This is a genomic window from Acinetobacter sp. YWS30-1 (assembly GCF_033558715.1).
In the GTDB taxonomy this organism is placed as follows: domain Bacteria; phylum Pseudomonadota; class Gammaproteobacteria; order Pseudomonadales; family Moraxellaceae; genus Acinetobacter.
On the sequence record NZ_CP114606.1, the window covers coordinates 2,191,520 to 2,422,205 of the forward strand.

A 230,686-nucleotide genomic window follows, 5' to 3' on the forward strand; every position below is an offset into this window, starting at 1 on the left:
GTCGCAGGAGATTGATCAGTCATAAACTGTCCCTAAAAAATAAATATGCAATGAACTATTTTCGCATAAATCCTCGCTAAAAAATTAAAATCTTTAGCTTCAACTCTAATAATTGCAAAATCCGGATCATCTCTATCATTCTGGCGTAAATTGGCTATAGTAGGCGGCAAGTTTCTTATTTACTTTTTATCATGCAAACCAAACAGATTGATCTTTTATTGCAGCAACTTAAACTGCTTTATCCCGCTGCCTTCAAAAGAAATTATCTGTTTTATGGCCAGATCAAGACCAAGGGTATTTTAAGTGATCTCAAGGAACTGATTCCCTGGGTGCTGGCTGCCATGATCTTTGTACCGATTAGCCTGGTTCTCAAAGATGTTTATTCCTCTAAGCTATCAACTGCCCCAGACTTTCAGGCGCAAGCTTATGCAATTCTGACTATTCTGTTATTTCTGATGCTGGTGGTTCCACTGGTGATCAAGCAGATCCGGCACTCTTCTCATTCCCTCTATCAGTTTTTAAGACATACACCGATTAAACTCACTGTAGTCATTGTGCTGGAAGCGCTGAATCTGGTTTTTCTACAAAGCAGTATGACCATGTGGATTCTATTCTTTTTCGGGATCAGTTTTGGTTTTGTACGGTTCTATAAAGAAAATATGTTCCGCCCTGCTACCAATAGCACTGAACAATATCAACTGCAGCAGTTACGTCGCATCTGTTTCTGGGCTTATCAACAAACCTGGAAACTACGTCTGAAATTATTTTTTCATTCCAAGCCGACCTCCCCAAATGAAGAATTGAAAAATCAGCTTCAGCACTATGCGGATTTACATACCCGCTTGTTTAAACTGGAACATGAGCAGTGCAAGAAGATTAAATACATCGATATCGATACTTATCTGGACGAGCACCTGTAAATGTTTTATGAATCACGGCCTGAAATAGAAAATTACATGACTTCTCACGCTTATCATCTAGCACTATGGATTTAATTTTTTAATTTAAACTACTGAATTGCTTGAAAATAAAGCAAACGTATTGAAATTTACTTGCCAAGCTTTATTTCGTCCTCTATTATTGCGCACATGCCCGAGTGGTGAAATCGGTAGACACAGGGGATTTAAAATCCCCCGCCCACAAAGCGTGCCAGTTCGAGTCTGGCCTCGGGCACCATTTTAATTCTGATTAGAATGGTGCAATGAAAATCTCCAGCATTCAGCTGGTTTTTTTTTATGCGTGATTATCACCAATAGAATGTGCCCTTCCCATGTCTGCATCCCGTTCTTTTGATCTAGCCAGATTGCAATTACGCCATCCTGATGCATTCTTTTGCAGCCTCAGCTATGGCCGTTATAAATATTTGAACCAGACCACTGATCTCTATCTGTATTTACGTATTGGTATTCTGATCATGATCACAGGATTTTGTTGCCTGTGCTTTTCGCTGCCGTTTTACCCTGACTTTGTGACTTCAAAATATCAGGCGCTTAGTGCAGGTACTATTGTCATGATCGGCATGCTCTATCCTTATATCTGGCGCGCCCAGTTTCAGGCGAAATACAGTTCTGTTCGCTATGCCAAGCGTTTGCAACTCTGCCTGTATATGCAAACCCTGATTGCGATTCTGTCATTTATAAATTATCAGTATTTTCACTCAGCATTTATTACCTTGCCTTGTTTGGCCCTGCTTGCTTTCAGTAGCCTCATACCGGTTTTAGTTGAGCCCTGCTTTAGAGTTTCGACTCGCAGCACCCTATTGGTACGTTTGCAGAAAATCCGTCAGCTGGCTTACTGGTCTTATCAGCAATCGCAAAGCAAAGAGCCGGAACCGGTGCCTTATCAAAAAGATTTAAAACAGTATTATCTGGATTTGCATCATAGCTGCATGCTGGAAGAGCAGAAATTACTGGATGAAATTCATTATAAAAATTTAAAAGACGTATTTTCAGATTATTAAAAAAAAGCCCTGTTTAACAGGGCTTTTTTTACCATTCGCGATTAACGACCAGTTCTTCCATTTCAATATCAAACAGACCCTGCTCTTGCACGACCATCATCATGGCCTCGGCAATATAGTCTGCGGCAGTATCATCCAGAGAAGAGTCCAGATCTTCAAACTGTGGCTTCATGGCATTGATGTCTGCCACAGTCTCATGGGCCAGCTGATATACATCCTGATCTGATAAACCGGATTTAGATACTTTTGAAGCAAAACGTTCGATGTGTTGCTTGATTTCTGCAACCAGAATATCGGGATAATATTCATCATCGAACATGGGGAGAAGTAAATCTGCAAACATTACAGGCACTCTAAAAGATGACAATCTAACTTAAGCGTGCCTGTATAGCACATTGCTGTTTAAAAGCCAAACAGCTTGTGCTCCTATATGTCTTTCAGCCCAGATTTAGGCATTTTGCATAGCTTTCCAGATTTTGATGGCGTCTGCTGTTACCTTGACATCATGTGCTCGAACCATACAGGCACCTTGCTGAATGCTCAGCAAATGCGCCGCAGCCGAACCTACTGCACGTGCTTGTGGTTCTGCACCATCTAGTGCAGCACCAATAAAACGTTTGCGGGATAAAGCAGACAAAATCGGATAGCCCATTTCTGTCAATTTATAAAACTCTTGCAACAGCTTTAAATTTTGCTGGGCATTTTTTGCAAATCCAAAACCAGGATCAATCATGATATGTTCAGCTTTAACACCCACATCTAGAGCATCTTGAACCCGTTGTGACAGTTCCCGAATCACATCCTGAGTCACATCATCATACTGATCCAGATTATTCATCGTAGTCGGCTCACCACGCATATGCATGATGATCACCGGAATATTCAGTTCTGCTGCCGTCTCTAACGCTTGTGGACGAGTGAGCGCGCGTACATCATTCCAGATATGTGCACCCGCTTTCACGGCTGCTTTAATCACTTCTGGCTGTGAAGTATCAATCGAGATGATCACATCATGCTTGGCCAGTTCTTCAACTACAGGCACAACACGACGGATTTCTTCTTCAACTTCCACGACTGATGCACCTGGACGTGTAGATTCACCACCCACATCAATTACGGTGGCACCATCAGCAATCATTTCCAGGGCTTTTACTACTGCCTGATCTTTCTGATTGTGCAGCCCCCCATCGCTAAAGGAATCCGGAGTCACATTTAAAATTCCCATCACATGCGGCTGAGACAAATCCAGTTTCAAATGACCGAAAGTCCAGATCTGTGGTCGTAGTGGCTTCAGCTGCATGGTTCAATCCTAGTTCACAATAACCCCGGTATTGTCTTATGGAAAGATCAATAAAGCAAAGCTCAATCTATTCAATAGCTAGATTTCAAAATAGTTCTTATTGGAATATTGCATCAGCTTGGATTGCAGTAACGCTTTTACATCAACCCATTCGCTTTTTAAAATACTATAGATATAACTATCTCTGAGTGTCACGCCATCTTTACGCAGCATATGACATCTAATGATGCCATCCTGTTTGGCACCCAGAGCTTCAATAGCTTTTTGACTTTTAAGATTCAGATGATCAGTCCGAAAGCCTACCACTTGAGCATTCAGCTCTTCAAATGCATGCTGCAGCAAAAGATATTTACAGACCCGGTTTACATAGGTTCGTTGATAAGGTTTGGCATACCAGGTAAAGCCAATTTCAACGCGTGGAATTTCCGGCTTGATATCATGAAAGCTGGTGGTGCCGATTGCTCGGTCTGAAGTTAAATCAATCACGGCAAAAGCCATTCTTTCACCTTTGGACTGCTGTTCAAAAGCTTGGGTAAAGTAGTGTTTAAGTTTATGTAGGTAAGGTACCGAATTATATAACACTTCCCCCAAGTCCCCTTCGGCACAGGCATTTTCTAAGTCTGCAAAATGTTCCCAACTCAATGGTTCTAAACGTAGCTGATAAATACTGGATTCCAGAACAGGTAAAGTCATTCTTATTTTTACTCAGTGATTTTTATGAATTGACTATAGCATTCAACTAGATATGACAAAACAATGGCCATAAAAAAACCACCCGAAGGTGGTTTTAATTTTTAACTTAGTTCGCTGGTAATGGCGGAGGAGTCATTGGACCATCAGTCGGTGTTACATCAATCACTGGATTGTCTGAAACATAAACTTTAGGTGGTTTTGGCTCACGACCTTCCATAATGTCACGAATCTGTTCACGATCAATTGTTTCCCACTCAAGTAGCGCTTTCACCATGGCATGGGCAATATCTTTGTTATTTTCAAGGATATCGCGTGCAACCTTGTATTGCTCATCAATGATACGACGAACTTCCGCATCTACCTGTTGTTGGGTTGCTTCAGAAATCGTACGGGTTCCAATGCTACCCATAAATGACTGTTGAGAGTCATCTTCATAGACCATGACACCTAACTTGTCCGACATACCATATTTGGTCACCATTGCACGTGCCATTTTAGTTGCACGTTCAAAGTCATTCGAAGCACCAGTCGACATCTGGTTAATGAAGACTTCCTCTGCGATACGACCACCGAACAGGATTGAAAGTTCATTCAACATCTTGTCTTTATAATGGCTGGTTTGATCAAACTCAGGTAACTGCCAAGTGACACCCAATGCCCAACCACGCGGCATGATGGTCACTTTATGCACAGGGTCTGTACCTGGAAGCATTTCTGCCACAATCGCATGACCTGCTTCATGGTAAGCCGTAGCACGACGCTCTTCTTCACGAAGTACCATCGATTTACGTTCAGGACCCATGTACAGTTTGTCTTTCGCATCTTCAAAGTCATGCATATCGACGGTGTTCTTGTTACGACGGGCAGCGAATAATGCTGCTTCGTTTACAAGGTTGGCCAACTGTGCACCTGAGAAGCCTGGCGTACCACGAGCAAGAACTTTGACATCTACACCAGTAGTAGAAGGAAGTTTCTTCAAGTGTACATTCAGGATTTGCTCACGACCTTTAATATCTGGCAGACCTACCATGACTTGACGGTCGAAACGACCTGGACGAAGTAAGGCTTTATCCAGTACATCAGCACGGTTAGTTGCAGCGATGACAATAATGCCTTCATTGCCTTCGAAACCATCCATTTCTACCAGCATCTGGTTCAGAGTCTGTTCACGTTCATCATGACCGCCACCTGTACCTGAACCACGATGACGACCGACTGCATCAATCTCATCAATGAAGATGATACATGGTGCATGTCGTTTTGCCTGTTCGAACATGTCACGTACACGAGATGCACCGACACCCACAAACATTTCAACGAAGTCAGAACCTGAGATACTAAAGAATGGAACTTTTGCTTCACCTGCAATGGCTTTAGCCAGCAAGGTTTTACCTGTACCTGGAGGACCCACCATCAGGACGCCCTTAGGAATAGTCGCACCCAAACGTTTGAATTTTGCAGGATCTTTCAGGAAGTCAACGATTTCAACCACTTCCTGTTTTGCTTCGTCACAACCCGCAACATCAGTAAATGTTACTTTGATCTGGTCTTCAGATAGCATTTTCGCTTTAGATTTACCAAAGCTCATTGGGCCATTCTTGCCGCCTGCACCGCCACCCATGTTGCGCATAAAGAACATGAATAACAAAATGATTAGAAGCACAGGGAAACTTGCAATCAGCAATTGCATGAGCAAGCCTTGACGTTGAGGCGCTTCACCTTCAACGACCACATTATTTTTAATCAGGCTTGGCATCAGTTCTGGGTCTTGAACTGCCGGGCGAATGCTTTCAAACTCTGAACCGTTTGATTTTTCACCGCGAATTCTTTCGCCATCAATTGTAACTTGTTTAATTTGGCCAGCATTGACCGCGGCAACAAACTCCGAATAGTTCATTGTAGTCGGTTGATTGCGGTCACTGACGTTGCTGAAGATTAACACCAGCACACCCAGTATCACGAGCCACAATACGGCATTCTTAAAAAGATCGCTCAAAGCTTTATTTCCCATTCCAATCTAATTTGATCATGCCCTCGAAGGGTGACCTTAATCAATAAGCTGCAAATCAATTTGCAATAATGTAAAAACCTACAAAATGCACAATTTTTAACGTGTTGGCAAGTAAACTTTATTTCAAAGCCTTCTTGCGCCCCTGTCCGACCAGAAACACTTCTTTCGAACGGGCACGTGATGCAGCAGGTTTAATCGTCTTCAATACATCAAAACTGTTGACGACTTCTTTACGAAATTCATCAAAACCTGAACCCTGGAATACTTTCACTACAAACTGTCCTTTCGGGCCGAGTACCTTGTTGGCAAAATCCAGAGCAAGTTCACATAAATAAATCTGACGTGGTTGATCTACAGCTCTATTACCTGATGTATTGGGGGCCATATCTGAAATTACAACGTCTACTGTGCGTCCGTTTAAAATATTTAACAATTTATCGAATACTTCTTGTTCACGGAAATCGCCCTGCAAGAAAGTCACATCAGGTAGCGCATCCATTTCCAAGATGTCTGATGCAATCACCAGACCTTTATCACCGACCAGTTTTCCGGCAATCTGGGACCAGCTTCCTGGGGCAGCACCCAAGTCCACTACAGTCATGCCGGGTTTGATAATGCCGTATTTTTCCTGAATTTCTAGCAACTTGTACGCAGCACGGGCACGATAACCTTCTTTTTGTGCTTTTTTCACATAAAAGTCATCAAGATGCTCTCTCATCCACGCACGACTACTTTTAGATAACTTTTGGTTGGTAATGCGTGTTGCCATAACTCTCTAAATAAAAAAAACTTCTAATGATTCATTGTACGTGAAAAACACATTTTTTGCAGTATACATGTGTATCTAAATCTGAGTATTCCGGTGTGATTTCCGATTATTTACAAGTGATTATTTCCTGAGAATTTACAGCGTTTGTTTTTCGCTTTTGCTATACTAAGCCGTTTTAAAAATCAGGTTATCTCTCATGGCGTCTTTATCTATTCAGGAACGTAAGCGTTTACGTCAAATTGGACATGCATTAAACCCGGTTGTAATGCTTGGTGACAAAGGCTTAACTGAATCTGTAGTTGAAGAGCTAAATCGTGCCCTTAATGATCACGAACTCATTAAAGTAAAAGTGGTGGCTGAAGACCGTGAAGCACGTGCAGCACTCATTGCTGAACTTTCAGAAACTACAGGTGCTGAAGTGGTACAAACTATTGGTAAAATTGCGCTGCTTTACAAGAAAGCTCCAAAGCAAAACCAGAAGTTATCCAATCTTGTCCGTTTTGCCCATCTTTCTAACTAAGTACAGGATTTATGGCCAGTTACGAACTCAGCGCATTTGATCGCCGTTTTCAGGCAATCTCATTGGTCGGTGCCATCGAACAGCAAAATCCATGCAGCTTGAATGTCGGATTTTGGTTGCGTGATCCCAACCAGTACGTGCTGTGGCCAGAAATGGTTACTGCACATCCCCGTCGTGATTTTTTGTGGGAACAGACCTGCTTTGAAATCTTTATCGGGGTTCAGGGTGAAGATTATTATCGCGAAATCAATCTTTCCCCTTCTCAGGCTTGGCAAGCCTATCAGTTTGAGGAATATCGCTATCCGGAAGATATGCCGCCACCTGCTGCATACGATATCGAACTGAATCAGCTTAAACGTACCCATTATGGTCTGAATGTCAGTCTGGATCTGACCGAGTTTATGGTTGAGCATAAACTTAAATGGGCAGACCTGTTTATTGGTCTGACAGCAGTATTAAAAACCTCACAAGGTGATCAATACTTTGCGATGCAGCACAGCAGCCCAGAAGCAGACTTCCACAATAAACGGGATTGGCTGCATGTCTTTTAATGCAGATTAAAAGCATTTGCTGGATAACAAAGATATTAAAAAACGTGAGCATTAAAGTCTCACGTTTTTTTATGGGCTTTTCCGGCTCATCCGCTCAAAGTTCGCTGTTATAGCTTGAAGAAAATATTTTTCTGTATTTTCTCTACGTAGATTCAGGTCAATATTAAATTGAAATAATTAGCCTGCTCTCAACACTTAGGGCTGGCTATTTTGATAATGATTTAAACGTTATTTAAGCTGATAGACTAAGAGTTCATTTTAATTGTTTTCAACATTTTAGTGATGTAAGCGGTAATTGTCCTGCACTGATTTTACCGCGGCATAAAAAATTACAGTTAACGTGAAGATGATCAGGATAATCGTTCCAAAAGTTAGTCCAAAGAATCCCAGACATAACATCATCACACCGAGATAAAGTGCACGCATCAACCAACTTTCCAGATTAAGCATCATAATCAGCGTCAGTAAACAAAGTACACCTACAAAATAATGCTGCTGCATCGTGACCCCCTTTCATTATTATTGTGAGTCCGTTTTGCCTCAAAAAGATAAAGGAGAACGTATCCAGTTCTCCTTTCATGCAATTTAAATCAGCGGCTTCCCTTAACTCTTCAGCTCAGGGCTTTTTTCTGAACTTTCAGCTTTTACCATGGGTTTGACCTTTTTTAGAACTTCAATGGTACTGTCTTTTGAGCGCTTGAATGTACCAGTCAGATGCTCTTTATGTTTGGTCGAGATCTGGCTGACATCTTCTTTCAGTTCCTTACCCATATTGGATAAGTCTTCAATGACTGCAGTAAATTCGGTTTTGATAAAGCTGGTTAATTCAGTCAGTTCTTTTTGCGAACCAAATAACTGCTCTTTCAAAGTATCGATCCGTTGCAACAGATCCTGTTTCAACTGACGTAACTGCTCCTGCACAGTATCACCCAGCTGTTTCGCTTCGACTTCAAGTTTCTCTTTGCTTTCTTCGATGGTTTCCACCACCTGTTCTTTGGCTTCAGCTGCTACTTTTTCAAGCTGTTCAGTCGTTTCTGAAACCACGGTATTGATCTTTTTCTTGGATTGGGAAGATTTCGCTGCTGTAGTCATGTGTCTTATTCCTATAGTTATATTACGACTCATCCATATTAGTAGTTTTGATAAAAATTAAGATTTGATTTGTTAGACAATTCTTAATTGCTTACATTTTTTTCGTTGTTCGTAAAACAGACTTTCAAGCAAAAAGCAAGCCATTTATCTCATACTTTTGCTGTAAAGCTATTGGACTTGGGGGGTGGTTCTGCGTATAATGCCGTGTTAAGTTCAAGCGAGCAGACATAGGAGGGTAGGTTTAAAAATTAACCTTCCTTTTTTTTCGTCTACTCGCTTTTTTACAGCCTAAATTTCAGGAGCTTTGGTTTGAGCACCCCAGCAATTTTAGCCCTTGCCGACGGAACTATCTTTAAAGGTACTTCAATTGGCGCATCGGGTTGTACGACTGGTGAAGTCGTTTTCAACACTGCCATGACTGGCTATCAAGAAATTTTGACTGATCCTAGTTATGCACAGCAGCTTGTAACGCTAACTTACCCACATATCGGTAACACAGGTTGCAACGAAGAAGACGCTGAATCAGGTCGTATTCATAAAGTATGGGCAAACGGTTTAATTATCCGTGACCTTCCTTTACTACATAGTAACTTCCGTGCGAATCAATCACTCGGTGATTATTTAAAACAGCACAATGTAGTTGCCATTGCTGACATCGACACGCGACGATTAACTCGAATTTTGCGTGATAAAGGTGCACAAAACGGTTGTATCCTTGCGGGTGAAAACATCACTGAAGAAGAAGCAGTCGAAAAAGCACGTGCATTCGGTGGTTTAAGTGGTTTAGACCTTGCGAAAGAATGCTGTGATCCGACCGGTTTCGAATGGACTGAAGGCTCATGGGCACTTGGCAAAGGCTTTACTCAACCTGAACTTAAATTCCATGTGGTTGCATACGACTACGGTGTCAAAACCAACATCTTGCGTATGCTCGCAGACCGCGGCTGTAAATTGACTGTGGTGCCTGCACAAACTCCTGCTGAAAAAGTACTTGCGTTAAATCCAGATGGCGTATTCCTGTCAAATGGTCCTGGCGATCCAGCTGCATGTGACTACGCAATTGAAGCTGTAAAAACAATTGTTGAAACAACTGAAATTCCAGTATTTGGTATCTGCTTAGGTCACCAGATTCTTGCTCTTGCATCGGGTGCTAAAACGGTAAAAATGCCGCACGGTCACCATGGCGCTAACCATCCTGTACAGAATATCGAAACTGGTACAGTGATGATTACTTCTCAAAACCACGGCTTCGCAGTGGATGAAAGCACCTTGCCTGCGGTATTGCGTGTGACTCATCGCTCACTGTTTGATGGTACAAACCAAGGTATCCATCGTACAGACAAACCTGCGTTCAGCTTCCAGGGTCACCCTGAAGCAAGCCCTGGTCCACATGACTGCGCACCATTGTTCGATCATTTCATCGAACTTATCGAAGCATCTAAGAAGTAATTAAGGAAGCATCATGGCTAAACGTACTGACATTAAAAGCATCTTGATCATTGGTGCTGGTCCGATCGTCATCGGTCAAGCATGTGAGTTTGACTACTCAGGTGCTCAAGCATGTAAAGCGCTTCGTGAAGAAGGCTACCGCGTTATTCTGGTGAACTCTAACCCAGCGACCATTATGACCGACCCTGCAATGGCAGATGCGACGTATATCGAACCGATTACCTGGCAGACTGTTGCAGCAATCATTGAAAAAGAACGTCCAGATGCTGTGCTTCCAACGATGGGTGGCCAGACTGCACTGAACTGTGCCCTTGCACTGGATGCCAACGGTATTCTTGAAAAATACAACGTTGAACTGATCGGCGCGACCAAAGAAGCGATCGAAAAAGCAGAAGACCGCAAACTGTTTGACGAAGCAATGCGTAAAATTGGTCTGGAATGTCCAAAAGCGGCTATTGCTGAATCTATGGAAGAAGCACTTGAGATTCAAGCGCGCTTCGGTTTCCCTGTAATTATCCGTCCATCATTCACGATGGGTGGTTCAGGCGGTGGTATTGCTTACAACCGTGAAGAATTCCTGGAAATCTGTGAACGTGGTTTCGACCTCTCTCCTACTCACCAGTTACTGATCGATGAATCACTGATTGGCTGGAAAGAGTACGAGATGGAAGTTGTTCGTGACAAAAACGACAACTGTATCATTGTATGTGCGATCGAAAACTTCGACCCAATGGGCGTACACACAGGTGACTCGATCACTGTTGCGCCTGCACAAACACTGACTGATAAAGAATACCAGTTAATGCGTAATGCATCTTTAGCGGTTCTTCGTGAAATCGGTGTTGAAACAGGTGGTTCTAACGTTCAGTTCGGTATTAACCCGAAAGATGGCCGTATGGTAATCATCGAGATGAACCCACGTGTATCGCGTTCATCTGCACTGGCATCTAAAGCCACTGGTTTCCCGATTGCGAAAATCGCAGCGAAACTGGCTGTTGGTTATACCCTTGATGAACTGAAAAATGACATCACTGGCGGTACGACTCCAGCATCATTCGAACCGGCAATTGACTACGTTGTTACCAAGATTCCACGTTTCAACTTCGAAAAATTCCCGCAAGCTGATGCAACACTGACTACACAGATGAAATCTGTAGGTGAAGTCATGGCGATCGGCCGTAACTTCCAGGAATCTGTGAACAAAGCACTTCGCGGTCTTGAAGTTGGCGCTACTGGTTTTGATGAAAAAATCGAAGTGGGTACTGAAGGTGCACGCGAGAAGATTCTTCAAGAACTTAAAGTTCCAGGTCCAGAACGTATCTGGTATGTGGCTGATGCATTCCGTCACGGTTTCACTCTAGACGAAGTATTTGCGGCAACCAACATCGACCGCTGGTTCCTGATTCAGATCGAAGACATCGTTAAAACTGAAGAACAAATCAAATCTTTAGGTTTTGGTGATCTTAACGCTGACAATATCCGTTCATTTAAACGTAAAGGTTTATCTGACCACCGTATTGCCAACCTGATGGGTATTTCACAAAAACAATTCCGTAAGCACCGTTGGAACCTGGGCGTCACTCCAGTCTACAAACGTGTGGATACATGTGCAGCAGAGTTTGAATCTGATACTGCTTATATGTACTCAACTTATGACGAAGAGTGTGAATCTAATCCGTCTAACCGTGACAAGATCATGGTAATTGGTGGTGGTCCTAACCGTATCGGTCAAGGTATCGAGTTCGATTACTGCTGTGTACATGCTGCTTTGGCAATGCGTGATGACGGTTATGAAACCATCATGGTGAACTGTAACCCTGAAACGGTTTCAACTGACTATGACACGTCTGACCGTCTGTACTTCGAACCGATTACACTTGAAGACGTTCTTGAAATCGTACGTACTGAAAAACCGAAAGGCATTATCGTGCAGTACGGCGGTCAAACTCCACTGAAACTGGCTCGTGCTTTGGAAGAAGCTGGTGCGCCAATTATCGGTACATCTCCTGATGCCATTGACCGTGCAGAAGACCGTGAACGTTTCCAACAAATGATTCAACGTTTGCAACTTCGTCAACCGAACAACAGCATCGTAAAATCTGCTGAAGAAGGTATGGCTGAAGCAGCGAAAGTTGGCTACCCATTAGTGGTACGTCCTTCTTATGTGCTTGGTGGTCGTGCGATGGAAATCGTATACAACGACGAAGAATTAAAACGCTACTTACGTGATGCTGTACAAGCATCGAATGAGGCGCCTGTTCTTCTGGATCACTTCCTTGATGATGCGATTGAAGTTGACGTGGACTGCGTATCTGACGGTAAAGACGTGGTGATCGGCGGTATTATGCAGCACATTGAACAAGCCGGTATTCACTCTGGTGACTCTGCATGTTCGATTCCTCCATATTCATTGTCTGAAGACGTGCAAAACGAAATGCGTCGTCAAACCATCGCTATGGCTAAAGAGCTTGGCGTTGTAGGCTTGATGAACGTTCAGTTTGCAGTTAAAGGTGATGATGTTTACATTCTGGAAGTGAACCCTCGTGCTTCTCGTACGGTTCCGTTCGTTTCTAAATGTATCGGTGAATCTTTAGCAAAAGTAGCTGCACGTTGTATGGCTGGCCAATCTCTTGAGTCTCAAGGCTTTACCAAAGAGATTATCCCTGCTCACTTCTCTGTGAAAGAAGCAGTATTCCCATTCAACAAATTCCCTGGTGTTGACCCGATCCTTGGCCCTGAAATGAAATCTACAGGTGAAGTGATGGGTGTTGGTAAAACATTTGGTGAGGCATTCTACAAAGCTGTTCTAGGCTCTAACGATCGTTTACCAGGTCTGCCAACTGAAGGCGAAGTGAAACATGCATTCATCTCTGTACGTGATTCTGATAAACCACGTGCGGTAGGTATTGCGAAGCAGCTTGCTGACTTCGGCTTCAAGATTCTTGCGACTGGCGGCACATACGATGTGATTAAAGCTGCAGGTATTGAATGTGAACGTGTAAATAAAGTAACCGAAGGCCGTCCAAACATTGTAGACCGCTTGAAAAATGGTGAAATTCACCTCATTATCAATACCACTGAAGGTAAACAAGCTCAGCAGGATTCATTCTCGATCCGTCGCTCTGCGCTTCAAGGTAAGGTATACCATACCACTACCCTGAATGGTGCTGATGCTGTATGCCAAGCTTTAGCAATTAAATTGCCGATGGATGTATATCGTTTGCAAGATTTAACAGTAGGTTAATTCGTTACTGAGAAGTCCCGTCACCTTCTCGGTGGCGGGCTTTTTTTCATTTATAGACTTTCATTTTTATTACTGAGGGACAACTATGCAACGTTATCCTATGACTCCCGAAGGCAAACTTGCCTTAGAGAAAGAATTACACCAACTGAAAACTGTGGATCGTCCACGTATTACTGCAGCGATTGCAGAGGCACGTGAGCATGGGGATTTAAAAGAAAACGCGGAATATCATGCTGCGCGTGAGCAGCAAGGTTTCTGTGAAGGCCGTATTCAGGACATCGAAGGTAAACTGGGCGCTTGCCAGGTGATTGATGTTAAAGAACTGGAGCAAAACGGTCGTGTAGTTTTTGGTGTCACTGTGACTATTGAGAATCTAGACACTGAAGAACGCAAAACTTACAAAATCGTAGGTGATGATGAAGCAGACTTTAAGATCAACAAGATCTCTGTGAACTCTCCGATCGCGCGTGGCCTGCTGGGTAAAAACGAAGGCGACGATGTGAAAATCGTGACACCACAAGGTGAAGTCGAATACGAAATTGTAAGCGTTGAATATATCTAATTTTTAACTAGATATTTTAGGCTGTAAGACCCCTCAGATGAGGGGTTTTTTATTGAGCCTAGAAATTCCCATCGATTTTATTTTAAGAAGCCAGATGCCAAGGCTTCAAATGCCTGTAAAGCCTGAGGTAAGACCTGTGCAGGATCCTCACTAGAAGCGACCCATAGTGCTGCATTCATTGCTGCACCATTTAGCAAGACTGCCGCAGCAAGTGCATCAACTGGTTTTAATCTACCTTCAACCAGTAACTGTTCTACGCATTCACGTGTCGACTGCAGGCATTTATTTTGACTTGGCCAATGTGCGGGGTCCCCTAATACTGCCGGACCATCACGTAGCACAATCCGTTGGAACTCAGCATTTAAAGCATGTTCGATATAGGTACGCCCTTCAAGCATCAATCCCTCCCATAGATCATCAGGCTGCTCCAGATGTTGCCCGGCATATTCAGCCATTTCTGAATCAATCTGATCGACCACGGCAGCAAATAAGCCCTTTTTATCACCAAAATGATGGTATAGCGCACCCCGGGTTAGCCCTGCTTCTGCCGTGAGCTTATCCATGGAAGTGTCCGCATAACCGTATTCAGCAAATGCACGACGTGCGACTTCTATGAGTTTTTTGCGGGTTTCCGCCATTTTTTGTTCACGTACAGACATATGTTGTTTCCATCAGCATTGTGAAAAATTTTAATTGACATACGCTTCGTATGTCAATTATGTTTACATACGATGCGTATGTGAAGATTTGAACTGCTTTCTAAAATATGTATAAATTAAAATTGAGCGAGGATTATCATGACTAGAACTGCAATATTTCCCCAAGATCGCCATGCCCTGTATGAACAACATGGTTATTCTGCTGCAATCAAATCGCAAGATTTACTCTTTGTTTCTGGTCAGGTTGGTAGCCGTGAAGATGGTAGTCCTGAACCTGACTTTGAGAAACAGGTAGAACAAGCCTTTGAAAACTTGGCTGCTACATTGGCAGCAGCTGGCTGTACTTTCGATGATATTGTCGATGTCACGACTTTTCACACCGATCCTGAACAGCAATTTGAAAGCATTATGAAAGTTAAAAACCAGATTTTTACGCAAAGGCCCTATCCGAATTGGACAGCTGTGGGGGTGACCTGGCTGGCAGGTTTTGACTTCGAAATCAAAGTCATTGCGCGTATTCCTCAATCCGCTAAGGCCATGTAAAACTTAACCCTGATCAGGCCAGTTATTGAATGGGATTGTTCTCCAGCTTAAAGATCAATTCGCTATAATGGCGTATTCCTTATTTTTGTATCCCGGTTATGGCTGAAAAGTTGATTAATTCCCCTGTGAACCATTGGTGTGAGTTCGAATTCATCTCGAAAACGGTGAAGAATCCAAATATTCATATTAAGGGCAATTACAGTTATTACTCAGCCTATTGGGATCAAGGTTTTGAGCGTTGTGTGGTGCGTTATCTGCATGACAAGCCAGCCACACCAGAGAAACCAATTGACCAGCTTTATATCGGTAATTTCGTCTGTTTTGGTGCAGAATGCGTGATTATGATGGGTGGCAACCAATTACACCGCACGGATTGGATTTCAGCATTTCCGTTCGATACACGTAGTTTTGTACCTGCTGGCGACACAGTCATTGGTGATGGATGCTGGATTGGCTCACGTGCCATGATTATGCAGGGTGTAAAGCTTGGTGAAGGTGCTGTGGTGGCAACAGGTGCTGTGGTAACGAAAGATGTGCCACCTTATGCTGTTGTCGGTGGCGTACCTGCGAAAATTATTAAATATCGTTTCCCTGATGAAGATATTGAAAAACTGCTTGCTCTTAAGCTATATGACTTAGATGAAAAGCAGTTTTTAAAAATGCGTGAGCAGTTGCAGACGGATGATGTTAGATCACTGCTACATGCCTTTACTGCGCTTGAATAAAAGGGATTAACGCCAAACTCCGCTGTTTATATTCGTCGATTTTATTATTCTTAAGCCAGTTTATATTCAAATAACTTAAACGCCATTCATAATAAGCCAATCCTACATCTCTATAGCTGATCTTAAGTACGGTCTCCTTCTGATCATCACAATAATTATTCTTTTTATCTTTCATATCTTTGTAGCAGGAAAGTCGATTCTGGTATTCGTAAAAAGGTAAATGCTCGAAGACCAGTTTTGTCTTTCCTTTTGGAAGTAATTGAATAAACTGTGCATTCTGTTCACCTGCATCATTTGAAACCCAGCCATGAATTAAGGCAATAGCATAACTATGCCGATTGAGTGGGTATAAGGCAGGATATATAAATTCTATACCACTCTTATCCTCTTCAAGCGCATAAACCTGTTGATACCTGGTTAGATCCCAATAATCAACGATTTGATACTTTCCAAGATGTTTTGAAAGCTGAATCATTTGTAAATTTTCATTAATTAAATAATATTTTTCAGCTTCAGCAATTTTAACTACCCAAAGTTTTGCACCACTCTCATCACAACTAAGTTTTATTTTCTGACAAATTGATCGTATTTCTGCTTTGGAAATACTTTTTTCTTTAAAAGGAAGTGACTTAATTGAATCTGCAGCAAAAACAGGTAAAGCAATAAAGAAAATCAGAGTTGATAGCATTAAATTTTTAATCATCATACATATTCTTGTTATTTGTTTTATTTTAACTATTGTAAGGCTTTTTAGATTTTCCACCAACATCATCATCAAATATCAGACATAAAAAAACCCACTCAATCGGAGTGGGTTTTTTCAGAATATGGTGGCTATGACGAGACTTGAACTTGTGACCCCCGCATTATGAGTGCGGTGCTCTAACCAACTGAGCTACATAGCCTTAAACTGTGCGCGCATTATGGGATTTTCTGTAAATCACGTCAACCCCATATTGTGCTGTTTGATCAAAATTTGTTGAAGTGAGCCGATAAGCCGGGTTCTGTCGAGAACGATCATTCCTCTAGGCGTACAATCACTCATACGCTCAAGCGACCTACCCGGATCCAGCATGGGCCATGCCTAAAGGATCCCTATTTGGTCTTGCTTCCGGTGGGGTTTACCATGCCATGAACTGTTACCAGCCATGCGGTGCGCTCTTACCGCACCCTTTCACCCTTACCTCCGATTCCGATTGCTCAGAACCATAATGAAGGCGGTCTACTCTCTGCTGCACTTTCCGTCGGCTCACGCCGCCCAGGCGTTACCTGGCACCTTGCCCTATGAAGCCCGGACTTTCCTCCCCTGCTTCAATCACGGAGATCTCCACAGCAGCGATCGTCTGGCTCACTTCGAGCCGCATAGTACCAAATCTGGCGACTAATTGCTTGATGTTTTTTGAGCAGTCAGTTTTTCATACTTGGCCTGAAGCTCCTCACGGGTCTCGGCATGGTTCGGATCAAGCGGGATACAGTCCACAGGACAAAATAACTGGCACTGTGGTTTGTCGTGATGTCCGACGCATTCTGTACATAAGTCCGGGTTAATTTCATAGATGACGTCACCCATAAAAATTGCCTCATTCGGACAGACAGGTTCACAGACATCACAATTGATACATTCATCGGTGATATATAAAGACACTCTACCAACCTTGCTGAAGTTTACGCTCGAAGGCTTCAACCACGTTTGGCGGAACAAACTTGGTCACATCACCTCTTAAACGAGCAATTTCACGCACCAATGTGGATGAAATAAAAGAATATTGCTCTGAAGGGGTTAAAAATACCGCTTCAAAATGAGAATCCAGTTGACGGTTCATGTTGGCCAGCTGGAATTCATACTCAAAATCGGACACTGCACGTAAACCACGTAATACCGCTGTAGCATTCTGCTCGCGGAAGAAGTTCACCAGCAGGCCATCAAATCCTACAAATTCAACATTGTTCAAATGGCTTAATGACGTTTGGGCCAGTTCAACTCGTTCTTCCAGACTAAATACCGGGTTTTTGTGATGTCCGATTGCAATTGCAACTACAACTTCATCAAACATCTTTGCTGCGCGGGTCACCAAATCAATATGGCCATTGGTGATCGGATCAAAAGTTCCCGGATAAATTACACGAGTTTTAGTCATCCATTTGTACTCTGTTTATTGTGTAAGTTTCCATTTTAACAAAATCTTCATTTTTTAGTGAAGAAACTCCATCAATTTAAACACTTCAACTCAATAAAAGTTACGGTACAATAGCTACAACTTTGGAAGTGTCTGATTATGGCGAAAGCAACTGTAGTTAAAAAAAATAACGGCGGAACGATTGCTCTGAACAAACGTGCCCGTCACGATTATTTTATTGAAGAAAAATTTGAAGCTGGGCTTTCCTTGCAAGGCTGGGAAGTAAAATCCCTGCGTGCCGGTCGTATGAGTATTGTGGAGAGCTATATCACCTTTAAAAATGGTGAGGCGTTCCTGTTCGGCGCACAGATTCAGCCTTTACTGAGTGCATCTACCCATGTTGTCCCTGAAGCAACGCGTACCCGTAAACTGCTGCTGAAACGCCGTGAAATTGAAAAACTCATGGGCGCGATCAACCAGAAAGGTTATTCCTGTGTACCACTGGCCTGTTACTGGAAAGGCCCGCATGCCAAGCTGGAAATTGCGTTGGTAAAAGGTAAACAGTTACACGACAAACGTGCATCTGAAAAAGACCGTGACTGGCAACGTGATAAAGCGCGTATTTTCCATAAATAATGCCAGCAATAAAAAAACCTCCAATTGATGGAGGTTTTTTTTATGGATCGAATTAGGCTTTCAGATTCAGACGGGCCAGTGTCAAGGCAATATATTCACCAAACCAGATCGCGGTTTGTAAATCCCCTTCCGGTGGTGTCACTTCAACAGGCGCATTATCAGATTGGGTCATGAGACCCAGAAAGCTCGACATACGATTCAGATCGGTAGTGGCACGACCTGTCGGCATTAACGGTAGACCTGACCACAACATGCCATGTTGCATCGCAAACAGATTAATCTGCTGCAAGACAGCCAGCTTGTCCCCACTTAAGCCACCACCATTGGTAAAGGCTGCTGCCAGCTTGCCTTGCCAGCTACGTGCCAGCCAGCGCTTGGACGACTGCTCCATAAATAACTTCATGGCAGAAGTCAGACTACCCATATAGGTCGGACAGCCAAATACAATTGCATCGGCAGCGTCCAACACCTCCCAATCCACCTGTTCCACATTCATCATATGCACCTGGACACCAGTTTTTTGTGCGCCTTCGGCAATGAAGTTTGCCACTTTAGCCGTGTGTCCATAAGGACTGTGATAAACAATCGCAGCAGATTGGGAAGATAGGGACATAACAATCAAAAACCAAGAATTTCAATCAAGTTTAACATTTTCATGCCATAAACACGAATGTTGCCATGCGTCCGGTTTTGGCTTCACGGCGATAGGAAAAATATTCATCCGCCTGACGATATGAACACTGATCGCCACCTAAAACAGTCTCAACACCCTGCTGCTGTAAGATGTAACGCGCAATCGCATACAGATCCGCATAGTATTTTCCGGCCTGTTCCCCTGCCTGAAATGCACTGTCCAGTTCAGGATATTTGGAACAGAAAGCTTCTTTTACTTCTGAGCCAATTTCAAAACAAGGCTGGCTGATCGCTACACCGAGCCACGCCCAGGTAGGCTTGGATTGCATCGCGGCAATGGTATTTTCAACGATACCGCCTGCCAGCCCACGCCAACCCGCATGCAGATTGGCTACTTCAGTGCCTTCAGCATTACCCAGTACCACAGGTAAGCAGTCTGCCGTCATCATCATCAAGGCATGGGCCTTGCGCTGTGTGACCAGGCCATCGCCGACCAATGCCTCGAAAGGCATCTGCTCATTGATGGTATGACAAATGGTGCTATGCGTCTGTGTCATCCAGGTAATTTTGTCCACACCAAAAGGCTGGAAGTCTTTCAACAGCTGGATGCGATGCTTCTGTACACGTGCAGCATCATCATTGACATGCAAAGCCAGGTTAAAGCCGGCCAGTTCTGGCTGGGCTGAAGGCTGTACCTGTTCATGATGAACACGGGTCTGACCCACATAAACGCCTTGAGGCAAACCTTGTACAAATTGCATGTCGCTTCCCTTTTTTTAATGACTGCTAATAGAATGAAAAATTAATAGGCCTTGTTTTCGCTACGCAGCACTTCAACCAGATTGGCGAAGTCTTCTGGCCACGGCGCATTAAAGGTCATTTCTTCTTTGGTACGTGGATGTTTCAGGCCTAGAGTCGCTGCATGCAGTGCCTGACGTTTAAAACCACGCAAGGTGTCATCCAGCAATTGCGAAGCACCGGCTGGCATACGCACACGTGGCATATAGACCTGATCACCCACCAGACCATAGCCCAGGTAGCTAAAGTGCACACGAATCTGGTGCGTACGACCGGTTTCCAGACGTGCCTGAATACGGGTGAAATGCTGGAAGCGTTCTTTCACATTGTAGTGCGTCACCGCTTCCTTACCGCCTGGCAGGACTGCCATTTTCACACGATCCACTGGATGACGTTTAATCGGTTCATCAATGGTACCGCCGGCAATGATGTTGCCATATACGATCAGGTCATACACACGGTAGACGGTCTTTTTCTCAAGCTGCTTGCTAAGCGCAAACTGCGCTTCCAGATTTTTAGCGACAACCAATAGACCACTAGTATCTTTATCGATCCGGTGCACTAAACCTGCACGCGCCAGTTCAGAAGATTTCGGATAATGATGCAGCAAGGCATTAACCAGCGTACCGGTCATATTGCCTGCACCCGGATGCACCACCATGCCCACTGGTTTGTTAATGACAATAATGTCATCATCTTCATAGACGATATCCAGTGGAATATCTTCAGGTAGGCTACGAGTTTGTGCCTCCAGTTCAACGTTTAAAGTCAGTGTTTCAAAACCGTCACTTTTAAATTTCGGCTTAACTGGTTGACCATTCACTAATAAATTGCCGTCTTTGATCCATTGTTTGAGCTTTTCTCGAGAAAAATCGCTCCAGACCATGGCCGCAATCTGGTCGATACGTTGCCCGATATAACTTTCATCCAATTGAAATTGCAACGATAAACGTGTTGCAGTTGCGTCTGAAGTATGGTTATCTGCATCCTCAGAATCTTCAAGTAAATTGAAATCAGTATCAGGGATATTAGAATTGGAAGATTGTGCTTGACTCATTTGCTCATTCAGACAAAAGTGGTTTAATAGTGCAATTGTAGCTCATTGCCCGTATTAACAGAGGAATTTTTATGTCGCTACCACATTATAAAATGACAATGCTTGCTGTGACGTTAGGCATTGCATCGGCAATGGTAGGCTGTAGCAGTAATCCAAAAAAAGAAGTCGTGGACAAAGGTCCAGAATCTAGCGAACAGGTTTATATCCAAAAAGCACAGAACGCGCTAGATCGCAAACAATATACTGATGCAGCAAAACAGCTCGAAGCACTGGAAACCTATTATCCAACCAGCCAGTATGCACCGCAGGCGCAACTGGAACTGCTGTATGTCAAATTCCAGCAAAAAGATTATGAAGGTGCAGTGGCACTGGCAGAACGCTTTATCCGTCTGAATCCGCAACATCCAAATGTCGACTATGCTTACTATGTCCGTGGCGTAGCGAATATGGAGCAGAACTATAATGGCCTGCTGCGTTATACCTCACTAAAACAGTCACACCGTGATGTGAGCTACCTGAAAGTAGCTTACCAGAATTTTGTCGATTTCATTCGTCGCTATCCATCAAGCCCCTATGCAGTAGACGCTGCACAACGTATGAAGTTTATCGGTCAGGAACTGGCAGAAAGCGAAATGAATGCGGCCCGTTTCAATATCAAGCGTAAAGCATATTTGGCTGCTGTTGAACGTGGTTTATGGGTAATTGAACACTATCCACAAACGCCACAGATTCCAGAAGCGCTGGCAACCGTTGCTTACGGCTATGACAAGCTAGGTGACAAAGCCACAGCACAGCAATATATCGAAGTACTGAAACTAAACTATCCAGGTCTAGTGAATGCCGACGGTACCGTGAACCTGCGTGCAGCACGTAGTGAAGGCAGCTTCTTCAATCGTGCGACTTTGGGTATTTTCGGTAAAGAAGCCAAAACCGTGACCGATACGTCTAGCCAATCATCTGAAGACCAAGCAGAAAAACGCAGTCTGACCAATCGCATGACTTTTGGTTTACTCGATCGTCCTAAAACCACTGAAACTGAGCTGCCTGAACCGACTGCTGAATAAGCCGACTGTTACAGGTGCATTTTTACAAAGGGCAAGTTATCATACTTGCCCTTTTGCATTTTCTGAGCCATGCTTGAACAAATTGTGCAAACAGGTTATACCAATTAATTCATTTATAGCGTTGGATGAATCATCCTACTCTTAATTTTCAATGATTTAACACCTAAATAACGCAGCACGAGAAGCTTAGCAAACCATGGCCATTCCTCAGCATACGATTGATCAGATTCTCGATCGCACCGATATTGTCGATGTGATTGGTCAATACGTGAAACTAAAAAAAACTGGCCGTACTTATTCGGGCTGTTGCCCTTTCCATCAGGAAAAATCGCCTTCTTTTCACGTCTACCGTGACAAGCAGTATTTCCACTGCTTTGGCTGTCAGGCCAATGGTAATGCCATCCGCTTTTTAATGGATATTGGCAGCCGCAATTTCATTGAAGTGATGAAAGACCTGTCCAGCCAGACCGGAATTGAACTGCCTAAAGATAATAAAGATTCCAACCGCTTAAAATACAAACGCGAAGCCAAACCGAAACCGGTCACTGTACCACCAGCAAAAACTGCGGATACATCTATAAATCCAGCGCCTGAACAAAACGCTTATTTTGATCCATTTGCTGAAATTCAGGCACCTGAAGCTGAATTTTATACAGATGATCCTTTTGCCGCTTTTGAGCAAATGCCTGCAGCAGAAGCACAAGCAGATGGCAACTTATACGACCTGCTGGAAAATATCGCGCAGTTTTATGAGCGTCAGCTACCCAACAGTCCAAGTGCCCAGCAATATTTTAAACAGCGTGGTCTAACCGCAGAAACGATTGCCTACTGGCGACTCGGTTATGCACCGGAAGACTGGCAGCATCTGGAAAAAGCCTTCCCGCAGGATATTGAAGGTCTCAAACTTTTAGGTCTGATCCGTACCAGTGACAGTGGCCGGGATTTTAACCTGCTCCGTGATCGGGTTATTTTTCCGATTCGGGATAGTAAAGGCCGTGTGGTCGGTTTTGGTGGTCGTGCACTGAATGACGAGATCAAACCGAAATACATCAACTCACCAGATTCAGAAGTTTTCCATAAAAACCAGTTATTGTATGGCCTGTATGAAGGTCGCAAGCAGAAAGCTCAAGACTGGCTGATGGTGGAAGGCTATATGGATGTCATTGCCTTGCAGCAATATGGCATTCATGGTGCAGTAGCTACTTTGGGAACGGCCAGTAATACTGATCACCTAAATATTCTGTTCAAGCAGAATAACCGGATTACCATTGCCTTTGATGGTGATGCGGCTGGACAAAAAGCGGCACGCCGTACTCTGGAAATTGCTCTACCCTTACTGAACGATGGGCGTGAGCTCAAATTCTTTGTCCTGCCGAATGACCATGACCCAGACTCCCTGATTCGTCGTGAAGGCATTGAAAATTTCCGCCGTCTGCTGGATCAGGCACCGTTGCTCTCTGACTTTGTCTTTGCTCATCTCACCCAGAATCACGACATTGCAACGCCTGAAGGTAAAAGTCAGGTGATGGGAGAGCTACGTCAGCTAACCGAATTATTGCCCAAAGCTGGCTCATTCCGTTATCTACTACAGCAGTTCTTTCGGGAAAAACTCGGTTTTAGCCGCAAATGGCAACCCAAAGTCAATAATGACGCCTCTCTAAGCTTTAGCACCAAAATTGATGCCGAAGAGTATGTCATTGCGATTCTGTTGAATCATCCATATCTGTATATTCATTTTGAACCATTACGCGCACTGGTCAGTGAAGATCAGCTGTTGTTCAAGATCCTGAATATATTTAATGTGATTTTTGATGAATTGCCGGATGATCCGGAATTGTCGACCTATTATGTACTCGGTGCCTGTGCTGCACATCATCATGAGTTACAGCATATCCTGCAACATGCCAATGTCAGTGATTACACCTCTTCTCCTGAGCAGGCAGACAAACTGGCGGCAGACTTCTCGATCAAGCTGCAATATCAGTGTCTACAACACAAATTAAAATCGAAAAAGTTTAGTAGCATCGCGGAGATGAAAAATCTCAAGATGCGGATTTATGAAATTGATAAAAAACGTTCCATGACCTTACTCGAAGATTAAAAATCATGAAAATAAAAAAGGCGTTTATTTTAAACGCCTTTTAAATATCGGAAAGTTATCCCGACATCATCTTAATGTTTAACCTTACGGCGATGCTGAACCACGTCCTGCAAACTGTTCTGTAGCATTTCAAAATAGCTTGGATCTTCAGCTTTGGCAGCTTCACGCAGCATAATTGAGGTCGGATGCAGAAGTTTTTGGGTCAAACGATGCGAAAATTCGGCCAATACTGTTTCAGCACTTTCACCTTTGGCAATACGTTGCATAGCAGTTGCCAGTTCTTCCTGACGTAAGCTTTCCCCATAATCCCGGTAAGCATGAATCGTACTACCCGCCTCACTCACCTTCTGCTGGGTGATCAACTCAGTCGCCAGTTGATTGACCATCACTTCCGCTTCGACCGCTGCCTGACGACGCTGCGCCAGGTTTTCATCAATCACGCTTTGCAGATCGTCCACGCCATAGAGATAAACTCCATCCAGCTTTTCAACTTTTGGATCAATATCACGCGGTACAGCCAGATCGACCAACAGCATTTGCTGGTAACGGCGCTTCTTTAAAGCAGCTTTGACATCCGGATAGTGAATGACTTGATGCAAACTACCGGTACAACTGGAAATCACATCTGCACGATGCAAGTTTGCTGCCAACTGATCAAAATCAATAATCTCGACTTCTGCACGGTGGGCAATTTCCTGCGCCAGATTCTCTGCACGAGCACGAGTCCGGTTACAGATAATGATTTTTCTGACGCCCATTTCTGCCAGATGTTTGGCCACCAGACTGTTCATTTCCCCGGCTGCCACGACCATTACAGTTAACTGCTCAGGCCGGCTAAATACTTGCAATGCTAATTGTGCAACTGCATAGCCCATCGATACTGCATGACTGCCAACTGCTGTTTCCGAGCGCACACGCTTGGCCGCATAAAAGGCATATTCAAAGATACGATTCAGGTTTTGCGAAACGGTTTTAGATTCTTTGGCAAGAGAGAGTGCGGTTTTGACCTGTCCCAGAATCTGCGGTTCACCAAGCATCAGGGAGTCGAGACCACTGGCGACACGCATCAGATGAGTGACGGCTTGCGCATTCTCATAACGATAAACATGATTCTGTAATTGCTTGGGATCAATACCATTGGTCTGGGCGAGCCAGTTCAGCACCATGTCGACATTGTCCGACATCGCGTAAACTTCGGTCCGGTTACATGTAGACACCACCACCATATCATTCAGTACAGGGTGCTGGCTTTGCTCGGCAAGTAAAATGCTTAACTTTTCAGGGTTAAAAGCAATCTTTTCGCGCAGCTCTACAGAGGCAGTTTGATGGTTGACACCCAATGCAAAGAAAGACATATCAGGTCATCATTTCACTAAATTTATGCTATTGTGCAACATCGGTGTCATAAAAAGCATTACTTGGATAAAGAAAAATTGCGTCTAACAACTAGCCGTATAAACGGCCCTACCATTAAGCAATATTCTACCACATTCTTGCTGGTGGTTAGCATGGCTTCAACTGCTCATCTTTATGCAGCAGAAGCAGTTTACCATGCAAATCAAAATTATGATGCGATAAAACAAAGTATGATAGCCGAGTTCGCACTCGCCTATCGCGATATTCCAAACGCTTTACACAACTATACTGTGCTGGCCATTAAAAGCAATTCCACCGCGGTTAAACAGCGCGCACTCAATATCGCCCTCGAACATGAAGACCTGAATGCAGCGCTGGATATTTCTACCCACTGGGTCGTTCAAGAACCACAGGATGTGCCGGCATTATTCTATCTGGCGCATATTGCCTTAAAAGCGCATGAGTACGAACTGGCGGCAGAAACGCTGGAAAAGATCCTGAAAATTGATGATAACGCCGATCTGGAAGAAATTCTGGCCGGGATTGCCCCGGATGAGCCGAATGACCGTGAATATTTAATTCAGGCTCTAAGTACTAGCAAAGCCAAAGACAATCCTTCGATTCTGGTGCTGGTCGCCGGTCTGGAAGCACAAAAAGGTCAACTAGAACAGGCTCTCAACACTATTAATCGCGCCCTAAAAAAACGTCCAAAGTCGACTGGCTATATCCTGATGAAAGCCAATCTGTTGGCGGCATTGGGTGATGATGCGGAAACGCTGAAATGGTACGAGAAAGCCAGTCGCAAACATCGCAATAACATGGATATACGTCTGGCTGAGGTTAAATACCTGATCAAGCTAAATGAAGCTGAAAAGGCCTTACAGAAACTAGAAACGATCCTGAAAAAATCACCACAACACGAAGAAGCACTGTTTATTGCCGGTCTGACCAGTATTGACCTGCAGCAATATGAACGAGCTGAAAAATACCTGGTTGAGCTCCGTTATTCGGCTCAGTACCAGAATGAAGCCTATTACTATCTGGCGGTCAATGCAGAACGCAAACAGCATTATGAAACCGCCAAGGCGTATTACCGCCTGGTGGATGGCAGCCTGTATACGGTCTCACGACGCAATATCATTGCGATCTTTGCCGAGCAGGATAAACTGCATGATGCACTGCGCTTTCTGACTCAGGAACGGGTCAATTATCCGCAACATGCCAGTTTCCTGTATCTGGCTCAAGCGGATATTCTGAAACGCATGAACAATAAGAACGCAGCGATCCGAATTCTGGAAGAAGCCAGCAAAAACCTGCCGGATGATCCGGAACTGGTCTATGCTCAAGTCTTGTTGTTAGATCCGCATGAAGACCGTGATCAACTAGATCAGCTGTTAAAAACCCTGCTTAAAATCGAGCCGAATAGTCCAACCTATCTGAATGCTTATGCCTATACGCTGGCCCGTCAAAATCGCCGTCTGGATGAAGCACGGCGCTATGCTGAACAGGCACTGGAATACGCACCAGAACAGGCTTCTATTCTGGATACCTATGGCTATATCTGTTACTTGCAAAATGACTTTACCACGGCTGCCCAAGTCTTGCTTAAAGCCTATGAACTGAATCCAAGTGCAAAAATTGGCGTCCGTTATGCACGTTCGCTTTATATGAAAGGCGATCTACAACAATTCCATCAAGTGTTACAACAATTACAACAAAACCATCCAAATGACCCAGAATTAAACCAACTTAATTCGCTATTGTTAGCACCACAATCCTGAACGAGTCCATTCTTTTATGCGCAACATAAGTACTTTAGGCTGCTGTTTCATTGCTTCTACTGCCCTGTTCATGAGTGGCTGTCAGCAAATGGTTCAGCAAAAAGCGCCTGTCACGCCATCGGTACAGGCTGAAAACCAGTTCCAGCTGCAAGGTAAAATCGGGGTACGTACACCTCAGCAAAGCGGCAGTGCCTTTTTTACCTGGGTGCAGCAGCAGGAAGAGTTTGATATTGAACTGACTGGTATCTTAGGTGCCGGAAAAACCCAGATTTCAGGTACTCCTGGTCAGGTGACGTTGAATAGTGCCAAAACCGGCCTGATCAAGGCAGCAACGGCAGAAGAACTATTGCAACGTGCAACCGGCTGGCAAGCCCCGATTAGTCATTTAGTTGATTGGGTACAGGCACGTCCCGCGACTCAATCTGCCCAGATCCAGAAAGACAGCTCACAGCGTATCAGCCAGATTACTGAACAAGGCTGGACGGTAGATCTGAGTTATAACCAGCAGGCAACTGTTCCAAACCGCTTGATTTTAAAGCAGTCATTTGAGAATGGGGGTGAAAACCGTATTACAATGGTGATTCAAAACCGTTAACTGGTCTGACGCAAGCTTATGATGATTCGTGTTCCCGCACCTGCAAAACTGAATTTGTTTCTCCATATCACCGGTCGCCGTCCGGATGGTTATCACGAGCTGCAAAGTATCTTTCAGTTGATAGATTTGTGTGACTGGCTAGAGTTTGAGCAAACAGATGATCAGCAGATTCAGATTGAAGGTCTATCCTCGGTCGATCTGGAACAGAATCTCATCTATCGTGCAGCGCAGATTTTGCAGCCTTATGCCAAAACGCCTTCTGGCCTGATCATTCGACTAGAGAAAAACATTCCTATGGGTGCAGGTCTTGGCGGCGGCTCATCCAATGCAGCAACGACCCTGATTGTGCTGAATCAATTATGGCATTGTGGCTTAAATTCCGAGCAATTGGCAGAGCTCGGCGTTAAGCTGGGCGCAGATGTACCCATTTTTGTTCATGGTCGCAATGCTTGGGCTGAAGGCATTGGTGAACACTTAACATTCATAGACTTAGATCAAAAACAGTTCATTGTGTTAAAACCTGACTGTTTTATCAGCACTCAACAGCTTTTTTCACAAAAAACGTTGACAAGAGACACGAAGAGCTCTAAATTTTGCGCCTATCAGATAAAGCCATCTGATTTCGGAAATAACTTTGAGCCAGTGGCAAGAAGCTTATATCCAGAAGTCGATGAGGCAATGCAATATCTCGACCAGTTCGGTGTTGCAAAGCTTACAGGTACAGGTGCTTGTGTTTTTATCGAGGTAACTGATGATATGAATGTGATCGACATTCTTGAGAATGCACCATGTAAATCTTACCTGGTGAACAGTCTGCAAGAATCACCATTACGTCATTTCAAGGTTCAATAGGGGTATCGCCAAGTGGTAAGGCACCGGGTTTTGATCTCGGCATCCGTTGGTTCGAATCCAGCTACCCCTGCCATTATTCACCTGTAGATGTACTGTATTAGGGGTATCGCCAAGTGGTAAGGCACCGGGTTTTGATCCCGGCATCCGTTGGTTCGAATCCAGCTACCCCTGCCATCTTACAGTTCATCAAATCTAGGGGCGTCGCCAAGTGGTAAGGCACCGGGTTTTGATCTCGGCATCCGTTGGTTCGAATCCAGCCGCCCCTGCCATTTTCTCGAAAAAAGACAGAACATCATTTGCTGTAAGACTGTTAATTTACCTTGACACAATACCGCAAAAATATTAAAGTTCTGCCGCATTAGGGGTATCGCCAAGTGGTAAGGCACCGGGTTTTGATCTCGGCATCCGTTGGTTCGAATCCAGCTACCCCTGCCATCTACTTCCATACATACCAACCGCCAAGGGTGCTTCATGCCCAATCTTGTCGTTTTTAGTGGAACCGCGCATCCACAATTCGCTCAAAAAGTCGTAAGTCACTTACATATTCCTCTAGGCGCTGCCTCTGTAGGCCAGTTCTCTGATGGCGAAATCGCTGTTGAGATCACTGAAAATGTTCGTGGTAAAGACGTATTCATCGTACAACCTACTTGTGCACCGACCAACGATAACCTGATGGAAATCCTGGTCATGGCTGACGCGTTACGCCGTGCAAGTGCTGGTCGTATTACTGCCGTGATTCCTTACTTCGGTTATGCCCGTCAAGACCGTCGTCCCCGTTCAAGCCGTGTGCCGATTACTGCAAAAGTTGTTGCAGATATGCTGACCACTGTAGGTATTGACCGTGTGGTGATGATTGATCTTCACGCTGACCAGATCCAAGGTTTCTTCGATATTCCTGTAGACAACATCTACGGTACGCCAGCCCTACTTGCTGACTTACGCCAACAACAGCATCATAACCTGATGGTTGTTTCTCCTGACGTAGGTGGTGTAGTTCGTGCTCGTGCTGTTGCGAAACAGATGGGTGATATCGACCTGGCGATCATCGATAAACGTCGTCAAAAAGCGAATGAATCACAAGTGATGCATTTGATTGGTGATGTGAAAGATCGTGACTGTGTGATCGTTGATGACATGGTGGATACTGCTGGTACGCTTTGTAAAGCTGCTGATGCGTTGAAAACTTTCGGTGCCCGCAAAGTAGTTGCTTACGCGACTCACCCAGTATTATCTGGTAAAGCACTTGAAAATCTGAAAAATTCTGTGATCGATGAGTTGGTAGTTACTGACACCATCCCTCTTTCAGAAGAAGCTTTAGCTCTTGGCAAGATTCGCCAGGTTTCAGTTGCAAGCATGGTTGCTGAAACAATTCGTCGTATCAACAACGAAGAATCTATTAGCGCAATGTTCGATTCTTATCTATAATAGTGCGCTGAATTTCCAAAGCCCTGCCATTTGGCGGGGCTTTCTATCACCGGATCGGTCGCAGGTCCGGTTCATTTAAAACTTAAATAGGATGTCTATCATGGCAAACTTCGTATTAAACGCAGAAGCACGTGAAGTAGCACAACAAGGGAAAGGTTCGAGCCGCCGCCTTCGTCATGCTGCTAAAGTTCCAGCGATCATCTATGGTGGCGAAGCTGCTCCTGTAGCTGTTTCTCTTGAACTTCGTCAGCTTGTTAAATTCTTAGAAAGCAACTCATTCTTCGAAGAAGTAATCGAAATTGATGTAAACGGTAAAGTTGAAAGCGTTAAAATCCAAGCGTTACAACGTCACCCAGCTAAAAACACTCCAATGCACGCTGACTTCAAACGCGCATAAGTGTTAATGGTGTAGATTAGTGTCAAATATTTCACTGATTGTAGGTTTGGGCAACCCAGGTTCTGAGTATGCTCAAACCCGCCATAATGCAGGCTTCTGGTTTGTAGAACGCCTTGCAGATCAATATGGCATTAGCCTTAAAAAAGACCCTAAATTCAATGGATTCAGCGGTCGTGGCAATATCGAAGGTCAAGACGTCCGTCTCCTTCTTCCTACAACATTCATGAACCTTTCCGGTAAAAGTGTTGTTCCTTTCGCCAAATTCTACAATATCGCACCCGAATCAATCCTGATTGCCCATGATGAACTGGATATGAATCCAGGCATTATTCGCCTGAAAACTGGCGGTGGTCATGGTGGACATAACGGTTTACGCGATATCGTGCCGCATATCGGTCCGAACTTTCATCGTCTACGCATTGGTATTGGTCACCCAGGTTCTAAAGACCGTGTTTCTGGTCATGTCCTGAGTAAAGCACCAAGCAGTGAACAAGAGTTAATGGACGATGCAATTGCCCATGCACTTGCTCGCGCCAAAATGCTGGTGAACGGTGAAGTACAACAGGCAATGAATCAAATCAATGCTTATAAACCGAACTAAACATTCATAAATTGCTGGACAATTCCGCTTGCCTTGCTGGCCATTTAGGCGCAAAATGCGCAAGCCTACCCACTTATCCAGTGTCGTAGAAATTGATTCAACCATAAGATCAAAGTCTTAGGTCAACTAAGGGGACGCTAGCCATGCTATCTCGTTTATTAAAATGCAAAATTCATCGCGCTTTTGTTACACATGCAGAATTACACTATGAAGGTTCATGTGCAATTGATGGCGTTTTGATGGATCTAGCTGGCATTCGTGAATACGAAGAAATTCATGTTTGGAACGTGACCAATGGTAAGCGTTTTACTACTTATGCCATTCGTGGTGAAGATAATTCAGGGATTATTTCTGTGAATGGTGGTGCTGCGCACCAGGCTGATGTTGGTGATATCGTGATTATCGCAACATTTGGTGATTTCACTGAAGCCGAAGCCAATGCTCATAAACCACGTCTGGTTTATGCCAACCCGGATAACACTGTGAATCACACTGCAAATTGCATTCCGGTACAGGTTGCCTAAGCTGGTTCAACAAGATTCTCAAAAGCTCGCTTCTCGCGGGCTTTTTTATGGGCTGATTAAAATAAAACTAACGCCCCTGCCACCAGCTTTTTCGGTTCTCACAGTTTAAGGACTTAAGATTTTGATCTACCAGGTCAGCCAACAAAGTTTCTCCATTTTCTTTTAGCTTTAATTCGGCGAATTTAGCATTACGATAACAAGGCTCAAGTCCCTCAGCGAACATAAAACTGTTGGCAGCCGGATATAAGCCTTCAAAGGTATTCCGTGGATTTTTCAGGATTAGTCGCGCTGAGCGTGGCTGATCCAGCGCACTTCGATTAAAACTGGTTTTGACAACTCTTCTTTGCTCATCAAGCTGTACATAGCTTAGTACACGGGACTGGTTTTCAAAATCTTGAATACTGATTTTAGGTTCTGATTGTTCTGATCTATTCTCCGCTGCTAGTGCACTAAAATGCAGATCATAATTCAGCGCCATATAATCGCCTTGCAGAATTGATCGCGGATCTACTGGTGCCAGCTCCACATAAATACTTTGGCTATCTCGAAGATGCCATTCATGTTGCGCAATCAATCCACAAAATAAGGCAATAGTGAAAATAGCCAGATGCAAAGGAAGAAACTTTTTCATCTTGCCTCTCCTTGCTCATGTTGTAGTTTTGACCCCTTTAAAATATAGGCCAGCAACAAGACCAGTATCCCTGAAGCAAAGATACTGATGCTTTTTAATAGGAAGCTTAAGCCCAGATTGTAATACAGCATCCATAGCCAGAAGATCAGCAATAAAATGGTAAGTGCCTGTATAAGTCGTTGCTGATAGACCACTGCCCACGCCATAAGCAGCATAATAATAAAAATCTCAAAATAGCCCAACAGAATGAGTAAGATGCCAAATACAGGAATCAGCCAGAGCCATTTTTCAGAAAATTGCTGCCAGTTTTGCCAGATAAAACCAAGCAACAATAAGCTCGGAAGAACATAAAACAGCAGAACGTGGTCAAGGCTGATCTGCCCGATGCCCTGCCAGTGCTCTAATCCAGTCACAGATTGAACCACGGCTGAACCTGTCAGCATAGCAATGATCCAGAGCAGAATACTTTTCTGATAAATTGAGGACTGCCAATATCTAGCGGTTAGAATTAGCCCGATAAAAATGACATAGTTCAAGCTTAGGGCAAGCGTGATTACAATATCATCATGCTTAAAGGAATTCTCTAATGCCAAAACCACAATTGCTAAAGCATGAGCTATCAAGAGCTGTAAGGTTAGAATGAACCAGTGCATCCGTTTGATCACAGTCAGAGCCAGCATCATTAATTGCAACAGCCACACTATAAACAGACTATCGGTGAGCAGTTCCGTATGAATTAATACCGCAGCTTGCCCGCAAACCCAAAGACAATAGGCAAACTGACGTAAAAATATGGAATTCTTTTGACTTAATAATTTCCAAGCGATGCCAATAAAAATGAGACCTAAAACAATTGAAACCACTTTCCAATAAGTCAGTAACAACACTGCCAGAATAATCCCAGCAATCCAGGCACCAAGTGCCAAAGGAATGACGGAGAATTTGGTTTGTGGAAAAATTTTCTTTAGGGCAAAACTGATCAGCGCAAACCAGCCAAAGATCAGCATTGCCAAGATAAATAAGCCCGCTGCTGAATTGGTAAGCTGATCGTCCACCAGTTCAAACAGCCATAGGCTCAAACTGGCAGCCAAGCCTGCAATCAGTAAAATGGTTTCTAGTGCCTGATGCTTACGATAAAAATAAAATGCAGCCCCTGCTGGTAGAACAACTGAAGAAGCCAGATAGATCAGCTGAAAATGATGGGTAAACTGCATCATACTGCTGATCGAAATCATGATAATGAATGCAATAAACAGATATCGCAGTAACGAATAATAACGTATGGCAAAGGCAAAGCTGATGGCTGTCAGTAGGTTCAAAGTCAATAAATACAAACCTTCTGCCCGTATCATCCAGAAACTTTGCTTAAAGTAAAAATACAATGCAAGCTGACTGACCACACAAAGCATGGCAAAAACCCCGATATTTGGTCGATATAGCCACGGCAACAGCAATACGGCCCAGAGCAGAAATAACTGATAACTATCCGCACCAGTCTGATAGATCTGCCCAATCACCACCAGACTTAAGCCCAGCATCAGGCCAGATACAGTATCCAGACTCTGTCTGATCCATTCCCGCTGATTAAAGTAAATGCTGGCTATTGCACTACAGAGTAAAACCAGCATTGGAATTGCTAACTGTACCTGATTCGGTAGCATCCACCAGTTCGCAGCCATTAAATACAGCAAACTGACTGCAATCAGCGCAACGCCCAAAATATTGAGATAACGCAAAACCTTTGCATCACAAAACAGCAAGGGAGAAAATGGATTATTATGGATCAGCTCGGTTTTCTTCATTGTCAGAATGATTGATTAATTTCTATTCTTAATAGCAACATAACATGTTTCCAGTTTTTTGCTAAAGGCTGTCGTAATTCAGATAATCTGTTTTGCTTATCTGAAATTCTGCAAATTCGTGACTGGCCAAACTATCCCATCTTTTAAAAATCAGGACTATAATGGCCCTACATCGCTTCAGGGCGGGGTGAGATTCCCCACCGGTGGTAATTTCAGGGTAGTAAATCTCTATTCCTAAATCAGCCCACGAGCGGTCAATTTCGATTGATCTGCAGATCTGGTGCAAATCCAGAGCCGACGGTATAGTCCGGATGAAAGAAGACGAAAGCAGTACACCCTGTTTTATGCCTGGCATGAAACTGTTTTGCTATAAGCCTATTTTCACTATGTCCTGAAATGTTCAATCGTACTTTTACTTTACGTGAGCGTTTCAATGTCAAGTTTGATTCAACCCGAAATTTTCTTTTCCGCTTTAGCTCCCGCTGAACAGCGCATCCAACAAGCACTCGAAGACATCCGCCAAGGTAGACCTGTTCTGGTGATGGATGACTTTGACCGCGAGAATGAAGCCGACCTCATCATTGCAGCAGAGACTTTGACTGTAGAAACCATGGCTCGTATGATTCGTGATGGTTCCGGTATTGTGTGCCTATGTCTGACTGATGAACTGGCCAATCATTTAGAACTGCCACCTATGGTGCAGGATAACTCTAGTCAGTTTAAAACTGCATTTACTGTCACCATTGAAGCTGCGGAAGGTGTGACCACTGGTGTATCTGCCAAAGACCGTACCACCACGATTAAAGCAGCCATTAAAGACGGCGCTGTCGCCAGTGACCTGAATCGCCCAGGGCATGTCTTCCCTTTACGTGCCCGTGAAGGCGGTGTGCTGACCCGTCGTGGTCATACCGAAGGTACGATTGATCTTGCACGTCTGGCTGGACTGAAACCTGCCGGGGTTCTGTGTGAACTGACCAATCCAGATGGCACCATGGCTTCTGGTATTCAGGTATTGTCTTATGCACAGACTCATCAGCTGACCGTGATCACTATTGATGAACTGGTGCATTACCGCCAGCAGCACAATGTCTAAGACGTAAAGATAAAAAATCCCGGCTTAAGACCGGGATTTTTATTTTATATAAATATTTTTAGATGAGTACAGACAATATTCCATAGACTGCGACTACTAATAAAATCAAACCGCACAAACCAAGCAAATAAGGATACAGCCTGGATTTAGCAAAGCGTTGAAAGCCTAAATAAACTAATGACAGAGTCAAAAAATCCAGCACAATCCAGCTGATCGTCAGAATCACTAAGCTGGAATCTAAGTTTGGAGTAATGCCAATAAACTGCGGGAAAAACGCAGCAAAGAAAATAATATCTTTGGGGTTGGAGATCCCCACCAGAAAACCGGTTCGGAAGCCACCCTGTACTGGCTGCAAGCCTTGTGAACTGGTTGAACCCTGCCCTTGCCAGACTTCCCGGAAAATCTGGATTCCCAGCCAGGCAATATATAAACAGCCAAGCAGCTTGATGCCATTCAGCCAGTTTTCATTAATGACCAATAAGCCTTTTAAGCTAAAAATAGATAAGGTGATCAATACCAGAGAAGCAAAATTCGTCCCGAAAATGGTCTGCAAAGCATGCTTATAGCCACCTTTCAGTCCAGCACTAGCGACCAGCAACATCACAGGCCCAGGTGTGGCAATCATGATAACGACGGCCAGACAATAGAGAATATATTCACTGATATTCATGCCATTTCCTCAGCTATCATGATTTTACTAAATAAAAAAGAGGACTTAGTCCTCTTCCTGCATATGAATCAGATGCTGGCTGATCCCATCTGCCCGTAAAAAAGCCAGGTCATAACTGGCTTTGGCGAGTGCCAGTACCCGACGTTCGAATTCATCCCAAAGCGGGCGCACCTGTTTGTAATGAATGCCTAAACCGCTTTCATCAGTAAAATGACGATTCTTTTCACAGAGTTTTAAGGCATGGTAAAGCTTACGACCTTTAGTCGCATCTTCACGTAGACGCACCCGTTTAGACAGGACAAATGTTTCCACTTTGGCCAGATTCGCCATCGGCAGCATCGGGACCAAAATCTGATCTAGCTGTGCATCCAGCCGCTGCCAGACTGCAGTATGTTGATCTGCGTTATAACTATTCCAGTGAATCACTTCATGATTAAAACGGCGGCAACCACGACAGACCGCATCCCCAAATACGGTTGAGCAACGCCCTGCGCAAGGGGTTAAAGATGCAATACGACGATCCGAACTCAAAACTTACTCCAACTGTGCTGCAACTTCCAGCATCTGCATCATTGCATCAAAATCCTGGGTGGGCATGACTATACACGCTCTCCCTATCGATTTGAAGTCCGTTAAAACCCGGCCTTTTACTCGCTTATTCATTCAAATCACGTTAAAATATGCGCCTTTCAAATTATCATGCTACGTTGGAGTATTCCATGAACGCTACTGTAGAACAGCTTGCACCTGTAGAACAGCAAGCGACGACTGGTTGGGTTGTTGCCGCACTTTATCAATTCAAAGAAGTTCAAGATCCTGAGGGTCTGCAACAACGTCTTTTAGACTTGGTAAAAACCATCAACCTTTGCGGTACTCTAATTGTGGCAGGTGAAGGCATTAACGGTACTGTTGCGGGTAACCGTGAAGCTATCGACAAAGTACACAAGTTCCTGCTTGATGAAGGCTTCAACGAAATGGAATACAAAGAATCTCATAGCTCTGACAAACCATTCCGTAAAATGAAGATCAAGCTGAAAAAAGAGATTGTGACTTTAGGTGTACCGGTTAAGCCACGAGATCTGGTTGGCCATTATCTTGATCCTAAAGAATGGAACGAGCTGATTGCACGTGATGATGTGATTCTGGTTGATACCCGTAATGATTACGAGTACAAAGCTGGTACCTTCAAAGGCGCAATCGATCCAAAAACTGAAACTTTCCGTGAATTCCCTGAATATGTGAAAAAGAACCTGGAACAGCACAAGGATAAGAAAATTGCCATGTTCTGTACCGGTGGTATTCGTTGTGAAAAATCAACTTCTTTATTGCTTCAGGAAGGCTTTAAAGAGGTGTATCACCTGAAAGGCGGTATTCTGAAATACCTAGAAGAAACTCCAGCTGAAGAAAGTCTTTGGGAAGGTGAATGTTTCGTATTTGATGGCCGTACTGCAGTTACACATGGTGTGGAAGAAGGTCAAAATACCAAATGTCATGCGTGTGGCTGGCCATTAACGCCTGAAGAGGCAGCGCTGCCAAGTTATGAACACGGCGTATCTTGTGTGTACTGCATCGATAAAACTACCGAGAAACAAAAAGAAGGTTTCCGTATGCGTCAATCGCAAATTCTGGCTGCAAAACGTAAACGTCTCTAATTCCAGTTTTGTAACTAAAAATATCTAAGCCCTCTTCGGAGGGCTTTTTGTTTACATAAGCATTACATCTGCAATAAAAAACTTACCAATCCCTTACCAAGAACAGCATATTTTTACAGCTAAGCTTGATAGTCTTTATATCACATTACTTTGTTACCATAAGTCTTTCATTATTAATTAATTTTTTAAATGAAAAGGAAAACAAAATGGCCAATTCACTTGCTCGGGATCCAGATAATATTGTTAGATTCCAACCTAAAGAAAATACAAAACTGGAACGTATTACCCAACTGACAGATGAGCTAGAAGCAGAATCACATCTGTTTATTGTGATCTTGGGAACTATCATTGGTGCCATTCTTGCCCTGTTTATTGGCTACCATATTGAGGCTACAGCAGCACACTATTTACTGCTCAGTGCTCTGCCAGTTTGCCTGGCTTACAGCTTACGTAAAGTTTACATTTATACCTTAACCCATAGTTAATCCGCACTTGGCCATTTATATAACTTAACTTTACCCTCTTAAAAATACTGCTTAGGATACAAGCAGTATTTTTTATTTTGCCAATTTTATGAATCTGACTGAATGGATTATTTCTGTCATGGAACAGCTGGGCTACTGGGGCATTGCCTTGCTCATGTTTCTTGACAATGTCTTTCCCCCGATCCCCTCTGAAATTATTATGCCTTCTGCCGGCTATTCCGCTTCTCAGGGAGAATTACTGCTGGTTGGAGTCATTATTGCAGGCAGTATCGGTTCGTTATTGGCAGCGGCATTGCTCTATTGGATTGGCTATAAATTTAACCACGACAGTATTTTCAGATTCATAGACCGATATGGAAAATTCTTGTTTATCAAATCTGAAGACGTGAAAAAATCTCTGGAATGGTTCGAGCAGTATGGACACCGGATTGTATTCTTTGGCCGGATGGTTCCGGCAGTACGTTCCCTCATCAGTATCCCGGCTGGCATGAGCCATATGCCTTTCTGGAAATTCATGTTCTATAGTGGACTAGGTACTGTTATCTGGACCACGTTCCTGGCCTGTGTCGGTTTTTATTTTGGTGAAAATCAGGAATTGATGCACAAAATCTTCAGTCAGGTCAGTTATGTGATTATTGCGATTGTCGTGATCATCATGGGCTGGGTTTTATACCGTAGACATCAACGTAAAAATCGTCCATCCTGAAGAGACCTCAGCATAAGGAGGCTAAAACGATGTCGCACTATCTTAAATATTTTGCCACCGTTTATCTGACTCTGGTCTTAATAGTCGGCATACTCATCTACGTGTTCAATCTAGGCGCCATTCTGCTGATTCCTGCCCTGATTGCCTCCGCCTTTCTCAGCGCCCGGTACTTTGTAAAAAAAGAACTCCGACTACCCACCCAGGAAGAGAAAAGCAGACTGGTCTGGGGTTCCACGATTATTGCCATGACCTTCGGATTTATCTTTTTGTTTATAGTCATCTGGCTGCATCCGCAGACGGAGGAAATCTATAGAAGGATGGCCTATACAGGACGCGGGCCAAATTCGTTTCTGGTAGCTGCAAGTATTGCTTTACATGCCTTGCTGTTCCATATCGCCTACAATGGCTATGCGCGTTACAGCTTGAGCAAGCGTACCGGTGCTGATCATAAACCTTAGATTAAATCATCCACTAGTCCAAACGTTGTACAAAACACCTGAGCTAAAAAAAGCACCTGACGGTGCTTTTTCATGGCGGGGCATGACTTATTCTGGTGTGTGGTACATCAGATATAATTCATTCAAGTTTTCTGGAATCTCTTCTGCAAGCTCATCCATTAACTGGCCATTGCGACGGAAAGATTCCATTTGCGGATCTTCTTCATCGATGCCACTGAATACCATAATTGGCAGCGTTAAATCGACCAACTGTTCTTCAAATTCTTCTGTAAACCAGGCTTCTTCGTTCAGGAACATGGCATCTACAAAGCCCACGCTCCAGTCACCTAGACTTGATTCGGTATCTGCTTCTTCAATTTCAAACGGGAAAGTGATCCCTTCTTCATTGGCCAAGCTTTGACGGATTGACTCTAACCATGCTTTAACCTGATTGATGATTTCTGCAGGCACTTTTTTCTGGTTGCCTTCAAAAAGTTCATCCATCCATTTGTCAAATTGCGGGCCTACTGCGATAGCACATAAGAAACCATGAGTTGCCGCAAAATCCAGACCATACTCATTTTGGTCGCCATCCAGATATTCACTCAACAGGTCTAAATCTAAAGCACTCATTTAACATCCAAACTTAGAAAACCGAAAGGATTAGCATAGCATTTATTCAGGCTATGCTAAATCTGAATTCGTTAATCTTCGTCGTCAAAGTCGTCATCATCGTCGAAGTCATAATCAAAATCTTTGAGTTCGCGTTCCAGGCGGCGTTGCGAGAGCAGATCATCAATCAGACGACGTTTTTCCAACGACTCTTTCGCACTTAGCTTACTCGATGCCTCATCGAAATTAACATCATCATCACCGTAGCTATCATCTAGTTCAAAATCTGTCGAAGACACTAAAACTACCTCGTAGTGAAAAATGTAAATGGGTCTAGGCGCTATTTATCTTGCCTTTAAAAACTTGTCAAGTTTTATTTATATATTTTGTATGTTTATACTAGTTGGCTCTTGTTTTTCTACAGCATAATTGTGTATTTATTAGCTGGTTAGATAGTGAACGCTTTTTATCCCATGGATGAGGGACGTTTCTAAAATTAGATTGGGAAATACACTTGAAAAGATAAACTTAGACCCAATATTGATATTCAATTGTTATTCAAACATATTTATAAAATCATGCTTGACTGATCAATTCCAAAACTATTTCAGGTGAATTGTGCTATCATGCACGGTTTTTCACTGCCACAGATTCAACGAAGAGTAAGCAAAGATGAGCGATATGACTTCCCCTACTTCTCAAGTAGCGGCTCTGATTAGCCGAGGCAAAGAACAAGGTTACTTAACCTTCGCTGAGGTTAACGATCATCTCCCGGACTCCATCACAGAAAGCGAACAGATTGAAGACATCATTCAAATGCTGAATGATGTGGGTATTCCTGTCCATGATCGTGCGCCTGAATCTGATGATGCAATGTTCGAGGATACTGCAGAAGCTGCTGATGAAGTTGCAGAAGAAGAAGCTGCGGCTGTACTTGCATCTGTAGAAAACGAACCAGGTCGTACGACTGACCCTGTACGTATGTACATGCGTGAAATGGGTACCGTTGAACTTTTAACGCGTGAAGGCGAAATTAGCATTGCAAAACGCATTGAAGAAGGTATCCGAGACGTTCTTCACTCTATTGCTTACTGGCCGAATGCTGTAGAAGTTGTACTACAAGAATACAAAGATTATGAAGCTGGCGAACGCCGCCTTGCTGACATTCTGTCAGGTTATTTAGACCCTGAATCAGATGAAGAAATTCCAGAAGTCCTGGAAGAAGTCGCTGAAATCGAAGAAGACGAAGAAGCAACGACCAAGTCAACCAAAGATGTAAAACTGGATGATGACGAGGAAGATGAAGAGTCTGATAGCGATGACGATTCTGAAGGTGACTCAGGCCCAGATCCAGAAATTGCCAAAGTTCGTTTTGCCGAACTTTCCGATGCCTGGAAAAATACCAAAGCGGTACTGGAAAAACACGGCCGTAACAGCAAAGAAGCAGAAGAGGCACTTCAAGCGCTTGCTACTGTGTTCATGATGTTCAAGTTCACGCCGCGTCTGTTCGATATCATTTCTGAAATGATTCGTGGCACACATGACCAGATCCGTGGTGCAGAACGTGAAGTGATGCGTTATGCCGTCCGTCGTGGCCGTATGGACCGTACCCAGTTCCGTACTACTTTCCCGGGTCAGGAATCGAATCCAGCCTGGTTAGATGAGCAAATTGCGAAAGCGACTGCTGATCAGAAAGCTTATCTGGAAAAAGTACGTCCTGACGTATTGGCCTTCCAGCAAAAAATCGCAGATATCGAAAAAGACCTTGATCTTAAAGTTCGTGACATCAAAGACATTGCCAAACGTATGGCAGTCGGTGAAGCGAAAGCGCGTCGTGCCAAGAAAGAGATGGTTGAAGCAAACTTACGTCTGGTAATTTCGATTGCGAAAAAATACACCAACCGTGGCTTGCAGTTCCTGGATCTGATTCAGGAAGGTAACATCGGTCTGATGAAAGCCGTAGACAAGTTTGAATACCGTCGTGGTTACAAGTTCTCGACTTATGCCACCTGGTGGATTCGTCAGGCGATCACCCGTTCAATCGCGGATCAGGCACGTACCATTCGTATTCCAGTGCATATGATTGAAACGATTAACAAGATCAACCGTGTATCTCGTCAATTGCTTCAGGAAATGGGCCGTGAACCGACTCCGGAAGAACTAGGCGAACGTCTGGAAATGGACGAAGTGAAGGTTCGTAAAGTACTGAAAATCGCTAAAGAACCGATTTCGATGGAAACACCGATCGGTGATGATGAAGATTCGCATTTGGGTGACTTCATTGAAGACAGCAACATCACTTCACCAGTGGATGCTGCTACTTCAGAAGGCCTGAAAGAAGCGACTCGCGAAGTACTGGAAAACCTGACTGAACGTGAAGCGAAAGTCCTGAAAATGCGTTTCGGTATCGACATGCCAACGGATCATACTTTAGAAGAAGTCGGCAAACAGTTCGACGTAACCCGTGAACGTATCCGTCAGATTGAAGCGAAAGCACTGCGTAAGTTACGTCACCCTTCCCGTTCTGAACACCTGCGTTCATTCCTGGAAAATGATTAAGATTTAATACAATTTTGGAGACTTGAAATTTCATCTCTCGTCTCCATTTTGTATTGCAATACACCCAAACGCCTGCGCTATGCAGGCGTTTCGAATAGGGGGACTACATGTTAGACCGTACACCATCTCGTGAACTCCGCGAAGATCTTTGGGTTTTTCCAATGGATTACCCAATCAAACTCATTGGCCTTGCAGGTGAAGAACTGCTGAATGCGGTCGTTGAGATTTTCACCAAACATTTTCCTGACTTTGATGGTGATAGCGTAAGTATCACTCCATCTCGTACAGGTAAATATCATTCGATCACTGCTCAGCTACGCTTCCTTGAACTGGAACAGGTGCATGCCGTATATGCTGATCTTGCAGCTTGCCCACTAATCAAGACTGCTCTTTAAGATTATTCTGCTCCAACCTTGGCAAATTAAAAAACACGCTTTCGGGCGTGTTTTTTATGTGTGTGACTAGCTCACCAACAATTACTACGAATCTCTCCCCTATCTATTGCTGAAATCATTATAATTATTTGCAGTATGATTTAATTTTCTAAGGACGCACACTGTGACAGCTGCGGTTCAAAAACCCTCCCTGATTATCCGTCAATATAATAACCTGACTCCCTACGAAGACCGTTTTCTGGAAATGAAAAGCTTCACGGAAAACCGTGATGAAAATACGCCTGATGAGTTATGGATTTTGCAGCACCATGATGTACTGACCCAAGGTCAGGCCGGTAAACCGGAACATATCCTGATTCCAACTGATATTCCTGTCATTCAAACCGACCGTGGTGGTCAAGTCACTTGGCATGGTCCTGGTCAGCTCGTCGCATACTTTATGTTTGACCTGAACCGTCTGGGCTGGAATGTCCGTACATTGGTGTCTTATGCCGAAAACCTGATGATTGAACTACTTAAAAAGCATGAGATTGAAGCCTATGCCAAACCCGATGCTCCGGGCGTCTATGTGAATGAGCGTAAAATTGGTTCTCTCGGCTTCAAAATCCGTAAAGGCCGTAGCTATCATGGCCTGTCTTTAAATATTGATTGTGACCTGACCGGTTTTCATACCATTAACCCTTGCGGCTATGCAGGTCTGGAAATGGTGCGAATTAATGACCTCGTCAGCAATCCGCCAAAGTTTAATGACTTGTGTGTTGAAATTATTGAAACTTTAAGCAGCAGCGGTTACTTTAATCAGGTGAACGTCGAGCAAAGATAAAGCCTTTGCATTTTAATAATAAATAAATTAGAGTAATTACTCTAAACAAATAATATCAAGATAGGGATCATCACGTGATTGAGACAAAATCCGTAAAACCCGCTTTGCAGCTTGCCTATGTCAAACTGATGATGGATATCATTGGCCGTGGCCTGGTCATGGCAAGTCAGGTAGACCCAGAAATCAAACAGGAAGTTGCCCAGTTTCCCGCCAATTTCAGGCTTTCAATGAATGTTTTTCCGCATGGCCCGGCCTTCGTTGCCCGGGTCACGGAACAACATCAGCTGGAACTGGTCAAAGACAGCAGCATCAAGCCAGACCTGACCATTACCTTTAAGCATCTGCATCATGCCTTTCTGGTGTTTTCCTTTCAGGAAAGCACGTCTCAGGCCTTTGCCAATGACCGCATGATTGCCGATGGTGATATTTCCTATGCGATCCGTCTGGTACGTTGCCTGAACAAAATGGAAGCGCTGATCTTGCCGAAAATGGTGGCGCAACTGGCAGTAAAAGAATACCCGAATAATCTGGGACTCAAAGATAAAATCATGGAAGCGAGCAGCATCTACTTAAAAGTCGCTCAATCTTATTTGAAACGGAGTGTATAACATGGCAAAACCTTATTATGAATTTTTCTGTCCAGTCAAAGTGATTGCTGGTCATGCCGCGTTAGAACACATTCCTTTTGAACTGGCCACTTTAGGTTCCAAACGTCCACTGATCATTACCGACAAAGGTGTTCGTGCCAATAACCTGCTGGCGCCGATTGAAGCTGCTTTTGAATCGACCGATGCCAAAATTGCAGCGATTTTCGATGATGTACCGCCAGATTCCAGTTTAGGTACAGTGCGCAGCGCGGCACAGTTGTATCGTGATCACGATTGCGATGCCATTATTGCCGTGGGTGGTGGCTCAGTGATTGATACTTCAAAAGCGACCAATATTTTGGTCTCTGAAGGTGGTCACGACTTACTCAAATATTCTGGTGCGCATAATCTGCCTAAACCGCTGAAGCCATTTTTCGTAATTCCTACGACTTCAGGAACTGGTTCTGAAGTGACCATGGTTGCTGTGGTATCGGATACCGAAAAGAATATGAAAATGCCATTCGCATCTTATTATCTGATGCCGCATGCAGCGATTCTGGATCCACGTATGACTCAGACCCTGCCACCGCATCTGACTGCCATGACAGCCATGGATGCGATGACACATGCTGTAGAAGCCTACACCTGTATGGCAGCCAATCCAATTTCAGATGCTTATGCCACAGCTGCCGTGAAAAAGGTCAGTGCCAACCTGTTTAACGTACTCGACAACCCAACTGATGCCCAAGGTCGTCTGGAGCTGGCTCAGGCCTCTACCATGGCCGGAATTGCCTTCTCCAATTCAATGGTGGGTCTGGTGCACTCCCTTGGCCATGCTCTAGGTGCAGTCGCGCATTTGCCGCATGGCCTATGTATGAATCTGTTCCTGCCTTATGTACTGGAATACAACAAGGAAGTGAATGGCGACAAGATTGCCGAGCTGCTGCTGCCATTGGCGGGTGCAGACATCTATGCACAAACACCAGCACACTTACGTGCAGACAAGACCATTGCTACAATTTTAACCATGCGTGATCGAATCTATAGCTTGACCAAATTACCGCGCACATTAAGTGAAACAGGTAAGATTTCTGAAGCACAGCTGGATGAAGTTGCTGAAAAAGCATTAAATGATGGTTCCATCATTTACAACCCAAAAGAAGCCAGTTTGGAAGATTTGAAATCTATCTTAAAAAAGGCTTGGTAATTACTGAAAAATAAGCCAATATAGCGAAAAATTTAAGCCTGATGTTTTTTTAGACATCGGGCTTTTATCTTGCAGGAAATCGCCGTTTTTTGCTTCGAATGGCACATTTCGTGCAGGCCTAAATTCAAAAAATAGCTAGTAAAAGCCGTAATTTTAAAGTAGATTGGCGCGCTTTTATAGAAAATTGTAGGGGGGATCGTTCGTCTCAAACGATCCTTATTAAATATGACTGATCCTTGATCAACGATTAAGAGGATAACGCCGTTGACAAATTTCTCTGGGACTCAATCGGCAGCTAAACTGCAAAAAACGCTAGGGCTCTGGCACATCATTATTATTGGTTTAGCTTACATTCAACCAATGACCTTATTTGATACTTTTGGTTTGGTATCTGAAGAAAGTCATTTGCATGTTCCTACTTCTTACATCATTGCCCTGATTGCAATTTTGTTTACATCGATCAGCTATGGTCACATGATTCGCCGCTACCCTTCTTCGGGTTCGGCCTATACCTATGCCCAAAAATCGATTCACCCGAATATTGGCTTCATGGTGGGCTGGTCTTCCTGGCTGGATTATCTGTTATCACCAATGGTGAACATCATCCTGGCAGTGATCTATCTTGAAGCACTGTTTCCTGATGTGAACCACTGGGTCTGGGTAATCGTGCTGACTGCCTTCATGACCGGGGTAAACCTGCGCGGTGCACGCTTCGTGGCAAACTTTAACAGTTTGATCGTACTGGTACAGTTACTGGTGATCGGTATCTTTACCTGGATGGTCTTTACCAAACTGCAGGCCGGTTTCAATGCTGATGGTCCGATTACAGCTGAACAGCGTTACCAGCTTTGGAGTCTTGAACCGTTCTGGAATGAACTGACTTCGGTAGGCGCCCTGATTACTGGTGCGACCTTACTGTGCTTCTCATTCACCGGTTTTGACTCTTTAAGCTCTCTGGCAGAAGAAACCAAAGATACTGAAAACACCTTGCCTAAAGCGATTTTCTTGACTGCTTTAATCGCTGGTGTGATTTTCATTATCAGCACTTATTTCATGCAGCTGTACTTCCCTTCTACACCGGGTTCTTACTTCAAGAATATTGCTGAAACTCAGCCAGAAATTCTGCTTCTTGTAGGCGGCTCACTGTTCCAGTCTTATGTTCTGACTTTTGCGATCATTACCGTAATGGCGTCTGGTATCTCTGCTCATGCAGGTGTATCTCGTCTGATGTATGTCATGGGCCGTGATGGCGTGATCAACAAGAAAATCTTTGGTCATATCAGTCCGAAAAGCTATACACCAAACTACAACATTCTGATTGTAGGTGCAGTGGCCTTAACTGCTGGCTTCATGGATCTGGATATCGTGATTTCGATGATCAGCTTCGGTGCCTTGACTGCGTTTACATTCGTGAACCTGTCAGTAATTTCACGTTATGCACTGCGTGATGGCCGTACTAAAACTGCGAAAGATATTTTCAGCTTTGTGGTCATCCCGATGCTTGGTTTTATCAGCATCTTTGCGATGTGGCTGGAAATTGAAGAAACTGCACTGAAATACGGTTTATGGTGGGCGATGTTCGGTATTTTGTACCTGGGTTATAAAACCAAGGGCTTTAAGCACCCTGCTCCACAACATAACGAGTTTGAATAATCGATATTGTTCATACCTAAAAAAGGCGCTTTATGCGCCTTTTTTATTTTCTTGGATAATAGACTGAGCTTATTGCAGACGACAATCGAAGCCCATCTGGGTATTTACCCGGTTATTTTGAAAGCCCAATTTTTCAATAAACTGATCACGATTGGATAATAGTTTCTGATCTTCCGGACTGAGCCGAGCCTTGTTTTTCACTGCCATTTGATACATTTCATTCACCACGCCCTGAAAAATATCGCAAACTTCCTGACGTTTGGCAGGTTTCATCTGACGTGCACGCCAAGTCCACTCGAAATCATCACGGCTAAGGGTTTTACCCCACTGCTCAATGCGGCTATTCAAGCGCTGTTGCATCGCTGCCAGCCCTTGGCGGATTTCTTCCTGAGTAATGGGCTGAACTGTATCTTGTAATGATACTAATTGCTGTGGCGCTTCTTGAGCCTGTGTCATCATGCTGGCCAGCAACAACGTACTACAGCCTGCTAAAAACCATCCTTTTTTCACATCTTGTTCCTTTTTTCTACATTCTCAAGAGCTTATCTACAAGATTACCTGAAAGACCTAATATGTACCCACATCTGTTACATAAAATAAAAAAGCTGCCCTTAGGCAGCTTTTTAAATTGGTACGATAAACTTAAAGCGGTTTAAAACCCTGCTGACGCCATGCTTCATAGACAATCACAGCAGTCGCATTAGACAAGTTTAAGCTGCGTGAATTCTCTGCCATTGGCAGACGAATCCAATGCTCTTTCGGGAACATCATACGGACATTTTCTGGCAAGCCACGAGTTTCTGGTCCCATCAACAAGGCTACAGAACGATTTAGATCTGAGGTATGCGGGGTTTCAAAACCTTTGGTGGTCAGCGGATAAACTGCATCTACACCTACGCCCTTAGTAGCCAGATCGGCCAGACAGTCATCAATATTTTCCCAAATCTGCATATTGGCATATTCATGATAATCGAGACCGGCACGTCTTAGTTTTTTATCATCCAGTTCAAAGCCAAGTGGCTTGACCAAATGTAACTGTGCTCCCGTATTTGCGCATAGGCGAATAATATTACCTGTATTGGCAGGAATTTCAGGTTCATATAAAACAACATGGATCACAGCTTTTCTCTACTTTTGGGAGTCCAATGGCCGTTTAGGACCACTTCAATTTTTCACGTAAACGCACCACTTCACCAATAATGGTCAAGGTTGGTGCCTGAATATGGTGCTTATTCACTTTCGATGCAATATCTTGGAGCGTTCCCACCACGACTTTTTGCTCTGGTGTGGTGCCTTTTGAGACTAGGGCTACTGGCATATCTGGACGCTGACCATGCTCAATCAATTGTGCACAGATTTTTTCCAGTCCAACCAGTCCCATATACAGTACTAAGGTCTGGTTTTCATAGACCAGTTCATTCCAAGGCAGCTCTGGTGAACCTTCTTTTAAATGACCTGTCAGGAAGCGCACGCTTTGCGCATAATCACGATGAGTGAGCGGAATACCAGCATAAGCTGAACAGCCTGAAGCTGCAGTAATGCCAGGCACGACCTGAAAGGCCACGCCAGCAGCAAACAGCTCTTCAATCTCTTCACCGCCACGACCAAAGATAAACGGATCACCGCCTTTTAGACGACAAACGCGCTTGCCTTCGCTGGCATATTTCACCAGTAAGGCATTAATTCCTTCTTGTGGCACTGCATGATTAGACCGCGCCTTACCGACATAGATCTTCTCTGCATCACGGCGACAGAGATCCATAATTGGTGCAGAGACCAAACGGTCATAGATCACCACATCGGCTTGTTGCATCAAACGTAAGGCTTTTAGCGTCAATAACTCTGGATCACCCGGTCCAGCACCGACCAGATAAACCTCACCTTTTGGCTTTTGCCATTCATTTAAAGCTTGTTCAATCAGACGGTCAGCTTCAGCCAGATTGTCATTAAATACCTGTTCTTTCAAAGGACTGGCATATAAATCTTCCCAGAAGATACGGCGTTCATCGGGATTAGTGATCTTGGCTTTAACTGCACTACGCCACTTACCAGAGAACTCAGCCAGTTTACCCATACCATGCGGAATGGTAGCTTCAAGCTGAGTGCGGATCTGACGAGACAATACCGGTGAAGTACCGTTACTGGCGACTGAAATAATCAGTGGTGAGCGGTCGATAATTGCTGGAACCATGAAACGGCAATGTGGCGGATCATCAACACTGTTGACCAGCACATTTTCGGCTTCACAGTCTTCAAACACCTGACGGTTGACTCCAGCATCATTGGTCGCTGCAATCACCAGACGATAGGAACGTAGAGAAATTTCAGAATTGAAAGGTGCCTGAACATATTGACCGGCGGTCGCTTGAACAATCTCAAGCAGACTCGCTTCAATCTTAGGTGCAATCACCGAAATGACTGCCCCTGCTTTCTGTAGCAATACCGCTTTACGGTATGCAATATGTCCACCACCGACAATCAGACAAGGTTGCTGTTGCAACTTTAACGAGATTGGAAAGATATCCACAAAATGCCTCAAAAAGTTTTAAATCTGACTGTCTAAGCAATTTTCATGCACATTTTGGTGCATACACCGACATTTAGTCGATGTAAGTTGCACCACCCATATACGGACGCAGTACTTCAGGGATCTCAATTGAACCATCAGCACGTTGATAGTTTTCCATGACCGCCAGTAAAGTACGACCTACAGCCAGGCCTGAACCATTCAGCGTATGCACGAATTCAGTTTTTTTCTGGTCAGCACGGTAACGCGCTTTCATACGGCGTGCCTGAAAGTCCCACATATTTGAGCAAGATGAAATTTCACGATACGTATTTTGACTTGGCACCCAGACTTCAAGGTCATAGGTTTTGCATGCACCAAAGCCCATATCACCGCCACACAGAATGATTTTACGGTATGGCAGACCTAATGCCTGCAAAATACCTTCGGCATGACCAGTTAGCTCTTCCAGTGCCTGCATAGAGTCTTCAGGTTTTACAATCTGCACCATCTCAACTTTGTCAAATTGGTGCTGACGGATCAAACCACGGGTATCACGGCCATAAGAGCCAGCTTCACTACGGAAACATGGGGTATGTGCTGCATATTTTAGTGGCAGACGGTCAGCATCAATGATTTCATCACGCACGAAGTTGGTTACAGGCACTTCAGCCGTAGGGATCAGGTAGAATTCTTTCTCACCTTGCAGCTTGAACAGGTCTTCTTCAAATTTTGGTAATTGACCAGTACCACGTAGAGAATCTGCATTCACCAAATAAGGAACATAGGCTTCGGTATAGCCATTTTTAGTGGTATGCGTATCCAGCATAAACTGGGTAATCGCACGTTGCAGACGCGCTAAAGGACCTTTCAGAACGCTGAAACGTGAACCGGTCAGTTTGGTCGCAGTTTCAAATTCCAGACCGCCCATCATTTCGCCCAGGTCAGTATGGTCTTTGATTTCAAAATCAAATTCGCGTGGTGTACCCCATTTCAGGACTTCCACATTGTCATTTTCATCTTTACCTTCAGGTACAGATTCATCTGGAAGGTTTGGAATAGACAGTGATTTTTCTTCTAGTTCAGCTTGCAGTTCAGCCAGAGCAGCTTCAGCAGCCTTAATTTCATCACCAATCGCAGACATGCGTGCCATAATTTCAGAGGCATCGCCACCTGCTTTTTTGATCTGACCCACTTGCTTGGCACCGGCATTACGCTCAGCTTGCAAGGATTCAGTTTTGGATTGAATCTCTTTACGTCGAGCTTCTAATGATGCCCACTCCTCAACATTCAGTTGAACACCACGTTTTGCCAAGGCTAAATTTACAGCCTCAATATTATTTCTAAGTAATTTCGGGTCGATCATAGCCAATCTTTGGATAAGAAAAAAACTGGCTATAGTGTAAGCTCTTAACGTCAAAAAATACAGTGACTGACCTACCGGCTGGAGTTTATTAGCGCAATATTTAAAGGCTTGTTTGAGGCAAAAGCGATAAATATTCAGGCCGGATGATCTCGCTTAATGCTGTATAAGGTACTTTTAATTCTGCCATGTCACTGATTGGCTTACTCAACTCACCTGCCGGATAAACCAGTACCAAGCCCTGACCGTCAAAATAATAATTGTCGCTCAATGCTAATTTCTGCTGGGTGATTTGATAGCGATCTAGCCAGTCTTTATTTGCTTGATATAGAGCCTGTTTCAGTTTTTCATCTGTATTACCGCGCACAACCTGATGAAGAGCTAGACGTTTCTTCTGTTTTATATCTAGATTGACATATTCACTATGAGATTGTGACTGGGCACGTTCAGGCTGATGAGTAGTTTTGAAGATAAAAGTAGCTAGATGAGCATGCTGATTCAGGTAACTCACCTGAATGGAACGCTGATCAATAAATTTCGGCTCATCCTTTGCTTTAATTTTATTACTGGTCACTTTGCTAAAAGCGACCGGCTCAGTACGCTGGATCCGCTCCATAAAATACTGATCAATCCAGCTGATATTGGTATCTACAGTCTGCAAATCAAAACGCACACAACCTTCGATTTCACACACGACCTGATTAGCATCTTTAACCGGAATTGTTTTGGACTGAATTTGCCCCGTGTCTTCTGATTGCGCGGATGTAGTGACTGAAGAGGTTTGAGGCTGACAGGCAAATAACCCCAGATTCAAACATAAGATACAACCGATCCAGCCTATTTTATATAAAGTCATTTTCATCCTGAGCTCCTAAAATTTTGCAATTTCATTGACTCAACTTTTGTTTATTCTAAAACGCCCGAACTTCCAGATATACGCCAACCTTGTAATGACTCCAAATCCATCCCGATCAGGAACAAAAAAGCAACCCGGAGGTCACTGCTGTCCCATAGTTTGCTTTAAATAAAAAAACCTGAGTCCTAACAGTTAAAATATGAGTGCAAACAAACACTTTAACGACCAGGATTCAGGTTTTGTCACATCAGAATACCGTATTTCATGAGCTAATTAAACCTGTTGTGCGACAGGATTTTGAACAACTTGCTAAAGTACACCATGTTGGACAGAAATTTAGAGCGGCTTCCCGGTGGGATCAGTTTATTGCCATATTAATGTCTCAATTCTCTTGTAGGCAAAGTCTGAGAGATATTCAATCCAATTTGGAGTGCCAACAGGAAAAGCTAAGTCATCTCGGAGCAAAGTCTATTCCCCGAAGCACGCTGGCACGAATCAATGAGCAGCAGCCTGCTGCCTTGTATCAACAGCTATTTTACAAGTTGCTTAAATACTATGACCACTCAAAAGTCGCTCATAAATTTCGCTTTAAGAATCCCTTGTATTCCTTGGATGCCAGTCATATTGACCTGTCGCTTTCCTTATGTGAATGGGCCAAAGTTCACGACTCAAAAGCCAGCATGAAACTCAGTATAGGATTGAATCACAGCAATGATATTCCTGAGTTTGTTGCAGTTGAAAATGGCAAAGAAAATGACATGGTACAAGGCCGCAAATTCCAGTTTCCTGCTGGCAGCATTGTAGTTTTTGATAAAGGCTATGTCGATTACCAATGGTATGCAAATCTGACTGCTCAAAACATTGGATTTGTCACACGTTTTAGGCCTAAATCTGTGTATCAGGTGATCCAGCAACATCCAGTGCTTGAATCCAAAGGTATTCTAAAAGATGAAACCATTCAGCTGAATAGCGCACATGCCCTAAAAAGAAAAGCCCCAGTGTTAAGAAGAATTGAATATAGAGATCAGCAAAGTGGCAAGCACTTTAGCTTTCTCAGCAATAACTTTCATTTAGCCGCCTCCACCATTGCGGCGATTTATAAAGATCGTTGGAAAGTTGAGCTGTTCTTTAAGGCGATTAAGCAGAATCTCAAATTAAAAGCGTTTCTAGGCCGCAGCAGGAACGCAATTCAGACACAAATCTGGATTGCGATGATCGCCTATTTATTGGTGAGTTTCGCTCAACATTTAGGAAAAACAGGTTGGACAGTTCAACGTTTACTCAGAATAATTCAAGTGAATTTGTTTGAAAGAAGAACTTTAAAAGCTTTATTTTCACCCGATAAAATACCCATAAAACAAGAGGAAGCTCATTTGGGCTTCCTCTTGTGAAAAATTGTGGGACAGCAATGACCCGGAGGTTGCTTTTTTATTTAGGGTGTATTGATGCTTACTGATCAATAATGTCTGTGCCCTTTGGCGGAGTAAAGTTAAACGTAGATGCCGGAATCGTGGTATTCAGTTTTACATTACTAAATTTAATATTCGTAGTCTGACCTAAGGAATCTTGCAAAATCATCAAGCTAGGCGCTTTGTTCGCACCAAAACTAATAGTCAGGCTTTCAAACACCCCATCGGTATTTTTCGGATAAAGCGTATAATAGGTTTTAGCTTTATTCGGCTGAGTTACGCGATAAGATTGCATAATCTGGCTGGTATTGCCGGACAATAATAATGCCGGTGTATTTGCCACCTGGTCGTCTAGACTCTGACGCACTGCTTGCTGCAAGTCTGGATCATAGATCCATACGGTTTTACCTGTAGTGGCAATGGTCTGTTTAGATGGACTAGAAGTTTCCCAGTAGAATTTACCTGGACGCGCCACCTTCATCACACCTTTAAAGGTCTGGTTCATGTGCTGGGCGGTTAAGCCTTTTTTCTGGGTCGCTTTCGGATTCGTGACTTTAGTCGTTTGTTCAAAATTTGCAGTTAAGCTACGGATATTGCTGAGCTGTTTCACCAGATTCGCAGTAGCTTGCTGCTCCGTCGCTGCAGTTGCGGCAAATACAGTCGTGCTCATGACAGGTGCCAGTGTCGCCGTACCGATTGTTATGGCACATACAGTTTTACGAAGCATACTCATAATCTCACCTTTTTGTATTTGCATATTGCTATTTATCTAATGGCTCATATTAAACCAATTTCTCGAACTAAGATGATAGAAAATAAGAAGTTTTGTATTGTTATTAATGCAGAATTCCTGTTTTTATTCATCATGATGAAGATTCAATAGTGATATTTACATTCGCTGTCACAGCTTTATAAGCCGATAAATCTTCATGCATAAAAAAACCCACAGAAACTGTGGGTCTTTTTTCTATTTCAGCAAATTATGCTTCAACAGATACGTAGCGACGGCCAAATTGACCTTTCACTTCGAATTTTACTACGCCATCAGCAGTAGCAAATAATGTATGGTCACGGCCCATACCTACGTTTTGACCAGCGTGGAATTCAGTACCACGTTGACGAACGATGATGTTACCTGCAGTTACAGTTTGGCCACCGTAAACTTTAACACCTAACATCTTAGGATTCGAATCACGACCGTTCTTAGTCGAACCACCGGCTTTTTTAGTTGCCATGTCTATTTACTCCTAGTAATTAGCCTGAGATACCAGTAATTTTCAACTCAGTGAACCATTGACGGTGACCTTGTTGTTTACGGTAGTGCTTACGACGACGCATTTTGATGATGCGGATTTTGTCGTGACGACCATGGCTAACTACTTCTGCAGTTACTTTAGCGCCAGCTACAACTGGAGCACCGATTTGAATGCTATCACCGTTTACAAGCATAAGTACGTCATCAAACGTAATTGTTGAACCAGTTTCAGCTTTCAATAATTCAACTTTAAGGGTTTCACCCTCAACTACACGGTGCTGTTTACCACCGCTTTGGATTACTGCGTACATAATGTACTCCAAACATGCCCGTGTCGACGTGCCGATAAAGGAATATATCGATCTTAAAACGCGCGCCACTGGGGGTTATACAAGGGCAAAGATTTTAAGGGATATTATAAGAAACAACAAGCCATTTTAAGGAAATAATCATGAACTCCATTATAAAGCCTATAAATCATTAAATTATTCATTCAAAATCAAAGATTAATACCGGATATACTGACCAAAAAACGCTGCTCAATTCCGAGTTTTCCAGCTGCCTGAGAATGTTTAGAAAAAAACTTTAGCGGAAAGATATTGTTCATTTTTTAAATGTCAAAATTTAGGCTAAACTCAAAGAAGTGCTATAAAAAGCTGATTTTTAGTGGAGTTTGTGCTTTTCTTAGCTTTCACTCATGTTATAAATTGTTAAACTACCCGCTGCGATTTACCAAACTAGAGGTTTTCTTTCACATGGCCATCGACTTTAAGCAAGATATTCTCGCTCCTGTTGCTAACGACTTTGCTGCGATGGACACATTCATTAACGAAGGAATTACCTCAAAAGTAGCGCTGGTGATGGCGGTCAGCAAGCATGTGGTTGAAGCTGGCGGCAAGCGTATGCGCCCAATCATGTGCCTGTTGGCAGCAAAAGCCTGTGGTGCCGTAGAACTGGAACAACATCGCAAACTGGCCGCCATTATCGAAATGTTGCATACGGCAACTCTAGTTCATGATGATGTTGTGGATGAGTCAGGCTTACGCCGTGGCCGTCCAACTGCCAATGCGACCTGGAACAATCAGACAGCTGTGCTAGTGGGTGATTTCCTAATTTCGCGTGCCTTTGATTTGTTGGTCGACCTTAACAATATGACCCTGCTCAAAGACTTCTCTACGGGTACCTGCGAAATTGCCGAAGGCGAAGTTCTGCAACTGCAATCGCAACATCAGCCAGAAACCTCAGAAGAAACCTATTTGAGCATTATTCATGGCAAGACTTCTCGCCTGTTTGAACTGGCGACCGAAGGTGCCGCTATTCTTTCCGACAAGACTGAGTTCCGTGAACCGTTACGTAAATTCGCCGGTCACTTCGGTAATGCTTTCCAGATTATTGATGACATTCTGGACTATACATCTGATGCTGAAACCCTAGGTAAAAACATCGGTGATGACCTGATGGAAGGCAAACCGACCCTGCCATTGATTGCTGCCATGAAGAATACGACCGGTGAATCACATGAAATTATTCGTCGCAGTATTGCAACGGGCGGAACAGATCATTTGGCAGAAGTGATCAAGATTGTAAATGATTCTGGCGCTTTGGATTATTGCCGCCAGCGTGCAACTGAAGAAACAGAAATTGCAATTCAAGCCTTGAATGCACTACCCGATTCAGAGTATCGTCAGGCCCTCGTTAATCTGGCCAAACTGGCTCTTCACCGGATTCAATAGCCGCTTACCTCGCCTATGCATATTAATTTTCTTGATATTTTTCAAAGCATGCAGCACCAGCTTGAACAACCACAGGCGGTGCTGGATGAGAATTTGCTCATCCAACTTGTAGAACGTATACGCCCAGAAGACAGCAGAAATACAGAAGAAATCGAAACAAAATTTAATGCATTTATCCGGGCTTTACTGCTCACTCCCAATGCAGTCTTAACCTTACAAAGTTTCACTTTAAGAGTTATCAATCGTTATAAACAAGCCAGCTTGTTTTCCGATACCGGGATTCTTTCTCTAGATGGTTTCTGGAACCAGCTGAATCAGCGGATCGGGGCGCATATCCTGCCGGTGATTCCAGATCATCTGCAGCTTCAGGAATTGTTCCGCAAGATTTTCTATTTGCGTACCGATAAATACTGGCTGGATTATTTTGATGAAGCAGACTGGCAGCGACTTTTTGCTGTTGTAAATCAGGGTCATTCTAATCAGGTAGAAAAAACCCGAATCAAAGATCAGATCATTAAAGCACTAACGATTCTGTCCTACCGGGTGAGTGGGATCGGTCTGCATCCTGAATTTATTAATGCTCAGCCTGAGCTCATGGAATATGAATCACCTTTTCTGGTGCAAAACCGTGAGATCATTGAATTTATCCAGGAATATAAAAAACGCTATAACACGGTAGAACTGGTGGATGCGATTACGCCGCCAGATGCTTCCCAAGCTCTGGTCATGCTGGAGCAGTGTCACGATGTTGTCGCCAAAATTCGCCGCTCTACCAAACGGATTGGGGTCAGTGTCAGCCTGACCTATATGCTGGCCTTACTGGAACAGTGTCTGGAACGGATTGAAATCCTGCTGAATATGGTGCTGGATGATGATGACCTGCGTTATCAATCCATTGGCCTGTTTATCGCCGATATTACCGAAGCAATTTATAGTGAACGCAGTGTGCGTGCCTTACTGACTACCAATAGTGAACTCCTGGCTTTACAGGTGACTGAAAATGCCAGTAAAACCGGTGAACATTATGTAAGTACCGACAAGCAAGGCTTTCTGGCCATGTACAAATCGGCAGCCGGTGCCGGTGTCATCATTGCCTTTATGGCTTCGCTGAAAGTCTTAATGGCGCGTGTCACCATGGCACCTTTAATGCAAGCCTTTAGCTATAGCATGAACTATTCGCTCGGTTTTATGCTAATTCATGTACTGCACTTTACCGTTGCGACCAAACAACCGGCAATGACCGCAGCTGCACTGGCTTCTACCGTACAGCAGCGTAAGGGTTCGAAAACTGCCCAGATTGCTGAACTGGCTGCCCTGATTGTGAATATTATCCGGACCCAGTTTGTCGCGATTCTTGGGAACATTTCCATCGCAATCCCGGTTGCAGCACTGATTGCCCTGATGTGGGAGTTTGCCCTACATGAGCCATTAATGACGCATGCCAAAGCAGCCAAAACCTTATATGACCTGAACCCATTTACTTCTTTGGCGATTCCTCATGCAGCAGTGGCTGGCGTATGTTTATTCCTGTCAGGCCTATTAGCCGGTTATTTCGATAATATGGCAGTGTATCGGAAGGTCGGTCCTCGTCTGAGAGCTCATGTGCGCCTGTCACAACTGATGGGACAAGAACGTCTGCATCGATTTGCCGATTATATTGAGCGTAATCTAGGTGCACTGGCGGGTAATTTCATTTTTGGGGTTATGCTGGGCAGTATGGGTACTATTGGTTTCATTCTCGGTCTACCTTTAGATATTCGTCATATTGCCTTTGCGTCTGCCAACTTTATCCAAGGACTGATCAATATTAATGGTCCAGATATTGGACTCATTATCATCTCTTTCCTGGGTGTTCTGCTGATTGGTCTGACTAACCTTTTTGTAAGTTTCAGCCTGACCATTATTGTGGCATTACGCGCACGACGGGTGCGTTTCGAACAGTGGAAACCGCTCGCCAAACTGGTCATGACCCATTTCCTGACTCGCCCAAGTGAGTTTTTCTGGCCGCCGAAGCAAACCATTGAAATTGACGAAAATCATACATCCACAAAACTGTAAAATTGCGAGAATATTTGGGCATTTAGGTACAAAATCCCATAAATAAAAAATGGAATTTGCATAAAATACGCACTCTTGAAAAAAAGTGTACTGGCAAGTACACTTTAGCGCAGACAGTTAACCGGTTGAATAACGGTTAAAAGGACAAGGATTTTTGGCATGCATTACTTGTTACTTATTGTCGGAATTTTATTTTTAATTTTCAGTGTGTTATTTCTTGATATTGCAACTTTAAGCCAGTTAGATGTGCTTGCAATAGAATGGATTAGCGGCTATCGCACAGAATTTTTAAATCAAATTAATCAGTCCTTATCAGTGATAGGTGGCATGCCATTTGTATTATTTTTATCCACACTATGGTGTATTTTTCTACTGTGGTATAAAAAGTATGCAAGCGTAATTTTTATATGTATCGGAATTATCGGAGGAATTCTCCTAGGCTGGCTTTTAAAATTCAGTATTGCCCGACCTCGACCAGCAGAGTCTTTTCATCTGGTTGAAAGCTATGGAAGCTCCTTCCCGAGTGCCCATAGCGTCTATGCAGCCTGTCTCGGCTGTCTGGCAATATTCATATATCGGCAACATCCCCGACATACCATCATCTGGATGGGTGCAGGTGCATGGATGCTGATTATGGGTATTTCAAGAGTTTATCTAGGTGTACATTTTCCTTCAGATGTCATATCCGGCTGGAGTATAAGTTTTATTTGGATTTCGTTGTGGTATATGGTCTGGATCAGATATTGCACGGCTCACAAATAAAAAAATTTAGATAAGAATCCAATTGAGGTGGAACAATGATGTCTGCAAAGCTTTGGGCACCCGCCCTGACTGCTTGCGCATTAGCAACAAGTCTTGCACTTGTTGGTTGTAGCAAAGATCCTAAAGAGGGCCAGCAAGCTGGTGCTCAGCAGCAAATGCCACCGACTGAAGTCGGTATTCTTGTTGCACAGCCACAAAGTGTCGAGCAGTCTGTAGAGCTCTCAGGTCGTACAACAGCATTTGAGATTTCTGAAGTACGTCCACAGGCTAGTGGTGTGGTGCTTAAACGCTTATTCACTGAGGGTAGCTATGTCCGTGAAGGTCAGGCGCTTTATGAAATCGATTCAAGCACTAACCGTACTACTGTTGATAATGCCCGTGCTGCGATTGCCCGTGCTGAAGCGAATTTAGGTGTATTGCGTGTTAAAGAAGGCCGTTACCGTCAACTGGTCGGTACCAATGCCATTTCTAAACAGGAATACGATGACATCGCAGCACAGGTCAAACTGGCTGAAGCTGATTTGAATGCAAACCGTGCAACTTTACGTAATGCTGAAATCAACCTGGGCTATTCAACCGTACGTGCACCGATTTCTGGTCAAACTAACCGTTCTTCGATTACGGCGGGTGCGTTAGTGACTGCAAATCAGACAGAACCACTGGTTACGATTCAGCGCCTAGATCCAATCTATGTAGATATCAACCAATCCAGTGCTGAACTGCTGCGCCTGCGTCAACAGCTAAGCAAAGGCAACCTCAACAGCTCAAACAACACCAAAGTGAAGTTAAAGCTTGAAGATGGCAGCATCTACCCTGTCGAAGGCCGTCTTGCATTCTCGGATGCCAGCGTGAACCCTGAAACAGGTACTGTGACTTTACGTGCAGTATTCCCGAACAAAAACCATTTACTTCTGCCAGGTATGTTTGCCACAGCGCAAATCGTACAAGGCGAAATTCCAAATGCCTTCCTGATTCCACAAGCGGCGTTAACCCGTACACCTACGGGTCAGGCCATGGCGATGCTGGTGGGTGCTGACAATAAAGTGACTCCACGTCCAGTAACGACAGTCGGGACTCAAGGCAGCAACTGGATCGTAACCGAAGGTTTGAATCCGGGTGATAAAGTGATTGTTGACGGTATTGCTAAGGTAAAACCTGAACAGCAAGTGGTGCCTAAACCTTATCAACCTCAAGCGGCTGCCCCACAAGGTGCTGCTCAACCAGCTGCACAGCAACCTGCAGCAGATGCAAAAAAGGCAGATGATGCAAAGAAACAACCTGAACAAAAACCTGCTGCAAATGCATAAGGAGTAATGGTTCATGGCTCAATTCTTTATCCATCGCCCGATTTTTGCATGGGTGATTGCATTGGTAATTATGCTGGCGGGTATTTTGACCATCAGCAAAATGCCAATTGCTCAATATCCGACGATCGCGCCACCGACAGTCACCATTTCTGCGACTTATCCGGGTGCATCTGCAGCGACTGTAGAAAATACAGTAACGCAGATCATCGAGCAGCAGATGAACGGTCTGGATGGCTTGCGTTATATTTCTTCGAACAGTGCCGGTAACGGTCAGGCATCCATCGCCTTAAACTTTGAACAGGGTGTCGATCCTGATATCGCACAGGTACAGGTACAAAACAAGTTACAGTCAGCGACTGCACTTTTGCCTGATGATGTACAACGTCAGGGTGTACGTGTTACCAAATCTGGTGCCAGCTTCCTTCAGGTATTAGCTTTCTATTCGCCTGATGGCAGCCTGACTGCAGATGACATTAAAGACTATGTGAACTCAAATATTTCTGAACCTTTAAGCCGTGTGGCCGGGGTTGGTGAAGTTCAGGTCTTTGGAGGTTCTTATGCAATGCGTATCTGGCTGGATCCAGCCAAAATGGCTAGTCTGCAAGTGACTCCAAGTGATGTGGCTCAGGCAATCCGTACCCAGAACGCTCAGGTGGCTGTCGGTCAATTAGGTGGTGCGCCACAGATTGAAGGTCAGGTGCTGAATGCGACGGTGAATGCGCAAAGTCTGCTGCAAACACCTGAACAGTTCGAAAACATCTTCTTGAAAAATACCACTTCAGGTGCTCAAGTCCGTCTGGGCGATGTCGCACGTGTAGAACTGGGTGCAGACAACTACCAGTTTGATTCTAAATTCAACGGTAAACCGGCTGGCGGTGTTGCGATTAAACTTGCAACTGGCGCCAATGCGCTGGATACCGCTGAAGCAGTTGAAGAACGGCTAAAACAGTTACGTCCGAACTATCCGCAAGGGATGGTAGATACCCTGGCATTTGATACCACACCATTTATTCAGTTATCGATTGAATCGGTGGTTCATACCCTAATCGAAGCGGTCATTCTGGTCTTCATCGTGATGTTCCTGTTCTTGCAGAACTGGCGTGCAACGATTATTCCAACCATGGCCGTTCCAGTGGTTGTATTAGGTACTTTTGCAATCATTAATATCTTCGGCTTCTCGATCAATACCTTGACCATGTTTGCGATGGTTCTTGCAATTGGTCTGCTGGTCGATGATGCGATCGTTGTGGTCGAAAACGTTGAACGTGTCATGGCTGAAGAGCATCTTGATCCTGTGACGGCGACTGCAAAGTCGATGAAACAGATCTCTGGTGCGCTGATCGGTATTACCTCTGTACTGTCTGCAGTATTCGTACCAATGGCATTCTTTGGTGGTTCTACAGGGGTTATCTATCGCCAGTTCTCAATCACGCTGGTCACAGCAATGGTTCTGTCTCTGGTGGTGGCCTTAACCTTTACCCCTGCCCTGTGTGCGACCATTCTGAAACAGCATGATCCGAACAAGCCGCAAAGCAACAACCCGGCTGCGCGTTTCTTCCGCTGGTTTAACCATAGCTTTGACCGTGTTTCTGTGAAATATCAGGGCGGTGTCAATCGTATGACCCACCACAAAATTTTCTCCGGTATCATCTATGCGGTGGTGATCGGAATTATTGTGCTGATCTTCCAGAAACTGCCTTCTTCATTCTTACCTGATGAGGACCAAGGTGTCGTGATGACGCTGGTACAGTTGCCACCAAATGCAACCTTGGAACGTACCGATAAAGTCATCAATACCATGACAGGCTACTTCCTGGAAAATGAAAAAGATCATGTCCAATCTGTCTTCAGTGTGGCTGGTTTCTCATTCACAGGTGTAGGTCAAAACGCTGGTCTGGCATTTATCAAACTGAAAGACTGGTCTGAACGTACCACACCAGAATCACAGGTCGGTGCAATTATCCAGCGTGGTATGGCACTGAACATGATTGTGAAAGATGCGTCTTACATCATGCCATTACAATTGCCAGCAATGCCTGAACTGGGTGTATCTGCCGGCTTTAACATGCAGTTAAAAGCAGCAAGTGGTCAAAGCCATGAGCAACTTTTGGCAGCGCGTAATACTGTTCTGGGTCTGGCTGCACAAGACAAACGTCTTGCAGGTGTCCGTCCAAATGGTCAGGAAGATAACCCGCAGTACCGTGTGATTGTCGATCATGCACAAGCCGGTGCTTTAGGTGTCAGCATTTCTGAAATTAACAGCACCATGAGCATGGCGTGGGGTGGTTCGTACATCAACGACTTCCTTGACCGTGGTCGAGTGAAAAAAGTGTACGTTCAGGGTGAAGCCAGCTCTCGTATGATGCCGGAAGACCTGAACCAGTGGTATGTTCGTAACAACCGTGGCGAAATGGTACCGTTCTCTGCATTCGCAACGGGTGAATGGACCTATGGTTCGCCTCGTCTAGAACGCTATAACGGCGTATCTGCAATGAACATTCAGGGTACACCGGCACCGGGCGTGAGCTCAGGTGATGCAATGCGTGCGATGGAAGAAATCATTGCCAAGCTTCCTGAAATGGGCATGCAAGGTTTCGACTATGAATGGACTGGTCTGTCTCTGGAAGAACGTGAGTCTGGCGCACAGGCACCATTCTTGTACGCGCTTTCACTGTTGATCGTGTTCCTGTGTCTGGCTGCATTGTATGAAAGCTGGTCAATTCCATTCTCGGTTCTTCTGGTTGTACCATTAGGCATCGTGGGTGCATTACTATTGACCTTTGGCGGTATGATTCTGTTTAAAGACCCGAACCTGTCGAATAACATCTACTTCCAGGTAGCGATTATTGCCGTAATTGGTCTTTCTGCGAAAAACGCAATCTTGATTGTGGAATTCGCCAAAGAGCTGCAGGAACAAGGCGAAGAGTTGTTTGATGCGACCCTGCATGCAGCAAAAATGCGTTTACGTCCAATTATCATGACCACCCTTGCCTTCGGTTTTGGTGTACTTCCACTAGCACTTGCTTCAGGTGCCGGTGCGGGTAGCCAGCACTCCGTCGGTTATGGTGTCCTCGGTGGTGTAATCAGTTCGACTCTTTTAGGTATCTTCTTTATTCCTGTATTCTACGTGTGGATTCGAAGTATCTTTAAATACAAACCAAAACAACAAAATCAGGAGTACAAGTCGTAATGCAAAATATATGGTCTATTACAGGTCGTAGCATTGCGGTATCTGCCCTCGCGCTTGCTTTGACTGCATGTCAAAGCATGCGTGGCCCAGAGCCCGTTGCAGAGGCGAATATCCCAAGCAGTTATACCAATGCTTCAGGTACTTCTGTAGCAGAACAGGGTTATAAAGAATTCTTTGCTGACCAGCGCCTGTTACAGGTACTGGACTTGGCATTGACCAATAACCGTGATTTGCGTACTGCCGCATTAAACATTCAGCGTGCCCAACAGGCTTATCAGATTTCTGAAAATGACCGTCTGCCAACCATTGGTGCGAGCGGCAGCGTGTTACGTCAGGATACTGGCAGTAACAACCCGCAAAGCCGTGGCGCTGTGACGACTTATAATGTCGGTCTAGGCGTAACTGCATTTGAGCTAGATTTCTGGGGTCGTGTGCGTAGCTTGCGTGACAATGCTTTAGATACTTATCTGGCGACTCAAAGTGCGCGTGATGCGACTCAGATTTCTCTGATCGGTCAGGTGGCCCAAGCATGGCTGAGTTACTCATTTGCCAATGCCAATCTGGCGCTGGCTGAGCAAACGCTGAAAGCCCAGCTTGAATCTTACAACCTGAACAAGAAACGTTTTGATGTTGGGATCGATAGCGAACTTCCAGTACGTCAGGCGCAAATTTCTGTTGAAACTGCGCGTAATGATGTTGCCAACTATCGCACCCAGGTGGCTCAGGCACAAAACCTGTTAAATCTGCTTGTAGGTCAACCCGTACCGGCCAACCTGTTACCGGCACAACGTGTTACCCGCATTACCTCTAATGCGGCCCTAGGTGCAGGCTTACCAAGTGACCTGCTGATTAACCGTCCGGATGTACGTGCAGCTGAATACCGTCTGTCTGCGGCAGGTGCCAATATTGGGGCTGCCCGTGCACGTCTGTACCCAACCATCAGTCTGACGGGTTCTGCAGGTTTTGCATCTGCGGATCTGGGTGATCTGTTCAAATCTGGCAGTTTTGCGTGGTCTGTAGGCCCAAGTCTGGATATTCCAATTTTCGATTGGGGTACACGTCAGGCCAATATTCGTATTTCTGAAACAGATCAGCAAATTGCGCTGTCAGATTATGAAAAATCCATTCAAACTGCATTCCGTGAAGTGAATGATGCCCTGGCGGTACGACAGAACATTGGTGACCGTATTGCTGCTCAACGCCGTCTGGTTGATGCGACCAACACGACTTACCGCCTGTCTCTAGCACGTTTCCGTGCCGGTATTGACAGCTATCTGACTGTACTGGATGCACAACGTGCTTCATATGCAGCAGAACAAGGTTTGTTATTACTTGAACAGGCGAATCTGAACAGCCAGGTTGAGCTGTACAAGAGTCTTGGTGGTGGTTTGAAAGTTAACACTTCAGACACCGTAGCGTATCGCCCGTCTGTGACCGAACAGCGTCGTGCCGAACAGGCAAAATAAGCTTAATCTCTTTTTCAGAAAAGCTCACTTCGGTGGGCTTTTTTTATACGTTGGTCCAATAGCCGATATATTTTGATTGAATCAAAAAATCTGTATACTCAATTGGATGAGACTTAACACTTTATAAAATGTAAATCGATGAAAAAAATATTGTTATCTGCCTTGGTAAGTTCAATTTTCTTAACCGCATGCCAACAAAAAAATACAGTAGATTCAAAACCTGAACCAACAGCGGAAACCGTCGCTGAAAAAGAAAGCTTACCGTTGATTAAGGCTAAAACTGAACGTGTACAGCTCAGTAAAAATGAAGTATGCCATCCAGCCAGTGAGGATGAGTTTGCCAGTTGCACTAAATATCATCTGCAAACAGTGAAAACGAATGTAAATTGGTTAAACCAATATTTTTTGGAGCGTTTACAAAAAGACCATGCTGAAGCTTTCGACAAATCACCTGCTGTAGAGGTCACTCTTGATCCTGAAATGCCATCAACCAACTACAGTACCACTGCTGTACGTTATATCGGTCAGCATTACAATATCGCAAACTTTACATACTTTTCCGAATATTACCCAGCAGGCGCTGCACATGGTATGCATCATAGTGACTACGTTATTTTTGATCTCAATACCAAGCAGCGTTTAAGCCTGAATGATATTTTGGCACCTGCAAGCAAAGAAAAACTCAAAACTGAACTTTACGAACATAATCGTGAGTGGCTTGAACAACATCATATTGAGCAAAATGCATTTGAAGTAAGTGATAATTTCTATTTCAATGCCAATGGAATTGTATTTGTCTATCCATTGTATGAATTGGCTTCTTATGCAGAAGGTATTACTGAACTTGAACTTCCCTATTGGTCAGCTCAAGGGGTGATCCAAACAAAGTATTTACCCCAGCTGCCTGAGTCATCTGAAGAAATTTATAATGACTAAACTATCTATTTTAAGTGTAATAATAATCAAAGTATTTTTTCTAATTTAGGGATATGAATGTTACTCAGCAATCTGGAATCTGTACCGGGACATACCATTCGCCAGCAGATTGATGTGGTGTATGGCAGTACTGTGCGCAGTAAGCATGTTGGACGTGATTTACTGGCCGGTCTGAAAAATATTGTCGGTGGCGAGTTGACCGCTTATACCGAATTACTGGAAGAATCCCGTCAGGAAGCCATGAACCGGATGATTGAAAAAGCCCGCAGTATGGGTGCCAATGCGATTGTGGGTATTCGTTTTTCTACCTCAAATATTGCCCAAGGTGCTTCTGAACTGTTTGTGTATGGCACTGCAGTCATCGTTGATCCGGTCATGCCTAAACTGCCTGATCCATTTCCACAGGCGAACTAATGCATGGACGGATTGATTATACAGATTGTCATTTTTGCCATTCTGTTCAGCGTGGGTTTCGGTTTTGGTCGCTTTAACGAGCGCAAGCATCTGCAATATCTGGATGAACAGGAACAGCGTTTGGCTTATATCCGGGTCAATAATAGCCGTTTCATCGAATCTACATTCCCCGGTCATATGATCAGCAGCAATGTGGTCATTTCACATGATTACTTTAAATATGCGATCGCTAATGTGCAAAACATGTTAGGTGGTCGTTTGACCAGTTATGAGAGTGTCGTTGAACGGGCACGACGTGAAGCTATAGTACGGTTAAAACTGGAAGCAGAAAAAATGGGCGCTGACCAGATTATGGGAATCCGCCTCAGTACGACTGAACTTGGCATGCAAGGCGGTATGGTTGAAGTCTTTGCTTATGGCACTGCAATTCAGACCAAGTAATTATGCTTCTGCAAGCTTCTCTACAAATAGAATTCCATTCAGGTGGTCAATTTCGTGCTGTACAATTCGTGCCGGAAAGCCTTTGAACACTTGAACCATTTCATTTCCCTCTAAGGTAAAATAACGCACCTGAATCTCTTCTGCTCGAGCTACTCTCCCTCTTTGTTCGGGCACACTTAAACAGCCTTCCTCACCCAATACTTGCGTAGCTGAAGCACTGATAATCTCCGGATTGATCATGGTCACAGCTTCCATATACGGCGCGTCTGGATAACGTAAATTGGGCCGTGATGCGACAATAATAATGCGTTTAGAGACATAAACCTGCGGTGCTGCAATGCCCACGCCCTGACGTTGTTGCATGGTCTCCATCAAGGCGCTGTTAAATTGCCGCAACCAGTCACTGTCAAATTCAGCCTGTGTGACCGGACTGGCAATTAGGGTTAAAATGGCCTCACCTTGCTGTGCCACCGCCAAGGTATTTGTCATCGCGCTATCCTGTATTTTTTTCATTTAACTCTATCTTAGAGGGAAAATTACAGAATGAACATCATACTAAAATGAATAAATACGTCTAAAAAAGATAAGCTGTGTTTTAAGTAGTATGTCGAAATCCAGCTTATGGTTGCCTTAAAGACTTCACCTGAAAGGAAAATAATTAATCAAAACATTCCAAATAATTTTATTCATTTAAATTTTAATAACTTTTAGTTTAGATTAAACAAAGAAAGATTGATTATTCAAGAAAATAACCCTTCTTTAAAATCAGCAATCAAGTCATGGATATTAAATAATGGAACGACCACATGAATGCACAACCCTATCTGAGCCATGCTGATAAACGCACCCTCGGACTATCGTCCCTAGGTGGCGCACTGGAATTCTATGATTTCGTCATTTATGTGTTCTATGCCAAATTAATTTCCGAACTGTTCTTCCCAAGTACCCTGAGTCCATTTTGGGCCATGCTGAATACCTATGGCATCTTTGCCGCAGGCTATTTCTTCCGTCCACTCGGCGGTGTGGTGATGGCGCATTTTGGGGATCTGATCGGTCGTAAACGACTATTCAGTTTATCCATCTTGCTGATGGCGCTACCGACCCTCATGATTGGGATCATGCCGACCTTTGAAAGTATTGGTTATGCTGCACCATTGCTGCTGCTATTGATGCGTGTTGTTCAAGGTATTGCGATTGGCGGTGAAATTCCGGCAGCTTGGACCTTCGTGTCTGAGCATGTACCAGAACGCCGGATTGGGATTGCCAATGGCTTACTGACCGCTGGCCTATCACTCGGAATTCTACTCGGTGCCCTAATGTCGCTGTTTATTTCCCTTCAATTCACTGAAGCAGAAATCAAAGACTGGGCTTGGCGCGTTCCTTTCATTGTAGGTGGGATTTTTGGTTTTGTGGCCCTTTACCTGCGCAGTTATTTGAAAGAAACTCCAGTTTTTAAAGCCATGCAAGCTCGAAAAGAGCTATCTAAAGAATTACCGGTTAAACAGGTGCTGTTAAGCCACAAAACTGCTGTAGGCATTGGGATGTTATTTACCTGGTTCCTGACCGGCTGCGTGGTAGTCTTGATTCTGGCGATGCCAAATTTGCTAGTGGCGAGTTTTGGTTTCGAACGTGCTGATGCGTTCAAGATGCAAAGTGCTGCAATCCTGATGCAAATGCTCGGCTGCATTATCGCTGGTGTACTGGCTGACCGTTTCGGTGCAGGCAAGGTCATTTTACTTGGCTCTATTTTTGTCGCGGCAATGGCTGGGATTTTTTATCACAGTCTGGGTCATGTTGAAGCGTCAACGGTGTTCATGCTTTACATGTTGCTCGGTCTAAGCTCAGGAACCGTGGGCATGGTGTCTTATAGCATGGTGAAAATGTTCCCGGCACAAATCCGTTTTAGCGGAATTTCATTTTCCTATAATCTGGCCTATGCGATTGCAGGTGGAATCACCTTGCCACTGGTACAATGGTTGAGCCTGTATAGCAATATTGGCGCCCTGTACTATATCTGGACCGTTTGTCTAGTGACTCTCTTCACTGCCCTGCTTTACCGCAGCAAATTTGAAAAAACAGCCTAAAATAAAAAAGAGCCTGACTCACAGGCTCTTTTTCTAAGCGTGAAAATACGAGCTTAAGCTTTCAGATTCTTGCGTAGCTCATCTTCCACAATACTGATCTCGATTTCACTGAATTTACGGATTTCACCTTCGGCATGTTTTTCCAGCATGCCACCGACCAAAGGCACTTTCACATTCACCGTCCAGTTCAACTGGAACTGAATCTGCTGTTCATCACCTGTTACGGCACGTTGACATTTAGCTTCAATTGGCAGATTGGCACCTAGTTCCACAACAGAAGTCATTTCTTCTAGATTACTGACATCAGTACGCTGCAAGCGAAACGCATCTTTCAGCAGTTTCTTGGCAATATCTGGGATTTTGACATCCAGATTGTAGGCACGTTTCAGGGTATACAGATGTCCCTGCTTTTCTGAAACCAGAATTTCCATATTTTGAGCAGGGATCCGATGACAAACCGCTTCATGCAAACTGATGTCATTTGCCAGACGCTTAAACTCATCAATCGAGACACCGCGAATAATTGCGTTTACGGTAAACTGGTGGGCCATATCTATTTTCCTTATTTTTATTAGGGGTTATGGACTCAAATTAAGTCAAATGAATCATCTGACAGAGAAGATAAGCTATTTAAGTCAATTTTACATCGGCTGTCATTATTTTTTTATTGAGAAAAATTGGCATTGAGGTCAATGTTTCCAGGCAATTTTTGCAGATATACAGGGTCCACAGCTGAGTAAAAGCTGAACTTCACGATACTCAATGACCGCATGAAATTCTTCTGCCCCATCATCCAGACCAGAAGCATACCAGACCGTACCCGCAGGAAATTTCTTTAACCAGCTGGCCTTATAAAAATCAGAAACGGAATCAAACTGTAGATAGTGTTCCGGTTCGGCTTCAACCTGAGTCGCCAGAGCCATAAATTTCTGTAATTGTGCCTGATGAAAATCAATCAGCATGAGGCAGCCCTTCCTTTTGTATGAGGCGATTGCATGCCATATTAAGCATAGATGTCATTTACGACTCGTGAGTTTTGACATCATGGCTTAGATCAGATTAAAAATAATATAGATTCACCTCCCCTGATTCAATCCACGTATAAGGATATCCAGTATGCTACAAGGAAAAGTTCAGGTCGAAACCGTGCAGTTTTTGGCAGAAGATGGCTATACCTTAACCGGCAAGCTTTACCGCAGTGAATATGCCAAAGCCAATATTGTCATCGCCTGTGCGACAGGTGTTCCCCAAGCTTTTTACCGGCGCTTTGCCGATTATGCAGCACATGCAGGTTTTCAGGTACTGACTTTTGATTATCGTGGGGTGGCTAATTCTGCGCCTAAACGGTTAAAGAATTTTAAGATGTCCTATCTGGACTGGGGACAATATGATCTCAGCGCTGCGATTGATTATCTCAGCCAAACCGGTCTGGACATCTATATGATTGGCCATTCCTATGGCGGACAGGCCTTGGGATTAAGCAAATATCATGATCGCATTGAAGCAATGTACTGCTTTGGCACTGGTGCTGGCTGGCATGGTTATATGCCTTTAACTGAAAGAATCAAGGTTCAGGTAATCTGGAATATTATTTTCCCACCGATGGTGGCAGTGACAGGCTATTTGCCATGGAGCCGTTTAAATATGGGCGCTGACTTGCCACGTGATGTTTATCGTCAGTGGCGAAAATGGTGTAAAAATCCGACCTATTTCTTTGCCGATCCTGAACTGAAAGACCTGCATACCCATTATGCCGCGGTAAAAACACCTATTTATGCCGTAGCCGCGCTTGATGATGCCTGGGCCTTACCTGAATCCAGACAGGCTTTTATGCAACATTATCGTCAGGCTCCGTTGCATTATATCAATATTCAGGCAGCTGATTATGGACTCAAGCATATGGGACATATGGGTTATTTCCGTCAGGGCGCAGAACAGCTCTGGGATGAAGTGCTCACCAAGTTCAGCGAATTACATCAACTCAAATATGCAGCTTGATTTTAGTTTCTAGAGCATTTAAGCATTTAGCTGCTTAAGCATAACGTGCCTGTTGAATATCGGTTCTGATTTCCTGACGGTGTTCCTCGCCGAAACGGTCGACATGGGCATAAAATACCCCATAACGGCCGACATAATATTCCAGTGACTGGTCATAAAAATTCCAGAAAATTGACCATTCGCCTAAATCCATCTGACGGATTTGTGTACCGGTATGCATCGGCATTTTACGGAGCAATTCCTGCTGTAACTGCTCTGCTTCATTGCGGTCCTGAATCTGAACCTGATGCTGGAAAAATAATTGCGCCACATCATCAAACAGTTCCAGCTCATAGGCATCGACCACATGCAAGGTTTCCTGAGACTCAGGTTGACTCTCTTCAGTACTACTGGAAATCGGGTCCGCTTTTTTGACACGTTTACTTTTTACATAACGCTGGGTTTTATAGATTTTCATGCCGATAAACCACATCGCATAAATTATCAGGGCTAGACATGAAAAAATCAGGAATTTAAGCATCATTGATCATCTCGTGTGGTTAATTTTATTTTTATCACGGTCTGCCAATTCTTGATTTGGCGATCTTCTTTTAACTTAACACAAGTCTATTTTTTGTACAGCAAACTTGAGGATTTTTTTAGATCTTCTTGGATTTTTTTCTTTAGTTGAGCCTTATTTTCCAGTATTCAATTTGAAATGAGGATCTAAAATCTTGTTAAAAATTAGAATTAATCTTAGAGGCCAATATTGATCAGGATAAATAAATCAGACAAATCACTACAGAATCGATCATCAACTCTGGATTCTTTAGCAAATGCACTCAAAAAGCTACATGATTGGTATTTGTTTTTTTGAGCATTTTCCTTCAAATAAAAGGTCTCTCTTTATGGTCGAGTAAATGAATAAAATTATGATTCGTGAAGGGAAGATTCAAGATATACCTCAAATAATTCAGGTCATCCACGACAGTATTCAATCCTGTATTTTGGATCATCAACGTGAAGACAGCGTGATCCAGCGCTGGCTGGAGCAGTTTAATCACGCCCAGTTAATTGTGGAAATGCTTTATAACGACTGCTGGGTGTATATTTTAAATGATCAGATTGTCGGCTTTTTGCTGGTCAGTGACACTGGAGAAATCCTGATGCACTATGTGGCTGCACGTTTCCAGCGACTCGGGGTTGGCACCCAGCTTTTTGATCAGATGCACAAATCCTTAGTGCGTAAAAATATCCATAAAATTAAAGTCCAATCGACTCAAACGGCTTTAAGTTATTATCAAAAAAATGGATTTTTCTCACCGAATTCTCAATCGGAAAATGAAGAAAATTATCATTTATCTCTGTACACGACAAATTTCACAGAACCCTTATCCTATCAGGATTCTGCTTTCTTAAAATTGCCAAAATTTCCTTAAACTCTTCTTTTTTCCCAAAACCAATTAAACGCTGAATCGCCATTTGAACATAGTCTAAACCATAGCGAAATAAACTCATTGAGAGTCGTCCATGCTTCTTTATTTTTATCGCTTTTTTTTGATTATGTTGCCATTCACCCGTTAAGTAACACCAACAGAAGCTTATAGCTAACACCGCAATCAATTTTTTCACTCGTCTAGGGTCTGTCAAGCGCGTATTTTCAAGATTAAACCCGCGTCCTTTGAGACAACTGAATAAGGTTTCAATTTCCCAGCGTAATGCATAATCCTGAATAGCATTGGCATTAAACTGAGGAGAAACGACGAGTAAAAGCTCTCCATTTTCTAACTGTAGTGCACTTATATATAGTTTCACCCGACCAACCAAAATCCGTCGTTTACGACATTCAATTTGACCAACTTTAAGATGGCGAAATAAATCACTAATTTTATGATTCTTTCCTAAATGATTGGTGACAATGAAGTTTTTTTAACACGAATGCAGAAGTTGATGTCTTGTTCAATTAACCATGTAAACCACTGCTCACCGATAAACTCTCTGTCTGCGAACACATTCACAATACGGTCTTTACCAAAAATGGCTATAAAGCGTTGAATCAAAGCAATACGCTCTTTCGTATCTGAATTTCCACGTTTATTAAGCAATGTCCAAAGGATAGGTATCGCTATTCCACGATAAACGATTGCGAGCATCAGGATATTAATATTTCGTTTTCCCCATTTCCAATTGGTTCTATCTAAAGTCAGTTGCACTTGGTCGAATGAAAACATATTGAAAATCAACTGAGAAATTTGACGATAATCAAAATACTGACCTGCAAAGAAGCGCTGCATACGTCGATAAAATGATTGTGGTAAACACTTGATGGGCAAGGCTTTAGATGCAGAAGAAAGATTACATGTTTGCTTTAAAATAATCACAAGCATGATGAGCGCAAAGCACTTTAAATGTGACTTGTTCCATTTTAGAGATTTGTTTAAGATAAGATATAACTCATTGAGATGTGTCATAGTATTCGTCGTTAGAAAACAATTATTGTGACATTATTTCAATGAGTTATCTATTTTTGTCGTGTACAGAGATCATTTATATAAATACGCTTTTTAAAATTAAAACTTTTTTATGTCATTTTAAGTTGATCTCGCCCTGCCTGCTTAGCCGCATATAACTGTACATCTGCCGCTTTCATCAGTGCATGAATATCTGGATAGAGATGTGCTTGATCCATCCAAGAAATGCCCATACTAACCGTGACATAGGATTTATCATCTGTGCGATTTAAATGTTCAAATTGCTGTTCGCGAATCTTGATTAAGACTTTTTCCAGAGATTGAAATGCTGCCTGGACAGGTACATCAGTAAGTAGAATCGCAAATTCTTCTCCACCATAACGGGCTAAATACGCGGATTCGGGGAGTACCGTCTGAATGACCTTGACCAGATTCTGTAAAATTTCATCTCCTTTTAAGTGCCCATAATAATCATTGTAGTTTTTAAAATAGTCGACATCGAGCATGGCAAAAATCAGTGTACTGTGTGGATGTTGCTGACAGTATAAAAACTGCTGCTGGATTTGGTCATTTAAAGCACGGCGGTTAAAGGCACCCGTCAAAGCATCAATATTCACCTGATGTTCGAGTTTGGCATTCAGTTCACGTAATTGCTCGGTACGTGCTTTGACTTTCTGATCGAGTGAATTATTTAACTCTTTCAGATTCATATTCAACTGCTCTGTCGCATAGGTTTGATGGGCATAATTTTGCGACTGCTGAAACATGATGATCACGGCATACAGACTGGTCGAGATAAAAGACAGATGCACACTTTCAATCACATTGATCAGCAATAAATAGTCATTTATAAAGGTCAGGCATAGAAAAATGACCGCATAGAGAGTCAAGCGCGAATAATTGTCTTTATGATGTAAAGTCTGATAAAAGCCATAGATAAAATTGACCACCACGACTATCCCGAAAATCGCACTATACAAGGCCAGACGTTGAAAATTTTCCGGATCGGTCAACAGGGTTACGACACAGTTCAGTAGTAAAAGTCCTGCGGCAACACTATAAATAAATCGATGCAAATAGCGCTGATTAAACAGGTACATATAACTGAGGAAAAATAGAATCGCCAGGAAAGTGAACAGATATTCTAGGCGTGTTCCCCATAGCCAACCGAGCTTAGTCACGATCGAATAGGCATACGGCGCTGCAAAAAAGTTATGCAGGGCCAGAAAAATAATGAACAAGCCAAAGATAAAAATACTTTTGCTATTGCGTTCTGTTGATCCCCTAAACATTGAAAAAAGAATCGTGAAAAAGCCCACCCCAAGCACCAGTCCACAGACTATACTGATGCTCATCATAAGCTGCTGATACTGACGGTTAATAGTTCCGGCTGTTCCAATGCGTATAGGCTGTTCAATCCCGCCATGCAGATGGGTATAGTTTGAGGCCTGAATACTCATGGTGAAATATTCACTCTCAGGAACAAAATAACCGATTCGAGGAGCCCTTTCATTTCTCTGCTCTTCCGCTGTTTTCGCAATTTCCCCATGCCGCAGAATAAATTTTCCATCGATATAGATTCGATAGGCACCATATTCAGCCGGAATATGCACGGCGATCCGACGTCCGATAAATTCTGATGGAATTTTGAAATGTCCGATAAAGGTTCCATAGCCAATATTTGAACCGGTCAGGTCTTTAAATGAAGCGGGTAATTGAACCTCTTGCGGAGTAAGTACGGAACTTGGTTCAGTAATAAACTGGTTTGGATAAAACTGCCAATTTTGGGGCAATTGGCTACTATGATCTTCAGTAAAGTGAATTTCGGAAATATGCGGTTGACTGTGCTGCGTGACAGAGGAAGATTCAAGAGATGCCTGGGCGAAAACTGGAATCATCACTAATAGGACCCAGCTAATGCTCCAAATCAATATTACAGAATAGACATTCCTTATCATGTTTTGCAAAGACAGTATTTTCCTGAAAAGTGCTTTATTCTTCTTATAATCTACGTCGAATAGCAGGGAGTGCAAAGCTTTTTTTGTAGCTCATCGGATGAAGTCCATCTAGCTATGACTTCACCCGTTCAACATTCACTCATCACAATGAATGAAGCTTATTTCAGTGAATCAATCACGTGTTTTAACATCATACAGTTCGATTTCAAAAATCAGGTTTGAATTGGCCGGGATGATATTCCCCATTTTACGTTCACCATAAGCCAAATGAGCAGGCACAATTAGTTTACGCTTACCGCCTACTTTCATACCGATAATCCCTTGATCCCAGCCCTTGATCACACGGCCAGTGCCAATCACGGTTTCAAAATAGTTACCACGATCCAGTGATGAGTCAAACTTGGTGCCATCTTCTAGCCAGCCAGTATAATGAGTCGTAATAAGCGCGCCCTTAACCGCTTCTTTACCTTCACCCACTTTCAAATCAATAATTTCTAGCTCTTTGGTCATGACCAATATCCTTTCTCTGGCAAATACGCATAGTATAAACGGGATTAGACAGAATTCCTTTAGCTTTGAGGCTTAAAGGATTAAAAGCTGAGTTCCTGGATATTTGAATCATTCAGTAAATAGTTAGTCAATTTTTTATGATTTTCGGCGGAGCCAATTAAAATCCAGCGTCCACTAATACGGTGTTCCGTTTTATGCTGCACACTGCGAACGACTTTCATATTATAAGTTTTAAATAATTCTTCGTATTGCTCTAAGGTTTTACGTTGATAAGGACAGATAATTCGGTAGGTTCGTGCCTGACTTAAAGTTTCTATTCCCTCTTGGACATAGATCAGAAAAATCAGCACGATTAATACAATAAAAGTAGCAAACAGACTCAGCCATTCATAACCCGCGCCAGCTGCCATGCCCAGTGCTGCTGTCATCCAGATGGTTGTCGCTGTCGTAATGCCTGAAATCCGGTTTTCATCTTTAAAGATAACTCCCGCACCGACAAAGCCCAAGCCAGTAAGGATATTGGCTGCAATCCTATCCTGACTATCCAGACCAATTTTGATTGACATAATCGTGAACAAGCAGGAACTCAGACTGACCATGATCATAGTCCGCAAACCGGCAGACTTACTGCGATATTCGCGTTCTGCACCAATAATTGCACCAATACCGAGGGCAATGAGCAAACGATAAAGATCCGGATGCATATATTTATCCCTGTTTCATTTTTATTATTGTCAGGTATACGCAATTTCTGAATCAGGATACAAGCCGAGACTTGCATCCTTATTGGCTGTTATTGTAACTGTTCCCATTCAATTACAGCTTGGGCCTGATCACCGATCAAGGTCCATTCGCCATCCATGACATTCAGTTGCAGCTGCATGGTACGTTCACATAACTGTTGTACCGCTTCAGTGCTGGCGGTCGAGATTTTCCAGACCTCAACATTCGACAGCGTTTTCAGTTTGGAATTACGTTTATACCATTCATCAACTGAAGAACCATAAGCAACTACTGCGACCTGTTTGCAACGTGCGCTGGCTTTTTTGACTTTATCTTCGTCAGGACAACCCACTTCGATCCATTTCAATAATTGGCCAGTCAGGTCTTTTTCCCACAGCGCTGGCTCATCAGTCTCAAACAGATCCTTGGTAAATTCAAGCGCCTCGCCAGCAAAACGTGCATAAGCCAGAATACGTACCATCAGACGTTCAATGGTTTCCGAAGGATGCAGCGCCATCGTCAACTGATAGTCTTCATAACGATGGGTATCCATATCGGCAACGTTCAAATCTGCCTTATAAATTGTCGCTTTTAACGCCATAATACAATCCTCAAATTTGGCGCCTAGCATATAAGATTTATTGCATTTTTGCTGAACAGATTTCATCTTATCCAGCTATTTTCAACACGCAGATTCGAAGTTATTTTTCCTGAACAATCCGGCATTGCATTAAGGCGGTTTCAAATTCCAGCCAGTCACGTGAGGTCTGGTAAATCACTTCTACCCGATTATCAATGCCTTCTTCGGCAGACTGATAATTAAACTGATCAGGATTGAAATTAAAGCTTTTCCAGCCCTGATTGGTATTAAAAATCCCTTTGATTCTGAGCCAATCCTGCTGCTCACAAAGCAGATCCAGCAGATCATAAAAATCAAACTGCCAGCGTTTTGGCAATTTCCAACCTGCCACCTGATAGCCTTGTGCACTTTCAACATAATGATAAGGCAACTGATGTACGACAGCCGGCACCTCTCCCAACACTTGGCGCTGTTGCTTGAGCAGTGGCTGAATCTGACGTGAAGCACCCTGATAATCCTGTTTGATTTGCTCAATATCCAGCTGTCCGTTTTCTATCATCAGCCAGTGCTGGGCATATGGCTGATACTCAGACTTGAGTTCAGTTAAAGCAGCATGATCAGTTTCAGTCATCAAATCAGCATGGGAAATAACCATGATATTGGCAACTTTCAGCTGATCCGCATACAGGTTCTGATGCGTCCAGTCCCGATCATGTAAACGTGAACCATCGACTACCGTGACCAGAGCCTGCATTTTCAAATGACTCTGCCAATGCGGTTCGGTGAGCTGTTCCAGCAGTTGCCCGGGATGTCCGAGTCCTGTAGGTTCAATAAATAGCCGGTCCGGTTTGGTTTCTGACAATAGCCGGGATAAAGCAATCTGCATTGGCAACTGACTGCTACAACATAAACAGCCGCCCAGCAATTCTTTCACTGCATAGCCCTGATCCTGAGGCAGTAATTGCTGGTCGACGCCAATCTGACCAAACTCATTCATCAGCACAGCCCAGACTTCTTGCTCCGGTTTCTGGCTCAGTAAATATTTTAATAAAGTGGTTTTACCAGCACCCAAGAATCCGGAAATGATGTGTACAGGAATAGGCTGCTGAGCGGCAAGAACTTTCAAAATTGATTCTCAAAGATAGAATTAGAAGTAGTAAACCTGACTATTATAGAACACTGGACTCTTGCAAAAATGTTCATTCTTGGATGATTAGATTCTATTTATCTCGGTTCAAATAAAAATAACAGTCTGTAGTAAGTACTTTTTAACCGTTAACTAGTTCACTTAAACGCTATATTTGAAATATTTACACACATTTCCAGCTAACAATTTCCTATACATTTAACAGAAGAAAACAAATTTCCAATGATTGTATTTGCTTGCTTAACAGCTTCGTGCGGCTTTTGTTAATTGCTTTGCTCCATAAAATTTTCATGCTTAGGATGAATTCCTGCCGGATTGATGTGATGGTCATTCGGCAGTTTATAAATGTAATAAAAAGGATGCTCAACATGAAATATGCACAAATCTTACTTGCAACAACGCTTACTGCAGCCGCAGCTACCAGTTTTGCAGCAAACAACACCACTGACACGAAGACCACTGAGGAACAGAAAGTCACTGTGATAACTCAGGAACTTCCTGCAACGAATAACCCAAATCCAAATGTAACCACAGCTGGACCTGCTGACCAGCCTGCTGCGTCTGAAGCTGCTACAGAAGACAAAGATGGTAAAAAAACGACTAAGTCGACATCGACTCGTTAATCAGGTTTAAAGCAACATCTCGTGCAGTAAATCTCCAGTAGGTTTAACCTATGCTGCCGGATGTAGACTAAGGCTGAATCATGCAACTGCGTGATTCAGCTTTTTTATACCTTATAGGCTATTCACTATAGCCAGAAATGATCATAGGATTCATTCATCTTATGAATAAATTTAAATATTATTATTTATTATCAATAACTTATTAAAATAAAATTCTTTTCAACTAAATCTTTTTGATAGACATGACCTACTATGGACTAGCTTGTTTAGCGCTATTGATTGTTCCTTAATAGTCTCAATCCTGAATTGATGGAATGGACATTCGCGATGAGCAATACAAATTACACCACTGAAGTGGCGATTTTGGGGGCTGGCCCAGTAGGCTTAACGATTGCCAACTATTTAAGCAAACAGGGTATACAAGTCACCGTAGTTGAACAGCTAGATAGTCTGATCGATTATCCGCGTGCCATCGGCATTGATGATGAATCCTTGCGTACCATTCAATCTTTGGGACTGGTTGATCAGGTCTTGCCGCATACTACCCCGAATCATGCCATGCGCTTCCTGACACCCAAAGGCCGTTGCTTCGCAGACATTCAGCCACTGACTCGTGAATTTGGTTTCTCCCGCCGTAATGCTTTCATTCAGCCACAAGTAGATAACGTTCTGCTAGAAGGCCTCAAACAATATAAAAAAACTGAAGTACTTTTCTCTCGCCATCTGACACATTTCAGCCAGGATGCTGAGGGTGTAACTTTAAATGTTCAGACTAAAAATGGCAGCTTAGAAACCATTCGTGCGCAATACCTGATTGCCTGTGATGGTGGAAACTCTTATGTACGCCGTACCCTCAACATTCCATTCGAAGGTGAAACTGCGCCAAACCAGTGGATCGTGATTGATATCGATAATGACCCATTGGCAACCCCACATATTTATCTATGCTGTGACCCGGTGCGTCCTTATGTATCAGCTGCCCTGCCGCATGGCATTCGCCGCTTCGAATTCATGGTCATGCCAGGCGAAACTCAGGAAGAACTCAGCAAACCAGAAAATATTGCCAAACTACTATCTAAAGTTTTACCGAATACCGATGGAATCGAAGTGATTCGTCAACGTGTCTATACCCACAATGCACGTATTGCAGATAAGTTCCGTGCTGACCGTATTCTGCTTGCTGGTGATGCTGCACACATCATGCCGGTATGGCAAGGCCAAGGCTATAACAGCGGTATGCGTGATGCCTTTAACCTGGCCTGGAAAGTTGCATTGGTGATCCAGGGTAAAGCAAGCCATGAATTACTGGACTCTTACCAGGTAGAACGTAAGGATCATGCCAAGGCGATGATCGATCTTTCAGTCATGGCAGGCCACGTCCTTGCTCCACCAAAAAAATGGCAAGGCTTTGTTCGTGACGGTATTGCTTACGCATTGAACTATATCAAGCCAATCAAACAGTACCTGCTGGAAATGCGCTTTAAGCCTATGCCGAAGTATCATGATGGTGCCCTGCTGGCCAATACTCAGAAAGACTCTCCAGTCGGCAAGATGTTCATTCAGCCGCAGGTGAAACTGGAGTCTGATGAAACTGTATTGCTGGATGAAGTGATTGGCAATGACTTTGCCATCATTGCCTGGGGGGTGGATCCGAAATGGGGCTTAAGCAAGCAAACGATACAACAGTGGAAAAAACTTGGCGTAAAATTTATCCAGGTTATTCCTACAGTTCAATTGTCTAATCAACATCGTAAGCAATACGAAGATGTGATCACCATTGGTGATATCGGTACGGACATTCGTACCTGGTTCGGCAAGACCAAGGACTCTATCGTCATCCTGCGTCCAGACCGCTTCGTGGCAGCCTTAGCGATTCCTCAATCTATAGAAAGCACAAGTCAGGCGCTATTTAACAAGCTCCATGTCAAATAATTGACCTCAGTCAAAAAAACCACGCTACGGCGTGGTTTTTATTTATAGATGAACATAGAAGCTAAGTTCGGTATTGCTCAAACCATGAAATATCTTTGAGAGAATCACGACGTGCCATTTGCTGTAGGAAAGGTTTAAATTCTTCCAACGTCGGCAAAATTTTGGTACTAATTGCGAAGATCAGACAATAGGCCACATATAGATCTGCAGCAGAAACTTTTTCACCTAAAAGATAAGGCTTGGCCTGCGACAAACCTCGTTTAAAAAAATCAAATACCGCGGCTTCGTTACCAAAACTTAAACTGGTTCGGACCTTTTCAATCTGTTCTTGAGATACTTGTAAATTTTTTACATCAATATATTCAGTCAGTGGCCCATGACAGAAGAAAATCCATTTTAAATAAGTACCACGCTTGGGATCATCTAAAGCGGGTGCCAATCCTTTGTCCTGATACTTATCTGCCAGATAGATGATAATAGCCGCCATTTCTGAAATTACGACGCCTTGATCAACCAGACAGGGAACTTTACCCATCGGATTGATCTGAAGATATTCAGGTTGATGCATATCTTTAAAAGGAACTTCCACCTGCTCAAGCTGGTCTTCAATCTGTAGTTCTTTAAGTATAGGCAGCAAGGTCATGCCACGTGACTGAGGGTTGTTATAGAGCTTCATCATTCTGCTTCAACCGATTTCTTATTTTTTGAATTTCAGTATAAAGCGATTTTCTTCTGCGATTAAAAAGCATGTGCTACAGATCATTTCTGTAACACATTTCATTTATGGAAGATCAATAATTTACTTAAAAAGGTCTACACAAAACTTTTCTTTGAGCACTTTCAGAATCAGCTCAATCGCAGGATGCTGGTTATTTTTACGGTAACTGACATAGAGAGCAATCATCGGTAAAGGTTCCAGCGTTTTTTTCACCACAATATTATCGCCGAGTAAAGGAATCACATAAGCGGGTACCAGGCTCCAGCCGACGCCCATGCCGACCAGGTTGACATTCAGCAGAATATTGGTGGAATACTGCACCACATTCACGTTCAGTTTTGACTGCCTAAAGAAATCATCAATAATCTTATGCAGCTGTGGTGAGGCCTGTTCATCACTAATCACAAAATCCTGATTCTCAAACTTCTTGATGCTGACATAGGGCATTTCTGCGACCGGAGAATTTTTCGGCACAATCAGCGTCAGTGGCTCATCAAAAATCTGAACGGACTCAAACTCATCCGACTGATCTCGGTAGCGGGTAAAGGCAATATCAATACTGCCCTGTCTCAGCGCGCTAAACTGTTCTGCATCGGTCAGGCTATGAAACAGTGCTTTCAGTTCAGGAAAATGTGCACGGATATTCGGCATGATATAAGGAAAAATTTTCATTTCCGCGACCGGTACGAAGCCGATATTCAGCTGACCCTTATGTGCATGGGCGATCTGACGGGCTGCCTGCACGGCACGTTCCGCATGTTCTAAGCTCAACAGAGCTTCCTTTAGAAAAGCCTGTCCAGCCTCGGTCAGCTCAACCTTGCGGTTATTCCGCTCCAGCAATTGCGCATCTACTTCACGCTCCAGATCCTTAATCTGCTGACTGAGTGAAGGCTGAACAGTATTCAGTTTTTCAGCTGCCCGAGTGAAATTCAGCTCTTCAGCCACTGTAACAAAATAGCGTAAATGTCTTAATTCCATTTTATTCTTCCGGTAAGGATGCTGAAATCGAAGGTCGCTTCCTGGCCACATATTGACGGTAGATCAATAAAGTGACAATCACCATCACTGCACAGAACATATAGGTCTTTTCAAAACCGTATTGCGCAATGATCATACCCATCACTACTGAACCCACTGCCAGTCCAATATCAAACAGGGTAAAAAAGGTAGAAATTGCATGGCCCATACGCTGTTTTTCGACAGATTGAATCGCCAGAGTTTGTAAACATGGAAATAATGAACCGTAACCAATTCCGATAAATACCGCAGACAACCACATAGTCCATTGGCTGGACATGACACTGACAATCATCATGCCAATCGCAAAGAAAATAAAGGAAGGATAGATAACTGCACTTGGTCCTTTACGGTCGTAAATTTTGCCCACCCAAGGCCGTACCAACAACATTGAGGCCGCAAAAACAATAAAGAAGATGCCGGTATAAGCCAGTAGTTGCTTGGTTTCACTAAAGGGCGTGATAAAACTCATGATACTGGAGTAAGCAAAAGCCGTGAGCAGTGCCACAAAACTCACCGCCAGCACTTTGACTTCAATAATGTCATGCAGGCTGAATTTTGATTTTTCGACCACTGTAGCTTGAGGTTTTGCTAATTCGGTAATTTTCAGCATGAAGGAAAAGATCAAGCCGATAGAGATAATCACGGCAAGCAAGCCAAACAGCACTTTAAAGCTGGTGAACTGAACTACGGTTAAGGCCAGTAATGGACCAAATACCACACCCAGATTAGTCGACATGACAAAATAGCCCATGCCCTCACCCTTACGAGATTCCGGAATAAACTCATTTGCAACGGGAACGGTGACCGTCGTCAGTATGCTGAACCAGATCCCATGTAAGAAACGCACTGCCAATAATGACCACATGCTATCGACCAGCAGATAACTAAAGGAAAATAAGGCAAAAATAACTCCGGCTCCGCGCATTGCCAATTTCTTGCCGAGTTTCTCGATAATCATGCCAGAAAAAGGTCGAATGGCGATGGATGAAACTAAGAACAGAGTCAAAGCCAAACCTGCTTCTTTGACTGATCCGCCCAGACCTTTCATGATATAAACCGGCAGAATGGTCAGTAAGGCAAAGTAATAGACAAACAGGAACAGATTGTTCAATAAACACAGAATAAAGGAGCGATTCCATAAGCGCTCAGGACTAGCAGACATAACACGCAACTTTTAAAAACAAATTTAAGAACTGACTAAACTCAGGGAGAAATCAAAGCTGGGCTTAAGGCCAGATCTACCAGATTCTGGATATATTGATCATCCGGCATGCGGTTGAAGAAAATGATCTGGTAATGAATCGGCCCGTACAAGGTGTCCAGCATCAGATCAAAAGGATAATCCGCACGTAATTCCCCACGCTCGATGGCCTGTTGAATCAATTGGTGGGTTTGTTTTCGACGTGGTAATAGATACTGCTGAAAAAAGTCTGCAGCCAGCTCCCGATGATTGGCCATAACGACCAGCAAAGCTCGGCCTACCGGATGATTAAGCGCCTGAACCAGCAGAGTTAGCTGTTGAACCAGATTGCTGCGCAAGCTTTGTGAAGCATCCAGTTCAAATACCCCTGCTGTGCGCTGCTTGAAAGCATCTAGTACCAGTTCAGATTTATGTTTCCACCAGCGGTAAATCGTAGATTTGCCAACCCCTGCCCGTGCAGCCACATCTTCAATGGTTAGCTGATGATATTCACCTTCTGCCAGTGCATCCGAAACCGCCTGCAGAATACTGTGCTGACGCCGTGAACATTTTTCTTCTTCACTCATGCTTAAAACCAAAAAAACAAAACGATACGTATCGTTTCATAGTAGATTAAAAAACAAGCTTAAGCCAGAGTTAAATGAATTTTATAGGCAAAAAAAAAAGACCTCTCATTGAAGGTCTTTTTAATAAGCAAATTAAGTTTAGTTCTTAGCTATGCGCTGATTTTTTATAGATACTGCATGAAGGATGATGATTTTCCTGCAGACGGGCAACTTTACGTTGTTCAGCTGCTTCAAAACGGCAACGTTTCCAGTCATTGTCCAGATTCAGCGGTGGAATCTGTTTAGGCTTACCATTTTCATCAACAGCGACCATCGTGAAGTAGCAACTATTGGTATGGCGTACAGTACGTTTCTGAATATTTTGCGCTTCTACACGAATGCCAATTTCCATTGAAGTACGACCTACATGGTTCACACTTGCCAGGAAAGTCACCAGCTCACCCACATGAATCGGTTCTTTGAAATTTACTTTGTCTACAGACAGGGTTACGACATAACTACCCGAATAGCGACTCGCACAAGCATAAGCAACCTGGTCCAATAATTTCAGAATTGTTCCACCATGTACATTTCCTGAAAAGTTCGCCATATCTGGCGTCATAAGAACCGACATCGTTAACTCTGACTGGTCATCCGATGCTGTTGCAATTTGATCTAAAGGGGCCATCGTTTTCTCTGAACTCTTTGAATGACAATGATATAGACCATTATTATAGCGTTTTTGGCCTAAATAAAATGTTCAATTCGGCAAATAAAACATCATAATTCTTGATATGAAATTTTTCTCCATACAAAAAAAAAGATATCCCTCTGAGGATCCATAGAAATCATCAGAAAGTTATTTTCAGTAACTATAAAATAAACAGGAATTTATCCACTAAATTATTTTCTTGAATCAATGCACTGTGATGAAGAGATTTTCCATTAAGCATGCAAAACTCGGTTTAGGAAAATGCATGCATTAACAAAAAATAACCTCGAATTAAGCAGGCACCTGTCTCAACATTTCTCGCGCCACATTCTCATAACTTAAAGTCTGCTGGCCATGCAATATAGTTTCAACGGTAAAAGAACCATCGGGATGAACTTTAGTTACAGTAAAAATCGTATTTTCAAACTGAGCTAGTGTGACTTGCTGGCCAATTTCGATGTGATTCATATGGCTTTTACATTTATTAATCTGTCGATTTTTATTCTGTCATGATCTTCTAAGCTTTTGAACAGTTGTTTAACTTAAGTCTGTGAATAATTTTGTTAAAATCAAAAAATAGCCTTAAAACATTTTCATAAAATCACTATAGTTTTATAATTCAAATATTTATTTCCCATTGAAACTTGGGCTTTAAGTGACTTTCAATAGGTAGAAAACATTAGCTCATCTCTAAAAACGATGAACAAAAATGAGCCATTTTTCACCTACTTGAGAAAAGCGATAAATATTTTTATACATCTATTTGAAAGATAAATATTTTATTCAAAATCTTAGAACAAACTATTGTTGCTGAGCCAAGAGCAATGGAATCTGATGACCCTGGCTATAATTATGCTTCTGATAGACCTGAGCAATTTCTGGTAGCTTGAGTTTAGCCGCCTCGATGCCAGCGTCCATGGTCAACTCCCTGCCACGCACATCAAAAATATGACCTTTTTCGCGTAAGTCTGGCTGAATCACCACATCGGCATATTGCAGCTCTTCAGAAGCTAAACGTTGCTGCATGATATTAATATTCTGGTTGAATAGGCCCCAGACATTAGTGGTTTCGGTATGGATTGGCTGCGCCAGAATATCGACAGCAATCACAATATCAGCGCCCAATTCACGAGCTACTTTAACTGGCACCGGACTGACCAGCCCTCCATCCACATATTCTTTTTTCTGGATGACAGTCGGAATAAACATGCTTGGAATAGAAACAGATGCACGTACTGCCTGACCAGTATTACCATAATTGAAGACTACCCGCTTACCCTCTTTCAAGGCTGTTGCTACCACAAACATCGGAATTTTCATGGCTTGCAAAGGCGTCTGATCAACCTGCAAATTCACATAATTTTCAACTTTTTTGCCATCAAAAAAGCCTTTGCGGTCTAGCTTGATGTCGCGAACATCAGTGGCTTTCATACTTAATGCAATATTACGCAGTTCAATCGCCGGTTTACCACTGGCATAAATGGAACCGACAATACTGCCAGCACTGGTTCCCACAATAAAGTCAGGTTGTATGCCTGCCTGCTCCAGCACTTCAATCGCCCCGATGTGCGCATAGCCACGCGCACCGCCACTGCCAAGAACCAGTGCAATCACCGGACGGTTTTCTGTTTGCTTAATTTTGCGGAAATTGATCTGGTTTGGACGTGCCTGGGCTTCTGCTACTGAACTGGCAGATTTGATATGACTAGAGTTAGATGGATTAAAACCGGATGTCGTTTGGCAGCCGCTCAAACCTACCATTGTCATCGCCAATATACTCAGTACATATTTCTGCATGCAGAGCACGTCCTCATTTTGTTAAAGCAACATAGTGTATAAACACATGCTTAAATAATCTGTAGAATTTCGTAAAACTGTCATACAGTTGCACTAATGTCTTTCAATTTTCAGCCACTGTATGAATACACCTTCACTGTACCGGATCTTTCTCACTTTCCTGCAACTGGGCTGTATGGCATTCGGTGGACCGGCAGCGCATCTGGTGTTTTTTCACCGTAAATTTGTCGACCAGTTACAGTGGTTAAATGCGACACAATATGGCCAGCTGGTTGCATTAGCGCAGCTTTTGCCCGGCCCAAGCAGTAGTCAGGTAGGCCTTTCAATTGGCTATCTGCAAAGAGGTTATGCTGGGGCATTCGTGGCTTGGCTTGGATTTACTCTGCCTTCAACGCTTCTGATGAGCTTGATCGCAGTACTCGGTCAGCACTATTTCCATATTCTAAACTCAAACAGCTTTCATAGCATTCAATTGATCGTTTTTTCTGTAATCGTCTGGGCATTCTGGCAAATGCTTAACAGTTTCTGCAAGAGCATCTGGCAGTATGTACTGGTCTTGATTTCAGTCCTAATCCTGAGCTTCATTAGTATCAGTTTGAATCAGCTATTAGTCATTATTTTAGGGGCAGTTTTTGGCCTTGTAATGGCAAAATTTTCTAATCCTCAGGAAAATAAGCCTGCTTCAAATTCATCTACCATTCACTCAAGTTATATTCGTCCACGTCATGCACCCTACTGGTTCATCGCATTTATACTGCCCTTTTTCCTGATTCCTCTACTAGTCAAATCTGGTTCTTGGCCTGAACTCGCATTTTTTGCTGATTTCTATCAAACTGGCTCATTAGTCTTTGGTGGCGGACATGTCATTCTGCCTTTGCTGCATCAGGACTTTGTGGCGACCAATTTACTTTCGCCCCAATCTTTCGATCTAGGTTATGCATTTGCCCAATTGATGCCGGGTCCATTATTTAGTTTTTCCAGCTATGTCGGTGCTCTGTTGCCTTGGACAGGTTCATCCTGGATTAATGCACTGTTAGCAACCTGTGCCATTTTCCTGCCTTCGTTTTTTCTGATTTTTGCTACTTTGCCTTATTGGTCATGGTTAATGCAGCAACGTATTATTTTTCAGGCGGTGAACGGGATTAATGCAGCGGTGGTCGGTCTGCTTTTATATTTGCTGATTGATCTCTCTCAGGCATATTTTCGTTCCTGGTCTGATCTGGTTTTTGTCATCGTGATGATTTTACTGTTACGCTCGAAATTACCAGTCTGGTTCAGCCTGATTGCTGGCTTTATCCTATATCAAAGCTATCTTAATTTTGTGTCATTCTAACCATTTAAACCCATAAAAAAGCCCCGAACCAGTCGGGGCTTTTGCTCAAGTCTTACCAGATATCTGATTTAACTTTATCTTTAAATTTCGGATGATCATCGAGCTTAAACTCTGGTTGCTCGATGCCACGTTTCAGCTGACCGGTATAGTCCTTGAGCAGCATCAAAATAAATGGCATCAGCAGTACAATCGCAATCAGGTTAATACTGGCCATGACGCCCATGAACAGGTCCGCCATATTCCAGATCAACGGTACACTGGCAATCGAGCCGAAATACACCATAAACAATACCAGCAACCGGAAAATAAACATGACCTTGCTGTTATTATTGATGAACTGAATATTTCCTTCTGCATAGGCATAGTTACCAATGATAGAAGAATAGGCAAACAGGAACAGAATCAAGGCCAGGAAGTCATCGCCCCAAGCACCAATCTGGCTTTCAAGCGCCATCTGGGTCAAGGTCACGCCTTCAAAACCGGCATTTTCATATAGGCCAGAAACCAGAATCACGATAGCGGTACATGAACACACAACGAAGGTATCTACAAATACGCCAAGCATTTGAACCAGACCCTGATTCACCGGATGTTTCACGTCAGAGGCAGCCGCCGCATTCGGTGCTGAACCCATCCCCGCTTCATTCGAAAATAAACCGCGCTTAATCCCCATCATCATGGCCATCGAGATCATGGCACCGAAGAAACCGCCTGCAGCTGCTTCAAACTCAAATGCTTTGCTAAAGATCAGCTGAAAAATAGACGGCAACATATCGTAATTGATGACGGCGATATATAAAGCTACACCCAGATAAAGAACTGCCATGAAAGGGACCACCCCTTCAGCAACTTTTGCAATCCGTTTGATCCCGCCAAAAATAATCATGGCCGTAATCAAGACCAAGACCAGACCAATCCAGGAAACTTCCAGATCGAAACCACCTAATGGCAACATCAGATTGGCTTCATTCCAGCCCCAGGCATGTGAGGTTGCACCCGTAATGGCATTGGCCTGCACGGCATTGAACACAAAGCCATAGGTCGTAATCAGTGCAATTGCAAAGACAATTCCCAGCCATTTCTGTTTAAGACCCTGAGTAATGTAATACGCAGGTCCACCACGGAATTGCTGATTCTTGTTATCCCGAACTTTAAACAACTGGGCTAATGATGATTCTACAAAAGCAGAACTCATTCCCAGAAATGCAGTAAACCACATCCAGAACACAGCACCTGGACCACCGACAGCAATCGCAATGGCAACACCTGCAACATTACCCACACCGACCCGGCTAGCCAGACCTGTTACAAAGGCCTGAAACGGCGTAATACCATGGTCATCATCGACCTTGCCACGACTACGTTTCATGACTTTGATACTGTGCCAGAATAAACGGATCTGTACTGCACCGGTCATGATCGTATACAAAATACCGACTGCGACTAGAAACACCACCAAAAAGTCCCAGAGTGGACCATTTAAGGCATCGACCCAGCCCAGTAAGGTTTCATTTAGCTGATCATTCATGTCATATCCTTATGAGCTTATGACTCATTATCAAGCTTAAAATTAGACGAAAAATTTCAAGATCATCTGGATGATCGTGGCATTAATCAAGTCAACGAAGAAAGCACCACATAATGGAACGATCAGAAAGGCTTTATGCGAAGCGCCATACATATTGGTAATCGCCTGCATATTGGCAACAGCCGTTGGGGTTGCACCCATCCCGAAACCACAGTGACCTGCAGCAAGTACTGCGGCATCGTAGTTTTTGCCCATCACCCGGAAAGTGACAAATGCTGCATATAAAGCCATAGTCAAGGTCTGTGCACCGAGAATCACCATCAATGGTCCTGCCAGATCCGCCAGTTGCCATAATTTTAATGACAGCAGCGCCATGGCCAGATAAAGCGACAATGAAGCATTACCAAACACATCAATCGCACGGTCGAAGATCTGGATTTTCAGGATGCCTTCCAGCACGTTACGCAGAATCACACCGCCTGCCAGTGCCCATACAAATGTTGGCAGTTCAAATACTGTATCTTTACTGAAGCCAGTCATCAGTTCTGCAAATGCCAGACAGCCTGCAAACAGACCAAGTGTGGTAATGGCATTATCAGCGGTGATCAGACGGACACGATGTGGATATTCAAATTGCACATATTCATCTGTCGTGCTGTCCATTGGCGTATTGTCACGCTTTTCGATCTGCTGATCGGTACGTGCCACCGCAAGATTATGACGGTTAATCAACAGTTTCGCCAAAGGTCCACCGATAACACCACCAATGATCAGACCAAAGGTTGCACTTGCCATCCCGAGCGCCAAAGCCCCCTGAATACCATGCTCAACCTCCATAATTTCACCCCAGGCGCCAGCAGTACCGTGTCCACCAGTCAAGGTAATCGAACCGGCAATCAGACCGATCAGAGGATCAATACCTAACAAGCTTGCCAGCCCCATACCCACTGCATTTTGTAGGGCAATAAATGTTGAGATGGCAACCAGGAAGATCACCAGTCCGATCCCGCCTTCGCGTAATTTAGCGAAGTTCGCACTCAGACCGATCGAAGCAAAGAAAATCAGCATAAAACTGGTTTGCAGTTCCGCGCTCGTGGTAATGCTGTAGCCCCAGAACGAATGAACCAGCAGAGAGATAACCGCTGCAACCAGACCACCTGCGACAGGTTCAGGAATGTTGTAACGTTTTAGAAAATCGATTTTATCTACCAGAAACCGGCCCAGTAATAGCACAATTACTGCAGCGATCAGGGTATAAAATGCGTTAAAAGTAAAATCCATAATTTTTTTGTCCAAGATGGTTCTGAATTTTTGTCATTCTAAAAGTCGTGTTGCGATTCATTTCCACAGAAGAAAACCTTACATTACCCCATGTAATTGTCATCTACTTCATTCATCCATCGCCTTTAGAATCAACAAAGCATTCCGCATCTGTTTCAAACTTATGAATATCATCGTGATGATCATATTCAGTGAGAGATTTATAAAAGCGAAAAACAGCCTTTTGCTGATTGCATAAGCTACGCCAGATGCATAAATTCATCTAAGCGTGCAACTCATAGCGATAACATCCAGCCTATATTTTTTACTTCTCAACCAGCATGAATTGCTGCATGAGTGCTTTTAACCTAACTGAGTTCATCAAGTCATTTGCAATAAGATATTTCAAATAGAGCTTGACCATGCAATCTTCATTATTTCTTCAAAATGCATGTATTCAACTGAAAAGTCGCACATTATGCTGTTTCTTTGTATAAAGTTTTATTGTTTTTTATTAACTATAGTTAGCGAATATATAAAAAATAATTATAACTTCTTATTTTTTATAGTTTACTACCCCCAAATTTTAATCGAAATAAAATATTAATTGAAAGTAAAAACGGATATTTAATTTTATTTTTAAGATTGAATTTTAATCATTCTATTTTGTTTTCAACTTTCCTTTTAGTTCCAGCCATCGATGTTAATTGCTCAAGATATCAGCATCTAAAATATCGGTTGCATGTTTAGAAGGAGTTTTGTTTAAGCATTCAATAAATTTCTTAGGCTATTTATATAACTTCTATATCTCTTAAGTGCATTCTCATTCATGTGATTTTTATTAATCATCATAATTCACTGTGAAACTAAAATTCCCCCTGCCCGACAGAGTTTGTTTGGTTTATAGTCAGTTCACCATCATTAAGGATATGAGATTGGAAATTAGAATGGATCAAAACCTCGTTCATGCTGTAGATCAAACCATTACTTCCCGTCATTCAGTTCGTGCTTTTCTGGATACGCCGGTCAGTACCGACATGCTCAAAGACATTTTGACTGTGGCCAGCCGCGCCCCTTCAGGGACCAATACCCAGCCATGGAAAGTATATGTGCTGACAGGGAAAAAGCGTGATGAGCTGGTGCAGCGTGTCTGTCAGGCGCAAATGGAGCTTTACCAGAATCCGGCACTGGCCGAGCAATATAAAGAAACCTTTGCCTATTATCCCGAACAATGGTTCTCTCCTTATATCGACCGACGCCGTGAAAATGGCTGGGGCTTATATGGTTTGCTGAATATCCAGAAAGGCGAAAAAGAAAAAATGGCGCGCCAGAACCTGCGTAATTTTGAACTGTTTGATGCACCAGTGGGGCTATTCTTCACCTTACATAAAGATTTGGGCATAGGTTCAAAAATGGATATTTCCATGATGATTCAAAACGTGATGCTGGCTGCCAAGGCACGTGGTCTGGATACCTGTCCGCAGGCTGCCTGGAATCATTTTCATAGCATTGTGCTAGATGTACTGGGAGCAGGTGAAGATGAAGAGCTGGTCTGTGGCATGTCACTAGGCTATGCAGATCCAGACCATATCGTAAATACCTTTATCACCCCACGTGTCCCGGTAGAGGAATTTGCCGTTTTTGTAGATGAATAAGATTTGATAAGCCATGATCCAAGCATCAACTTTGAGCTGCTTGGATTGTCTGACAGAGATATAGAGTTCTTGCAGCTCCTTATTTCTGTTTAACTCTAGGCAGTTCTAATTTCAATACAGATCTAAAGGCTATAACTACAAAGATCGCCATTACCAAGGCCATATTGAATAAAGCATCCCACAGCATAAAGTTCAGCAAAACCCCACCCAACAAACCGCAGGCAAATTGCATACTGCCCATGATCGCACTGGCGGTTCCCGCACGCGCGCCCTGCTCTGCCATGGCCAGCGCCATCGCATTCGGTCCCACAAAACCAATCGAGGCCACAACGACAAATAAGGCCGCCATAACTAGGACAACAGATTCAATATTCAGATAGCCTAAAACCAGTAAAGCCAGGACACCGATTCCCTGTAAAGAAGCACCTAGTTTTAAGCGACTTAATACTGAAAGATATTGAGCCAGATGCTTATTCAGGGTCGAGAACAGCATGATTCCAACGGCATTCCCCCCGAAAGCATAAGCAAACTGCTGCTCGGTCAGATGATAATGATCCATCAGAATGGCTGAAGAAGCGCTGATATAGCAGAACATCACCGCCCCAGAAAAACAGCCCACCAGCATCGGTCGTCTGAAACTTTCATCCTGAAAAATGGTTCGGTATAAACTCAATACCTGTTGCAAATTCAGTTTAAGACGGCGTTCCGGGGGCAAGGTTTCCTGAAAGAAAAAATGCACACAGACCAGACTAAACAAGCCACAGCCCATCAGCACCAAGAAAATAATATTCCACTCAAAGAACATCAGTACCCATGCGCCGAGACTTGGCGCAATAATCGGTGCAATGGTCGTTACAATCATCATGCTGGCAAAGGCCTGGGCAGCCGCCTGCATATCCAGCCGATCACGAATGGTTGCTCGGGCAACCACGACTCCTACACATCCTCCTAAGGCTTGTAATACCCGTGCTGCAATCAGGCTCCATTCATTCTGTGCAAACATACATAACAGGCTGGCCAGAATATACAGACTCAATCCAAAATAAAGCGGTGGCTTACGTCCAATCCGGTCACTGATCGGGCCATATAGCAACTGCCCAACCGCCAGTCCAAGGAAATAAGCTGGCAGACTATTGGAGACCATCTGGGTACTGACACCAAAATCCGCTGCCATTTCTGGCAAGGCAGAGAGATACATATCAATGGATAAAGGACCAAGTGCAGTCAGTGAAGCCAGCAAAATAATCCAGGACATGGCATAAGGCCGTGGTGCTGTCGTATTGGAGTTCATGTAATTAAAGATTTTAATGCGTAGTAGGCAGACAAATTAACATAGCGCATAGTATGATTTACATGGAAATTAAAAGTTATAAATATACTTTTTCTCATATGTATATTCAGCTTTGCAGCAGAGACTGCAAGAGAAAGGATCACCGTTGAAATCTTGGCTCAATCGTCTTAAGCACGCGACCTATAATACGACCCTGATGTATAACCTGCGTATGCTGATCGCTTTTGCAGGAACTGCCTTCGTTCCCTATTTCATGGGACAGCAGTTAATGACTATTCCACTCACCCTTGGGGTGGTGGCCGCAGGTTTAAGCGATATTGATGACCGCTTTTCCGTACGTATCCTGAATCTGTTCTATACCTATTTAGGCTTCTTCATTACCGCAGTGGCAGTCTATCTGTTATTTCCTTATCCGCTGCTGTTTGCTTCTGCCCTCATTGTTTCTTGTATTGTCCTGATTCTGCTTGGCTCGCTTGGTCGACGTTATGCCACGATTTCCTATGGCTGTCTGGTGATTTCTGTCTATTCCATGCTGGGGGTTGAACTTTTTGATGGATGGTATCAGCAGGCAAGCTTGCTGCTGATTGGTGCGGTCTGGTATGGCTTTTTGTCGACCCTCAGCTTTCTACTGTTTCCTGCGCGACGTGCACAGGATAATCTGGCCAAATGCTATGCCTCATTGGGTGATTTCCTCTATGCCAAGTCGAATCTGTTCGATGTCGATATGACTGCAAAAAGTTATCAGCAAAGTATGATCGAGCTGTCACTGGAAAATGGCAAACTGATTTCAATTTTTAATGAAATGAAGACTGTCCTTTTGACCCGCCTGAAAGGTGACCGGGGTCAGAAAGATACTCGTCGTAGCCTGCAATATTATTTTGTGGCACAAGATATTCACGAGCGTGCCGATTCTGCGCATATTGATTATCAGAAACTGGCCAAGATTTTTGAACACAGCGACGTTTTGTTCCGTTTTCAGCGCATCCTGTCGATTCAGGGCAAAGCCTGTAAAGACCTGAGTGAAAGCATTCAGCAGCGCAAAACCTATAAACATAATAAACGCTTCAAACATGCCTTTGAAAACCTGAGATTGTCCCTGGAAAAATTGCGTACAGAACAGCAGTATGATCAGGTCTGGATCAATGCCCTATTTGCCTTATTCCAGAACCTGAAATCCATTGATGCGCAGTTACGCAACCTGGAAACTGAACGTAATATCAAATTTGATCGTGCTAAACATATTGAAAACCAGCTCAAAGATGACGACCTGAAAGGCTGGGAAGATATCAAGATTCGGGTCAAGCAGCATCTGACACCTGAATCGGTGTTGTTCCGTCATGCCATTCGTCTGTCGATTGTGCTGCTGATCAGCTATATCTTTGTCCAGCTGACCGATATTCAGTATGGTTACTGGATCCTGCTTACAGCACTATTCGTCAGCCAGCCTAACTTTAATGCTACCAAGCGCCGCTTACGTTTACGTATTGTCGGGACTCTGGCAGGTATTCTTTTGGGATATGCCATTCTGTACTTTATTCCTTCTGTTGAAGGACAATTATTGCTGCTGATTTTGAGTGGGATTCTGTTCTTTGAATTACGCAGTAAACAGTATGCACAGGCCACTGCCTTTATTACCATTCTGGCCCTGATCAACTTTAACCTGGACGGTATGGGCTTTGCCGCAGCTATTCCACGTATGATTGATACCCTGATTGGCTGTGCGATTGCCTGGTTTGGTGTGAGCTTTATCTTTCCAGACTGGAAATTCCGTCGCTTGCCACGCAGCATTAGCCGTAGTCTGCAGGCAGAATGTGACTACTTGAGTGAAGTGATTGAACAGTATAAGTCTGGACGAAATAATGGTCTGACCTACCGCGTGGTACGTCGTGCAGCTCATAATACGGATGCTGAAGTTGCTTCCCTGATTTCGACTTTGGCCACTGAACCTGATTTTGATCCGGTGCAAAAATCACAGGCTTTTGAGTTCCTGTGCCTGAATCATACTTTTATCAGTTATATTGCCGCGCTGGGTGCGCATCGTGAAAAAATTCAGGATCAGGATGTGCTGGACTTGCTAGACCAAGCCCTAGAAAATATTCGTGGTGCCCTGCTTTATGATGAAGTCCCTGACCTAAGTACCCAGAATATGATTCAGAATATCCGTCAGCGTCTGTCACAACAGCAGGAAGAAGACCAGAAACCATTGATTATTTTACAGCAACTGTCTTTAATGTTTAGTATCTTGAAGCAATTGAGTCAGTTAAAGCAAAGTTTAAGTCACGAACGTGATGAACAGGCCACTGAATTGGCTTCATTATAATTTGGCCGATTTTGGAACAATATACTCACTGAATCAGCACAATTAATGCTAAACTTTTTACAGTTTTAAATCTGTTAATTTCATTATGACCGCGAAAAATTTATACGCTTATACCCTACAGCCTGTGAACTATGAAATTTCAGAAGCTGAGCAACGTCATGCTCAGCTGATGATCTGGCGTAGTACCAATAAAATTGGCATGAAAGCCTGGCTGATCATGGGTGCTATTGTTGCCTTGTCTATTTTGGGAATTATCCTGATCAAGAACTACTCAACAGTTATCTGCTGGGTGGCGATTGTCTGTGTAGTCCTGTATTACCTGATTCGTACTTTCGGTCTGGAATGGTATGTTAAACGCAAGATGAATGAATTTCCGGTACAGGAAATTAAAGGCATTCGTCTGGGCGTACAGCCACATGGTATTGTGATGCGCCAGAAAATGGGCATGCAGGAAGGTGTGGGTGCTATTGGCTGGAAAGACATCTATGAATGGTATAACACGCCAGAATTCATGCTGATCAATTTTAAAGTCAAAGGTCAGCAAGGTGCTTATATCTTACCTAAACGTTTAGACAGTAAAAACTTCTCTTTCGCAACCATTCGCAAGCATCTGCAAGAAGAAGTGGGCGCGCCAAAAGAAATCTAAGACATATCCCGATTTTGAAAGACCTCCTGTTTCGACATGGAGGTTTTTTTTATGTCTATCTTTTATCCGACTCATCGACACAAATGATAATGAGAATAAATATTATCATCATAATCTATAATTTATTCTGATTCTTCAGTTATAATTTGCCTACTTTTACACATACCAGCATAAATCTGACCATCATGTTTAAAAAGACATTTTTCCAAATCCACTGGTTTCTGGGGATTACTGCAGGTTTGATTCTCTCAATTATGGGAGTCACAGGTGCTATTTATTCTTATGAGCCGCAAATCTTAAAATGGATGAATAGCGACAGTTATACTGTACAGGTTCAAGAGCGAGATAAGCTTAGCCCTGCCCAGCTGTATCAGCATTTCCATACCCAAAACCCTGAAATGAAAATTAACAGTATTACCGTGGCACAGGATCCAAGTGCCTCCAGTACGGTCAATATTGTAAAAGAGGGAGCACGTCGTGGTTATAACATGATGGTCAACCCCTACACGGCTGAAGTATTGCCTGAAATTAAAGGTCGTGAATTCTTCCAGTTTGTACAGCAACTACATCGTAATTTAACAGTAGGTCCCGTTGGTAAACAGATTACCGGTGCCTGTACCCTGATGCTGATCTTTTTCGTCCTGTCTGGCCTGTATTTACGCTGGCCAAAACGTCATTCGATCAAGCAATGGCTAGCAGTGAAGCCACAACTGAAAGGCCGTAACTTTATCTGGGATCTGCATGCAGTGGTGGGTACCTGGGTGGTAATTTTCTACCTGATTCTGGCTTGTACCGGTCTTACCTGGTCTTATGGCTGGTGGCGTGATGGTATGTATAAAGTTCTGGGCGTAGAACGTCCACAACCAGAAATGCAGGCCAATGGCGGTCGCGGCGAAGGCGGGCCACGTGGTGAACGCGGACAACGTGGTGAAGGCCGTGAAGAAGCTGGCATGAGTCCAGAAAGTATTTCACGTGCACTGGATCAAAGCTGGGCTGGCTTCAGTACACAATTTGCAGGCAAATATTCGACTGTGACATTTAACCTGCCGAAAAAACCGGATGGTGAAATGCAGTTGAGTTTTGTTGACCCTGTGGCACAGCATGAACGTGCCCGCAACAATGCGACTTATAATTATCGCAGTGCTGAATTTACCGAAGTCCAGCTCTATGAAGATAAGAAGCTCAATGAAAAAATCATGAGCAGCATGTTACCGGTGCACCGTGGCAGCTTCTTTGGTCCTATTTACCAGTTCCTGGTCATGATTGCTGCATTATTAATGCCATTGTTCTTCGTGACCGGCTGGATGCTCTATCTGAAACGTCGTAAGCAGAAAAAACTTACTCTGGCTGCACGCCAAGGGGCAACTGCCCTGCCTCTGGATCCAAATGCCAAGCCTTGGCTGATTGCGTATGCTTCACAAACGGGTGTCTCTGAACAACTGGCATGGCGCACAGCTACTGCCTTACAGGAAGCACGTCAACCTGTCAGCGTTAAAGCAGTACAACAGTTAAGCCTTGCAGATCTGCAACAGGCAGAACAGGTTTTATTTGTAGCCAGTACTTATGGCACAGGTGAAGCGCCTGACCTGGCTTCATCTTTCGAAAAGAAAATTCTGTCTGCCAAAGCAGATCTCAGCCATCTCAATTATGCAGTTTTGGCTCTAGGCTCTCAGGAATACCCGGACACCTATTGCAGCTTCGGTCATCGTATTGACCAGTGGTTACAGCAGAATGGTGCCAAGCAGCTCTTCAAGACTATCGAAGTGGATAATGCAAATAATGAGCATATCCAGCAATGGACCAATGCCCTTGCCCATGTGACTCAATTTGAATTGCAGGATATGGGTATCGATAAAACCTTTGATCAATGGACTTTGAGCAAACGTGAATTGCTGAATCCAGACAGTCTGGGTGCACCTGCGTTTAATATTGAACTGGTTCCACAGCATGAAGCCGTGTGGCAGGCAGGTGATATTGCCGAAATCCAGCCAGGAAACAGCCCTGAACGTATCCGTGCATTTATGGAGAAATACCGTATTGCCGCGGGTACACAGGTACCTTCTCTGAAGCAAAGTATCGAACAGGCACTTTGGAATCGTGATTTGACTCAGGTTGATCCTTTTGATTCAGTAGATGAGCTGTTACAGCAATTACCAACTCTTGCTACACGTGAATATTCAATCGCCAGTATTCCAAGTCAGCAAGTGCTACGTCTGGTCGTGCGTCAGCAATCTGATGCACAAGGCCAGTTAGGTCTGGGCTCAGGCTGGTTAACACAGCATACTGCCCTAAAGTCACCGATTGCCCTGCGTATTCGCAAGAATGAATCTTTCCATCTGATTGCAGATAACCGTCCGATTATCTGTATTGGTAATGGTACGGGGATCGCAGGTTTGATGAGCTTGCTGAGTGCGCGTAACCGTCAGGACTATACTCAGAACTGGCTCATCTTTGGTGAACGTCAGCGTGCCCATGATTTCTTCTTTGAAGAAACCATTCAGGCCTGGCTGCAAATGGGTACATTAAAACGACTGGACCTTGCTTTCTCTCGTGACCAGCAGGAAAAAGTTTATGTGCATCATAAATTGCGTGAGCAGGCTGAAGAATTGAAACTCTGGATCGCTCAAGGCGCCGTGATTTATGTGTGTGGTAGCATTAATGGCATGGCCAGCGATGTCGATCAGGCTCTGATTGATATTCTCGGTGAAAGCACAGTAGATCAATTACGTCTGGATGGTCGTTATCGTCGTGATGTATATTAAGATCAGCTGATCTATAAAAGACCGGGCTTCATGCCCGGTTTTTTATTAATAAGATAGAAGAAAAGATAAAAAGATTAATAAAAATATGAGTATCCAAATATCCAGCCAACTTAAACGAAGTCTCAGCCTGATCTTTGGTTTGATCCTTGGCATAAACAGCCTCTGGTTAATAAGTCAGGGACAAAGACATTTCGGTGTTCTTTTGCCAATTTTCATTAGCGTAGCACTGATCCTGTATGCTCTGCTCTTTTCAGGCATTCAACGCTGGAAACAGCATTCCAGATTTAGAATCTGGTTCTGGAACAACCTCTGGGCCGGATTTCTACTCTGGATAATCAGTGTCGCAATCTTCTTCGCTTATATCCAGATGTCCATTCATTCAAATGAATCTACACAGCCTCCTGCCGCTATTCTGGTTTTAGGCAGCGGGATTACGAATGGACAGCCCTCACCCATCTTAAAAAGCCGTCTGGATACTGCAGCTAAATATGCAGCACACTATCCAGATGCTTTAATGATTATGACAGGTGGGCGTAATTATCGGGAAAGGCAAAGTGAGGCTGAAGTCATGCAACACTATATCCACACCACCTACCCAGAACTCATCAATCCTATCCAACTTGAAGATCGAAGCAGAAGTACTGCTCAAAACCTGATGTATTCTCAAGTGATATTGGAACAACAAAATATAAGTCAAAATGATCCTGTTGCGATTGCAACCAGTGATTTTCATAGTCCTCGTGCTCGTGCCATTGCCAGACACCAAGGTTATCAGCAAGTGATTAGTTTGAGTGCCAGTACTCCCCTTTATCTGCGCTATAACTCCTGGTTAAGAGAATATTTTGCCTTTTTGAGTGGCTGGCTGCTCAATGAATATTCACTATTTAAATAAGTGACTTAAACACTAAATTAATTTAAACGGATATGCCTTGGCGAAGGGATCGCTGGATTTTTGAATAGTTCAGGTTTCTGTACATAGACCTGATACAGGTAGTTTTTAAGATCCAGCAAAAGTTTTTCAGGCGCAACCAGAATATTCTGCCCTTCCGGTGTCAGATCCAATGACACAATAGTGCTTTCCTGACGTAAGAAAGGAATGACCTTTTCAACAAAATCTTTGAGGGTAATTTCCTGAATCTGGTAATTGGCCCAGTTATCTTTAATGAGTAGTCTGGCCAGACCTTTGCTTTGCCAGGTCGCGAAAGCTCGCTGTCCTGTCGGCGTGGCACATAAAGCCCAGCCCTCTTGGTAAAGTGCAAAAATGCCACCTTGGGCAACAATAGCTTCAATAAAATTTTTATAAACTTGTAGCGGATCGTAGGCGGTATTTTGCGATTTGATCGCTGCCTTGCGCTGATATGGATTTCTCATAGTCTGAAATCTTCAAATTATTATAGACTTCAAATTCTATGAAATATTCAGGATTTAGGCAAGAAAGATATGGTGGGCGCTGACGGGATCGAACCGCCGACATTCTGCTTGTAAGGCAGACGCTCTACCAACTGAGCTAAGCGCCCTGAAGAGTAAAAAATAACATCGTTATTTTTTATGATGCAAGACAAGCGTAGCGCGTAGTCTTGGATTTTGAAACACATTTTCCACATCAGGGAATGAAAAATGGCGCAGCGGACGGGACTCGAACCCGCGACCCCCGGCGTGACAGGCCGGTATTCTAACCAACTGAACTACCGCTGCATCGCGTATATCTTTAGAAGATATGGTGGGCGCTGACGGGATCGAACCGCCGACATTCTGCTTGTAAGGCAGACGCTCTACCAACTGAGCTAAGCGCCCTTAAAGGGTCAAACTGTTTGATTCTTAGGATGGCGCAGCGGACGGGACTCGAACCCGCGACCCCCGGCGTGACAGGCCGGTATTCTAACCAACTGAACTACCGCTGCATCACAAAAAATCTGGTGGGCGCTGACGGGATCGAACCGCCGACATTCTGCTTGTAAGGCAGACGCTCTACCAACTGAGCTAAGCGCCCTCAAAAGGTCTATCATGTAAATGGCGCAGCGGACGGGACTCGAACCCGCGACCCCCGGCGTGACAGGCCGGTATTCTAACCAACTGAACTACCGCTGCACTTACACAATGTCGCTATTGTGGCAAACGATTCATCAAGAACTTAAAGTGGCGCAGCGGACGGGACTCGAACCCGCGACCCCCGGCGTGACAGGCCGGTATTCTAACCAACTGAACTACCGCTGCACTATAAGTGTCTCAACTTTGAAAGAAGCTTGGTGGGCGCTGACGGGATCGAACCGCCGACATTCTGCTTGTAAGGCAGACGCTCTACCAACTGAGCTAAGCGCCCTTTCAAATCGACTTCATCGCTTGATGAGGTGCATTATAGAGAATCTTCACAGACTGTCAAACGCTTTTCTGACTGTTTTCTGCTTTTTCGGTGTGAGTGATTAAAAAATAGGTTGATTGTTAAAAAAAACAACACTTTTTGTTTATTTTTTAAGTCTATACCGATTTTTTAAAGATACTCTGTGAAACTAAAAGCCGGATTTTTACGGTTTTACTCATGAAAATTGAGACCAGAACATGCAACAGACTTCAGTATTGCTGAAAGATTATACAAAGCCTAGCTCACCGCAACGTTGTGATCCTATAATCTTTATTTTAAGAGCTTGCAGCCTTGTAAGAACAAATTGATGACTTTTATTGGCGGGCTATAAATCCTGTTTCTAACTCTATTTGTCTATAAAAGTAGAGTACATAGATGATCGATGACCTCATCTACTTTCCCTTATTTAAATAGAAGATATTTCAATTAATTTTAAATCATCCACAAATTTTCTTATGTCATTTAAGTCATTTAAACAGTCAGATTCAAAGGCTGTTCTGAAATATAGACCAGTGCATCTTCATTCACCAGTTCAAACAGCTCGGCCACATCCGTATTCCGCATGCGGATACAGCCATGTGACATTGCAATACCCATCGGCTCAGAATCAGGCGTACCATGAATATAGATATAACGTTGGTAAGTATCACAACCCTCGCCCTGGTTAAAACCTTCTTCAAGCCCACTTAGCCATAAGATCCGGCTGAGAATCCAGTCTCGCTGCGGGAATTGCTGTGCCAGTTCTGCATTATAAATTTCACCTGTCGCTTGACGGGCAATAAACACACTATTTAAAGGTGTCTGCTGGCCAAACTTTTCAGCGACTTTATGCCATCCACGAGGCGTCTTGCCACTATTTTCTGCTTCACCTATGCCATTCTTACCCGTAGAAATCAGGTACTGCTTATTATATTTTGGCAAATATAGTTTTTGTTGGGCGAGATCAATCAGGATTTCTGCCTGATCCAGCTGCAAATGGCTCATGACTTCTCTTTCTCTGTCTTGATAGTTTCTAGTTCTACTTTCTTTGTGGCCATGTGTTCTGGATGGATTATGTCCTGAACTGGTTCGGGTCGACGCCATAACCAGATCGCCACAATCAGCATGGTCACATCAGTAAAGATTTTGACTGCCAGCGGTGCTGTCGTAAATAACATGATAATGCCACTGATGAACATCATGATACTGGCCAGCCATTTGGCCTTGCGTGGCACAGTACCATTGGCACGCCAGGCTCTTAAAGTCGGACCATATTTTGGATGATTCAGCAGCCATGCATCCATCTGTGGCCAGCCTTTGGATGCCGCCCAAGCCGCCAGAATTAAAAATACTGTAGTTGGCATGCCGGGCAAGATTGCGCCGATAAAACCCAGTACGACAAATAGTACGACCAGGCTTCGCCAAAACAATATTTTCATAAATCGGTCCTACCCACAAAATTAGGGGTAGTATAAAGTGTTTTTAAAATCTGTCCGTTGTATTTGTGCACTTTTCACAGGATGTGCTATGCCCTTTTCCAGTCTAAATCATCATCTTGTAGAAGCATGGCAATATTATCAGCATCCTTTGGTGCGGCAACTGGCATTTGCTGTCGGTAGTCCAAACCTTCTGTCTCAAATTCCAGACGAACTTGAAGTCGTCCATGCTTTTGACTTACATGATTCTGAGACTTGGCAACATCACCTGCAAAATTATCATCCACGTCTGAAATATCTGGACCGGCATCCAGAAGAGCTGGAGCAATTCGTGCAGCAGCTTAAAAGCACCCGGCTGGGTTTGCGCTTTGAAATGCTGGTCTGGTTCTGGCTGCTGGATGATGCCTATCATCCTTATAAGCTTTTAGGTCATAGCATTCAGAAAATTGACGGCGCTAAAACACTGGGTGAACTGGATTTTCTGTTATTCAATACAGAGGCTGGTCTGACTGAACATTGGGAAGTGGCGCTGAAATACTACCTCGCAGAAGCCGATTTTAGCCTGCCAAACTGGTATGGCCTAAACCGCACCGATACTTTAATCCGTAAAATGAAGCATTTTACCCAGAAACAGTTTCAGTTTGATGAGGCTCTGGATCAGCAGATTGAGCAGCGTTTCTGCATGTTAAAAGGCCAGCTTTATCTTCCAGTACATCGTGCAGATCAGACCTTACCTGACTGGGTCAATACCCAACGTCGCATAGGCTTATGGGGTCAGCAGATTCCCGACCCAGCGGCTAACTTCTATCGTTTACAACGTCATGAATGGATTTATCCTAATGCGCAGATCAGCAGTTCAAGTCCCTATTGGTGGACAAATGGACTTTATAAAAAGGCTGATCAAGAGGATTTTTATATGTATCGCAGCCCGCTTCTACTACCCTTTCCTGCGCATAAACCCTTTTAAAACATTACATTTATTAACCGAAGCACTATGAAAACCACATATTTTTTATGTCGTATATTTTCTAATCTTAGTTCCACATCATAATAATTTTATTATCGATAATACGGAGATGATGATGAAAAAAATTCTTGCTGCTTCATTGGTAATGGCTTTTGTTTTAACTGGCTGTAACACTGTCAAAGGTGTGGGTAAAGACGTTTCTAAAGCAGGCGAAGCTGTAACAGGCACTGCAGAAAAAACTTCTGAAGAAATCCGTCAAAACTAAACTCTTTCTAGCTTCTCCACAAACCCTATCTCAGATAGGGTTTTTTTATGCAGAACATTCACATTACAGGCCATATTCGCCTATCATAGAGCCGACAAATTTATCGACTTATGAATCCATCGTATGACATCTTCCGCGACTCTTGATTTAAGCCTGCAATTATTACGTCAGCCTTCTGTGACCCCTATTGATCATGACTGCCAGAATATCATGGCAGAACGTTTGAAGAAGGTGGGTTTCAATATTGAATCAATGCGCTTTGAAGATGTTGATAATATTTGGGCGCGTAAAGGTACTGAAGGCCCGGTTTTCTGTTTTGCTGGCCATACCGATGTTGTGCCAACCGGCAACCTGGATGCCTGGAACTCTGACCCATTTGCGCCAGAAATTCGTGACGGCAAGCTATATGGCCGTGGTAGTGCCGACATGAAAACCGCCTTGGCTGCGATGGTTGTAGCCACTGAACGTTTTGTCGAAAAATATCCGAATCATAAAGGTTCAATTGCCTATCTGATCACTTCAGATGAAGAAGGTCCATCGATCAATGGTACGGTAAAAGTGATTGAAACTCTGGAAGCCCGTAACGAGAAAATTACCTGGTGTCTGGTAGGTGAACCATCAAGTACCAACAAACTGGGTGATATTGTCAAAAATGGCCGTCGTGGTTCATTGAATGCCAACTTGACTGTAAAAGGCAAACAAGGTCATGTAGCTTATCCGCATCTTGCAGTGAATCCAATTCATACAGCATCTAAAGCCATTGCCGAACTCTGCGAAACAGTCTGGGATAATGGCAATGAATACTTCCCTGCGACGTCTTTCCAGATTTCAAATATCAATGCCGGTACCGGTGCAACCAACGTTGTTCCAGGTACGATGAACCTGCTCTGCAACTGGCGTTATTCAACTGAAGTGACTGCTGAAGAACTAAAAGCACGTATGCTTGAAATTCTGGATCGTCATGGTGTGGACTATGATATTTCATGGACTTTATCTGGCCTGCCATTCCTGACACCAGTAGGTGAGCTGGTGAATGCCGCTAAAGATGCCATTTTAACTGTGACTGGTACTGAAACTGAATTATCAACTTCAGGCGGCACCTCAGATGGTCGTTTTATTGCGCCTACCGGTGCACAAGTCCTAGAACTCGGTGTACTGAATGCCACAATCCATCAAATTAATGAGCATGTCGATATTGCAGACCTTGAACCACTGGCTGAAATTTATGAGCAGATTCTGGTGAACCTGTTAGCCAATTAATCACCAGATGTAAAAAAAGGAACTCAGAAGAGTTCCTTTTTTTATGTGCTTTGTAATGAATTACAAGCCAATTGAAGACTGAATATAACCCATTTGCGGGATGTGAAATAACTGATCCCCCATACGCACATACTGGAATACTGCGGGGTCAGTCACTTGCTGATCAGCATCGACGACTTCAGAAATACGCAGACGAATGGTTTTCGGCATTTCATTACACATCAGGGCAAAACGCTGATGCACCTCATCTCCTTCAATCACCAGCGCCACACCACTTTTACGTGTAGGATCATTAACTGCATAAACCGGTAATTGCGCATCATGCCACTCAACCACTTTAACCTGGGTATCACTATCCAGTGCAGACAGGACAATATTTTGTGGTAACAGCATTGGATCTTTGCCGTGACAGTCAATAATATAAGCATCAATAAATCCGGTAGATACCGTAATTAAATGCTGAAGTTCCTGCTGACTTATCTGATCAGCCATTTTGGCATTAGTCGTATTCTGACTCATTTATGACCCCTGTTTTTCAGCAATTAACTGTTGAATATTCGCCAGTAATTCAGCTTCCTGGAACGGTTTGCCCATGTAGTGGGTTACGCCCAGACTGAAAGCACGTTCACGGTGTTTTTCACCAGTACGTGAAGTAATCATGATGATTGGCAGGTCACGGTGAATATCGTGGTGACGAACCAGGTTCGTGACCTCAAAACCATCCATACGCGGCATTTCAATATCCAGCAGCATCAGATCCGGACGGACATTTTCAAGCTGCTCAATCGCATCTACACCATCTTTGGCGGTGACTATATCATAGCCCTGACGCTCAAGTAGACGCGAGGTCACCTTACGTACAGTCACCGAGTCATCCACGATCATTACCAGACGGCGAGCATTGCCAGAACGTGAACCATCGCGTTGATCCTGCATGTGTTTCACACGCTGCGTACCATGGATCTGACGAGCAATATTCTGACCATCCAGAATCAGACAGACCTGACCATCACCGAGAATTGTCGCACCGGTCACTACACCAATATTGGCGAACTGATGGCCGATTGGTTTCACCACGATCTGTGCACGTGAACCGACGAGTTGATCGACTAACAAGGCAATAGTTTGACCACTATTCCCTTTAATCAGCAATACTGGTAATGAATGCGCCACATTATTCAGACGAGGAATTGGCTGATTCGATACGAACTCAGACAGGTAACGCAATTTGTAATTAACGCCATCAATCTTGAAGAAATCGTCTTTACTGTTGAAGTAAGTTTCCAGAGTAGATGGTGCAATACGTACAATACGGTCGATTTGCGCCAGAGAAACGGCGTATTGCTGATCGCCCACTTTTACCATCAAGGCATCGCTGACCGCTACAGTCGTCGGTACGCGAATAGTGAAGGTTGTGCCTTTGCCGACTTCAGAGCTGACAGATACGTGACCACCCAGCGACTTGATCTCGCTTTGTACTACATCCAGTCCGACGCCACGACCTGAAATCTGGGTTACAGATTTAGCAGTACTGAAGCCTGGATGGAAAATGAATTGCAGTAGCTCTTCCGAATCCAGCGTCTGATCTTCTTTGATCAGGCCTTGGCTCAGTGCTTTCTCACGAATCTTCTCAGCATCGATACCTTTACCATCATCACTAAATGAGACGATGACATCTGTACCCTGACGGCTAATATTCAACAGGATTGAACCGACTTCTGGTTTATTCAGGGCAATTCGATCTGCTGTATCTTCCAGACCATGGTCAATCGCATTACGTAGCATATGCTCGAATGGCGTTACCAGACGTTCCAGAATATTACGGTCTAATTCACCTTCACTATTCTGAACAATCAATTCAGCTGGACGGTTCAAAGTCGTAGAAGTCTGACGTACGATACGTTGTAAACGTGGCAACATCCGGTCAAACGGTACCAGACGAGTACGCATCAGGCTTTCCTGAATCTCGGCCTGAATCCGTGATTGTTGCAATAACAAACCTTCAGTTTCACGAATCTTGTCAGATAGAGTGCTCTTGAAGTCAACCAAGTCCGAAGCAGATTCCGCTAACGACTTGGACAACTGATTCAGGGACGAATATTGGTCCATTTCCAGTGGGTCAAAGTCTGCATAACGCGAGTTTTCTGAACCGTGTTTGGCAATAATTTGAGATTCTAGCTCGCCTTCCATTCGGCGCAACTGATCCGCCAGACGCTTGATCGCCAGTTCCATCTCGTTCAGAGTATTACCGAGCTGACCCAAATCCATCTCGATACGCGAACGGTTAATTGCATTCTCGCCTGACAGGTCGATCATCTTCTCAACCAGATCAGCAGAGATACGGATCATCTCGTGGCTGGTATCGGTATTACCGGTATCAACCCATTCGCCCATCATACGTGGTGGCTCAGTACCATCACCTTCGACAAACTCGAAGCTATTTTCTGTGACCAGCGTTTCTGTTTTAGCCAAACGTTCCGGCAGCTGCGCAGTAACATCCACATAAGCAATCTTTTTCAGGCTGCTTTGGATCTGTTCAAAATTGCTATAGTCATGCTGGAAGATCGCTTGTCTTAACCAAGCCAGTGTTTTTTGCAGCAGGCCATCATAAGCATTCGAGTTAAAGTGATATACCGCAAACTGTTCGAATGTGGTTTCCAGTTCATACGCAATGCTGGCCACCTTTTCGTTTTCAACCATGCGCGCACCACCCTTGATACTGTGGGCAGCACGTTGTAATTGAAGCAATAAGCTACGGTCACTACGCTGATCAAACCATTGGTTCAGCAGTTTTTCGGTATTGTCGAGAATCTCTTCTGATTCTTCCAGGAAGGTTTCTTCAACAATCGACTTCAGTTCATCTTCTTCAGAGCGTTCTTCTGCTACAACTTCAACTGCTTCAGTTAAGGTTTCTGTTTCAGTAAGCTCAACTTGTTCATCTTCTAAGCCTAAAGCTGGCTCTAGATCTGAATCTGTATTTTCTGATGCAATCTCTTCCGGTGCATCATCTACTGTCTCTACAGATTCAGTAGTAGCTTCTGCATATTCAAACTCGACAACAGGAATCGATGTTTCTACCGGAGCTGCAACAGCTTGACCAGCCACCAATGCCTGAATATTTTGCAGAATCGAAATTGCTTCAACCGCTGGATAATCGATACCTTCATCACGGATCGACTGGATACGGTCAGAAACGTTATCTTGCACCAGACGAATGATTTGAATCAAAGTAGGCGTTACTGCAATCTGCTGACGGATGATTCGCTCATAAATACTTTCCAGTTCGTGCGAGATCGAACCGATATGAGAAGCGGTAATCATGTTTGCACCACCTTTTAAGGTGTGCAAATGACGCATCAGATTGTTAAGTGAAGTCGTATCATCCTGCTTCTTACTCCAGGTATTCAGATCTTCATCAATACCCACCAGTAATTCATCTGCTTCTTCGAGGAAGATATTCAGTAGATCCTCATCGAAATCACGCTGAGTTTCTGCGCTGTCAATGTATTGGCGATCAGAAGCAATACGCTGACTTAAAGCAGCAAAGTCAATGCTGGCTGTGGTTGCAGCTTCAGGAATAGAAATTTCTTCTGATACTTGTTCAGCAGGGATATTGTCTTCGGCAAAGATTTCCAGGTCCTGCTGTACAAATGCAGCCAGTTCACTCAAGGTTTTTTGCGTATCATCATTCAGAATGACACGCTGGCCTGCTGCTAGGGTATCGAATAAATGAATGAATTCCTGATGTGCCTGGGCAAACAGCTCATAAGCATAATCACTATTCAGCAGTACCGGTTTTTCCAGCAAGGCATCATAAGCAGATTTTAAATCTGTCGTAAACTCATGAATACCCAGTGCGGCACGGTTATCTGTATGTGCAAGCAGCTCGGCAGCCTGCTCGCTTAAAGCCTGAATATATTCCGGATAATCGACTTTAGCCCGTTTATCGAATTCAAATTCGGCATCCAGCAACAGGTCAATCTCCAGTTCAACCAGCTTAGTCACCAGACCTTGGGTTTCAACTGTTTCCGTTTCAGTGGCTGCGAAGCCATAATCATTCCAGACACGCTCAAAAGTCGCATACACTGCTGCCAGTTTGCTGCTATCACCCTGACGTAACAAATGCAGATAGTCACTGACAAATTCAGCATACTGGATTAATACAGCAGTTTCTTTTGAGGTAGATGCAATTTCATCCTGAAGCAGTGTTTTAAACAGATGTTCTACTTTAGAGCTGGCCTCGAAGATTTCTTCGATCTGTGCCATGGACGAACTGCCGCGCAAAGTATGAATAGCACGAATCAATGCATTATAATCCTGCACTTTTTCATTTTCGCTACGCAGGAACTTGGCAATCGTTTCGAGATGCTCTTCCGCTTCCTCGATAAAGATCGCCACGGTTTCTTCTACATCACTACGTGCAGCATCTTCACTATCAGCTTCTTCAAGCTCAAATTCTGTTGTGCTTATTTCTATTGCTGCAGTTGTATCTTGATCTTCAGCCGAATCACCTAGCTCAAGACCTGTGATCTGGCCTTCGGCAGTCAGACTGTCTGCCAGTTGCAAGAGTTCTTCTAAAGCCGGTTCAGGTGTCATTTGTTGTTGTAATTGCTGACCTAAAAGCACGACTGGGCGCAGGTCAACATCGAGTTCCTGCACCTGTTTGAATTTTGGATATAAAGTAAACTGGTAAATATTCAGTACAGCTTTGGCATACTGTTGAATCGTAGGCGTTAACTGGATCGAACCTGAAAGTACCCGGTTTAAGGTATCTTCCACTGCCCATGCAATTTCACCCGCAGATTTAGCCCCCACCATACGGCCTGAACCTTTCAGGGTATGAAAATGGCGGCGAATGGTTTTCAGGTTTTCCTGATGAGCCGGATCACTCAACCATTCTGGAAATAAAGCATTTAACTCAACGAAAATTTCTTCGATTTCCTCGACAAAAATTTCAAGAATTTCTGCATCTTGATCAAGATAACTGTCTTCAGGAAGCGTTGTCGTTTCAACTAAATTTTTTAATATTTCTTTCATAGCTAATGCTTCTTACGTTGTGCCGCCAAGAAGGGCGCTCAAACTTAATTGTGACCGTCACGCGAGACCTATCCTTAATAGTTAGGTCCATCTTGTCGAGGCTTTATCTGTATTTCTGAATGTGCCTCAACCTGGGTTAAGGCACACTCCCCTCATACTTTCTGACTTTATTCGGGTAGTTTAAAGTCAGATACAGATTCACGTAATGCATCGGCCATGTTCGCCAATTCAGATACCGAACGTGCTGTATCGAAGGTTGCACTCGTAGTTTGTGAAGTAATTTCCTGTACGACATTCATCGTGGTCGCAATATGACCTGCAGATGCTGACTGAAGTTTCGCAGCATCGGAAATGTTTGCAATCAGTTTTGCCAGGTTATTCGATACGTTCTGAATCTCATCTAGTGCCACACCGGCATCTTTAGACAAGTTCGCACCACGTACAACTTCGGCTGTGGTTTGTTCCATTGAAATTACGGCTTCGTTGGTATCGGTCTGAATGGTTTTTACCAGGCCTTCAATCTGTTTAGTTGCAGATGCAGAACGTTCCGCAAGACGCTGGACCTCATCCGCTACCACGGCGAAACCACGACCAGCTTCACCCGCCATCGACGCTTGAATCGCTGCGTTCAAAGCCAGGATGTTCGTTTGGTCGGCAATATCGTTAATCAGGGCGACGATGTTACCAATTTCTTGTGAAGATTCACCCAGACGTTTAATACGTTTCGACGTTTCCTGAATCTGTTCACGAATCGTATCCATACCTTCAATTGAACGGTGTACAACGTCTGCACCATTTGCAGCAATTTGTACTGAACGTTCCGCAACGACTGCAGATTCTTCCGCGTTGGCAGATACCTGGTCAATGGACATCGCCATTTCGTTAATCGCAGCAGATGCACCGGCAATTTCTTGTGCCTGGTGTTCAGATGCTTCTGCTAACTGGTTGGTAATGCTTTGAGTTGTCGCTGTATATTGCGCAACTTCTTGAGAAGTTTCGGTAATACGAGATACCAGGTCACGTAATTGGTCGATCGCGAAGTTAATCGAGTCGGCAATCGCACCGGTAAAGTCTTCCGATACTGTTGCATATGAACGTAAGTCACCATCCGCAAGGTCAGCAATCTCGTCCAGTAAACGTAAAATCGCATTCTGGTTACGGTCATATTCTTCCTGAAGACGGGTTACACGTTGTTTATCTGATGCACCACGTAGGGTTAACAGGCGGAATACACACAGCAGGAAGCCGATCAATAACAGAATTAACAAAACCGCTGGAACGATTGTTTTCAGACCAGAGTTACCAGACAGTTTGTTCAGGTTATCGAGCAGGGCATCAGATTGCGAGAAAATTGATGCAGATGCCTGACGTACTTTTACGATTTGCGCAGAGTTTTTCAGGATTGTCGCAGATGCTGATTCAAGTACATCATCATATTCCGCTTTGATGCCTTCTAGAGACTCGCGCAGGTTAGGATCAGTAATACGTTGTACACCCAGTTCAGCAGAACCGTTTAACTGTGCATTTAAGTATGAACCGAAAGTTTCGGTATCGGCACTGAAGTCATCCGCTGATTCACGTGAACCGTCGTTACCGGTCAATACCAAACTGATCGAACGTAAAATACGTTCCGCAATAAATACCTGGTTTTTCGCAATAACCACCTGGTTAGACGGCATGTCTTGACGCGCCATCTGGTCGACCATCAAGTTATATTCGGCCTGAATCCCCGGGATCGCTTCACCAATCGCAATGTTGGTGTCATATAACTGGTTAATGATTTTTTGTTGCGATGCAATCAGGTCAATACTAGAAGACACTTCTGTCCACTGTTTATCTACTGCTTGTAGCGCTTCATTATTGGAGTGAATATTTTTTACAGTCTCAAGGTTTTCAGCAAAAGCTTTTTGAGAATCTGTCAGGTTTTTCATCGCCTCAGGTGTACCAGAAGCCGTTGCTTCAGTCGCCTGACGAGAAATGGTTTGTGAAAGCAGACGTAAATCACCCAGACTTTGTGTCAGCTGGTTGGCACGTGGCACACTGTAGAAAAGATACAATAAAGTGATGGTTGCTGCTAACAGACAGCCGGCTGCACCATAAATAAACGGTTTAGACTTTTCACTATCACCAAATACACGTGACAACTGATCTGTTTGTGATTGAATCTTGGATAAAAAAGTATTGCCACTTTTGCGGCTACCTTCACCTGTATTTTTCTTTTTAAGTTTAAAGCCCATGCAGCCTCTCCCCGATTTACGTCTTTATTACTTTCGTGCGCGACGTTTAATTTATAAATTTTATAGATGCGTTCATAAATTTTGGATTTTGCAACAGACGACTGAATAAGAACACATGCCATTGTTGGTTATGCTGGTGGAAAAATCCCTGACAGTATTCTTGTAAGTTATTATCCAATTCAGTTGTTTTAGAAAAAAAACTTTTCTTATTAAAATGTTGTATACCCAAAACTTGATCAACAACCAAACCGACATATTGGTCATTATGGTGAATACATAATACTTTTTGAGTCGGTGAAAACTGGCTACTCTGTCCTGATACATATTGAGTCAAATCAGAAACTGATAATAACCTTCCCCGAATATTGGCCAACCCTAAAACCCATGATTGAGTATTAGGAACTGGCGTATATTTTGGAGGATAGATCACTTCGGATACTTCCCCCAGCGGGGCAACAAAATATTGCCCCATCATCTCAAAAGCAATGCCTGACCATCGGTTGACTTCATTTTCATTAGAAACGTAGTTTTTATTTCCCCGTTTCGCAATGCGAAGCAATTCGATAAATCCATTTGCTGCCATAGAGCTTATCCTGCGTTGAGGTGGTGCTTAATCACTTCAATCAACTGTTTTTCATCTACCGGTTTTGTAAGATAATCTGCGGCGCCCTGACGTTTACCCCAAACGCGGTCAGTGGCCTGATCTTTGGTACTTACAATCACAATCGGAATATGCTTGGTGGTTGCACCACGTGCAATTTGACGTGTTGCCTGGAAGCCATTCACGCCTGGCATGACCACATCCATCAATACCAGATCTGGCAACTCAGCCTGAGCCATGGTTACCCCATCTGCACCATTGGATGCTTCAATCACCTCAAAGCCATGTTTAGAAAGAATCTCTCTAAAACGGAATGTTTCTGTCGGTGAGTCATCTACGATTAAGATACGCGCCATGCCAATTCCCCTAAAAAATCAATTATTAAGCACTAATATGGTTACGGATTGCGTTAAGCAATTCATCTTTACTGAAAGGTTTAGTCAAGTATTCGTCCGAACCAACAACACGACCTTTGGCCTGATCAAATAAGCCATCTTTACTCGAAAGCATAATCACAGGAATATTCTGATAATTTTGAGAATTTTTAATCAATGCACAAGTTTGATAACCATCTAGACGAGGCATCATGATGTCTACAAATACGATATCCGGATTGGTTTCTGCGATTTTTGACAAAGCTTCAAAACCATCTACCGCAGTCACGACTTCATATCCTTCGCGCTGTAGAAGAGTTTCTGCTGTACGACGAATGGTCTTTGAGTCATCAATGACCATAACTTTTAGATTTTGGAATTTATCGTCCATTTTGACCCTTCCCATTTTAGAAACGATGCGCCATAAGGCTCATAGGATTATTTTATTACGATCGATAAACATTTTTAACACAAATCCACTTGTATTATCAATGAACATTTTCTACACAAGTGTGCATAAATGGCGGATTTTCATTAACCATTTCACATTTTTATTTTGTCATTGCTTTTTTTTTGACTGATGGTAGTTTTTAATTCGTGAATTTGAGTCTAATATAGCATTATTATTACTTTAAAATAAGTAATTTAGTCAACTTTCAATTGGGGAGCCAATGATGAGTCAGTTTTCAGAAAAACTTGCTTTCATTGATAAAAATAAAATGACTGGCCGATTCATATTTGCAGTGACACTTTTTCTTCAGGTCACCATTTCTTATGCCTCAACTAACCAGCCACCAAAAGCCACCTGGTACCGCTATTATGATAATAAAGGTGTGGCCAATATCAGCACTAACGTTACCCCCAACCATATCCGCTATGGATATGAGGCACTTGACCAGAATATGCAGGTCATTAAACGTGCACGTCCTTATAATGTCGATAAAGATATTAAACAGGCGCCGCAACGTGCCCAGCAGGCTCAGCGCATTGCAGAAGACCAGAAACTGAAACGTGCCTATACCAATAGCCATGTTGCTCTACAAAAAAAGAATGAAAGTCTGAGCCAACTTAAAAAACAGATTGCCTTTCAGCAAGAGCAGATGAAACAGTTGCAGCAAGACCGGGTTATGTTTTTACGCCAAGAACGTGAATATTTACGTAAAGGCAATAATCCCCCGGCATCTTTGAAAGCCAACCTTGAAAACAACCAGAAAAACCTGATTTCTCAAAAAGAAAATATTCAATCTTTACAAACTCGCTATCGAAATATGGAAGCGGAATACGACAGAATTATTGCCCGTTTAAAAGCACTTGAATAAACACAAATAACTTGTTGTTGCTTTAAACGACCACAAGTGAAAAGGATTAATATGCCATTTGCACAGCATTTTCATATTTCAAAGACCCCTTCTTCGCGCTCTGTATTGATGGTGAGTGCACTTTGCTTAAGTCTTTTTCTAAGCGGCTGCAATAAAAATGAATCTACACCGCAAGCCGAAAGTCCCAAAACAATTGAACTAATTCTTCAGGATCTGGTAGCTGTAAAAACAGGTACTTCAATCCAGAAATCCGCATTTACCGGCACTATTCGCGCAGTCAACCAAAGCAGTATTCAAGCGCAGGTTTCGGCCACTGCCACCAGTGTTAATGCTCAGGTCGGTGACAATGTAGCTAAAGGTCAGGTACTGGTTCGCTTAAATAATCAGGACAATGCCGCACGTCTGGCTCAGGCCCGTGCCAATCTGGCATCTACCCAGGCACAGGCCAATCAGGCGCGTAACATGATGCAGCGCAAAAAGCGCCTGCTCGACCAAGGCTTTATTTCTAAAGTTGAATATGAGCAAAGTCAGGTTGACTATCAGGCCCAGGTTGAAAATGTCCGCGCACAGCAAGCCAATGTCGATATTGCCGTAAAAGCCGATCGTGATGGCATTATCACCAGCCCGATTAGTGGCGTGATCACCCAGCGTCAGGTTGAGCCCGGTCAAACCGTGGCGATCGGACAAACCCTGTTTGAAATCGTAAATCCAAATCAACTGGAAATTCAGGCCCGTGTCCCGAGTGAGATGCAGTCCAGTCTGCGTTTAGGTAGCAAAATTGAATACCAGATTCAGGGCAATCCAAACACATTTACCGCTGCTATTAGCCGGGTATCTCCAATTGCTGATCAGGCTAGTCGCCAGATTGAATTCTTCGCCAGACCAAATGAAAGTATTCCCTCTTTAAGTATTGGCTCTTTTGTTGAAGGCAATATTCTGAGTTCTCAACAAGTTTCTGGTCAGATTATTCCCCTCGATACCATTCAGGATATCCAGAATAAACCTTATGTCTGGGTTATTCGCCAGAACAAAATTATTAAAGTGAATGTTCAGGTTCTTGAACAGCGCTATAACCAGAATACTGCAGTGATCCAAGGTCTGGAAACAGGTGATCAGGTCAGTCGCATTCCATTTACCGAGGCAGATCTCAACAAGCCAGTGACAGTGCGTTCCAACTAATCAGACAGGATCATTAATATGTGGTTTACCCGAATTAGTGTGAAGTATCCCGTCTTCACTATTATGATGATGTTCTGTTTGATGGTACTTGGACTGGCTTCCTGGCAGCGCATGGGTGTGGAAGAATTTCCGGATGTCGATTTCCCCTTTGTCGTAATTTATACGAATTATCCAGGTGCTTCTCCAGAAACTGTTGAATCGGAAATTACCAAAAAACTCGAAGACCAGATCAATACTATTTCCGGTTTAAAACAGGTGATTTCACAATCCAGTGAAGGCCTGTCGATGATTACGGCCGAATTCAATCTGGAAGTGCCTTCAACCACGGCAGCACAGGATGTCCGTGACAAAATTGCTTCAGTCACCGCTGAATTCCGTGATGAAATTCAGGAGCCAGTCGTCGAGCGTTATGATCCGACTGCCAATGCAATCATGTCGATCGTATTTGAATCTGACAATATGGGCTTAAAAGCACTAAGCTCCTATCTGGATCAGCGCATTGTTCCACAACTACGGACTGTTCCGGGTGTAGGTACAGTCAACCTGCTCGGTGATGCACAGCGCCAGATTCGTATTCAGGTTGAACCACAGAAACTGCAAGCTTTTGGCATTGGCGTGGATAGCGTCATTAATACTCTGAAATCTGAAAATATCGAAGTTCCGGGCGGTACATTAAAATCTGGCAACTCGGAACTGGTGATTGAGATCAATTCCAAAGTCCTGCATCCCCTCGCCTTTGGCGATCTGGTCATTGCCAATAAAAATGGTGCACCGATCTTTCTGAAACAGGTCGCAGAAATTGAAGATAGTCAGGCAGAACTTGAAACTGGTGCATTTCTGGATGGCAAGGCTGCAGTGGCTGTCGACATTCTGCGTAGCTCTGATTCTAATGTTATTGAAGTAGTAGACAGTACCTACAAAACTCTTGAAAGCATTAAAGCCCAATTGCCACAAGGAACCACCTTAAAAGTTGTGGTGGATTCTTCAAAAAGTATCCGCGGCACCATTGGTGATGTTGCGCGTACCATTATTGAGGGTGCGGTTCTTGCTGTGCTGATTGTTCTATTATTTTTAGGTTCTTTCCGCTCAACGGTCATTACTGGCCTCACTTTACCGATTGCATTGCTCGGAACTTTGACCTTTATCTGGGCTTTTGGTTTCAGCATCAATATGATGACCTTATTGGCCCTGTCTTTAAGTATCGGTTTGCTGATTGATGATGCAATTGTAGTACGGGAAAATATCGTACGGCATACCGATATGGGTAAAGACCATGTCACTGCCGCGCTGGACGGCACCAAAGAAATTGGCCTTGCCGTTCTGGCAACAACACTGACCATTGTCGCGGTATTCTTGCCTGTTGCCTTTATGGGCGGAATCATTGGCCGTTTCTTCTATCAGTTCGGTGTAACGGTGAGTACCGCCGTTCTGATTTCCATGTTTGTTAGCTTCACTCTAGATCCAATGCTATCTGCGCATTGGGCAGAAAAGAAAAAAGATCCCAATAAAAAGCCAGGTCGAATTAAACGTTTCTTTAACTGGATTTCAGGCAAATTAGACAATTTAAGTCATGTCTATGAAAAGCTATTGAAACTAGCTTTACGCTTTAGATTCATTACTATTGTAATTGCAGTGGCGTCTTTGTTTGGCGCTCTAGCCCTGTCGAAACTGATTGGTACCGAGTTCGTACCTGTCCCGGATAAGGGTGAAATCCGGATCAAGTTTGAAACTCCAGTCGATGCTTCACTGGAATATTCACAAGCCAAACTGCAGCAGGTCGATAAAATTGTACGTCAGCATCCTGATGTACGTGCAACTTACGGCGTAATTAATGGTGTGACCGATCGCGGTAAAAACCATGTCAGCTTACGTGTCACTGTGACTCCGCGGACTGAACGCGAGAAAAGCTTGAATGATCTCAATAATGAATTCCGTCAACGTTTACAATCTGTGGGCGGCATTACCATTACCTCAGTCGCTTCCGCGGATGAAACCGTATCGGGTGGCCAAAAGCCGATTATGATTTCAATCAAAGGCCCTGATTTGAATGAACTACAGAAGATTTCCGATCGCTTTATGGTCGAGATGGCTAAAATTGATGGCATTGTCGATCTTGAATCCTCACTGAAAGAGCCAAAACCGACCTTAGGTGTACAGATCAATCGCGTTCTGGCCAGTGATCTTGGTTTGTCAGTCAATCAAATTGCCAATGTGGTTCGCCCACTGATTGCCGGCGATGATGTCACCACCTGGCAGGATGAAAAAGGTGAAACTTATGATGTTAACTTACGCCTGACCGAAGACCGACGTACCTTGCCAAGTGATCTGCAAAATATGTATATCACTTCATCTAAAATGGATGGCAATAATCAGCCGATTTTGATCCCGCTTTCTAGCGTTGCTAATTTTGAAGAAAAAATGGGAGCTTCTCAGATTAATCGTCGAGATCTGGCGCGTGAGGTACTGGTTGAAGCAAATACCTCTGGACGCCCTGCAGGTGACATCGGTACCGATATCAGCAGACTTCAGGATAGTTTCGACATGCCGCCGGGTTATAGTTTTGATACCCAAGGTGCCAATGCTGATATGGCAGAATCCGCTGGTTATGCGCTGACTGCGATTACCCTGTCAATTGTATTCATTTATATCGTACTCGGCTCCCAGTTCAACAGCTTTATTCACCCTGCTGCCATTATGGCTTCATTACCCTTGTCATTAATTGGTGTATTCCTGGCGCTATTCCTGTTTAATTCGACCATGAATCTGTTTTCAATTATCGGTATTATTATGCTGATGGGCCTGGTGACCAAAAATGCGATTCTGCTTATCGACTTCATCAAGAAAGCCATGGATCGGGGTGAAGCCCGTTATGATGCGATTCTGAATGCCGGCAAAACCCGTTTACGTCCAATTCTGATGACCACCAGTGCCATGGTCATGGGAATGGTGCCGCTCGCTCTGGGCTTAGGTGAAGGTGGTGAACAAAGTGCACCGATGGCACATGCCGTGATCGGCGGGGTAATTACCTCCACCCTGCTGACATTGGTCGTGGTTCCAGTGATTTTCACTTACCTGGATGACCTTAAGAATTTTATGCTGCGCCAAGCCCGTAAAATCATGGCATAATTTAAACCATCACAATGAGGTGACATTCAAGAATGTTCGCCTCATTTTTTATTGTATAATCTCTGCTTTAACGCTTAATTTTTTAGGACAGTTTCCATGCGCGCGAGTCGCTTTTTATTTGCAACGTTGAGAGAAACCCCGAACGATGCTGAAGTTATTTCACATCAGCTGATGCTTCGTGCCGGTATGATTCGTAAGTTGGCTTCAGGTTTGTACACCTGGCTGCCGATGGGCGTTCGCGTATTAAATAAAGTTGCAGCGATCGTTCGCGAAGAAATGAATAACGCAGGTTCACTCGAAGTCTTGATGCCTGTGACTCAACCAGCTTCTCTTTGGGAAGAATCTGGTCGTTATGTGCAATACGGTCCTGAACTATTACGTTTTAAAGATCGTCATACCAATGACTTTGTGCTTGGCCCAACACATGAAGAAGTGATCACTGATCTGGCACGTAATGAGCTAAAAAGTTACAAACAACTGCCTGCAAACTTCTACCAGGTTCAAACCAAGTTCCGTGACGAAATTCGTCCTCGTTTTGGCGTAATGCGCTCACGTGAATTCATCATGAAAGATGCCTATTCTTTCCATGCGGATCAGGAATCTCTGCAAGAAACTTACGACAAAATGTACGAAGCGTACTGCAAGATCTTTACCCGTTTAGGTCTGGATTTCCGTCCAGTACAAGCGGATACCGGTTCAATTGGTGGCTCAGGTTCACACGAATTCCACGTCTTGGCTTCAAGTGGTGAAGATGATATCGCCTTCTCAACTGAATCTGATTATGCGGCTAACATCGAAATGGCTGAAGCGATTCTGGTGGGCGAACGTGCTGCTCCGGCTCAAGAACTGAAAGTAGTTGATACTCCGAATCAGAAAACCATTGCTGATGTATCCAATTTCCTTGGTACTGATCCTGCGCATTCAGTGAAGGCATTACTGGTTCAAGGCGTTGCAGCTGAAGAAGGTAAAGCAGCTCCTGTCGTTGCCCTGTTCCTTCGTGGTGACCATGAACTGAATGAAATTAAAGCCGAAAAGCATCCAAAAATTGCTGCGCCTTTGGCTTTTGCTACTGAAGCTCAACTTGCTGAACTAGGTTTGACTGCTGGTTTTGTAGGTCCGCAAGGTTTAGTAGAAAAAGGCCTAACAGTAATCGTTGACCGTGCTGCTTCTGTACTGTCTGACTTTGTTGCAGGTGCAAACGAAGCAGACAAGCACGCAACTGGCGTGAACTGGGAACGTGATGCGCAGTTTAGCGAAGTTTATGACCTGCGTAATGTGGTTGAAGGCGATCCTTCTCCAGATGGTAAAGGTACACTTCAAATCAAACGTGGTATCGAAGTAGGTCATATCTTCCAGTTAGGCAAAAAATACTCTGAAGCTTTAGGCTGTAAAGTCTTAGGTGAAGATGGCAAACCATTCACTGTAACGATGGGTTGTTATGGTATCGGTGTGACACGTGTCGTAGCATCTGCAATTGAACAGAATTACGATGAAAAAGGCATCATCTGGCCGGCTGCGATCGCTCCATTTGAAGTGGCAATTGTGCCAATGAATGCGCATAAATCACCTCGCACTTTAGAAGCTGCTGAAAGCTTATATGCAGAACTGCAAGCTGCTGGTTTTGACATACTGCTTGATGACCGTAATGAACGTCCAGGTGTGAAATTCTCTGATCTTGAATTGACTGGTATTCCACATCGCATTGTGATTGGTGAAAAAGGTCTGGATGCAGGTACTTTTGAATATAAAGGTCGCCGTGATGCAGAATCAGTAAATCTTTCGAAAGAAGAACTACTGGCAAAAATTGCGAAATAATATTTTCTAACGAACACAAAAAATCCCGCCTAGAGCGGGATTTTTTATATGTCTGAATTAGCAGAACTTATGTCCGCCAAAGCAGTTTGAGGTCACATTCTGGTTTTGTAGCAGCTTGTCCATTAAGGTTAAAGTTGCAGGAGTACCATCTACATAATTAGTAAATTTACCCACATCAATATTCAATTTACGCACCACCGCGACATTCGCCAGAGACCCTAAAGCCTCGCCCACACTGACATCAATCAAGTTTTCAGGACGTAAAAGAAATTCAGAAATAGCAGTTGCTACCTGAGGTAACACGAATGAAATATCAACTTCATCTGTAGTTTTTAATACACCCAGTTGAATCGGGTCTTTAAAAGATAGCCACCAACCTGGTTTGGCAATATCAGCCGCGTCCGCACCTTGCCAATGCACATTCTGACTCTGTAAAGACAAATAACCGCCTGTACCATTTAATGGAATATTATGGATCATATTCAGAGCTTGGACAAAGGTGATGTCCATATTCAGGTTATCCAGACTTGAACCAGCACCCATTTGAAAGAAAGAATGTGTTCCTAAATTAAGAAATCCAATTAATGGATCAAACTCTACATACAGCTTATCTTTTGAAAAATCTGGTGTACCAATCACATCACTTGGCAAAGTTGAACCCGTTAAAGCCTTTGCTAATGGAATCGAAGCAATAGTAGAACGGATATTACTTACAGTCGCTGACTTTAAGCGTTGCCCAGTCACGACAGTTTCTGGCATAGTAAAGTCTACCCGCATGGAAGGGACTGTAATCCCGGTATGGCCATCAGCACCTGGCTTACTGGTAAAAGTACGTGTTTGTCCTAAAGCCTTTAGATTCCCTGAGATTTTTTCATCATTTGCAATACCAAAGGTTCCCGCTTTTGTAACAGACTCACCAGTGGTTTGCGCCATTTTCATATAACCACTAAAACTTTTGAGGCCATCATTCGGATTTTCGATGTTGTCAGTCCCCATGGTTAAGAGTCCGACAATTTTATCTGCACCTAGACGAAAACCGACCACTTCACGGGTAGAAGCACTTCCACCATTTTTAATTGCAAACTCAACAAAGGGATTACTCACACTGGCACTGGTATTAGCACGGTCACCTGAAAAGACAGGGTTACCCTTATCATCAAGACTGGTATTTAAGCCACTCAATGCCAAGTTAGAAATATCAATATCACAGCCATTAGTATTCCCAATACTGTTATTCGTTCCACCACAACCGAGCTGCAAAGTTTTGATATTAATGTTCAGTTCCATTAAAGCTTCAATACTTAGCTTATGGAAGTTAATCCCTTGTGATGAATCATAAGCATTTTCCAAATTTAATAAGGCCTGTGCATCAACTGCCGATAAAGCCTCATCGTCTAAGGCTGTCATTGCCATCGCCTGTTGACTAAGGCCCATTAAAGTGACAATCAAGCTATTCAATATTATTTTTTTCATGAAATCATCCCTTATTTCAGCGCGGTGTAATGCCAAGCGTACTGCGCATGGTTCCGCCTGTGAGTGCAATTGTTGCTATATTCTGCATATTGCCATTTGTGGTCATGGCCATGTTGGTTCTAAACGGCTCGATAATCTTCTGATCTTTATTAAATTTAATTTGATTATCTAAAGTAACAGTATCTTCACTCACGCCTATTTTGGTGATTAATCCTAAATTCCCTTCCATACGATTAAAGTTAATCGCAGAAGTATGAACTGCACCTGTGCTATCTACATCTTCATTAATCAGACTAAAATAACTACCAAGATTATTAACATCACCTTTTTCTGTAGAAGTTAATGTTCGGAACTTAAAGTTTGCATCCAACGATAAATAATTTTCGCCTGCTACATCCAGTCCCGGAATAATCATTAACTCACCACTACCATCAAGCATCATGGCAATTGTTGTTAATACATCATCGCGTTTAGAAAAGTTGTCATCAGGAACAAACTGATCACATTTATTGCCTGATACACAGTTATATTTAGATCCCGGTAATTGGCCAATTGCCACTTCAGCTTTAGCTGCGATCAGCAATTTATCAGCTTTTACATAGATGCCTTCATCTTCATAACCAATCACCCCTTTGGATTCAATAAAGGCATCAATATTTCGAAGGCCAGCATAATAGTTTCGCGCATGGCCATTCTCTACACCACCATCAATTAAAAGAATTGAAGTTGTACTTGGTGCTCCAGTTTTGGCATCCTTTCCATAACCTTCAGTTGATGCCATCACGTTATAGGCAATACCATTCTTGTCACCGTCATATTTTGTACCCGACAAAGCAACATTGGCATTCAGGTTGTAAATTGGAATACCAATTCCCCAAGAACCACTATTCCCGGAAATAATACCAGTATCATTAGAAATAAAATTTGCTTTGGCTGCAATCGACTGGAAATCCATACCCCGTATGGCGATTAGTGCAAAATCCTGATTAGCAGACGTACTGCTTAAAGTTTGCTGCAAAATCGGATTACTTTGTCTAAGTGTTGACTTAATATTGTCATTAACTAAAAATTCTAGGCTCTGCGCCTGAATTGTATTGATATAAATATCGCCAAAATCGATATATGCATTATTTTTTCCAGTTAATGAACGTAATTCATTAAACTGAACTGCATAGCTTCCTTTACCCGTATGACCAATTTCCAAAGTCGTTGGTTTTAAACCCTGTGCTGCTGCCACTTCCTGATTGGTAAAATCAGCTGATAAACCAAGATGCAAGCCGCCTTCACCTGCGTTATAGCTTGAAACACTGCGATCTTGTCGCGTCAGCACACCACCAACTTTATTACTTATATCAAAAGAGTTCAGTTTTGACTGATCAGCACCTAACGACAAACGTGCATTACTCACTGCACCCGAAATACCATAGCGCATGATATTTTTTAAATCGCCATCTCCATTCTGATAGCGTAAATCAAAGTTTAATCCAGCTGTTTGCGCACCAGTTGTTCCTACAGCCACTGGTTTTAAATTAATTAGATGGTCTTGTGTGCCACTTTTACTGGCGAGTACGACGCCTTGTATCGGGTCTATATACATATAGCCCGTACCAGCGAAGTTAAAATTAAAGTTATCTAGAACTAAGCTATTTGTACCTAAAGTATGTTTGATCGTGGCATCTTGCAAATTGAAATCGATAGTAGCTGTTTCATTCTTATTGAATAAACCTGCTGTCGTATGAAGCACCATTTTAAATGGACTATCAATCGCAAGACCTAATTTGCCCAAATTTTGATTGTTTTCGACACAGCTTGTTCCAACACAATCCTTACTCACAAGTTTAAAATCTGCATTGGCACTAAAGGGAGCTACGCTTGCTTCTAGACGGATCCCTGCACCAGCATCGGTCGCACCGACATCAAACTTAAGCTGGCTTAAAATCGCATTTTGATCTTTGCCTAAGATTTCTACTTTATGCAATCCCAGTCCCATCTTGGTATTTACATCAGCATTCGGGTCATACCAATTGAGCTGTTCAACTTCTACTTTTGATACCTCGTGTGTAATCGTAATACCGTCTTGACCAGTGATATGACCCAATTCTTGTTCTTCAATCAGCTCTAGTGCATAACTATGCTGTGCTAAACAGACACATGCCGTTAATAATTTAATTTGTGATTTTATTTTTTTCATTCTTTCATCCCTATACTGCATCCATGCAGTTAGCAACGGCTTTGTGCACTCCCAGCTGAGCAGTTAAAGCCAAATATTTTTAAGTTTCCTGACATGTGCATGTTGCCGTGCATATTGAGACCCATAAACCCCTTCTCACGCCCCCGGTCAAATTCCGGAACATCTGCTGAGGCAGTGGTATATGTACCGTCCGCTTTATAAACACGATTGGTGAAGGTCGTATACCTCTCTGAATTGGCATAGCCTTCTTTATCGCCCTCACCGGTTCCGGTTTCAATAGCCAAAGTATTAAAACCCAAGTTTCTGATTTTTAAAGGTTTATCATCATAAAAAGTGATTTTCATGGCTGTTTGAGGATCGCCTGCCACATTAGTAATTGTAGTGCCATCGATAGAAAACTTATCAATTTGCAGGGTGCCTTGTATGCCTTTAAATACCAGCCATTTTTTATTGCCTTGAGCATCAACATGATTGTTCGGAGAAATAGCCAAGCGACAAAACAAGGTGTTAATTCCACAATCTGTTGTTGGCTTGTAATACACCTCTAACTTATTAGCGACCGTTTCAGAAATTTGAGATTTCGTTAAATCAGTAGCGTATTGATGGTTGAGTGACAAGGTCCAGCTTAAATCTGCTCCGCCTTGACCCGTTTCCGCTGTCATTTGCTGCGGATCAAGACTGACCAAGCCGGCTTGTGTCGCAAAAGAAATCCCAAGAACTGTAGCAAGCATTAACTTTTTCAACATTGCCCTATTCCTTTATAGACCTGTAGTTTTTATTTTTAGATGTTGAATCAACACACCATCAATCACTGCTGAACCAAAATTCCTCATTGAGTTATCAGTAGCCCCCCTAAATACCACACCAGTAGCATTATTATCATCTTTTGCCTTCAGCATATTAGTATTGGCAATACGTTCAACAGAACCAATGGCGATACTACTGTGAGTTGCATCGCGTCCTTGATACAAGGCAATGCTATCTGAAGCTTGAGCTTTAATTTCAGTACCACACGTATATACATTACATGTAGAGCCTAAAAGTGCTTCTGATCCTAAAAAACCACCTTTTCCATCTGGATAACGCTGATAAATCCGGTTGTAAATATCTGGAATTTTAGGAATACGTGTCACTTCCAAAATAATATTATTTCCTTCCGAACCCACAACAAAAGGCTGATACATACTTCCTAGTACCAAATTGATATTCGGGCTATATAAATACAATCCCTCGGTATCATGAAATATAGGAGCTGCAGAGCCATTTAAAGCAGGAGTCGGACCATCTCCATCAAGATTATTCTCTTTTGCTGCACTACTAATACGAATCCCTTTACTGTTCAAATTGTTTGAATCACTGGTCAAAGTAGAGGGATCATCATTAGTATTGAGTCGGATCAGACTCGCCAGGCCCAAGGTTTGACTATATGCAAGATCAGGCGATGTAAGGGTTTGAAATAATCGGACTTGCGAACCGTTCATGCTCAAGCCATTAGCAATAAACTGTGCACGAAAACGTTCAGAAATATCTAAGCCTGAAGTAGGTGCTCCAGTAGCATAATCTACGGTATTACTTGAATTTAAAGAACGTGAGAAAATATCAGTCCAGAAACCAAGCTTAATATTATTATCTGCTTCATTTGCAGCAACTGTTGCAAGAGGTGCTTCTAAAGCTAGATAGCCCACTTCTTTTCCCGTATCCGTAAACTGTTTTACTGTTTCGGCTCCGGCATGAAATAACCAAGGATTGCTGGCTGTTCCCCAATTAAACCCCTGATTGCTATAGCGGCTACTGAGTGAGTTATCACTTTTTGATAAAGCTAAACCATAGATAAATACATCAGCCTTCGTACGAAGCGTACTGACTGAGGCACCCATTGCAGCTTCTTTGGCCGCCGTTGTTGCGCTCGCTTTAACCGCCTGCTCCATAGCGGTCACTGCATTTTTTGCCTGAATCAGTGCATATTTATCTGCTTCAATTGCTAGTTTTTCTTGAGTCCTGTTTTCAACAATCGTTATTACCCCAGGATCGATCAAATTACTTCGGGATCCTACAGCCTGAGTCCATTTATTATTAAGAGAAACGGATGCCCGATTCCCCCATAATAATTCAATCATTTCATAAGTATTGGCTAAAGCATATTCAGCCGACTTATTCTTTAGACCAAGAGTAGATTCCAATGACCCTGGTTTGGTTATTGTTCCATCATTACTTAGAGATAAAGGCCAAAGGTTACCATCATAATAATCTTGATAACGCTGATCATAATATTGCTTCATTAAAGCGGAATTACGATATTCTTCCACAATACCATTACGTGCATTAGCACCAATTTCATTACGGATTGCGGTTAAAGTCGTATTATAGTTTTGAGTTTTATAGGTACTGACACTATTGTCATAAGTCGTTTGATAAAGATTGGCATTTGCACTAATACCATTTAAATAGCTACTCGCATACACTCGATCATAGACTTTATTATAGGCACGCTCACCTAATTGAGCATAGTTTTCTCCAGTCGGAATAATACGAATAAAGCCAGTGTCTGCCTGACCTGGATTGGCAATACCTCGTGCATAGCTTGAACCACTGGAAGCATCATTCGGTGCCTGAAAAACTATTTTAAAGTCATCAAGTACCAGGGCAACACCTTCACCGGTAGTATCAGAAAGAGAAGAATCAGTTAATTCCTGCATTGCATGTGCAGATGGCAATAATCCTAAACCGATCATCATTGCCAAAAAGCTTTTACGAAATTGAAATTTAGCTTTTATTTGAGCCATCTCGACCTATCCTTCTTATCTGATGCTCCGCATCTTTATCCTTCAGCTTCCCAGCCTTCAATTTTTGATTTTTATGATGCTTGGCACATCTTTTTTATATATTCATTCTTCATTATGCTTATTTTTAGCAGGATTACCAAAGCCAAAAGACCAAAAACCCCGAGTTTCCGATGAATGAAACAGCAAAAAAAATAAGCGAGGCATTAGCCTCGCTTATTCAATGCTTTAAAACTATTAAGCTTTAGGCAAAGTAACGCCTGTCTGCCCTTGGTATTTACCACCACGATCTTTATAGGAGGTTTCACAAACTTCGTCTGATTCGAAGAACAGCATTTGAGCCACACCCTCACCCGCATAAATACGTGCAGGCAGGTTAGTTGTATTTGAAAACTCCAGCGTGACATGACCTTCCCACTCAGGTTCAAGTGGAGTCACATTCACGATAATGCCGCAACGTGCATAAGTCGATTTACCCAAGCAAACGGTCAGTACATTTCGTGGAATACGGAAGTATTCTACTGTACGCGCTAAAGCAAATGAGTTGGGTGGAATGATACAAACATCCGATTCAATATCGATAAAGCTTTTTTCGTCAAAGTTTTTCGGATCGACAATTGCAGAGTGAACATTGGTGAATACTTTAAACTCACGCGCACATCGCACGTCATAGCCATAGCTTGAAACACCATAAGAAATCAGCTTTTGACCATTTTCATCCAGACGAATCTGGTTTTCTGCATACGGTTCAATCATGCCGTGTTTTTCGCTCATTTCGCGAATCCAACGATCAGACTTAATTGCCATTGATATAATCCAAAAATCTTAAAAATAAGTAATTGCGACGTACTTTAACTGAAATTGACACTAATGAAAATAAGCGAAATTCTGACAGCTAAATTTCAGGAAATTTAGCTGCTTTTTCAGGTTTAAAGACTGAGGAGTGCTGAATAGGATAAAGGTACAGAAAAGCTCATTAAAATAATGGAAGCGGTCTTTTGTAAGTTCTTTTGATTCAGCCAGCGATTGTTTTTTCTGGCCAATAAGCTACCTAAAAAGGTCCAAAAAAATGCGATAGGAATAAGTAATGCCAAGAATGCCAGCATATAAGTCACATAATATTGACTGCTTTTCCACACCATGACCGGGAAAATAGCCGAAGCAAATAATAATGCCTTAGGATTCAGCAAAGTCGCCAAAAATAGTTCCCGTGCCCGAATCGAAATACATTGAAAATTTTCACCAAGTTCTGCGGTACGCCATAATTTTAAAGCTAAAAATAGAATATAAGCAGCACTACAGAGTTTGAGAATATGAGGTAATTCCGGTAAATAGACCGAGATTTTACCAATCAAAAAGCCCCAGAATGTAATTGCGATGAGATAGCCGAAAGCTTCTGCAGGAATAAGGCGAAAAGTTTTTCTAAATCCAACTTGAATACCTGACGATGCCAATAAAGTATTGGTTGGGCCCGGTGTTAATAGAATGGCTGCCACTAAACCAATAAATAACCATGAAATCATAGTTTGACCTCGCTCTTAGGTATTAAGCATAAAATAATCCGGTCAAATCTGCAAAAAAATAATTGTAAGAGAACATATTAAAAAAAATTATATTTTATTTTTTTTATTTATTTTCATATAATTATATAAAAATAAAAGAAAATTTTATTTCAGTCAATTTTGTCAATTTATAAAGCTATTAGCTCATCATAAAATTGCTATAAAAGTAGAAGTTTCAATAGAGTATTCGGACTTAAAATTCCTGAAATACTAGTCTCTATACCATGAAAGAAAAATTATCCAAAACCTTGAAATCATTATTTCTGGTAACCTTTGATTGAATTTTAACTAACTAAAAATCCCTGCTCTTGCGTATAAACTTTGGGCACTTCTATAGAAAGATTTGATGATGGGAGCAACTTTTACCTAACTCCTAATGATTAAATTTCCACTCTCCATTTAAGATGTCTATCTTGCTCAATTTGTTCAACATATTGATAAAGCAAAATTTCGAAAAAAATGTTATTAAAGGTATTCAGACAAAATAATTGCTGTTAAATTGTACAAGGACAACAATTGATAATTCACATTTTTTAACATCCAGACGGTTTAGTATATTGTTGTTTTAATTATATTTTAAGAACTACAGAATAATATCAGGAGTCATATATGAATAAATGGATCAAACTTTCAGTCATGAGCTTAGCGTTATCAGGCGTAGTTGCCTGCTCGAATGATAATGCACAAAATAAATCAGATAATCAGGCTGCATCTGGCGAGAGCGTAGCTGCAGATAAACTGCAAACCCGATTTGTCAATATTGCGACAGGCGGTGCCTCAGGCCCTTATAATGTCATCGGAACAGGATTGGCTGAAATCTATAACAAGACCTACGGCGTAAGTTCCAAAACCCAGACCACAGGGGCTTCTGTCGAAAATCTAAATTTATTAAAACAGAACAAAGTTGAAATGGCCTTTGTCATGAGCGACAGCTTAACTGAAGCAATTAATGGTCAAGGCAGTTTTAGTTCTAAAATTGACAACGTGCAGCAGATCGCTGCGCTTTATCCAAACTATGTACAGATTGTCACTTCAAAACGTTCTGGTATCAAAAATATTGAAGATCTCAAAGGCAAACGTATTGCAGTGGGCGCCCAGAATTCAGGTGTAGAAGTGAATGCCCGTACTCTATTGAACGGTTTTGGTATCACTTATAAGGATGTCAAAGTAGATTACTTAGGTTATGCCGAAGCAGCTGATGCCTTGAAAGGCGGTAAACTGGATGCAGCCTTCCTGACCAGTGGTCTTCCAAACTCTTCACTGATGGAGCTGCAACAGGGCTTTGATCTACAACTGGTGAGTATTAATCCAGATAAAGTGAAAGCGATTGCCAAAGATCAGGCGTATTTCCTGCCAATGACCATTCCTAAAGGGACCTATGGCAATGCTGAAGATATTCCTACAGCTGCGATCATGAATGCGCTGGTGGTTCGTTCTGATCTCTCTACAGATGATGTATATAAGCTAACCAAGACGTTCTTCTCCAGCTTGGATCAACTCGCCAATTCACATCAGGCTGCTAAAGAAATCACTTTAGAAGGTGCACAAAAAGGTCTGGTTGCTCAACTGCATCCGGGCGCGCAAAAATTCTATGATGAGAATAAAGCGAACTGATGAAATGGATACAAGGTGCAGCGATTGCTGCACTTTTTAGTTTGGCTGCTTTTTTTATTACCTATGTTTGGATGACATTTCCGTATATTTTTGTGGAAGTGAAAGAGCAAAATTTTCAGTGCAAAATTGACCAGAAATCTTTTCAGCTCAGCTGGATGCATTCGGTAGAAAGAACACAGTGGAAAGAACGTTATCTTCTAGACAAGGACCATTTCATTCTGACAGATACTCAGTTCATTTCATTTGGTGCGGGTACACCTGATCAAGGTACTATTACTCGACAGGATGATGGCAACATCCATATGCAAATCAACCGAGAGATGAAAGAACTCAACTGGGTCATTTCACGCAGAATGCAGGGACAAATTGAGAGTGCTGATCGGATCTGGAATATTTATCAGGATTTTCCCGACTACAGCACGGTACAACTTTCTATAAGAAAAGACAGCCTATGGAAAAAAAGAGGTTTAAATGATTGCCTATGAATCCACAAGAAACAAGAAATGTGACCGAAGCACTGGATGATCAACAGCAACAAGAATTATTAGAAAAATTTGACCGTGAATCTGTCACTCGCAATCCGATCAACAAATCGGTTCGCTGGTTTATTGCTGCCTTGGCAATATCCTATTCGTTATTTCATCTTTATATTACTTTTAATCCCTTACCCGAACTGATTCAACGTGCAGCCCATGTATCCATTGGTCTGGCGCTGATTTTCTTGTTGTATCCAGCACGTCAGGCCAGTAGCCGGCAAAAGGTAGCATGGACGGACTGGATTTGGGTGATCGCCTCTTTTGCTTCTTTCTTTTATTTATTTAAAGAGTATCAAGCGATTATGACCACTCGGGGAGGCATTCCCAATACGCTGGACATTGTCTTCTCGATTATGACAGTAGTATTGGTGGTTGAGGCTGCTCGAAGGGTAATGGGCTGGATGTTGCCGATCTTAGGACTGATTTTCTTAAGCTATCCATTTGTCAGTCATTTTGAATGGATGCCGGATCGCTTGCTCACTCGCCCCTATACATTCAGTGATATTTTCGGACAAATGTATCTGAAGACTGAAGGTTTATATTCTTCAGCCATTGGTGCTTCAGTCACCTTTATTTTCCTGTTTATCCTGTTTGGTGCCTTTCTGGCGAAATCAGGAATGGGAAAATTATTTAATGATCTCGCCATGGCACTTGCGGGACATAAGCAAGGTGGACCAGCCAAGGTCGCGGTGATTTCCAGCGGTTTTATGGGCAGTATCAACGGGACGGCGGTTGCCAATGTCGTAGGAACAGGTTCATTTACCATTCCTTTAATGAAGAAAATTGGCTATCACAAAAACTTTGCCGGTGCAGTGGAAGCCAGTGCTTCTGTCGGCGGGCAGATCTTGCCGCCAGTAATGGGTGCCAGTGCCTTCATCATGGCAGAAACCACGGGTGTCAGTTATGGCACGATTGCCTTAGCTGCGGTATTACCTGCCCTGCTGTATTATCTCGGTGTGATGGCACAAGTCCATTTCAGAGCTGGTCGGGATCATCTGAAAGGCGTTCCCAAAGCTGACCTACCACGAGTCAAAGAAGTCCTGAAAGAACGAGGACATTTATTATTTCCAATCGTTGCTTTGGTATTCTTTTTATTCCAGTCGATTCCAGTGAGTTATGCCGCTGTTTATACAATTTTGTTGACCATTGTGGTGGCAGCATTCAGAAAATCTACCCGTATGGGACCTAAGGAAATTCTGGAGGCTTTAGCTGATGGCGCCAAGCAGTCACTTTCAGTGATGGCGGCCTGTGCGGTCGTCGGGATCATTATTGGTGTGGTGAGTTTGACTAGCTTTGGTTCTGTCATGACTTCTTCAATCATGAGTATTGGTGCTGGCAGTCTGTTCCTCACCCTGTTCTTCACCATGATTGCATCGATGATTCTGGGCATGGGTCTACCATCGATTCCTGCCTATATCATTACCGCGACGATGGCAGCACCTGCTTTGGCCAACTTTGATATTCCAATCCTAGTCGCGCATATGTTTGTGTTTTATTTTGGCCTGTTTGCCAATATTACCCCACCAGTTGCCTTAGCCGCCTTTGCTGGTGCCGGGATTGCAGGTGGTGACCCAATGCGGACTGGATTCCTGGCCTTGCGCCTATCCCTAGCCGGATTTATTGTGCCCTTCCTGTTTGTCTATAACCCGGCGATGCTGATGATTGATACAACAGATATTGCCGTGAATGCCAAAGAATTTGCCTTACCGGCATGGAATGTCATTTTAAGCATTACCGTAACATCCATTGTCGGCATTCTGGCACTTGGCGCTGCAGTAGAAGGCTACTTTAAAACCGCGATGAATTGGTTCTGGCGCATCTTCCTAGGGGTTGGCGCTCTCATGATGATTGTGCCTGAGACCATGACCGATATTATCGGCACCATCATGGTGATTATTGCAATTGGCTTTAATATCATTCAGGCAAGAAAAGAAAATACAGCTACGACTAAAACCTCATAAAAAAAAGAGAGCTTAAGCTCTCTTTTTTTATTATAGAATCTTAGAAAATACGAGTTTTATCTTTTTCTGCTTTTGGCAATTTTGCTGCAATTTTCTGAGCAATGGCCATATAACTTTCAGCAGCATCATCTCCAGCAATCACTGAAGGCTTACCGGCATCGGCATTTTCACGAATCACTGCATTCAAAGGCAAGCGGCCGAGCAATGGAATATTGTATTGCTCTGACAGTTTATCACCGCCGCCTGTACCAAAGATCTGTTCTTCATGACCGCAGTTCGAGCAGATATGGGTCGACATATTTTCGACTACCCCCATCACTGGAATCTGCACACGGTTAAACAGTTCAATACCTTTAGTTGCATCCAGCAATGCCACATTTTGCGGTGTGGTCACAATCACTGCACCCGTTACCGGAATACGCTGAGCGAGCGTTAACTGGATATCACCTGTACCTGGTGGCATATCAATCATCAATACATCCAGATCTGGCCATAAAGTTTGATTGAATAGCTGCATCAAGGCACCTGTTGCTTTCGGACCGCGCCAAGCAACCGGCGTATTATTATCACCTGTTAAGTGACCAATCGACAGCACTGCCATACCATAGGCATCGAGTGGGACAAACTGTTCGGCTTCGATCATCGGGGTTTTGCCGGCATTGCCGAGCATCGTTGGAATACTTGGACCATAAATATCCGCATCCAGTACACCCACTTTCAAACCTAATTTTTGCAAAGCTAAAGCCAGGTTCACAGTTGTGGTTGATTTACCAACACCGCCCTTGCCTGAAGAGACCAGAATGACATTCTGAATGCGTGGATGTTTGGGTACATCTCGTTGCTGTGGAGCAGCTTTCTGGATCGGTGGATTATTTGGATCAGCTTCTGCTTGAGCTACGCTGCCTGAAGCATCAACTACAGGTGGCAGATTCGATTTTGAAGCAGCAGTTTGCGGCTGGCTGGAACAGCTCTCGCCTTCTGCATGATGATGTCCACAACCGCCTTCTTTTTTATGACCCGTCTTTTGCTGAATCACATGCAGGTTTAGTTCTTTAATACCGCATTTCTCTAGCGCATCCGCCAGTTCATCATGAATTTGCTGTAACTGCTCTTTTTCTTCCGGATAAGTATTAATGGTGATTTGCAGGATCTCACCTTGCACATTGACCTGAGTAATCCGGTCTTTCAGTGCATTACTAGAATTTGGCAAGATATAGTTTTGCAGTACGTTCTGCACAGCTTCTTCGTTCACCTCCTTGGAAGGCGAAAAAACCGATTTAAGCGAAGAAAGCCAGGACATAGGTTACTCCAAAAATATAGATAGACATCTGAATAGCTTAGTTTAACGAGGTTTTAGGCTCAGGTTAAGCAATCTGTATTCACAAGCCCAAAAGACAAATATGATTTCCAACTATTTTACTGGGTTTTAAAGGGTTACAGGGAAGAAAATTTATAAAGTCAGCATCACATCTTATTTATTGTTTTATATTATTGATATTTAAAATTTTAAAAAAATTAACTAGATAGTATCCATTAAAAAGCCACTTCATTCAAAAACTGAATGAAGTGGCTTTCAACATGAAATGATTATTTATGATTTTTATCTTGATCGGTCTTGTTTTGCCCAGATTGATCAGCCTTATCCTGATCCTTTTTAGCATCATCTTTATTATTGGTCTGATCTGAATTTTGGTTCTTATCCTTAGCCTCTTTAGATGAAGATTCCTGATCCTGCTTTTTCGAATCATCTGACTGAGACTGGTCATCGCCTTTCATTTTGGTCATGGTTTCAGCCGCCATCTGTTTCAACTCATTCAGTTTCGTAGCAGCTTCATTTACCAACTCACTAATTTTGACTTTGGTATCTTCAAACTTGTGTAGGGCTTCATCTTTTAAATTTGCCATACGATCCTGGTCAGTTTGACTTGCTGATTTATCTCCAGAACTTTGATCCTGTGCCTTTTTCGAATCATCTGAACCTTGCTCGCCATTTTTCTGGCTGTCTGATTTGCCATTTTTTAGCTCATTCAGAATCTTTTCGCCTTTTTGCAATAGCTCTTCACCAATTGCGATGGCTTTCGCTTTTAAGTCATCCATTTTGGTACTTTCAGCTTTTTTATCTGACTGGTCACCATGATTAGATTGGTCATTTTTAGACGCATCTTTTTGCTCTGATTGCTGATGACCAGATGCTTTAGAGTCTTGCTGATGATCAGACTTTTCATCAGCCCCATTTTTTTGGGCTTCTAGGACTTCTTCATGCTTCTGTTTATGCTGTTTATCAATCTCGTTTTGCTTCTGCTCTTGTTCAATCTTGTCATGCAGCTCTCGTGCATGTTGTTCTTTATCTTGATTCTGTTTTGAAGTACTTGTCTGGTTATTCTGAGTCATGAGTACCCTCCTAAGGCGTCATAATAAAAATGATCAGCCAAATTTTTAGCACAAAGCATGCAATAGCGTGGGTGAATTAAGCAAACTGCAACAAAGCCTGTACATGTTGTTGCTATTGATTGCAGGAAGTAGCATCAACTTATCTCAATCGAATTTTTACGGGCCAATTACCCGTCTATAGCCAGTTTTTGTATTCTGAATATTCAGCCTGATTTATTCCTTGTGCTTCTGTAAAAGCATTTCTTTGTAATCCCTTCTGCATCATGTAAAATTATGGCCCATTACATAATGAATACGAATGAGAGAGTGAATCCGTGCGTAAAATCCTAGTCACCAATGCCCTTCCTTACGCCAATGGCCCGATTCATATGGGTCACTTACTCGGCTATATCCAGGCTGATATATGGGTACGTGCGATGCGCGCGATGGGTCATGACGTGACGTATGTCTGTGCGGATGATGCTCATGGTACAGCGATCATGCTGCGTGCTGAGGCAAATGGCATTTCACCTGAAGCACAGATTGCCAATGTGCAAAAAGAACATATTCGTGACTTTGACGGTTTCGGTGTGCATTTCGATCATTATGACTCTACCCACAGTGATACCAACCGCGCCCGCGCTTCAGAAATCTATATCAAAAACCGTGAAGCCGGTAATATTGCAGTTCGCCCTGTAACCCAGTTATTTGACCCTGAAAAAGGCATGTTCCTGTCAGACCGTTTCATTAAGGGTACATGCCCAAAATGTAAGGCGGAAGATCAATACGGCGATTCATGTGAAGTTTGCGGTACAACTTACAACGCGACTGAATTATTAAATCCAAAATCGACTTTAAGCGGCGCGACTCCTGTTGAGAAATCTTCGGATCATTACTTCTTTAAACTGCCAAATTTTGGTGAATACCTGCAAAAATGGACTCGTGACGAAGGCCGTCTACCCGTATCTATCGCCAACAAACTGGATGAATGGTTTGACAATGGCTTGAACGACTGGGACATCTCACGTGATGCACCGTATTTCGGCTTTGAAATTCCTGATGCGCCAAACAAATATTTCTATGTGTGGGTGGATGCGCCAATCGGCTATATGTCGAGCTTCGAGAATTACATCAAAACTAAACGTCCTGATTTAAGCTTCGATGATTTCTGGAAAAAAGATTCTAAAAATGAAGTCTATCACTTCATTGGTAAAGACATCGTTTACTTCCATGCCCTGTTCTGGCCTGCAATGCTGGAAGGTGCAGACTACCGTACACCAACCGGTTTATTTGTGAATGGCTTCCTGACTGTAAATGGTCAAAAGATGTCTAAATCTCGCGGTACCTTCATTAAAGCTGAAACTTATTTACAGCATTTGAACCCTGAATACCTGCGTTATTACTTTGCTTCTAAACTTTCTGACAAGGTTGAAGATTCTGACCTGAATCTGGATGACTTCGTTCAGAAAGTGAATTCGGACCTAGTGGGTAAAGTAGTGAATATCGCCAGCCGTTGTGCAAAATTCATCAATACCAAGTTTGACAACAAGCTAAGTGCAACTTGTGCCGAGCCTGAACTGGTTCAAAGCTTTATTGATGCTGGCGATTCAATTGCCAAAGCTTATGAAACCCGTGAATTCTCGGCAGCGATCCGTGAAATCATGGCACTTGCAGATAAAGCCAACCAATACATTGATGAAAAAAAACCTTGGGCTTTAGCGAAAATTGAAGGCGAAGAACAACAGGTTCACGATGTGTGTTCTGTCGGTATTAACCTATTCCGTCAATTGGCTGTGTATTTAGCTCCAGTGTTACCAACATTGGCTGCTCAGGTTCAGGCCTTCCTAAAACTAGCTTCTTTCGACTTTGCTTCACGTACAGAAATCTTAACAGGTCATGAAATTGCATTGTTCCAGCCATTGATGCAACGTGTTGATCCGAAAGCTGTGGCTGCGATGGTCGATGCATCTAAAGATTCTTTAGCTGCACCTGCTGCTGAACCAGCAAAAGCTGAGAAGAAAAAAGAGAAAGCCAAAGAGAAGAAAGCTGAGCCTAAAGTCGGTGAAGCTGAAATCATCACCATTGATGACTTCATCAAAGTTGACCTGCGTGTAGCGGAAGTTCTGGATGCTGCAACGGTTGAAGGTTCTGACAAGCTTTTACAACTCACGTTAAATGTCGGTGAAGCTGAACCACGTAATGTCTTCAGCGGTATCCGTGAGTTTTATAAACCGGAAGACCTGAAAGGTAAACTGGTGGTGATGGTTGCGAACCTTGCTCCACGTAAAATGCGTTTTGGTATTTCAAACGGTATGGTACTTGCGGCTGGTAATGGCGAAGGCGTTTGGGTGATTTCACCTGAATCTGGTGCTAAACCGGGTGATAAAGTTTCTTAAGATTTAGGTCTTAGATAGAAGAAAAGCCTCTACTGATGTAGGGGCTTTTTACTTAGTCTAATAAAATAATACTCAGCCAATAAAAGTTCTTCATCTTTAATTTTTTTTACCATTTATACAATATATTTTCTTGTTTTTAAAAAATATATCTATAGAATTTAAACGCTTTTTTATTTTTAGAATTATTCGGGGTAAACATGAAAAAATTACTAGTTTCAGCTTTAGCAGCATCAACAATTGTATTCACAGGATGTTCAGTTCGTATGGCTGATATGACTGTAGCTTCAACGAAAAACTTCAACCTAAACTCAACTCAGTTCGTTAAAGGCGAACGCGTTAAAGGCGAAGATAAAGTTCCAGTAATTTTATTCCCTTTAGGTATTCCTAATTTCAAAACAGCAGTAGATCGTGCAATTGAAAAAGATCGTTGTGCAGTAGCACTTTCTGATGTAGTCATCACTCAACTAAATCAAGCATTTCTTGTAGGCCAAATTGGCTATCGCGTAGAAGGCACTCAAATTATTGACCGTTCTCAGCCTGAATGCAGTAAATAATTGCTTATTAAAAAAGCCTCTATCTTTAGAGGCTTTTTTACGTCGATCTATAAATCGGATAGCACTTATTTATCGAGAAAAAATTCCCAGATGACATAGCCAATGCCGAAGCCTAGCAATGAATATAAGGTAATAATGAAAAATACAAATGCTGCATTATTTTTCTTTTTCCAAAAACTCATAGCGATACCCAAGGCTGTTTGCAATACCCCATGTTAACGGGCTTTTTTATAAAAGTGAAATTTATCTAAGTATTTTATTTATAAAAATATTTTTAGATAAAAAATCTTTTATTTCCTTACAAAATCAATATACAGATTTGAACTGAATGCCTAGTACAGATATTCAATTTCTCCTCTCTTTTTTAAAAAGGTAAATATTTTTATATTCTATTTTCATGCTTTACATGCTAATACATAGCATAAACCTCATAACCATAAGAATTGCCATGAATATTTTAAAGACATCCCTTCTCACCTCTCTACTTTCATTATCTGTTTTGGGTATAAGTGTGAGTCAGGCTGCTGAACCTGCAACAATTGCTTCACCAAAACAAGTCGCCGGCTACTATCATCACCAAATTGGTAATACCCAGATTACGGCTCTGCTTGATGGTACAAACTACTTAAATCCATCGATGTTTAAAGGCTTAACTGATGCAGAAAAAACAGAAATTTTGAAGAAATATCATGCCGATCAAGCCAAAGGTATACAGACTTCAGTCAATGCTTTCCTGATTAATACAGGCAATCAACTACTTATGGTGGATAGCGGAGCTGCAAGCTGCTTTGGTACACACTTAGGGTCAATTTATAACAATCTCAAAGCATCGGGTTATCAGCCTGCACAAGTGAGTGGCATTTTCCTGACTCATCTCCACCCTGACCATGTTTGTGGCATTTCAAATAACGGCGCAGCAAATTATCCAAATGCCACCTTACATATTTCTAAAACCGAATATGACTACTGGCTGAGTCCAAATACCGTCAAAAAACTACCGAAAGACCAGCAGGAAAGTTTCTTAGGCACCGTAGAGAAAATTAAAGCAGCCCTTGCACCCTATGAAAAAGCTAAAAAAGTAAAAGTCTTTTCTGATAAATCTTTAGCCTTTGGGGGGGTCGAGTTTAAGCCATCCTTTGGTCATACCCCAGGGCATTACAGCTTTAAACTCAAAGCAGATGGCCAAGAAGTGGTTTTTGTGGGTGACATCGTCCATTCACATACCTTGCAATTCGACAAACCTGAAACAGCCATAGAATTCGATGTCGATCCTAAAACTGCGGTGCAAACCCGTTTAAAGCATTTTGCTGAATACGCCAAGCAAGGTCAGACCATTGCAGCACCACATTTACCCTTCCCTGGAATCGGTCATATTTACTCAAAAGATGGAAAGAGCTATCAATGGATTCCTGTGCATTTTAAAGATTAAATGAATACTTCAGAGATTTTAGCTCCGGATGAAACCCTAATTTATTAGGGTTTTATTTATTGGAGATATAGCTAATCAATAGTCTATATGACTTCTCAAATTTTAAAATATGATGGAATTTTGCAATTCAAAATCATCTTTCATTTAATTTTTTTAAATTTTTTCTTAAAAATCCTTTCACTTTTCATGTGCACCTTTAGCACACATTTTTAACATGCCATTTTCCCTGATAAAGCTAAATATCTAAAAAACAAAATATAAATTTAAATTTTATCTTTTCTTATGATGTCTTAGTTTGGTGCATAAAATTCTATTGTGCTTTATATCGAGTCTTGTCAGTTTCAAGAAATTCATTATCAAAATTTCCCTTGTTAGTAACTCTTTTCGAATCAGTTTGCCTCTATATACTGGATTTCTTTTGTGATTCTATGCACTAAATTGGAACACACAATGCAAAATATAGACTTATTATTTCTCCTTCTCGGTGCAGTTCTAGTGCTTGCCATGCATGCAGGATTTGCGTTTTTAGAACTAGGGACAGTTCGCCATAAGAATCAGGTCAATGCCTTAAGTAAAATTCTCACTGACTTTTCCCTATCTGCCATCGCTTACTTTCTGGTGGGCTACTATATTGCCTATGGTCAGCATTTTTTCCACGATGCCTCTACTTTAGCAGCCGATCATGGTTATAACCTGATGCGCTGTTTCTTCCTGCTGACCTTTGCCGCAGCTATTCCTGCGATTATCTCGGGAGGTATTGCTGAACGGGCTAAAATGCGTTCGCAGGCTTTAGCGACTTTATTTCTGGTGGCTCTGATTTATCCATTTTTTGAAGGAATGATCTGGAATGGCAACTTTGGTTTCCAGGACTGGCTGGCAAATACCTTCGGTGCCAACTTCCACGACTTTGCCGGCTCTGTGGTCGTGCATGGCATGGGAGGCTGGATTGCTCTGGCTGCAGTCGTTTTACTTGGTGCACGTAATGGTCGATATAAGAATGATGGCCGGATTACTGCACATCCACCATCATCTATCCCTTTCCTTGCTCTAGGCTCATGGATTCTGATTGTTGGCTGGTTTGGCTTTAATGTAATGAGTGCACAACGCCTGGATGCTATTTCCGGACTGGTTGCGATTAACTCTTTAATGGCAATGGTCGGTGGAACTATTGCAGCAAAAGTAGCGGGTAAAGATGACCCGGGCTTCTTGCATAATGGTCCATTAGCCGGACTGGTTGCCATCTGTGCAGGTTCTGATGTGGTACATCCACTGGGTGCATTATTTATCGGAATCAGCGCAGGCGTGATTTTTGTAAAACTATTCACCTATACCCAAAATAAACTTAAAGTGGATGATGTATTAGGGGTTTGGCCTTTGCATGGTGTATGTGGTGCTTTCGGTGGAATTGCTGTCGGTGTATTCGGTCAGCAATGGCTAGGAGGTATGGGCGGTGTTTCTATTATTTCACAGCTATTCGGCACCGTACTGGCGATTGTAGTAGCTCTGGTGGGTGGATTTCTGGTTTATGGTCTGCTGAAAGTGTTGATCGGTATTCGTCTGAGTCAGGAAGAAGAATTTACCGGTGCGGATTTATCTATTCACCGGATCTCGGCAAATTCGGAAGAAAATATTTTTTAAGAACCAAATTAAAAAAGCCCCGAATCATTGGGGCTTTTTTTATGGTCTGCGATAATTGGAAAATTACTTCATCCCAAAGATCAGCTTTAATCCCAGCACGGTCATGACCGCCCCTGCTGCACGGTCAAAACCGGCTTTAAACTTCAAATATACTCGACGTGGCTTTTCAGCAGAAAGTGCAACGGCCACCAGCGAGCACCAGCCTGCATCAATAAAGAAACATAAAACCGGTAATACAAAATAAAAGTAAGTTGGAATTTCTTTTGGCAAAAGCGCAGTAAAAATACTGGCCAATACAATGGCAATTTTTGGGTTAGATAATTGAGTAATCAAACCTGTCATATAAGCACGACGTAAGGACATCTGAGTTTGACTGTCATCGCCTGCATCGATTGGCTCTTTGGCATGCTTGATAATTTTAAAAGCCAACCAGAGCAGATATAAACCACCACAAATTTTAAGCGCCAGATAGGCAGATGGCACCGCCAGTAAAAATGCCTGCAAACCTAGAATTGCCAGCAGACCAAAAATAGCCGCCCCTGTTCCAGTACCTAAAGCTGTAAATAGGCCATGCTTACGTGAGATCGCAATTGAATTTTTCGCTACATAAATAGAAGTCGGTCCTGGGCTCATTGCACCTAACATGAGTGCAAAGGCAATTGAACCTAAAATCCAAAATGATTCCACGTGACCATCCAAACTTAAAATGAATGGCTTATTTTAAGTAAAAATAATTTATTTTGCTTTAATATTTCTACACAAATGATGCAATATTTGTGCGAAATCCGGCTATTTCTTCAATTGGTCTTGAGCGGTGAGGGATGAATCAAGCATCTTATAATCATGGTCATGCACCGGCACTCCGCCAATGATCATGCTTCGTGTATCAGTTTTAGGCTTATTCAAAGGATCATCGCAGCCAGATAAGCCTACTAAGAGCAATACACTTAAAATCGTACAGGATAGTATTTTCATTATTCTATCCTCCTCTAAGTTCCCTATAAGATTCAGATTAGCAAATTTGTTTAAATTTTCAGCATATGAATTGTGACAATCTACAAAATTTTATTCTTAGTTTAAGGAGCTCATGATTCTGCCATCCTGCTGATTCTATTTCGCTATAATTTGCTCATTCTTAGCTTATGAAAATACCATGTTTGAAAAAATCGCCCAGCATATTCCAGACCAGCGCATCTGGCTGAAAGACAGGTTTGTAACCATACGCCGTCTGGATCTGGTGCATCCGCAAATATCAGGCAACAAGTTTTTTAAACTGAAATACAACTTTCTGGAAGCACAGCAACTTGGCTTTAAAAAGCTGCTTACTTTTGGTGGCGCTTATTCCAATCATATTGCCGCAACGGCGTTTGCAACACGGCAGTTTGGCTTTGAGAGTGTCGGCATTATTCGGGGTGAGGAACTGGCCCATCAGCCTTTAAACCCCACTTTAGCGTTGGCACAACAATTCGGAATGCAACTGCATTTTGTGAGTCGTGAAGAATATCGACGTAAACAGGACGCTAATTATCTAACAGCGTTAGCACAAAAATTTCCTGTACATTGCATCATTCCTGAAGGCGGTACTAATGCATTGGCGATTCGGGGATGTCAGGAGATTCTAAAGGATGGTGACGCACAATTTGACGTGATCTGCTGTGCAGTAGGCACTGGAGGCACGATCACAGGTTTGATTGAAGCCAGCCAGCCTCATCAACAGGTATTAGGATTTTCTGCCTTAAAAGGCAACTTCCTGAATGAGGAGGTGGCTAAGCTGACCAAGAAAAGAAACTGGTCCATTCTCGATGATTATTGTTGCAGTGGTTATGCCAAAACCACTCCTGAACTGATCCAGTTTATACAGCACTTTGAAGCTGAATATGATATTCCCTTAGAGCAGATTTATACTGGAAAAATGCTGTTGGGAATTTCAAATCTGATTGAAAAAGGCTGCTTTCCACCAGAAACAAAACTGCTGATCCTGCATACTGGTGGACTACAAGGTCGAAATATTTAAATCGCTTAAAGTTCTGATCGAAACTTAAATGCCTATCGGATTATTTTCATTGAGTGCAATTAGCCCTTTGACCAGCCGATAGACATGCCAGACAAAGACCAGAAAAATAATCACAAAACCGATTAGAATCACGGTGAGCAGCCCACCTAGAATATAACCCAGCAAGCTGAACCAGAAGGTTTTAATCTGCCAGTCCACATGACTTTCCAGCCAGGTGCCCCGCATTTCATCACGTTTAATATAATTCATGATAATGGCGATTAATGGGGTTATTCCCAGGAAAAAACCCAGTAGATGAAGAATATAGCTGATCAGATTATATTGTTTGTATGCTGCCGTATCCGTCATAAATTATTCCTTTTCATTGTGATTATTTTTTAGGCATGACAAAACTATGCATGAATCCGCCAGCTGCTTCAAATTATTTATGATAAATATTCGCTAACACGTTGTAATTCGGGCAGCCCCCTTCAGGAATAGCCAAAGCTGAAATAAAATTGTCTATAATGCTCCCCTTTCTTCTCCCTTGAGTGTGTCATGTCTGTTCAGCAATACGATGTTTTGGTCATAGGTGCAGGTGCATCAGGTTTAATGACGGCCTATATGGCAGCACAACGTGGTCGTAAAGTCGTAGTCGTTGAAAAAGCCAATAAGGTGGGTAAGAAAATCCTGATGTCCGGTGGTGGCAAATGCAATTTCACCAACCTCTATGTCGAACCTGAAAATTTCATCTCGCACAATCCGCATTTCGTGATTTCAGCACTGAGCCGCTATACCAATTGGAATTTTATTGGCATGGTCTGCGAATATGGCATCGAGTATGAAGAACGTAAACATGGACAGTTATTCACCTTAAATGGTGCTAAAGAAATTCTGGCGATGTTGCTGTCCGAATGTGACAAGACCGGGCTGGTCGAAATCAAAACCAATTGCGAAGTGAAAGCCGTCAATACTGTGGACGATCAAGGATTTCAAGTAGCCACTTCTTTAGGATATTTTGAAGTGGAATCAGTTGTGGTTGCTTCTGGTGGCCTGTCAATTCCCACTCTAGGCGGTTCAGGCATCGGCTATGAGATTGCCAAACAGTTTGGACATCATGTCTATCCAACCCGTGCCGGTCTGGTGCCGTTTACTTTCTCGGATAGTTTCAAGGAAGTCACCACCCGTCTGAGCGGTAATGCAGTTGAAGCCACGCTGTCCAATGATTTAAACAGTTTTACTGAAGCTTTACTGTTTACCCATCGTGGCCTAAGTGGCCCTAGCTCCCTACAGCTGTCAAATTACTGGGATGTTGGCCAAAGCTTTAAGGTCGATTTCTTACCAAGTGTCGACCTGTTTGATTTCTTTAAATCTAAAAAACAGAGTCAGCCTAAAGTTCTGCTACGCACTCTATTGACCGAATATTTACCGAAAAGTGTAGTACTAGAATTACAGAATCTGATCTGGACTGAAGTAGCTGAAACACCCATTGGCAATATTAGTGATGACAAGCTGGAACAGATTGCCAAACGTTTAAGTGGCTTTGAACTGAAGCCTTCTGGAACTGAAGGTTACCGGACAGCTGAAGTGACTTTGGGCGGCGTAGATACAACCGAAGTTTCATCTAAAACAATGGAAAGCAAAAAGCAGAAAGGCTTGTATTTTGTGGGCGAAATACTGGATGTGACTGGTCATTTGGGAGGTTTTAACTTCCAATGGGCATGGTCATCAGCACATGCCGCATCGGAATATGTTTAATACAAAGATGATCTGGGAAGAGAAAATACTTCGCTTATTCCAGATAATCCGTTTTAAACAGGCTGAGATTGGCCGTATTTTCTAAACGGTCAATCGTCAGTTGCATTTTCTGAGCCGCTTCCTGCAGATGTAAGGGTACTTGATCTGCCATAGGTGCCATGAATTTATGCTGAAATGTTTTCCACATCTTATTGATCTCCTTTTTCTTTATATTTTTAATGCAAGAAAAATACCAAAATCATTTTAGTATTCACTTGAATATTCTATATTTTTTAAAAAAGAAATTCTATGTATAGTGACTAGGCAGTATTTCGACTTAGTTAAATTCGTCTGGATCAGGTATTTTCTTATCCAGCTCTTTTTCAGCCTGCTCATCCTGTTTGCTTTTCACAAAGACAAATCGATAAGCAGCCGTGAAAAAGCCAATGGTTATGCCTGCTATCACTAAGGGTGCTAACAGATTATTCGGTTTCTTGGCATTCATTCAGATTTCCTCAGGATTAAAAAAATCGACCACTCAAGCGTGGCCGATTTTGTTTAAATAGAACAGGTTAATTCGGGTCATCTTTTTTTGGATGACTATCGACATCCGGTTCTTCTTCACCTGTAGAACCAAATGGATTATTCGCTGGTGGATGAGTTGGATCAACTTGAAGCGAATCCGGTACAGCCTGATCGACATCTGGTGTCACCTGATCTACACCTGAAGCTTCATCATCCTGCGGTGCAGTGGTCAAGGTCGCTGGCGTACTATTGGATAAATTGGTACGCATCGGCGCATTGTCATCTTGTGATTGATCTTGCTTCGGCACAATATTTTCTCCTGTAGTTGAACTGCCTGCACCTGTAGTACCACTGACATCAGCACCTAAGCCTGAAGTCATGATATTAGTTTCATTTTTCAAAGGATTCGGCTCTTTAGCTTCTCGTTTAGCTTTATCGATCAAATCAGTCAGTACACGTTCTGCTGGTTGACGGCCACCGAGACCAAAGGCCAAGGCAAATGCCACAGCAACAGCACCCAGAGTTAAACCGAAGGCCAGATTCACGATCGAGTCAGCAATGCCCATGGCACGTAGACCCATCGCAATGACCAGACCCATGATCAGTACACGAACTAGGTTCGCTAACCAGCGTGAACTGTTATATTCACCACGTTGCACAATATTGGCAACTACATTGGCCAGCCAGAAGCCAATCACCAGGATCACAGCACCTAGCAGGATGTTTGCACCGAAGTAGATGAACATCGCGATCAGGCCACTCACCTGTTCAAAGCCTAAACGGTCCGCAGCTTCGGAAACTGCAAATAGCATGGTGAACAGTACAATCAGATAACCCACCAGACTTGATAGTTTGGTTTTGCCTAGGAAGCGTTGCAGATCCAGTTTAGCTGGAACCTCATCTACGCCTGTTCCGGCAACGACTTCAGTCACCAGACGTGCTACCAGTCTAGACACCACATAAGCCAGAATCAGAATCAGTGCGGCTGCAATGATATTTGGAATGGCATTCATGATCTCATACAGCATTGCAGTTGCTGGTTGAGAAATTGCTTCGATACCCAGTGCTTCAAATGCAATGATTAATGACGTAATAATTACAACTGCGAAGATGAATGAACCAATCAGTTGAGCGACATTCGAGTTTTTGAAAATGCCGACTTTTTCAGCTTGATGTTGAATATTCAGGCTGTTGAGCAAACCTTCAACTATACCGCGAACGATTTTTGCCAGAATGTATCCGACAAATACAATAACTGCAGCAATGAAGATATTAGGCAGATAACTTACAACATCAGTCAGCATGTTCTGCACTGGCAGTAATAAACCATGTAGACCTAGAATCGACAAGACGATTGGCAAGAACAGCAGTAAAATCAGCCAGTAAACAATTTCACTGATATTTTGGCTAATTGGGCTGACACCGACTTCGGCACTCAGCTTTTCATCCAGCTGGGTGCGATCAAGCATTTTTTGCAAGCCGACTTTGACCAGATTCGCCACAATCCACCCAACAAAGGCCACAGCAACAGCCGCCAGCAATTGTGGAATAAAGAGCAGGAACTGCTGGATCATATTACTGAACGGTCCGCTCACTGCTGTCAGATTCAACACGTTAAGCGCACCGATGACTGCAATAATCAGAATAATCCAGAACACAACACGAGCGATAATACTCTCGACATTAGAGCGATGTCCTGTCGCTGCATTTAAGTGTGTATTGGTCCCTAGTTTTTGCAAGATTTTTTTAACACCTGCCGAGACGAGTAATGCAATAATCCAACCTAGGACTAATATGGCAATTGCACTAAGAATTGGATGAAACTGATCCCAGTAGTACATGGCATCATAGCCACCACGTGGGCCTCTCATATAATCATTCATGTTTTCTGCCCTCTTTGTTATTACGCTATTTATCTGAATTCACGAGCTTATTTTTGAAATCTTCAGCTCTTTCCGATTGCTTATAAAGCTTGAACTTCCTGTGCTTAGCTTGCCTGGAGATACAGAACTTTGAAAAACATCACCACCTATTGCAAAAAAGCCCTAGTCATGAACCAGAGCTTTTTTTAACAATCTCAATTATTGGGTGGCCTGTTGAGCATCAGTTGCAGTGGCTTCTGCTGTATCTTGTGACATTTCGCCTACAGTGGCTGTTGCTTCTGTCATCGCATCATCTGCGGTAGCCATTGCTTCATTGCTTTCACCGCCTGGAGTAGTAGCCGGACTACCATTATTGGTAGGGGCTTCAGTCGCTGGTACTGGTGTATTAGGCTGGGTCGCAGGCGCATCTGGCTTCACATCTGCAAACATATAGAACAGGACTGCCAGTAAAAAGATACCGACCAAAATCAGGATATAGACAGGAATGCGCTTCTTCTGCGTGATTGCTGCCTGATCATGCAAAGGTGGTTTTTTATTAAAATCATCAACCATGACCATTCTCTCTCTTTCTTATTCATAAGTAGATTTTTATCATAACAAGCAGTTATCACAGCTTCTGTGACAAAAGATGGTGAGATAGTGAATGGATGTAAGTTATATGTATGAGTCTGATGAACTTGGTATTAGTTTCAAAAAGAGGCATTTTCTAGCCTGAACATACTATGGTCTTATGGTTAGAAACTCTCTTCCCAGACAGTTGATGCTGGCGGTTTTTAGATGATTTATCAGGAATTGAATTGCCTATAAAACAAACAACATACTACTATGATTTTATTAAATTTTAAGCACATTTTTAAGTAGGCTAAAACATGCTGTAAAAATACCGTTTTTCAATATACCTGCTACTTTGCGCAAAATACGTTATAATTATCCACCTTATTTTTCATGCACCCGAGTTTTATGGCGTATCGTCAACAGAGTGTATCGCTTGATCTTGACACTGACGTCACACATCAATGTGCTTTGCACTACACTCGTGATCAGCATCTGATTGGAATCATTGAATTTAGCAAACCGAGCTTTATGCTACGCTGGCAGGATCTGGAATATTTCCGCCGCCGTACTGAAGAAATGTCGGTAATGCCTTTTCCGGACTGCATTAATGCCATGGTCATTGATGTACGGAATGTTGCGGCTTGGCTAGATAATGACGTTCCGATTATTCCATGGCGCCTACTGGAAGAAGATTGTCCGGTACGTCTAGTTGTGCCTGCGGATCGGATCGAGCATTATGCCGGTTTCTTTGAGCCAACCTGGTTAACGACCGATACAGATACTGCCATTCAGGAAATTCGTGACTTTATGGATATGTTTGTACATTAATTCCTGAATAGCAAAAAACCTCCATATGGAGGTTTTTTTGTGCCTAAAACTCCTCCCTTTAATAAAAGGAGGTTGGGAGGGATTAAATTCGGTTTATTTAATTCTTTGTTTTTAAATTCACCCCGCCCCTTCTTTATTAAAGGAAAGGATTTATTCCCTCTCCTCTTAGGAGAGGGTTAGGGATAGGTAAATTATTTAAGACTCTTACCATTACGAAGCAATGCTGCTCACCTTTTAGAAAGGGAGGAACTCTAAAGGAATTACCAATAATTCTCTACCGCAATATTTCCTTCACCACGGCGGTTCATGGTCAGACCACGTGCTTTTAGCGCTTCTTTGGTATCTTCGACCATTTCCGGGTTTCCACAGAGCATCACGTGACTGGTTTCAGGATTAAGCTGGAGTCCTGCTGCCCGTTCAAGTTCCCCATTTTCAATCAAAATCGGTAAACGATGGTGAAGTGCTGCTTCAGGATCACGGGTAATGATTGGAATAAATTTAAAGCCAGTATAACCTTCGCCAAAGCTCTCGGCAATTTCCTGAATACGGTCGGCATAAGCCAGTTCGTCTTGCGTACGGACGCTATAAACCAGGTTAATATGTTTATATTTATTCCAGGTTTCAAAGTCTTGCAGCATGGATAAAAATGGTGCCAGACCTGTACCTGTGCCAAGCAGCCATAAATCTTGTGGTAATGGCAATTGATAACGTGCCAAAGTCAGATAGCCATAGGGAATTTTGTCTAAGTAGAGTTCGTCACCTACTTTAAGATGTTGTAAATTCGAAGTAAATTTCCCTTCCGGAACCACAATCGAAAAAAATTCCAGCGTTTCATCAAATGGTGATGACACGACTGAATATGCCCGAACGACCAGTTCATCCCCCACTTTCAAGCCAATACGCGCAAACTGTCCTGCCGTAAACTTGAAATGTGCAGGTCTGGTCATGGTGAAACTAAACAGCGTATTGGTCCAACGGTGTACAGATAAAACCTTTTCTAAGCTAAATTTTTCAATAGACATGATTCAAACGTGGCATCAAAGACTATGCTCATGGTAGCATGACAGCATAATTTATTAATATTTTTTAAATGTTAAGGCTCTATTCATGCGCATGACTTTACGCCAGTTGGCTGTTTTTGTAGCAGTTGCTCAAGAAGGCACCGTCACCAAAGCCAGTGATGCAGTCAAACTCACCCAAAGTGCGGCGAGTATGGCTTTAGCAGATTTAGAAGATGGTCTTGGCGCGCCTTTATTCGACCGTCTTGGTAAGCGTTTACAGCTCAATGACTTAGGTCGTTTTCTTCTCCCGCAAGCTCTTGAAATTCTTGGCCGCTGTGAAGCTTTCGAGCAGGCAGCCAAAGGTGAACTGCAAAGCATTGACCTTCGTCTCGGTGCAACGCTGACCATTTCCGACTATCTGATGCCAGACCTGATGGCGGATTTCCTGAAAATCCAGCCACAGGCTCACTTGCAACTTCAAGTCGGCAATACCCGTCAAATGATCGAAGCTGTAAATCAGTTCCAGCTAGATTTGGCCCTGATTGAAGGTTCTTGTCATTTACCGCAGCTGCAATGTATTCATTGGCGCGATGATGAACTGGCAGTATGCTGTGCGCCGGATCATCCTCTGGCTCAGCTAAACCGTCCGCTTACTGCTGAAGATTTTAAATCGGTTGAATGGATTTTACGTGAAGAAGGTTCAGGGACTCGTGAAGTCTTTGATAATGCCATTCTAAAAGATGTGCCTGATGCCAATATCCGTCTGACGCTAGGTCATAATGAAGCAATTCTGAAGATTGTGGCAGGTGGTTTAGGGATGTCCTGTATTTCCAAGCTGGCAATTGAACCTTTACAGGAAAAAGGCCAACTGGTGATTCTGGATACTCCATTCTGGTCACTCACCCGTCCTTTATTTATGCTGGTACACCGCCAGAAATATCAAGGCCCCGGTCTTAAAGCTTTTATGAAATTCTGTGAAGCTTAAAATTTTGTTGAAATAAAAAAGCGCCTAAGGGCGCTTTTTTATTACCTGAATAAATGTCTCTTACTAATTTCTTCCTTAAACTGTCTTTCACATGGAACACCGTCATGATTTCCATCCATCTGAGTACCCGGGCAATTTCGCAAAAAGAATACCGCTTCATCATAAGAGCGCATCTGGCTACAATGGGTTCTACCATCACATTGATAAGGTGAAGACACTGAAGTGGATGAGGCAGTACTTCTAATAGGAGTATTTGTGGATACCTCTAAATTCTTCCTTCCTTGTTCACTTAGGCCTTGTTCAGGTAAGTTACCTAAAGCAGCACGTTGTTCTGAAACAAGCCTTTTTTGTTCTTGCATTAAATGCTCAAGTTGCTGTTGCTTTTGTATTTTATAGTTTTGGTATTTTCCATAAACCAATACAGCAAGTATCACGATAATGATTAAACCAATGCCTGTAATCAATTTTGATAAAACTGAATTTTTAGGCTGACGATAAGGTACTGCTCTTTCGATCTGAAGATCATTATGTTGACTAACAATTTTTGAAGGTGTCTTTTGATATGAGATATCTAAACGAACAATATGATCTGCTTTAAACTTGCCTGCATCCTGTACTTTGAGAAACTTTAAACTTTCTCCAACTTTTGGTGGCACGTTCTTATTTGGGAAGTCTTTAATATGGAAGAATAAATCTTTTGACTCACCAGCTATCTCAATAAAACCAAAACCTCGTTCTTCATTATAGGTCTTGATCTTCCCCTCTAAAAACATAATTCACTCTACTGTTTGATATTTTTAATTATTGTATTCAAAAAGCGTTTTAAATTCTAAAATAAAAAAAGCACCATAAGATGCTTTTTTTATTTGAAGGATGAGACAAATATCTTAATAAATGAGAACCTAACTTAAATTTCTCCAAAAATTATAAATCCAATCGCTGTTACCAGAATCAACCAGAGTGTGGGACTAAAGAAAATAGTATTGCGTGCCGGATTGACTATTGCAGAAGTAGAAGCTAGAGATGGTAATACAACTACTTCAGAAACGAACTCTTCCTGATGCTTGATATCCAGACGTACCATATTCTCCAGCTGAATCGTATTTTGCTCTTCAATTATTCTAAATTTAAGTCGTTCTCCGACTTGAGGCGCGATTTCAGGTGAAGGTAGTTGATCTAACTGAAAATTAAGCTCCTGTGCATTATTTTTTAGTTCAATACTCCCAGTCCCACGTACAGCATCATAGGTTTTAATTCTTCCATCTGTAAACATGATATGTGTCCCTAGATCATTCAACAGATGCGTAGTTTATATGGAAGGGATTAAAGGATATTGTTGAGCTTTGGTGGGTATTTTATTGTTTTCGCAACATTTTATAAGGTTCTGATTACACAAGATTCCTACAACTTACGTAAACTCATAACTCAAATAAAAAAGAGGCTCTAGAGCCCACTGCTGCCCCATAGTTTGCTTTAAATAAAAAAACCTGAGTCCTAACAGTTAAAATATGAGTGCAAACAAACACTTTAACGACCAGGATTCAGGTTTTGTCACATCAGAATACCGTATTTCATGAGCTAATTAAACCTGTTGTGCGACAGGATTTTGAACAACTTGCTAAAGTACACCATGTTGGACAGAAATTTAGAGCGGCTTCCCGGTGGGATCAGTTTATTGCCATATTGATGTCTCAATTCTCTTGTAGGCAAAGTCTGAGAGATATTCAATCCAATTTGGAGTGCCAACAGGAAAAGCTAAGTCATCTCGGAGCAAAGTCTATTCCCCGAAGCACGCTGGCACGAATCAATGAGCAGCAGCCTGCTGCCTTGTATCAACAGCTATTTTACAAGTTGCTTAAATACTATGACCACTCAAAAGTCGCTCATAAATTTCGCTTTAAGAATCCCTTGTATTCCTTGGATGCCAGTCATATTGACCTGTCGCTTTCCTTATGTGAATGGGCCAAAGTTCACGACTCAAAAGCCAGCATGAAACTCAGTATAGGATTGAATCACAGCAATGATATTCCTGAGTTTGTTGCAGTTGAAAATGGCAAAGAAAATGACATGGTACAAGGCCGCAAATTCCAGTTTCCTGCTGGCAGCATTGTAGTTTTTGATAAAGGCTATGTCGATTACCAATGGTATGCAAATCTGACTGCTCAAAACATTGGATTTGTCACACGTTTTAGGCCTAAATCTGTGTATCAGGTGATCCAGCAACATCCAGTGCTTGAATCCAAAGGTATTCTAAAAGATGAAACCATTCAGCTGAATAGCGCACATGCCCTAAAAAGAAAAGCCCCAGTGTTAAGAAGAATTGAATATAGAGATCAGCAAAGTGGCAAGCACTTTAGCTTTCTCAGCAATAACTTTCATTTAGCCGCCTCCACCATTGCGGCGATTTATAAAGATCGTTGGAAAGTTGAGCTGTTCTTTAAGGCGATTAAGCAGAATCTCAAATTAAAAGCGTTTCTAGGCCGCAGCAGGAACGCAATTCAGACACAAATCTGGATTGCGATGATCGCCTATTTATTGGTGAGTTTCGCTCAACATTTAGGAAAAACAGGTTGGACAGTTCAACGTTTACTCAGAATAATTCAAGTGAATTTGTTTGAAAGAAGAACTTTAAAAGCTTTATTTTCACCCGATAAAATACCCATAAAACAAGAGGAAGCTCATTTGAGCTTCCTCTTGTGAAAAATTGTGGGACAGCAATGCTCTAGAGCCTCCTTTTGTATCTTTTTCCAAGCAAAAATTAACGCTTTAAATTCGACAATAGGGCTGAAGTAATCGAAGTATTGACTGCTACCGCTTTGGCTTTCTTAGCTTTCTTCGATTTATCTTCTACACGTTCAATTTTAATGGCTTTATAGCGATCACCATTTTGAATTACATTGAATTTTACTCGGTCATTGCGCTTCGGCTCACCTGAATCGGCGGCGAAATCCGAGATATGAAAAAATACCTCACCTTCAGGTGAAGAAATAAAACCAAATCCTTTTTCTGGATTGTACTGTTTTACTTTTCCTTGGTATTGCTCGGAAGTCATAAACGTCCCCTTCTCTGTATCTGTCAGTATTCAGTATATAAAAAAGAGGCTGTAAAAGCCCCTTTTCTGTTCACTTTCAAAAATATTAGTCTTTTTGAACTGAACCAAAAATCTTGTCACCCGCATCGCCCAAACCTGGAACGATGTAACCATTTTCATTCAAGCCATGGTCAATCGCCGCAGTGAAAATCACCACATCTGGATGAGCTTCTTCAACACGTTTAATGCCTTCAGGGGCTGCGACCAATACCATCACACGAATATCTTTACAGCCGCTGGCTTTCAATACGTCAATCGCAGCAACCAGAGAAGAACCAGTCGCCAGCATTGGATCAATGATCATCGCAAGACGGTTTTGTACGTCTGGAACCAGTTTTTTATAGTAAGTACGTGCCTGTAGGGTTTCTTCATCACGTTCCAGACCCAGTACAGAGACTTTGGCACTTGGAATCAGATTCAGGAAACCATCCAGCATACCAATGCCCGCACGTAGAATTGGCACAACAGTAATTTTCTTACCTGCAATACGGTCTACAGTTACCGGTCCGTTCCAGCCGTCAATCTCATGCTCAACGACAGGAAGATCCTTGGTCGCTTCATAAGTCAAAAGCATAGTCACTTCCTGAGCTAGCTCACGGAAGTTCTTGGTACTAATGTCAGCACGACGCAGTAAACCGAGTTTATGTCGAATTAATGGATGACGGATTTCATGGATTGCCACGGGAGAACACCTAGAAGGTTAAAGATAAATTTCCGCTATTATAAAGACTTTTCCGGATTTGTTTAACTAAAAAAGCCCCCAATCGTGGAGGCTTTTTTGTAATAACTTCAAACTTGCGCTGAATTAGTTAAAACCACTTTGAACCAAAGTGAAAATAAACTGTTGTAATTCAGGCGACATTGCGAAGAATGCATAGCGAGACAGCGCAATGATCGGATCTGGATAAACACCGATTACCAGTACCAGTAATGCGACAAGCAATACCATGATACCGCCGACTTTTTGTCCCCAGTGATTTACAGCATCAAGACGTGGTGTTTCTGGTGGAGTCATATACATGACAACCATCACACGCAGGTAGTAGTACAGACCAATACCTGAACCCAGGATGACCATCGCAGCAAGGAACCAAGACTCACCTGCTACCGCAGTTTTCACTACCAGGAACTTACCGATGAAGCCCGCTGTTAATGGAATACCTGCTAGAGACAGCATCATCACAGTTAATACAGCAGTCAATACTGGACGGCGCCAGAACAGACCGCGGTACTCCGCCAGGCTACCTGCTTCATCTGTATTGTTATACGGACTAGACATCAGCGTTACCACACCGAAAGCACCAATCGTAGTCAATACATACGTGATGATATAGACGTTTACACTTTCAAAAGTCGCGAAACCTTGAACCTGTAAAAAGTCAGTATTACGTGCAGATACGATCGCAACCAGTACATAACCGAAGTGAGCAATTGAAGAGTATGCCAAGATACGTTTCAAGTTCACCTGTTTCACTGCAAGCAAATTACCTACAATGATGGAAAGTACTGCAATCACGCTGATGATAGTTACGAAGCTATCTGACAGGATTAAGCCAGAAGACAATACATAACGTACGAACAGACCCAGCATTGCCACTTTAGACACAGTTGCAAGGAAAGTTGCAACTGGTGCTGGAGCACCTGCGTATACGTCTGGTGTCCATTTGTGGAATGGAGCCAGTGACAGTTTAAAGCCCACAGCGAATACGATCAGTGCCAGACCAATTACTACAGCAGGTTGACTAAATGCAGTTAACAGTTTGCCTGGTTCAGCGACAAAGCTTAGAGAACCTGTATATGCATAAACATATGCCATACCCATCAACAACATTGCAGATGCAGTTGCTGAAAGCACCAGATATTTCACACCTGCTTCAAGCGATTGAGAACGCTGATGTGTATACGCCAATAAGCCGTATACAGGGATCGACATGAGCTCAAGGCTAATGAAGAAAGATGCATAGTGAGAACTTGCCACCATCAGCATCGCACCGGCAACGGAGGTCAGCATCAGGATGTATAGTTCTTCACGGTTATCTTTATAGGTTTCAATATAAGCATGTGACAAGGTACTGCACGCCAGTGCAGCCACAATAATCACAAACTGATACAGCATCGTAAACGGATCTACGAGGAACAGATTCATTACATTGGCAGGTGCAAATTGACCCGCTAACAGAACGAACAGAATGTACAACGCCGCCAGGTTTAGACCAATGACTGTCGTAGTCGCAACTAAGTTATGGTTACGCTTAATTGCAGTAAGCAACATCACGACGATCGCAGTCAATGACACGATCATCACAGGTGCTAGAGGCATAAGCTCAGAAAAAGACATTGTGAAGTTCATGGCTTATTGGATCTCCACATTTTCAGCTGAAACGGCAGCTTGCTGCACAGCATCAGCTGCTTCAGACACAGGAATGTAGCTATTCGCTAACCACGCCATGCTTGAGTTAGAAACGTCAAGGAAGCTTTGTGGGTATAGACCAAGCCATGCTAGACCAAATGCACAGATCAGCAAAATTACCACTTCACGTGCATTTAAATCTTTTAACGGATTTGTGTAGTGCTGTTTTTGCTCTTCGTTTGGAACACCAAACAACGCTTTATGGATCAGAATCAAACCGTACAGACCCGCAAATACCAGGCTGATTGCAGCGAGGATTGTGAATGCAGGGAATTTACCGAATGAACCCATCAGGATCAGGAACTCACCAATGAAGTTACCTAGACCTGGAATACCGACAAGCGCCGCGATGAAGAACATCAGGAAGAATGCAAGGTATGGGAACTGACCACGAATACCACCCATCAAACGCATATCACGTGTATGAACACGTTCGTACACTTGACCACACATAATGAACAGCGCTGCAGATGACAGACCGTGAGCCAGCATCATGATCATCAGACCTTGGAAGGTCAGGATGTTACCTGCATAAATTGCAAGTAAAACGAAGCCCATGTGTGAAATAGACGTATACGCCAATAAACGTTTCATATCGGTTTGCTGGAAAGCACACCAAGCACCGTAGAAGATACCGATTAAACCGAAAATGATGGCGATGTCTGCAAACTGTGCAGAAGCCGCCGGGAAGAATGGAATCACGAAACGGATCAGACCATAAGCAGCTGTCTTAATCAAGATACCTGCAAGGTCAACAGAACCCGCTGTTGGTGCTTGTGCATGCGCATCTGGTAACCAGCCGTGTAATGGGAAAACTGGAAGTTTTACCGCAAAACCGATAAATAGACAGATCATGAATGCATAAGCAACTGCTGGTGCTTGTGTATCCAGCATGTTCGCTACACCCATCAGGTAGTTGTAGTCGAAACGGATTTGACCAGTCATGGTGTAGCCTACAGTCACCAGACCAAGGATACCAATCAGCATGACTAAACCAGCTACCTGTGTGTAAATGAAGAACTTGGTTGCAGCGTATACACGGGACTTGCCTTCTGCCCCTTTATGACCCCAAAGTGCAATCAGGAAGTAGATCGGCACCAGCATCATCTCCCAGAAGAAGAAGAACAGGAACAGGTCAATCGCCAGGAATACACCGATTACACCACCCAGAGACCATAAAAGGTTCAGGTGGAAGAAACCCACGTTTTTCTGAATCTCACCCCATGAACAGCCTACTGCCAGCACACCAAGGAGTGCAGTCAAGCCAACCATCAGTAAAGACAAACCATCCACTGCAAGGTGAATGTTAATGCCCAGGGTTTGAATCCAAGGCAATTTGAACTCGGCTGCCCACGTAGGAGCCGCACCGCCAAGTTCATAGTTATAAGTACCCGACTGCCAAAGGACGATGGTCAAGACCAGCGTTACTAACATACCAATCAGCGCGATATAACGCGGAAGGTGTTGGTCGAGTTTATCGACCAACCAGCAAATAAAACCTGCAATGAACGGAATGAGGATCAGAGCCGGCAAAATAATATTGTTTGGAGCTTCCATTTTATTTCCCCACTACCTGAATCACGAGCAAGATCATCAGTAGGACAACGACACCGAGCCCCATACTAGATGCATATTCACGCAGTGAACCTGTTTGACGCGAACTAGTAAAGCTATGACCACCTTTAACCAGTGCAGGCAGCACCAGCCAGAAGCCATCAATCGGATCACGGCCGAACAGTTTCGCGAAGAACAAATAAGGCTTCACAAAAACGATGTCATACAGCTTGTCGAAACCAAGTGCATTACGGCAGATGTTGGCAAGGCCCGCACCCAGAGAAGTTTTCGCAAAAGATTTCACAGCGTTGTAAGCAAAAGCAAACAGCACCACGCCAATTGCAAGACCTACCAGTGCAATACCTACTGCTGTGTATTCTGCAGTATGCATGCCATGTTCAAGTGCTTCCGGAATTTCAAATGCAGGAAGTTTAGCCGCATTCAAAATACTTTCCACAGGCGCTTTTAATGCTGCACCCACGAAAGTTGAAAGTACTGCAAGAATTGCCAATGGACCCCAGTAAGTTACACCCTTGATTGCATGGTAAGGTGTGTTTTCTTTACCGAAGAATACCACCCAGATCAGACGGAATGTATAGATCGAAGTCAGGAACGCACCGATTACACCCACCCAGTAAAGTGTGCTGTAAACTGCGATTGATTGGCCTTGTACCCAAACCGCACCCAGGATTGCATCTTTTGAGAAGAAGCCCACAGTGATGAATGGAATTGCAGCCAATGCACCGCCACCAATGGCGAAACATGCAAACAGGAACTTGTTCTTGTAGAACAGACCGCCCATCTTGAAGATGTTTTGTTCGTGGTGGTAAGCCAGAATCACTGCACCAGAAGACAAGAATAATAATGCCTTGAAGAATGCGTGAGTCAGCATGTGGAACAGACCCGCCTGGTATGCTTCAGCACCTACAGCCATAAACATGTAGCCCAACTGACTCATCGTTGAGTAAGCCAGAATACGTTTGATGTCTGTTTGTACCAATGCAGCAAAACCAGCTACCAGTAATGTCACCGCACCAGTAATCGAGATGAACATCATCACTTCAGGCGCAAGCTCAAATACTGTGAATAGACGACAGCATAGGTAAACACCCGCTGTTACCATTGTTGCAGCGTGGATCAATGCAGAAACAGGAGTCGGACCTGCCATCGCATCTGCCAACCATGTTTGTAACGGGATCTGCGCAGATTTACCAGCAGCACCTAGGAACAACATTAGTGCAGTCCAGATGGTCAATGATGAGCTTTGAGTCATCACAGTCGCAGCATTTTCTACGATGTACTGAGTATTCAATGTACCGAATTGCTGGAACAGCAAGAACATGGCGATCAACAGGAATACATCACCAATACGGGTAACGGTAAATGCTTTGATCGCTGCCACACCGTTTGCAGGGTTTTGGTAGTAATAACCAATCAGCAGATAAGAACACAGACCTACACCTTCCCAACCCAGGAATAACAACGCCAGGTTATCACCCAGTACCAGCAATAACATGCTTGCAACGAACAGGTTGAAGTAAGAGAAGAAACGTGCGAAGTCTTGTTCACCACGCATGTACCATGATGCAAAGATATGGATCAGGAAACCAACGCCTGTCACCATGCCTAGCATCAACAGAGACAAACCGTCCAGGTGCAGGCTGATGCCCGGTGCAAAACCACCGACATTGAACCAGGTCCAAAGAGGTTGTACTACTGCGGTAGAACCATTGTTGACAAAGTCCATACCCGCAATGAGTGCGAACAATGCCGATAACCCCACAGCCCCTACACCAATAATGGCTGCAACTGTTTCAGGAAGCTTATGACGCCCTGCCGCTAAAAGGACGAAGCCAATGAGCGGGAATAAAATTGTTAGATATAAATAACTCATCCGCGCATCTCACTAGCAGCATCCACATCCAGATGATGGAAGCGATGATAGAACTGAAGGACGATCGCAAGACCGATACACGCCTCTGCCGCAGCAAGGGTCAGAATCAGAATAAACATGATTTGACCATCAGGCTGTGCCCATGCACTGCCCGCCAGGACGAATGCCAAAGCAGCGGCATTCATCATGATTTCAAGGCTCATTAAAATGAATAGCAGGTTGCGTCGCACCATTACACCGTAAAAACCCAGTGCAAAAAGAATGGATGCAACGATCAAACCATGCTCTAAAGGGATGTTGCCCATTATTGTTGTTCCTCTTCTGCACCTGGTTCACGTTTACCCAAATGGAATGCTGCAACAAGTGATGCAAGCAATAACATCGCGGCAACTTCTACCAACAATAAGTATTGCGTAAAGAGTGATTGACCTACCGCTTTAGGACCGACCATTTCAGTGCCCATCACCATTGAAGGCTGTACGTAGTCTGATTTAAGTACCCAAACCAGGATCAGACCAATCAGGAAGCTCATCAATGCCGGATAAGCCCAAGCTGATGAAGTCAACCATTTGCGTTCCTGAGCAACAGTCTGTTCGCCCAAGTTCAGCATCATTACCACGAACACGAATAACACCATGATCGCGCCAGCATAAACGATGACTTCAAGCGCACCCGCAAACGGTGCACCCACGATCAGGAACAGTCCTGCTACAGCAAGAAGTGAAACGATCAGGCTTAATAAAGCATGTACCGGATTCGTGTTAGTTACCACACGAACCGTAGAGACGATGGCCACAAGGGCCATTAAATAAAATGGCCACATCATGGTAATAGACTCCGTACATCAACAGGTGCACTTTCACGTTGTGCCTGACCCTTGTCCTTACCAGCAACTGCCATACCGGTGACACGGTAGAAGTTATAGTCAGGATATTTACCAGGACCAGAAATCAGCAAGTGTTCTTTTTCGTAGACTAAGTCTTGACGAACATATTCGCCCAATTCGAAATCTGGTGTCATTTGAATCGCAGTCGTAGGACATGCTTCTTCACACATACCGCAGAAAATACAGCGAGAGAAGTTGATACGGAAAAATTCCGGATACCAACGACCATCTTCACGTTCTGCTTTTTGTAGTGAAATACAGCCTACCGGACATGCAACCGCACACAGGTTACATGCCACACAACGCTCTTCGCCATCTGGGTCACGCGTTAACACGATACGACCACGGAAACGTGGTGGCACGATTTCTTCGGCTGGCACTTCCGGATATAAAATGGTGTCACGTTTGCGCGTTGCATGGGTAAAGACCATGAACAACGTACGAACGATTGACCCGAATCCAGCTAGAAATTTAAACATTTTGTTCTCCCTGCTGTCTTAGGCCTGATTCAACAGAATCACAGCACCAGTCACCAAAAGGTTAACCAACGCCAATGGCAAGCAAATTTTCCAACCAAAGTTCATCACCTGGTCATAACGTGGACGCATTAAAGAACCACGCGCCAATACAAACATCATTACGAAGAATGCTGTTTTAATAATGAACCAGAATGCGGGTGGAAGGAAATCAAGACCAAATGGTGCTAACCAGCCACCGAAGAACAGGGTTACGATCAATGCAGAGATCAGTACTACGTTTACGTATTCCGCAACGAAGAACATACCCCATTTCATACCGCCATATTCTACGTGGTAACCTTCCGCCAGTTCCTGTTCCGCTTCTGGTTGGTCAAATGGGTGACGGTGAGTTACCGCAACACCTGCAACCACGAAGATCAGGAAGCCTAAGAACTGAGGAATGATAAACCAGACATCTTTCTGTGCTTCTACGATTTCACGCATGTTGAATGAACCGGCAATTGCCACTACACCCATCAGGGAAATACCCAGGAACACTTCATAAGAAATGGTTTGTGCTGCTGAACGTAGACCACCAAGCAATGCGTATTTGTTGTTAGAAGACCAACCACCAAACAGTACTGCATATACCGCAATACCTGCCATTGCCATGAAGAACAACAGACCGATACTCATGTCTGCAACACCTAGATAAGGTGACACAGGAATAACCATGAACGACAGCACCGCAGTTGCCATCGCAACTGCTGGAGCCATACGGAAAGTCAATTTATCGGCAAATTTTGGTGTCCAGTCTTCCTTGAACATGATTTTCAGCATGTCGGCAACAATCTGGAACATACCGCCCGGACCTACACGGTTCGGACCGTAACGGTCTTGCCACAAGCCCAGTAAACGACGTTCAATAAAAGACATCAACGCAGCGATCAGTACTACAACCAGTAAGATCACGATCGCTTGAAGTACTGAATAGGCGATTGGCCAGTTTTCAGCCCACAGCGGCGTTTGACGGATTAATTCTTGTTCCATGAATTACGCTCCTACCGCGACTGAAACAGGCTCTGCAAGAGATACCGTTGGTGCAAGACCAATTGGGTAGCCAATATAACCTGTTGGTAAGTATTCAATCACTTGTACAGGAAGAACGATTGAAGTCTCGCCTGCTTTCACAGTGATCTTCTGACCGTCTTGCAGGTTCAAGCGTGTAGCATCCTGTTCGCCCACTGCAAATACTGCGTCAGGAATACGTGATTCCATTGCCGGAGTTTTAATGGTGAACTCGCCAGATGCAAAGATGTGATGCATTGGTACCAGACGGAAGCTTTCAGCATTTACAAGCACAGGGGCTGGTGCAACAAAGCTACGCACTGGACGTTTTGGTAAACGGTCGAATAAACGAACGCCTGAATCACCGCCTTTTAAATGACCGCCCACTTCATCCTGGTATTTGTTCCAAGCTTGTGGTGAGTTCCAGCCTGCAGACCAAGCAAATGGTATCAGTGAAGATGGAGTCTCATCACCGACATAACCTTCCATAGAGAATGTTAATGCAGTGTCTTTATCAGTAGGCTGTTTCGGCTCATGTACAGACAATGGCGCACGCATCGAAGTACGACCTGAGTAACGACGTGGTTCACGTGCCACTTTCAGACCATGTACACGGAAGCCTGCATCTGGTGCTACATCCAGAATACCTTCAAGTGCAGGAACGTTGCTTGCTACTGACTCGATCACATCATCCAGTACCGTCCAAGAAATCGCTTTGCCTTGTACGCCTGTTTCCAGTGCGTGTAACCAGCGCCAAGATTCTTTGATTGCCAGTTCCGGGTTGTAGTAGCTCGGGTCATACACTTGATAGAAACGTTGTGCACGGCCTTCTTGAGAAACGACAGTACCATCACCTTCAGCAAATGAAGCAGCCGACAGTACGATGTTGGCTTTCTTCACAGTCGCAGTTTCAGAGTGATCCAATACGATCACTTGTTTGCCTGCAAGCGCAGCATCAACCTGAGCTGCTGGTAAACGACGGTATAGATCGTTTTCTACAATTAGGACAGTGTCATAGTCTTGTGCAAATGCTTGTTCAAGGCTTTGACCACCGAAGATTGCCAGCCCCATTGAGTTCACTTCAGGAACAGTCAAGGTCAAGCCCGCATTACCCAGGTTTTGTGCTACTTGTGCAGCAGCTTCCATGATGGTTGCGTCTTGTAGACTTGTACCAGAGATGATCAGTGGTTTCTTCGCAGCTTTCAACGTATCTGCAATGGTTTGTGCAAATGCTTTCGCATCGTCATCAAGACCAGTGATAACTTCACCTTTTACGCCCGCAGCAATCGCGAAGCCTAAACGTGCGATGTCATTCGGAGAAGCGACTACTTCGCCTTCTGCAACGTCAGACAAACGTGTTTGTGTTGCAGCCAGAATGTAAATCGGAGATTTCGCATCTTGGGCAATACGTTGTACAGGTTCAGCCAGCCATTCTTGGGTACGGCGCTCTGCAGCCATTTCCTTGCCTTTATTTTTCGCAGCTTGGCGAACAGATAAAGCCATACGTGGTGCAGTTTGAGTCAGGTCTTCACCCAGAATCAGTACCGCATCATAGCTCTCGATTTCACGCATGTTCGGGTTATAAACACCCTCGGTTTGCATGATCGATGCAGCCAGCTCAACCAGATTTTGCTCTTTTTGAGCCATACCGGTTGAGTAATTGTCTTGACCAACTAACTCACGTAGTGCGAAGTTAGCTTCAAGCGATGCACGTGGTGAACCGATCCCCAGTACTTTTTTGCCTTGGATTTTCGCAATTACGGTATCTAATGCTGTATCAACAGAAACAGTTTCTACATTCGTGCCAGTACGGAACTGTGGCTGACGCGGACGGTCTTTACGGTTTACATAACCGGTACCGAAACGGCCTTTATCGCACAGGAAGTATTGGTTAACTTCACCGTTGAAACGGTTTTCAACGCGACGAAGCTCACCATAACGCTCACCTGGAGAGATGTTACAACCTGAAGAACAGCCATGACATACGCTTGGTGCGTACTGCATGTCCCATTTACGGTTATAGCGTTCTGAATGAGTCTTATCGGTGAATACACCAGTCGGACAAACTTCAGTCAGGTTACCTGAGAATTCAGATTCCAAAGTACCTGATTCCGGACGACCGAAATAAACGCGAGAAGCGTTTGCATATACGCCGAAATCCGTACCGCCCGCATAGTCTTTGTAATAACGAACACAACGGTAACATGCGATACAACGGTTCATCTCGTGCGCAATGAACGAACCAAGTTCTTGGTTGTAATGCGTACGCTTGGTGAACCGGTAACGACGACGGTCATGTTGTGTCATCACGGTCATATCTTGCAGGTGACAGTGGCCACCCTCTTCACAGACTGGACAGTCGTGCGGGTGATTGGTCATCAAGAATTCAACAACAGAAGCACGGAAATCTTTTGCTTCTTTGTCTTCAATCGAGATGTAGGTATTGTCAGCAGCCGGTGTCATACATGACATGACCAAACGACCACGCGTATCTTCTGGATTCGCGTATTGAGTCACAGCACATTGACGGCAAGAACCGACAGAACCTAAGGATGGATGCCAACAAAAGTATGGGATGTCGATGCCAAGACTCAAACATGCTTGCAGCAAGTTTTCCGAGCCGTTGACTTCATACGATTTTCCATCGACATGAATTGTAGCCATAGTCGAATTCCTTAAGCTTGTTCTACGTTGCGGGTTTGAGCGGCAGCATTTACGACTTTCGCTTCAAATTCGCCACGGAAATGTTTGAGTGCGCCCATTAACGGTTCCATAGCACCTGGTGCGTGAGCACAGAAAGTTTTACCAATCCAAAGCTTACGAGTCAGTTCTTGTAAGTGATCGATATCTTCTTTCTTGCCAGTACCATCTTCAAGTGCTTTAAGCGCTTTCACCGCCCAAGGTAAGCCATCACGGCAAGGTGTACACCAGCCACATGATTCACGCGCAAAGAATTCTTCGAGGTTACGAGTCGCTGAAACCATACATTGAGTTTCATCAACCACCATCAATAGACAGGTACCTAAACGTGAACCTGCTTTCATGATGCTTTCCGCATCCATCGGAAGATCGATATGCTCGGCAGCCAGGAAGTCAGTTGATGCACCACCGGGTAACCATGCTTTCAGCTTCAGGCCGTCACGCATACCACCGGCATGTTCTTCAATCACTTCACGTGCAGTGGTACCGAATGGCAGTTCCCATAGACCTGGGAATTTCACCTTACCTGAAGCACCATAAATTTTTGTGCCAGGATCTTTCGATTTACCTGCAGACAGACCGATGTACCATTCTGGACCACGCAACATGATGGCTGGCAAGTTGTTGTAGGTCTCTACGTTGTTCACGATCGTAGGACGACCCCAAGCACCTGCAACCTGCGGGAATGGCGGTTTGGTACGCGGGTTTGCACGGCGACCTTCAAGCGAGTTAATCAATGCAGTTTCTTCACCACAGATATAACGACCCGCACCGGTATGCACGTGTAACTCGAAGCTCCAGCCAGAATCCAGGATGTTGTCACCCATGTAACCTTTGGCACGAACCTGCTCAAGTGCTTCGTTCAGGTACTTCGCCGCTTCGATGTATTCACCACGGATGAAGATATAACCTTGAGTTGCTTCAAGGGTATAAGCTGCAATCAGCATACCTTCGATCAGCTGATGCGGAAGATCTTCCATCAACAGACGGTCTTTGAAGGTACCTGGTTCCATCTCATCGGCATTACAAATCAGGTAACGTGGACCTGAATTGTCATTTGGCGCCATCAGCGACCATTTGATCCCTGCCGGGAAGCCTGCACCACCACGACCTTTTACGGTTGCAGCCTTTACAACTTCCAGCACTTCTTTCGGTGTCATAGACAGGGCTTTTTTAAAGCCTGCATAGCCTTCAAGCGCTTCATAGTCATCGACATGACGGACATTTGCTTGTTTGCTTAGACGCCAAGTCAGTGGATGCGTTTCCGGGTTACCGTCGCCATAAATTGGTTTTGGTTCGGTATTCATACATACTTCTCCAATAACTGTTTAATTGATGTTACTTCCACGAGACCGTGAGTATCTTCATCAATCATGAGGGTTGGACCTTTATCACAGTTACCTAGGCAGCAAATTGGAAGCAAGGTAAAACGGCCATCCGCTGTGGTTTGGCCGAACTGGATACCCAATTCACGCTGGAATGCTTCTGCTAAAGTCTCCGCACCCATCAAGAAACACGCAATTGAGTCACACAGTAAAATTACGTGACGACCCACTGGCTGACGGTAAATACGGTTATAGAACGTTGCAACCCCTTCCAAATCGGCAAGGCTCATGCTAAGCATTTGCGCGATGGCATTCATTTGAGCATCGTCTACCCAGCCATTACGGCGTTGTACACATTTGAGCGCATCAAGACACGCTGCACGTGGGTACGGGTAATGCCCAATGTGATGTTCAATTTCGTGGATTTCTTCCGAAGTTAAAATCCCTTCAACATTCACACGTGGCTTTTTATCAGTCAAAATCATCATAATGCGTTTACCCCTTAGCGATCCACGTCAGCCATTACGACGTCGATTGTCGCTAAATAAATGATTAAGTCAGATACAAGACTGCCGTTAATCACAGAAGGCATTTGCTGTAAATGCGTGAAAGTTGGTGTACGAATACGGGTACGGTAACTCATGGTTGACTTGTCTGAAGTCAGATAATAAGTCGACGCACCTTTCACCACTTCTGCCATCACAGATGATTCACCTGCAGGCATTACAGGACCCCAAGAAACGCTCAAGAAGTGCGTAATCAAGGTTTCAATATCTTGTAATGTTTTGTCTTTTGGTGGTGGAACAGCCAGCGGATGGTCCGCTTTGTACGCACCAGATGGCATATTCTCTAGACACTGCTTAATGATTTTCAGTGACTGTTCGATTTCACGGAAGTGAACAATCACACGAGCATATGCATCGCCTTCGTACTCAACCGGTACTTCGAAGTCGTAATTTTCATAACCGCTATATGGACGGTATTTACGTACGTCAAAGTCGATACCTGTAGCACGCAGACCAGTACCTGTTACGCCCCATGCCAATGCAGATTTCGCATCGTACTGAGCCACATTACGGGTACGACCCACAAATACAGAGTTTTTCAGTGCTGCAGTGTAGTATTCATTCAAACGCTTAGGCATCCAGTCGAGTAAGTCTCGAACCAGTTTTTCCCAACCATTTGGCAAGTCATGTGCAGTACCACCGATACGGAACCATGCTGGATGCATACGGTAACCGGTGATCGCTTCCACGATGTCATACACTTTCTGACGGTCAGCGAACATATAGAATACTGGGGTCATACCGCCGGCATCCTGAATCGCAGTACCGATGTACAGCAAGTGGTTATTGATACGGAACAATTCCGACATCATGACACGGATACATTGTGCGCGGTCTGGCACAGTAATGCCTGCCAATTGTTCCACACCCATCACATACGGCATGTTTTGAGCACAACCACCCAAATAGTCCACACGGTCAGTATACGGAATGAATGAATGCCAAGTTTGACGTTCAGCCATCTTTTCCACACCACGGTGGTGATAGCCGATATCTGGCACACAGTCTTTCACTTCTTCACCATCCAACTGCAAAATTACACGGAACGCACCGTGCGCAGACGGGTGGTTAGGACCCAAATTCAGGAACATGAAATCTTCATCTGCATTACCGCGCTTCAGACCCCAGTCTTCTGGCACGAAACGTAGATGTTCCTGTTCAAAGTCCTGCTTGGCTTTGTCTTGAATATACGGAGTATATTCAGTCGCACGTGCAGAATATTCTTTACGTAGCGGATGACCTTCCCAGTAGGTTGGCAACAAGATACGACGGAGCATTGGATGCCCTTCGAAATTGATGCCGAACATGTCATAAGCTTCACGCTCATACCAGTTCGCATTTGGCCAGATATTCGTTGCGGTCGGAATATTCAGATCGCTGTCGCTTAATGCAACTTTAATACGAATGTCACAGTTACGCTCTAAAGATAATAAATGATAGAACACTGTGAATTCTGACGCAGGCAAACCGTCACGGTGCGTACGTAAACGCTCATCTACTGCAGACAAGTCGAATAGCATCACGTATGGACGTGGCACGGTACGCAAGAACATCAATACTTCTTGTACACGTGCGCGCTCAACCCAAACTGTCGGGAAATCCTCGAAAGTTGTTTGCACAAAGAAGTTCTCACCAAACTTGGTTTTGAGCTCTTCAATGATGGCAAATGCTGGGCGTGAATCAACTGCTGTTGATTCTGGCATAGCAATGTCAGTTTCAGCCATTGGCTTGGCTTCCTATTTAATACAAATTCAGTCAACCTAAACGACAACTACACCCATAGCGGGTGCACAACAAAAAACCGGTCGTTTAAATTATTTAATTTCATCCATAGAGCGTAAGTTCTTCACAGCCACACGCTGGTCTTTCTTACGGTCACGTTCCGGCATCATCTTTGGCTTATACACTGGCTTAAGATCATCACCGATTACCGCAGACAGCGGACGACGCTCTAATTGAATTTGGTCTTGTAACAGCATTAATGCCTGGATCAATGCTTCAGGACGTGGTGGGCAGCCCGGAACGTATACATCTACCGGAATAATCTTATCCACACCTTGTACGACTGAATAAATATCGTACATACCACCTGAGTTCGCACACGCACCCATTGAAATCACCCATTTCGGTTCAAGCATCTGTTCATACAGACGTTGAATTACCGGAGCCATTTTCACGAAGCATGTACCTGCTACAATCATCAAGTCTGCCTGACGCGGTGAAGCACGGATAACTTCGGCACCAAAACGTGACAAGTCATGTACACCGGTCAAAGTCGTTGCATATTCAACGTAGCAGCAAGATGTACCAAAGTTAAATGGCCAAACTGAGTTCTTACGACCCCAGTTCACTGCTGTGTGCATTACATCCTCTAGGCGAGTCATGAACACATTTTTATTCACTTCTTCTTCTAGAAGCGGATCTTCTACAACGATACGCTCTTGAAGTGGATATTCATCAGCATTCGGATTCGCACGGGTTAATGTATATTTCATCCCGAGTTACTCCTTATCAGAGGGTTGAACTTGTGATTTTTTCACAAGACCAGATGATTGAGCTGGGATTTGACCAGTTGGATCCATAACCAATTCTTCAACTGAGTTGAAGCGCGTAATTTCTGCAAGATCCATATTTGGCGAACCAATTTTAGCTTTGTATCCTGCTGCTTTACGTCTGTCTGAAGGTGCCCAGTTCAGTGCGCCTGTCGATAATTCGTAAACCAAACCAACAAGTAAAACCAAAATAAAGATAGCTGCAGTTGCAAAACCAATCCAACCTACTTCACGAACAGAAGATGCCCATGCATACAGGTAAAGTGCTTCGAGGTCGAAGACTACAAAGAAAATTGCAACTAAATAGAATTTCGCAGACAAGCGGATACGAGCTCCACCTGCGCTGACTACGCCTGACTCAAACTGCTCCTGCTTGGCACGGCCCCATGATTTACCCCCGAGGAGTAATGGGACAGTGAGCATAAAGACGCATAAAAATGTAACGCCGATCACGAAGGCAATAATTGCCCATTCGTATGGAGTAATGGCACTCATGCGGGGATAACTCCTGGCAGGCCGATTTATTAACAAAGAATGTATGTATTGGCCTTCAAATACACCAAACACAAAATTAATCCCGCCAATTGTACCTGATTTTGGATTTCACTTGCTAGCTTATAAGCCTTAGTCTTTTGGATGATTTTTTAGACATTCCTAATTTTATTCTGGCTTTAAGCTCAGAGAATCTCAACCGATCGTTTTTTTAAATTAAAGTTTAAATTTCCATTATTTTTTTCTAAACCCAGATAGACTTTTAAAGCCCTGCTTAATTAAGCCTCACTCCTTGTACAGTGGCTGGCTACCCACCCCATGAAAAGAAACTTATAAAGAATCAATCAAAAACATTTCACCTTTGCATAATGCCTCGAAAAAATCAGTGTGTTTTTAAAAGATGTTTAACATGAATGTTGTCATTCAATTAGAAGTCGCCCTTTTCTGCCCGCTCTCGGTAAGCCTTAAAAGAGCAATTGTGTATTTTTGCAACACGTCCAACAGTTTGATTCAGATTATGATATTTCTATTTTTAAACCCACTATGACATTTATAAAGTAACAATAAGGAGTCCATGCATGTCTCTACGATTTACCCATAAACCTGATTATTTTTTCTTTGCTCAATTATTGATGCGACATGTAGAAAGCTATATCCAAAAACATCAGGATGCCAGCAATGCAATCTTTGACTTAGGGGATATTCATAAACTTTTCCAGACAGACTATGCCTCTTCCAGCATTAACCTAGACGGTATTATGAATATTGCCGATGAGTACAAGCTTGAAACCTTATCTGGTGACCAAAAGCTAATCCAAAGCTATCAGGTAGATGTTAAAAATAACAAGCTACTGATCAACTTCAATTCTGATGCCTTAAACAGCCTGAAAGAAGGCAAGCCACTGATTGAACCGGATGCTACCATCCATGAATAATCCCCTTTAAATAGCCATAAAAAAACGATACCTATGTATCGTTTTTTCTCACCTAAACTCTTATTCTGATTGATCTGACACTTCAGCTTTTTCCAGCTTTTCGATCGGTTTTTGCTTGATTTTTTTACCGTAACGGCTGGCTGGCCAAATCATGATAAAGCGTGCACCACCCAGTGTCGGACTTTGATCGACCTGAATCTCTCCACCAAACCAGTAAGCAATCCGGCTGACAATAGACAAGCCCAAACCATACCCCCCTGAAGCACGGGTACGACTATCATCCAGTCGGGCAAAAGCTTCAAAGATACGGGCGCGGTCAGCTTCTGGAATCCCCGGACCATCATCTTCTACACAGATATACGCCATGCCCTTAGCATCTAGTCCGCCGCTGATCAGGATTTTCTGCTCACAATAGCGTACTGCATTACCCACCAGATTTTGCACCACACGATGCAGGTAACGTCGTTCAGCTTCTACGGTTACAGGTACTGGCATTGGCAGCACTTCAACTTCTTTGCCAGTTTTTAGAGCATCTGTTTCGACGGCCACCTGCTCCAGCACTTCAAACAGATCAATATCTTCAAATTCAATTGAAGGCATGCCCTGTTCCAGTTTGGCATAGGTCATGATTTCATCGATCAAGGTATTTAAGGCTTCAATATCCTTATCGATCTGCTCAACCTGCTGCAAGCGATAATCATAGTCGTCTTCATCTGCCATCATTTCCACAGCAAAACGGATACGGGCAACCGGTGTACGCAGCTCATGCGATACAGCACGCATCAATTCACGCTGCGCTTCAATCAGGCGCTGAATATGGTCCGACATATTGTTATAGCTGGAAGCCAGCGTCGCCATCTCATCACTGCCCTCCACCGGAAGACGCAATGACATGTTCCCGGTTTTCATCTTGTTCAGGGCATAGCTCACTTCACGCAGTTTACGTTGCATTGGCACCAGCAGACCATAAATCCCCAGACTTAAGACAAACAGGCTCAGTAAGGTAATCCCGGCAGCTAACTGGAATGGCATCCAGTTAAATAACGGCACTGGCCCCATCACCAGCACTTCAGACGTCGAGCTAGGAATAGGAGAAATGATCGAAATTGTAGTGCCGCGAATTGAGGCACTATCACGATATAAAATAATGCTGTGATCCAGACGCAAACGTCCGATCTGCTCAGAATCTAGTGGCAGGCTCTGGACATTTTCGATCGAGATTGGATAAGAGAAATAGTCCTGAATTCGCTTCAGGTATTCTTTTTCCTGACCTGGGTAGTACACCAGATAGTCCAGAATAAAGACCGGTAAAGCCTTCATCTGACGTTCAGTAATATTATCCGCCTTAATATAAAGATAATGACTTGGATCATCGCGTAGCCCAATGACAATATAAGCTACCCCAGTTTTAGCATCCCAACGCACGACTGCCTTACGGTCAGCCAGACGTCGACCTTCCGCTCGGGTAATATCCACTTTACTGGCTTCGACATAGTAGATCGGCAATTCCAACAGATCAGACGCATCTGAAACCCAATCCATCTTTTGCTGCAGATTAGGCTGTCTTGCAACCCCCTCACTGATGATATATGCCATACCATCAGTCAGGGATTCACGATACTCCTGCGCACGCTGGTAGTTGATGATCTGTACCAGCAAATAGCTGAATACTGCCACCAGGACCACAAGCATGACCAGGCCTGCGTATATCCGCAAAAATATACTGTGTTTAAACACCTATTAATTATCCTGTTTATTCAGGCGGCTAAAGGCACCGATTAGATACCATTAGTTTCTTTGACGAATAGATAACCTTTACTACGTACTGTTTTAATACGTTTTGGATTTTCAGGATCGTCACCAATTTTTGGACGAATGCGCGAGATACGCACATCAATTGAACGGTCTTGGCCGTCATATTCGATACCGCGTAGACGCTCAAAGATATCTTCACGTGACAGGATGCGGCCCGCATTTGAAGCCAGCAGCCACAACAGGTCATATTCTGCACTGGTAAAGTCAACCAGCTCACCATTCAAGGTCACTGAACGACCACCATTGTCGATCACCAGGTCATCAAATTCGATGCGTTGAGCCACTTCATCTTCAGGCACCTTGTCGGTACGACGCAATAAAGCACGAATACGAGCTAATAGGACACGCGGCTGAACCGGTTTAGCGACATAGTCATCTGCACCCATTTCCAGACCTAGGACCTGATCCATATCTTCAGTACGTGCAGTCAGCATTAAAATCGGTTGATGATAATGTGGACGAACTTCACGACAGATGGTCAAACCATCAGCACCTGGCAACATGACATCTAGAACCACCATGTCTGGTTGTTCGGCAATAATACGACGAATAGCACGGTTGCCATCCGGCTCTACCCCAACCTCAAGACCATTACGAATGAGGTATTCTTGTGTTAAACGAGCAAGACGCTCATCATCTTCAACAATTAAAATTTTAGGTAACTTTTCTTCTTGGCTCATGTGTTGCCCCTTTATTTGATGGACGTATGCTACGGACGTATCCTTTTGAAATCCAATAGATACGTTTTTAATATGCTTGCAATATACACACGTTTACATTGTAAACAAGATAGCGTTCACCAAACCAATACATCAAAGTAGCATTTTGTAATATTTTATCGTGCACATTTCACTCGAATGTGCATTTAACTACCGTTTGTCGGCTTATTTGCATCGATCAAAGCTAAATCTGAACAAAATGTGACTAGTTGATTCAGGCCTTTTTAGTTATCCACAATGTTATCTATAAGCACTTTTTGCCAGCTTTGATATGCTATGCCTTGCCGGATAAGGCTTATGCAAGAATCAATAAAAATTGGGATCTTTTTGCAAAAGATTAAGATAAAACTTCAGAAAAATATTTAGCAAAATGTCAATATTGATCTACCCTAAATTTTCCCGTATCTTGTGTTCAATTAATTTTATAACCACTAGGTCTTGTGTTTATTCCTCGAACACTGTGGCACGATTTTTGCCCAGTTCAAACGGTCCATAAACATAAAAATAGATGACAATGGAGCTATGCTAACATGAGCGTAATCACATCCACTCCGGGTCAACTTCAGGTGATTAAACGCACCGGTGATGTTGCCGCTTTTGATGCAGAAAAAATTTCTGTTGCAATTGGAAAAGCATTTTTGGCAGTAGAAGGCCAGCAAAGTGCAGATTCGAGCCGTATACACGACCGTATCGAACAATTAACAGAAATGGTTCTGAATACATTCAAACGCCGTTTACCATCGGGTGGCACGATCCATATCGAAGAAATACAGGATCAGGTTGAACTTGCGCTGATGCGTACTGGCGAACAGAAAGTTGCACGTGCCTATGTCATCTATCGTGAACAACGTTCTGAAGCGCGCAAACAGTTAGGTGCCAACCATCACCCTACACTGCAAGTCACTGATGCAGAAGGCAAGTTAAAGCCGCTTGACTTAAGCGAATTGACTGCGACTGTGACTCGCGCTGCTGAAGGCCTTGAAGGAATCGACGTACAGGCGATTGTCGATGAGACCGTAAAAAACCTTTATAACGGCGTAAAAGAGTCTGACATCTCTACCACAATGATGATGGCAACTCGTACCCGTATTGAGCAAGAACCTAACTATACTTATGTGACTGCACGTCTGTTGCGTGATGACCTGGTGGCGACCGGTTTAGAGTTCTTGGGTCTATCCACTGATACCAATGAAGGTGATGCGCTTGAAACTTTCCTGAAAAAAGGGATTGAGTTAGAGCTTCTTTCACCTGAATTGTTAAACTTTGACCTGGCTAAACTGGCTGCAGCGATTCAACCAGAACGTTCAAACCAGTTCACTTACCTAGGTCTGCAAACCCTATTTGATCGTTACTTCATCCACTCAGATGGCGTGCGTTTCGAATTGCCACAATTGTTCTTCATGCGTGTGTCTATGGGTCTTGCCCTAAACGAAGACAATCGCGAAGACCGTGCAATCGAATTCTATAACTTATTGTCTAGCTTCGACTACATGGCATCTACGCCCACTCTGTTCAACTCAGGTACGCTACGTCCACAGTTATCTAGCTGCTACTTGACTACGATTGATGATGACCTGTTTGACATCTATGGTGCGATGCGTGATAACGCAATGCTGTCTAAATGGGCAGGCGGTTTAGGTAATGACTGGACTCCAGTTCGTGCCCTGAACTCTTACATTAAAGGTACAAACGGTAAGTCTCAAGGTGTGGTGCCATTCCTTAAAGTTGCCAACGATACTGCTGTTGCAGTAAATCAGGGTGGTAAACGTAAAGGTGCGGTATGTGCATACCTGGAAACCTGGCATCTGGATATCGAAGAATTCCTTGAGCTGCGTAAGAATACGGGTGATGACCGTCGTCGTACTCACGACATGAACACTGCGAACTGGGTTCCTGACCTGTTCATGCAACGTGTATTCGAAGATGCTGAATGGACACTGTTCACACCTTCTGAAACGCCTGATCTTCATGATCTGACTGGTGCAGAATTCGCTGAGCGTTATGCTTACTACGAAAGCATTGCCAAAGAAACAAACATGTTGCACAAGAAAATCCGTGCAAAAGATTTGTGGCGCAAAATGCTGTCTATGCTGTTCGAAACAGGCCACCCATGGATCACGTTCAAAGACGTATGTAACCTGCGTTCACCACAACAACACGTAGGTGTGGTTCACTCTTCTAACCTTTGTACAGAAATCACCCTGAACACCAGCAAAGAAGAAATCGCAGTATGTAACTTAGGTTCGATCAACCTGGTACAACACGTCCAAGGCGGCAAGCTGGATCGTGAAAAACTGGCGCGTACAGTGAAAACTGCGGTTCGTATGCTCGATAACGTCATCGACATCAACTACTACGCAGTTCCACAAGCACGTAACTCGAACCTGAAACACCGTCCAGTCGGTATGGGTATCATGGGCTTCCAGGATGCGCTTTACGAAATGGGTATGGCTTACGGTTCTGACGCTGCGGTTGAGTTTGCTGATGAATCAATGGAAGTGATTTCTTACTACGCAATTTCAACTTCAAGTGACCTTGCTGTTGAACGCGGTACGTATGAAACATTCAAAGGCTCATTGTGGGATCAAGGTATTCTGCCAATCGACTCACTTGACCTGGTTGCGAAAACTCGTCCAGAACGCATGTTTGAAGTAGACCGCACACAACGTCTGGACTGGGACACTTTACGTGCCAAAGTTCAAAAAGACGGTATGCGTAATTCGAATGTGATGGCGATTGCTCCGACTGCAACTATTTCGAACATTTGTGGCGTGTCTCAGTCAATCGAGCCTACATTCCAGAACCTGTATGTGAAATCTAACCTGTCTGGTGAATTCACAGTGATCAACCCGTACCTGGTACGTGCGTTGAAAGAACGTGGTCTTTGGGATGCAGTGATGGTCAATGACCTGAAACACTTTGAAGGTTCAGTACAAAAGATTTCTCGTATTCCTGAAGAATTGAAAGCGATCTTTGCGACTGCGTTTGAAGTTGAGCCACGCTGGATCGTAGATGCTGCTTCTCGTCGTCAAAAATGGATCGATCAGGCGCAATCTCTGAACCTGTACATCGCTGGTGCAAACGGTAAGAAACTGGACATCACTTACAAGATGGCTTGGTTACGTGGTCTGAAAACCACTTACTACCTACGTGCATTAGGTGCAACTTCTGCTGAAAAATCAACCATTAATACTGGTGCATTGAATGCAGTTAAACCTGCAACTGTTGCGGCTCCTGTAGTTGCAGCGCCAGTGGTTGAAGAGAAAAAACCTGAAGCGCCTGTAGAGGAAGAAGGTTTCACTCAAGCAGCGCCAGTGCCACAAGCATGTTCAATTGATAATCCTGATTGTGAGGCTTGTCAGTAAGTTAGCTGGATTAGGAATCAACCGAGATTTATCTCTTATATTGCGAATTAGCAATGGTTGATTCTTATGAGCGGTTAGCATAAGAACTCACTTTTGCTAATTCGTCATGATTGATTCCGTAAAGGAATAGAACATGTCGAAAAAGCTTAAAGAATTTAAAAAGAAAGTTCGCATTGTACGCAAGGAAATTCAGATTTTTTGCTTCACATGCTTATTACCTTGCTCAGTTGCAATATTGGTTTCGATAAACCAAGCAAATGAACAAAACATAAAAAATCTTAAGTCAACTACTCAGGTAGTTACTTAATACAAAATCCCCCCTAAATCCCCCTTTTCCAAAGGGGGACTTCCGTGTAAGCAAAAGAATTCACGGAAATCCCCCTCCTTTATTAAAGGATGGGTTTGGGGAGGATTTAATATTTAACAATAAAGGAAACCTCAATGCCCCATATGACTCACAATTACATGTTAGGACTTGTGGCATTGATCCTTTCCTTTGCCATTACCTTTTACGCACCGATTGCTTACTTCTGGTTTAAAGTTCGCCAGCAACAGCGTAAACAAAATAAGTAGTGGGGATTTATCTCTGAACAAATTCAGAGCATTCATCGACAAAACTTAATTTTGTTTACACAAATTGAGCGTATAGTAAGACATCTCAGCACTGCTGGATGTCTAATAAAAGATATAAAGCAACTAGAGAGAATTGATATGTCTATCCTAAGTTGGGACGATTTCGAAGATGATTCGCAAAAACCGGCTGCACCTGAACAGCAGCCTACGCCCGTCGAGCCGAAAAAAACGGCTAATCCGCAGATGGTATCTGATGCAAGCAACACATCGTCGAATGTGGCAGCTGCACAACCCGCTGCAGCCCCTCGAAGCGCAGGATCAAATTCAACCGATTCACTGGCAAGAGCATCTGCTTCCCTAGACCAACTGGACGTTGCGCCTGGTCTTGAAGAACTTGAGATGGGCGCACAGCGTGTACAGGTTGATGATAAACGTATGATCAACTGCCGTGCTGACTTGAACCAGTTAGTGCCATTCAAATACGAATGGGCTTGGCAGAAATATCTGGATGGTTGTGCGAACCACTGGATGCCTCAAGAAATCAACATGAACCACGACATCGCGTTGTGGAAGTCTGAAAATGGCTTGACTGAAGATGAACGTACCATCGTGATGCGTTCACTTGGTTTCTTCTCTACCGCGGATTCACTAGTAGCAAACAATCTGGTATTGGCGATCTACCGTCACATCACCAACCCTGAATGCCGTCAGTACATCCTGCGTCAGTCATTTGAAGAAGCGATTCATACGCATGCTTACCAGTACTGTATCGAGTCTTTAGGTATGGACGAAGGTGAAGTCTTCAACATGTACCGCGAAGTCCCATCAGTTGCACGTAAAGCGGCTTGGGGCCTGAAATATACACAATCTCTAAGTGATCCTACTTTCAAAACCGGTACACCAGAAAACGACCAGATCTTGCTTCGCAACCTGATCGCATTCTACTGTGTACTTGAAGGTATCTTCTTCTACTGCGGTTTCACCCAAATTCTGTCTATGGGTCGTCGTAACAAGATGAATGGTGTTGCTGAGCAATTCCAGTACATCCTGCGTGATGAATCTATGCACCTGAACTTCGGTATTGATATGATCAACCAGATCAAGATCGAGAACCCACATCTGTGGACTGCTGAATTCCAGCAAGAAGTGATTCAGATGATCCTTGAAGGCACCATGCTTGAAATCGAATATGCACGTGACACGATGCCACGCGGTGTATTGGGCATGAATGCCGGTATGATGGAAGAATACCTGAAATTTATCTGTAACCGTCGCTTGAGCCAGTTAGGCTTGCCTGAACAGTTTACTGGTGTGAACAATCCATTCCAGTGGATGTCAGAAATGATGGATCTACGTAAAGAGAAGAACTTCTTCGAAACTCGCGTAACAGATTATCAAACTGGTGGCGCGTTAAGCTGGTAAGAAATATCACATAATATATAAAGTATTATGATCAAAAAAACCGCCTAAAATGGCGGTTTTTTTATTGGATGAATGCTTAACTTATTTCATCTTTTCAACGATTTGTTCAGCTTTTTTCAGATGTGTCGCTACCGCAGTACGGGTGTGCGTCAACATGCTTTTTAATTCCGCATTTTTCGCACTTGGAATCAATTGTGTATCCAAAGTGTTCAGGGCTTTACGATGTACTTCAACCTGACTCATCATATAGTCTTTATCGGCTGCAGATGGCTTGCTCAGGTCAGTAACAATCTTGTCACTATCGCTTTGCAATGCCGTACTGAGACTGCTTGCTTGAGGAGTTAATTTTAAACGGTCTGCCAGAGCCTGGCCTTTTTTCTCGTTCGCTGTATGTTCGCTAATCATCATTTGCGCATACTTACGTGCGTCATCTGTTTTAAGTTTTGGCAAAGCTGTTTTTGCCTGTTTAATTTCACCGTTATTGACCGTACTTACAACCTTAATCACTTGACTCTCAGTTAAATTCATTCGGCTGTCATTTGATGCTTTAGAATTTGCTTGAGCAGCAGTTGAAGATTGCTGATTCATTGCCATTGTTTGACCAGCAGTGAATAGCAATACACCACTCATCGCAACGCAGTTAATCATCTTCTTCATTAGAATAGCTTTCATCATGACACCCTTTAATGTTTTATTAATTAAAATTGCCTTTATAAAATAGGTGAATTCACTTAAAAACAGTGTAATGTTTAAGTTGTTTTATGAGATCAATATATAAGCATTTATTAACTTAAGCATAGTCTGTTGGGGATTAGTTTCTTATTCAAACTCTACGTAAAAATTCGCAATATATTTATATTGAATAAAATACTAAAATTAATTAAGTTATTGATTTAAATTCTATTTTATAAATTTCAGTATATTTTTAGCCTTATTAAACTTATCTTAGTTTTGCTCCATTAAATCATTCCTTATTATTCAACAAATTAAGAAAATCTAAATTTAACTAAATTATTTGTTATCGGCTAAATCAACTTCTTATTAATCAGAACTTCTAGCTTTAGATAGTGAAAATTTATTACCTAAATATTTTTATAAAAGCTTGATCTCAAAATAAATTTCCTATGCTACTATCGGCCATATATGAATAATATTTATACAAATCCATAATAGCCAGAAGATAAATAGAGAGGGCTTATGAAAGGTTCCATCCTGGATTTTTCTATTCAAGATAATACGGGTTTTATCACAGGGGATGATAACAACCGCTACAGTTTTAGCGGTGCAGACTGGCGTGGACAACGCCCTCCTTCACGCGGTGACCGGGTTGATTTTATTGTTAACTCAACCGGTCAGGCAGCAGATATTTATCTGGCTTTGGGAAACTCGATTCATCTGGGAGAAAGCATTAGCAATCAGATTAATAAATATTCCAATCTGGATCAGGCTGAAGAGAATTACAGCAGTATCGACTGGTTTGTAAAATGTCTAACCAATTATGCAAACTTTTCAGGTCGTGCACGCCGTAAAGAATTTTGGTTCTTTATGCTGTTTTGTGTAATTTTAAGCATTATTAGTGAAGCCATTGATGCAGTTTTAGGCACCAAACCTTTGGTGAATGGCCTGCTAAATTTAGCGCTTCTGCTCCCAAGTCTGGCTGTAGGGGCACGTCGCTTGCATGACATTGGACGCTCTGGATGGTGGCAATTGCTTGTACTGACAGGGATAGGAGCCATTTTACTCATTATCTGGTGGGCAAGTGATACCAAAAAAGAAAATAATGAATATGGTGCTCCTGCCAAGTAATGGAACATTACATATCCCGTCTTGATACGGGATATGTTTATAGATTATTTAATTTAATATCAAAGCAATACGTAGGCAATTCATGCTGCAAGATCAGTTATCCAAACTTCCCAATGCAATATGGGTGCAAATTTATAAAGATAAAATGCAACTGATGGACAATGAGGGCACGATTGTGCAAACAATGGTCCCTCCCGTTCCCTATGCGCATGAACGCAGCATCATTGCCGACTTTAATGCTGCCTCAGACACCCTAAAACAGCTGGTATCTACTTCAATTGTTCAAAAACTTTGGGGCTCTACAACGCTGCTGCAAGTTATGGATATGCCTGAAGAGGGTCTGACAGCTCTTGAACAGCGTGCCCTGCTAGAATTAGGTTATGAAAATAGTGCACAAAAGGTGATTCTGTATGATCCCGCAGGTCAGGAAATTACGAAAGCGAGCTTAAGCACCACTTATCCTAAAACCAATCTAAAAATCTTTCTGGTTATCTTAATTGTCGTCATTGCTGCTTCTATCTGGTTTTTAACACTTTAAATGCCAGGCGGATTCAAGCGGCAAGTGCAACAGTATAAAAACCAGCCATAACTTCACTCGGTGTATACCAACCTAGTGTTTTTCTAGGACGATGGTTGAGTGCAAATTCTATCTGCTCTATTTGTTCGTTTGACACGCCATCAAACGATGATGATTTTGGCAGATATTGACGGATTAAACCATTCGTATTTTCATTTCTAGCTCGCTGAATAGACTTGTAAGGATCAGCAAAATACGTCTCTATGCCAGCATCAGTAATTCTTTTGTGTTCGGAAAATTCTTTGCCATTATCAAATGTCACACTATAAGCATGGCTCATTTGTAAACGATCTAATGCACAAGTAATCGTTTGAGAGGATGCTCTTGTTGGCCCTAAATGAACAATATGTACATACAGGCTCTTTCGATCAACGAGAGTCAATAAAGCACCTTTATGATGTTTACCAATCACCGTGTCACCTTCGAAATCTCCTAAACGTTGTCGTTGATCAATGACCTGGTCTCGGCAGTGAATACTTGTTTTATCAATGATTTGACCCCTACGATCCGTGTTTTTGTAACCGCGTTTTCGATATTTCTTCTGATGCCTTAAATGTAGATGAAGTTTACCGCCTTTTGATTTATCTTGATAAATGTACTGGTAAATCCACTCATGTGAAGGTACATCCAGCCAACCGCGTTGTGTTAAAGCACCTGAAATTTGTTCGGGTGACCAGTCCAAACCAATCAAATAATCAATATAAGCGAAGGCAAATGCTGTCATTGATGATGAAGGACGGTACCGTCTTTGACTTGCAAATTTAGCTGCCTGTTGAGCTCTATATCCACGTTGCCCAGTATTTCTTTTTAATTCACGGTAGATGGTTGATCGTGAACGTCCTAATTCCCGAGCAAGGGTAGCGATTGAACTTTTACTTTTCAAAGTAGCATAAATTTCGTATCTTTCATCTTGAGAAAGTTGGGTGTATTTCTTCATTGTGTGCTTTCCAATTGCGAGTTGAAAAAGTCTAATGATTCTATGAATACACCTAACTTTTTCAACTAACTACAAATGTGTTGCACTTGGGATTTGAATCTGCGCCATATAAAATTAAAAAACCCCGCATTAAGCGGGATTTTTTAATTGAAGTTCAATGACATCATAAATTTTTATGAATAATCCATTTTAAAAACTTCTGATTAGATTGGATTATATTTAATGATGTCATCCAGCTGTAAAGTTGCACTGTCTACATTCTGTAATATCAGCAAATCAGCGCGTGCAAAGGTGGTATTGGTATCGGAACCATCACGATCGATCGTCACGACTGTATCATCTCCACGTTGTTCGAGCGTGATATAGTTCCCCAGATTTGACGCATCTACTGCCTGATCACTTAATAATGCAGATACATCGATGGTGTCACCTTCAACTGCATTGAAGTCAGTCCAGGTATATGTACCATTGCCGCCAGTTGCATCAGCATTATTTAGTAAATAATAGATCGCTGTATCTGCTCCTGCACCACCTGTCAGGATGTCATCACCTGCACCACCCTGTAACAGGTTATCTGCTGGATCGTCGGCATAGTTAAGAATCTGGTTTACCTGATCAATATTGATCACCAGATTTGCTGAAGCACTTTCCTGATCGGCCTGTCCCGCATTACGCGTTACCGTATATTCAAATACTGATCCTAGACAGTATCGTGGACAACCAGCCCCTCTAAACTTTTAATATATTTCTGTTCAAAGGCTTCTGGACTTAACCAGCCGTTTGCAGAATGTCTTCTGACTCGATTGTAATAAATTTCAATATAGTCAAACAAGACAGCATTCGCTTCTTTTCGAGTCGAAAACACACTGCCATGTACCACATGACCTTTTAATGTATGAAAGAAGCTTTCAGTCACTGCATTATCCCAACAGTTTCCACGTCTAGACATACTCTGAGTACAATCATTTTTCAGTAACAGCGCTCTAAAATCACGACTACAGTACTGTGAGCCTTGGTCCGAATGAACCATAACACCAGTTGGATAACCCTGACGAGCCATTGCATAGTTAAACGTATCACACACCAACTGGCGGTCTATTCGATGGCTGGTTTGCCACCCCACGATACGACGGCTAAATAAATCTAGCATCACACATAAATACAACCAACCTTCTTTAGTGCGGATATAGGTAATGTCTGTTGTCCAGACTTTATTAGGCTGAGTAGCTGTAAATTGGCGATCCAACAAGTTGGGTGCTGTAGGCAAACGATGGGTTGAATCAGTCGTATGCTTGTATTTACGTGCAATCCTGCTACGTAAACCAAGCTTTTTTAGGATCCTTCCAATAGTACGTTCGCTCATGTTGTAACCTAAATCATGCATGTCATGTACTAATGAAGGTGCACCCAATCGTGCATGATGCTGCCAATATACGGCTTTTAAGTCATTATATTTCTGTGCCGTATTGGCTTGATGTTTTCGCCAGGCATAATAGCCTGAAGTGCTGACACCTAGGTATTTACAGGCAGAAGATACGGTGACTTCATTCATATCTAGATCTTGAATTACCGTGTACTTTTCTTGGCATGATCTGTTAGAAAGTACACATGCGCTTTTTTTAAGATGTCATTGGCTTCCTTGAGCTGTTTGACTTCTTTCTCTAATTCCACGATCCGCTGTTGTTCTGGTGAAAGTTGACGTTTGCTTGAACCTGCCGGATTGGTTTCACGAATCCATTTATCTAATGTTGAATAACCCACACCTAATTTCTGGGCGATTGCAGCTACAGACTCGTGTGAGTTTGAAAGTGCATAATCAATCGCTTGCTGTTTAAATTCGGGACTAAAACGTTTAGCCATTTCTTGAATCTCCAAAGATTAAAGTTACGTTATCTTTAGAGGCACGTGCTGTCCATTATTTTGTCTAGGATCATCCCGATGTATAATAGTACCGAATTATTTTGCGTAATTGATGATTTCTTTCTTAAATTTGAAGCAACCTACTGGAATTTCCTTAAACAAAGTCGTCGTTTCTCCAGAGTCCGAACCGCTCACTTGAGTATCTCAGAAATCACTTTTATCGCGATCTGGTATAAATGTTCTCATTTCACTAATTTCAAAGCATTTTTCACATGGTTGAAACAGGATAAAAATCATTTATTTAAAAGCTTACCCTGTTACCAACGGATGATTCATCTGATTAATAGACATCAATTAGCTCTACACGCTTTACATGTGGCGCTAATGAAAGGCCAAGGTACACAATATTTATGGATTGATTCAACACCTCTGCCAGTTTGTAAAAATCAACGTATTCAACGCCATAAATCATTAGTCCAAATTGCATCACGTGGTAGAAACTCAATGGGCTGGTTTTATGGCTGTAAATTACATATTGTGATGAATCAATTTGGTGAAATTGCTTGTTCTGCTTTATCCAATGGACATTTGGCTGATATCAAAATGGTTGAGAGACTCGTTAAAGAGATGGGAGCAAAGTTGTATGGAGATCGTGGCTATATTAGTCAAGAACTGAAGAGTAGGTTGAAAAAGCAAGGTATTGATTTAATTACCTATCATCGAAAAAATATGCAGGCTATACAACTTTCTGAGTCAGATAAATATCACTTAAAACAGCGCAATAAGATAGAGACTTTATTCAGTTTATTGAAAGGTCAGTACAATTTAGTGACAAGCAAAGCACATAGTGTTCATGGATTTCTAGGAGGGATTTACGCGTCCTTGTGTGCATATCAACTGATCCATAAAAATAAGCCAACAATTCAAATTATGAAGTCATCGGCTTAAGCAGGATTCGGGTTAAAATATGGAAAATATGTTTTTGTGAATTATAATCAAATAGGTTCATTAAAATATGACATTAATCACATAAAATGCATTATTATATTTATGTAAGCATGAAAAATATTAGAACAAAAGTATACAAACAATAGACCTCTTGCGAAAGTAAAAACTGCCTCAATATAGATTTCATGAAATATCAGAAATTAAATCGTTTTTCAGATTCTGAATTCCAGCGCTTGGTTGGTGTACCTCGAGCAGTTTTTAGTGAAATGGTCGAAGTTTTAAAAGAAGCAGAATCACTTAAAAAGAAATTAGGGCGTCCTCATACTTTAGCTATAGAGGATCAATTATTATTAACACTCAATTACTTACGGAGCTACAACACCCAATTGGAATTGGCGGCAAATTACCATATCGCTGAAAGTAATGTGAATCGAACTATTAAAAAGGTTGAAGATGCATTAATGAAATCAAGACGTTTTACCCTGCCAAAACGAAGCATTACCACAGCAGACGAACAATTTAACTGGGTAATTATTGATGCGACAGAATGTTTAATAGAACGCCCGAAAAAAAAATCAGAGTAAGTTCTACAGTGGTAAAAAGAAGAAACATACGTTAAAAGCCCAAGTGATCTATCATCCGAAGAGCAAACAAATCATAGGAGTAGATATATCGTCTGGCAGTCAGCATGATATTAAATTGGCAAGAAAAACAGTTAAGAAATTCAAACATTGTGACTATGTTATGACCGATTTAGGGTACTATGGGTTAGAGCAAGATGGCTTTAAATTATTGATGCCAATAAAGAAAAAGAAGAATTTACCCTTATTTGATGCTGAGAAAAATTACAATAAAATGATTGGAAAAATACGAGTTGTAATCGAACACATTAACAGTCAATTGAAAAGATTTAGAATACTAAGTGAACGCTATCGAAATAGACGGAAAAGATTCGGTTTACGCATTAACTTAATCGCTGCACTGGTAAACCGGATGAACTTGCAATAACGACTTTCGCAAGAGATCTAATTAATCAAGTTAACGCAATAAAACAGATTTCTATTCAAAAGGTGAAGTTAATAATGAATATAAAAAATGCTCCTAAACATAGAAGCATTTTATTTTTAATGAAAATAAAAAATTATTTTAAATAGTCTAATAAATGACTAAAGTTCTCAATCGTATATTTAGGCTGTGCCTGCTGTAATTCAATTTCTGAACCATAGCCGTATTTGACTGCAATCGACTCAATCCCATTATGGCGGGCACCAAAAATATCATGCTCACGGTCCCCCACCATAATGCATTGATCAGCCTGTATGCCTTGTTGTTCCAGGATATACTGAATCAGTTCCCCTTTATTGGTCCGATCACCATTCAGCTCACTGCCATAAATCTCAGTAAAATACTGGGCCAGATTAAAATGTTCCAGAATCTGTTTGGCATAAACGGTTGGTTTTGCTGTTGCGAGAAACAGGCGATAACCACGGCGTTTAAGTTCCGCCAGAGTTTCAGCTACGCCTTCAAAGACGTGATTTTCATATAAGCCAGTCACTGCAAAACGCTCACGATATGCCATTAGTGCCTGTTCAGCCAGGGTATCATCCGCATCTACATTCAGAATTTTGGCTAGCGAAGCTTTTAGAGGAGGCCCGATAATCCAGTCAATATTCGTGTCTTCACTGATCGGATGACCCACCTTTTCCAGACCATAGCGGGCAGAAGTCGTAATCCCCACTTTTGGATCAGTTAATGTACCATCCAAGTCAATTAAAATATTCTGAATCACACCTTGTCCCCTATGTTTGCAGCCGACATCAATTCATATCGTGAGTATAGCCAGATTTGTCTACCCTAAAGCAATTATTAGGCCATAAAAACAAGCCAAGAATGCCCATTTTCAGGGTAATCAACTCTATATTTTGATCAGATAAAACATACGAAATTTTGCCTGACAGACCGTTCTTGCAAGTGATAGAAATTAATATCGAGAGTTTGAATAAATTTGCCTATACTAAGGCAATTTTAGTGAATGAAGGACATCATTTTGCGACCTACCGTACTTTGCTTTTCAGGTTTAGATCCTTCAGGTGGAGCAGGCCTTCAAGCAGATATTGAAGCCATCGGTCAAAGTGGTGCTCATGCTGCAATAGCCTGTACAGCCCTGACTATCCAGAACTCACAACAGGTCTTTGGTTTTGAAGCAACTTCAAAGGAATTACTGCTGGCTCAGGCCAATGCTGTGGTAAAGGATCTGCCGATTCGTTGTGTTAAATCAGGCATGCTGGGAACGACTGAAAATATTGAAGCACTGGCAGAATTTCTAACTGCGCATCCGGACTATCAGTATGTACTGGATCCAGTGCTGGTAGCCAATAGTGGTGGCTCACTCGGCAATCAAGCCACACTGGTCAAAGCGTTTAAACAACTGATTCCGCTAGCCACGATTTTAACTCCAAATACAGTCGAGTTGCGCGCTCTGACAGGTGAGCAGGATTTAGATCAAGCCACGCAGAAACTGTTCGAAATGGGTGCCCACGCGATTCTTGTTAAAGGTGGCCACGAAGATACTCCCGACTATATCCAGAACCGTCTATATATTCAGGGTGAATTGATCAACGAAACCCGTTGTCCGCGCCTGGAAGGTGAATATCATGGCTCAGGCTGTTCACTGGCGAGTTTCATTGCCGGACGTCTAGCCTTGGGTGAACAGTTGAAAACAGCCGTACAACATGCAGAAACCTGGTTATTTGGTGTATTAAAAAATGCGGAAATTCCGGTACCGAATGGTCAGCGCATTCCAAAACGCTTTTAATCTTCCCTAAATAAAAAAGCCTGAACGATTCAGGCTTTTTTATGGCGATTTTTTTCAAGAATGGACAAATAGATGTGATGATCTTGTTTCAATGAAATTTAAAACTTTTGCCTTAACCTGCCAGTTTCACAGGGCGCAGTTTTTCAGTCTTCTCCTGAACAGGGACAGAAATATGTTGATAATGCAATTGCCACTGATCTTGCTGCTTGCTCAAGACCATGCTGAAGCGGCACCATTGCAAAGGGAAATATCGTTCCATCGCCGCATAAGCAATCCGGACATAACCATATACGAAAGCCATGTCATTATTGACCTGAATGGTGACCTCCTTCCGTTCAACGCGCATACCATTGTTGCGCATATATGGTCGGTACTGTTGCCATGCAGCCTGATAAGCCTCGATCCCTTTCAGTTCGGAGCTAATATCAATCAGACAGACATCTGGTCGGCAAAGTTGACGAATTTCGCTGAATTCAAGTGAACAAATAGCTTGATCCCATTTTTGTAAAAATGTCCTGACTTCCTGAGCCAGACATTCTTCCCCTATTATTTTCATTGAATACCTCTCTATAAGGTTTTATTCAGACTTGAAAACCGAGATTTCAAGCATCTCATTATTTTCAGTCTTTCTTGTTTTTCATTATTTTTAATTATGTAAATGGGTCCTAGTTTTACCCATCCCCCCATATATCAGGTCAAAAGTGTGACCTAATACCTAAAATTACACTATTTTTTAATTATAGGCAAAATTTTCTGATCAACTGCAATAATCAGGTGAATTTTGACTGATTATTTAAATTTTCATGCTCTAGTTTTATTTATCGTTCTTTATATTTCAAAATCGCTTTGATACTTCTCAATTTTTTATTAAGTTCTGATGTATTCAAGATAAAGAGAGAAACTAAGAAAACTTCATTTCCTAGTCCTCACTTCAATCTAAAAAAAATCAAATAATAGCTTTAGTATAAGTCTCTTTGTCCATTTCCAGAATTTCAACACAGAGCTGAATCTTTAACCCCGGCTGCGAGACAATGTGCTGCTGCATGACCTGAAGTACCAGCTTGGAAATTGCCTGGCGGATGTCCAGACTACGACCAGTCAGGAGAGAAACTTTAGCATGTACATAAGCCTGATCTGTCTCCTGCTCTAGTCCAATCACAAAATCCTGCTGTACAATCGCCCTACTTTTTAAATCATTCGGGTCATTAATATAACCGGCGTTAAATAAGGCCTGGTGAATTGCCAACATTAAAGGTCGGGTTTCAAGCTGCTGAATATTATCTGAATATTCAAGATGAAGATGAGGCATAAAGCATAGATCCAGGCATGATATGGCAATCAGAAGAGATTGATCTTCGAGTTTGAGGAAGAAGCATAGACCTTCAAACCCGAAGACCGAAAGCACTCATTCGTATAAGAACGTATCAGGCTTTTTTCACATATTCAGATTTGAGCTTCATGGCGCCAATGCCATCAATTTTACAGTCAATATCATGTCCATCAGTTGTATCGGGTAATAGACGAATATTTTTGACCTTAGTCCCGACTTTAACCACTGAAGAAGATCCTTTAATTTTAAGATCCTTAATCACTGTAACTGTATCACCATCAGCCAGCAGATTGCCATGCGCATCCTTGATGACCACGGTTTCCTCAGTTGCTTCCCCTTCTTTCCACTCATATCCACATTCTGGGCAGATTAACAAGTCACCATCTTCATAAGTATATTCAGACTGGCATTTTGGGCATTGTGGTAGAGCCATAGCAACCTCAACAAAATAAAAAAATAAAAGAAAAAACAAAAAATTAAAGCTGAACTATAGCATCTTTGGGTGGGTTCATGCTCAAGCTTTAAAAGGATCTCCCGCTCGACTTAATTAACTGAACTTAACCATCTAAAATATGTGGATTGACCAGCCAGGACAAAAGCTGCAATGACTCCTGCCAGCTTAAGTGACATGCAGATGGTGGTACCAGATCCGGATAACCCACCTGAATAATATGCAGGCTGGTGCCTACAGACACTTTTTCAAAGATGAGCGTGACTTCAATTTCACCTTTGACCTCAGGTGTAGAAAAGCAATCGGTATAGCGCAGTAACTGGTTAGGAATAACTTCATGATAGGTGCCATGTAAATGATGCTGGGTACCAGTGGCAAAATTGGTCAAGGTGATTTTATAGCTGCCTCCCGGTTTGACTTCGGCATGCTCAACTCTGGCAGTAAAGCCATGCGGTGCCAGCCATTTTGCGATGGCATCTGGATGAATAAAGGCCCGGTACACCCGTTCCGGTGGCGCACTGAATACGCGATGCATTTTTAGGGTATAACTCATTTCAGCCTACCTTTTTTTCTTGTTCTTACTGAAAGATTATTTTTATTTATTATTCGGACGGATCATCCCGATCTCGTCGGCCTCAGTATTTAAATAACTGCCCAACATACTGTACGGCCTAAATATAATTGTTATCTATCTATTTTATAGGATGTATAACAAAAAACTACAGTTGACCCGACCAATACCGCAGGCCATAAAAAACCCGGCTTAACCGGGCTTAAATAAGGAAATTTTGATTAGCTGCTACGAAGTTTGCTTTCGCCCTCTTCTGGGTCGCCCTCATCATCATAGACATAGGCCATACAGCCCCAGCCGTCATATTCACCCTGAAATTCAGCGGCAATTCTGGTAAACCATTGTTCTAAGTCGACAATATTTTCATAGGTAGGTTGCATATAGACATGAATGGTAATTGTCCACTCCAGCGTATCGCTCTCCTCATCCTGATATAGGCTTATCTTTTGTTCTTCTTTAAGCAGATGCAATGCACAGCGGTCAGCCTGTTCTTCACTATTAAAGGCTATCGAGAATTCAATTTCATGGTCGTCCTGCAGATCATCACCATCCTGATACATTTGCCACAGTACATGACCATTTTCATCGTCAGGGAATTTGTCATAATCGCGTGCCATAGAGATATCCTTATTATGATGTTTTATTATTCGATTCAGCTTAACTTATTTTATTTGAATTATCGAGTACAGAATATGAAAAAAAATTAACTTTCTCTAAATAAACAACTGAATTTTATCAATATAAATTTAAGAATTTGAGAAAAAAAGCTGCATTTTCATCTAATTAAAAATACCTGCATATCAATCTGCAGATTAAAAAATTTCATCGGTTGATCTGTCTTTTTTAATTGTAGTTAGGAAGCGATCACTGCAGATGGCTCAGACACTTGATTCTGTTGAAGCTCAAGTAAAACGGCGGCGAATTTAAGCTCTTCCAGACGTAAGTTCAGATAAGACTCCTGAATCATGGCCTGGCTCAAGCTTTGTCCTTTATAGTTCATCAGGCGATAATCATCTTTTAAGGATTGCAGCATTTCACCCAGATTATGAGTATTTAACTGGGACAAATAGAATTCTGCCCTGCTATTAAATGCCAGACTCAAAATCTCGATGGTGCTCTTGCGACGATCCTCATCGACATAATTACAGCTGGCCACCTGCTGCTGTTCTTTGGCCTGCTCAATCTGTGTTCTGATAGTCAGTAAATGCCGGGCTGCATCAGTATCGTTGTAGCCACTAATGAGCTGATCCAGAAGCTGCGTGACCGGCAGATCAAAACCATGTTGATAGCCCTTGATCTTATGCTCGAGAGCTTCAACTACTTCTTGCAGTCGCTGTTGTTCTTTAGCCTGCTGATAATAAGCCTGTAAAGCTTTTCGAGCCTGTCGCTCAATATCAGCTTCGGCCTGAGTCTGTAAATTCTGTAAATACGCTTTGACCTGAGCGATATAGGCTTTGAGATCATCCAGCATGATGGAAGCATCAAGCTTGGTTACTTCTACGAAATTTTCGGCCTGCAAGCTGCGGTTAATAATGTATTGTTCGATGTCACAGATATCCTGATATTGTTTATATTTATTCAGTTCAGTTCTGGCACTTCCCAGTTGCATCCGTAGCTGGGTCATTTCATAATTTAATTCATCAACTTGTGTTTCATAATCAGCCAATTTACTGCGTGAATGATCCAGATTTTCCTGTAAGGACTGAATATTGTTTCTTGATAATTTCAGGCTATTGAATACCCATAGTAATACAATGATTAAAACACTTGCGAGAACAAAGAGCACGCCACTTAGCATCATCCTGTCCCTTACCCCTTGCACCATATATAGGCACTAAAAAATTAAAAATTTATGATGTTTTAAAGTTATTCTGCATAATTTAATGATGAGAATCAAAGATAAAAAATGACCATAAACATTTAATATAATTGATCTTTTAAATGATTTTTCACCTATAAAACCTTAATATTTTTATGCCTATCAATTTACTTAAAATGAATCTGTTGGTGATAATCAATTAAAGGGGTTTTTATTTTTATATCGAATGTTATAAGAACAAACCCCTGAGAGACTGCAAATCTTGATAAAAACTGAATAAAAATAGATAGATCAAACAGTTAAACTAAAGATAAAGTGATAAAGTCCCTTAAATGATTCCTGAAATTTTTCCGGGTACACTTTTTTAATTTCAAAAAATCATTACTTGATAAGACATGATTCAGAACATAATTTTTCTAGAAAACTGCTTAAATTCAACTCCATAATTTTCCGATGACTGAAATAAATTCTGACATTTCTGTTGCAGCTTACTAAAATTTAAATATTTATCAGAATCCATATTCATTTTTTGAATGCTTAAATTTTACTAAAATGGTGCAGGTGCAAGAATTTCAACTTTATGACCACTCAAGGGTTGAGTAAAAGTCAGTTCACTGGCATGCAAGGCCATGCGATTAAGAGGGCTACGCGTTGGTTCCGGATGATAGATTTTATCGCCCGTAATCGGATGACCGATATGCAGCATGTGGACTCTGAGCTGATGTGAACGCCCGGTAATTGGCGTTAGTAATACCCGGCTGATGTCTTGCTCAGGCAGATATCCCAGCCGTTGATACAGTGTTTTGGCAGCTTTACCCAGTTCAAAATGCACCATTTGCCGAGGGCGATTTTCCCAGTCAGTAATCAAAGGTACATCGACACTGCCCTCGGCCTGAATTTCTCCCTGTACCAGCGCAATATAGTGTTTGCTGACTGTACGTGCCTGAAACATTTTGCTGACCGCCACTTCAGCATCGCGATGTTTGGCAAACATCAGGATACCAGACGTGGCCATATCCAGACGATGGGTAATTTTGGCATTCGGATAACGCTCTAGTACCCGTAGATAAGCACTGTCATGATGCTCAGGCAAACGTCCCGGAACAGACAACAAACCGGCCGGCTTCTCAATGACAACCAGATCATCATCTTCATACAGAATATGCAATGGGTCTTGAGGCGGCGCGTAGACAAAGTTGTCGTTAATAGGCATGTGCTGTAAGCATTCAGGAGAAAACGCGCAAAATAACAATGTCAGGGAATACTGTCAATCCAGCCCTGTTACAGGATCAGTGCCTGACTAAGCTTTGGACGCTGCACTGATGGGAGATACTGAATGACCCGACTGATACTGGGTTTTCAGTCTGTCGAGATCTTCATTTAAAAATGCCATAAGATATTGCTGAACCTGTGACATAGTCAGATTGCGAAATGACACATAGTCTTTGTTTTTCAGGCTAAACAGTCCCAGAATTTTATGTTGAGCTTCGACTTCAATATCACTTTCCAGCCTGAACTCAAGCTGACCTGAGGGCGCCAGTTCATTCAGTGTGATCTGAATCGACTGTTCAGCATCGGAGTCTGTTACGGTAAAAGTGGTAATGGCGGCTTGCATCTGTAATTGTAAAACCCGTAACTGTTGCCAGTTAATGGACTTGAAAGTAGAGAGAATTTCTTCTGCCGATAAGCTGCCTAGCTGCTCTGCTTCGTCTTCTTCTTGATGCGGATAACTGATTTCTAATTCATATTTTTTCATGGGACGTGCCCCTTTCTTATATGCAAAATTATCATAGCATTCTGTTTTATTTTTCAAGGATATAATTTGTGAGCAAATATTAAACATATTATACTTTAAATTATTTATATCAAATACTTATAAACAACCAGCGACATTAGAGTAGTATTTAAACATAAAATAGTCGAAAGCTATAGGCTGTAAATAAAATAGATTAGATATGTGATTAAAATAGTATTTATTTGAATCTCAAATGAATTTACAGCTATTTAGGAAGAATATAAGTGACTGGGTAGGGAAGGTGTTCAACAGTTTGGAGGAGAAGATTGTTTTTATGAGAGGAGAAAATTTTGAGGGTGTTGGGAAAACATCTTGATGGTTTACTTCAACTATCACTCTTTGTAAGAAATGATCTTATAGCCTATAAACTTTTGGTCTATAGCGTCCTAAGCCGAATCGAGACCTTTTGGGTTCGTACTGCACTCGCGTTTTGCGCCACTCACAGCATGCTACTCTTTTCGATCCCATCACACCCTTGAGATATATAGTAGCCAAGCTGCGGCAAAATTAATTTCCTAAGATTTTTTAATTTTCCCGATTTTTGAAAATATTTTTCTTTAAATATATTTGAAGAAGAATTTTTTACCTTTCACCTCAAAATAAAGATCTTTTATTGCAGAAAGAGCAGAATTACTGGAATTTATCTTCATGTAAAACCTCATTCTGCTCTAAATTTTTTAGACCCCTCTATTCAGCTTTCCAGCCATTTAATCAGCCAGATAATAATCCACTGTAGAAACCACACGAACTTTCTTTAGATAAGGCGTATTGCTGTCACGGTCCTCAATGCTAAACAGACCTTGATTGGCAGTCTTGATTTTCCCGAGACGGCTTTGAGAATCCGCGGCAAACTTTTCTGCCACACTGCGGGCATTTTGCGTGGCTTCTTCAATCATGGCTGGTTTGATGTCATTCAATTTGGTAAAGATATATTCCGTTCTTTGCCCGGAATCATCACCACCAAAAGCAATGCCCTTTTTACCCAGAGCGACCAGACGGGTTTGCGCTGCACGGACTGCATCAATATTGTGGGTATAAACCGTAATGGTCTGATGCGCGGTATAACGTAAGGCAACATTGGCATCACCGCCGTATTGCTGGGCATATTTATCTGTAGTGACTGGAGAACCGGTGGTAATTTCTTCTGCCTTAAAACCTTCACCTTTTAAGAAAGCCTGAATTTGCTGGGTTTGCAGCTCCATAGTGTCATACAGTTCTGTCAGATCCTGACTACCGCCACTAAAACGGATGGGCCAGACTGCAACATCGGCTTTAACCTCACGTTCCGATAAACCTTTTACGGAAACAATCCGCTCATACTGTTTAATCTTGACCGCACTATTGCCCAAAATGAATCCGGCGATAATCATTCCCAAGCCGATCAAAGCCCCTAAAATCAAGGCAGGTTTAAACTGATTCATTGATCCGAACTCCTTTTCCATATTGTTATCCTGTTTCGAGCATTATAAGCCTTAAACTGCTCTGTGTAATGCTGATGCGACTATCAGTTTTATTTATTCCTGGAACTTTGGAAAGTTTTATCTCCTAACTTTTCCCCATCAAATATAGGGTAATTAGCGGAACCAGATTGAACAGGAATATCCCGACTTTATAAATGGCCATGCCGCTATAGTGAATGGCATCAAAAGTTGGATCTGAGAGCTGAAACCATTGACCATGCAATCGTTTCACCCAGTCTCGTGCAGACAATCAGCAAAAACCAGAGCATTAAAATGCTGTAATTCAAAGCCAATGTATAAAGTAAAAACCGACACCAGAAATCGAGATTCATAGTGATTCCCTGCCTGTAGAGCCATCTATCCTTAAGTTAACAGATTGATCAAATGTTCAGGAACTGCTGATTTGTATCTGTGATCTAAAGGGAAATGGTTTAAATATTTTCAGCTAAAAGTTTCAGTTCTCACTTCCAGCGATCACTTTTTAGCGTACAAACAGATGACGGGTATGATGATTGATATAGGCATTTAAGCCATCACCATACTGGGCCAGCTGTTTCATATTTTCCACATGCTGATAGCCCGTACTGCTATAACTATAGGTATACACTTTCGAAGTTTTCTTAAATTGAACCCGAATAAACTCATTGCCAATCTCATAATTGGCCACACCCGAGTCATGATTGAGATCAAGATAATGTTGCAATTGAGCAGCCCTAAACATGATAAATCTATAGTTTTATATGGGGTCAAATTGATCATTTTTCAAACAGGATAAATGATAAAACCCACTGTATAGCGGGTTTTAAATGACGACCAATATGTCTATAAATCTCATTCTGTACAGCACTTATGACAGCCCTCTACTTTCTCCCTCGGCCAGTTCATTCTTGCGCGTTTATAAGCCAGATCATAATTAGCAAAATATCCAATCAGAATCTGGTTATCAAATTCTGGCAGGTCTTCACAGCCTCGTGTTGCGTTATGAATATAGTGCACGCCTTGGGCAGACTCTTGTTCATCTACAATAAATTTAATCATTTATAGTTCCCCTAATATTGTTTTTATAAAGTTCAACCACAAATAAAACCATACAAAAATTATGCCTTTTATAATCCCATAATAAAATTATGTCTTTTTTGAATAAAAATCAAGCAATTTAATGAACAAGATGAGGGCCTTTCTTTAAGCAAATATTTCATTAAGAATGAGTGATAAATATTTATTTATCTGATTCTTATAAGGCGGAATTTTCTAGCTTGTTTTTCTTTTTTAGACGTATCCAGCGAATTGCCATGATGGCTAGCATTACAACCAGCAAGGCAGCTAGCACTGGCAAAAGCAATGACAGAATGGATAACAGAATAGCCCCGATCCACTCTCCGGTTGAGAGTACGGGATTCGCAACACCGCCTGTAGTGGCAGTTGATAGTCCACGTGCTGCAACACTGCTCAGTTGCACGGCCCCTGCTGTTCCGCCACCGACAATAATCGCTGCGGCCCAAGCTGCAAACTGGGACATTTCTCCACTGCTGGCAGCCATCGTGGTCAGAGTTCCGGCCAGTATGGCAGCAGGCGTTGCAATTGTATCGATGGCATTGTCCACCCAGGGAATATAATACGCAGCGATTTCACAGAGGGTCGCGATGGCTAAAGCCAGGCAGACTGCCGGCATGGCCAGCCATTCAAAACCGGTCATCGGTTCAAACCAGCCCATCAATGCGGCAATACTCATTATCAGCAAAGGCACAAAAACACGGAAACCAGAGGCTGCACTCAAGCCGATACCGATACATAAACCGAGGATTGTTTCCATGCTGCTTGCCCTTGAGATTTAAGCCATTTTTATGATCCAAATTCTACGCTAACAAAAAAGCCCTATCGGGTGATAGGGCTTTTATTTAAAACAGGATCTTCTGTTTTGAATATCGTGTGCTTAGGCAACCTTATCGTTATATTGGGTGCCGAGGCATTTGGTACACGGTGGTAGTCGGTCTGTACCAATTTCTAAGAAGACGCGATGTCCGCATTGAACACAAAAATAGAAACCCGTTCCCGGTTTTGAGCCAGCTGTAACCATCTTTGTTCTCCGTTGTTTTAGAAAATGGTCTAAGCAGTATAACTCTGTTGTGATGAATGTCTATTGTCCATTTTTGTAAATGATAGTGTCGTTAAAGCTAAGTGATATTTTTATTTGTGATTTAATGATATTCCGTCGCTGCGCCTAGTCACTTTCACTTTCTATGATAAATAGCTTGATAGCATTGGAATAAATGGAGCTAAGAAAGTATATATAGTGACATGATTAGAGAGAAAACTCATTAGCTCACCATATTGGGAAGTATATTCTGGTGTTCCAATTGAGGTTCCTAATTTTTCAATTCTTAGTTCTAGATCGCTAACTAACTCTTCCTCTTTAATCCACCCCAACCCTCCTTTAAAAAAGGAGGGAGTTCCCCTCTTTAGAAAAGAGGGGTTAGGGGAGATTTTTACTAGTAACTAGAAAAATTAAGCCACATTCCCTTCCAAGAAATCCTGTGCAAAGCGCTGTAATACTCCACCCGCTTCATAGACAGAAACTTCTTCTTCAGTATCCAGACGGCAAGTTACCGGCACTTCAATGGTCTGTTTCTTACCCTCTTCAGTCGCACGCTCAATCACCAGAGTCAAAGTCGAACGTGGCGCAATATTACCGATCACGCTATATAGCTCAGTACCATCCAGCTTCAAAGTTTTACGATCTGTACCCGGCTTAAACTCAAGTGGAAGTACACCCATACCGACCAGATTCGTACGGTGAATACGTTCAAAGCCTTCAGCCACAATCGCTTCTACACCTGCCAGACGCACACCTTTCGCAGCCCAGTCACGGCTTGAACCTTGACCATAATCTTTACCTGCAACAATGATGAGCGGCTGCTTACGGTTCATGTAGGTTTCAATCGCTTCCCACATACGCATCACTTCACCTTCCGGCTCGACACGTGCTTTAGAACCTTGCTTAATGGTACCGTCGGAACGCACCACCATTTCGTTATACAGCTTCGGATTCGCCAAGGTTGCACGCTGTGCAGTCAGGTGATCACCACGGTGCGTTGCATACGAGTTAAAGTCTTCCTCAGGCAAGCCCATTTTCGCCAGATATTGACCTGCTGCCGAATCCAACACAATCGCATTCGATGGAGATAAATGATCGGTAGTAATATTATCGCCAAGGATGGCTAACGGACGCATATTTGCCAGAGTACGCGGTGCAGCCAATGCCCCTTCCCAGTATGGCGGACGGCGGATATAAGTACTTTGCGGACGCCAGTCATACAGCGGACTTGCTGCCTGCTCACGCTCGCCCAGATCAAACATCGGAATATAAACTTTCTTGAACTGCTCTGGTTTTACCGATTCTTTCACCAAAGCATCAATTTCTTCATCCGATGGCCAGATGTCTTTCAGGTAAATCGGATTGCCGTCTTTGTCTGTGCCTAAGGCATCTTTCTCGATGTCAAAGCGGATCGTACCGGCAATTGCATATGCGACCACTAACGGTGGAGATGCTAAAAATGCCTGCTTCGCATAAGGATGGATACGACCATCGAAGTTACGGTTGCCCGACAATACCGCAGTGGCATACAGGTCACGGTCAATAATTTCCTGCTGAATCTTCGGATCAAGCGCACCCGACATCCCGTTACAGGTGGTACAAGCATACGCCACAATACCAAAGCCCAGTTTTTCCAGATCTTTTAGTACGCCTGCTTCTTCCAGATACAACGCCGCTGCTTTAGAACCCGGAGCAAAAGATGATTTCACCCACGGTTTACGCACTAAACCAAGTTCATTAGCCTTACGTGCCAACAAGCCTGCTGCCACGGTATTACGTGGGTTAGACGTATTGGTACACGAAGTAATTGCCGCGATGATGATTGCACCATCTGGCATTAAGCCATCCGTACGGTTTTCTACCACACCCGCAATGCCTTTTTCTTTCAGGTCAGATGTTGATACACGCGCATGTGGATTGGATGGACCAGCGATGTTACGGGTGACAGTCGATAGGTCAAAACGCAATACACGTGGATATTCTGCCTGAGTCATTTCTGATGACCACAGACCAATCTCTTTCGCATAGGTTTCAACCAGTTTGACCTGTTCAGATTCACGACCAGTCAGCGTCAGATAATCAATGGTGTTCTGATCAATATAGAACATGGCTGCAGTTGCACCATATTCCGGGGTCATATTGGAAATCGTGGCACGATCACCGACTGACATGCTGTCTGCGCCTTCACCGAAGAATTCCAGATAAGCACCAACCACACGTTCTTTACGCAGGAATTCGGTTAGAGCTAAAACAATATCCGTTGCGGTAATGCCCGGCTGACGCTGTCCTACCAGTTCGACACCGATAATGTCTGGCAAACGCATCCATGATGCACGGCCCAGCATCACGTTCTCAGCTTCTAATCCACCAACACCGACTGAAATCACGCCTAGCGCATCCGTATGTGGAGTATGCGAGTCAGTCCCCACACAGGTATCCGGGAATGCCACGCCATCACGGTTCTGAATGACTGGTGACATTTTTTCCAGATTGATCTGGTGCATGATGCCGTTACCCGCAGGAATTACATCGACATTTTCGAAAGCGGTTTTGGTCCATTCAATAAAATGGAAACGATCTTCGTTACGGCGATCTTCTACCGCGCGGTTTTTCTCAAATGCATCCGGATCGAAGCCGCCATATTCGACTGCCAGCGAGTGATCGACGATCAGCTGGGTCGGCACCACAGGATTGACTTTAGACGGATCACCGCCTTGATCGGCAATCGCATCACGCAGACCGGCAAGATCGACCAGTGCTGTTTGCCCTAAGATGTCATGACACACTACACGCGCCGGATACCAAGGAAAATCATGTTCCTGTTTACGCTCAATCAACTGGCGTAAAGACTGTTCTAAAATCGCAGGGTCGCAACGGCGTACCAGCTGCTCGGCCAGCACTTTAGATGTATAAGGAAGTTTGGCATATGCGCCTGGCTGAATATCTTCTACGGCTTGACGCACGTCATAATATTCCAGCTGGGTACCTTGCAACGGTTTCCGGTAGTTATTGTTCATAGCTTGCCTGCCCTCTTTCATTACTCTTTTTATTCATCAAAATATCTTGATGACTTGTTTTTTAATAAAGGCATTGTACGCTGTCGAAAGTCTATTTCCCAAATCTTATAATTTTCAAAAGCTTAAATACTAAAAATGGTATTTTTACCAAAATTACTGACCCATACTTTAGAATTTTGACTCTAAATTGCATTTTTTCTGAAAAATAGGCCTAAATCTGTCTCATTCTTTAGTATGAGATGTTGATAACAGCATAAAAAATAATCAATTTCTTGGAATGAGTTTAAGGATAAATTTCATATGAAATCAAAGCTTAGAATTTTTTAATTTTAGAAATAGCTCATTTAATAAAAAACTGAATCTATATTTTTTTATTTCAGTGTTAAGCATAACTCTTAACCGAAAATGGTAAATTTCATTGCAGATATGGCTCGATGAGTGTAGGCGAAAAAATCATTTTTCAGGTTAGACATACCCCGAAATAAGTTACATTCTCAATTCCATATATTTTTTAAGACTTTCTTACAATTTTAGAAATACGTTAAATATTTATAGGACAATGATTCATAAACATGAGCTTATAAAACGCATCCCTATCTAAAATACTTTACACACGTCATTTTAGCTTACCGTCTGTCGCCCTCCCCCTAATTTGGTGATAACAGTCTGTATCTCAACTTTGTAAATCTACCCTCGAATTACTTCACAACAACACTCATCACAAAAGCACATAAGGGTGATTACAATGATACAACTCGCCATTCTTGGTATCGTTGCTGCAGTGATCGCTGTACTGGCAGCAAGCTGGAATGGAGGTAAAAATCCCTCCAATCCTAAACCGCCAACTTCCCACAACCCTAACCCACCTACCACTCCCAATAATCCCAACAATCCACAACCTTCTCCAACAGCACCCGATACTTTGATTAGCAATCCGCCCCTATTGCAAAAAAATTCCAAGGGCACCCATGAACTGATCGTCGCTTATAAAACCGGCAAGATTTACAATCCGAGAAATAGTACGTGGGATCAACTGTTCGTCAGAGGTTATCTCACTAATGCCAGCTTGTTTAACAAGAAAAAAGCTGGAGAGTCTGTTGAAGACCTTTTAATTGGTCCGCAGATCCGGGTCAAACAAGGTGAAACCCTGAAAATTAACCTCAATAACCAGCTTCCACCTGAACAGAAAGCCACCTGCCCAGACAGAGTGGATAATGTAAACGATCCACATTGTTTTAATACCACCAACCTGCATACTCATGGCTTCTGGGTAAGCCCTCAAGGCAATAGTGATAATGTTTTCCTGAAATTTAAACCTCAGGAAAAATTTGACTATCAGTACAAAATGGAGCCGAATCATCCGGCAGGAACCTACTGGTATCATGCCCATCTGCATGGCTCAACAGCTATTCAGGTATCGAGCGGTATGGCAGGCCCATTAATTGTAGAAGGCTCAAGAACACCAAAAGTAAAAAATGGCAAAGTCACTGAAACAGGCGATATGGACATTTTATGGAAAGAAAAAAATAGCTATCCAAATGAAAACATCCTGCTATTCCAGCAAATTCAATATCGATGCTCTAACCCTGACCCGGATGTAAAATTCGATATTCCCAACAATTGCGAAGGTAAAGGCTTAGGATTACTTGAAGATTATACAGATATCGCTAATCCTGGCTCTTGGGCCGGCCAGAACTTTTATACGTCTATCAATGGTAAAGTTTTAGGGGAGATCAAAGTTAAACAGAATGCTTTTAATCGCTGGCGCATGATTCATGGGGGGGTACGCGACACCATTGGTTTGATTATTAAAGAACTGCCAAACTCCAGTAAATTTAGCGCCGCAGACACCCTTAAAGCCTGTCTGGCATATCAGGAAGCAGATCCAAAAGAGTTTAATGAGAGTTTAAAAAGCTTACCTGTTTATACGATTGCTCAAGATGGTTTGACCATGACTCAGGTACAGCGCAGAACACTGTCTGTGTTCCAGCCTGGTTATCGTCATGATGCAATGGTTACCTTCCCAACCACCAATAAATACTGTATTTATGACTCCAAATTAAATATTGAGGATGAAGTGAATGCACCGATCCCAACGGGTCAAATTACTCCTCAACTAGCTCCAAACCACCCTTTCAATGCCCAACTACTGGGATGGGTCAATGTACAGGCAAGCAAAACAAAAGCGCAGACTCCTGCCCAGTTCCTGCAAGAGCGCGCGAAAAAAATTGGTTTAAGCAAAGAGATTCAGACTCAGTTATCCAAACTTGATCTTACTGCCTTTACCGATCATCCATCCCTAATGACTCCTGCAATTGACAAGCTGGTCGCTTCCAGACCAAAACAGTACAGTAAATTTGAACTGGCTTTCGCAAATGGTCTTAAATTTGGCTTCCGCCATAAAGAAAATGGTGACTTACTCAGTTTTGGAGATGCATTTGATGGCGAAGGATCAGTCGGTCGGACACATGCCAAAGATCCGGATCGTGAATATGTACGTCAGTTACAAATTGGACAAACGGATGAATGGGAACTGACAACCGAAGCTTTTGGTGGCCACCCTTTCCATATTCATGTTAATCCATTCCAGATTGTTAAAATCTTAAAAACTGTCACTGGTCCTAATGGCGAATCTAAAGAAGTTGATGTGAGTGAATTAGCGCCTGATGATAATGATACAGATGATGTGCAATATCGTGGTATGAAAGGACAATTCAAGGATACCCTGTTTATCAAGGCGAACTATAAATTTATTCTTCGAAGTCATTACAAGAAATTTGAAGGTGATTTTGTACAGCACTGTCATATCCTCGATCATGAAGATCAGGGCATGATGGAAACGGTACGGGTCTGTGGAGGCAAATTCCCTTGTGATTCACCTTTGCCAACCTCGTCTCATCATCACTAATTAGACACTCCTGAAAAGGCCAATGATCCCGATTGTTGGCTTTTTTGTTTGCCTCTATTAAATGCTTGCTGCACAATAGCTTGATTGATTTTTAGTATTCAAACTGAGGCTGATCATGGCAACATCTCCTGCTTTTACCTTATTTACGCTGAATGGAGTAGATGCGCAAAAATTCCTTCAGGGTCAAGTCACTTTAAATGTCGAAACTCTGGCTGAAAACCTGACTCGCTATACAGCGATCTGCAGCTTGAAAGGACGTATCCAGTTCGGTATCTGGTTGAAAAAAATTAATCCGGAAAGCTTTGAAATTGTCAGCCCTGAAGATCAGGCAGCAGAACTGGCCAGCCATATTAAAAAGTTTGGTGCATTTTCAAAAATGAAACTGGAACAGGTTGGCCCGGTTTATCCAGTTATTAATGATATCCAGACTGATTTTGTTGAAACTGAAACGGATATTACCCTTTGGCAACAGCAAGCTATTGCTTCAGGTCAGGCTTGGATTCAAGCAACTACTGCGACCCTGTTCCAGCCACAGGAATTGCGTCTTCATCAACGTGAAGGCATTCACTATGACAAAGGCTGTTATCTGGGTCAGGAAGTGATTGCTCGCTTATGGTTCAAAGCCAAGCCAAAACACTGGTTGCATTTGATTCAAGGTACAGGTGAAGCACCTGCTGTTGCGACCAAGCTGCACAATGACGTCGAAGTGGTCAATAGCATTGGTACAGATGAGGGTTATCAGGCTTTGGTAGTTGCCAAACCTGAAGCATTGGCTGAGCTGGATGTACAAGTTCTGGAATTGCCTGAAGCTTTAAGTGGTGATGTGGCACGTCCACAATAATAACCTGTTATCTTGATGCAAAAGCCAGAATTCAATTCTGGCTTTTTTATTTTTATTAGGCTAAACAATTAAATAGACAAAGATTGACTGAATAAAACACACCTTAAACCGAGCACGCTTTTATTGATTCATCTCCTATATGATTCTCAAATAATTTGTAATTAGTCACATATTCAGTATTTACAAAGCCTGAAATCGTCTTATGATGTAGATGAAAACGACAAAAATCGCACCATGGAATTAGGTGTTAGAAAAATTAAGGTTATCGGAACAATGAAAAAATTAGTACTTGCTGCAATTCTTGCAGTGTCCAGCCAATTTGCCCTAGCAAACACTTCAAATGCCCCAGTTGACCCTCAATTTGCCAAAATTGAAGAGATGGTGAATGCCAAGAATTTCAAGGGTGCCTACGATGCTTTAAGCAAACTGGCCAGCCAGGGAAATGCACAGGCTATCTATAACTTAGGCTATTTAACGCAAACTGGCCAAGGCACTGCCAAGGACGAAAAAAAGGCTATTCAGCTATATGAGCAGGCCGCCAGCAAAGGTTATCCAGTGGCCAACTATGTACTGGGCAAGAATTATACCGGTGGTACTTTAGGCCTTAAGCAGGATTTGGGCAAAGCCAAACAATACCTGGAACGTGCATCGGCAGCCAATTTCGATGAAGCAACCGTAGATCTAGCTATACTTTTATTTGCTGAAGGTACAACAGCTTCTGACCAGCAGGCTTTGAAAAAATTACAGCCTCTGATTAGCAAGGGTAATATGCCGGCCATTCATGCCAAAGCCTTATATGACATCAGCAACGGCTTTAAAACCAAGAATGAAAAGCCGATCCAGCAAGGCTTGAGCAGTATTCAGGATCTGGCGAAAAAAGGCTATATCCCCGCCCTGATGGCGATTGGCAATATGTTTGCCAACGGTAGTATTGTTGCGCAAAACCTGCCTGAAGCGAAAAAGATCTTTGCGGCCCTGGCACAGGAAAATATTCCTAAGGCCAGAGAATCTCTAGCAGCAGTGGATAAAATGATTGCTGAACAGAAAAAAGCACCTGCCAAAAAAAGTTGATCAGACTTAATCAAAATAAAAAAGCTCCTATTGGAGCTTTTTTATGGGATATAGATTTGTAAGTCAGCTTGTTTAACTCCACCACAAAGTAATAAGTCCACTGGCAACCACAAAACCTGCGATAGTACTCATCAATAAAGGGGTTAAGGTTCGCTCATTGAGGCCGTATGCTTGTCCTAACATACCGAAAATCGTTGGCATAGGCAGTGCTGCAATCAAAGTCCCAGCATAGATCATTTCCTGACTCAGGTGAGTCAGTCGACTAAGACCTAGATACATCAGGATCGGCATCAGGATATTGCTGGAAAATACCAAATAGAAACTTTGCAGATTCACATATTTCAGGCTCATGCCCACGACTCCGCCACCAATCGCAAACAGCGCCAAAGGTGAGGCAGTCTGTCCAATCATGGCAAAGACCTGGTCCAGATAAATTGGCAGGCGAATTTCAAAAATCGCACAGGCCATACCCAACATCACCCCCATAAATAAAGGGTTCTTGAACAGCATCAGAATGGTACTTTTCACAAGACTACCCAGATTAGCTTGATTTTGTGTACCAAGTGCAGCCAGGATCAACACCATCGGAATCAGAATCATGCTTTCAATAATGACCACCAGTGAGGTATAGGTCATTGCATGCTGTCCCACCAATAAAGTGAGTACTGCTGTACCGATCAATCCGGTATTGGACATCGCTGCCCCCAAGGACAGAACAGCGCTATGTGAAGAGGTATTCTGAAACTGACGGCGCATCAGCCAGAAGCTGAAACCATAAAGTAATAAAGTGACAGAGGTATAGACCGCAAAGTATTCAAAATACCAGATTTCATGCAGATCTTTAGAGGCTAGAAACTGGAAGAACAGTAACGGCAAGGCCACTTTGATGACAAAGGCCCCTACCATTTCGACCTGTTCTTTTTTTAGAATTTGACATTTCACACTCAGGTAACCTAGTGCCAATAATAAAAATATGGGCACAATTACCGCAATAATCATATGAAATGTCCTGTTGTTTGAGATGCGTTATTATAAGCCTTTCTAAGAAAAAATAGCCTTAAAACGATTCAAACAACTGATTTAAGCCATGCGGTGCAGAACGTAAATATTGTGGAGAAATTGCTATTTTTTCATCCAGCGTTACTGCGGCATGCCAAGGCCAGCGTGGATCATAAAGCAAGGCACGTGCAATCGCGATCGCATCAGCCTGTTTATACTCCAGTATGCCTTCTGCCTGCTGTGCATCGGTAATCAAACCCACAGCAATGACTGGAATATTCACGTCCTTTTTAATCGCTTCAGCAAAAGGGACCTGATAATTCGGATGTACATCAATTTTCTGATCTACATGTAAACCTGCACTCGAAACATGAATATAGACTGCACCTAGCTTCTCTAGTGCTTTGGATAGTTCGACTGAAGATTCTACATCCCAACTTTCTACACTATCCATCCAGTCCGTTGCTGAGATACGAACACCAATTGGAAAACCTTCTGGTACGGCGGCTTTTATTGCTTCAAATACTTCAAGCGTCAGACGAATACGGTTTTCAAATGAACCGCCATATTGATCCTGACGATGATTCGATAACGGTGACATGAACTGATGCAATAGATAACCATGTGCTGCATGTAGTTCAATCAATTCAAAGCCTGCTTCAACCGCTCGCTTGGCACTGGCTGCAAAATCCTGAATCACTTGCTGGATTTCATCAACACTTAAAGACTTGGGTGGATGTTCATGAGCCTGGAAAGGAATATCACTGGCAGAGACAGTTTGCCAGCCGAGTGAATGATCTGGGGCGAACTGCCCTTTGCCACCCCAAGGTTTATCTGTAGAGGCTTTACGGCCTGCATGTGCAAGCTGTATTGCAAAAGGCATAGGAGAAATTGACTTGACCTTTTGCAGTAAGGTTTTGATCTGACTGGCCTGCTGGTCATTCCAAAGCCCTAAATCGGCATAACTGATGCGACCTTCAGGTTGTACAGCGGTGGCTTCCACAATGCAAAGACCTGCACTGGATAAGGCATAATTGGCCCATTGTTGTTCATGCCAGTAAGTGATTTCACCTTGCTCGGTTGCAGAGTACTGACACATCGGGGCAATCACAATTTTATTTTTAAGTTGCAATGATCCAAACTGAACCGGCTGAAATAGTAATGACACGCGGTATTCCCTCTTTTTGTGAAGTGGCTTTTCAGAACTTTTTACCAAAAAATAAAAAACAGGCTCTGATGAGCCTGTTTATTTATAACGTGATTAAATTCTTTTTAGAAGATCACTCGTGTAGTCAAACCTAACACCAATGCATTATCCACTTGATTGCTAGATCCCGGATTTATAACGTATTGCAGGTTTGGACGTAGCATCAGCCATTTTGTTGCGTTATAGCTGTAGTTGAGTTCGATATTGTATTCGGCACTCGCATCATAAATTGGACGTGAATCTGCAAAGCGGTCATTTACATGTACACGGTTAACCGCTAAACCCAATATATCATTCGGCTGGCTATCCACCAGACCAATATATTTCAGACCCAACTGTTGTGAATTATCTACTTTATTGGTATCACGATCATGCCAGGTAAAGTTAGCGAATGAGTGTAAACCCTGACGGTCATTACCCGTTGAAGTCAATTGCTGCTCTACAGCTAACCAGCCCGCAAAGGTACGGTTTTTTCCTTCACCTGTCGCAACATCTTTCTGGTTGGCAACATCATCAGCAGTGTTATACATACCGCCTACACGATAGCTGCCAGGCAAACCATTTACTAATGATTTTGGTGTCCAGATCACTTCTGCAGGAATCGTCACGCCATCAGCATTGTCGGTATCCAGACTCCAGCCCTGACCTTCTTTAGCACCATTGCCGTTATCAGGATTAAATTCATAAACACCGACTTGTACAGCAACTTCAGGATTTAACTGCTGTTTTACACGTGCACCCCATTGTGCGACTGGGGTATTCATCCAGATATTGCCCTGCCATTTACCCATCTGCGCAGCACAAAATGCTGTACTGGCAAAATCACAGGCCATCACATTAAAGTCCATACCGAGACCCAGACGACCAGCTTTAATGCTCAGTCCTTGATCCTTATAGTTCTTTTCAATTGAAAGTTCGGTTAAACGGCTGTCCTGGTTACCACGGCCAAATGTCACTTGAACATTGGCCCATTGAGCTGCATCACCTTGTAAATCACGTACCGATGTACTTTGACCCTGACGCGCAGTCGCCACTGCACGAACAGTTACGCCATCCCAGCCAGCCAGTTTTTCCATGTCTAACTGTGTACCCAACCATAACTGTGCAGAAGTTAGAGGATCAGCCCCTTCATTACGTCCGCCATCAGCCAGATACGCTGTATCTGTCAGCAAGTTTGCTTCAAACTTGATGCCTTGTTGAGCAAGTTCAGTACGTTTTCCATTCCAGTCGCCTAATAGGTACTGTCCTTGGGAATCAAATGCAGACTCAGCCTGAGCAGAGGTCATAGCTGCCATCAATGGCAATAAAGCTAGACTTAACTTTTTCATATAAAACCTAAACATATGGAGAGAGTAAAGGCAGCCTGATGCATGCCCTGTATGACTTGATACAGAACGTTACATAACTTTTCACTTAAAAACGCAGCATTTTTTTTATTATTGGTAAAACTTTAAGTTATAAGAAAAGATGTTTTATATAACAATAAATTCTATAGAATTTATATTTTTCAGTAAGTTAAATACTAAAAATCAAACAATATACTTCCTATTTTTATTATTTGGATCTGAAACCATCTCAATATTAAAGTTTATTTTTTAACCAATTGTTAAAATATTTTTGAATGTCCTGCTTATAACTTCTATTCAAACAGGACTTGCATTCAGACTTAAAACGCCCAATATTAGCCTCATGATATTAGCTGCTAAGTGTTATGCCTGAATTACCCGAAGTTGAAACCACCAAAACCAGCCTCCTTCCCCTTCTTAATCAGCAAGTGCTAAAAGTTGAAGTGCGTCAGCCTAGTTTACGTTGGCCGATTCCTGATGATCTCGCGCGTCTGCAAGGACAGCGCCTGATTCAGCTTACGCGTCGTTCCAAATATATTCTGGCGCAATTTGAACAGGATACGATGCTCTGGCATCTGGGTATGTCAGGCAGCTTTCGCTTGTGTGAAGCCAATGAAGAATTGCGCAAGCATGATCATCTGATTATCCAGTTTGAAGAGATCCAGCTGCGTTACCATGATCCGCGCCGTTTCGGCTGTATTCTCTGGTTAGACGCTCAATCACAAAGCAAACTGATTGATACGCTTGGGCCGGAGCCATTAAGCGATGCTTTTAATGCCGAATATCTATTTGAAAAACTAAAAAATAAAAACGTTGGCACCAAAGTTGCAATTATGGATAACCATTTCGTGGTCGGCGTAGGCAATATCTATGCAACTGAAAGCCTGTTCAATATGGGTATTCATCCAGCCCAGCCAGCCTCAAGTTTGAGTTTCGAACAGATTGAAAAACTGGTGGTTGAGATCAAGCGTATTTTAAAACAGGCGATTGACTTAGGTGGTTCTACCTTACGCGACTACACCAATGCTATGGGAGAAAATGGTTATTTCCAACAGACGCTGTTGGCTTATGGCCGTGCAGGAGAAATGTGCGTGAACTGCGAAACGACACTGGAAAATATCAAGCTCGGCCAGCGCGCATCCGTCTATTGTCCTGAATGCCAGCCGCTAAAAAAGGTAAAGCTTTCACCTAAGCGTGTGGCTGCTGTACGAGGTAAGAAATCATGAAGACTGCGATTGTCCGTCATATTCTGGTGAAGGATAAAGATACGGCTGAACAGCTTAAGAAGAAGATTCTGGCAGGTGCAGATTTTTCTAAGATTGCCAAACAATATTCGACCTGTAACTCTGCCAAACGTGGTGGTGAACTCGGTGAAGTGAAAAAAGGCCAACTTGTTCCAGTGATTGATAAACTGGTCTTTACTGCTGCAGAACATGTTCTACATGGCCCAATCAAAAGTCAGTTCGGTTTTCATTTGGTCGAAATTAAGTTTCGGATGGATTTTTAATTCCTTTAGGGTTCCCTCTCCTCTCAGGAGAGGGTTAGGGAGAGGTCAGAAAATAAAAAAACGGCGCTTATACGCCGTTTTTTTATTTACTCCAAAAGCTTAAGCTTCCGGACGTTTTTTTAGCTCATCACGAATTTCACGTAACAATGCAATATCTTCCGGAGTCGCTTCAGGTTCAGGCGCTGCTTCTTCTGCTTTATCACGGCGCAGTTTGTTCATCAGTTTCACCAACCAGAATACAACCCATGCCAATAACAGGAAGTTAATGAGAATGGTCAAGAAATTACCATAAGCAAAGACATTCAGACCGGCTGCCTGTGCTTCAGCCAGATTGGTCACATTATTTGGATTATCGCCTAACACGACAAACCAGTTAGAGTAATCAACATCACCACCCAAGATCCAGCTCACGACAGGCATGATGATATCTTTCACCATAGAATCGATAATTTTACCAAAAGCACCGCCAATGATCACACCCACTGCGAGATCCATGACATTGCCTTTTACCGCAAATTCTTTAAATTCTTGAATAATGCTCATAAAGTCACCAGTATTTTTATACAATTTTGTGATGGATTATACATTAGTTAGGGATTTCTATTTAAAACTAATTTATTAAGTGTATGTAATTTCTACCCAATAAAAAAGCCGCTGAACTGATTCAGCGGCTTTTTTCGTATCAGTGACCGGTCTTATTTAGAACGGTTACGTTTACGTTCGTTTTCAGTCAGGTAACGTTTACGGATACGGATTGACTTAGGTGTTACTTCAACTAGCTCGTCATCTTCAATGAATTCAAGCGCTTGTTCTAGCGTGTATTCAAGGTTTGGAACAAGAGTCAATGCTTCATCAGTACCAGACGCACGTACGTTAGTTAACTGTTTCGCTTTAGTTGGGTTAACCACCATGTCGTCAGAACGTGAGTTGATACCTACGATCATACCTTCATAAACTTCTAACTGTGGTTTAGCAAATAGACGACCACGGTCTTGAAGTGTGAACAGTGCATAGCCCAGGCAAGTACCTTGAACCATAGAAATCAGTACACCGTTTTGACGTTTCGCAACAGTACCTTGTTTAGCAGGACCGTAGTGCGAGAAGCTTGAAGTCATGATACCAGTACCAGAAGTCATGGTCATGAATTCAGAACGGAAACCGATCAAGCCACGTGAAGGAACAGTTGCTTCAATACGGATACGGCCTTTACCGTCAACTTCCATATTGGTCATTTCGCCTTTACGGTGACCCATTTGTTCCATTACAGAACCTTGGTGCTGTTCTTCAACGTCAAACGTTACGTTTTCGTACGGTTCTTGCATTTGACCGTCGATTTCTTTCATGATCACTTGCGGACGTGATACACCAAGCTCGAAGCCTTCACGACGCATGTTTTCGATCAGTACAGAAAGGTGAAGCTCACCACGACCAGATACTTTGAAACGGTCAGGACTGTCAGTATCTTCAACACGAAGTGCTACGTTGTGGATCAATTCGCGGTCAAGACGCTCACGGATATTACGTGAAGTTACGAATTTACCTTCTTTACCAGCGAACGGAGAGTTGTTCACCTGGAAAGTCATAGACACTGTAGGTTCATCTACAGAAAGTGCTGGAAGCGCTTCAACATTTTTAGGATCACAAATTGTATCTGAAATGTTCAGTGCATCGATACCAGTTACACAAACGATATCACCTGCAGAAGCTTCTTCAATATCAACACGTTCTAGACCATGGTAACCCATGATTTTCAAGATACGGCCGTTACGAGTTTTGCCTTCTTTGTCGATGACAGTCACAGGAGTGTTCAGTTTTACAGAACCGCGCTGGATACGACCAACACCGATTACACCTACGAAGCTGTTATAGTCCAAAGATGAAATTTGCATCTGGAATGGACCGTCAACGTCAACTGCTGGTGGCTCAACGATGTCTACGATTGTTTGGAACAATGGAGTCATGTCGTCAGCAAGTTCTTCTGGAGAAGGACCAGCAACACCACGAAGACCAGAAGCATAAACTACTGGGAAGTCTAACTGTTCGTCAGTACCGCCAAGGTTGTCGAACAGGTCGAAGACTTGGTCGATTACCCAGTCTGGACGCGCACTTGGTTTATCAACTTTATTGATAATTACGATTGGTTTCAAACCACGCGCGAACGCTTTTTGCGTTACGAAACGGGTTTGTGGCATAGGACCTTCTTGTGAATCTACAAGAAGCAGTACGCAGTCAACCATCGACATTACACGTTCAACTTCACCACCAAAGTCGGCGTGTCCCGGGGTGTCCACGATGTTAATACGGTATTCTGTATCTGTACGTTTATCTAACCACTTGATTGCAGTGTTTTTTGCAAGAATGGTAATACCACGTTCAGATTCTAACGCGTTCGAATCCATGACACGCTCGATCTCACCCGCGCGATCACCGAGAGCACCTGATTGTTGCAAAAGTTTGTCTACAAGAGTGGTTTTACCATGGTCGACGTGCGCGATAATGGCAATGTTACGGAGAGTTTTAATATCTGACATGTAAATTCGATACGTTTTAAATTTGAGGGCAAATTATACAGAAAAATACAAACTTTTGACAGTGACTGTTTGTAGAGAGCGTCAATTTTTTTTCCAATTACTTTTGTAATGACGTGTAACTCGATTAGAATAGCGCCACCCAGCCTTAATTTGCATTGACACATGTCTGATTTTAATCAATCTCCTCTTTCTAAAGATCAACTTGACCTTGTCTACGGCCTTGAAGATCGTCCTAAACCGTTTATCGCATTTTTAGCCGCATTCCAGCATTTATTGGCCATTATTGTCCCAATTGTAACGCCAGGTTTACTGATCTGTCTGGCACTTGGGGTCTCCAAAGAAGATACCAACATGATCTTGTCCATGTCTTTGGTGATCTCTGGTATCGCAACTTTCTTACAATCCAAGAAAGTGGGGCCCTTTGGCGCAGGCTTGCTGATTGTTCAGGGTACAAGTTTTAACTTTATTGGCCCAATCATCGGGATCGGTTCAGCGATGGTCGCTGCAGGCACACCGGTAGAAGCGGTGATGGCTTCGATCTTTGGTGTAGTGATTGCAGGTTCATTTATTGAAATGGGCGTGTCACGCATTTTGCCATGGGTGAAGAAACTCATTACTCCACTAGTAACGGGTATTGTAGTTCTATTGATTGGTTTAACCTTGATTAAAGAAGGTCTGATCAGCATGGGTGGTGGTTATCAAGCCATGGGTGACAAAACTTTCGCCAATGCAGATAACCTCATCATGTCATGTACGGTTTTGGCTTTAATTATTTTACTCAACCGTGTACGTATTACATGGGTAAAAAGTTCTGCCATCCTGATTGCCTTAGTCGTGGGTTACATCCTTGCAGGCTTTATGGGTCATTTAAACTTTGATGGCTTAAAAGATGCACCTCTGGTTCAGATTCCTACCCCAATGCATTTTGGTTTAAGCTTCTCATGGAGCTTATTCATTCCAATGGCATTCATTTACCTGGTGACTTCACTAGAAGCCATTGGTGATATTACCGCAACATCAAAATTATCGAATCAGCCAGTGGATGGTCAAACCTGGATGAATCGCATTAAAGGTGGTGTGTTAGTGAATGGTGCTAACTCTCTGCTTGCAGGCTTATTTAATACCTTCCCAAGTTCAGTTTTCGCACAAAATAATGGTGTGATTCAATTGACTGGTGTAGCTAGCCGTTATGTTGGGATATGGATCGCAGCACTCCTCGTGATTCTAGGTCTACTGCCTGCTGTTGCAGGTGTGATCCAAGCCGTTCCTCAAGCTGTGCTTGGTGGCGCAGTGATGGTGATGTTCGGTGCAGTCGCTGCATCTGGGATTAATATCCTGTCTGGTATTCACTTAGACCGTCGTGCCCTGCTGATCATTGCAATTTCGCTTGCACTTGGCTTAGGCGTTGCACAGGTACCTCAGATTCTGGAACATCTTCCTGAATTATTCCGTAACATCTTTAGCTCAGGTGTTGCGACAGGCGGTATTGCAGCCCTCATATTGAATATTGTTCTTCCTGAAGTAAAGAAGTAATTTCATGTCCAAAGAACACTGTCTGAGTTGGACTCGGACAGTGTTTTTTCTATTGGAGAAAGATCTATGGATCCTAAAAGCGAAGTTTTATTAAGACAATATGATTATTTGTCTGGTCGCGTATTGCTGGTAAATGCCCCGACCGATGAGCTTCTTGCTGAATGTGGTGAATCTATCCAGCCCTTTGTTTGGACATGGAATTATAATGATTTTCAATATTTCCAGTCACAGCAGGCTCAGGTTCATTTCGGCGCAGAATTTCCTGATCAGGAATTTGATCAGGCAGTTATTTTCGTACCTAAATCAAAAGAATTATTGAATTATCTGATTCACAATATTGCAGCCCGATTAAAACAAGGCAGCAGTGTCTTTCTGGTCGGTGAAAAGAAAGGTGGCGTAGAGCGTGCGGCAAAGCAGCTACAGGCTTATGGTAAACTCATCAAGCTCGACAGCGCACGACATTGCCAATTGTGGCAATTGACTCTAGACTGCACGGTCGAAGCAAAAGCGTTGGCAGATTGGGCACAGACCTATACAGTGGCCACACCAAAAGGTGATTTGCAGATTTGTGCACTTCCAGGTGTATTCAGTCAGGATCATCTGGATGTAGGAACAGCGGTGTTCTTACCCTATTTATCTCAGGTGACCTCAGGCAAGATTGCCGACTTTGGCTGTGGTGCAGGCGTGATCAGTGCTTATTTAGCCAAACTGAATCCTGAGAACCGTATTTTTGCTCTGGACGTGGATGCCTTTGCCTTGGCTTCTACTCAAATGACATTTGAGAAAAATCAGCTCAGTCCTCAGCAGCTGGAAATTAAAGCTGTGTCAGGTATTGAAGATGCACCGCTCTTTTTACATGCCATTGTCAGCAATCCTCCTTTCCATCAGGGAATCCAGACCAATTATGCGGCCAGCGAAACTTTATGCAAGACTTCGCGTCGTCATCTCAAGTCTGGCGGGGAATTATGGATTGTGGCAAACCGTTTCTTAAATTATCCAATTTTAATTGAACAAAGTTTTGGCCAATGTACAGTCAAAACTGATCAACAAGGTTTTAAAGTGCTCTTCGCCAGCACTCAAAAAAATGCTAAGGAATCATGATGAGCGAAACTCAGAACAGCGTGCAGCTGCAGCGTAAGCTTGGTGCTCGTCATCTCAATATGATCGCGATTGGCGGGTCTATCGGTACAGGTTTATTCCTGGCCTCAGGTGCGACTATTGCCAGCGCAGGCCCGGGTGGCGCACTTCTCGCCTATGCCCTGATTGGCGTAATGATTTATTTCTTGATGACCAGCCTTGGAGAACTTGCGACTCATAATCCGACCTCGGGCGCATTCTTTACCTACGGCACCAAATATGTCGAAGGTGGTTTTGGTTTCGCTTTAGGCTGGAACTACTGGTACAACTGGGCGATTACCGTTGCCTTTGAACTGGTTGCCGTACAGTTCATTATGAAATTCTGGTTCCCTGATATTCCGGGCTTTTACTGGAGTGCGATCTTCCTCGCTGTGATCTTTGGGATTAACGCTCTCACAGTAAAAGGTTTTGGTGAATCAGAATTCTTCTTCTCATTAGTGAAAGTTCTGGCAATTATTGCCTTTATCATCATCGGGATCTGGATGATTGCCAAGATCATGCTCACACCGGGTGTTTCGGCATTTGCAAACTGGAGCGTAGGTGAAGCGCCTTTTGTAGGCGGTTTCCAGGCCTTGATTGGTGTTGCCATGATTGCCGGATTCTCGTTCCAGGGTACCGAGATGGTTGGTGTAGCGGCTGGTGAATCTAAAGATCCGCAAAAAACCATTCCAGTCGCGATCAAGCAAATCTTCTGGCGAATCCTGCTGTTCTATATCGTATGTATTTTCATTATCGGTACATTGGTTGCTTATAATGATCCGCGTCTCTTACAGGCAGCTGCAACTGAAGATATTGCCCTTTCTCCATTCACTTTATTGTATGAGAAAGCAGGTTTTGCTTTTGCAGCCAGTATGATGAATGCGGTAATTCTGACTGCGATTCTGTCTGCAGGTAACTCAGGCATGTATTCTTCGACCCGTATGCTGTTCGATATGGCACGTAAAGGCAGTGCGCCTAAGCTGTTTGCCCATCTGGATCCACGCGGTGTACCGATGAATGCCCTGTATGCGACCACGGCGATTGCGGCACTATGCTTCCTGACCACATTCTTTGGCGAGCAGGAAGTCTTTAACTGGTTGCTGAATATGTCAGGTATGTGTGGCTTCATTGTCTGGCTCGGAATTGCGATCTCACATTACCGCTTCCGTAAAGGTTATCTGGCTCAAGGCTATCAACTTGAAGGTCTAGCCTATAGAGCTAAATTCTTCCCGTTCGCGCCTTGGTTTGCCTTCGTCCTTTGTTCAATTGTTGTTCTAGGTCAAAATTATCAAGCTGTCCTAGATGGTGAGTGGTTGGCTGTCCTTTCTACTTATATCGGTATTTTATTATTCCTGGTGATCTGGCTAGGTTATAAGTGGAAATATAAAACCAAACTGGTTTCCTATCAGGAGATGGATGTTCGACCGATGAATATTGAAAAACACTAATATCTCACCTTTATTAAAAAAGCAGCTCAAGTAGCTGCTTTTTTATATTCTGAAATCAGCTATGACGCATGACAAAATTACGGTCATCAATCACGATGACTTGCTGACAAATACCTTTTACTCGACGCTGCTGTTCGAAAACTTCTTTAGACATAGCATTAAAACTATCAAAGAAACTGATTTCTTTTTCATTGATTTCATAAATTAATGAATGGTTCCCTACCCCTTCCAGCGTATCGTAGAACACGATTACAAAACGGCCTTTATCTACCGATTTTTGAATATCTGTATAAGAAAGTGGATATTCATGAACAGACACTTTGAGTTCTTGTGCTTTTTGATAAAACTGGATTTCAAGCGGCTGTTTATCGGGATCAGTTTCTGTAAAAAATTCAACATCAAGCCCTAGTGTTTTAAGTGCAACAGCGAGTGCAATACTTGAAGCTCCCATCTCATCATTATACTGTGTCAATTGCACCAGATCAGGAATATGCAGATCTATTCCATAATGATGAAAAACCATCCAGATTGCATATATACCACTATTAGCTTCCAGACTTTGTAAGTCTTGAGGGAGTTCTATACTCATGCTTTAACTCCAAATCAGTTTCGAGCAGCAAGTGTATGCAAAAAACAGCCATAAAAAAAGCGACTCAAAGAGTCGCTTTTTTTAATCACTGTTCAATAACGAATTATTGAGCAGCTGGTTGTTCAGCTAGAACAGTACGGCTACCAGTGATTGTCGCGAATACACGACGGTTCATAGCACGACCTTCTTTAGTGTTGTTGTCAGCAATCGGTTGATCCCAAGCGAAACCTTGAGTAGACAAACGAGATGCATCTACGTTGTATTCGTTAACAAGTGCAGATTTAACAGAGTTAGCACGAGCTAGAGATAAACGTTCGTTCAATGCACGTGGACCAGTGCTGTCTGTGTGACCTTCGATACGAGCAGTTGCGTTTGGATATTCAACTAGCTTCTCAGCAACTTTCGCGATTTCTGGTTTGTATTGGTCTTTGATGTTTGATTTATTCGTATCAAAGAACACGCGAAGTTCCATGTTCAGGTCTTCAGTCAACTCTTGTGGTGCTGGAGCTACTGGAGCTACTGGCTCAACTGGAGCAACTTCTACAACGTCAGCAGCTGGTTTCAAACGACCACCTAAAACTACGTTAAGACCAGCAAGTGCTGTATAGTTCCAGAATTTTTCGTCAAAGTGATAAGTACCACGAGCTTCAGTACGTAGCGCTAAAGCATCGTTGATGTGCCAGAATGCACCGATACCAGCATTACCTAGTGTACCTTCTTCTTCATCACCACGTCCACCACGCGGCACATCATCAAATTTATATTTGTAATGACCAGCACCTAACAATGCATATGGTTTGATTTTGCTGTCATAGTTGCCAGTGAACACATCAGAAGTTGCATAGAAGTTACCTGCAATGTTCTGACCTTTGTATTCTGAACCAGGATTAACACTTTCTACATCACCTTTAACCTGGCTATATTCAGCTTCGAAACCTAACCATGGAGTTAGTTCAACACCAATTGCAGCACCTACAAACAAATCATCCTGTAATTCAGGACCACTTGTTAGTTCACCATCATTACCGCCATTGTTGTGTTGGGTGTCTTGCCAAGTATAACCTAACATTAATGGAGTAACAGTTACGCCTGCGTTTGCAGCAGCAAAAGGAGCAGCTACAAGCATTGCTAAAGCAATACGACTCATTTTCATGGATTTATCCTCCAGAGATAACAATTGTTGTTCAAGCTCAAGCCTTCTAATAGGCCATTCTGAGATAGGCTTTTTTTACCCCAGTGTTATTTTTAAGCTATTCACTGCGCATCATACAAACACTTTATTATTTTTCCAAGTGCTTGATTAATCTAATCAAGTAAATTATTGACAAAATTACTTACAATTTCCGTTGTAATTCAGTAATTTTTTACTCAATTTTTTGTTGTGAATCGCCTATTGTCATTGCCAATTTATTTTTAAGCGCCTTTTTGAATTTTGAGTAAGGCATTTCTTACTCGCTCAATTAAGCATAAAAAACGCACAATTAATAGCATGTTTCAAATAAAAATAATATATAAATCAGGTAACTCTATGTATAAAAAGATAACAAGAGCGTTCACTATTGTTGAGTTAATTATCTGTATTGCCCTTATCGCAATTGTGGTCACAATTGCCTTGCCTTACTTTCATGATTATTTATCCAAGCAGGAAGCCAAAAATATTCCGATGAAACTTACAGCAACCAATCGTTATGCACGCAGCCAGGCAGCTGTGTTTCACCAGAATATTGTGATTTGTCCCAGTCAAGATTCATTAACCTGCCAAGCAAACCAATGGAATAAAAATTTGCTGGTATTTATTGATAAAAACCGTAATCGTCAAGTCGACAATGACGAACAAATTTTACACATTGAACAACTTAATCTTAAATACGGTAACTTGAGTTGGCGAGGTGCTTTAAGTATGCCGAACGTAACTTATCAAGCCCAGACGGCTTTACCAATTGGATCGAATGGCAGCTTTTATTATTGTTCTACTCACCTTGCATCTCAGCAACGTATTGTCTTGAATAAAATGGGACATATCCGAATCGAACATCTGGCCTCCTGTTAATAAAACCCTAGAGTCTATGATTTATCCAGATTAGGACTTTAATCCTGTACTTTTTTCAATATACTGCTTAGGTTCGAGAAAAAATGATCAAAACTTATAGGGAGATATAACAATGACTGACATCGTAATTGTCAATGGCGCACGTACAGCGATGGGCGGCTTTCAAGGTAGCTTGGCTAGCGTTACTGCACCTGAACTGGGTGCTGCCACCATCAAAGAAGCGATTGCGCGTTCAGGCTTGCAGCCAACCGATATTGAAGAAGTCATTATGGGTTGTGTACTCCCGGCAGGTTTAAAACAAGGTCCTGCCCGTCAAGCGATGCGTAAAGCGGGTCTGCCTGATTCTACAGGTGCCGTCACCATCAATAAATTATGTGGTTCAGGCATGAAAGCAGTTATGCAAGCGGCAGATATGATTAAGGCAGGTTCTGCAACTTATGTGGTTGCAGGTGGGATGGAATCCATGACCAATGCGCCATATGTATTGCCAAAAGCGCGTGGCGGTTTCCGTATGGGTCATGGTGAAATCAAGGATCATATGTTCCTCGATGGCCTGGAAGATGCCGAAACTGGTCGCCTGATGGGTTCATTTGCTCAAGATATGGCAAATAGCAAAGGTTATACACGTGAACAGATGGATGAATTTGCAATCCGTTCACTGAAACGTGCTCAAACTGCAGTCAATGAAGGCTACTTTGCTGATGAAATCGTGCCAGTCACTGTTTCCACCCGTAAAGGTGATGTAGTCGTTGATAAGGATGAGCAACCATTCAATGCCAATATTGACAAGATTCCAACTCTACGCCCTGCTTTTGCAAAAGACGGGACCATTACGGCAGCAAATGCCAGCTCTATTTCAGACGGTGCCTCTGCCCTTGTGCTGACTTCAAGCGACAATGCAGCAGCTAAAGGTTTAGCGCCTTTGGCTAAAATCATTGCTTATGCTTCAAACTCCCAGCATCCATCTGAATTCACGATTGCGCCAGTGGGTGCGATTCAGAAAGTTCTGGATAAAACTGGCTGGAAAGCTGAGGAAGTTGACCTTTGGGAAATCAATGAAGCGTTTGCTATGGTCACCATGTGCCCAATGGATGAGTTCAAGCTTGATCCTGAAAAAGTCAACATCAATGGTGGTGCATGTGCGCTCGGTCACCCGGTTGGTTCTACAGGTTCACGTATTATCCTGACCTTGATTCATGCATTGAAACGTACAGGCGGTAAACGTGGTATCGCTGCGCTATGTATTGGCGGTGGTGAAGCAACTGCGGTCGCAATCGAACTGATCTAATTCTTTTATAATCAATTCGTAGAGAGGGCTTTTATAGCCCTCTTTTTATTTTATAAATATTTCATTTTTTTATTATCTATCCATAAAGTAAATTCTTTTAATTACATTTTCATAAAGCTTCTTTATCAATCAGATTCAATTCAGGGCGTAAATTAAAGGGATTCAGAATAAGAAAAGGAATCCTGCATGCGACTTAATCACTATCTCAATTTCCAGGGTGAAACCGAAGCTGCCTTTACCTTTTATCGTTCGGTATTTGGTGGCGAATTTTCCAGTCTAACCCGTTATGGAGATACGCCTGGACAGCAAGGAATTGATTTATCAGATGAAGAAAAAAATCTGATTTTGCATATCTCACTTCCAATTAATGAATACACAGAGCTCATGGGCTCTGATATCAATGACAAACTCTGTACTGAAAATACACCAGCATTTAGTAAGGGTACTAATCACTATATTGCGATTATTTTAAGTGCCAATGAACAGGATGAAGCCAAACGACTCTATGAAGCTTTATCAGTGAATGGTCAAATCGAAATGCCTTTAGAAAAAACCTTTTGGGGTGCGCTTTATAGTGCCTTTACGGATCAATTCGGAGTGCAATGGATGATTAACTGCCTACTTGAAGAACGTGCACTCTAAGGTTTAAATACAAAAAAGCCTCCAGATGGAGGCTTTTTAGTTGAAGGCGAATTAAGCCCCAGTTTGATAATTCGGTGTTGGTACGGCGGTTGAAGCTTGGTACGGATTGGTAAAATCACCCAAACCTGCAGCGGCTTCCTGAATATCTTTACCTTCTTTAATGACAAAAGTATCAAAACCAGAACGCTTCATGTAGTTCAAGACATCTTTGAACACATCACCAGTCGCACGTAGCTCACCCTGGAAACCTTGACGGCGAAGCAATGCAGCAAATGAATAACCACGGCCATCATTAAAACCTGCAAACTCAATAAAAATAGCATCAAGTTGGTCTAGTGGGAATTCATTGGTTTCAGGTGAAGCATCAACCGTTAAGTACAATGCTTTTTTACCAGAAATATTGGCAATCTGGTCTAACTGCTCTACAGTCAGAACCACATCACCCTGTGGCAATACACCATCTTCACCAATTAGCTGGTAAGTGTTATCTGCAATTGTGCCATCTTTAGAGAGCACTTGTAGTGCGGTATTAAGCATATGCGCGCTCCTTGAATGGTTGAATGCCGACACGACGATAAGTATCGATAAACTCTTCACCGTCCTGACGCAAGTCAAGATAAGTATTCAGAATTTCTTCTACGATATCCGGCACCACTTCTGCAGCAAATGATGGCCCAAGAATGTCACCAATAGAGGCATCATGATCCGCATTACCACCTAAAGTGATCTGATAGAATTCAGCGCCTTTTTTATCTACACCCAGTATTCCGATGTTACCTACATGGTGATGACCACAGGCATTCATACAACCTGAAATGTTCAGGTCCAGTTTACCCAAGTTGTAAATGGTATCCAGATCATCAAAACGGCGTGAAATCGCTTCAGAAATTGGAATGGATTTCGCATTCGCTAGTGAGCAGAAGTCACCACCTGGGCAGCAGATAATGTCAGTCAAGAAACCGATATGCGCACGTGCCAGGTTATGCTGATCCAGCGTCTGCCACAATTCGAACAGGTCTTTTTGTGGTACATCTACCAGCGCAATATTTTGCTCGTGAGTCGTACGCAATTCACCGAAGGTGTACTTGTCTGCAAGATCTGCAATCAGGTTCATTTCCTCAGTGGTCACATCACCCGGTGCAATGCCTGCACGTTTCAGTGAAATCGTGACAATACGATAACCTTTCACTTTATGTGCATTGGTATTGATGTTGAACCATTGCTTAAACTTCGGATACTGAGCAAACAGCTCTGTGAAGTCTTCATCTGCATAATCTTGGTAATCAAATGGAGTAAAGTTTTCATCCATTCTCGCCAGCGTTTCAGCATCAATCTTCAACGTTTTAACAGTATGTGCAAATTCGGCTTCAATTTTCTCAGCAAAGACTTCAGGCGTCAGAGCTTTTACCAAGATTTTGATACGCGCCTTATATTTGTTGTCGCGACGGCCGTGCAGGTTATAGACACGTAGTACTGCTTCAAGATAAGCAATCAGATCTTCACGTGGTAGGAAGTCACGAATAAAACTACCAATTACTGGTGTACGGCCCAAGCCACCACCGACTTTAATTTTATAACCGATTTCTCCAGCTTCATTTTTTACGATATAGACACCGATATCGTGGAATGAAGTTGCTGCACGGTCAATCTCTTCCAGCGCAGATACCGCAATCTTGAACTTACGTGGCAGGAAAGCAAATTCCGGGTGGAAAGTTGACCATTGACGGATCAATTCACAGGTCGGACGTGGATCTGCAATTTCACCTGCCACCACACCTGCATACTGGTCAGTGGTAGTATTACGGATACAGTTCCCTGAAGTCTGGATCGCATGCATTTGCACGGTTGCCAGTTCAGCCAGCATATCAGGCACGTTTTCTAGTGCAGGCCAGTTAAACTGGATATTCTGACGGGTTGAAACGTGTGCATAGCCACGATCATACTCTTTCGCCAGATCAGCCACTTTACGAAGTTGTTTAGAATTCATCAGGCCATAAGGTACCGCAATACGCAACATTGGCGCATAACGTTGTACATAAAGACCATTTTGAAGGCGGAGCGGACGGTATTCATCTTCCGTCAATTTGCCCGCTAAATAACGTTCCGTCTGGTCACGGAACTGTGCAACACGTTCATTAATCAGTTGCTGATCGAAATCAGTATATAAATACATGGCGTACAGCTAGTAGTTTCTATTATATCGTCGGCAAGGATAACGACATTGAATCTATCAATAAAATGCTTTTTATACATATTTCATAGCGATTTTATTGATAAGCCTAGCAAACTTTCAATGATATAAAGCTTTAGATCAGCTTCCTCTGATTTTTAACATGAATGATTTATTTTTTAAATCTTTAGCAGTTTTTTTCATAAACCAAAATGAGAAAGTCGCTCAATTACCACTCTTTGGTTTCGCCTAAAGCCTGACCAATAAATTGATATCGCATAGTTGATCTTGAAAACTTGATCGGGCAAGCCAGTTGAGCTTCGGTTTGCTCCCGCTGATCTACTTTAACTGGTACCTGCACCACCCATTCGCGTTGCTGTGCCAACTCAGAATGCAGGGCTTCATCAAGCTTTAATACAGGCTCGACACAGAAATCTGCCTGAGAAAATAAGGCTTGCCAGTGAGATAGAGGTTGGGATCTGATTTTATCGCGAATTGCCTGTTTTACTAAGGCATGATCTTCAGGTGCGAAAGAAGTTCCTTTTTCCAGAATGATCGGCAAATCCAGCAACTGTGCCAGACCTTGCATGAATTGAGGCTCCAGACTGCCTACTGATAAATAGCGATCATCCTGAGTCTGATAATAGTCATAAAAGGTACCGCCATTTAAGTAACCTGATTCTATCTGCTGATGCTGATTACCCGCCAGACTGGCAGAAGCTGCCATATTATTTAGTGTCGCCGCGCAATCGGTCATGGAAATATCAATATATTGTCCCTGGCCACTGCCCTGTCGCTCAATCACCGCTGCCAGAATGGCAACCAGCGCATGCATGGAGCCACCCGCGACATCGGCAATCTGGATTCCCATTGCCGGTGGTCCGCTTTCAAGCCGGCCACTATGCCCGGCAATCCCAGATAAAGCCAAATAGTTAATATCATGCCCTGCCCGATCTTTATAAGGGCCGGTCTGACCATAACCGGTAATCGAGCAATAGATTAAGCGTGGATTGAGCGCACTGAGTGTTGGATAATCCAGGCCAAGCCGTTGCATCACACCTGGACGAAATTGTTCTACGACAATGTCATAATCCGCAATTCGGAATTTGATCTGTTCAATATGTTCGGGATTCTTTAAATCCAGTGCGACAGAATGTTTGTTTCGATTCAGATAATTATGCGTTGTGGCCTGTCCATGTGCAAAAGGTGGCATTAAACGCACCAGATCAGGACGTGTGGGTGATTCAATATGCACAACTTCTGCACCCATGTCTGCAAGATATAATGTAGCAAATGGACCGGGTAATAATGTAGAAAAATCTAATATTTTCAAACCTTTTAATGCATATGACATTGGAGTTATTACTCTATTTATATCGCTTTTTGCCTCATCATAAGAACATAAATGCCCGAAAACAATGTCATGTTCAGCCATTTACCTTGATAGTTTCGGCAATTTAACATGTAAGAAAATGGTAATTGGATTCTTGTAAATTGCCATTGATTTTTTATTTTTTGTCATTTAGGTCAAATATTAGTGAACATTAAAGAGACTGAAGGATTAAACATGAGTCGTGATACGATCAGTATCCATTTCGTCAATGCAGCCTTATACGGCGTTAAGCGCCTGGGCATGGATGTCGATACTTTATTGTCTCACGTTGGGATTGAAGCCGAGCTTCTGCATCAGCCGAAGGCCCGTATTTCGCCTGAACAATATACCCGTTTTATCAAGATGCTCTGGATGGTGACACAGGACGAACATGTCGGTTTTGACAAGCAGCCGCGTCGTCTGGGCACTTTCGCGATTATGTGTCAGCTGATTATCCATGCCAAAACGCTGGGCGATGCACTCGAGCTTTCTTCACAATTTTACAAACTCTTTGGTGATGACTGGTCTGTAACCCTGGAACGTGACAAGCATGAAGCGCGTCTGGTCCCCCTGATTCCAAATTCGATGGATCCGGAACACTTTATTACCGAAAGCATGCTGATGATCTGGCATGGCTTGGCATCTTGGTTAATTGAACGTCGTCTGCCGCTGGAACGTGTACATTTCAGCTACCCGCGCCCTGCGCATGCAGATGAATACGATGCGCTGTTCTTTGCACCTGTGATGCAGTTCGATATGCCGCGTACTGAAATTACCTTCGCAGCGGATTATCTGGATCTGCCAATTCGCCAGAATGAAGAAACGCTGGAAGAATTCCTCAAAGCAGCTCCGGCTCAACTTCTAGTCAAATTTAAAAATACCAACTCGCTGACTTCTCGTATCCGTGATGTATTGAAGAGCCAGATCGGTGAAGAAATGCCGACTTTGAACGATGTCGCATCAATGCTCTATCTGTCTCCACAAACCCTGCGTCGCCGTCTGGCTGCCGAAGGCAAGAGCTATCAGGGCGTGAAAGATGCACTGCGCCGTGATGCCGCAATTCACTTATTGCTTAATCCGGATCTGACTCTGGAAGATGTTGCGCAACAGGTCGGCTTTAGTGAAACCAGTACTTTCCACCGTGCTTTCAAAAAATGGACAGGGGTAACACCAGGCCTATACCGTCAGTTACACGGTTACCATTAAAAACCTTGCTCTAAAAATGTATACTTGAAAAGTATCGTTTATTAAGCGCTACAAGCCCCTAGCCCAAGCTCCAGACTTGGGCTTTTTTATGCCCGCTTTTTAATCCATCAAGACTGACCAAATTGTTCAAATGATCTGGTCCGTTCTCGTCATTGCACTTCAAGATTTAATCATTACACTCGAAGCATTAGAACAATTTCAGTAAAGCAAGAAAAGGATATTGTATGAGCGAGGCCTATATTATTGATGCCATTCGCACGCCACGCGGAAAGGGAAAAAAAGACGGATCATTACATGAAGTTAAACCAATTAGTTTACTGACTACGCTCTTAAATGAACTGAAAGATCGCCATAACCTGGATACATCTCAGGTGGATGATATTGTGCTGGGCTGTGTGACTCCAATCGGTGATCAGGGTGCAGACATTGCCAAAACTGCTGCAATTGCCGCAGGCTGGGACAATGATGTGGCTGGCGTTCAGATCAACCGTTTCTGTGCTTCGGGTCTGGAAGCTGTAAATCTGGCAGCACAAAAAGTTCGTTCAGGCTGGGAAGATCTGGTCGTTGCGGGTGGTGTTGAATCCATGTCTCGCGTTCCGATGGGTTCTGATGGCGGCCCGTGGGCATTAGATCCTGAAACCAATATGGCTTGCGATTTTATTCCACAAGGCATAGGGGCTGACCTGATCGCGACCATTGATGGTTATAGTCGTGCAGATGTAGATCAATTCGCCGAGCAATCACAAAAGAAAGCGGCAGCAGCCCAAGCGAATGGTTATTTTGATAAATCTATTATTCCAGTGAAAGATAAAGCTGGCGTCGTGATTCTAGACAAAGATGAATTCATTAAACCGACAACAACTGCAGAAGGCTTAAGTGCATTAAAGCCAAGTTTTGCAACGATGGGCCAGATAGGCTTTGATGCCATCGCTCTACAGAAATATCCGGAAGTAGGCTCTGTAAACCATGTACACCATGCGGGTAATTCTTCAGGCATTGTGGATGGTGCAGCAGTCGTATTACTTGCCTCCGAACAGGCAGTGCAACAGCAAAATCTCAAGCCACGCGCCAAAGTACTGGCAACGGCACTGGTTGGTGCCGATCCAACCATTATGCTGACCGGCCCTGCCCCGGCTGCACGTAAGGCTTTAGCCAAAGCTGGACTCACCATTGATGACATCGATCTGTTTGAAGTCAATGAAGCTTTCGCTGCTGTGATGATGCGCTTTATCAATGAAATGAAAGTTGATCCTCCCAAAGTCAATGTTAATGGTGGTGCCATTGCCATGGGACATCCACTCGGTGCGACCGGCGCCATGATTCTAGGCACTTTACTGGATGAACTGGAACGTCAAGGTAAGAAACGTGGACTGGCTACCCTGTGTGTGGGTGGTGGTATGGGCATCGCAACCATTATTGAGTTGGTATAAGGAGATCAGCATGAGCGCAATTCAATATCAAAAAACTGAAGATCACATTGTCATTCTGACCTTTGATTCTCCGAACCAGTCCGCCAATACCATGAATGCCGACTTTCGCGCGACTCTGGAAGAAGTCGTTGCCCAGTTACAAGCAGATGAACAGATCGCCGGGATTATTTTCCGATCAGCAAAAAAAACATTCTTTGCTGGCGGTGATCTAGATGAGTTAATTCAGGCGACGCCTGAACATGCCACCGAATTCTTCAATATGATTGAAGACATGAAAGCCAAACTGCGTTATATCGAAACGCGTGGTATTCCAGTAGTGGCAGCTTTAAATGGTACAGCCTTAGGCGGTGGTTGGGAAATTGCTTTATGTGCCCATCATCGTATTGCGCTGAATGATGCCAAAACCAAGTTTGGTTTACCTGAAGTCACTTTAGGCTTGCTGCCAGGCGGTGGCGGTATTGTCCGCATGGTTCGTCTGCTAGGCCTGCAAAATGCCTTACCTTTGCTGATGGAAGGCAAACAGTTCGGTGTAGAGAAAGCCAAGTCTTTGGGACTGGTGCATGACACAGCCGACTCACTGGATGAGTTACTAGATAAATCTATAGCCTGGATTAAACAACATCCGCAATCTCAACAGCCTTTCGATGTAAAAGGCTACAAAATTCCGGGAGGCTCTCCTTCTTCGCCTGCCGTTGCACAGATGCTGGCCATTGCTCCTGCGATGTTGCGTGATAAAACCAAGGGTTGTTATCCAGCACCAGAATCTATTCTCTCCGCTGCGGTTGAAGGTGCTCAGGTTGATGTCGATACTGCGCTAAGAATTGAGTCGCGTTATTTCACCTATCTCGCTACCGGCCAGATTTCCAAGAACATGATCGGTACATTCTGGCATGGCATGAATGCCATCAAGTCGGGTGCCAGCCGTCCTAAAGACTTTACGCCATGGAAAGCCACTAAAGTAGGTATTTTGGGTGCAGGCATGATGGGTGCTGGTATTGCCTATGTCACTGCCAGTAAAGGCATTCAGGTGGTGCTGAAGGATATTTCGGTCGAAGCTGCGGAAAAAGGCAAAGCGTATAGCCAGAAATTACTGGATAAAAAAAGTGGCTCAAGGCCGCTTAACAGCCGAAAAACGTGACCAGATTTTAGCTCTGATCCATGCTACTGCGAGCATGGCAGATTTAGCAGGTTGTGACCTGATTATTGAAGCAGTATTTGAAAATCAGGAACTCAAAGCCAAAGTTACTCAGGAAGCAGAGCAATATTTATCAGCCAACGGTGTAATGGCATCCAATACCTCAACTCTACCCATCAGTGACCTAGCTCAAGCCTCTCAGAATCAGGCAAATTTTATCGGTCTGCATTTCTTTAGCCCAGTCGACAAAATGCAACTGGTCGAGATCATTAAGGGGAAAAATACTTCAGCAGAAACACTGGCCAAGGCATTTGACTATGTGCAGCAGATTGGCAAGCTACCGATTGTAGTGAATGACAGCCGTGGCTTCTTTACTAGCCGTGTCTTTGGCACCTTTGTACAGGAAGGATTACGTTTGCTTGCCGAAGGTGTGCATCCAGCTCGTATTGAAATGGCTGCGCTGAAAGCCGGTATGCCAGTCGGACCACTTGCTATTCAGGATGAAGTCTCTCTGACGCTTTCTGAGCATGTAGCTGCAGAAAGCCGTAAGGCTCTGGCTACACAAGGCAAAGAACGTCCAAGCACCGATGCGGATGCCGTGATTCAAACCATGATTCATGAGTTTAACCGTAAAGGCAAAGCTGCTGGTGCAGGTTTTTATGACTATCCTGAAGGGGGCAAAAAGCAGCTATGGTCTGGCTTGGAGCATTGGTATAAAGAAGTGGATATTTCTGAACAGGAAATGATAGACCGCTTCCTGTTTGTTCAAGCCCTCGATACTGTGCGCTGTCTGGAAGAAGGTGTGCTGGAATCAGTGGTCGATGCCAATATCGGTTCAATCTTTGGAATTGGTTTTGCCGCCTGGACGGGAGGTGCAGTGCAGTTCTTGAACCAGTATGGTTTAACCAAGACCTTGAATCGTGCTGAAATCCTAGAACGTAAATATGGCGAACGTTTCAAAGCGCCACAGTTACTCAAACAGAAAGTTGCTGAAGGTCAGCGTTTTTAAAACCTGAGTCTAAAAAAAGAGGAGCTTAACTCCACTGCTGTCCCATAGTTTGCTTTAAATAAAAAAACCTGAGTCCTAACAGTTAAAATATGAGTGCAAACAAACACTTTAACGACCAGGATTCAGGTTTTGTCCCATCAGAATACCGTATTTCATGAGCTAATTAAACCTGTTGTGCGACAGGATTTTGAACAACTTGCT

At 43.0% G+C, this 230,686-nt stretch carries 217 protein-coding genes, 14 tRNA genes, 1 other RNA gene, 2 pseudogenes and 1 riboswitch (2 of these 235 cut by a window edge); of the genes and pseudogenes, 99 read left to right on the forward strand and 135 right to left on the reverse strand.

Translation table 11 applies throughout. The features are described 5' to 3' along the window. Positions 1-23, reverse strand: the 5' end (the start) of a protein-coding gene (locus O4M77_RS10250; protein WP_180002100.1) for a hypothetical protein. 484 nt of this gene lie to the left of the window's left edge; only the first 23 of its 507 coding nucleotides appear in the window; it begins with the start codon at positions 21-23; its stop codon lies off the left edge, out of view. Between the two features lie 168 nt (positions 24-191). Here O4M77_RS10250 and O4M77_RS10255 point away from each other — a divergent pair, with 168 nt between their 5' ends. From O4M77_RS10255 to O4M77_RS10265, 3 genes are all read left to right on the forward strand, one after another. After that, the gene (locus tag O4M77_RS10255; RefSeq protein WP_159123479.1) at positions 192-920 is read left to right on the forward strand and encodes a hypothetical protein; all 729 of its coding nucleotides are present in this window, start codon (positions 192-194) and stop codon (positions 918-920) included. A gap of 170 nt (positions 921-1,090) precedes the next feature. Further along, positions 1,091-1,176 (forward strand) — tRNA-Leu (locus O4M77_RS10260). Positions 1,177-1,270: 94 nt separating this feature from the next. Further along, positions 1,271-1,960, forward strand: coding sequence for a hypothetical protein (locus O4M77_RS10265; protein WP_323713447.1), 690 nt, complete (start codon positions 1,271-1,273; stop codon positions 1,958-1,960). 28 nt (positions 1,961-1,988) lie between these two features. Here the strand turns inward: O4M77_RS10265 and O4M77_RS10270 are convergent, their stop codons facing one another. The 5 genes from O4M77_RS10270 to rlmE all read right to left on the reverse strand — a co-directional run bounded on the left by O4M77_RS10270 (position 1,989) and on the right by rlmE (position 6,733). Continuing rightward, on the reverse strand, positions 1,989-2,303 hold the full coding sequence (locus O4M77_RS10270; RefSeq protein WP_125278212.1) for a DUF5713 family protein: 315 nt from the start codon (positions 2,301-2,303) through the stop codon (positions 1,989-1,991). Between the two features lie 105 nt (positions 2,304-2,408). Further along, complete coding sequence (folP, locus tag O4M77_RS10275) at positions 2,409-3,260, reverse strand: dihydropteroate synthase (RefSeq protein WP_180010608.1); 852 nt, start codon at positions 3,258-3,260, stop codon at positions 2,409-2,411. A gap of 78 nt (positions 3,261-3,338) precedes the next feature. After that, positions 3,339-3,953 (reverse strand): GNAT family protein, encoded by a 615-nt coding sequence (locus tag O4M77_RS10280; RefSeq protein WP_323713448.1) that lies wholly within the window; start codon positions 3,951-3,953, stop codon positions 3,339-3,341. Positions 3,954-4,059: 106 nt separating this feature from the next. Further along, positions 4,060-5,949, reverse strand: coding sequence for an ATP-dependent zinc metalloprotease FtsH (ftsH, locus tag O4M77_RS10285; protein WP_034170205.1), 1,890 nt, complete (start codon positions 5,947-5,949; stop codon positions 4,060-4,062). 133 nt (positions 5,950-6,082) lie between these two features. Further along, positions 6,083-6,733: a 23S rRNA (uridine(2552)-2'-O)-methyltransferase RlmE gene (rlmE, locus tag O4M77_RS10290; RefSeq protein ID WP_004784794.1), complete on the reverse strand. Its 651-nt coding sequence runs from the start codon at positions 6,731-6,733 to the stop codon at positions 6,083-6,085. Between the two features lie 196 nt (positions 6,734-6,929). Here rlmE and yhbY point away from each other — a divergent pair, with 196 nt between their 5' ends. Both yhbY and O4M77_RS10300 read left to right on the forward strand, forming a co-directional pair. Then, the gene (gene yhbY / locus O4M77_RS10295; RefSeq protein ID WP_004784797.1) at positions 6,930-7,253 is read left to right on the forward strand and encodes a ribosome assembly RNA-binding protein YhbY; all 324 of its coding nucleotides are present in this window, start codon (positions 6,930-6,932) and stop codon (positions 7,251-7,253) included. 11 nt (positions 7,254-7,264) lie between these two features. Then, the gene (locus tag O4M77_RS10300) at positions 7,265-7,804 is read left to right on the forward strand and encodes a DOMON-like domain-containing protein (RefSeq protein WP_034170177.1); all 540 of its coding nucleotides are present in this window, start codon (positions 7,265-7,267) and stop codon (positions 7,802-7,804) included. A 276-nt stretch (positions 7,805-8,080) separates the two neighbouring features. On the opposite strand, the gene O4M77_RS10305 is transcribed toward O4M77_RS10300, so the two are convergent. Together O4M77_RS10305 and O4M77_RS10310 are read right to left on the reverse strand one after the other, a co-directional pair. Further along, complete coding sequence (locus O4M77_RS10305; RefSeq protein WP_159123475.1) at positions 8,081-8,305, reverse strand: hypothetical protein; 225 nt, start codon at positions 8,303-8,305, stop codon at positions 8,081-8,083. A 102-nt stretch (positions 8,306-8,407) separates the two neighbouring features. Continuing rightward, positions 8,408-8,896 (reverse strand): hypothetical protein, encoded by a 489-nt coding sequence (locus O4M77_RS10310; RefSeq protein WP_004784804.1) that lies wholly within the window; start codon positions 8,894-8,896, stop codon positions 8,408-8,410. 309 nt (positions 8,897-9,205) lie between these two features. Between O4M77_RS10310 and carA the strand changes: the two genes are divergently transcribed. The 3 genes from carA to greA all read left to right on the forward strand — a co-directional run bounded on the left by carA (position 9,206) and on the right by greA (position 14,151). Beyond that, the gene (gene carA, locus O4M77_RS10315) at positions 9,206-10,345 is read left to right on the forward strand and encodes a glutamine-hydrolyzing carbamoyl-phosphate synthase small subunit (protein ID WP_005236823.1); all 1,140 of its coding nucleotides are present in this window, start codon (positions 9,206-9,208) and stop codon (positions 10,343-10,345) included. 13 nt (positions 10,346-10,358) lie between these two features. After that, positions 10,359-13,589, forward strand: a complete 3,231-nt coding sequence (carB, locus tag O4M77_RS10320) for a carbamoyl-phosphate synthase large subunit (protein WP_159123473.1) — start codon at positions 10,359-10,361, stop codon at positions 13,587-13,589. Positions 13,590-13,674: 85 nt separating this feature from the next. Continuing rightward, positions 13,675-14,151, forward strand: a complete 477-nt coding sequence (gene greA / locus O4M77_RS10325; protein ID WP_005236827.1) for a transcription elongation factor GreA — start codon at positions 13,675-13,677, stop codon at positions 14,149-14,151. 77 nt (positions 14,152-14,228) lie between these two features. On the opposite strand, the gene O4M77_RS10330 is transcribed toward greA, so the two are convergent. Continuing rightward, on the reverse strand, positions 14,229-14,810 hold the full coding sequence (locus tag O4M77_RS10330; RefSeq protein WP_179992812.1) for a TetR/AcrR family transcriptional regulator: 582 nt from the start codon (positions 14,808-14,810) through the stop codon (positions 14,229-14,231). A 138-nt stretch (positions 14,811-14,948) separates the two neighbouring features. On the opposite strand from O4M77_RS10330, the gene O4M77_RS10335 reads away from it, so the two are divergent. Together O4M77_RS10335 and O4M77_RS10340 are read left to right on the forward strand one after the other, a co-directional pair. After that, the gene (locus O4M77_RS10335; RefSeq protein WP_323713449.1) at positions 14,949-15,353 is read left to right on the forward strand and encodes a RidA family protein; all 405 of its coding nucleotides are present in this window, start codon (positions 14,949-14,951) and stop codon (positions 15,351-15,353) included. A gap of 98 nt (positions 15,354-15,451) precedes the next feature. Further along, positions 15,452-16,078 carry a CatB-related O-acetyltransferase gene (locus tag O4M77_RS10340; protein ID WP_323713450.1) on the forward strand — a complete coding sequence of 209 codons (627 nt, stop codon included), beginning with the start codon at positions 15,452-15,454 and terminating at the stop codon, positions 16,076-16,078. Here the strand turns inward: O4M77_RS10340 and O4M77_RS10345 are convergent. The 5 genes from O4M77_RS10345 to coaD form a co-directional block, all read right to left on the reverse strand. After that, on the reverse strand, positions 16,062-16,853 hold the full coding sequence (locus tag O4M77_RS10345; RefSeq protein WP_252720837.1) for a hypothetical protein: 792 nt from the start codon (positions 16,851-16,853) through the stop codon (positions 16,062-16,064). The two genes, O4M77_RS10340 and O4M77_RS10345, sit on opposite strands and share 17 nt — an antisense overlap. 53 nt (positions 16,854-16,906) lie before the next feature. Beyond that, positions 16,907-16,983 (reverse strand) — tRNA-Met (locus tag O4M77_RS10350). A gap of 72 nt (positions 16,984-17,055) precedes the next feature. After that, positions 17,056-17,433, reverse strand: an RNA gene (gene rnpB / locus O4M77_RS10355) — RNase P RNA component class A. Between the two features lie 26 nt (positions 17,434-17,459). Continuing rightward, complete coding sequence (locus O4M77_RS10360) at positions 17,460-17,723, reverse strand: YfhL family 4Fe-4S dicluster ferredoxin (protein ID WP_034581081.1); 264 nt, start codon at positions 17,721-17,723, stop codon at positions 17,460-17,462. A gap of 1 nt (position 17,724) precedes the next feature. Further along, complete coding sequence (coaD, locus tag O4M77_RS10365) at positions 17,725-18,216, reverse strand: pantetheine-phosphate adenylyltransferase (RefSeq protein ID WP_004784820.1); 492 nt, start codon at positions 18,214-18,216, stop codon at positions 17,725-17,727. 138 nt (positions 18,217-18,354) lie between these two features. Here coaD and smpB point away from each other — a divergent pair, with 138 nt between their 5' ends. After that, positions 18,355-18,831, forward strand: coding sequence for an SsrA-binding protein SmpB (smpB, locus tag O4M77_RS10370; RefSeq protein ID WP_004784822.1), 477 nt, complete (start codon positions 18,355-18,357; stop codon positions 18,829-18,831). 52 nt (positions 18,832-18,883) lie between these two features. On the opposite strand, the gene O4M77_RS10375 is transcribed toward smpB, so the two are convergent. From O4M77_RS10375 to rluD, 3 genes are read right to left on the reverse strand one after another with little or no spacing between them, the layout of a single operon-like run. Continuing rightward, positions 18,884-19,444, reverse strand: coding sequence for a flavodoxin family protein (locus O4M77_RS10375; RefSeq protein WP_323713451.1), 561 nt, complete (start codon positions 19,442-19,444; stop codon positions 18,884-18,886). 40 nt (positions 19,445-19,484) lie between these two features. Beyond that, positions 19,485-20,225 carry a peptidoglycan editing factor PgeF gene (gene pgeF, locus O4M77_RS10380; RefSeq protein WP_180010598.1) on the reverse strand — a complete coding sequence of 247 codons (741 nt, stop codon included), beginning with the start codon at positions 20,223-20,225 and terminating at the stop codon, positions 19,485-19,487. Positions 20,226-20,266: 41 nt separating this feature from the next. Next, positions 20,267-21,319, reverse strand: coding sequence for a 23S rRNA pseudouridine(1911/1915/1917) synthase RluD (gene rluD, locus O4M77_RS10385; RefSeq protein WP_004784827.1), 1,053 nt, complete (start codon positions 21,317-21,319; stop codon positions 20,267-20,269). A gap of 71 nt (positions 21,320-21,390) precedes the next feature. On the opposite strand from rluD, the gene O4M77_RS10390 reads away from it, so the two are divergent. Beyond that, positions 21,391-22,383 (forward strand): outer membrane protein assembly factor BamD, encoded by a 993-nt coding sequence (locus tag O4M77_RS10390; protein WP_166137837.1) that lies wholly within the window; start codon positions 21,391-21,393, stop codon positions 22,381-22,383. 196 nt (positions 22,384-22,579) lie between these two features. Continuing rightward, positions 22,580-24,484 (forward strand): DNA primase, encoded by a 1,905-nt coding sequence (locus O4M77_RS10395; RefSeq protein ID WP_166137840.1) that lies wholly within the window; start codon positions 22,580-22,582, stop codon positions 24,482-24,484. A 71-nt stretch (positions 24,485-24,555) separates the two neighbouring features. Here the strand turns inward: O4M77_RS10395 and hemA are convergent, their stop codons facing one another. Next, positions 24,556-25,839 carry a glutamyl-tRNA reductase gene (gene hemA / locus O4M77_RS10400; protein WP_159123463.1) on the reverse strand — a complete coding sequence of 428 codons (1,284 nt, stop codon included), beginning with the start codon at positions 25,837-25,839 and terminating at the stop codon, positions 24,556-24,558. Positions 25,840-25,917: 78 nt separating this feature from the next. Between hemA and O4M77_RS10405 the strand changes: the two genes are divergently transcribed. The 11 genes from O4M77_RS10405 (at position 25,918) to panD (ending at position 32,015) form a co-directional block, all read left to right on the forward strand. Continuing rightward, entirely contained in the window at positions 25,918-27,621 is a 1,704-nt protein-coding gene (locus tag O4M77_RS10405) for a tetratricopeptide repeat protein (RefSeq protein ID WP_323713452.1), read from the forward strand. A 16-nt stretch (positions 27,622-27,637) separates the two neighbouring features. Further along, a complete protein-coding gene (gene lolB / locus O4M77_RS10410; protein WP_323713453.1) occupies positions 27,638-28,216 on the forward strand; it encodes a lipoprotein insertase outer membrane protein LolB in 579 nt (192 codons plus the stop codon). Positions 28,217-28,237: 21 nt separating this feature from the next. Continuing rightward, positions 28,238-29,068, forward strand: a complete 831-nt coding sequence (gene ispE / locus O4M77_RS10415; RefSeq protein WP_180129953.1) for a 4-(cytidine 5'-diphospho)-2-C-methyl-D-erythritol kinase — start codon at positions 28,238-28,240, stop codon at positions 29,066-29,068. Then, positions 29,067-29,141, forward strand: a tRNA-Gln gene (locus O4M77_RS10420). The genes ispE and O4M77_RS10420 overlap by 2 nt, the downstream gene beginning before the upstream one ends. A 26-nt stretch (positions 29,142-29,167) precedes the next feature. Next, positions 29,168-29,242: transfer RNA gene (locus O4M77_RS10425), tRNA-Gln, on the forward strand. Positions 29,243-29,262: 20 nt separating this feature from the next. Beyond that, positions 29,263-29,337 (forward strand) — tRNA-Gln (locus tag O4M77_RS10430). Between the two features lie 91 nt (positions 29,338-29,428). Further along, positions 29,429-29,503: transfer RNA gene (locus tag O4M77_RS10435), tRNA-Gln, on the forward strand. Positions 29,504-29,539: 36 nt separating this feature from the next. Continuing rightward, positions 29,540-30,493, forward strand: coding sequence for a ribose-phosphate pyrophosphokinase (locus O4M77_RS10440; protein WP_004784839.1), 954 nt, complete (start codon positions 29,540-29,542; stop codon positions 30,491-30,493). Between the two features lie 100 nt (positions 30,494-30,593). Beyond that, positions 30,594-30,890, forward strand: a complete 297-nt coding sequence (gene rplY, locus O4M77_RS10445) for a 50S ribosomal protein L25 (protein ID WP_004784841.1) — start codon at positions 30,594-30,596, stop codon at positions 30,888-30,890. 19 nt (positions 30,891-30,909) lie between these two features. Then, positions 30,910-31,491 (forward strand): aminoacyl-tRNA hydrolase, encoded by a 582-nt coding sequence (gene pth / locus O4M77_RS10450; RefSeq protein ID WP_005236857.1) that lies wholly within the window; start codon positions 30,910-30,912, stop codon positions 31,489-31,491. Between the two features lie 143 nt (positions 31,492-31,634). Further along, positions 31,635-32,015 carry an aspartate 1-decarboxylase gene (gene panD / locus O4M77_RS10455; RefSeq protein ID WP_004784844.1) on the forward strand — a complete coding sequence of 127 codons (381 nt, stop codon included), beginning with the start codon at positions 31,635-31,637 and terminating at the stop codon, positions 32,013-32,015. A 67-nt stretch (positions 32,016-32,082) separates the two neighbouring features. Here the strand turns inward: panD and O4M77_RS10460 are convergent, their stop codons facing one another. Then, positions 32,083-32,646: a GDYXXLXY domain-containing protein gene (locus O4M77_RS10460; RefSeq protein ID WP_323713454.1), complete on the reverse strand. Its 564-nt coding sequence runs from the start codon at positions 32,644-32,646 to the stop codon at positions 32,083-32,085. Continuing rightward, entirely contained in the window at positions 32,643-34,448 is a 1,806-nt protein-coding gene (locus O4M77_RS10465) for a DUF2157 domain-containing protein (RefSeq protein WP_323713455.1), read from the reverse strand. Before O4M77_RS10465 ends, O4M77_RS10460 begins: the two co-directional genes overlap by 4 nt. A 170-nt stretch (positions 34,449-34,618) precedes the next feature. After that, positions 34,619-34,775, forward strand: a riboswitch (FMN riboswitch). Positions 34,776-34,881: 106 nt separating this feature from the next. On the opposite strand from O4M77_RS10465, the gene ribB reads away from it, so the two are divergent. Further along, positions 34,882-35,541: a 3,4-dihydroxy-2-butanone-4-phosphate synthase gene (gene ribB, locus O4M77_RS10470; RefSeq protein ID WP_159123456.1), complete on the forward strand. Its 660-nt coding sequence runs from the start codon at positions 34,882-34,884 to the stop codon at positions 35,539-35,541. A 58-nt stretch (positions 35,542-35,599) separates the two neighbouring features. On the opposite strand, the gene O4M77_RS10475 is transcribed toward ribB, so the two are convergent. Together O4M77_RS10475 and O4M77_RS10480 are read right to left on the reverse strand one after the other, a co-directional pair. Then, complete coding sequence (locus O4M77_RS10475; RefSeq protein ID WP_166137851.1) at positions 35,600-36,211, reverse strand: LysE family translocator; 612 nt, start codon at positions 36,209-36,211, stop codon at positions 35,600-35,602. A 45-nt stretch (positions 36,212-36,256) separates the two neighbouring features. Continuing rightward, positions 36,257-36,742 (reverse strand): DUF1289 domain-containing protein, encoded by a 486-nt coding sequence (locus O4M77_RS10480; RefSeq protein WP_179992824.1) that lies wholly within the window; start codon positions 36,740-36,742, stop codon positions 36,257-36,259. Positions 36,743-36,930: 188 nt separating this feature from the next. Between O4M77_RS10480 and O4M77_RS10485 the strand changes: the two genes are divergently transcribed. The 4 genes from O4M77_RS10485 (at position 36,931) to O4M77_RS10500 (ending at position 39,512) form a co-directional block, all read left to right on the forward strand. Continuing rightward, positions 36,931-37,863, forward strand: coding sequence for a rhodanese-related sulfurtransferase (locus O4M77_RS10485; protein WP_180179108.1), 933 nt, complete (start codon positions 36,931-36,933; stop codon positions 37,861-37,863). A gap of 206 nt (positions 37,864-38,069) precedes the next feature. After that, positions 38,070-38,348, forward strand: coding sequence for an FUSC family protein (locus O4M77_RS10490; RefSeq protein ID WP_159123452.1), 279 nt, complete (start codon positions 38,070-38,072; stop codon positions 38,346-38,348). 88 nt (positions 38,349-38,436) lie between these two features. After that, on the forward strand, positions 38,437-39,054 hold the full coding sequence (locus O4M77_RS10495; protein ID WP_159123451.1) for a DedA family protein: 618 nt from the start codon (positions 38,437-38,439) through the stop codon (positions 39,052-39,054). A 29-nt stretch (positions 39,055-39,083) separates the two neighbouring features. Continuing rightward, entirely contained in the window at positions 39,084-39,512 is a 429-nt protein-coding gene (locus O4M77_RS10500) for an ABZJ_00895 family protein (protein ID WP_159123450.1), read from the forward strand. Between the two features lie 87 nt (positions 39,513-39,599). Here O4M77_RS10500 and O4M77_RS10505 read toward each other — a convergent pair whose 3' ends face one another. Together O4M77_RS10505 and O4M77_RS10510 are read right to left on the reverse strand one after the other, a co-directional pair. Continuing rightward, entirely contained in the window at positions 39,600-40,124 is a 525-nt protein-coding gene (locus O4M77_RS10505; protein WP_004784868.1) for a YecA family protein, read from the reverse strand. 71 nt (positions 40,125-40,195) lie between these two features. Further along, complete coding sequence (locus O4M77_RS10510; RefSeq protein ID WP_004784869.1) at positions 40,196-40,402, reverse strand: PA3496 family putative envelope integrity protein; 207 nt, start codon at positions 40,400-40,402, stop codon at positions 40,196-40,198. Between the two features lie 373 nt (positions 40,403-40,775). Here O4M77_RS10510 and rpoD point away from each other — a divergent pair, with 373 nt between their 5' ends. From rpoD to O4M77_RS10540, 6 genes are all read left to right on the forward strand, one after another. Continuing rightward, complete coding sequence (rpoD, locus tag O4M77_RS10515) at positions 40,776-42,662, forward strand: RNA polymerase sigma factor RpoD (RefSeq protein WP_004784872.1); 1,887 nt, start codon at positions 40,776-40,778, stop codon at positions 42,660-42,662. A gap of 107 nt (positions 42,663-42,769) precedes the next feature. Then, the gene (locus tag O4M77_RS10520; RefSeq protein ID WP_004784874.1) at positions 42,770-43,057 is read left to right on the forward strand and encodes a YbeD family protein; all 288 of its coding nucleotides are present in this window, start codon (positions 42,770-42,772) and stop codon (positions 43,055-43,057) included. A 163-nt stretch (positions 43,058-43,220) separates the two neighbouring features. Next, complete coding sequence (gene lipB, locus O4M77_RS10525) at positions 43,221-43,880, forward strand: lipoyl(octanoyl) transferase LipB (protein ID WP_180012726.1); 660 nt, start codon at positions 43,221-43,223, stop codon at positions 43,878-43,880. Positions 43,881-43,954: 74 nt separating this feature from the next. Further along, positions 43,955-44,488 carry a hypothetical protein gene (locus O4M77_RS10530; protein WP_323713456.1) on the forward strand — a complete coding sequence of 178 codons (534 nt, stop codon included), beginning with the start codon at positions 43,955-43,957 and terminating at the stop codon, positions 44,486-44,488. Between the two features lies 1 nt (position 44,489). Further along, a complete protein-coding gene (locus O4M77_RS10535) occupies positions 44,490-45,674 on the forward strand; it encodes an iron-containing alcohol dehydrogenase (RefSeq protein WP_323713457.1) in 1,185 nt (394 codons plus the stop codon). A 264-nt stretch (positions 45,675-45,938) separates the two neighbouring features. Beyond that, positions 45,939-47,327 (forward strand): APC family permease, encoded by a 1,389-nt coding sequence (locus O4M77_RS10540; protein ID WP_004784881.1) that lies wholly within the window; start codon positions 45,939-45,941, stop codon positions 47,325-47,327. A 69-nt stretch (positions 47,328-47,396) separates the two neighbouring features. On the opposite strand, the gene O4M77_RS10545 is transcribed toward O4M77_RS10540, so the two are convergent. The 5 genes from O4M77_RS10545 to O4M77_RS10565 form a co-directional block, all read right to left on the reverse strand. Further along, positions 47,397-47,786 carry a hypothetical protein gene (locus O4M77_RS10545; protein WP_323714102.1) on the reverse strand — a complete coding sequence of 130 codons (390 nt, stop codon included), beginning with the start codon at positions 47,784-47,786 and terminating at the stop codon, positions 47,397-47,399. Positions 47,787-47,969: 183 nt separating this feature from the next. Further along, a complete protein-coding gene (locus tag O4M77_RS10550; RefSeq protein WP_323713458.1) occupies positions 47,970-48,446 on the reverse strand; it encodes a tRNA (cytidine(34)-2'-O)-methyltransferase in 477 nt (158 codons plus the stop codon). 34 nt (positions 48,447-48,480) lie between these two features. Next, on the reverse strand, positions 48,481-49,854 hold the full coding sequence (cysG, locus tag O4M77_RS10555; protein ID WP_323713459.1) for a siroheme synthase CysG: 1,374 nt from the start codon (positions 49,852-49,854) through the stop codon (positions 48,481-48,483). Positions 49,855-49,927: 73 nt separating this feature from the next. Then, positions 49,928-51,199 (reverse strand): serine--tRNA ligase, encoded by a 1,272-nt coding sequence (serS, locus tag O4M77_RS10560; RefSeq protein ID WP_005236894.1) that lies wholly within the window; start codon positions 51,197-51,199, stop codon positions 49,928-49,930. Between the two features lie 100 nt (positions 51,200-51,299). Then, the gene (locus O4M77_RS10565) at positions 51,300-52,058 is read right to left on the reverse strand and encodes a DUF3298 domain-containing protein (protein ID WP_323713460.1); all 759 of its coding nucleotides are present in this window, start codon (positions 52,056-52,058) and stop codon (positions 51,300-51,302) included. 233 nt (positions 52,059-52,291) lie between these two features. Here O4M77_RS10565 and O4M77_RS10570 point away from each other — a divergent pair, with 233 nt between their 5' ends. Then, entirely contained in the window at positions 52,292-53,443 is a 1,152-nt protein-coding gene (locus O4M77_RS10570; RefSeq protein ID WP_323713461.1) for an IS4-like element ISAbe18 family transposase, read from the forward strand. A gap of 58 nt (positions 53,444-53,501) precedes the next feature. Here O4M77_RS10570 and lolA read toward each other — a convergent pair whose 3' ends face one another. From lolA to rplU, 3 genes are all read right to left on the reverse strand, one after another. Then, positions 53,502-54,194, reverse strand: a complete 693-nt coding sequence (lolA, locus tag O4M77_RS10575; RefSeq protein WP_004784895.1) for an outer membrane lipoprotein chaperone LolA — start codon at positions 54,192-54,194, stop codon at positions 53,502-53,504. A 247-nt stretch (positions 54,195-54,441) separates the two neighbouring features. Then, positions 54,442-54,696 carry a 50S ribosomal protein L27 gene (rpmA, locus tag O4M77_RS10580; protein WP_004784896.1) on the reverse strand — a complete coding sequence of 85 codons (255 nt, stop codon included), beginning with the start codon at positions 54,694-54,696 and terminating at the stop codon, positions 54,442-54,444. Positions 54,697-54,715: 19 nt separating this feature from the next. Next, complete coding sequence (gene rplU, locus O4M77_RS10585) at positions 54,716-55,027, reverse strand: 50S ribosomal protein L21 (protein ID WP_004784898.1); 312 nt, start codon at positions 55,025-55,027, stop codon at positions 54,716-54,718. 444 nt (positions 55,028-55,471) lie between these two features. Between rplU and sdsA the strand changes: the two genes are divergently transcribed. The 9 genes from sdsA (at position 55,472) to O4M77_RS10630 (ending at position 67,023) form a co-directional block, all read left to right on the forward strand. Continuing rightward, positions 55,472-56,449 carry an All-trans-nonaprenyl-diphosphate synthase gene (gene sdsA, locus O4M77_RS10590; RefSeq protein ID WP_004784900.1) on the forward strand — a complete coding sequence of 326 codons (978 nt, stop codon included), beginning with the start codon at positions 55,472-55,474 and terminating at the stop codon, positions 56,447-56,449. 15 nt (positions 56,450-56,464) lie between these two features. Then, positions 56,465-58,507, forward strand: coding sequence for a site-specific recombinase (locus O4M77_RS10595; RefSeq protein WP_159123405.1), 2,043 nt, complete (start codon positions 56,465-56,467; stop codon positions 58,505-58,507). A gap of 159 nt (positions 58,508-58,666) precedes the next feature. Next, positions 58,667-59,269, forward strand: coding sequence for a phosphatase PAP2 family protein (locus O4M77_RS10600; RefSeq protein ID WP_159123404.1), 603 nt, complete (start codon positions 58,667-58,669; stop codon positions 59,267-59,269). A 35-nt stretch (positions 59,270-59,304) separates the two neighbouring features. Continuing rightward, on the forward strand, positions 59,305-60,576 hold the full coding sequence (locus O4M77_RS10605) for an efflux RND transporter periplasmic adaptor subunit (RefSeq protein ID WP_166137622.1): 1,272 nt from the start codon (positions 59,305-59,307) through the stop codon (positions 60,574-60,576). A gap of 13 nt (positions 60,577-60,589) precedes the next feature. Beyond that, the gene (locus O4M77_RS10610) at positions 60,590-63,766 is read left to right on the forward strand and encodes an efflux RND transporter permease subunit (protein WP_180179116.1); all 3,177 of its coding nucleotides are present in this window, start codon (positions 60,590-60,592) and stop codon (positions 63,764-63,766) included. After that, a complete protein-coding gene (adeK, locus tag O4M77_RS10615) occupies positions 63,766-65,232 on the forward strand; it encodes a multidrug efflux RND transporter AdeIJK outer membrane channel subunit AdeK (protein ID WP_166137626.1) in 1,467 nt (488 codons plus the stop codon). Before O4M77_RS10610 ends, adeK begins: the two co-directional genes overlap by 1 nt. 138 nt (positions 65,233-65,370) lie before the next feature. Beyond that, positions 65,371-66,168, forward strand: a complete 798-nt coding sequence (locus O4M77_RS10620; RefSeq protein ID WP_159123400.1) for an RsiV family protein — start codon at positions 65,371-65,373, stop codon at positions 66,166-66,168. Between the two features lie 57 nt (positions 66,169-66,225). Then, positions 66,226-66,582 carry a YbjQ family protein gene (locus tag O4M77_RS10625; RefSeq protein ID WP_103799673.1) on the forward strand — a complete coding sequence of 119 codons (357 nt, stop codon included), beginning with the start codon at positions 66,226-66,228 and terminating at the stop codon, positions 66,580-66,582. 3 nt (positions 66,583-66,585) lie between these two features. Next, on the forward strand, positions 66,586-67,023 hold the full coding sequence (locus O4M77_RS10630; protein WP_166137628.1) for a YbjQ family protein: 438 nt from the start codon (positions 66,586-66,588) through the stop codon (positions 67,021-67,023). Here the strand turns inward: O4M77_RS10630 and def are convergent, their stop codons facing one another. Then, positions 67,024-67,512: a peptide deformylase gene (gene def, locus O4M77_RS10635; protein WP_166137630.1), complete on the reverse strand. Its 489-nt coding sequence runs from the start codon at positions 67,510-67,512 to the stop codon at positions 67,024-67,026. 317 nt (positions 67,513-67,829) lie between these two features. Between def and O4M77_RS10640 the strand changes: the two genes are divergently transcribed. Continuing rightward, a complete protein-coding gene (locus O4M77_RS10640; protein ID WP_166137632.1) occupies positions 67,830-69,107 on the forward strand; it encodes an MFS transporter in 1,278 nt (425 codons plus the stop codon). Between the two features lie 53 nt (positions 69,108-69,160). On the opposite strand, the gene O4M77_RS10645 is transcribed toward O4M77_RS10640, so the two are convergent. After that, positions 69,161-69,658 (reverse strand): DUF2505 family protein, encoded by a 498-nt coding sequence (locus O4M77_RS10645; protein ID WP_005236909.1) that lies wholly within the window; start codon positions 69,656-69,658, stop codon positions 69,161-69,163. Between the two features lie 138 nt (positions 69,659-69,796). After that, a complete protein-coding gene (locus O4M77_RS10650) occupies positions 69,797-70,069 on the reverse strand; it encodes a hypothetical protein (protein WP_004784921.1) in 273 nt (90 codons plus the stop codon). Positions 70,070-70,223: 154 nt separating this feature from the next. Between O4M77_RS10650 and O4M77_RS10655 the strand changes: the two genes are divergently transcribed. Further along, positions 70,224-71,105, forward strand: a complete 882-nt coding sequence (locus O4M77_RS10655) for an alpha/beta fold hydrolase (protein ID WP_166137634.1) — start codon at positions 70,224-70,226, stop codon at positions 71,103-71,105. A gap of 34 nt (positions 71,106-71,139) precedes the next feature. On the opposite strand, the gene O4M77_RS10660 is transcribed toward O4M77_RS10655, so the two are convergent. Beyond that, complete coding sequence (locus O4M77_RS10660; RefSeq protein WP_166137681.1) at positions 71,140-71,625, reverse strand: hypothetical protein; 486 nt, start codon at positions 71,623-71,625, stop codon at positions 71,140-71,142. A gap of 391 nt (positions 71,626-72,016) precedes the next feature. Here O4M77_RS10660 and O4M77_RS10665 point away from each other — a divergent pair, with 391 nt between their 5' ends. Beyond that, on the forward strand, positions 72,017-72,523 hold the full coding sequence (locus O4M77_RS10665; RefSeq protein ID WP_416359255.1) for a GNAT family N-acetyltransferase: 507 nt from the start codon (positions 72,017-72,019) through the stop codon (positions 72,521-72,523). Here O4M77_RS10665 and O4M77_RS10670 read toward each other — a convergent pair. The 6 genes from O4M77_RS10670 to O4M77_RS10695 form a co-directional block, all read right to left on the reverse strand. Continuing rightward, positions 72,465-73,555, reverse strand: a protein-coding gene (locus tag O4M77_RS10670) for an IS4-like element ISAba1 family transposase (protein WP_085940648.1) whose coding sequence is annotated in 2 segments (ribosomal slippage) — positions 72,465-73,015 and positions 73,015-73,555 — 1,092 coding nt in all. Because the reading frame shifts where the segments join, the coding sequence is not laid out codon by codon here. The two genes, O4M77_RS10665 and O4M77_RS10670, sit on opposite strands and share 59 nt — an antisense overlap. A gap of 110 nt (positions 73,556-73,665) precedes the next feature. Continuing rightward, positions 73,666-75,453: a GGDEF domain-containing protein gene (locus O4M77_RS10675; RefSeq protein WP_240904227.1), complete on the reverse strand. Its 1,788-nt coding sequence runs from the start codon at positions 75,451-75,453 to the stop codon at positions 73,666-73,668. Between the two features lie 231 nt (positions 75,454-75,684). Further along, a complete protein-coding gene (locus O4M77_RS10680; protein ID WP_159123393.1) occupies positions 75,685-76,023 on the reverse strand; it encodes an FKBP-type peptidyl-prolyl cis-trans isomerase in 339 nt (112 codons plus the stop codon). 80 nt (positions 76,024-76,103) lie between these two features. Next, positions 76,104-76,727, reverse strand: coding sequence for an MgtC/SapB family protein (locus tag O4M77_RS10685; protein WP_103799665.1), 624 nt, complete (start codon positions 76,725-76,727; stop codon positions 76,104-76,106). An 89-nt stretch (positions 76,728-76,816) separates the two neighbouring features. Then, complete coding sequence (locus O4M77_RS10690; protein ID WP_103799664.1) at positions 76,817-77,347, reverse strand: YaeQ family protein; 531 nt, start codon at positions 77,345-77,347, stop codon at positions 76,817-76,819. A 100-nt stretch (positions 77,348-77,447) separates the two neighbouring features. Beyond that, the gene (locus O4M77_RS10695) at positions 77,448-78,452 is read right to left on the reverse strand and encodes a CobW family GTP-binding protein (RefSeq protein WP_166137649.1); all 1,005 of its coding nucleotides are present in this window, start codon (positions 78,450-78,452) and stop codon (positions 77,448-77,450) included. 389 nt (positions 78,453-78,841) lie between these two features. Between O4M77_RS10695 and O4M77_RS10700 the strand changes: the two genes are divergently transcribed. Next, entirely contained in the window at positions 78,842-79,096 is a 255-nt protein-coding gene (locus tag O4M77_RS10700; RefSeq protein WP_166137652.1) for a hypothetical protein, read from the forward strand. Between the two features lie 327 nt (positions 79,097-79,423). Beyond that, entirely contained in the window at positions 79,424-81,028 is a 1,605-nt protein-coding gene (locus O4M77_RS10705) for a bifunctional 3-(3-hydroxy-phenyl)propionate/3-hydroxycinnamic acid hydroxylase (protein ID WP_166137655.1), read from the forward strand. A 61-nt stretch (positions 81,029-81,089) separates the two neighbouring features. Here O4M77_RS10705 and O4M77_RS10710 read toward each other — a convergent pair whose 3' ends face one another. From O4M77_RS10710 to O4M77_RS10740, 7 genes are all read right to left on the reverse strand, one after another. Further along, a complete protein-coding gene (locus O4M77_RS10710; RefSeq protein ID WP_166137687.1) occupies positions 81,090-81,704 on the reverse strand; it encodes a glutathione S-transferase family protein in 615 nt (204 codons plus the stop codon). 123 nt (positions 81,705-81,827) lie between these two features. Next, entirely contained in the window at positions 81,828-82,724 is an 897-nt protein-coding gene (locus tag O4M77_RS10715) for a LysR substrate-binding domain-containing protein (protein WP_159123387.1), read from the reverse strand. A 1-nt stretch (position 82,725) separates the two neighbouring features. Further along, a complete protein-coding gene (locus O4M77_RS10720) occupies positions 82,726-83,928 on the reverse strand; it encodes an MFS transporter (protein WP_166137658.1) in 1,203 nt (400 codons plus the stop codon). Between the two features lie 41 nt (positions 83,929-83,969). Continuing rightward, a complete protein-coding gene (locus tag O4M77_RS10725) occupies positions 83,970-84,533 on the reverse strand; it encodes a TetR/AcrR family transcriptional regulator (RefSeq protein WP_166137661.1) in 564 nt (187 codons plus the stop codon). 145 nt (positions 84,534-84,678) lie between these two features. Further along, positions 84,679-85,200, reverse strand: coding sequence for an acyl-CoA thioesterase (locus tag O4M77_RS10730; protein ID WP_004784949.1), 522 nt, complete (start codon positions 85,198-85,200; stop codon positions 84,679-84,681). 315 nt (positions 85,201-85,515) lie between these two features. Then, positions 85,516-85,692, reverse strand: a complete 177-nt coding sequence (locus O4M77_RS10735; RefSeq protein ID WP_162835329.1) for a hypothetical protein — start codon at positions 85,690-85,692, stop codon at positions 85,516-85,518. A 333-nt stretch (positions 85,693-86,025) separates the two neighbouring features. Next, positions 86,026-87,021: a patatin-like phospholipase family protein gene (locus O4M77_RS10740; protein ID WP_159123384.1), complete on the reverse strand. Its 996-nt coding sequence runs from the start codon at positions 87,019-87,021 to the stop codon at positions 86,026-86,028. A gap of 121 nt (positions 87,022-87,142) precedes the next feature. Between O4M77_RS10740 and chrA the strand changes: the two genes are divergently transcribed. After that, the gene (chrA, locus tag O4M77_RS10745) at positions 87,143-88,354 is read left to right on the forward strand and encodes a chromate efflux transporter (RefSeq protein ID WP_166137664.1); all 1,212 of its coding nucleotides are present in this window, start codon (positions 87,143-87,145) and stop codon (positions 88,352-88,354) included. Positions 88,355-88,406: 52 nt separating this feature from the next. Here chrA and O4M77_RS10750 read toward each other — a convergent pair whose 3' ends face one another. Both O4M77_RS10750 and gltS read right to left on the reverse strand, forming a co-directional pair. Then, a complete protein-coding gene (locus tag O4M77_RS10750) occupies positions 88,407-89,882 on the reverse strand; it encodes an alanine/glycine:cation symporter family protein (RefSeq protein WP_159123382.1) in 1,476 nt (491 codons plus the stop codon). A gap of 42 nt (positions 89,883-89,924) precedes the next feature. Beyond that, the gene (gene gltS / locus O4M77_RS10755) at positions 89,925-91,163 is read right to left on the reverse strand and encodes a sodium/glutamate symporter (protein WP_166137667.1); all 1,239 of its coding nucleotides are present in this window, start codon (positions 91,161-91,163) and stop codon (positions 89,925-89,927) included. Between the two features lie 926 nt (positions 91,164-92,089). Here gltS and O4M77_RS10760 point away from each other — a divergent pair. Next, a complete protein-coding gene (locus O4M77_RS10760; RefSeq protein WP_166137670.1) occupies positions 92,090-92,797 on the forward strand; it encodes a nitroreductase in 708 nt (235 codons plus the stop codon). Positions 92,798-92,876: 79 nt separating this feature from the next. Here O4M77_RS10760 and O4M77_RS10765 read toward each other — a convergent pair whose 3' ends face one another. Next, entirely contained in the window at positions 92,877-94,088 is a 1,212-nt protein-coding gene (locus tag O4M77_RS10765) for a multidrug effflux MFS transporter (RefSeq protein ID WP_159123380.1), read from the reverse strand. A gap of 145 nt (positions 94,089-94,233) precedes the next feature. Here O4M77_RS10765 and yccS point away from each other — a divergent pair, with 145 nt between their 5' ends. From yccS to O4M77_RS10785, 4 genes are all read left to right on the forward strand, one after another. Beyond that, a complete protein-coding gene (gene yccS / locus O4M77_RS10770; protein WP_159123379.1) occupies positions 94,234-96,408 on the forward strand; it encodes a YccS family putative transporter in 2,175 nt (724 codons plus the stop codon). Positions 96,409-96,493: 85 nt separating this feature from the next. Beyond that, positions 96,494-97,054 carry a YcxB family protein gene (locus tag O4M77_RS10775; protein WP_004784963.1) on the forward strand — a complete coding sequence of 187 codons (561 nt, stop codon included), beginning with the start codon at positions 96,494-96,496 and terminating at the stop codon, positions 97,052-97,054. A gap of 185 nt (positions 97,055-97,239) precedes the next feature. Next, on the forward strand, positions 97,240-99,816 hold the full coding sequence (locus tag O4M77_RS10780) for a PepSY domain-containing protein (RefSeq protein WP_166137672.1): 2,577 nt from the start codon (positions 97,240-97,242) through the stop codon (positions 99,814-99,816). A 97-nt stretch (positions 99,817-99,913) separates the two neighbouring features. Next, a complete protein-coding gene (locus tag O4M77_RS10785) occupies positions 99,914-100,708 on the forward strand; it encodes a YdcF family protein (RefSeq protein ID WP_166137690.1) in 795 nt (264 codons plus the stop codon). A 17-nt stretch (positions 100,709-100,725) separates the two neighbouring features. Here O4M77_RS10785 and O4M77_RS10790 read toward each other — a convergent pair whose 3' ends face one another. From O4M77_RS10790 to O4M77_RS10840, 11 genes are all read right to left on the reverse strand, one after another. Next, positions 100,726-101,187 carry a DUF2750 domain-containing protein gene (locus O4M77_RS10790; protein ID WP_004784968.1) on the reverse strand — a complete coding sequence of 154 codons (462 nt, stop codon included), beginning with the start codon at positions 101,185-101,187 and terminating at the stop codon, positions 100,726-100,728. Between the two features lie 70 nt (positions 101,188-101,257). Further along, positions 101,258-101,333 (reverse strand) — tRNA-Val (locus tag O4M77_RS10795). 101 nt (positions 101,334-101,434) lie between these two features. Then, positions 101,435-101,511: transfer RNA gene (locus O4M77_RS10800), tRNA-Asp, on the reverse strand. A 23-nt stretch (positions 101,512-101,534) separates the two neighbouring features. Next, positions 101,535-101,610 (reverse strand) — tRNA-Val (locus O4M77_RS10805). 30 nt (positions 101,611-101,640) lie between these two features. Further along, a tRNA-Asp gene (locus O4M77_RS10810) sits at positions 101,641-101,717 on the reverse strand. A 13-nt stretch (positions 101,718-101,730) separates the two neighbouring features. Continuing rightward, positions 101,731-101,806, reverse strand: a tRNA-Val gene (locus O4M77_RS10815). A gap of 21 nt (positions 101,807-101,827) precedes the next feature. Next, positions 101,828-101,904 (reverse strand) — tRNA-Asp (locus tag O4M77_RS10820). Positions 101,905-101,953: 49 nt separating this feature from the next. Further along, a tRNA-Asp gene (locus O4M77_RS10825) sits at positions 101,954-102,030 on the reverse strand. A 30-nt stretch (positions 102,031-102,060) separates the two neighbouring features. After that, positions 102,061-102,136 (reverse strand) — tRNA-Val (locus O4M77_RS10830). A gap of 510 nt (positions 102,137-102,646) precedes the next feature. Next, complete coding sequence (elsL, locus tag O4M77_RS10835) at positions 102,647-103,159, reverse strand: cell wall-recycling L,D-carboxypeptidase ElsL (RefSeq protein WP_159123377.1); 513 nt, start codon at positions 103,157-103,159, stop codon at positions 102,647-102,649. Continuing rightward, positions 103,156-103,593, reverse strand: coding sequence for a YbaN family protein (locus O4M77_RS10840; protein WP_125278257.1), 438 nt, complete (start codon positions 103,591-103,593; stop codon positions 103,156-103,158). Before O4M77_RS10840 ends, elsL begins: the two co-directional genes overlap by 4 nt. An 88-nt stretch (positions 103,594-103,681) precedes the next feature. Between O4M77_RS10840 and O4M77_RS10845 the strand changes: the two genes are divergently transcribed. The 3 genes from O4M77_RS10845 (at position 103,682) to dapE (ending at position 106,082) form a co-directional block, all read left to right on the forward strand. Beyond that, a complete protein-coding gene (locus tag O4M77_RS10845; protein WP_004784973.1) occupies positions 103,682-104,557 on the forward strand; it encodes a DUF1853 family protein in 876 nt (291 codons plus the stop codon). Between the two features lie 115 nt (positions 104,558-104,672). Beyond that, complete coding sequence (locus O4M77_RS10850; RefSeq protein WP_004784975.1) at positions 104,673-104,822, forward strand: entericidin A/B family lipoprotein; 150 nt, start codon at positions 104,673-104,675, stop codon at positions 104,820-104,822. Between the two features lie 123 nt (positions 104,823-104,945). Then, positions 104,946-106,082: a succinyl-diaminopimelate desuccinylase gene (gene dapE / locus O4M77_RS10855; RefSeq protein WP_004784977.1), complete on the forward strand. Its 1,137-nt coding sequence runs from the start codon at positions 104,946-104,948 to the stop codon at positions 106,080-106,082. A gap of 60 nt (positions 106,083-106,142) precedes the next feature. On the opposite strand, the gene O4M77_RS10860 is transcribed toward dapE, so the two are convergent. From O4M77_RS10860 to pilG, 6 genes are all read right to left on the reverse strand, one after another. Further along, complete coding sequence (locus O4M77_RS10860; protein WP_004784978.1) at positions 106,143-106,601, reverse strand: hypothetical protein; 459 nt, start codon at positions 106,599-106,601, stop codon at positions 106,143-106,145. Continuing rightward, entirely contained in the window at positions 106,602-111,119 is a 4,518-nt protein-coding gene (locus O4M77_RS10865) for an Hpt domain-containing protein (protein WP_166137675.1), read from the reverse strand. It lies immediately after the preceding gene. 167 nt (positions 111,120-111,286) lie between these two features. Further along, on the reverse strand, positions 111,287-113,356 hold the full coding sequence (locus O4M77_RS10870) for a methyl-accepting chemotaxis protein (protein ID WP_166137678.1): 2,070 nt from the start codon (positions 113,354-113,356) through the stop codon (positions 111,287-111,289). A gap of 46 nt (positions 113,357-113,402) precedes the next feature. Further along, a complete protein-coding gene (locus tag O4M77_RS10875; protein ID WP_159123371.1) occupies positions 113,403-113,939 on the reverse strand; it encodes a chemotaxis protein CheW in 537 nt (178 codons plus the stop codon). Between the two features lie 5 nt (positions 113,940-113,944). Beyond that, positions 113,945-114,313 (reverse strand): response regulator, encoded by a 369-nt coding sequence (locus O4M77_RS10880; RefSeq protein ID WP_004784985.1) that lies wholly within the window; start codon positions 114,311-114,313, stop codon positions 113,945-113,947. Positions 114,314-114,338: 25 nt separating this feature from the next. Next, positions 114,339-114,722: a twitching motility response regulator PilG gene (gene pilG / locus O4M77_RS10885; protein WP_180011986.1), complete on the reverse strand. Its 384-nt coding sequence runs from the start codon at positions 114,720-114,722 to the stop codon at positions 114,339-114,341. Positions 114,723-115,005: 283 nt separating this feature from the next. Here pilG and O4M77_RS10890 point away from each other — a divergent pair, with 283 nt between their 5' ends. The 4 genes from O4M77_RS10890 (at position 115,006) to O4M77_RS10905 (ending at position 121,770) form a co-directional block, all read left to right on the forward strand. Beyond that, positions 115,006-115,650 carry a hypothetical protein gene (locus O4M77_RS10890; RefSeq protein WP_159123370.1) on the forward strand — a complete coding sequence of 215 codons (645 nt, stop codon included), beginning with the start codon at positions 115,006-115,008 and terminating at the stop codon, positions 115,648-115,650. 51 nt (positions 115,651-115,701) lie between these two features. After that, a complete protein-coding gene (locus O4M77_RS10895; protein WP_166139290.1) occupies positions 115,702-116,829 on the forward strand; it encodes an efflux RND transporter periplasmic adaptor subunit in 1,128 nt (375 codons plus the stop codon). A gap of 18 nt (positions 116,830-116,847) precedes the next feature. After that, a complete protein-coding gene (locus O4M77_RS10900) occupies positions 116,848-119,955 on the forward strand; it encodes an efflux RND transporter permease subunit (RefSeq protein ID WP_166139293.1) in 3,108 nt (1,035 codons plus the stop codon). Between the two features lie 96 nt (positions 119,956-120,051). Then, positions 120,052-121,770 carry a proline--tRNA ligase gene (locus O4M77_RS10905; protein ID WP_166139295.1) on the forward strand — a complete coding sequence of 573 codons (1,719 nt, stop codon included), beginning with the start codon at positions 120,052-120,054 and terminating at the stop codon, positions 121,768-121,770. Positions 121,771-121,827: 57 nt separating this feature from the next. On the opposite strand, the gene O4M77_RS10910 is transcribed toward O4M77_RS10905, so the two are convergent. The 6 genes from O4M77_RS10910 to O4M77_RS10935 form a co-directional block, all read right to left on the reverse strand. Continuing rightward, positions 121,828-123,243 (reverse strand): hypothetical protein, encoded by a 1,416-nt coding sequence (locus O4M77_RS10910; RefSeq protein ID WP_166139297.1) that lies wholly within the window; start codon positions 123,241-123,243, stop codon positions 121,828-121,830. Positions 123,244-123,259: 16 nt separating this feature from the next. Then, positions 123,260-125,434, reverse strand: a complete 2,175-nt coding sequence (locus O4M77_RS10915) for a DUF6160 family protein (RefSeq protein WP_159123365.1) — start codon at positions 125,432-125,434, stop codon at positions 123,260-123,262. Between the two features lie 29 nt (positions 125,435-125,463). Further along, positions 125,464-126,180, reverse strand: a complete 717-nt coding sequence (locus O4M77_RS10920; RefSeq protein WP_166139299.1) for a hypothetical protein — start codon at positions 126,178-126,180, stop codon at positions 125,464-125,466. 12 nt (positions 126,181-126,192) lie between these two features. After that, positions 126,193-128,217 (reverse strand): hypothetical protein, encoded by a 2,025-nt coding sequence (locus O4M77_RS10925; RefSeq protein WP_323713463.1) that lies wholly within the window; start codon positions 128,215-128,217, stop codon positions 126,193-126,195. A gap of 234 nt (positions 128,218-128,451) precedes the next feature. After that, positions 128,452-129,021 carry a dCTP deaminase gene (gene dcd, locus O4M77_RS10930; RefSeq protein ID WP_004785008.1) on the reverse strand — a complete coding sequence of 190 codons (570 nt, stop codon included), beginning with the start codon at positions 129,019-129,021 and terminating at the stop codon, positions 128,452-128,454. A 122-nt stretch (positions 129,022-129,143) separates the two neighbouring features. After that, a complete protein-coding gene (locus tag O4M77_RS10935; protein WP_166139304.1) occupies positions 129,144-129,737 on the reverse strand; it encodes a LysE family translocator in 594 nt (197 codons plus the stop codon). Between the two features lie 648 nt (positions 129,738-130,385). Here O4M77_RS10935 and O4M77_RS10940 point away from each other — a divergent pair. Genes O4M77_RS10940 through O4M77_RS10950 form a run of 3 tightly spaced genes read left to right on the forward strand, consistent with a single transcriptional unit; the run spans position 130,386 to position 133,887 of the window. Next, the gene (locus tag O4M77_RS10940) at positions 130,386-131,390 is read left to right on the forward strand and encodes a TAXI family TRAP transporter solute-binding subunit (protein WP_159124389.1); all 1,005 of its coding nucleotides are present in this window, start codon (positions 130,386-130,388) and stop codon (positions 131,388-131,390) included. Further along, positions 131,390-131,875 (forward strand): DUF1850 domain-containing protein, encoded by a 486-nt coding sequence (locus O4M77_RS10945; protein ID WP_166139306.1) that lies wholly within the window; start codon positions 131,390-131,392, stop codon positions 131,873-131,875. The genes O4M77_RS10940 and O4M77_RS10945 overlap by 1 nt, the downstream gene beginning before the upstream one ends. Continuing rightward, positions 131,872-133,887: a TRAP transporter permease gene (locus tag O4M77_RS10950; protein WP_166139308.1), complete on the forward strand. Its 2,016-nt coding sequence runs from the start codon at positions 131,872-131,874 to the stop codon at positions 133,885-133,887. Before O4M77_RS10945 ends, O4M77_RS10950 begins: the two co-directional genes overlap by 4 nt. Before the next feature lie 40 nt (positions 133,888-133,927). Here the strand turns inward: O4M77_RS10950 and apbC are convergent, their stop codons facing one another. Both apbC and O4M77_RS10960 read right to left on the reverse strand, forming a co-directional pair. Continuing rightward, complete coding sequence (gene apbC / locus O4M77_RS10955) at positions 133,928-135,187, reverse strand: iron-sulfur cluster carrier protein ApbC (protein WP_159124392.1); 1,260 nt, start codon at positions 135,185-135,187, stop codon at positions 133,928-133,930. A gap of 287 nt (positions 135,188-135,474) precedes the next feature. After that, positions 135,475-136,278 (reverse strand): hypothetical protein, encoded by an 804-nt coding sequence (locus O4M77_RS10960; RefSeq protein WP_166139310.1) that lies wholly within the window; start codon positions 136,276-136,278, stop codon positions 135,475-135,477. 314 nt (positions 136,279-136,592) lie between these two features. Here O4M77_RS10960 and metG point away from each other — a divergent pair, with 314 nt between their 5' ends. Beyond that, positions 136,593-138,653 carry a methionine--tRNA ligase gene (metG, locus tag O4M77_RS10965; RefSeq protein ID WP_166139312.1) on the forward strand — a complete coding sequence of 687 codons (2,061 nt, stop codon included), beginning with the start codon at positions 136,593-136,595 and terminating at the stop codon, positions 138,651-138,653. A gap of 197 nt (positions 138,654-138,850) precedes the next feature. Beyond that, entirely contained in the window at positions 138,851-139,207 is a 357-nt protein-coding gene (locus O4M77_RS10970; protein ID WP_034581100.1) for a hypothetical protein, read from the forward strand. A gap of 65 nt (positions 139,208-139,272) precedes the next feature. Here the strand turns inward: O4M77_RS10970 and O4M77_RS15930 are convergent, their stop codons facing one another. Next, the gene (locus O4M77_RS15930; protein WP_373683639.1) at positions 139,273-139,389 is read right to left on the reverse strand and encodes a hypothetical protein; all 117 of its coding nucleotides are present in this window, start codon (positions 139,387-139,389) and stop codon (positions 139,273-139,275) included. A 266-nt stretch (positions 139,390-139,655) separates the two neighbouring features. On the opposite strand from O4M77_RS15930, the gene O4M77_RS10975 reads away from it, so the two are divergent. Together O4M77_RS10975 and O4M77_RS10980 are read left to right on the forward strand one after the other, a co-directional pair. Then, the gene (locus O4M77_RS10975; protein WP_159124395.1) at positions 139,656-140,636 is read left to right on the forward strand and encodes an MBL fold metallo-hydrolase; all 981 of its coding nucleotides are present in this window, start codon (positions 139,656-139,658) and stop codon (positions 140,634-140,636) included. Between the two features lie 450 nt (positions 140,637-141,086). Further along, on the forward strand, positions 141,087-142,274 hold the full coding sequence (locus tag O4M77_RS10980) for an ammonium transporter (protein WP_034702004.1): 1,188 nt from the start codon (positions 141,087-141,089) through the stop codon (positions 142,272-142,274). Positions 142,275-142,337: 63 nt separating this feature from the next. Here O4M77_RS10980 and O4M77_RS10985 read toward each other — a convergent pair whose 3' ends face one another. Together O4M77_RS10985 and O4M77_RS10990 are read right to left on the reverse strand one after the other, a co-directional pair. Continuing rightward, positions 142,338-142,961, reverse strand: coding sequence for a LysE family translocator (locus tag O4M77_RS10985; RefSeq protein ID WP_034702007.1), 624 nt, complete (start codon positions 142,959-142,961; stop codon positions 142,338-142,340). A 102-nt stretch (positions 142,962-143,063) separates the two neighbouring features. Then, the gene (locus O4M77_RS10990; protein WP_034702009.1) at positions 143,064-143,249 is read right to left on the reverse strand and encodes an NF038215 family lipoprotein; all 186 of its coding nucleotides are present in this window, start codon (positions 143,247-143,249) and stop codon (positions 143,064-143,066) included. 178 nt (positions 143,250-143,427) lie between these two features. Between O4M77_RS10990 and O4M77_RS10995 the strand changes: the two genes are divergently transcribed. Continuing rightward, on the forward strand, positions 143,428-144,288 hold the full coding sequence (locus tag O4M77_RS10995; RefSeq protein WP_159124396.1) for a 1-aminocyclopropane-1-carboxylate deaminase/D-cysteine desulfhydrase: 861 nt from the start codon (positions 143,428-143,430) through the stop codon (positions 144,286-144,288). Positions 144,289-144,312: 24 nt separating this feature from the next. Here O4M77_RS10995 and O4M77_RS11000 read toward each other — a convergent pair whose 3' ends face one another. Next, positions 144,313-144,636 carry a DUF4870 family protein gene (locus O4M77_RS11000; protein ID WP_004785040.1) on the reverse strand — a complete coding sequence of 108 codons (324 nt, stop codon included), beginning with the start codon at positions 144,634-144,636 and terminating at the stop codon, positions 144,313-144,315. A 189-nt stretch (positions 144,637-144,825) separates the two neighbouring features. On the opposite strand from O4M77_RS11000, the gene O4M77_RS11005 reads away from it, so the two are divergent. Further along, positions 144,826-146,025, forward strand: a complete 1,200-nt coding sequence (locus O4M77_RS11005) for an NAD(P)/FAD-dependent oxidoreductase (RefSeq protein WP_323713464.1) — start codon at positions 144,826-144,828, stop codon at positions 146,023-146,025. A gap of 34 nt (positions 146,026-146,059) precedes the next feature. Here O4M77_RS11005 and O4M77_RS11010 read toward each other — a convergent pair whose 3' ends face one another. The 4 genes from O4M77_RS11010 to O4M77_RS11025 form a co-directional block, all read right to left on the reverse strand. Continuing rightward, positions 146,060-146,212: a hypothetical protein gene (locus tag O4M77_RS11010; protein ID WP_179992649.1), complete on the reverse strand. Its 153-nt coding sequence runs from the start codon at positions 146,210-146,212 to the stop codon at positions 146,060-146,062. A 129-nt stretch (positions 146,213-146,341) separates the two neighbouring features. Then, positions 146,342-146,509, reverse strand: a complete 168-nt coding sequence (locus tag O4M77_RS11015) for a hypothetical protein (protein ID WP_179992650.1) — start codon at positions 146,507-146,509, stop codon at positions 146,342-146,344. A 67-nt stretch (positions 146,510-146,576) separates the two neighbouring features. After that, complete coding sequence (locus tag O4M77_RS11020) at positions 146,577-148,412, reverse strand: mechanosensitive ion channel (protein WP_180105228.1); 1,836 nt, start codon at positions 148,410-148,412, stop codon at positions 146,577-146,579. Between the two features lie 198 nt (positions 148,413-148,610). Further along, a complete protein-coding gene (locus tag O4M77_RS11025) occupies positions 148,611-148,964 on the reverse strand; it encodes a hypothetical protein (protein WP_323713465.1) in 354 nt (117 codons plus the stop codon). Positions 148,965-149,372: 408 nt separating this feature from the next. Here O4M77_RS11025 and O4M77_RS11030 point away from each other — a divergent pair, with 408 nt between their 5' ends. Further along, positions 149,373-149,795, forward strand: a complete 423-nt coding sequence (locus O4M77_RS11030; protein ID WP_005237048.1) for a hypothetical protein — start codon at positions 149,373-149,375, stop codon at positions 149,793-149,795. Between the two features lie 260 nt (positions 149,796-150,055). Here the strand turns inward: O4M77_RS11030 and O4M77_RS11035 are convergent, their stop codons facing one another. Continuing rightward, positions 150,056-150,817, reverse strand: coding sequence for a ferredoxin--NADP reductase (locus O4M77_RS11035; RefSeq protein ID WP_323713466.1), 762 nt, complete (start codon positions 150,815-150,817; stop codon positions 150,056-150,058). Between the two features lie 85 nt (positions 150,818-150,902). Between O4M77_RS11035 and gigC the strand changes: the two genes are divergently transcribed. Then, positions 150,903-151,781 carry a LysR family transcriptional regulator GigC gene (gene gigC / locus O4M77_RS11040; protein WP_180138928.1) on the forward strand — a complete coding sequence of 293 codons (879 nt, stop codon included), beginning with the start codon at positions 150,903-150,905 and terminating at the stop codon, positions 151,779-151,781. Between the two features lie 41 nt (positions 151,782-151,822). On the opposite strand, the gene O4M77_RS11045 is transcribed toward gigC, so the two are convergent. Next, positions 151,823-152,554 (reverse strand): cold shock domain-containing protein, encoded by a 732-nt coding sequence (locus O4M77_RS11045; RefSeq protein ID WP_034702024.1) that lies wholly within the window; start codon positions 152,552-152,554, stop codon positions 151,823-151,825. Between the two features lie 134 nt (positions 152,555-152,688). Beyond that, positions 152,689-153,054, reverse strand: coding sequence for a hypothetical protein (locus O4M77_RS11050; protein WP_004785062.1), 366 nt, complete (start codon positions 153,052-153,054; stop codon positions 152,689-152,691). Between the two features lie 275 nt (positions 153,055-153,329). Here O4M77_RS11050 and O4M77_RS11055 point away from each other — a divergent pair, with 275 nt between their 5' ends. Next, positions 153,330-154,481, forward strand: a complete 1,152-nt coding sequence (locus O4M77_RS11055; protein WP_194088144.1) for an IS4-like element ISAbe18 family transposase — start codon at positions 153,330-153,332, stop codon at positions 154,479-154,481. 58 nt (positions 154,482-154,539) lie between these two features. On the opposite strand, the gene O4M77_RS11060 is transcribed toward O4M77_RS11055, so the two are convergent. The 15 genes from O4M77_RS11060 to ndhC all read right to left on the reverse strand — a co-directional run bounded on the left by O4M77_RS11060 (position 154,540) and on the right by ndhC (position 170,780). Then, complete coding sequence (locus O4M77_RS11060; RefSeq protein WP_323713467.1) at positions 154,540-154,833, reverse strand: cold shock domain-containing protein; 294 nt, start codon at positions 154,831-154,833, stop codon at positions 154,540-154,542. A gap of 85 nt (positions 154,834-154,918) precedes the next feature. Next, positions 154,919-155,554, reverse strand: a complete 636-nt coding sequence (gene upp, locus O4M77_RS11065; RefSeq protein ID WP_004785068.1) for a uracil phosphoribosyltransferase — start codon at positions 155,552-155,554, stop codon at positions 154,919-154,921. A gap of 123 nt (positions 155,555-155,677) precedes the next feature. Further along, a complete protein-coding gene (gene nuoN / locus O4M77_RS11070; RefSeq protein ID WP_004785070.1) occupies positions 155,678-157,222 on the reverse strand; it encodes an NADH-quinone oxidoreductase subunit NuoN in 1,545 nt (514 codons plus the stop codon). Between the two features lie 3 nt (positions 157,223-157,225). After that, positions 157,226-158,839: an NADH-quinone oxidoreductase subunit M gene (gene nuoM, locus O4M77_RS11075; protein WP_004785072.1), complete on the reverse strand. Its 1,614-nt coding sequence runs from the start codon at positions 158,837-158,839 to the stop codon at positions 157,226-157,228. Position 158,840: 1 nt separating this feature from the next. Next, a complete protein-coding gene (gene nuoL / locus O4M77_RS11080) occupies positions 158,841-160,730 on the reverse strand; it encodes an NADH-quinone oxidoreductase subunit L (RefSeq protein WP_180105232.1) in 1,890 nt (629 codons plus the stop codon). After that, positions 160,727-161,035 (reverse strand): NADH-quinone oxidoreductase subunit NuoK, encoded by a 309-nt coding sequence (gene nuoK, locus O4M77_RS11085; RefSeq protein WP_004280769.1) that lies wholly within the window; start codon positions 161,033-161,035, stop codon positions 160,727-160,729. Before nuoK ends, nuoL begins: the two co-directional genes overlap by 4 nt. Further along, a complete protein-coding gene (nuoJ, locus tag O4M77_RS11090; RefSeq protein ID WP_171056685.1) occupies positions 161,035-161,553 on the reverse strand; it encodes an NADH-quinone oxidoreductase subunit J in 519 nt (172 codons plus the stop codon). Before nuoJ ends, nuoK begins: the two co-directional genes overlap by 1 nt. Then, a complete protein-coding gene (gene nuoI / locus O4M77_RS11095) occupies positions 161,553-162,095 on the reverse strand; it encodes an NADH-quinone oxidoreductase subunit NuoI (RefSeq protein WP_004785079.1) in 543 nt (180 codons plus the stop codon). The genes nuoJ and nuoI overlap by 1 nt, the downstream gene beginning before the upstream one ends. A gap of 18 nt (positions 162,096-162,113) precedes the next feature. Further along, positions 162,114-163,124 carry an NADH-quinone oxidoreductase subunit NuoH gene (nuoH, locus tag O4M77_RS11100; protein ID WP_004785081.1) on the reverse strand — a complete coding sequence of 337 codons (1,011 nt, stop codon included), beginning with the start codon at positions 163,122-163,124 and terminating at the stop codon, positions 162,114-162,116. A gap of 3 nt (positions 163,125-163,127) precedes the next feature. Next, the gene (gene nuoG, locus O4M77_RS11105; RefSeq protein WP_323713468.1) at positions 163,128-165,806 is read right to left on the reverse strand and encodes an NADH-quinone oxidoreductase subunit NuoG; all 2,679 of its coding nucleotides are present in this window, start codon (positions 165,804-165,806) and stop codon (positions 163,128-163,130) included. 11 nt (positions 165,807-165,817) lie between these two features. Beyond that, positions 165,818-167,149 (reverse strand): NADH-quinone oxidoreductase subunit NuoF, encoded by a 1,332-nt coding sequence (gene nuoF, locus O4M77_RS11110; RefSeq protein WP_180004037.1) that lies wholly within the window; start codon positions 167,147-167,149, stop codon positions 165,818-165,820. Beyond that, positions 167,146-167,655: an NADH-quinone oxidoreductase subunit NuoE gene (gene nuoE, locus O4M77_RS11115; RefSeq protein ID WP_004785086.1), complete on the reverse strand. Its 510-nt coding sequence runs from the start codon at positions 167,653-167,655 to the stop codon at positions 167,146-167,148. Before nuoE ends, nuoF begins: the two co-directional genes overlap by 4 nt. A 14-nt stretch (positions 167,656-167,669) precedes the next feature. Continuing rightward, positions 167,670-169,457 (reverse strand): NADH-quinone oxidoreductase subunit C/D, encoded by a 1,788-nt coding sequence (nuoC, locus tag O4M77_RS11120; protein WP_034702039.1) that lies wholly within the window; start codon positions 169,455-169,457, stop codon positions 167,670-167,672. A gap of 90 nt (positions 169,458-169,547) precedes the next feature. Continuing rightward, positions 169,548-170,228 carry a NuoB/complex I 20 kDa subunit family protein gene (locus O4M77_RS11125; protein WP_004785090.1) on the reverse strand — a complete coding sequence of 227 codons (681 nt, stop codon included), beginning with the start codon at positions 170,226-170,228 and terminating at the stop codon, positions 169,548-169,550. Between the two features lie 6 nt (positions 170,229-170,234). After that, positions 170,235-170,780 (reverse strand): NADH-quinone oxidoreductase subunit A, encoded by a 546-nt coding sequence (gene ndhC / locus O4M77_RS11130; RefSeq protein ID WP_004785092.1) that lies wholly within the window; start codon positions 170,778-170,780, stop codon positions 170,235-170,237. A gap of 575 nt (positions 170,781-171,355) precedes the next feature. Here ndhC and O4M77_RS11135 point away from each other — a divergent pair. Continuing rightward, positions 171,356-171,712 (forward strand): hypothetical protein, encoded by a 357-nt coding sequence (locus O4M77_RS11135; RefSeq protein WP_004785094.1) that lies wholly within the window; start codon positions 171,356-171,358, stop codon positions 171,710-171,712. Between the two features lie 60 nt (positions 171,713-171,772). On the opposite strand, the gene bfmS is transcribed toward O4M77_RS11135, so the two are convergent. Next, a complete protein-coding gene (gene bfmS / locus O4M77_RS11140) occupies positions 171,773-173,449 on the reverse strand; it encodes a sensor histidine kinase BfmS (protein WP_166138643.1) in 1,677 nt (558 codons plus the stop codon). Between the two features lie 41 nt (positions 173,450-173,490). Beyond that, complete coding sequence (gene bfmR / locus O4M77_RS11145) at positions 173,491-174,207, reverse strand: response regulator transcription factor BfmR (protein ID WP_004785097.1); 717 nt, start codon at positions 174,205-174,207, stop codon at positions 173,491-173,493. A gap of 569 nt (positions 174,208-174,776) precedes the next feature. Here bfmR and O4M77_RS11150 point away from each other — a divergent pair. The 3 genes from O4M77_RS11150 to O4M77_RS11160 all read left to right on the forward strand — a co-directional run bounded on the left by O4M77_RS11150 (position 174,777) and on the right by O4M77_RS11160 (position 179,606). After that, on the forward strand, positions 174,777-177,611 hold the full coding sequence (locus O4M77_RS11150; RefSeq protein WP_159124296.1) for a ribonucleoside-diphosphate reductase subunit alpha: 2,835 nt from the start codon (positions 174,777-174,779) through the stop codon (positions 177,609-177,611). 441 nt (positions 177,612-178,052) lie between these two features. Beyond that, on the forward strand, positions 178,053-178,184 hold the full coding sequence (locus O4M77_RS11155) for a hypothetical protein (protein WP_257218527.1): 132 nt from the start codon (positions 178,053-178,055) through the stop codon (positions 178,182-178,184). A gap of 138 nt (positions 178,185-178,322) precedes the next feature. Beyond that, entirely contained in the window at positions 178,323-179,606 is a 1,284-nt protein-coding gene (locus O4M77_RS11160) for a ribonucleotide-diphosphate reductase subunit beta (RefSeq protein WP_004785102.1), read from the forward strand. 81 nt (positions 179,607-179,687) lie between these two features. On the opposite strand, the gene O4M77_RS11165 is transcribed toward O4M77_RS11160, so the two are convergent. After that, positions 179,688-180,278 (reverse strand): DUF4142 domain-containing protein, encoded by a 591-nt coding sequence (locus O4M77_RS11165; protein WP_180012383.1) that lies wholly within the window; start codon positions 180,276-180,278, stop codon positions 179,688-179,690. A 525-nt stretch (positions 180,279-180,803) separates the two neighbouring features. Here O4M77_RS11165 and O4M77_RS11170 point away from each other — a divergent pair. Together O4M77_RS11170 and O4M77_RS11175 are read left to right on the forward strand one after the other, a co-directional pair. Continuing rightward, complete coding sequence (locus O4M77_RS11170; RefSeq protein WP_159124294.1) at positions 180,804-181,412, forward strand: DUF805 domain-containing protein; 609 nt, start codon at positions 180,804-180,806, stop codon at positions 181,410-181,412. An 82-nt stretch (positions 181,413-181,494) separates the two neighbouring features. Continuing rightward, the gene (locus tag O4M77_RS11175) at positions 181,495-181,950 is read left to right on the forward strand and encodes a hypothetical protein (RefSeq protein WP_034706330.1); all 456 of its coding nucleotides are present in this window, start codon (positions 181,495-181,497) and stop codon (positions 181,948-181,950) included. Positions 181,951-181,963: 13 nt separating this feature from the next. On the opposite strand, the gene O4M77_RS11180 is transcribed toward O4M77_RS11175, so the two are convergent. The 3 genes from O4M77_RS11180 to O4M77_RS11190 form a co-directional block, all read right to left on the reverse strand. After that, complete coding sequence (locus O4M77_RS11180; protein WP_125279924.1) at positions 181,964-182,926, reverse strand: IS30-like element IS18 family transposase; 963 nt, start codon at positions 182,924-182,926, stop codon at positions 181,964-181,966. Positions 182,927-183,129: 203 nt separating this feature from the next. Then, positions 183,130-183,555, reverse strand: coding sequence for a type I secretion C-terminal target domain-containing protein (locus O4M77_RS11185; RefSeq protein WP_180012385.1), 426 nt, complete (start codon positions 183,553-183,555; stop codon positions 183,130-183,132). Between the two features lie 71 nt (positions 183,556-183,626). Continuing rightward, a protein-coding gene (locus O4M77_RS11190) for an IS3 family transposase (protein ID WP_180075227.1) occupies positions 183,627-184,786 on the reverse strand; the annotation gives its coding sequence in 2 pieces (ribosomal slippage) (positions 183,627-184,552 and positions 184,552-184,786; 1,161 coding nt in all). A 78-nt stretch (positions 184,787-184,864) separates the two neighbouring features. Between O4M77_RS11190 and O4M77_RS11195 the strand changes: the two genes are divergently transcribed. Together O4M77_RS11195 and O4M77_RS11200 are read left to right on the forward strand one after the other, a co-directional pair. Further along, positions 184,865-185,734, forward strand: coding sequence for an IS982 family transposase (locus tag O4M77_RS11195; protein WP_323713469.1), 870 nt, complete (start codon positions 184,865-184,867; stop codon positions 185,732-185,734). Positions 185,735-185,919: 185 nt separating this feature from the next. Further along, positions 185,920-186,742 (forward strand): IS5 family transposase gene (locus O4M77_RS11200; protein ID WP_085064288.1). Its coding sequence is split into 2 segments (ribosomal slippage): positions 185,920-186,300 and positions 186,302-186,742, totalling 822 coding nucleotides; the frame shifts between segments, so codons are not numbered across the junction. Between the two features lie 133 nt (positions 186,743-186,875). On the opposite strand, the gene O4M77_RS11205 is transcribed toward O4M77_RS11200, so the two are convergent. Next, the gene (locus O4M77_RS11205) at positions 186,876-187,523 is read right to left on the reverse strand and encodes an HAD family hydrolase (RefSeq protein ID WP_180004020.1); all 648 of its coding nucleotides are present in this window, start codon (positions 187,521-187,523) and stop codon (positions 186,876-186,878) included. A 258-nt stretch (positions 187,524-187,781) separates the two neighbouring features. On the opposite strand from O4M77_RS11205, the gene O4M77_RS11210 reads away from it, so the two are divergent. Continuing rightward, the gene (locus O4M77_RS11210) at positions 187,782-188,549 is read left to right on the forward strand and encodes a hydroxymethylpyrimidine/phosphomethylpyrimidine kinase (RefSeq protein WP_180012494.1); all 768 of its coding nucleotides are present in this window, start codon (positions 187,782-187,784) and stop codon (positions 188,547-188,549) included. 112 nt (positions 188,550-188,661) lie between these two features. Here the strand turns inward: O4M77_RS11210 and O4M77_RS11215 are convergent, their stop codons facing one another. The 15 genes and pseudogenes from O4M77_RS11215 to acnD all read right to left on the reverse strand — a co-directional run bounded on the left by O4M77_RS11215 (position 188,662) and on the right by acnD (position 201,087). Beyond that, on the reverse strand, positions 188,662-189,105 hold the full coding sequence (locus O4M77_RS11215; RefSeq protein ID WP_159123697.1) for a YybH family protein: 444 nt from the start codon (positions 189,103-189,105) through the stop codon (positions 188,662-188,664). A gap of 390 nt (positions 189,106-189,495) precedes the next feature. Beyond that, positions 189,496-189,858 (reverse strand): 5-carboxymethyl-2-hydroxymuconate Delta-isomerase, encoded by a 363-nt coding sequence (locus O4M77_RS11220; protein ID WP_004785128.1) that lies wholly within the window; start codon positions 189,856-189,858, stop codon positions 189,496-189,498. Positions 189,859-189,973: 115 nt separating this feature from the next. After that, positions 189,974-190,312 carry a zinc ribbon domain-containing protein YjdM gene (locus tag O4M77_RS11225; RefSeq protein ID WP_323713470.1) on the reverse strand — a complete coding sequence of 113 codons (339 nt, stop codon included), beginning with the start codon at positions 190,310-190,312 and terminating at the stop codon, positions 189,974-189,976. Between the two features lie 124 nt (positions 190,313-190,436). Continuing rightward, positions 190,437-190,883 carry an SRPBCC domain-containing protein gene (locus O4M77_RS11230; RefSeq protein ID WP_004785131.1) on the reverse strand — a complete coding sequence of 149 codons (447 nt, stop codon included), beginning with the start codon at positions 190,881-190,883 and terminating at the stop codon, positions 190,437-190,439. A 239-nt stretch (positions 190,884-191,122) separates the two neighbouring features. Beyond that, entirely contained in the window at positions 191,123-191,518 is a 396-nt protein-coding gene (locus O4M77_RS11235) for a ribonuclease E inhibitor RraB (protein WP_034171734.1), read from the reverse strand. Between the two features lie 236 nt (positions 191,519-191,754). Beyond that, a complete protein-coding gene (locus O4M77_RS11240; protein ID WP_180012492.1) occupies positions 191,755-192,699 on the reverse strand; it encodes a hypothetical protein in 945 nt (314 codons plus the stop codon). Positions 192,700-193,267: 568 nt separating this feature from the next. Then, complete coding sequence (locus tag O4M77_RS11245) at positions 193,268-193,933, reverse strand: pseudouridine synthase (protein WP_179993180.1); 666 nt, start codon at positions 193,931-193,933, stop codon at positions 193,268-193,270. Between the two features lie 87 nt (positions 193,934-194,020). Next, positions 194,021-194,476: a hypothetical protein gene (locus O4M77_RS11250; RefSeq protein ID WP_004785138.1), complete on the reverse strand. Its 456-nt coding sequence runs from the start codon at positions 194,474-194,476 to the stop codon at positions 194,021-194,023. 746 nt (positions 194,477-195,222) lie between these two features. Further along, entirely contained in the window at positions 195,223-195,936 is a 714-nt protein-coding gene (locus tag O4M77_RS11255; RefSeq protein WP_005237113.1) for an SIMPL domain-containing protein, read from the reverse strand. A 124-nt stretch (positions 195,937-196,060) separates the two neighbouring features. Further along, positions 196,061-196,307, reverse strand: a pseudogene (locus O4M77_RS11260) (DUF6868 family protein). A gap of 149 nt (positions 196,308-196,456) precedes the next feature. Further along, positions 196,457-196,678, reverse strand: a complete 222-nt coding sequence (locus tag O4M77_RS11265; protein WP_159123700.1) for a hypothetical protein — start codon at positions 196,676-196,678, stop codon at positions 196,457-196,459. A gap of 128 nt (positions 196,679-196,806) precedes the next feature. Then, positions 196,807-197,013, reverse strand: coding sequence for a hypothetical protein (locus O4M77_RS11270; RefSeq protein WP_005237115.1), 207 nt, complete (start codon positions 197,011-197,013; stop codon positions 196,807-196,809). 196 nt (positions 197,014-197,209) lie between these two features. Then, positions 197,210-197,788, reverse strand: coding sequence for a DUF4126 domain-containing protein (locus O4M77_RS11275; protein ID WP_159123693.1), 579 nt, complete (start codon positions 197,786-197,788; stop codon positions 197,210-197,212). A 120-nt stretch (positions 197,789-197,908) separates the two neighbouring features. Further along, positions 197,909-198,052, reverse strand: a complete 144-nt coding sequence (locus O4M77_RS11280; protein WP_179993182.1) for a zinc ribbon-containing protein — start codon at positions 198,050-198,052, stop codon at positions 197,909-197,911. Between the two features lie 428 nt (positions 198,053-198,480). Next, positions 198,481-201,087 (reverse strand): Fe/S-dependent 2-methylisocitrate dehydratase AcnD, encoded by a 2,607-nt coding sequence (acnD, locus tag O4M77_RS11285; protein ID WP_159123692.1) that lies wholly within the window; start codon positions 201,085-201,087, stop codon positions 198,481-198,483. Positions 201,088-201,832: 745 nt separating this feature from the next. Between acnD and O4M77_RS11290 the strand changes: the two genes are divergently transcribed. The 3 genes from O4M77_RS11290 (at position 201,833) to O4M77_RS11300 (ending at position 205,907) form a co-directional block, all read left to right on the forward strand. Continuing rightward, positions 201,833-203,995 carry a multicopper oxidase family protein gene (locus tag O4M77_RS11290; RefSeq protein WP_323713471.1) on the forward strand — a complete coding sequence of 721 codons (2,163 nt, stop codon included), beginning with the start codon at positions 201,833-201,835 and terminating at the stop codon, positions 203,993-203,995. 115 nt (positions 203,996-204,110) lie between these two features. Continuing rightward, positions 204,111-204,836, forward strand: a complete 726-nt coding sequence (locus tag O4M77_RS11295) for a YgfZ/GcvT domain-containing protein (protein ID WP_159123690.1) — start codon at positions 204,111-204,113, stop codon at positions 204,834-204,836. 273 nt (positions 204,837-205,109) lie between these two features. Next, a complete protein-coding gene (locus O4M77_RS11300) occupies positions 205,110-205,907 on the forward strand; it encodes a tetratricopeptide repeat protein (protein WP_159123689.1) in 798 nt (265 codons plus the stop codon). A gap of 72 nt (positions 205,908-205,979) precedes the next feature. On the opposite strand, the gene O4M77_RS11305 is transcribed toward O4M77_RS11300, so the two are convergent. The 3 genes from O4M77_RS11305 to O4M77_RS11315 form a co-directional block, all read right to left on the reverse strand. Further along, positions 205,980-206,906 carry an AEC family transporter gene (locus tag O4M77_RS11305; RefSeq protein WP_159123688.1) on the reverse strand — a complete coding sequence of 309 codons (927 nt, stop codon included), beginning with the start codon at positions 206,904-206,906 and terminating at the stop codon, positions 205,980-205,982. 58 nt (positions 206,907-206,964) lie between these two features. After that, entirely contained in the window at positions 206,965-208,074 is a 1,110-nt protein-coding gene (locus O4M77_RS11310; protein WP_166139114.1) for an NADH:flavin oxidoreductase/NADH oxidase, read from the reverse strand. Positions 208,075-208,178: 104 nt separating this feature from the next. After that, positions 208,179-209,441, reverse strand: coding sequence for a carbohydrate porin (locus O4M77_RS11315; RefSeq protein ID WP_323713472.1), 1,263 nt, complete (start codon positions 209,439-209,441; stop codon positions 208,179-208,181). 383 nt (positions 209,442-209,824) lie between these two features. On the opposite strand from O4M77_RS11315, the gene mutM reads away from it, so the two are divergent. Then, the gene (mutM, locus tag O4M77_RS11320; protein ID WP_180012165.1) at positions 209,825-210,685 is read left to right on the forward strand and encodes a bifunctional DNA-formamidopyrimidine glycosylase/DNA-(apurinic or apyrimidinic site) lyase; all 861 of its coding nucleotides are present in this window, start codon (positions 209,825-209,827) and stop codon (positions 210,683-210,685) included. Then, on the forward strand, positions 210,682-210,966 hold the full coding sequence (locus tag O4M77_RS11325; protein ID WP_004785172.1) for a peptidylprolyl isomerase: 285 nt from the start codon (positions 210,682-210,684) through the stop codon (positions 210,964-210,966). The genes mutM and O4M77_RS11325 overlap by 4 nt, the downstream gene beginning before the upstream one ends. A 99-nt stretch (positions 210,967-211,065) precedes the next feature. Here the strand turns inward: O4M77_RS11325 and mscL are convergent, their stop codons facing one another. Both mscL and typA read right to left on the reverse strand, forming a co-directional pair. After that, complete coding sequence (gene mscL / locus O4M77_RS11330; RefSeq protein WP_159123684.1) at positions 211,066-211,509, reverse strand: large conductance mechanosensitive channel protein MscL; 444 nt, start codon at positions 211,507-211,509, stop codon at positions 211,066-211,068. Positions 211,510-211,661: 152 nt separating this feature from the next. Further along, a complete protein-coding gene (gene typA / locus O4M77_RS11335; protein ID WP_004785176.1) occupies positions 211,662-213,497 on the reverse strand; it encodes a translational GTPase TypA in 1,836 nt (611 codons plus the stop codon). 162 nt (positions 213,498-213,659) lie between these two features. On the opposite strand from typA, the gene O4M77_RS11340 reads away from it, so the two are divergent. From O4M77_RS11340 to O4M77_RS11350, 3 genes are all read left to right on the forward strand, one after another. Continuing rightward, on the forward strand, positions 213,660-215,030 hold the full coding sequence (locus O4M77_RS11340) for a uracil-xanthine permease family protein (protein ID WP_166139125.1): 1,371 nt from the start codon (positions 213,660-213,662) through the stop codon (positions 215,028-215,030). A gap of 66 nt (positions 215,031-215,096) precedes the next feature. Beyond that, entirely contained in the window at positions 215,097-216,131 is a 1,035-nt protein-coding gene (locus O4M77_RS11345) for a methyltransferase (protein ID WP_166139128.1), read from the forward strand. Beyond that, the gene (locus tag O4M77_RS11350) at positions 216,131-217,594 is read left to right on the forward strand and encodes an amino acid permease (RefSeq protein ID WP_166139131.1); all 1,464 of its coding nucleotides are present in this window, start codon (positions 216,131-216,133) and stop codon (positions 217,592-217,594) included. The genes O4M77_RS11345 and O4M77_RS11350 overlap by 1 nt, the downstream gene beginning before the upstream one ends. A gap of 55 nt (positions 217,595-217,649) precedes the next feature. Here O4M77_RS11350 and O4M77_RS11355 read toward each other — a convergent pair whose 3' ends face one another. Both O4M77_RS11355 and omp38 read right to left on the reverse strand, forming a co-directional pair. After that, positions 217,650-218,183, reverse strand: coding sequence for a peptidase C39 (locus O4M77_RS11355; RefSeq protein ID WP_166139134.1), 534 nt, complete (start codon positions 218,181-218,183; stop codon positions 217,650-217,652). A 103-nt stretch (positions 218,184-218,286) separates the two neighbouring features. Then, entirely contained in the window at positions 218,287-219,336 is a 1,050-nt protein-coding gene (gene omp38 / locus O4M77_RS11360) for an outer membrane protein Omp38 (RefSeq protein ID WP_166139137.1), read from the reverse strand. A gap of 375 nt (positions 219,337-219,711) precedes the next feature. Here omp38 and O4M77_RS11365 point away from each other — a divergent pair, with 375 nt between their 5' ends. The 3 genes from O4M77_RS11365 to O4M77_RS11375 all read left to right on the forward strand — a co-directional run bounded on the left by O4M77_RS11365 (position 219,712) and on the right by O4M77_RS11375 (position 222,163). Next, positions 219,712-220,233 carry a GspH/FimT family protein gene (locus O4M77_RS11365; RefSeq protein WP_179993195.1) on the forward strand — a complete coding sequence of 174 codons (522 nt, stop codon included), beginning with the start codon at positions 219,712-219,714 and terminating at the stop codon, positions 220,231-220,233. Between the two features lie 112 nt (positions 220,234-220,345). Next, a complete protein-coding gene (locus O4M77_RS11370; protein ID WP_166139143.1) occupies positions 220,346-221,521 on the forward strand; it encodes a thiolase family protein in 1,176 nt (391 codons plus the stop codon). A 186-nt stretch (positions 221,522-221,707) separates the two neighbouring features. Next, a complete protein-coding gene (locus O4M77_RS11375) occupies positions 221,708-222,163 on the forward strand; it encodes a VOC family protein (protein WP_166139146.1) in 456 nt (151 codons plus the stop codon). 51 nt (positions 222,164-222,214) lie between these two features. On the opposite strand, the gene O4M77_RS11380 is transcribed toward O4M77_RS11375, so the two are convergent. The 3 genes from O4M77_RS11380 to O4M77_RS11390 all read right to left on the reverse strand — a co-directional run bounded on the left by O4M77_RS11380 (position 222,215) and on the right by O4M77_RS11390 (position 225,687). Next, positions 222,215-222,700 carry a DUF934 domain-containing protein gene (locus O4M77_RS11380; protein ID WP_159123675.1) on the reverse strand — a complete coding sequence of 162 codons (486 nt, stop codon included), beginning with the start codon at positions 222,698-222,700 and terminating at the stop codon, positions 222,215-222,217. Beyond that, complete coding sequence (locus O4M77_RS11385) at positions 222,693-224,336, reverse strand: nitrite/sulfite reductase (RefSeq protein ID WP_166139149.1); 1,644 nt, start codon at positions 224,334-224,336, stop codon at positions 222,693-222,695. The genes O4M77_RS11380 and O4M77_RS11385 overlap by 8 nt, the downstream gene beginning before the upstream one ends. A gap of 226 nt (positions 224,337-224,562) precedes the next feature. Continuing rightward, positions 224,563-225,687: a CaiB/BaiF CoA transferase family protein gene (locus tag O4M77_RS11390; RefSeq protein WP_166139152.1), complete on the reverse strand. Its 1,125-nt coding sequence runs from the start codon at positions 225,685-225,687 to the stop codon at positions 224,563-224,565. A gap of 213 nt (positions 225,688-225,900) precedes the next feature. Here O4M77_RS11390 and O4M77_RS11395 point away from each other — a divergent pair, with 213 nt between their 5' ends. From O4M77_RS11395 to O4M77_RS11410, 4 genes and pseudogenes are all read left to right on the forward strand, one after another. Continuing rightward, entirely contained in the window at positions 225,901-226,911 is a 1,011-nt protein-coding gene (locus tag O4M77_RS11395) for an AraC family transcriptional regulator (protein ID WP_004785199.1), read from the forward strand. Positions 226,912-227,135: 224 nt separating this feature from the next. After that, positions 227,136-228,341 carry an acetyl-CoA C-acetyltransferase gene (locus tag O4M77_RS11400; RefSeq protein ID WP_323713473.1) on the forward strand — a complete coding sequence of 402 codons (1,206 nt, stop codon included), beginning with the start codon at positions 227,136-227,138 and terminating at the stop codon, positions 228,339-228,341. Between the two features lie 10 nt (positions 228,342-228,351). Next, positions 228,352-230,485: pseudogene (locus O4M77_RS11405) on the forward strand (3-hydroxyacyl-CoA dehydrogenase NAD-binding domain-containing protein). A 129-nt stretch (positions 230,486-230,614) separates the two neighbouring features. Next, a protein-coding gene (locus O4M77_RS11410; protein WP_323713474.1) for an IS4-like element ISAbe18 family transposase crosses the window boundary here: on the forward strand, positions 230,615-230,686 show its start. 1,080 nt of this gene lie beyond the right edge of the window; only the first 72 of its 1,152 coding nucleotides appear in the window; it begins with the start codon at positions 230,615-230,617; the stop codon falls past the right edge of the window.

Bases quoted from the DNA above. Each gene is read 5' to 3' on its own strand.
- O4M77_RS10710 (WP_166137687.1), bottom strand. From the start codon at position 81,704: ATGAAGCTCTATAACAACCCTCAGTCACGTGGCATGACCTTGCTGCCT.
- acnD (WP_159123692.1), bottom strand. From the start codon at position 201,087: ATGAACAATAACTACCGGAAACCGTTGCAAGGTACCCAGCTGGAATAT.
- O4M77_RS11395 (WP_004785199.1), top strand. From the start codon at position 225,901: ATGAGTCGTGATACGATCAGTATCCATTTCGTCAATGCAGCCTTATAC.
- O4M77_RS10680 (WP_159123393.1), bottom strand. From the start codon at position 76,023: ATGACCAAAGAGCTAGAAATTATTGATTTGAAAGTGGGTGAAGGTAAA.
- nuoN (WP_004785070.1), bottom strand. From the start codon at position 157,222: ATGAACTTCACAATGTCTTTTTCTGAGCTTATGCCTCTAGCACCTGTG.
- lolA (WP_004784895.1), bottom strand. From the start codon at position 54,194: ATGAGTATGCTTCGTAAAACTGTATGTGCCATAACAATCGGTACGGCG.
- O4M77_RS11280 (WP_179993182.1), bottom strand. From the start codon at position 198,052: ATGGTTACAGCTGGCTCAAAACCGGGAACGGGTTTCTATTTTTGTGTT.
- O4M77_RS10870 (WP_166137678.1), bottom strand. From the start codon at position 113,356: ATGGGCTTTAAACTTAAAAAGAAAAATACAGGTGAAGGTAGCCGCAAA.
- coaD (WP_004784820.1), bottom strand. From the start codon at position 18,216: ATGACTAAAACTCGTGTAATTTATCCGGGAACTTTTGATCCGATCACC.
- O4M77_RS10620 (WP_159123400.1), top strand. From the start codon at position 65,371: ATGAAAAAAATATTGTTATCTGCCTTGGTAAGTTCAATTTTCTTAACC.
- O4M77_RS10630 (WP_166137628.1), top strand. From the start codon at position 66,586: ATGGACGGATTGATTATACAGATTGTCATTTTTGCCATTCTGTTCAGC.
- O4M77_RS10915 (WP_159123365.1), bottom strand. From the start codon at position 125,434: ATGAAAAAAATAAAATCACAAATTAAATTATTAACGGCATGTGTCTGT.
- sdsA (WP_004784900.1), top strand. From the start codon at position 55,472: ATGGCCATCGACTTTAAGCAAGATATTCTCGCTCCTGTTGCTAACGAC.
- nuoG (WP_323713468.1), bottom strand. From the start codon at position 165,806: ATGGCTACAATTCATGTCGATGGAAAATCGTATGAAGTCAACGGCTCG.
- O4M77_RS10860 (WP_004784978.1), bottom strand. From the start codon at position 106,601: ATGAGTCAGAATACGACTAATGCCAAAATGGCTGATCAGATAAGTCAG.
- O4M77_RS10995 (WP_159124396.1), top strand. From the start codon at position 143,428: ATGTTTGAAAAAATCGCCCAGCATATTCCAGACCAGCGCATCTGGCTG.
- O4M77_RS10565 (WP_323713460.1), bottom strand. From the start codon at position 52,058: ATGAAAATGACTTTATATAAAATAGGCTGGATCGGTTGTATCTTATGT.
- O4M77_RS11305 (WP_159123688.1), bottom strand. From the start codon at position 206,906: ATGATTATTGCGGTAATTGTGCCCATATTTTTATTATTGGCACTAGGT.
- O4M77_RS11345 (WP_166139128.1), top strand. From the start codon at position 215,097: ATGGATCCTAAAAGCGAAGTTTTATTAAGACAATATGATTATTTGTCT.
- rluD (WP_004784827.1), bottom strand. From the start codon at position 21,319: ATGAGTCAAGCACAATCTTCCAATTCTAATATCCCTGATACTGATTTC.
- O4M77_RS10330 (WP_179992812.1), bottom strand. From the start codon at position 14,810: ATGTCTGTACGTGAACAAAAAATGGCGGAAACCCGCAAAAAACTCATA.
- O4M77_RS11375 (WP_166139146.1), top strand. From the start codon at position 221,708: ATGCGACTTAATCACTATCTCAATTTCCAGGGTGAAACCGAAGCTGCC.
- O4M77_RS11250 (WP_004785138.1), bottom strand. From the start codon at position 194,476: ATGAAAAAATATGAATTAGAAATCAGTTATCCGCATCAAGAAGAAGAC.
- O4M77_RS11150 (WP_159124296.1), top strand. From the start codon at position 174,777: ATGAGCGTAATCACATCCACTCCGGGTCAACTTCAGGTGATTAAACGC.
- O4M77_RS10765 (WP_159123380.1), bottom strand. From the start codon at position 94,088: ATGAACTCCAATACGACAGCACCACGGCCTTATGCCATGTCCTGGATT.
- O4M77_RS11025 (WP_323713465.1), bottom strand. From the start codon at position 148,964: ATGGTTGATGATTTTAATAAAAAACCACCTTTGCATGATCAGGCAGCA.
- O4M77_RS10475 (WP_166137851.1), bottom strand. From the start codon at position 36,211: ATGAATATCAGTGAATATATTCTCTATTGTCTGGCCGTCGTTATCATG.
- O4M77_RS11220 (WP_004785128.1), bottom strand. From the start codon at position 189,858: ATGCCTCATCTTCATCTTGAATATTCAGATAATATTCAGCAGCTTGAA.
- mutM (WP_180012165.1), top strand. From the start codon at position 209,825: ATGCCTGAATTACCCGAAGTTGAAACCACCAAAACCAGCCTCCTTCCC.
- nuoC (WP_034702039.1), bottom strand. From the start codon at position 169,457: ATGGCTGAAACTGACATTGCTATGCCAGAATCAACAGCAGTTGATTCA.
- O4M77_RS15930 (WP_373683639.1), bottom strand. From the start codon at position 139,389: ATGAGTTTTTGGAAAAAGAAAAATAATGCAGCATTTGTATTTTTCATT.
- O4M77_RS10960 (WP_166139310.1), bottom strand. From the start codon at position 136,278: ATGACTCAGAATAACCAGACAAGTACTTCAAAACAGAATCAAGATAAA.
- nuoK (WP_004280769.1), bottom strand. From the start codon at position 161,035: ATGGGCAACATCCCTTTAGAGCATGGTTTGATCGTTGCATCCATTCTT.
- ribB (WP_159123456.1), top strand. From the start codon at position 34,882: ATGTCAAGTTTGATTCAACCCGAAATTTTCTTTTCCGCTTTAGCTCCC.
- O4M77_RS11255 (WP_005237113.1), bottom strand. From the start codon at position 195,936: ATGAATCAGTTTAAACCTGCCTTGATTTTAGGGGCTTTGATCGGCTTG.
- O4M77_RS10505 (WP_004784868.1), bottom strand. From the start codon at position 40,124: ATGAGTGCTTTAGATTTAGACCTGTTGAGTGAATATCTGGATGGCGAC.
- mscL (WP_159123684.1), bottom strand. From the start codon at position 211,509: ATGAGCATTATTCAAGAATTTAAAGAATTTGCGGTAAAAGGCAATGTC.
- O4M77_RS10600 (WP_159123404.1), top strand. From the start codon at position 58,667: ATGCATTACTTGTTACTTATTGTCGGAATTTTATTTTTAATTTTCAGT.
- folP (WP_180010608.1), bottom strand. From the start codon at position 3,260: ATGCAGCTGAAGCCACTACGACCACAGATCTGGACTTTCGGTCATTTG.
- O4M77_RS11290 (WP_323713471.1), top strand. From the start codon at position 201,833: ATGATACAACTCGCCATTCTTGGTATCGTTGCTGCAGTGATCGCTGTA.
- O4M77_RS11015 (WP_179992650.1), bottom strand. From the start codon at position 146,509: ATGAATGCCAAGAAACCGAATAATCTGTTAGCACCCTTAGTGATAGCA.
- O4M77_RS11355 (WP_166139134.1), bottom strand. From the start codon at position 218,183: ATGAGTATAGAACTCCCTCAAGACTTACAAAGTCTGGAAGCTAATAGT.
- O4M77_RS11385 (WP_166139149.1), bottom strand. From the start codon at position 224,336: ATGTATTTATATACTGATTTCGATCAGCAACTGATTAATGAACGTGTT.
- O4M77_RS10280 (WP_323713448.1), bottom strand. From the start codon at position 3,953: ATGACTTTACCTGTTCTGGAATCCAGTATTTATCAGCTACGTTTAGAA.
- dapE (WP_004784977.1), top strand. From the start codon at position 104,946: ATGACATCTTCCGCGACTCTTGATTTAAGCCTGCAATTATTACGTCAG.
- O4M77_RS10840 (WP_125278257.1), bottom strand. From the start codon at position 103,593: ATGAAAATATTGTTTTGGCGAAGCCTGGTCGTACTATTTGTCGTACTG.
- O4M77_RS10655 (WP_166137634.1), top strand. From the start codon at position 70,224: ATGCTACAAGGAAAAGTTCAGGTCGAAACCGTGCAGTTTTTGGCAGAA.
- O4M77_RS10900 (WP_166139293.1), top strand. From the start codon at position 116,848: ATGTGGTTTACCCGAATTAGTGTGAAGTATCCCGTCTTCACTATTATG.
- O4M77_RS10920 (WP_166139299.1), bottom strand. From the start codon at position 126,180: ATGTTGAAAAAGTTAATGCTTGCTACAGTTCTTGGGATTTCTTTTGCG.
- O4M77_RS10715 (WP_159123387.1), bottom strand. From the start codon at position 82,724: ATGGAATTAAGACATTTACGCTATTTTGTTACAGTGGCTGAAGAGCTG.
- lolB (WP_323713453.1), top strand. From the start codon at position 27,638: ATGCGCAACATAAGTACTTTAGGCTGCTGTTTCATTGCTTCTACTGCC.
- nuoJ (WP_171056685.1), bottom strand. From the start codon at position 161,553: ATGTGGCCATTTTATTTAATGGCCCTTGTGGCCATCGTCTCTACGGTT.
- chrA (WP_166137664.1), top strand. From the start codon at position 87,143: ATGAATACACCTTCACTGTACCGGATCTTTCTCACTTTCCTGCAACTG.
- O4M77_RS11225 (WP_323713470.1), bottom strand. From the start codon at position 190,312: ATGGCTCTACCACAATGCCCAAAATGCCAGTCTGAATATACTTATGAA.
- rpoD (WP_004784872.1), top strand. From the start codon at position 40,776: ATGAGCGATATGACTTCCCCTACTTCTCAAGTAGCGGCTCTGATTAGC.
- O4M77_RS11295 (WP_159123690.1), top strand. From the start codon at position 204,111: ATGGCAACATCTCCTGCTTTTACCTTATTTACGCTGAATGGAGTAGAT.
- O4M77_RS10935 (WP_166139304.1), bottom strand. From the start codon at position 129,737: ATGATTTCATGGTTATTTATTGGTTTAGTGGCAGCCATTCTATTAACA.
- O4M77_RS10690 (WP_103799664.1), bottom strand. From the start codon at position 77,347: ATGGCGTTAAAAGCGACAATTTATAAGGCAGATTTGAACGTTGCCGAT.
- O4M77_RS10875 (WP_159123371.1), bottom strand. From the start codon at position 113,939: ATGGCAGCAAATGGATTTATCGAATTGCTTCGCATTGCGAAACGGGGA.
- O4M77_RS11135 (WP_004785094.1), top strand. From the start codon at position 171,356: ATGTCTCTACGATTTACCCATAAACCTGATTATTTTTTCTTTGCTCAA.
- O4M77_RS11005 (WP_323713464.1), top strand. From the start codon at position 144,826: ATGTCTGTTCAGCAATACGATGTTTTGGTCATAGGTGCAGGTGCATCA.
- O4M77_RS10970 (WP_034581100.1), top strand. From the start codon at position 138,851: ATGAAAAAATTACTAGTTTCAGCTTTAGCAGCATCAACAATTGTATTC.
- O4M77_RS10255 (WP_159123479.1), top strand. From the start codon at position 192: ATGCAAACCAAACAGATTGATCTTTTATTGCAGCAACTTAAACTGCTT.
- nuoM (WP_004785072.1), bottom strand. From the start codon at position 158,839: ATGGAAGCTCCAAACAATATTATTTTGCCGGCTCTGATCCTCATTCCG.
- O4M77_RS10790 (WP_004784968.1), bottom strand. From the start codon at position 101,187: ATGAGAAATCCATATCAGCGCAAGGCAGCGATCAAATCGCAAAATACC.
- O4M77_RS11325 (WP_004785172.1), top strand. From the start codon at position 210,682: ATGAAGACTGCGATTGTCCGTCATATTCTGGTGAAGGATAAAGATACG.
- adeK (WP_166137626.1), top strand. From the start codon at position 63,766: ATGCAAAATATATGGTCTATTACAGGTCGTAGCATTGCGGTATCTGCC.
- O4M77_RS10730 (WP_004784949.1), bottom strand. From the start codon at position 85,200: ATGGCCCCTTTAGATCAAATTGCAACAGCATCGGATGACCAGTCAGAG.
- typA (WP_004785176.1), bottom strand. From the start codon at position 213,497: ATGTCAGATATTAAAACTCTCCGTAACATTGCCATTATCGCGCACGTC.
- O4M77_RS10490 (WP_159123452.1), top strand. From the start codon at position 38,070: ATGGCCAATTCACTTGCTCGGGATCCAGATAATATTGTTAGATTCCAA.
- pilG (WP_180011986.1), bottom strand. From the start codon at position 114,722: ATGGACGATAAATTCCAAAATCTAAAAGTTATGGTCATTGATGACTCA.
- O4M77_RS11275 (WP_159123693.1), bottom strand. From the start codon at position 197,788: ATGGAAACAATCCTCGGTTTATGTATCGGTATCGGCTTGAGTGCAGCC.
- O4M77_RS11155 (WP_257218527.1), top strand. From the start codon at position 178,053: ATGCCCCATATGACTCACAATTACATGTTAGGACTTGTGGCATTGATC.
- elsL (WP_159123377.1), bottom strand. From the start codon at position 103,159: ATGAGCCATTTGCAGCTGGATCAGGCAGAAATCCTGATTGATCTCGCC.
- ndhC (WP_004785092.1), bottom strand. From the start codon at position 170,780: ATGAGTGCCATTACTCCATACGAATGGGCAATTATTGCCTTCGTGATC.
- rlmE (WP_004784794.1), bottom strand. From the start codon at position 6,733: ATGGCAACACGCATTACCAACCAAAAGTTATCTAAAAGTAGTCGTGCG.
- O4M77_RS10465 (WP_323713455.1), bottom strand. From the start codon at position 34,448: ATGAAGAAAACCGAGCTGATCCATAATAATCCATTTTCTCCCTTGCTG.
- O4M77_RS10990 (WP_034702009.1), bottom strand. From the start codon at position 143,249: ATGAAAATACTATCCTGTACGATTTTAAGTGTATTGCTCTTAGTAGGC.
- rplY (WP_004784841.1), top strand. From the start codon at position 30,594: ATGGCAAACTTCGTATTAAACGCAGAAGCACGTGAAGTAGCACAACAA.
- O4M77_RS10925 (WP_323713463.1), bottom strand. From the start codon at position 128,217: ATGGCTCAAATAAAAGCTAAATTTCAATTTCGTAAAAGCTTTTTGGCA.
- O4M77_RS10905 (WP_166139295.1), top strand. From the start codon at position 120,052: ATGCGCGCGAGTCGCTTTTTATTTGCAACGTTGAGAGAAACCCCGAAC.
- ispE (WP_180129953.1), top strand. From the start codon at position 28,238: ATGATTCGTGTTCCCGCACCTGCAAAACTGAATTTGTTTCTCCATATC.
- O4M77_RS10440 (WP_004784839.1), top strand. From the start codon at position 29,540: ATGCCCAATCTTGTCGTTTTTAGTGGAACCGCGCATCCACAATTCGCT.
- O4M77_RS10545 (WP_323714102.1), bottom strand. From the start codon at position 47,786: ATGATGACACAGGCTCAAGAAGCGCCACAGCAATTAGTATCATTACAA.
- O4M77_RS10950 (WP_166139308.1), top strand. From the start codon at position 131,872: ATGAATCCACAAGAAACAAGAAATGTGACCGAAGCACTGGATGATCAA.
- O4M77_RS11195 (WP_323713469.1), top strand. From the start codon at position 184,865: ATGTATAATAGTACCGAATTATTTTGCGTAATTGATGATTTCTTTCTT.
- nuoE (WP_004785086.1), bottom strand. From the start codon at position 167,655: ATGATGATTTTGACTGATAAAAAGCCACGTGTGAATGTTGAAGGGATT.
- O4M77_RS10645 (WP_005236909.1), bottom strand. From the start codon at position 69,658: ATGGCCCACCAGTTTACCGTAAACGCAATTATTCGCGGTGTCTCGATT.
- O4M77_RS10740 (WP_159123384.1), bottom strand. From the start codon at position 87,021: ATGCAGAAATATGTACTGAGTATATTGGCGATGACAATGGTAGGTTTG.
- nuoH (WP_004785081.1), bottom strand. From the start codon at position 163,124: ATGGAACAAGAATTAATCCGTCAAACGCCGCTGTGGGCTGAAAACTGG.
- O4M77_RS10265 (WP_323713447.1), top strand. From the start codon at position 1,271: ATGTCTGCATCCCGTTCTTTTGATCTAGCCAGATTGCAATTACGCCAT.
- O4M77_RS11365 (WP_179993195.1), top strand. From the start codon at position 219,712: ATGTATAAAAAGATAACAAGAGCGTTCACTATTGTTGAGTTAATTATC.
- O4M77_RS10345 (WP_252720837.1), bottom strand. From the start codon at position 16,853: ATGATGATGTTGGTGGAAAATCTAAAAAGCCTTACAATAGTTAAAATA.
- O4M77_RS11000 (WP_004785040.1), bottom strand. From the start codon at position 144,636: ATGACGGATACGGCAGCATACAAACAATATAATCTGATCAGCTATATT.
- O4M77_RS11175 (WP_034706330.1), top strand. From the start codon at position 181,495: ATGCTGCAAGATCAGTTATCCAAACTTCCCAATGCAATATGGGTGCAA.
- O4M77_RS11240 (WP_180012492.1), bottom strand. From the start codon at position 192,699: ATGCTAAGTGGCGTGCTCTTTGTTCTCGCAAGTGTTTTAATCATTGTA.
- O4M77_RS11170 (WP_159124294.1), top strand. From the start codon at position 180,804: ATGAAAGGTTCCATCCTGGATTTTTCTATTCAAGATAATACGGGTTTT.
- O4M77_RS10485 (WP_180179108.1), top strand. From the start codon at position 36,931: ATGAACGCTACTGTAGAACAGCTTGCACCTGTAGAACAGCAAGCGACG.
- O4M77_RS11045 (WP_034702024.1), bottom strand. From the start codon at position 152,554: ATGTTTTTAGAGGGGAAGATCAAGACCTATAATGAAGAACGAGGTTTT.
- O4M77_RS11245 (WP_179993180.1), bottom strand. From the start codon at position 193,933: ATGCCTATTAACGACAACTTTGTCTACGCGCCGCCTCAAGACCCATTG.
- O4M77_RS10910 (WP_166139297.1), bottom strand. From the start codon at position 123,243: ATGAAAAAAATAATATTGAATAGCTTGATTGTCACTTTAATGGGCCTT.
- O4M77_RS10735 (WP_162835329.1), bottom strand. From the start codon at position 85,692: ATGAATCACATCGAAATTGGCCAGCAAGTCACACTAGCTCAGTTTGAA.
- O4M77_RS10725 (WP_166137661.1), bottom strand. From the start codon at position 84,533: ATGAGTGAAGAAGAAAAATGTTCACGGCGTCAGCACAGTATTCTGCAG.
- O4M77_RS11380 (WP_159123675.1), bottom strand. From the start codon at position 222,700: ATGCTTAATACCGCACTACAAGTGCTCTCTAAAGATGGCACAATTGCA.
- O4M77_RS10300 (WP_034170177.1), top strand. From the start codon at position 7,265: ATGGCCAGTTACGAACTCAGCGCATTTGATCGCCGTTTTCAGGCAATC.
- O4M77_RS10720 (WP_166137658.1), bottom strand. From the start codon at position 83,928: ATGTCTGCTAGTCCTGAGCGCTTATGGAATCGCTCCTTTATTCTGTGT.
- O4M77_RS11400 (WP_323713473.1), top strand. From the start codon at position 227,136: ATGAGCGAGGCCTATATTATTGATGCCATTCGCACGCCACGCGGAAAG.
- greA (WP_005236827.1), top strand. From the start codon at position 13,675: ATGCAACGTTATCCTATGACTCCCGAAGGCAAACTTGCCTTAGAGAAA.
- O4M77_RS10660 (WP_166137681.1), bottom strand. From the start codon at position 71,625: ATGCTTAAATTCCTGATTTTTTCATGTCTAGCCCTGATAATTTATGCG.
- O4M77_RS10880 (WP_004784985.1), bottom strand. From the start codon at position 114,313: ATGGCGCGTATCTTAATCGTAGATGACTCACCGACAGAAACATTCCGT.
- O4M77_RS11160 (WP_004785102.1), top strand. From the start codon at position 178,323: ATGTCTATCCTAAGTTGGGACGATTTCGAAGATGATTCGCAAAAACCG.
- O4M77_RS11180 (WP_125279924.1), bottom strand. From the start codon at position 182,926: ATGAAGAAATACACCCAACTTTCTCAAGATGAAAGATACGAAATTTAT.
- O4M77_RS11350 (WP_166139131.1), top strand. From the start codon at position 216,131: ATGAGCGAAACTCAGAACAGCGTGCAGCTGCAGCGTAAGCTTGGTGCT.
- nuoF (WP_180004037.1), bottom strand. From the start codon at position 167,149: ATGAATACCGAACCAAAACCAATTTATGGCGACGGTAACCCGGAAACG.
- smpB (WP_004784822.1), top strand. From the start codon at position 18,355: ATGGCGAAAGCAACTGTAGTTAAAAAAAATAACGGCGGAACGATTGCT.
- dcd (WP_004785008.1), bottom strand. From the start codon at position 129,021: ATGGCAATTAAGTCTGATCGTTGGATTCGCGAAATGAGCGAAAAACAC.
- O4M77_RS10650 (WP_004784921.1), bottom strand. From the start codon at position 70,069: ATGCTGATTGATTTTCATCAGGCACAATTACAGAAATTTATGGCTCTG.
- O4M77_RS11270 (WP_005237115.1), bottom strand. From the start codon at position 197,013: ATGATTAAATTTATTGTAGATGAACAAGAGTCTGCCCAAGGCGTGCAC.
- O4M77_RS10500 (WP_159123450.1), top strand. From the start codon at position 39,084: ATGTCGCACTATCTTAAATATTTTGCCACCGTTTATCTGACTCTGGTC.
- O4M77_RS11030 (WP_005237048.1), top strand. From the start codon at position 149,373: ATGGCGTATCGTCAACAGAGTGTATCGCTTGATCTTGACACTGACGTC.
- O4M77_RS11315 (WP_323713472.1), bottom strand. From the start codon at position 209,441: ATGAAAAAGTTAAGTCTAGCTTTATTGCCATTGATGGCAGCTATGACC.
- O4M77_RS11230 (WP_004785131.1), bottom strand. From the start codon at position 190,883: ATGAGTTATACCCTAAAAATGCATCGCGTATTCAGTGCGCCACCGGAA.
- bfmR (WP_004785097.1), bottom strand. From the start codon at position 174,207: ATGAGCCAAGAAGAAAAGTTACCTAAAATTTTAATTGTTGAAGATGAT.
- O4M77_RS10625 (WP_103799673.1), top strand. From the start codon at position 66,226: ATGTTACTCAGCAATCTGGAATCTGTACCGGGACATACCATTCGCCAG.
- O4M77_RS10750 (WP_159123382.1), bottom strand. From the start codon at position 89,882: ATGAATGATCAGCTAAATGAAACCTTACTGGGCTGGGTCGATGCCTTA.
- O4M77_RS10605 (WP_166137622.1), top strand. From the start codon at position 59,305: ATGATGTCTGCAAAGCTTTGGGCACCCGCCCTGACTGCTTGCGCATTA.
- O4M77_RS10945 (WP_166139306.1), top strand. From the start codon at position 131,390: ATGAAATGGATACAAGGTGCAGCGATTGCTGCACTTTTTAGTTTGGCT.
- O4M77_RS10395 (WP_166137840.1), top strand. From the start codon at position 22,580: ATGGCCATTCCTCAGCATACGATTGATCAGATTCTCGATCGCACCGAT.
- carB (WP_159123473.1), top strand. From the start codon at position 10,359: ATGGCTAAACGTACTGACATTAAAAGCATCTTGATCATTGGTGCTGGT.
- rplU (WP_004784898.1), bottom strand. From the start codon at position 55,027: ATGTACGCAGTAATCCAAAGCGGTGGTAAACAGCACCGTGTAGTTGAG.
- O4M77_RS10845 (WP_004784973.1), top strand. From the start codon at position 103,682: ATGCCCTTTTCCAGTCTAAATCATCATCTTGTAGAAGCATGGCAATAT.
- O4M77_RS11235 (WP_034171734.1), bottom strand. From the start codon at position 191,518: ATGGCACGCGATTATGACAAATTCCCTGACGATGAAAATGGTCATGTA.
- O4M77_RS11300 (WP_159123689.1), top strand. From the start codon at position 205,110: ATGAAAAAATTAGTACTTGCTGCAATTCTTGCAGTGTCCAGCCAATTT.
- O4M77_RS11370 (WP_166139143.1), top strand. From the start codon at position 220,346: ATGACTGACATCGTAATTGTCAATGGCGCACGTACAGCGATGGGCGGC.
- O4M77_RS10850 (WP_004784975.1), top strand. From the start codon at position 104,673: ATGAAAAAAATTCTTGCTGCTTCATTGGTAATGGCTTTTGTTTTAACT.
- O4M77_RS10780 (WP_166137672.1), top strand. From the start codon at position 97,240: ATGTTTAAAAAGACATTTTTCCAAATCCACTGGTTTCTGGGGATTACT.
- pgeF (WP_180010598.1), bottom strand. From the start codon at position 20,225: ATGCAATTTGTACAAGGTTTGCCTCAAGGCGTTTATGTGGGTCAGACC.
- serS (WP_005236894.1), bottom strand. From the start codon at position 51,199: ATGATCGACCCGAAATTACTTAGAAATAATATTGAGGCTGTAAATTTA.
- nuoL (WP_180105232.1), bottom strand. From the start codon at position 160,730: ATGAGTTATTTATATCTAACAATTTTATTCCCGCTCATTGGCTTCGTC.
- O4M77_RS10610 (WP_180179116.1), top strand. From the start codon at position 60,590: ATGGCTCAATTCTTTATCCATCGCCCGATTTTTGCATGGGTGATTGCA.
- O4M77_RS10375 (WP_323713451.1), bottom strand. From the start codon at position 19,444: ATGTCCCTATCTTCCCAATCTGCTGCGATTGTTTATCACAGTCCTTAT.
- gigC (WP_180138928.1), top strand. From the start codon at position 150,903: ATGCGCATGACTTTACGCCAGTTGGCTGTTTTTGTAGCAGTTGCTCAA.
- O4M77_RS11050 (WP_004785062.1), bottom strand. From the start codon at position 153,054: ATGTTTACAGATGGAAGAATTAAAACCTATGATGCTGTACGTGGGACT.
- O4M77_RS10535 (WP_323713457.1), top strand. From the start codon at position 44,490: ATGGCAAAACCTTATTATGAATTTTTCTGTCCAGTCAAAGTGATTGCT.
- O4M77_RS10705 (WP_166137655.1), top strand. From the start codon at position 79,424: ATGAGCAATACAAATTACACCACTGAAGTGGCGATTTTGGGGGCTGGC.
- O4M77_RS10980 (WP_034702004.1), top strand. From the start codon at position 141,087: ATGCAAAATATAGACTTATTATTTCTCCTTCTCGGTGCAGTTCTAGTG.
- apbC (WP_159124392.1), bottom strand. From the start codon at position 135,187: ATGTCCTGGCTTTCTTCGCTTAAATCGGTTTTTTCGCCTTCCAAGGAG.
- O4M77_RS11035 (WP_323713466.1), bottom strand. From the start codon at position 150,817: ATGTCTATTGAAAAATTTAGCTTAGAAAAGGTTTTATCTGTACACCGT.
- O4M77_RS10460 (WP_323713454.1), bottom strand. From the start codon at position 32,646: ATGAAAAAGTTTCTTCCTTTGCATCTGGCTATTTTCACTATTGCCTTA.
- nuoI (WP_004785079.1), bottom strand. From the start codon at position 162,095: ATGTTTAAATTTCTAGCTGGATTCGGGTCAATCGTTCGTACGTTGTTC.
- O4M77_RS10595 (WP_159123405.1), top strand. From the start codon at position 56,465: ATGCATATTAATTTTCTTGATATTTTTCAAAGCATGCAGCACCAGCTT.
- O4M77_RS10700 (WP_166137652.1), top strand. From the start codon at position 78,842: ATGAAATATGCACAAATCTTACTTGCAACAACGCTTACTGCAGCCGCA.
- O4M77_RS11215 (WP_159123697.1), bottom strand. From the start codon at position 189,105: ATGAAAATAATAGGGGAAGAATGTCTGGCTCAGGAAGTCAGGACATTT.
- O4M77_RS11060 (WP_323713467.1), bottom strand. From the start codon at position 154,833: ATGACTTCCGAGCAATACCAAGGAAAAGTAAAACAGTACAATCCAGAA.
- O4M77_RS10890 (WP_159123370.1), top strand. From the start codon at position 115,006: ATGAGTCAGTTTTCAGAAAAACTTGCTTTCATTGATAAAAATAAAATG.
- omp38 (WP_166139137.1), bottom strand. From the start codon at position 219,336: ATGAAAATGAGTCGTATTGCTTTAGCAATGCTTGTAGCTGCTCCTTTT.
- O4M77_RS10895 (WP_166139290.1), top strand. From the start codon at position 115,702: ATGCCATTTGCACAGCATTTTCATATTTCAAAGACCCCTTCTTCGCGC.
- O4M77_RS10520 (WP_004784874.1), top strand. From the start codon at position 42,770: ATGTTAGACCGTACACCATCTCGTGAACTCCGCGAAGATCTTTGGGTT.
- O4M77_RS10675 (WP_240904227.1), bottom strand. From the start codon at position 75,453: ATGATTCCAGTTTTCGCCCAGGCATCTCTTGAATCTTCCTCTGTCACG.
- O4M77_RS10340 (WP_323713450.1), top strand. From the start codon at position 15,452: ATGGCTGAAAAGTTGATTAATTCCCCTGTGAACCATTGGTGTGAGTTC.
- O4M77_RS10685 (WP_103799665.1), bottom strand. From the start codon at position 76,727: ATGCATCCGGATCTTTATCGTTTGCTCATTGCCCTCGGTATTGGTGCA.
- O4M77_RS10665 (WP_416359255.1), top strand. From the start codon at position 72,017: ATGATTCGTGAAGGGAAGATTCAAGATATACCTCAAATAATTCAGGTC.
- O4M77_RS10495 (WP_159123451.1), top strand. From the start codon at position 38,437: ATGAATCTGACTGAATGGATTATTTCTGTCATGGAACAGCTGGGCTAC.
- O4M77_RS11010 (WP_179992649.1), bottom strand. From the start codon at position 146,212: ATGTGGAAAACATTTCAGCATAAATTCATGGCACCTATGGCAGATCAA.
- O4M77_RS10975 (WP_159124395.1), top strand. From the start codon at position 139,656: ATGAATATTTTAAAGACATCCCTTCTCACCTCTCTACTTTCATTATCT.
- O4M77_RS10270 (WP_125278212.1), bottom strand. From the start codon at position 2,303: ATGTTTGCAGATTTACTTCTCCCCATGTTCGATGATGAATATTATCCC.
- O4M77_RS10390 (WP_166137837.1), top strand. From the start codon at position 21,391: ATGTCGCTACCACATTATAAAATGACAATGCTTGCTGTGACGTTAGGC.
- O4M77_RS11390 (WP_166139152.1), bottom strand. From the start codon at position 225,687: ATGTCATATGCATTAAAAGGTTTGAAAATATTAGATTTTTCTACATTA.
- O4M77_RS10305 (WP_159123475.1), bottom strand. From the start codon at position 8,305: ATGCAGCAGCATTATTTTGTAGGTGTACTTTGTTTACTGACGCTGATT.
- O4M77_RS10775 (WP_004784963.1), top strand. From the start codon at position 96,494: ATGACCGCGAAAAATTTATACGCTTATACCCTACAGCCTGTGAACTAT.
- O4M77_RS11340 (WP_166139125.1), top strand. From the start codon at position 213,660: ATGTCTGATTTTAATCAATCTCCTCTTTCTAAAGATCAACTTGACCTT.
- rpmA (WP_004784896.1), bottom strand. From the start codon at position 54,696: ATGGCAACTAAAAAAGCCGGTGGTTCGACTAAGAACGGTCGTGATTCG.
- yhbY (WP_004784797.1), top strand. From the start codon at position 6,930: ATGGCGTCTTTATCTATTCAGGAACGTAAGCGTTTACGTCAAATTGGA.
- O4M77_RS10940 (WP_159124389.1), top strand. From the start codon at position 130,386: ATGAATAAATGGATCAAACTTTCAGTCATGAGCTTAGCGTTATCAGGC.
- O4M77_RS10640 (WP_166137632.1), top strand. From the start codon at position 67,830: ATGAATGCACAACCCTATCTGAGCCATGCTGATAAACGCACCCTCGGA.
- O4M77_RS11125 (WP_004785090.1), bottom strand. From the start codon at position 170,228: ATGAAATATACATTAACCCGTGCGAATCCGAATGCTGATGAATATCCA.
- def (WP_166137630.1), bottom strand. From the start codon at position 67,512: ATGACAAATACCTTGGCGGTGGCACAGCAAGGTGAGGCCATTTTAACC.
- panD (WP_004784844.1), top strand. From the start codon at position 31,635: ATGCTATCTCGTTTATTAAAATGCAAAATTCATCGCGCTTTTGTTACA.
- gltS (WP_166137667.1), bottom strand. From the start codon at position 91,163: ATGGATTTTACTTTTAACGCATTTTATACCCTGATCGCTGCAGTAATT.
- O4M77_RS11165 (WP_180012383.1), bottom strand. From the start codon at position 180,278: ATGAAAGCTATTCTAATGAAGAAGATGATTAACTGCGTTGCGATGAGT.
- O4M77_RS10865 (WP_166137675.1), bottom strand. From the start codon at position 111,119: ATGAAAGAAATATTAAAAAATTTAGTTGAAACGACAACGCTTCCTGAA.
- O4M77_RS11020 (WP_180105228.1), bottom strand. From the start codon at position 148,412: ATGAATGATTATATGAGAGGCCCACGTGGTGGCTATGATGCCATGTAC.
- O4M77_RS10310 (WP_004784804.1), bottom strand. From the start codon at position 8,896: ATGACTACAGCAGCGAAATCTTCCCAATCCAAGAAAAAGATCAATACC.
- O4M77_RS10760 (WP_166137670.1), top strand. From the start codon at position 92,090: ATGGATCAAAACCTCGTTCATGCTGTAGATCAAACCATTACTTCCCGT.
- O4M77_RS10335 (WP_323713449.1), top strand. From the start codon at position 14,949: ATGACTAGAACTGCAATATTTCCCCAAGATCGCCATGCCCTGTATGAA.
- hemA (WP_159123463.1), bottom strand. From the start codon at position 25,839: ATGTCTTTCTTTGCATTGGGTGTCAACCATCAAACTGCCTCTGTAGAG.